Consider the following 224,490-nt stretch of genomic DNA (forward strand, 5'->3'; position numbering starts at 1 on the left):
GCGAGGCGCCGAGCCCGATGGCCAGCACCGAGCCGCCGAGGACGAGCAGCACGAGCCCGGCCAGGGCGAGGAGCACGCGGTTGACCGTGCGCGGCATCGCGCTCACCCCTTCTTTCCGGGCCGGGCGACGTGGACCGAGAGTCCGGGGGCACGCGCGAGGCCGAGGTCGCGGATGCCGTCGGCCAGGGTGGCGTCCAGGTCACCGCGTACGTCGTCGAGTTCACGGAAGTGCGAGACGGCCCGCACGTTCACCTTGGAGCGTGTCATGCGCACCCGCACGGACTGCACGCCGGACACGTCCATGGCGCGGTCGCGCAGCACCGTGGCGGCGGCACCGCGGTCCAGCCCGGCGCGTACGTCGGAGCCGGTGCGCCGCATCGGCAGGAGCGCGCGCTGCCCGGGGGTCGCGGCGAGCACGATGAGCCAGAGTCCGGCGAGGGCGGCGACGGCGGCCCCGGCGAGCACCGCGGCGTCGTCCAGGGGCCGCTCGCCGAGCTGGTGTGCGAGTTCGCGCCGCCAGCGCATCGCGGGGTGGCCGGCCCGCACGGCGACGATGTCGTACAGGAGGAGCCCCGCGCCGCCGAAGATCAACAGGGCGAGGAGCGCGGCGGGGACCCGGCGCGGGGACCAGAACCGGGAGGCCTTGCCGCCGGCGTCCTCGGCCGCGAGCGTGGGCAGTGGGTGAGGGGTGGCGCCGGACGCCGGCCTGCCGGGTTCGTCCTGGCCCTGCCGCGCCTGTCCGACGACCGGCAGCGGCTGCGTGGCGCCGCTGCCCGGGGGTTCGCTCATCGTGTCCTCCCCTGCGCGGCGACGCGTACCCGCGCCGAGTGCAGCCGCTCCACCTGGACCACCACCTCGGGCACGTCCATTCCCGCCAACGCCTCGACCCGCTCGGCGACTTGCTGACGCACGGCACCGCACTGGCGGCCGATGTCGCAGGGGTAGTCCAGTTCGAGGCTGACGCGGACGCGGGCGGTGCCGAACGGGGTCCGCCCCGCTCGCGCGGAGTCGTGCGGGGGCGCGAGCACGGAGACCGTGGCGTGCGGCGGGGCGCCGTCGGCGGGTACCGACTCCACCGCCTCGCGCGCCGCCCGTGCGGCGATCTTCGCGACGACCCGGTCGGCGATCCGGGTGGCGCCGCGCTCCCCGGGAGCGACCTGTGCCGCCACCGCTCACCTCCCCCGGTCGCCGCGGGTACGGAAGAACTCGCCGGGCTCCAGGTCCCCCTCGAGGAACCGGCCGGCCACGAAGCCGATGGCTCCCAGGGCGGCCACCAGCAGGAACGCCCCGAATCCGCCGAAGTATCCGGCGAAGCCGAGCGCCATTCCCGCCACCATGCCGATCACGGCCATGCTCATCTCGTGCGCTCCTTAGCGAGACGCGACTGAAGGTTGGGTTGCTACTGGAGGCGGCCCGGAGGCTCCTCGTCGTCCTCGTCGGGCAGCTTCACGTCACTGACCGCGATGTTGACCTCGACGACTTCGAGCCCGGTCATGCGCTCGACGGCCGCGATCACGTTCTCCCGTACGTCCTGCGCGACATCGTCGATCGGCACGCCGTACTCGACGACGATCTCCAGGTCCAGCGCGGTCTGTACCTCGCCGACCTCGGCCTTCACCCCGCGCGATACGGATTTCGAGCCGCCGGGGACCCGGTCGCGCACGGCCCCGAAGGTCCGCGCGAGGCCGCCGCCCATCGCGTGCACGCCCTCGACGTCCCGCGCGGCGAGCCCGGCGATCTTCTCGACGACTCCGTCCGCGATGGTGGTGCGGCCCCGGCTCGCGGCGTCGCCGCCGCCGCGCCTGGTCGCGCCCGTCAGGCCTTCGTTCGGGGAGTCCTTCTCCAGCGTCTGAGCCGTCTTCCGCTCTCCGGTGTCGGTCATCGCCGTGCCGTCCGTTTCGAAAGGGGATCTGCTTTCTTTGCCCACATTAAGACGGGTTGCGCGGCAGCGCTCCAGGGATGCGGCAGGCTGGAGCCATGACGGGTGACGGTTGGACCGAGGCGGTGCGCCGACAGCTGGGCCTCGGCCGGGTGCTGCCACTGGGTGGCGCGCGGGACGGCACATGGGTGACGGAGTCGGCGGCGGGCGGCGCGCTGCGGCACGCCGCGCGAGGAGTGACCGGCGTGCGCCTCGGCACGCTCCGGATCGCCCTGGCCGATCCCGGCGGCGCGTACGTGGCGGCCGTGCCGCCACCGCCGAGCGCGCTGCCGCCGGGGCCGCTGCGCGTGACGGCGGACTTCGCTGCCGCCACCGGCCGGCCGCTGCCCGCCGCGGCGGACCTGCTGCGCGCCGCGCTCTCCGGGGCCTCGGACCGGCTCGGTCTGGTGGTCGACGAGGTGGATCTGCGGGTGACGGCGCTGCTGGACGAGAGCGCCGAGCCCGGGGACGTACGCGCTGAAGCGCCCCGGGGCTGCGAGGCATGGGCGCCCGAGGGCGACAGCGCCGAGGCGCGCGCCGGGCGGGCCGCCCTGGGGGTGCCCGGGGTGACCCGGCTGACGGGGGCGCTCGGCCCTGCCGTGCACATCGAGGAGCGCCCGGCGACGGGCGCGCTGCCGCGCCGCCACGCGCGTGTGGAGGTCGCGACGGACCGGGAGCACCGCGCCCTGGACGTGGCGCTCGCGGTCCGCGCGGCGGTCGCCGACGCCCTGCCGGATCATCCTTCGGTGGCCGTGCTGGTCACGGCGGTGGACTAGGTGTGTCCGGCGGACCGGCCGGGACCCGGCGCCGGCCGGGTGTCAGTCGCCGAGGCCCGCGAGGTCGCGCAGACGGCGGCCCTGGGCGGCGCGCTCGGCGACGCGCTGCTCTTCGTAGGAGCGGCCCGTGGCGCCCTGGAGCAGCATCTTGGTCTCGATGACCGCGTCACGCGGCGCGGAGATCAGTGCGGCGGCCAGGTCCTTGGCGGCGGCGTCGAGTTGGTCCGCGGGCACGACGAGGTTGGCGAGGCCCACGCGCTCGGCCTCGTCCGCGTGGACGAAGCGGCCGGTGGCGCAGATCTCAAGGGCGCGGGCATAGCCGACGAGCCCCACGAGCGGGTGCGTGCCGGTGAGGTCGGGGACCAGGCCCAGGCTGGTCTCGCGCATGGCGAACTGCACGTCGTCCGCCGCGATCCGCAGATCGCAGGCGAGCGCGAGCTGGAAGCCGGCGCCGATGGCGTGGCCCTGGACGGCGGCGATGGACACGATGTCGCCGCGCCGCCACCAGGTGAACGCTTCTTGGTACTCGGCGATCGTGGCGTCGAGGACGTCGTCCTCGCCGCGTGCCATATCGATGAAGGACGGCTCGCCGTCGAAGCCCTCGGGCGTGAACGCCTGCCGGTCCAGGCCCGCGGAGAAGGACTTGCCCTCGCCGCGGAGCACCACGACGCGGACACTGCCGGGCAGCAGCTGACCAGCCTCGGCCAACGCCCTCCACAGCGCGGGAGATTGGGCGTTTCGCTTGGCCGGATTGGTCAGCGTCACCGTGGCGACGGCCTCGTCGATGGTGAGGCGTACGCCGTCCTTGTCGAGAACCGGTGCGAGCTCGCTGTCGGACGAAGCCATGGGTGCCTCCGATGGGATGCAGTCGGGCCGGGCGCAGGAGCGCCCGTAAGTGACTGCACAGTAACCACCCGGGCGATCACACGATCGACCGGGTGGTCACCATCGGACCACCGGACTGCGTGCCGCCGGCCGTCAGGCGGAGGCGACCTTCTTGCCTCGCGTCGCCCCACCGCGTCCCCGCAGCGTGACGCCGGATTCGCTGAGCATCCGGTGCACGAACCCGTACGAACGGCCGGTCTCTTCGGCCAACGCCCGGATGCTCGCACCGCCGTCGTACTTCTTCTTCAGGTCTGCCGCGAGCTTTTCGCGCGCGGCGCCGGTTACCCGGCTGCCCTTCTTCAGAGTCTCGGCCACCCGAATGCCTCCTCATGGGAAGTGCGCTCTGGACTTCTCATGATCACCCCTTGCGGGCTTCCTGGCCACCCATTCGGCAAGGTCCGTACGACAAGGTTTGCCGCTCAGGAAGGGGACATCACGATCGGAATGAGTGATTCCGCGTATGGGATTGTGCTCATCCGATTGCGCTGAGCGACGAACGGCCAGGTCAGCGGGGTGCGGGACGGGAGAGCCGTCACTATGCCGTCGCGGCCCCAAAATCCGTGTATGACACACCTCGGTACGAGGACAGCTCACACAGATGAGGGATCACGGATCGGCCGAATGATCCATACGCAGTGGATCAGTGGTTCGATCACGCTGTGTGGACGCCCCCGGGAGGCGGCCGGACGGGCGGCGGGGCTCAGGCGAGCGCGACCAGGTCCGCGTAGTCCTGGCCCCACAGGTCCTCGACGCCGTCCGGCAGCAGGATGATCCGCTCCGGCTGGAGGGCCTCCACCGCGCCCTCGTCGTGGGTGACGAGGACGACCGCGCCCTTGTAGGTGCGCAGGGCGCCGAGGATCTCCTCGCGGCTGGCCGGGTCGAGGTTGTTGGTGGGCTCGTCGAGGAGCAGGACGTTGGCCGAGGAGACGACGAGGGTCGCGAGGGCGAGCCGGGTCTTCTCGCCGCCGGACAGCACACCGGCCGGCTTGTCGACGTCGTCCCCGGAGAAGAGGAACGAGCCGAGCGTCTTGCGCACCTCGACGAGGTCGAGGTCGGGGGCGGCCGAGCGCATGTTCTCCAGGACCGTGCGCTCGGGGTCCAGGGTCTCGTGCTCCTGCGCGTAGTAGCCGAGCTTGAGGCCGTGGCCCTCGATGACCTGGCCGGTGTCGGGCTTCTCGGCGCCGCCGAGCAGCCGCAGCAGCGTGGTCTTGCCCGCGCCGTTGAGGCCGAGGATGACGACGCGCGAGCCCTTGTCGATCGCGAGGTCGACGTCGGTGAAGATCTCCAGCGAGCCGTACGACTTCGACAGGCCCTCGGCCATCAGCGGCGTCTTGCCGCACGGCGAGGGCTCGGGGAAGCGGAGCTTGGCGACCTTGTCGGACTTCCGCTCGGCCTCCAGGCCGGCCAGCAGTTTGTCCGCGCGGCGGGCCATGTTCTGCGCGGCGACGGTCTTGGTGGCCTTCGCGCGCATCTTGTCGGCCTGCGAGTGCAGGGCGGAGGCCTTCTTCTCGGCGTTCTGCCGCTCGCGCTTGCGGCGCTTCTCGTCGGACTCGCGCTGCTGCTGGTAGAGCTTCCAGCCCATGTTGTAGACGTCGATCGCGGAGCGGTTGGCGTCCAGGTAGAAGACCTTGTTGACGACCGTCTCGACGAGGTCGACGTCGTGGGAGATCACGATGAAGCCGCCGCGGTACGTCTTCAGGTAGTCGCGCAGCCAGACGATCGAGTCGGCGTCGAGGTGGTTGGTCGGCTCGTCCAGGAGGAGCGTGTCGGCGTCCGAGAAGAGGATGCGGGCCAGCTCGATACGGCGGCGCTGACCACCGGAGAGCGTGTGCAGGGGCTGGCCGAGCACGCGGTCGGGGAGGTTCAGCGCGGCGGCGATGGTGGCGGCCTCGGCCTCGGCGGCGTACCCGCCCTTGGTGAGGAACTCCGTCTCCTGGCGCTCGTACTGCTTCAGGGCCTTCTCGCGGGTGGCGCCCGAGCCGCTGGCGATGCGCTGTTCGTTCTCGCGCATCTTGCGGATCAGTACGTCGAGTCCGCGGGCGGACAGGATGCGGTCGCGGGCGAGCACGTCGAGGTCGCCGGTGCGGGGGTCCTGGGGGAGGTAGCCGACCTCTCCGGAGCGGGAGATCGTGCCGCCCGCGGGGATGCCCTCGCCCGCCAGGCACTTGGTGAGGGTGGTCTTGCCCGCCCCATTGCGGCCGACGAGGCCGATGCGGTCGCCCTTCGCGATGCGGAAGCTGGCGTTCTCGATGAGGATGCGGGCGCCGGCGCGCAGCTCGATGCCGGAAGCGGTGATCACGGGGGTACTCCTGAACAGGGTGGACGGCGAGAGGGACGACTGGTTGCTCTAGGCCGGTGTCTACGCCGTCCAACTGAGGAGAGGAGCTGCCATGGCAGCCATTCTAACGGGCGAACGCAACTAGTTTTCTGGGCTGCTGCCGCCGCCGCGGCCCCGCTCCAGGTCTCCGTTGCCCAGCGGTGTGCGGCCGGGGACGATCCTTCCGTAGTCGTCCACCGCGATGACCTGCGAGGTCCAGGAGGTCGTGGTACCCGCGCAGGGCTGGGCGACCAGGAGAGCGCCCTCGCGGCGCAGCGAGCGGGCCGGTTCGAAGGCGCAGCCCCGGCGGGCGGGCAGGACCCAGCGCAGGTCGCCGTCGGCGGCGCGGTAGGCGGCGATGCGGTGCGGGGTGACGACCGCCAGCATGCGGGCCCCCGCGCTGAGCGGCTGGAGCACTCCGGCGCCGCCGCGCGCCGCGGCGGTGCGCAGCCAGGGGGCGCTCTCAGGGATGGCCCGGTGCCAGCGCACGGAGCCTCCGCCGGCCCGCTCGGTATCGGTCACGAGCCCGTCGCTCCAGAGCGTGAAGGCGTGCCCGGGCTCGGCCAGGAGCCTAAGGGGCCGACGCCCTTCACGCGTGTACGTCCAGCGCGGCTCCCCGCTCCCCACGTCGTACGCCTCGACGGCCCGCCCCTTCGCGCGCAGGGCGGGTTCGACGGGTTCGGCGCCGGGGTTCTGGTCGTCCACGCGCGCGTGGACGGTGAGGCGGTCTCCGAAGGGGGCGGGCCGCGAGTGGTGGGCGGCGGTGACGAGCGGCAGGGCGAGCAGCGCGAGGACGAGGGGGATCGCGAGGCGGGTGCCGGTCGGTTTCCGGGAGGGTTGGGGTGGGATGGGTTTGGTGGTCGGTGGGGGTGGGGTGGGGCTCACGGTCGGCGGGAGTGCGGTGGGGCTGGTGGTCGGCGGGAGTGCGGTGGGGGTGGTGGTCGGCGGGGGCGCGGTGGGGGTGGTGGTCGGTGCGGGTGGCAGAGCGGTCATGACGCCCCCCTTCGGTACCACTGGCCCACGGATCAGGCGCAGAGCGTAGCGGCGGGGACGCGGGCGGGTGGGGCGGCGGCGGTGCGACACGGCGCGGGACGTGGTGCGCGTCCCCCGTTCGGACCTCCGTCCGGCGCCGCGGGAGAGCGGGCGTACCAGGATGAAGTGGCCGGAGTCCCGGTGCGGGGCGGCGGGTGCCGCCCCGGGTGCGACACAGAGGGGTGCGCCCATGCAGTTCGACGACGACGCGAACCTGGACACCTCCGAGGTGCAGGACGTGCGCGGCAGCCGGATCCCCGGCGGCCGCGCGACCGTCGGCGGCGGCATCGCCGGCCTCATCGCGCTGGTGCTCGGCCTCGTCTTCGGAGTGGGCCCCGACCAGCTGGGCCTCTCGTCCGGCGACGAGGAGCCCGAGGCCTCGTCCTCGTCCCTGGCGCAGGTGCAGCAGAGCTGCCGCACGGGCCGGGACGCGAACACCAAGGACGACTGCCGCATCGTGGCGGTGGTCAACAGCGTCCAGGACTTCTGGCGCCCGGAGTTCCAGCGCAGGCGCGCCTCGTACTCCCCCGCGCCCACCGTCCTGTTCACCGGCCGCGTGGGCACCGCCTGCGGCACGGCGACCTCGGCGGTCGGCCCCTTCTACTGCCCCGGCGACCGGAAGGTCTATCTGGACCTGGGCTTCTTCGACGAGCTGCGCACGAAGTTCGGCTCCAACGGCGGCCCCTTCGCACAGGCATACGTCGTGGCCCACGAGTACGGGCACCACGTCCAGAACCTGACGGGCGTCCTGAGACGCTCCCAGGACGGCCGTACGGGCCGTGACAGCAACGCCGTGAAGGTCGAGTTGCAGGCGGACTGCTACGCCGGGGTCTGGGCACGGCACGCGACCCGCAGCCCTGACGAGCGTACGGGCAAGCCGCTGATCAGCAGTCTTGACGAGGCGGACATCCAAGACGGCCTGGACGCGGCGGCTGCGGTCGGCGACGACCGGATCCAGGAGAAGTTCCAGGGGCGGGTCACCCCCGAGTCCTGGACGCACGGCTCGGCCGAGCAGCGCCAGCGGTGGTTCTACCAGGGCTACCGCACCGGCGACATGGGGCAGTGCGACACCTTCCGATGACACACCTTCCGACGGCACACCTTCCGGTGAGACACCTTTTGGTGAACACGTATCTGAGCTGAGCGGAGTGACCGGCATGACAGGCGACGGCGGCGGTCGGCCGAGCATCTTTCCCACGTTGCTGTACGCGGACGCGAAAGCCGCGATCCGGCAGCTGACGGAGGCCTTCGGCTTCACCGCGGTGCACGTGTACGAGACCGACGACGGCGGCGTCGCGCACGCCGAGCTGGCCCAGGGGAACGGCATGGTGATGCTCGGCTCCAAGGGCACGGACAGTGTCTACGACCGGGCGATGCGGGGCGCGGGGCCGTGCGGGGTGTACGTCGTGGTGGACGACGTCGACGCCCACCACCGGCGTGCCGAGGAACACGGCGCGGAGATCCTGATGCCCCCGACCGACCAGGACTACGGCTCGCGGGACTACATGGCCCGGGACGCCGAGGGCAACGTATGGAGCTTCGGCACGTACGCCCCCGAGACGGGCGCGGCGCCCGAGGCAGGGGCCTGAGACCTACTCCCCGCCGGTGTGCACCTGGAAGGCGGCGCGGCGCACGGCCTTGGCGAGCGCCGGGTCGGGGTGGGCCGCGGCGAGGGCGACCAGGACCTGGACGGTGCGGGGGTGGCCCGCGCGGCGGACCTCGTCGAGGAGGGCGGGGACGGTTGGTTGGACCGCCGACTCCAGGTGACGGACGAGGAGTTGGGCCTCGCCGTGGTCGGCGACGGCCGCCGCGGTGTCGATCCACAGCCACGTGGACTCCTCGCGGGTCAGCACGAGGTGGACGTCCTCGGGGTCGGCGCCCTCCTGCTCGGCGAGCCACAGCAGGGCGTAGGGGCGCAGCGAGGCCTCGTCGAGGACGGCTCTGACCTCCGCCTCGGCCGGGGCGCCGACCACGCGCAGGGCCTCGAAGGCGAGGCCGCGCAGCAGGGCGTCCTGGCCGCGGGCGGCGGTGAGCAGGTCGGTGACGGCGCTGCCGACGGGGCGGGCGGCGAGCCAGGCGCGGTATTCGGCGCGGGCCGCGTTGGGGCGCAGGCGGGCGCAGCCGCGCAGCATGTCCTCGGCGGACTGCTCGATGTGCCCGGCGGGGCTCTGCGCGGCGACGCAGATCTGCTCCAGCTTGACCCAGACCGCCCAGCTGCCGAGCGGGGTGAGCGTGGCCTGCCCCTCGGCGTAGGTGAGCGCGCCGACGGCGGCGAGGCCGTGCAGGGCCCAGTCGAGGAGGGCCGGGAGCGCTCCCGCCTCCTCCGGACGGTCGGCCGGGGTGGCGGCCTCGGCCTCGGGCTGGGGCTGGGGCTGGGGGCCGTAGGGGATCTCGCAGCGCTCGGTGCGCAGTTCCGTGACGCGCTGGTCCAGGAGGTCGAGCAGCTGCGGCACCGGGACGGGGCCCGCCGAGAGCTGGAGGAAGGACAGGACCTGCGGCATGGCCTCGACGACCTCGGCGACCGCGCCGGGGGCGAGGTCGTCCGGCGCCGGGTGGGCCAGTGACCAGGCGTCGAAGAGCGCGACCCAGCCGCGCAGCACGGCGGTGTCGTCGCGGTCCCAGGCGCGCAGGCGCCAGCCGGGGCGAGCGCTGTCGCCGTGCACCTCGACGAGGCCCGCGAGGCGCGCGGTGTCCCAGTCGGCGCGGACCTGAGCGGGGGTCAGTCCCAGTTCGGCCGCGGCCCGTTCGGCGGTGGCGTCGGAGAGGGTGCCCTTCCCGCCGGGCTTCGCGCCGGTGCGGCCGGACCCGGGGCGCAGGGCGGCGTCGGCCCAGCGGGCGACCCGCGCGGCGTCGGCGAGGACGGCGCGCGCCCGCCCTGCCAGCTCCGAGCGCGCGGGGGTGCCCTCGGGCGGGCGGGGCGCAGGACGGCGCGTGCGGCGGTTGCTCACCGCGCCGGGGGCGGCGGAGAGGGGCCGCGCTGGGTCGCGCTGGGCCTCTCCTCGCTTCTCTGCCCTCGGGTAGGGGGCGCGGACGAGTCGGAGCCTGGAGTCGCGCGGGGTACGGGACGTCACGGGAGCAGTCTTCCTGTTGACGGTCCGAAAACCCAAACGGAATGGCGACAGCTGCCTTCACGAGGCCGTGCCGAGGGGCCCGAGTGGTCACATCAAGGGGGTGAGGAAGCGGCGCAGCGCCTCTTCGTAGCCCGCCGGGTCGGCGTTCCACATGGCGCCGTGGGGCGCGCCGGGGACGACGCGGAGCGTGACCAGCTCCGGACGCCGCCGGGCCAGTTGACGGGAGAGGGCCCAGGGGGCGATGGCGTCGTCGGGGCCGTGCAGGAGGAGGGTCGGGACCTTCAGCGCGTCGGGGTCCGCGGCCGCCAGGACGCGGTCGCCGCGCAGCCCCGTGCGCCCCTGCGCTGCGCGCACCGCGAGCGGCAGGAGCGGTCCCGGGGTGCGGCGGGCCACGGCGAGGGCGCGCAGGGTGGTCTCCCAGTTGAGGACCGGGGAGTCGAGGACGAGGCCGCTGACGCGGTCGCGCAGCGCCGAATGGGCGGCGGCGTGCAGGCACATGGTGGCGCCGGTGGACCAGCCGTGCAGGATGACGTTGCGGGCGCCGTACCGCACGGCGTAGCGGATCGCGGCGTCCAGGTCGCGCCACTCCGTCTCGCCGAGATGGCCGAGGCCGTCCGCGGAGCGGGGCGCGCCCGGGTCGCCGCGGTAGGCGAGGTCGAGCACGGGGAGCCGCAGGCGGCGCAGGAAGTCCATGACGACCATGGGGTGTTCGCGGGTGGTGCCGAGGCCGTGCACGGTGATGACCCAGGTGTCCCGGACGCCGGGTACGAACCAGGCGGGCAGGCCGCCCAGCTCGCCGGGGATGTCGACGTCCGCGTGGTCGATGCCGAGCGCGGCGTGCGGGTCGCCGATGTGGACCTGTGGGGTGAGCCAGACCCTCGCGCCGGGTTCCAGGGTGCCGTGGGTGACGGCTTCGAGGCGGCGTACGACCGTGTCGGCCGCGTGCGGGGCGGACTCCAGGACGGGGCCGACGATCGCGTGGGTGCCGTTGCCGCTCAGGCCGTAGGTGCCGGGGCGCAGGCTCGCGAGGGCGCGGGTCAGGGAGATCTGGCCGGCGGCCGTGGCGTGCACGGTCAGGCGGGGCTCCGTCGGCAGCGGGCGGCCCGCCGGGGCCTTGAGGGCGGCGTCGCTGGCGAACCGGCCCGCCGCGATCGCGGCTGCGGCTGTCCCCAGGGCTGCTGTGACTGCGGTGACGGCCGCTGCCGTCGCTTTGGCTGGGCGCACTGTCCCAGTGTCCGGGGCGTGCGGCCCGGGGGCCAGTGGGCGGTGCTCACGGAGTGACCCGACGCAGGCGGCTCAAGGGGCGGCTCAAGGGGGCGGCTGCTGGCCGTAGCCCCTCAGCTTCTCCTCCGCTTCTTTCAGACGCTCGGGAGAGAGAAGCGTCGGAGTGCGGCCCGGCACGGCCGAGGCCGTGAGCCAGAGGCGGGACATCCATTCCAGTTGCGCCGTGCGGTCGTACGCCTGGGGCAGGGAGTCTCCGTAGGTGACGGTTCCGTGGTTCTGGAGGAGGCACCCCGTCCGGCCGCGCAGGGCCTGGAGCATGTTCCGCGCCAGCTCCTCGGTGCCGTAGAGGGCGTAGGGGGCGACACGGACCGGGCCGCCGAGGGCGCCTGTCATGTAGTGGACCCCCGGCAGCTCGGGGACCAGCATGGAGACGGCCGTGGCGTGCACCGCGTGGGTGTGGACGACGGCCCTCGCGTCGGTGGCGCGGTAGATCGCGAGGTGCATGGGCAGCTCGCTGGTGGGCGCGAGGTCGCCGAGGACCTGCCGCCCTCCGAGGTCGACGCCGACCGCGTCCTCGGGGCCGTCGGGCCGCAGCCGGTCGTAGGGCACCCCGCTCGGGGTGACGAGGACCGTGTCACCGACCCGCACGGAGACATTGCCCGAGGTGCCGACGACCAGGCCGTCCGTCACCGTCCTGCGGGCCGTCTCCACCAGCTCGCGCCACGCCCGCCCGACGGCGTCCCGCTCCGCGCCCTGCCGCTGCTCAGTCATGGGGCGATCCTGCCAGCCGGGCGCGCGGCCCCGAAGCGGCGTGACAAGGATCTCTTCCGCGGCGCCGGGGACCCCCGGGACCGGGGCGCGAGAAGGGCGCGCGCGAGGGTGGTGGAAGGCGACACTCCGCCCGGATTCGTGGCCTGGCCGCGCCACTCCGTACGATCGTGATCAGTCACCTGATGGAGACGGAGCGGCGGCGCTCCACTTTGGGTCACCGCGCCGCCCGACCCAGTTCACTTTCCGTTCACCCAGGTTGCCTACGTTCCACATGCCACTGACGTCCAACAGAAGCCTGGGTAAATGGAACACATCACGCTTCTCCTCGGGATCGTGATCGTCACCGCTCTCGTGTTCGATTTCACGAACGGTTTCCACGACACTGCCAACGCGATGGCGACGACCATCTCGACCGGCGCTCTCAAGCCCAAGACGGCGGTGGCCATGTCCGCCGTGCTGAACCTCGTCGGAGCCTTCCTCTCCGTCGAAGTCGCCAAGACGATCTCCGGCGGCATCGTCAACGAGGACGGCCTCAAGACCGAGGTCATCTTCGCCGCGCTCGTCGGCGCGATCCTCTGGAATCTGCTGACCTGGCTGGTGGGCCTGCCCTCCAGCTCCTCCCACGCCCTCTTCGGCGGCCTCATCGGCGCCGCGGTCATGTCGATGGGCTGGTCGTCGATCAACGGCGGCACCGTCGTCACCAAGGTGCTGATCCCGGCCCTCGCCGCGCCGCTCGTGGCGGGTCTCGCCGCGACACTGGCGACGCGCCTGACGTACCGCATCGGCCGCAACACCGACACCAGGGCGACGGCCAAGGGCTACCGCGCGGGCCAGATCGCCTCCGCGGGCCTCGTCTCGCTGGCGCACGGCACGAACGACGCGCAGAAGACCATGGGCATCATCACGCTCGCCCTGGTCACCGGCGGTGTCCTGAACCCGGGCGCGAACCCCCCGATGTGGGTCATCGTCTCGGCCGGTGTGGCCATCGCCCTCGGCACCTACCTCGGCGGCTGGCGCATCATCCGCACCATGGGCAAGGGCCTCACCGACCTCCAGCCGCAGCAGGGCTTCGCCGCCCAGACCAGCGCCGCGACGGTCATCCTGGCCTCCTCGCACCTGGGCTTCTCGCTCTCCACCACCCAGTCCTGCTCCGGCGCCGTGATGGGCGCGGGCCTCGGCCGCAAGGGCGGCGTGGTCCGCTGGTCGACCGCGACCCGGATGTTCGTCGCGTGGGGTCTGACCCTGCCGGCCGCCGGTCTGGTCGGCGCGGGCGCCGAGTTCCTCACCAAGCAGGGCCCCTGGGGCATCGCGGTCACCGCGGCGCTCCTGATCGCCGGCTCGGCCGTCATCTGGGCGCTCTCGCGGCGCAACTCCGTGGACCACACCAACGTCACCGACGACGAGATCCGCCACGGCCACGACACCGCGGGCACCGAGCCCGTGGGCGTCGTGACCACCGCGATCGCCGCCGTCCAGCCGCCCCCGGCCGGCCCGCTGGCCGCCGTGGGGGCCCCCTCCGACGACCCGGTCAAGGCCACCATCGCGGCCCCGACCTCGACCACGACCGGCGCCATGGCGGACCCCGCCCGGCCCGCGACGGTGTAAGGACACATCAGCATGAACATCGACTGGGCAGCTCTCGGCTCCGTCTTCGGAGTCAGCCTCGCCGTGACGGTGGCTCTCGTGGGCCTGTTCACCCTCGGCATCATCGGTCTCTCCAAGCAGGAGACGGCGTCCGCGTCGGGCGGCGGCTCCGCGGCCATGGCGCGCACCGGCGCGTACGCCTGCTTCGCGCTCTGCGCGGCGGCCGTGGCGTACGGGATCTATCTGATCGTCGCCTGAGGGCAGCGGGGCCCGCATACGACGGTGGGGGTGCGGGACGTGTACACGTCCCGCACCCCCACCGTCGTATGCGGGCCCCGCTGTGGAGCGCCGCTGTGGGGCTCCGCACACTCTCCCGCCGCAGGTCAACGGCGAGTTGACGGGCGTTCGCGGGGCGTGGTGGACTGCCGGGGCCAACTACGGCGGCAGAAGAGGAAGCCGGTGCGAATCCGGCGCGGTCCCGCCACTGTCACCGGGAAGCCACGACGCTCCCCGGAAGCCAGGAACTCTCGCCGCCGATCACGTCGAACCAGGGCGCGGACACCCTGAGTGAGGACATATCGCCATGCGCGGCCGCCCGTTGCCGGACCAGTTCCCGAGCGTCAGCTCCCTCCTCCGCACGACGACGGGCTGAGCCCATGAGTGCCGACCGCGACTTCGCGTACGGCGCCGCCGCCGGCCTCCTCGGCGACCTGCTGCTCGGCGATCCCCGCCGGGGCCATCCGGTCGCCGCGTTCGGGCGTACGGCGGCCGCCGTCGAGCGGGCGCTGTGGCGGGACCACCGCGGGTGGGGCGCGCTGCACGCCGTGGTGTGTGCCGGGGGCGCGGCGGGTGCCGCCACCCTCGCCGCTCGTCTTGTACGCCGTTCCCCCGCCGCGTCCGTCGCGCTGACCGCCGCCGCGACCTGGGCCGTGGTCGGCGGTACCTCGCTCGGCCGGGAGGCGCGGGCCATCGGCGGGGCGCTGGCCGCCGGTGACGTGGAGGTGGCCCGGGAGCGGCTGCCCCATCTGTGCGGGCGGGATCCGCAGGCGCTGGACTCCGACGGGATCGCGCGCGCCGTCGTCGAGTCCGTCGCCGAGAACACCTCCGACGCGGTGGTCGGCGCCCTGGTGTGGGGTGCCGTCGGCGGGGTGCCGGGGCTCGTCGCCTTCCGCGCCGTGAACACCCTCGACGCCATGGTCGGCCACAAGTCGCCCAAGTACCGCCGCTACGGCTGGGCCTGCGCCCGGCTCGACGACGTCCTCGGGTGGCCGGGGGCGCGGCTCACCGCCGCCCTGGCCGCTCTCGCGGGGGACGCGCCCGCCGGAGCCGTGCGGGCGTGGCGGGCCGATGCCGCGAAGCATCCGAGCCCCAACGCCGGGCCCGTCGAGGCGGCCTTCGCCGGGGCGCTGGGCGTGCGGCTGGGCGGGACCCTCTCGTACGCGGGGCGCGTCGAGCACCGGCCCGTGCTGAACGCGGACGGCCGGGACGTCGGCGTCGAGGACATCGAGCGGGCCGTGAAGCTGTCGCGGCGGGTCAGCTGGCTGGCGCTGGGAGTCGCGGTGGCGGCCCGCCGGGTGCTGCGCTCGGCGAACACCCCACGGTCGGCGAAGTCAGGGAGAAACTCATGAGTGGTGGACTGCTGGTCGCCGGGACCACCTCGGACGCGGGCAAGAGCGTCGTCACCGCCGGGATCTGCCGGTGGCTCACCCGCAAGGGCGTGGCCGTCGCGCCGTTCAAGGCACAGAACATGTCGCTCAACTCCTTCGTCACCCGCGAGGGAGCGGAGATCGGGCGGGCGCAGGCCATGCAGGCGCAGGCCGCCCGCGTCGAGCCGAGCGCGCTGATGAACCCCGTACTGCTCAAGCCGGGCAGCGACCGCTCCAGCCAGGTCGTGCTGATGGGCAAGCCGGTGGGCGAGATGAGCGCGCGCGGCTACCACGGGGGGCGGCAGGCGGCGCTGCTCGACACCGTCGTGGGATGCCTGGAGGAGTTGCGGGGCAGCTATGACGCCGTGATCTGTGAAGGGGCGGGCAGTCCCGCCGAGATCAATCTGCGGCGCACCGACATCGTGAACATGGGGATCGCGCGGGCCGCCCGCTTCCCCGTCCTGGTGGTCGGTGACATCGACCGGGGCGGGGTCTTCGCGTCCTTCTTCGGGACGACGGCACTGCTGAGCGCGGCCGACCAGGAGCTGGTGGCCGGGTATCTCGTCAACAAGTTCCGGGGTGACGTCTCCCTCCTCGAACCCGGTCTCGACATGCTGCACGGCCTCACCGGGCGGCGCACGTTCGGCGTGCTGCCGTTCCGGCACGGGCTCGGCATCGACGAGGAGGACGGCCTGCGGGTCTCCCTGCGGGGCGCCGTGCGGGAGTCGACGGTGGCGCCCCCGGTCGGCGAGGACGTGCTGCGGGTCGCGGTGTGCGCGGTACCGCTGATGTCCAACTTCACGGACGTGGACGCGCTGGCCGCGGAGCCGGGTGTCGTCGTGCGGTTCGTGGACCGGGCCGAGGAACTGGTCGACGCCGACCTCGTGGTCGTACCGGGAACGCGCGGCACCGTGCGGGCCCTTGAGTGGCTGCGCGAGCGCGGGCTCGCGGACGCCCTCGCGCGCCGCGCCGCCGAGGGGCGGCCGGTGCTCGGGATCTGCGGCGGCTTCCAGGTCCTCGGCGAGCACATCGAGGACGAGGTCGAGTCGCGGGCGGGTTCGGTGGACGGCCTCGGGCTGCTGCCGGTGCGGGTGCGGTTCGCCCGCGAGAAGACCCTGGCGAGACCGGTGGGCGAGGCCCTCGGCGAGCGCGTCGAGGGGTACGAGATCCATCACGGCGTGGCCGAGGTCGCGGGCGGGGAGGCCTTCCTGGACGGCTGCCGGGTCGGCGAGGTGTGGGGCACGCACTGGCACGGGTCGCTGGAGAGCGACGCGTTCCGGCGCCGGTTCCTCGCCGAGGTGGCGCGCGCGGCCGGGCGCCGCTTCGTCCCCGCCCCGGACACCTGCTTCGGCGCGCTGCGCGAGGAGCAGCTCGACCTGCTCGGTGACCTGATCGAAGAACACGCGGACACGGACGCCCTGCTCGGCCTGATCGAGAAGGGGGCGCCGGCCGGGCTGCCGTTCATCGCGCCCGGAGCGCCGTCGTGAGCGCCGCCCCGCACTACCGCTTCAAGGAGGCTCTGTGAGTACCCCGTACCCGTTCACCGCTCTCGTCGGGCAGGACGACCTGCGGCTCGCGCTCTTGCTGAACGCCGTCTCGCCCGCCGTCGGAGGCGTACTCGTACGGGGTGAGAAGGGCACCGCCAAGTCCACCGCCGTACGCGCGCTTTCGGCGCTGCTGCCCGAGGTGCCGGTCGTCGCCGGGTGCCGCTTCTCGTGCGACCCCGTGGCGCCCGACCCGAACTGCCCCGACGGCCCGCACGACAGCGGCGGCGCCACGGCGCGGCCCGCGCGGATGGTGGAGCTGCCGGTCGGCGCGTCCGAGGACCGGCTCGTCGGCGCCCTCGACATCGAGCGGGCGCTCGCGGAGGGGGTCAAGGCCTTCGAGCCCGGACTGCTCGCCGACGCGCACCGCGGCATCCTCTACGTCGACGAGGTCAACCTCCTCCACGACCACCTGGTCGACCTTCTCCTGGACGCCGCCGCCATGGGCGCCTCGTACGTGGAGCGCGAAGGCGTCTCCGTGCGGCACGCCGCCCGCTTCCTGCTCGTCGGCACCATGAACCCCGAAGAGGGCGAGCTGCGGCCGCAGTTGCTCGACCGGTTCGGCCTCACCGTCGAGGTGGCGGCGTCCCGCGAGACGGACCAGCGCGTCGAGGTCGTACGGCGTCGGCTCGCGTACGACGACGACCCCGAGGGATTCGCCGGGCGCTGGGCCGAGGATGAGGCGGCGTTGCGGGAGCGGGTCGTGGCGGCGCGTGCGCTGCTCCCCCGAGTGACCCTGGGCGACGGCGCGTTGCGGCAGATCGCGGCGACCTGCGCGGCCTTCGAGGTCGACGGGATGCGCGCGGACATCGTGATGGCCCGCACGGCGACGGCCCTGGCCGCCTGGGCCGGGCGTACGGACGTGGAGAGCGAGGACGTGCGGCAGGCCGCGCTGCTCGCGCTGCCGCACCGCAGGCGCCGCAACCCCTTCGACGCGCCGGGGCTCGACGAGGACAAGCTCGACGAGACGCTGGAGGAGGCGCGCGAGGACGAGGCTCCCGAGCCTGACGGGACTCCCGAGCCGCCCGAGGGCGACGACGACCCCGACGGCGGCGGTCCCGACGGTGGCGGCCCGGGCGGCGGGCAGCCCCCCGCGGACGGCCCGGACTCCCCCGAACTGCCGTCCCAGAACCAGGGCCCGGAGGCCGAGGAAACCTCGGCCCCGCAGGAGCCCGTCCCGGCCCCCGGCGGCGCCTCCGGTGAGCAGCAGGCCGTGCGCGCCGCCGAGCCCTTCCGTACGAAGATGCTGAGCGTGCCCGGCATCGGCGAGGGCGCGGCCGGGCGGCGCTCCCGCGCCCGTACCGAGCACGGACGTACGACGGGCTCGCGTCGGCCGCGGGGCGCGCTGACCAAGCTGCACCTGGCGGCGACCGTGCAGGCCGCGGCTCCGCACCAGAAGGCCCGTGGCCGCTCCGGCGCCGGTCTCGTCGTACGCCGTGACGATCTGCGGCAGGCGACGCGGGAGGGCCGTGAGGGCAACCTCGTGCTGTTCGTCGTGGACGCCTCCGGGTCGATGGCGGCGCGGCAGCGGATGAGCGCCGTGAAGGGTGCCGTGCTCTCCCTCCTCCTCGACGCCTACCAGCGGCGCGACAAGGTGGGTCTGGTGACGTTCCGCGGCAAGGACGCCGAGGTCGCGCTGCCGCCGACGTCGTCGGTGGACGCGGCCGCCGCCCGGCTCGAATCGCTGCCGTCCGGCGGACGCACCCCGTTGGCGGCGGGCCTGCTGAAGGCCCACGACGTGCTGCGGATCGAGCGGCTGCGGGACGCGGCGCGGCGGCCGCTGGTGGTCGTGGTGACGGACGGGCGCGCCACGGGCGGCGTGGAGCCGGTGGCGCGGGCCGGGCGGGCAGCACGGCTGTTCGCGGCCGAGGGTGTCGCCTGCGTGGTCGTGGACTGCGAGTCGGGTTACGTACGGCTCGGTCTGGCCGGGCAGTTGGCGGGCGAGCTGGGCGGGACGGCCGTGACGCTCGACGAGCTGCGGGCGGACTCGATCGCCGGTCTCGTCAAGGACGTACAAGGAACCCGTGGGGGTTCGACTTCGAGGAGGGCCGCTTAATGCCGCAGGGACAGCCGAGTGTCGTACCGGACGACGGGCTCACGACGCGCCAACGCCGCAACCGCCCGCTCGTCTTCGTCCACACGGGCATCGGCAAGGGCAAGTCGACCGCCGCGTTCGGGCTCGCGCTGCGGGCCTGGAATCAGGGGTGGCCGATCGGTGTCTTCCAGTTCGTGAAGTCGGCGAAGTGGAAGGTCGGCGAGGAGAACGCGCTGAAGGTGCTCGGCGCCTCCGGTGAGGGCGGCACGGTCGCCTGGCACAAGATGGGCGAGGGCTGGTCGTGGATCCAGCGCGCCCCCGCCGAGGGCGAGTTGACCAACGAGGACAAGGCCCGCGAGGGCTGGGAGCAGGTGAAGCGGGACCTCGCCGCCGAGACGTACAAGCTGTACGTCCTCGACGAGTTCGCCTACCCGATGCACTGGGGCTGGATCGACACGGACGAGGTCGTGGAGGTGCTGCGCGACCGGCCCGGTACACAGCACGTCGTCATCACCGGGCGCAACGCCCCGCAGAAGCTGATCGACTTCGCGGACCTCGTCACCGACATGTCCAAGGTCAAGCACCCCATGGACGCCGGGCAGAAGGGGCAGAGGGGCATCGAGTGGTAGCTCGCCTCGTCATCGCGGCGCCGTCGTCGGGCAGCGGCAAGACGACCGTCGCGACGGGCCTGATGGCCGCCTTCGCGGCGGCTGGGCTCGCCGTGTCCCCGCACAAGGTGGGGCCGGACTACATCGACCCCGGCTACCACGCCCTGGCGACCGGTCGTCCCGGCCGCAACCTCGACGCGTACCTGTGCGGCCCCGACCTGGTCGCGCCGCTGTTCGCGCACGGCGCCGCCGGGTGCGATCTCGCCGTGATCGAGGGCGTGATGGGGATGTACGACGGGGCCGCGGGCCAGGGCGAACTGGCCTCCACGGCACATGTCGCCAAGCTGCTGCGGGCGCCGGTGGTGCTGGTCGTCGACGCGTCGTCGCAGTCGCGTTCGGTGGCGGCGCTGGTGCACGGCTTCGCCTCGTGGGACCCCGAGGTGCGGGTCGCGGGCGTCATCCTCAACAAGGTCGGCTCGGACCGGCACGAAGCGCTGCTGCGGGAGGCCTTGGAGGCGTCCGGGGTGCCGGTGCTCGGCGCGTTGCGTCGCGCTCCCCAGGTGCGGGCTCCCTCGCGGCATCTGGGGCTCGTGCCGGTCGCCGAGCGGCGGGCGGAGGCGGTGGAGTCCGTCGCCGCGTTGGCCTCGCAGGTGCGGGAAGGGTGCGACCTGGACGCCCTGTTGGCACTGGCACGCAGTGCGGGGCCCCTGCCGGGTGTGGCATGGGACCCCGTGTCGGGGCTCGGGTCATCACCGGCTTCGCCGAATTCGTCCTCGACCGCCGGACGGACTGGAGCTGCCCCCCGCGTCGCTGTCGCCGGTGGGGCCGCCTTTACGTTCTCGTATGCCGAGCACGCCGAGCTGCTGGCCGCCGCCGGGGCCGAGGTCGTACCGTTCGACCCCCTCCATGACGAGGAGCTGCCGGAGAGGACCGCCGGGCTGGTCATCGGGGGCGGGTTCCCCGAGGTGTACGCGCCGGAGCTGTCCGCCAATGAGCCGCTGCGCAAGGCCGTGGCGGAGCTGGCGGCGTCCGGGGCGCCCGTGGCCGCCGAGTGCGCGGGGCTGCTGTACCTCTCCCGTGAGCTGGACGGGAAGCCGATGTGCGGGGTGCTCGACGCGCAGGCGCGGATGTCGCAGCGGCTGACGCTGGGCTATCGCGAGGCGGTCGCCGTGTCGGACAGCGTGCTCGCGGCGGCCGGGACGCGGATGCGGGGCCACGAGTTCCACCGCACGGTCGTCGAGCCGGGGGCGGGGGCGGCTCCCGCCTGGGGGCTCCACCAGCCCGAGCGGCGCGTCGAAGGCTTCGTACAGGCGAATGTGCACGCCAGCTATCTGCATACGCACTGGGCCGCGCGGCCGGACATCGCGCGTCGCTTCGTCGAGAGCTGTACCCCGTGAACGCGCGGGGCGGCTCGCGGGGCAGCGCGCGGGGCGGCTCATTCGGCGATGCCCACCACGGCCCAGATGAACGCCGCGCCCGCCACGGTGCACAGCAGCGTCGAGCGGGCCGGGTGGTCGTGGTGGGCCTCGGGCAGGATCTCGGCGGCCGCGAGGTACAGCAGTGCCCCGCCGAAGAAGCCGAGATAGCCGCCGAGCGGCCCCTCCGGGATGGTGAGGAGCAGCGTCGACGCGGCGCCCACCACCGGGGCCACCGCGTCCGCGAACAGCATCGCGAGGGCCTTGCGGCGGGCGTTCCCGTACAGGCTCGTGATCGTGTACGTGTTGAAGCCGTCCGCGAAGTCGTGGGCGATGACCGCGAGCGCCACGGCCGCGCCCATGCCGCCGCCCACCTGGAAGGCGGCGCCGATGGCGACGCCGTCCATGACGCTGTGGCCCACCATCGCGGCGGCCGCCGTGAGCCCCACCTGGGGGACCCGGCCGTTCCCGTGCCCGCCGGCGCCGTGCGCGGCCTGCCGGACCGCGAGGAGGCGCTCCACCAGGTGGGCGAAGAGGAAACCGGCCACGAAGAAGAGCAGGGCCGCCGGGACGCCGAACACCGGCTCGCCTGCGGCGTCGAGCGCCTCCGGCAGCAGGTCGAGGCCGACGACACCGAGCATCAGACCGCCCGCGAGCCCCAGGACGAGGTGGCGCCGGTCGGTGACCCGCTGGGCAGTCCAGCCGCCCACCAGGGTCATGAGGAAGGCGCCGAGCGCCACGAACACCGCCATGGGCCCTTGCTAGCCGATTGACCCCCCGTCGCGCACATCTCTCCCTCCGTGTCCCCCCACCTGCTGTGAAAGGACCCCTTCATGGACCCCTCCATGGGCCACTCCATGGGCCACTCCATGGCTGACGTCCAGGTGCTCGTCGTGGGCGTCGGCGCCTGCGAGGACGCTCCGCTGGAGGAGGTGCTCGGGCTCGTACGGGACGCGGTGCGCGAGGCCGGTTTCTCCGAGGGGGCGGTCGCCGAGCTGGCGACGGTCGACGTGAAGGCCGAGGAGCCGGGGATCGTCGGGGCGGCGGCGCGGCTCGGGGTGCCGCTCGTGGCGTACTCGGCGCGTGAGCTGGCGGCGGTGCGGGTGCCGAATCCGTCCCTCGCGTCGCGTGCGGCGGTGGGGACGCCGTCCGTGGCGGAGGCGGCGGCGCTGCGGGGCGGCGGCGAACTCCTCGTCCCCAAACGGAAGTCGGCACCGGTGGGGCGCCCGTCGATGGCGACGTGCGCGGTGGCCCGCCGCGGCGGCGCGGCCGGGGGGCCCGGCCTCGGCCACGACCTGCGCCACCACGGGGACGCGGAGGTGCGGGACGACGGCGCGGACCTCACCGACCTCGCGGTGAACGTACGGACCGGCACTCCCCCGGCGTGGCTGAAGGAGGTCGTCGCCTCCTCCCTGGACGGCCTGGCCGCCTATCCGGACGGCAGGCAGGCGCGGGAGGCGGTGGCGGCACGGCACGGCGTGACCCCGGACCGCGTGCTGCTCACGTCGGGCGCGGCGGAGGCCTTCGTACTCGTCGCGCGCGGCCTGAAGATCCGTCACCCTGTGGTCGTGCACCCGCAGTTCACGGAGCCGGAGGCGGCGCTGCGGGATGCCGGGTACGAGGTGGGGCGGGTGCTGCTGCGGGAGGAGAGCGGGTTTCGTCTGGACGGGTCGGCGGTGGTTCCGGAGGAGGCCGACCTCGTGGTCGTCGGCAACCCGACGAACCCGACGTCCGTCCTCCACCCGGCCGCTTCGATCGCCGCGCTGGCGCGGCCCGGGCGGATCCTGGTGGTGGACGAGGCGTTCATGGACGCGGTGCCGGGTGAGCGGGAGGCGCTGGCGGGCCGTACGGACGTGCCCGGCCTGGTCGTGCTGCGCAGCCTCACGAAGACGTGGGGCCTGGCCGGGCTCCGCATCGGCTACGTCCTCGCCTCCCCCGACGTGATCGCGGCGCTCACCCGGGCGCAGCCGCTGTGGCCGGTGTCCACGCCGGCGCTGGTGGCGGCGCGGGCGTGTGTCGGCCCGCGGGCCCTGGCGGAGGCCGGCCACGCGGCGCACCGCGTCGCGGCGGACCGGTCGCACCTCCTCGCGGGCCTGGCGAAGCTGGCCCCGCTCGGGGTCCGCGCGGTGGGCCCCGCGGAGGGGCCTTTCGTACTGGTCCGCGTGCCCGACGCGCTGGGGGTACGGGACCGTCTGCGGGAGCGGGGCTTCGCCGTGCGGCGGGGCGATACGTTCCCTGGCCTGGGTCCGGACTGGATCCGCCTGGCGGTCAGGGACCGCACCACGTCGGACCGCTTCCTCGCCGCGCTGGGCGCGGTGCTGGGCTCCTAGCGGCCGTTTCCTCCCGTGTGGATCTCCAGGGCGGTGCGCACGGCGGACTCCACGGCTCCCTCGATCCATGCGGGTTTGACGGACGTGTGGTCCCCGGCGAAGTGCAACGGCCCTTCGGCCACGGGGATGGCGGGCAGCAGCTCGGTGTGCTGGCCGGGCAGGAGCACGGACGCCTCTCCGTAGGCGTAGGGGTCGCGCAGCCAGCTCTGTGTGCGGCCCGCGCCCGTGTAGAAGACCTCGATGCGCTGGCCGTAGACCTGCTGGAGGCCGCACAGGGCGTACGGGTACCGCGCCTCGTCGTCCAGTGAGTCCCAGCGCTGCGCGTCGCCCGCCCAGCTGTAGGAGGCCAGGACCACGCCTCCCGCACTGCCCGGGACCGGATGGGACGGGTGGAACATGAACCGGTTGGCGTTGTCCGACAGCGAGCCGCCTCCCGTGACGTCGACCGCCTCCGGCTGTTCGCGTGCGATCGCGCGGTGGGCGGCGTAGTGGGTGCGCTGGCCCGCCGTGATGTATCCGGCGGGTACGGAGGGGTGGGCTCCGAGGAGGCTGCCGTCCGCCGCCGCCCGGCCGGTGCGGTAGGCGTCGTACAGACCGGGGTCGATGGCGCGCAACTCCCTTTTCCATTCGGCCTCGTCCCACTCCCACCAGCGTCGGCTGAACTCCAGCAGCACCTTGGTCGCGCTGTCGTAGTGCAGTTCGCCGACCGCCCGGCGCTTGGCGTACGACAGGGGCGGGGTCACCTGTACGTGGCGCAGCCCGGAGAAGGGCACGGTGACCACGGCGACGTCCGCGGTGAACTGCTCGCGTACGACCGGGCGTCCGCGCCCCTCCGACACCGTGTCCACCCACACGTGCGGGCCCCTGCCGCGGACGTGCTCGGCGTCCGGCGAAGGGCGGTCGGGGTGGTGGTACTGGATGCGGGTGACCCGGCGGTCGAAGCGCACGTTCTTGCGGACGCGCTCCAGCAGGGCGTCCGGCAGTACGGCCGTGCCGCCCTCCAACTCGTAGAAGGGCGTGCTGGGGCTGATGAGGGAGGAGCCGATGAAGCTGTGGATGAAGGACAGCGGGAGGCGGGAGGTGAGGTTCTCCAGGGTGCCGATCAGGTCGATGGTCCGTTCGTCGAGACCGGCGTGCTCGGTGAGGAAGCGGAACATCGACCAGTCGCCGAACCGCCGCACCACCCGGGCCCAGCCCCGCAGCCGCTCGGGCAGCGGCTTGTCGACCCGTGCGCCGTCGTGGTCGAGGTAGCTGAATTCGTCGCGCACCGGGTCCAGTGCGGAGCGCAGGATGGCGGCGGCCGGGGTGTCCCAGTGGGCCCGGGGGACGCCGAACGAGCGGTTCACGCGCCGGGGCGCGCGTGCGTAGTCGGCACGCCGCACGCGGATGCCGTTGACGTGGATCCAGGTGCGGTGGGCGGGACGTCCCTCGCTGTCGACGTCCACGTAGTGGAACCGCCGCTTCTTCAGGGCGAGCTGGTCGATCAGTTCCATCACCAGGGGGTGGCTGCCCGGGATGCGCATCGCGCCCGCTTCGGCGTACTGGCGGGGGTCGGCGAAGGGCTGTTCGGCGTTCTCGTGCCCACCGCGGCGGAAGGTCTTGATGCGTCCGCCCGCCCGGTTGCCGTTCGCTTCCAGCACCGTCACGCGGTGGCCGGCCCTCGTCAGCAGCCAGGCGGCCACAAGACCGGCCGGGCCGGCGCCGATGACCAGGACGTTCTTGGGCCGTGACCGTCGAAGCGCCGGCAGCCCCTTCTGGAGGACGCTCTGGTAGCGCGGGACGAGGGGACGGTCGTCGGAGTCCAGTACGAGGAGCGCGCGAGCGACGGCCAGACACCGCTCGAAGTCGGCACCAGGGCTTTCCCTCGGGAGGGCCGGTGCGGGCAGAGCCGCGGCGACGCCGCCGGACAGAGCCATGGCCACAGGGGCCGTGCCCGCCACCGCCGCGAAGCCCCTCCGGGAGAGACCGCCGTCCGAACGCGCCACTGCCTGATCTTCAGTCATGGCCGTCTTTGTACAGGCGGCCGCGCACGGGCGCCCGCCCCCTTCCCGGGCATTGACCCGAAGGAACCAGGCAACGGCGAACCCTGGCCTCGCCACGCGGACTGCCGGTAGCAAGGACTCGGGACCCGAAAGGGTGAACGCCACGTGATCTCCGTCTGCCGTGGTGAGTAGCCGCCCGGCGGTGCGATACGACTATCCACGTCCGTCCTGCGAGCGGGCGAGGAGGGAGAGGGAGGGGGAAGGATGGTCCGGCGGCGCACTCTGTTCGGTGACAGGGCCCGGTACTGGTTCGACAGCACGCTGGCCCGCGGTGCCGCCGTTCTCGTCCTCTGGATGGCGCTGCTGTGCCTGGCCATCGTCCTCCCGGCGAGCGCGGTGCTCGCATGGACCGACCCCGACGTGCCGGCGTCCCTGGCGGACCGGCTGGCGCAGGTGTGGCGCCACACGGGGAGGACCCTCCGGCTGGGCGGCGCGACGGGCCCCCCGCTGCGGGTGGCGATGTCGGTACTGCTCGCGCTGGTCACCCTGCTGTACGTCTCGGCCCTCGTCGGCCTGATCACGGCGGCGCTGACGGAGCGGCTCACCGCGTTGCGCCGAGGCCGTTCCACCGTGCTCGAGGAAGGGCACGCCGTGGTCCTGGGGTGGTCGGAGCAGGTCTTCACGGTGGTGAGCGAGCTGGTGGCCGCCAACGCCAACCAGCGGCGGGCGGCGGTGGTCGTACTGGCCGACCGGGACAAGACCGTCATGGAGGAGGCCCTGAACACGAAGGTGGGTCCCCCCGGCCGTACGCGGCTGATCTGCCGCAGCGGCCCCACCACCGACCCGGCCGTGTTACCCCTGACGAACCCCGCCGGGGCCGGTGTCGTGCTGGTCATGCCCCGCGACGAGCCCGCTGCCGACGCCGAGGTGGTCAAGACTCTGCTGGCCCTCAGGGCAGCCCTGTCCGAGGTGGCCACCCGTCCGGCCGTCGTCGCCGCCGTCCGGGACGACAGCTACCGTCTGGCCGCCCAACTCGCCGCCGGACCGGGCAGCGTGATTCTGGAGAGTGACACCGTCACCGCCCGGTTGATCGTCCAGGCCGCGCGCCACCCCGGGCTCTCCCTCGTCCACCAGGAACTCCTCGACTTCGCCGGCGACGAGTTCTACCTGGTCGCCGAACCGGCTCTGGCCGGGCGTCCGTTCGGTGACGCGCTGCTGTCCTACGCCACGTCGAGCGCCGTCGGGATGATGCGCGGTGACACCCCCTTGCTCAACCCGGCGCCGGACACACTCATCGCTCCGGACGACCTGCTCATCGTCATCTCACGTGACGACGACACGGTCTGGCTGGAGGACTGTGCGGAGTTGGCCGAGGAGGCGGCCATGGCATCCGGCCCCCCGACGCCCGCGCGAGCGGAGCGCGTTCTTCTCCTTGGCTGGAATCGCCGGGCACCGCTCATGGTCGATCAGTTGCGACGCCGCTCCCGGCCGGGGTCCGCCGTCGACGTGGTGACGGACCACGGTGAGGCGACGGTCGGGGAGGTGGACGAGGCCGCCGCGAACAGCGCCGGGGAGCTGAGCCTGACACTGCACCACGGAGACGTCACCCGCCCGGAAACCCTGCGGCGACTGGACGTCTACTCCTACGACAGCGTGATCGTGCTCGGCCGCGACCCCGCCCCGGCCCCCACCCCCGGACAGTCACCGGACGACCCCGACAACCGCACGCTCGTCACCCTCCTGCTGCTGCGCCGGCTGGAGGAGACAAGCGGGCGCGAACTGCCGGTCGTCACCGAGCTGATCGACGACCGCAACCGGGCGCTGGCCCCCATCGGTCCCGGTTCCGATGTGATCATCAGCGGCAAGTTCATCGGTCTGCTCATGGCGCAGATCTCCCAGAACCGGCACCTGGCAGCCGTGTTCGAGGAACTGTTCTCCGCCGACGGCACCGGGGTCCGGCTGCGGCCCGCCACCGACTATGTGCTGCCCGGGAGTGAGACGCCCTTCGCCACGGTCGTGGCCGCGGCCCGGCAGCGCCGCGAATGCGCCATCGGCTACCGGATCCACGACGACACGTCGACGGGCCCCCGCTACGGCGTACGGATCAATCCGCCCAAGGGCGAGCGGCGCCGCTGGTCGGCCGAGGACGAAGTGATCGTCATCGGCGGGGACTGACGGCTTCCGAGCGCCCCGGGCGGATCACCCGGGCGCGATCGGTCCGAGGTAGGTGCCGCCGGAGACGTCGATGGTCTGCCCGGTCACCCAGCGCCCGCGCGGGCCCGCCAGGAAGCCCACCACGTCGGCGACGTCCTCGGGCCGGCCGACCCGTCCGAGCGCGGTGATCGACTCCAGCCCGGCCATCGCCTCGGGGACGGCGGCGTAGGCGGCGATCATGTCGGTCAGTACCACTCCGGGCTCGACCGTGTTGACGGTGATTGCACGGCGGCCCAGTTCGTTGGCGAGGGACGGGCCGAGGGCCGCCAGTGCCGCCTTGGTGACGGTGTAACCGATCTGGCCGGGGTCCGCGATCCGGGTGGCCGCCGAGCCCATGTTGACGATCCGTCCGCCGTCCCGCAGCAGCGGCAGCGCCCGCTGGACCACGAAGACCGGCGTACTCACATTGACCGCGAGCAGTCGCTCGAACTCCTCCTCGGTGAGCTGCCCGATCGGGCTGACCGAGTGGATGCCCGCGTTGTTGACCAGGATGTCCAGTCCGTCGTCCGCCCCGTGGTCCGCGAGCCCTGCGGCGAGTTCCTTGAACAGCCGGTCCACCGCTCCGCTCTCGCCGAAGCGGGCCCGGACCGAGAACGCCCGGCCGCCGGCTCCGGCGATCCGCGCCACGGTCTCCGCGGCGGCCGCGTCGTTGCCGCCGTAGTGGACCGCGACCAGCGCTCCCTCGGCGGCGAGCCGCAGGGCGACGGCGCGCCCGATCCCGCGTGAGCCGCCCGTCACCAGTGCGGTCCTGCCGTCCAGTTCCCCCACGATCACTTCTCCCCTCGCGATGCCCCGGGCGTCCCGGGGGTCCCGGAAGTCCCGGACACCCCGGACGCCCCGTGAACGACCCAGCCTAAGCGGCCAGTCGCACGGCTGAGCTAGAATCATCAAATACGTGATGCCTCCCCGGGCCGGTCAAGTGCCCACCCGGGGAGGCTTTTTCATGCCCTGCGCCTCCATCTCCACCTCTACGAAGGAGTTCCATGTCCGACGTCGTGCGCCTCGCGAGCACCGCCGACCAGCTCACCCTGGAGCGACTGTGGCTGATGTTCCGTCATGACCTTTCGGGGTTCCAGGAAACGCTCCCCGGTCGGGATGGGAGCTTCCGCGACGACTGGCTCCGGAGCGCCTTCGCCGACGCCGGCTGGGCGCCGTATCTGCTGATGAGCGGCGACCGCCCCGCGGGTCTTGCGCTGGTGCGCGGTGTGGGCGGTCCGACGCGTGTGCTGAACAGTTTCTTCGTCGTCCGCGGGGCCCGCAGGAGAGGGATCGGACTACAGGCCGTTCGAGAGATCGTGGCCAAGCATCCGGGGCGGTGGGAAGTCGCCTTCCAGGACGCCAACCTGGCCGCGGTCCGCTTCTGGCGCCGGGTCGCCGGCGAGGTCGCGGGCGAGGAGTGGACGGAGGAGCGCAGGGCTGTGCCGCGTCGGCCGGATCTGCCGCCGGACACCTGGATCTCTTTCAGCACGCTCGCTTGACCGTGCCCTACGCGCCCCCCGTGCCCTCCACGCCCCGTGCCCTACGCCGTCGACGGTCGGCCCGGCCGGGCGGTCAGCCTCGGCTTCGGCGGGTCATCGCCACCGCCCCGCCGCCCGCGATCAGTAACACCACCGCCCCGCCTGCGACGTACGGCGTCGTCGAGCTCCCGCCGGTCTCCGCGAGGTTCGCCTCCGTGGCCTTCTGGCCGACCGGCTTCGCCGGCTTGCCCTGGGGCTTCGTGCCGCCGCCCTCGCGTTCCCGCTCCGCCCTCGGCGCCTCACAACCGGCTCCCGCCAACGTCACCGTCCCCTCCACCTCGGCCACGTTCAGCTTCAAGGGGTTCACCGAGACCTTCAGCTCCAGTGCCGCCGCCACAGCCGTACGCGATGTCGTACGCCTCTTCGAGAGGGCGAGCGTCACCTCCCCGACGCCCGGGACCTTCACCTCGGACGTCCCCCCGGCGGTCAGCGTCACCTTCTTGCCGAGCACGGTCACGCCGCCCAGCAGGTTCGCCTCGGCGACGGGGCGCTTACCGGCCTCGCAGACGGCTTTCGAGGTGACCTTCTCGACCTCGATGAGGGAGAGCAGCGGCAGCCCGGGCACATGCACCTCTGCCCGTGCGATGTTGCTGTATCCCTCCGCCCTGCCGCCCTTCACCGTCGCTCTGGCGGTCGCCACGTCCGCGCGCAGCACGCTGAACGGCCGTCCGCCGTCGACCCCGTCCAGCCGGGCGGTCAGCGCGGTCTTCCCGGCGCTCGCGGGTGCCTGCACTTCGTTGAGGGAGACCTTGAGCGGGACGTTCACGGTCTTGTTGAGCAGGGAGACGTCGAGCCCGGTCCGCAGGACGACGGCGTCGGCACGGCCGCCGCGGTCGTGGTCGCCGCCCGTGGCCCGCGCGGATCCGGCACCGGCGAGCGCCGCGGGACCGGCGGCGAGGGCGGTGGCGGTGGCCACGGCGACGAGACGACGGCGGCGGCAGGCGGGCATGCGGAAGGTGTTGCTGTTCAAGGTGGTGGAACCCCCACGGGAGAAACGGGCCTTCGGCGGCGTACGCCACATGGGGACATCGCGTACGCACCGAGGGCGTCGTCCTCCGTCGATGAAGGACGACGCGGGAATCTTTACGCACTTAGAGTGAACAGTCAGCAACCATCCGTGAGTTCACTCCAAAGGGAGGTTTCCGACCTTGCTTTCGAATCTCCCGGCACGTACGTTCCCTCGCTTCACCCGAACAACTTCCGTATCCGGCACAGTGGTTGCCGCACCGCACCAAACCGGCCAAGAGAAACGACGCACCCCGCCTTCACGTAACGCCTGGTCAACCCCCGACCCCGGCGCTACCCCACCACCCTCCCCGCCAGCACCACCCTCCGCGGCGCGGCCAGCACCCGTACGTCCTCTCGGGGGTCCGCCTCGTACACCACGAGGTCCGCCGGGGCGCCCTCGGTCAGGCCCGGGCGGCCGAGCCACTCGCGGGCACCCCAGGTCGTCGCGGAGAGCGCGGCCACCGGCGGGATGCCCGCGCGGGTCAGTTCGGCGACCTCGGCGGCGACCAGGCCGTGCGGCAGGGAGCCTCCCGCGTCGGTGCCCGCGAAGACCGGGACGCCCGCGTCGTACGCAGCACGCACCGTGTCGTAGCGGCGGTCGTAGAGCCTGCGCATGTGCGCCGACCAGCGGGGGAACTTCTTCTCACCGCCCGCGGCGAGGTCCGGGAACGTGGCGATGTTCACCAGGGTCGGGACGATGGCGACGCCCCGCTCGGCGAAGAGCGGGATCGTGTCCTCGGTCAGGCCCGTGGCGTGTTCGATGCAGTCGATGCCCGCCTCCACCAGGTCCCGCAGGGAGTCCTCGGCGAAGCAGTGGGCCGTGACGCGGGCGCCCAGGCGGTGCGCCTCGGCGATCGCCGCCCGGGCCGCGTCCCGGGGCCAGCAGGCCGTCAGGTCACCGGCCTCGCGGTCGATCCAGTCGCCGACGAGCTTGACCCAGCCGTCGCCGCGCCGGGCCTCCTGGGCGACGTACGCCACCAGGTCCTCCGGCTCGATCTCATGGGCGTAGTTGCGGATGTAGCGGCGCGTGCGCGCGATGTGGCGGCCCGCCCTGATGATCTTCGGCAGGTCCTCGCGGTCGTCGATCCAGCGGGTGTCGGAGGGGGAGCCCGCGTCGCGGATGAGGAGGGCGCCGATCTCGCGGTCGGTCAGGGCCTGCTTCTCGGCCGTGTCGGCGTCCACGGGGCCGTGCGCGTCGAGGCCCACATGGCAGTGCGCGTCGACCAGGCCGGGCAACGCCCATCCCTCGACGGCGACGGTCTCCGTCGCCGGGGTCACCGGACGTTCGTAGGTCACCCTCCCCCCGACGACCCACAGTTCGTCCCGTACGTCATCGGGCCCGACGAGCACCCGCCCCTTCACGTGCAGCACCGCGTGATCGCTCATGGCAGCAGCTTAGGAGGCGCTCCGGGCGTGCGGTACGGGGCGCCGGGGCGCCCGTGGCGGGGCACTGAGCACGCTCGCCGCGGGGGCGCTCGGTAGGCTCGGTACGCTCGGTGCCGCAGCCCGGCCGAACTCGTGAGCGAAGTGAGCAGTGACGTGAGCAGTACTGTGACGCACCCCTTTCTGGACCTGGCGCCGCTGAGCGCCCAGCACTTCGCCGCCATCGAGGCGCGGGTGGCCCGTCTGCTCGGCACCGAGCAGGACGTCGTGATCATGCAGGGTGAGGCCCTGCTGCCCCTGGAGGGGTGCATCCGGGGCGCCGCGCGGCCCGGCACGACCGCGCTGAACGTGATCACCGGGCCGTACGGCCAGACCTTCGGCAACTGGCTGCGGGACTGCGGTGCCGCCGTCATCGACCTCGCCGTGCCCTTCCACACGGCCGTCACCGCCGAGCAGGTGCGCCAGGCGTTCGCCGAGCACCCGGAGATCGACTTCGTCTCGCTGGTGCACGCCGAGGCCGCCACCGGCAACACCAACCCGGTCGCCGAGATCGGCGCGGTCGTGCGGGAGCACGGCGCCCTTTTCATGCTGGACGCGGTCGCCTCGGTGGGCGCCGAGCCGCTGCTGCCCGACGCGTGGGGCGTGGACCTGTGCGTGATCGGCGCGCAGAAGGCGATGGGCGGCCCGGCGGGCGTCTCCGCGGTGTCGGTGAGCGAGCGGGCCTGGCAGCGGATCGCCGCCAACCCGCAGGCGCCCCGCCGCTCCTACCTCTCCCTCCTGGACTGGAAGGAGCGCTGGATCGACGCCGGCCGCAAGGCGCTGCTGCACGCGCCCGCGCAGCTGGAGATGCTGGCGCTGGAAGCGTGCGTGGAGCGCATCGACGCGGAGGGCCTCGACGCCCTGATGGCGCGCCACGCCACCGCTGCCGCCGCCACGCGCGCGGGGGCGCTCGCGCTGGGCGGGGGCCTGGAGCCGTACGTGTACGAGGCCCAGGACGCGGCCCCGGTCGCCACCACCCTGCGCGTGCCCGCGGGCACGGACGCCTCGGAGCTGGTCGCCAGGGCGCTCGCCGCCGACCCGGTGCTTCCGCTGGTCGCCGGTGGCGGGGCGCTGGCCAAGGAGATGATCCGGGTCAACCACTACGGCCCGGACGCGACCCGCGGCGTCGTACACGCCTGCCTCGCGGCCCTCGGCGCCGCGCTGGGCGAGGCGGGCCACCCGGCCGACCTGGAAGCGGCACGCCGCGCGGTGACGTCCGCCTGGCGCTAGGGCTGGCGCCTGTCCGGCGGATCACGCCGGGGGCCGCGGCGCCTGCTGCGGGCCGCAGGGCCCGGCCCGCAGCGATGGGCGGCGGCCGCCCGAACACGCCCCGATCCGCCGGACGGACCCCGGGACACGCCCGACGGTCCACGCCGCGACCCTCGGGACCCGCCACCCCGACCCGCGAAAGCCAGCCGACCGTCACGACACCGGGCACGCCCTACGCCTGCCCGGCGAGTCGGCGCCCGCCGGGGGCCACCTCTCGACGCGCGAGTGGACTCACACCCGCCGGGCCCGCGACGACCTGCCCAGCCGGCCGCAGGCCCCCGCGCCCTTCCCCCAAGACTCCCCGCCATGGCACCGTGCCCAGCATGACCACTCTTCCCGACGGCCGCCGCATCCCCTCCCTCACCGCCGACGAGCCCACCATGCTGGCGAGTTGGCTCGACATGCACCGGGCCACGCTGGCCGTCAAGTGCTCGGGGCTCGACGACGAGCAGGCTCTGCGGACGTCCGTCGAGCCGTCCTCGCTCTCGCTGTTCGGGCTCGTGCAGCACCTCGCCGAGGTCGAACGGAACTGGATACAGCGGGTGTTCGCCCAGCGGGACGTTCCGCTGCTCTTCCCGGCGTCGCCGGGCGGCGGGTTCACGCCGGACCGCGGCCGGACGTTCGCCGAGGTGCTCGCGCTGTGGGAGAGCGAGGTCGCCGTCAACCGGGAGATCTGCGCGGGGCGTTCGCTGGATGAGACGGGGCGGCTCGGGTCCGAGGAAGCAGCCGTCGTAGGCGGCGACGGCGTGGTCAGCCTCCGCTGGGTCCTGGTCCACCTCATCGAGGAGTACGCGCGCCACAACGGCCACGCGGATCTCCTACGGGAACGCATCGACGGCGTGACGGGATCATGAATTGGGCGAGAACAGGAGCAAGCCCATGAGCACGGGTGGGACATGCGGACGTGGTTATAACAGCACGCTCCGCGCATCATCCGCCTTTTCATCCGCGCATTCTCACGAATTCTTTATCAGCCCAGCTTCCCGTATTCTTCTGCCCGCTTTCCGGGGACCTAAACACTAAGATTTCATCAGCGTCAATCACCGTAATTCGGGCGCGTCTCGCGCGGGTTACATCGCTGTGACGTACTCCACATTGCGTCCGCTTTGCTGGCATATGACCCGGTCAAATCGTCACAAACTTCCGCCATCTCATGCGGGCGCGCACCCTCGCGCGATAACACATGAAGCGCGCTTACGTAACCCCTTCCCCCGATGCAATTCAAGAAATTGCTCGGTAAATTCACTCCGCATGACCGCTGCACAAGCCGATCTACCGACCGACCTGCAAGCGCAATTCCTGGAAATGCCCGTGGGACTGCGCCTCGACAGTCCCGCTGTCGCCGACGGCGCCGCGATCTGGCGGATCGCCCGCGACTCCAAGGTGCTGGACCTCAACTCCTCGTACAGCTATCTGCTGTGGTGCCGCGACTTCGCGGCCACGTCCGTCGTGGCCCGCGACGCCGGCGGCGAGGCGGTCGGGTTCATCACCGGTTACATCCGGCCCGAGCGCCCCGACACCCTGATGGTCTGGCAGGTCGCCGTCGACCACGATCAGCGCGGCCGCGGTCTGGCCGGCGCCCTGCTCGACGGGCTGACCTCGAAGGTCGCCGCGGGCCGTGCGCTGAGCACGATCGAGACGACGATCGCGCCCTCGAACACGGCGTCCGAGCGGCTCTTCCTCTCCTACGCGCGTCGACACGGCGCGTCGGTGGAGCGCAGGGTCCTGTTCGACGCCGGGCTCTTCCCCGACGACGGCCACGAGCCCGAGGTGCTGTACCGCATCGGTCCACTCGGCTCCTGACCCGGCCTCGCTCCCCCAGCGACACCCGTCACTTCCCTCACTTCTCACCTCCCACGACTTTCCATCTCCCAGGAGATCTGCTGTGACCATCACCCAGCCCGACCTGAGCGTCTTCGAGACCCTGGAGTCGGAGGTGCGCAGCTACTGCCGCGGTTGGCCTACGGTCTTCGACCGCGCGCAGGGCAGCCGCATGTTCGACGAGGACGGCCACGAGTACCTCGACTTCTTCGCCGGGGCCGGCTCACTCAACTACGGCCACAACAACCCGGTCCTCAAACGCGCGCTCATCGACTACCTGGAGCGCGACGGCGTCGTGCACGGCCTGGACATGTCGACGAGCGCGAAGCGCGCCTTCCTCGAGGCGTTCCAGAACATCATCCTGCGCCCCCGCGACCTGCCGTACAAGGTCATGTTCCCGGGCCCGACGGGCACCAACGCCGTGGAGTCGGCGCTGAAGCTGGCCCGCAAGGTCAAGGGCCGCGAGTCGATCGTGTCGTTCACGAACGCCTTCCACGGCATGTCGCTCGGCTCGCTCGCGGTGACCGGCAACGCCTTCAAGCGGGCGGGCGCCGGCATACCGCTGGTGCACGGCACGCCGATGCCGTTCGACAACTACCTCGACGGCCAGACCCCGGACTTCATCTGGTTCGAGCGGCTTCTTCAGGACCAGGGCTCCGGCCTCAACCAGCCGGCCGCCGTGATCGTCGAGACGGTGCAGGGCGAGGGCGGCATCAACGTCGCCCGCGCCGAGTGGCTGCGCAAGCTCGCCGACGTGTGCGAGCGCTGGGACATGCTCCTGATCGTCGACGACATCCAGATGGGCTGCGGCCGCACCGGCGCCTTCTTCTCCTTCGAGGAGGCGGGCATCACGCCGGACATCGTGACGGTGTCGAAGTCCATCAGCGGTTACGGCATGCCCATGTCGCTCTGCCTGTTCAAGCCGGAGCTGGACGTGTGGGAGCCGGGCGAGCACAACGGCACGTTCCGCGGCAACAACCCGGCGTTCGTCACGGCCGCCGCCGCCCTGGAGACCTACTGGTCCGACGGTTCGGCGATGGAGAAGCAGACCCGCGCCCGCGGCGAGCAGGTCGAGCAGGCGCTGACCGCGATCGTCGACGAGAACCGCGCCGAGATCAAGGAGTTCCGCGGCCGCGGCCTGGTCTGGGGCATCGAGTTCCTGGACAAGGACCGGGCGAGCGCCGTGGCGAAGCGGGCCTTCGAACTGGGCCTGCTGATCGAGACCTCCGGCCCCGAGGGCGAGGTCGTCAAGCTCCTTCCGGCGCTGACGATCACCCCCGACGAGCTGGACGAGGGGCTGCGCACGCTGGCCCGCGCGGTACGCGAGACCGCCTGAGCCGGCGACTGTCCGAGCCCCCGGCAACGTAAGAGAAAAGGAACCAACCCACCGTGATCGTCCGTTCGTTCAAGGACATTGAAGGCACCGACCGGCATGTGAAGGCCAAGTCGGGTACCTGGGAGAGCAAGCGCATCGTCCTCGCCAAGGAGCGCGTGGGGTTCTCCCTGCACGAGACCATCCTGTACGCGGGGACGGAGACGTCGATGTGGTACGCCAACCACATCGAGGCCGTCGTCTGCACCAAGGGCGAGGCCGAGCTGACCGACGACACGACCGGCGAGAAGTACACGATCACTCCGGGCACCATGTACCTGCTCGACGGGCATGAGAAGCACACCATGCGGATCAAGGAGGACTTCCACTGCCTGTGTGTCTTCAACCCGCCCGTCACCGGACGTGAGGACCACGACGAGAACGGCGTGTACCCGCTGCTCACCGAGGACGACGAGGGCTGAGAGCGCGCGCCGGTCGGCTGAGGTCGGCTGACATCCCGCACAGGGCCGTACGAGAGGAGAGGCAGGCAACACCATGACCACCGCACCCGAACGCACCATTGACCTGTACCCGACCCGAGGCGCCGAAGAGGTGCTCATCGAACGCAAGGACCCGGTGGTGTGGTCCGAGCCGGGTGCCGAGGGCCCCATCGCGGCCGGGGATCTGGCGGGGTTCGAGCGGGACGGTTTCCTGGCCATCGACCAGCTGATCACCCCGGACGAAGTCAGCGTGTACCACGCCGAGTTGGAACGGCTCATGAACGACCCGGTGATGCGCGCGGACGAGCGTTCCATCGTCGAGCCGCGCTCACAGGAGATCCGCTCCATCTTCGAGGTGCACAAGATCAGTGAGCTGTTCGGCAAGCTCGCGGCCGATCCGCGCGTGGTGGGCCGGGCACGGCAGATCCTCGGATCCGACGTGTACGTCCACCAGTCCCGGATCAACGTGAAGCCGGGCTTCGGGGCCTCGGGGTTCTACTGGCACTCGGACTTCGAGACCTGGCACGCGGAGGACGGCCTGCCGAACATGCGCACCGTCTCGGTGTCGATCGCGCTGACGAAGAACCACGACACCAACGGCGGCCTCATGATCATGCCGGGGTCGCACAAGACGTTCCTCGGCTGTGCGGGCGCCACGCCGAAGGACAACTACAAGCGGTCGCTCCAGATGCAGGACGCGGGCATCCCGTCGGACGAGACGCTGACGCACCTCGCGTCCGACCACGGGATCCGCCTGTTCACCGGCGAGGCGGGCTCGGCCACCTGGTTCGACTGCAACGCCATGCACGGCTCCGGGGACAACATCACCCCCTACCCCCGCTCGAACGTCTTCATCGTGTTCAACAGTGTGGAGAACACCGCGGTCGAGCCGTTCGCGGCGCCGGTGCGCCGGCCCGAGTTCATCGGGGCACGGGACTTCACCCCGGTCAAGTGAGCTGATCCGGACGCGATGCGGCCCGGCACCCCCCGTGGGCGCCGGGCCGCGTCGCGTGGTCCGTGTTACAGCGCGGGGTAGTCCGTGTATCCCTTCTCGGTGCCGCCGTAGAAGGTGGCCTGGTCGGGCGTGTTGTACGGGCCCTTGGCCTTCAGGCGGGCCGGCAGGTCGGGGTTGGCGAGGAACAGCGCGCCGAACGTGATGAGGTCCGCCGTGCCGTCCTCGATCAGGGCGAGCGCGTCCTCGCCGGTGGGGCCCTCGGTCCGCGGGTTGAGGATGAACGTGCCGCCGAAGTCCTGGCGCAGCCGGGTGGTCAGCTCGCGGACGTCGCCTACCTCCATCATGTGCAGATACGCGAGGTCGAGCGCGGCCAGCTCCTTCACCAGGGCGGTGTACGTCGGCTCCGGGTCGGGCTCGGAGATGCCGTTGAAGGGGTTGCCGGGCGAGATGCGGAGGCCGGTGCGGGCGGCGCCGATCTCCTCGGTGACGGCCTTGGCCACCTCGACGGCGAAGCGGATGCGGTTCTCGACCGAGCCGCCCCACTCGTCGGTGCGCCGGTTCGTGCCGGGCGCGAGGAACTGGTGGATCAGATAGCCGTTGGCGCCGTGCAGCTCCACGCCGTCGAAGCCCGCGTCCACGGCGTGCCGCGCGGCGGTGGCGAAGTCGGCGATGGTGGCGCGGATCTCGGCGTCGGTCAGCTCGCGCGGGGTGACGAAGTCCTTGGGGCCCTCGGCCGTGTAGACCTGGCCCTGGGCCGCTATCGCCGACGGGGCGACGCTGACGACGCCGTCGGGGAACAGGACGGGGTGGCCGATGCGGCCCGCGTGCAGGATCTGGGCGAAGATCTTGCCGCCCGCCGCGTGCACGGCGTCGGTGACCTTGCGCCAGGAGGCGACCTGCTCGGCGCTGTGCAGGCCAGGCGTGTCCGGGTATCCCTGGCCGACCACAGAAGGCTGGATGCCCTCGGTGATGATGAGGCCTGCGGAGGCGCGCTGGGCGTAGTACTCAGCGGTCAGGTCCGTGACGAAACCGCCCTGACCAGCACGGCTGCGGGTCATGGGGGCCATGGCGATGCGGTTGGCGAGCGAGATACCGGACAGGTCGATGGGGTCGAACGCGGTGGTCATCAGGACTCCCGGGCAAGTTTTATGTGGTCGACCAAGCAGTTGGCCTGACGCCACTGTAACGCATTTATTGGCCGACCAAGGTAACCTTCTGGAAGACGACCAGTGACCAGCAGGAGCACGTGATGAAGGTCGACCCCGCTCGAACCGAACCGGCCGACCCCGACTGCCCCCCCGGGCCGCCCGCGGTGGCCATGGCGGGCCCGCTCAGTCACGCCGTCAGCCGGGTGGCGCGGCTGCACCGCATCGCCGCGGGCAAGGCCCTGAAGGGGGTGGGGCTCTATCCCGGCCAGGAGTTCGTGATGATGCACCTGTGGGAGGCGGGGCCGGTGCGGCAGTCCGAGCTGATCAAGTCGGTGGACCTCGACCCCTCGACGGTCACGAAGATGCTCCAGCGGCTGGAGCAGGCCGGCCATGTGCGCCGCCGCCCCGACCCCGCCGATCGCCGGGCGGTGCTCGTCGAGGCCAGCCACGCCAGCTGCGGGCTGCTCACCCAAGTGGAGCGCGCCTGGGGCGAGTTGGAGCGGCATACGCTCGCCGGCCTGGAAGAGGAGGAGCGTACGGAACTGCTGCGCCTGCTCGCCAAGGTGGAGGCGAACCTCTGCACGGAGACGGCGGACTGCCCGGAGCGGCGGGCGGCGCGGGGCTGAGACCCACGGGCCCCCGGGGGCTCAGCCGGCCAGTACGTCGAGGAGGCGGTCCACGTCGGCCTCGGTGTTGTACAGGTGGAAGGTGGCGCGCAGATGGCCCGCCCGCGCGGACGCCAGGATGCCCGCGCGGGCCAGCTCCGGCTCGCGGTCGGCGAGCCCGGGGACCGAGACGATGGGCGAGGTTCCCGGCACCGGGGAGTGACCGAGTTCGGAGAGCCCCGCGCGATAGCGCTCGGCGAGCGCCACGTCGTGGGCGTGGATCGCGTCGACGCCCACCTCCTCGACCAGGGAGAGTGCCGCGGCCGCCCCGTGATAGGCGAGGAAGGCGGGCGGCTCGTCGAACCTCCGCGCGTCCGGGGCGAGTTCACCGATCGGACCATACGTCGACTGCCAGGAGTCGGCCGCCGCGAGCCAGCCGCCGTGCAGCGGCACCAGAGACTCCTGCGCCGCCTCGCCCACCGTCAGGAAGGACGTACCGCGCGGGCAGAGCAGCCATTTGAAGGCGCCGGTCACGGAGTAGTCGTACGCCCCCGCGTCGAACGGCAGCCAGCCCGCTGACTGCGTGGCGTCGGCGAGGGTGCGTGCGCCGTGCGCGGCCGCGGCCTCGCGGATCGCGGCGCAGTCCGCCTCACGGCCGTCGGCCGATTGAACGGTGGAGAACGCGACCAGCGCGGTCTCGGGCCCGACCGCCTCCGCGAGCCCTTCCAGCGGCGCGTACCGCGCCTTCAGGTCGCCCCGCAGCACGAACGGGTTGATCAGGGACGAGAAGTCCCCCTCGGGGAAGAGCACTTCGGCGCCCGCCGGGAGGGACGCGGCGATCAGGCCGACGTGCACGGCGACCGAGCCGCCGGTCGCCACCCGCGAGGGGGCCACACCCGCCAGCCGCGCGAAGGACTCGCGGGCCGCGTCGACCTTCGCGAAGTCGCCCGACCCGCTGCGCTCGCCCGAGCCGATCTCCGCCGCCAGGGCCTGGACGGCCGCGACGGCCCGGCGCGGCAGCAGACCGCAGCTCGCCGTATTGAGGTAGGTCGTCTTCGGGGCGAACTCGCCCGCGTGGTCGGTGCCGTCGTTGATCCCCGTGAGCGTCATGGGGATCAACCTATGCGGCCGCTCAGCCCTGCGGAACCCCGCATCCGTCGGGCCCGCACGCCTCACCCGCATCGGCGTCTGCGAGGGCGGTCAGCGGCGGGCGGCTGCCCCACGCCTGCTCCAGGGCCTGCGTGAAGACCTCGGCGGGCTGGGCGCCGGAGACGCCGAACTTGCGGTCGAGGACGAAGAACGGCACGCCGCTCGCGCCCAGTTCGGCGGCCTCGCGCTCGTCGGCGCGGACCTCGTCGGCGTACCTGGCGGGGTCGGCGAGCACGGCCCGCACCTCGTCGGCGTCCAGGCCCGCCTCGACGGCGACCTCCACGACGCGCTCGTCGTCCGCGAAGACGGACCGCTCCTCGGCGAAGTTCGCGCGGTACAGCAGGCCGATCAGCTCGTCCTGCCGGCCCCGCTCCTTGGCGAGGTGCAGCAGGCGGTGCATGTCGAAGGTGTTGCCGTGGTCGCGGCCCTCGGTGAGGTAGTCGAGGCCTTCCGCGGCCGCGTTCTCCCCGAGCCGCCGCTCACCCTCGCGGGCCTGGTCCTCGGTCATGCCGTACTTGCGCATGAGCATCGGGATGACGGGCCCGAAGTCGCCCTTGGCGCGGTTCGGGTCCAGCTCGAAGGAGCGGTGCACGACCTCGACGCCGTCGCGGTGCGGGAAGGCGGCGAGGGCCTTCTCGAAGCGGGCCTTGCCCACGTAGCACCAGGGGCAGGCGATGTCGCTCCAGATCTCGACGCGCATGTGTGGCTCTTTCCAGGTCGTGCGGTACGCGGATGCGTGGCTGTCGGTGCGGAGGGAGCCTCCGCTCAGGGCGTCAACGTACGGGCAAAGCGGCTCATTCCCCCGCCGTGAACTTTCCCGTGTTCGCCCTGATCCAGGTGCGCAGATGTGCCAGGGGCTCCAGGGCGCCGCGGCCGAGAGCGGTCAGTTCGTACTCGACGCGGGGCGGGACCTCGGCGTAGACCGTGCGCCTGACGAGGCCGTTGTCCTCCAGGCGGCGCAGGGTCTGGGTGAGTGCCTTGGGGCTGACGCCCTCCAGCTTGCGGCGCAGCTCGCCGAAGCGGCGCGGGCCGTCCGCCAGGGCGGTGATGGCGAGCCCCGTCCACTTGTGGACGAGCAGCTCGAAGACCGCGCGGCCCGGGCAGAGCAGGCCGTAGATGTCGTGCCGGGGTTGGCCGACGGTGTCATTGTGGGGCTGACCAGTCATGGTTCCCAAAATATAGTTGGTCTCCTTGCGGGTAACCAGGCGGTGCGCCCTACCGTCCCGATCATGAAATCCACCGCTGCTTCCGTCACCGCCGCTTCCGCCGGCGCCACCTCCGTCCCCTCCCCCGTCCGTGTCGGCATCGTCGGCCTGTCCGCCCGCGGCGGCTGGGCGTCCCGCTCCCATCTGCCCGCGCTGGCCCGCCTCAAAGGGTACGAGCTGCGTGCCCTGTCCGCGTCGAGCGAGGCCTCGGCGCGGGCGGCGGGCGAGGAGTACGGGGTGCCGCTGGCGTTCGGCTCGACCGACGAGCTGGTCCGCAGCGACCAGGTCGACCTCGTCGTGGTGAGTGTGCGCGTGCCCCTGCACCGCGAGGTGGTCCTCGCCGCGCTCGGCGCGGGCAAGGCGGTGCTCTCCGAGTGGCCGCTCGGCAACGGTCTCGCCGAGGCCGAGGAGCTGGCGGCGGCCGCGGACCGGGCGGGCGTACGGACGTTCGTGGGCCTCCAGGCCCGTTCGGCGCCCGCGGTCCGGCACGTCAGGGAGCTGGTCGCCGACGGCTACGTGGGCGAGGTCCTGTCGACGACCCTGGTCGCCTCGGGGCGCGGGTGGGGGCCGGTGTTCGAGCCGAGCGGCGCCTATCTGCTGGACGAGCGGAACGGCGCCACGATGCTCACGATCCCCTTCGGGCACACCGTCGACGGGCTCACCATGGCGCTCGGGGAGTTCACCGAGGTCTCCGCCACCCTCGCGACGCGGCGGCCCGTCGTGCGCGAGGCGGGCACGGGGCGCACCGCTCCGATGACGGCCGCCGACCAGATCGCCGTGTCGGGACGCCTGGAGTCGGGAGCCGTCGCCACCGCGCACTTCCGCTCGGGGCTCTCCCGGGGTACTGACTTCCACTGGGAGATCAACGGCACCGAAGGGGACCTGGTCGTCACGGGCGACTCCGGCCACCTCCAGCAGGCCGCATTGACCGTGCGCGGCGGACGCGGCGCCGACCGGGGGCTTACCGAACTCCCCGTGCCCGCGCGCCACCTCGACGTGCCCGAGCTGGCCGAGCTGCGCGGGCTTCCCTCGTACGACGTGGCGTACAACGTGGGAGCGCAGTACGCGCAGATCCTCGCGGACCTGACCGAGGGCACCGCCCACGCGCCGGACTTCGCGCACGCGGTGCGGCGCCAGCGGCTGCTGGACGCGATCGGGCGGTCGGCGGCCACGGGGCGCCGCGTGGCGGTGTGAGCCACGGATCGACCCCGCGGCGGGTCAGCGCTCCGGGCGCCCGTCGATCCGCCGTGGCAGCCCCAGCGGGTTGGCGTCGCGCAGCTCGGGCGGGAGCAGCGCCTCGGGGGCGTTCTGGTACGCGACCGGGCGCAGCCAGCGTTCGATGGCCGTGCCGCCCACGGACGTCGACGTGGACGTGGTGGCCGGGTAGGGGCCGCCGTGGTGCTGGGCGGGGGCGACGGCGACGCCGGTGGGCCAGCCGTCGACGAGCACGCGCCCGGCGAGCGGGGTGACCTCGGCGATCAGCTCGGCGCCCCGGGGGCTCGCGCCCGCCGCCTCGTCGGCGGAGAGCTGCACGGTCGCGGTGAGGTTGCCGGGCAGGCGGGAGAGGACGGCGGTGATCTCCGCGTCGTCGGCGTAGCGGGCGACGACGGTGACCGGGCCGAAGCACTCCTCCAGGAGCAGGTCGTACGCCCCTTCGCTCGCGAGGCGCGCCGCCGGGACGGTGAGGAAGCCCGCGCTGACGGTGTGCTCGCCGCCCGCGCCGGGGGTCACGGGGGCTTCCACGTCCGGGAGTTCGGCGCGCTCGCGCACCCCGGCGACGAAGTTGTCCCGCATGCGGTGGTCCAGGAGGACCCCGGCGTCGGTGTCGCTGACCGCCTCGGTCAGGGACTTCACGAGCCGGTCGCCGCCCGCGCCCTCGGGGGCGAGGACCAGGCCGGGCTTGACGCAGAACTGGCCGACGCCGAGCGTCATCGAGCCCGCGAGGCCGGTGCCGATCTGCTCGCCGCGCTCGGCCGCGGCGGCCTCGGTGACGACGACGGGGTTGAGGGAGCCCAGCTCGCCGTGGAAGGGGATCGGCACGGGCCGTGCGGCGGCCGCGTCGAAGAGGGCACGTCCGCCGCGGACGGAGCCGGTGAACCCGGCGGCGGCGACCAGCGGGTGCTTGACCAGTTCGACGCCCGCCTCGAAGCCGTGCACCAGGCCGAGGACGCCCTCGGGGATGCCGTGCCGTGCCGCGGCCCTGCGCAGTACGGAGGCGACCAGCTCGGAGGTGCCCGGGTGGTCGGGGTGGGCCTTGACGACGACGGGGCAGCCCGCGGCGAGCGCGCTCGCGGTGTCGCCGCCGGGTACGGAGAAGGCGAAGGGGAAGTTGGACGCGGAGTACACGGCGACGACGCCGAGCGGGATCTTGTAGCGGCGCAGGTCCGGGATGGGCGGGGTCGCCGTGGCGTCGGGGTGGTCGATGACGATGTCGAGGAAGGCGCCCTCGTCGACTATCTCCGCGAAGGCGCGCAACTGGTAGCAGGTGCGGGCGAGTTCGCCGGTGAGCCGGACGGGGCCGAGCGCGGTCTCCGCGTCCGCGGCCTCCACGAGGTGGTCCTTCGCCTCCTCCAGGAGTTCGGCGGCGGTGCGCAGGAAGGCGGCGCGGACCGCGCGGTCGGCGAGCGCGGGTGCCGCGGCGCGGGCGGCGCGGACCGTCTGGCCCACCTCCTCGGCCGTGGCTTCCACCGCGACCTGCTCGCGCTGCTTCCCGGTTCGGGGGTCGACACTCCAGACTGGTGCTGCTGCCACCGCGGATTCCCTTTCCAGAGGTATGCCACTCACCAGGGCTGTTCGATATGCTGAACACTGTCTCCGTTGGTGAACGGCGGGGAGTTGGAGAGTATTTCTCGGCGTTCAAAGGGGTCAAGGGCGATGTCGGCTGGCGAGACCGGAGGCGGTGCGCAGGTCAAGTCCGCGGTGCGGACGGTGGAATTGCTCGAGTACTTCGCGGGCAGCCCCGGAATGCACTCCCTGGCCGCGGTCCAGGAGGCCGTCGGCTACCCCAAGTCGAGCCTCTACATGCTCCTTCGCACGCTGGTCGAGCTGGGCTGGGTGGAGACGGACGCCACCGGCACGCGGTACGGCATCGGCGTACGCGCGCTGCTGGTCGGCACCTCGTACATCGACGGCGACGAGGTCGTGGCCGCCGCCCGGCCGACGCTCGACCGGCTCTCCGACGACACCACGGAGACGATCCACCTCGCGCGGCTCGACGGCACGAACGTCGTCTACCTCGCCACCCGCCAGTCCCAGCACTATCTGCGGCCGTTCACGCGGGTGGGCCGCAGGCTGCCCGCGCACTCCACCTCGCTCGGCAAGGCGCTGCTCGCCACGCACACCGACGAACAGGTCCGCAAGATGCTCCCGGAGGCGCTGCCCGCGCTGACCGAACACACCACCACCGACCGCGAGAAGCTCATCGAGGAGCTGCACGCGGTGCGCGAGCAGGGGTTCGCGGTGGACCGCGAGGAGAACACGCTCGGTCTGCGCTGCTTCGGCGTCGCCATCCCCTACCGCACCCCGGCGCGGGACGCGATCAGTTGCTCGGTGCCGGTGGCCCGGCTCACGCCCGCCCACGAACAGACCGTCAAGGACGCCCTGTTCGATGCCCGCGACCGGCTGACGTTGGCAACTCGTAGGCTCTGACGCATGGATGTCAGCCTGCGAGAAGTCCACGACAGCGATCTACCCGTCTTCTTCCGGCAGTTGAACGATCCAGAGTCCGGTCGCATGGCCGCCTTCACTCCCGAGGACCCGGCCGACCGGACCCGCTTCGACGCGCAGTGGGCGAAGATGCGCACCTCGTCCGGCACCGACGTGCGGACGGTCCTCGCGGACGGGGACGTGGTGGGCAACGCCGGGGTGTACGGCGAGCCGGGCGAGCGGGAGGTCACGTTCTGGATCGACCGCGCGTACTGGGGGCGCGGCCTGGCCACCGCCGCCCTGCGCGAGCTGCTCGCGCTGTTCCCCGAACGCCCGCTGCACGCCCGGGCGGCGGCGGACAACGCGGGCTCGCTGCGGGTCCTGGAGAAGTGCGGGTTCCGCGAGTCCGCGCGCGAGCGGGGGTACGCGGCAGCGCGCGGGGCGGAGATCGACGAGGTGGTCCTCGTCCTGGACGGGGCCTGAGCCGCACGCCCCGGTCGGCCTCCTGGACTCGTCCTGGGCGGGGTCTCGGCTCCGCCGTGCGGGGGAGGCGGATCGTCACGGGGCAGGAGGTGCGGAGGGCGTCCCCGGCGGGAGCGTTGGGGCATGACGCAGACCCAGCGCTCCTCCCCACCGGCCGCCCCCGCGCCCTTCGCCCTCGGCCGCCCCCGTCGGGCCCTGCGGTTCGTCGCGCTGCTCGCCTGCGTTCCGTACCTCACCCTCAAGGTGGCCTGGATCTGCGGGAGCCGGCTCGGGATTCCCGAGGGCAGTTCCCTGCTCGACCACCGGGCGTTGATGGTCTTCGCCAACGGGCTCACCGTCCTCATGGACGCCGGCGTCATCGTGCTGGTGCTGATTCTGACCCGGCCCCGGGGCCTGCGGACGCCCGCCCCGCTGCTCGTGTTCCCGATGTGGGCCGCCACCGGGCTGCTCGTGCCGATCATGGCCGGTTTCCCGCTGCAACTGCTGGTCAGGGCGTTCGACGGGAGTGTGCGGGACTCGGCGGGGAGCGGCGGGGACGAGCCGTTCCTCGCCGACTGGGTCTTCGGCGTGGTCTACACCGGTTTCATCGTTCAAGGCGGCGCGCTCGGCGCCCTGTTCGTGCTGTACGCACGTGATCGCTGGGGGCACCTGTGGCGGGGGCGCGTGGGGGACCTGCCGCTGCCCGGCGCCGGGGAGCGGGGCGCGCGGGCCGCCGCCGTCGCCGCCGCGCTGCTCGCACTGCTCCCCCTCGCGCTCCATGTGCTGTGGGCCACCGGCTCCACCGCCGGGCTCAGCGCGGCGCGGGCCGAGGAGCGCACCACCGACTCCTCCGTCCTGGAGTGTCTGGACGCGGCCTACCTCGCCGCCGCCGTGGCGGGCGCCCTGATGCTCGCCTTCCGACGGCTTCCAGTGCTCCGGGCGCTGGAGGCCCTTCCGGTGAAGGTGCCGCTCGCCCTCGCCTGGGCGGGCTCGGGCGCGGTGGGCTGCTGGGGAGCCTGGCTGCTGTTGGCCTCGCTCACCGGCCCCGCCGACGATCTCTCCCGACAGCCCACCGGCCTGATGCTTCTGACCTACTCTGTGCAGATGATCATCGGCATACTCGTGGCCGCCCTCGGCGCGCGTTTCCTCAAGGCGCGGGCGGGGTCCGCGGCGTGAAGGCGCTCGTCACCGCCCTGTTCGGGCGCGCGGCGCGCCGCCGGTGGGTCCATCTGATCCTGGGCGGCGCGCTCTCCATGCCGTACGTCTTCGTCGGCTCCCTGATCGTGAGCCCGCTCGTCGACGAGGACCAGATCCTGGGGTCGCTCTCCTCCCAACTCGCCGCCTTCGCGGCCGGGTTGCCGCTGGCCGCGGTCACAGCGCTCTTCCCGCTGACCCGGCCCATGTCGGTGGCCGCCGTGCGGGCGCTGTGCGCGGTGCCGCACGACTCCCTCGCCGAGGGCCCCGCGCGCGGGCGGGTGGCGCGCGGGCGGACCGCCGCGTGGTTCACGCTCCACCTCGGCCTCGGCGGGGTCATCAGCGGCATGTCGCTCGGGCTGCCGCCGTTCGCGGCCGTGTTGATCGCACTGCCGTTCTTCGCCGTGTTCCAGGACAGCCGCATCGGGATGCCCGAAGTCTTCGGCGAGCCCTGGATGGTGGCCCTCTGCCCGGTCATCGGCTGCGCCTGCCTGGTGGCGCTCGCGGCGTGCGCGGCCACGGCCGGCGGCCTCCTCGCCCGCTGGGCGCCCGCCCTGCTCGGGCCGACGCCCGCCGACCGGCTCGCCGCCGCCGAGCAGCGCGCCGCCGACCTCGCGGTGCGCAACCGCCTGGCGCGCGAACTGCACGACTCCGTGGGCCACGCGCTGAGCGCGGTCACGCTCCAGGCCAGCGCGGCCCGCCGTGTCCTGGACCACGACCCGGAGTTCGTCCGCGAGGCGCTGGCCGCCATCGAGGACACCACGCGCCGCACGGTCGGCGAACTCGACGCCGTGCTCGGTGTGCTGCGGGAGGCCGACGACGCCCGATCCACCGCGCCCGCGCCCACGCTCGCCGCCGATCTGGAGGGCCTGCTGCGCCGTACGCGGGCGAGCGGCCTGCGGGTGAGCGCCGACGTCGGCATGGAGCCCGCCGCCCTGCCCCCGCTGGTCTCCCGCGAGGCCTACCGCATCGTGCAGGAGGCGTTGAGCAACGCCCTGCGGCACGGCGGCGACGGCACCGCCGTGACCCTGCGCATCACCCTGGACGGCCCCGACCTGGCCGTCACGGCCGAGAACCCCCTGCCGCCCCACGCCCCCGCCACCCGCCCCGGCGGCGGCCACGGCCTGCGCGGCATCGCGGACCGGGCCCGGCTGCTCGGCGGCACCGCCGACGCGGGCCCGGCGGACGGCGCCTGGCGACTCGACGTACGACTTCCGCTGAAGGGACACGCACACGCATGACGACCACACCCTCCCCCACAGGGTCCGGTGGCGCGGCCATCCGGATCGTCCTCGCCGACGACGAGCGCATGGTGCGTACCGCCCTGCGCGCGATCCTCTCCGCCGAGCCGGGCATCGAGGTCGTCGGCGAGGCGGCGACCGGCGCGGAGGCGGTGTCGGTCGTGCGGGAGCTGACGCCCGACGTCGTCCTGATGGACGTCCGCATGCCGGAGATCGACGGCATCCGCGCCACCGAGCAGATCCTCCGGACGATGCCGGAGCCGCCGCGCATCGTGGTCGTGACGACCTTCGAGAACGACGCGTACGTGTACGAGGCGCTCCGCGCGGGAGCGGCCGGTTTCCTGCTCAAGCGGGCGGACGCGGACGCGCTCGTGCAGGCCGTGCGCGTCGTCGCGCACAGCGACTCGCTGCTCTTCCCCGCGGCCGTGCGCGCCCTGGCCGCCGAGCACGGGCGCGCCAAGCCGGCGCCGCCCGCCTGGGTGGCGCGGCTCACCGCCCGGGAGAGCGAGGTGCTGCGGCTGATGGCCGGGGGGCTGACCAACGCGGAGATCGCCGGGCGGATGGGGGTGGGCGCGGCGACGGTGAAGACGCACGTGGCGTCCGTGCTCGCCAAGACGGGCGCGCGGGACCGCACGCAGGCGGTGATCGCGGCGTACGAGGCGGGCTTCATGAACACGGACTGAGCCTGAGCGTTCATGAGGACTCGCTGAGAAAACGGTCACAAGCGGATCAGAAGGGAACGAAACCTTCCCCTTCGCTCGTCCTTTCGTGGGATGAACAAGACGATCAGGCACGCCTCGGTCTTCGCTCTGCTGCTCGTGCTCGCTCTTCTGGTGCGAGCGACGTGGGTGCAGTTCCACGACTCGAAGGCGCTCGCGGACGACAAGCTGAACCGGCGCAACGCGATCGAGCAGTACGCGCACCCGCTGGGCGACATCATCGTGGGCGGTGAGGCCATCACCGGCTCCGCGCGGACGAAGGGAGGGGACCTCGCGTACAAGCGGACGTACAAGAACGGCGATCTCTACTCGCCCGTGACGGGCTACAGCTCGCAGGTGTACGGCGCCACGCAGCTGGAGGGCATCTACAAGGACCTCCTGGACGGCACCGACAACCGTCTGAAGAACCCGCTCGACACGGTCACCAACAAGCGCGCCGACCCCGGCGACGTCGTGACGACCATCGACCCGGCGGTGCAGAAGGCCGGGTACAAGGCGCTCGGTGACACCAAGGGCGCGGCGGTCGCGATCGACCCGAAAACCGGCAAGATCCTCGGCATGGTCTCGACGCCGTCGTACGACCCGTCGAAGATCAGCGGCTCCACGGACTCGGAGTCGTGGAAGGCGCTGACGACCGACAAGGAGAAGCCGATGGTGAACCGCGCGATGCGCCAGCCGCTGCCGCCCGGTTCCACGTTCAAGCTGGTCGTCGCGGCGGCGGCCCTGGAGGACGGCCTCTACTCCTCGGTGGACGCCAGGACCCGGAGCCCGAACCCCTACACGCTGCCGGGCACGGCGACGGTGTTGAGGAACGAGAACCAGTCGGCCCCCTGCGAGAACGCGACGATCCGCACCGGCCTCCAGTACTCCTGCAACAACGTCTTCGCGAAGATGGCCGTCGACCTGGGCCAGGGCAAGGTCAGGGCGATGGCGGAGAAGATGGGCTTCAACACGGACAAGCTGGACGTGCCGGTGCGCGCGGGCAAGAGCGTGTACCCCTCCGGCATGGACAAGGCGCAGACGGGCCTGTCGGGCATCGGCCAGTTCGACGTGACGGCGACGCCGTTGCAGATGTCGATGGTGTCGGCGGCGATCGCGAACGGCGGGGAGCTGGCCGCGCCGCACATGGTCTCGCAGATCACCGACTCGGACGGCAACGCCCTGGAGAAGTACGACGACGGGAACACCCAGCGCGTGATGAGCGCGTCCACCGCCGAGAGCCTCCAGTCCGCGATGGAGACGGTCGTCGAGAAGGGCACCGGGTCGAACGCGCAGATCAGCGGCGCGACCGTGGGCGGCAAGACGGGAACGGCCCAGCACGGCGAGAACAACAGCAAGACGCCGTACGCGTGGTTCACGTCGTACGCCAAGGGCGACGACGGCCAGGAGGTGGCGGTCGCGGTGATGATCGAGTCGTCGAGCGCGGCCCGCGACGAGGTCAGCGGCAACGGCCTGGCCGCGCCGATCGCGAAGGCGATGATGGCGGCGGCGCTCAGGGGCTAGGTGCCTCAGCGGCTGGGTGTCTCAGGGGCTAGGCGCCTCAGCGGGCTGTGGCGGTCCGGCAGTGCCGTGGAGCACTGCCGGACCGGCTCACCGGTTCCGGTCGCGCCGGCCGCGCCACGACTGGCCGGCCACGATCAGCAGGATCGGCAGGCAGGCACCGGCCAGCAGGCCTGCCGCATGGCCGAGCCCGGAGCCCGCGCCGTCGTCGAGCGCGGACGAGATCCCCGAGACGGTCACTGCGGCAAGTACGACGCCTGCCAGGACGTAGAACTTCCGGCTCAGGAAGTTGCTCCGTTCCGGCGCGGGCGGCGGCGAGGCGATCTCCGCGCCGGGACCGAGACTGGCCGCCCTCGGCCGCTTGAACCACGCGTGCACCAGCCAGGTGCCGCACGCCTCCCACCCGTCGGGCGCGAGGCGTTCGTCCAGGCCCTCGCGGCCGCGCGCGACCAGCTCGCGCCGGTACTCCCAGCGCTGCGGGTGCTCGGTGTCACGGCGGCTGACGAAACGGCCGAGCGCGTCGACCCGCTCCACCTCCCAGCCCTCGTCGCCGAAGCGGTTCAGAAGCTCCTCGTCGACGTAGATGTCGGCGGTCCACCGCCAGGTCTCGACGTGGGCGGCCGGGGTCCGTGGTGCCCGCTCCCCCGTGGCGGGCACCAGCAGCTCGGCGAACTCGTCGGCCGGGCCGAACTCCTCCAGCGCGTCACCTCCCACCTCCTCCAGATGCGCGGTCAGTTCCGCGACGGTCGACTCGACGCGGTCGGCGGGCAGGCCGCGCGCCCGCAGCCGGCCGGCGAGGTCGAGGAGGTAACTGTCCTGCTCGTACCACGTGTTCACCGCGTCCGCTCCGTTCACCGCGCTCGTCCTGTCCACCCCGCTCGTCCCGTCCACCCCGCTCGCCCCGTTCATCGCTCTCCCACTCCCGCCCTTGCCAGGACCTCGCGCACGGACGCGTCGAAGGCCAGCCACAGCCCTCCCTGCTCGCCGAGGGTCTCCCGGCCCGCGTCGGTGAGCCGGTAGTAGCGCCGCCCCGGACCCTTCTCGGCGGCGCGGAACTCCGCGGCGACCAGACCCGCCTCCTCCAGGCGGTTGAGCACGGGATAGAGCGTGCCGCCCTTGATCTGCCCGAAGCCCGCGGCACCGAGCTGCTTGGCGATCTCGTAGCCGTAGCTCTCACCGCCGGTGAGGCTCGCGAGGACGAGGAGGTCGAGTACGCCCTTGAACCAGCTGGCGCGGCGGTCGGTCATGACGTGAGGCCTTTCTTCGGCACGGGCGTCTCCCGTCGGCGGAGGTCTCACGTCACGCGGCGGACGGGGCACGGAGCTTGTCCGGCGCGGGCAGCGTGAGGTCGCGCACGGAGAGGACGACATGCGCCACGACGGGGAGCAGCAGGCTGCCCGTGGCGAGGTAGAGGCCGGTCAGCACGGCACCGAAGAGGCCGAAGACGGCGACGCCCTGGCGGCCCTGGTAGAACCCGGCGACCGCGTACACGACGACCGAGAGTGCCGCCGCCGCATAGAGGTGGAGGCCGAGCGCGCCGACGCCGAAGGCGATGAGGAGGCCGCGGTAGACGAGGTTGGCGCAGATGCCGTCGGTCACGGCGACGACGATCGCGAGCCTGCGCTCCTCGGCGGTGCGCGGCAGCATGGCCTCGATGGAGGCGAGCCCCGGCACGTTCTTGCCCTGCTCGGCCAGGCTGCGGAAGTTGCGCCCCGACGCCACGGCGATCGCGGCGAAGATGATGGTCAGGGTCAGGACGTAGCCGGGCCGCTCGGGCGTGGTGATGCCGAAGTCGGCGGCGTCGGCGCCCGGCGAGAGCAGCAGCGCCGCCACGGCGACGGCGGCGAAAACCGCCCACACGGCGAGCACGAGGCCGAAGTAGCGGACGAGGGCGCGGGGTTCGGCGTCCCGGCGCCGGGCCAGCGAGGCGTAGGTCCGGCGGCCGGCCCAGGGCTCGCCGAGCAGCAGATAGGCGGCGAGCACGGCCGTGACGGTCGTCGATGCGACCGAGAAGTCCGGCGAGATGGTCATGGGTCCCCCTTCCCGAGGGGGCCGCGCGGTGCGTGTGCACGCGTGCCGCGGAGCCCCTGAGCGTTTGAGCTACCTAGACCGTATGGCGACCTAGTCAGGAATGCAACCTATCTCGCTACGCCGACTCCGGGGCGGCCGGTCCCGGGGCACTGACGCATCCGCTGGTCAGCCCCCGGCGCGCCACCCCGGGTCGCGGCCGCTCAGACCGATCACGCGGTCCAGGAGAGGCGCCCCTTCCGGGACCGGGACCGGCTTGCCGAACAGCCCGTCCGGCTCCCCGCCCTCCTCGCCCTCCTCGCCCGTGGGTGTCAGCAGCGCCCGCGCGCCCCCCAGACTGGTCTCGTCCGGCCCGTACTCCTGGCCGGTGGCCCGCGCCAGGTCCCAGCCGTGGACGACCAGTTCGTCGAGGGCGACGAGGCCCGCGACCTCGCCGGGCAGGTCGACGCCGCCCGCCCGGGTCATGCCCCGCCAGGCCGCCGGCTCGCGCCAGGCCCCGGCGAGGGCGTCCAGGGCCCCGGCCAGCTCGTCGCGCCAGCCAGGGCCGATGTCCGGCACGTGACTCGCGGGGTCCGCGTCCAGCGCCGGCCCGAACTCCTTGCGCGCCGCCTGCTCGAAGGCGCGGGCGAGGCCGATCAGATGGCCGATGAGGTGCCGTACCGCGTAGTCGGGGCAGGGCGTGGGCGCCGCGAGCTGTCCGTCCGTGACGCGTTCGGCGAGGCGCGCCACCAGGCGGGCCTGCGGGCCGAGGTCGAGGATGTCATCGGAATCAGTGTCACCGGACGGGATGTCACCGGTCATGGGGGCCTCCGCTAAGGCAGCTGTATCGGTAGGTCTCCTCTGGTGACCGGCCGCGTGCCCCGAACTCATCGGCCCGCGTTAGGGAATGCGCCCGATTCCGACGCCGGGGCCTTAGAAACCAGCATCACCTGGCATGACATCGACGATCGGGCGCGTCCTGCGGGACCGCAACGCGAGCCTCTATCTGGGCGCGGTGGTGGTCTCCGGTTTCGGGACCTCCGCGCTGTGGCTGGTCTCCGGCATCTGGGTGAAGGAGCTGACCGGCTCCGACGGGCTCGCCGCGCTCTGCCAGTTCGCCCTGTGGGCGCCCACCCTCATCGGCCCGCTGCTCGGCACCCTCGCCGACCGCAGCCGCCGCAAACCGCTCCTGGTGGCCGCCAACCTCGCGCTCGGCGTGCTGCTCCTCTCCCTGTTCGCCGTGGACGGCACGGGACAGCTCTGGATCCTCTTCGCCGTCCTCCTGGTGTACGGGGCGTGCGGCGTCGTCACGGACGCGGCGGAGGCCGCGCTGGTGCCGACGGCCGTCGGCAAGGAGCTGCTCGGCGACTTCAACGGCCTGCGGATGTCCGCCAACGAGGGCATGAAGCTGGTGGCGCCCCTCGCGGGGGCGGGCCTGTTCGCCGCGTACGGGGGCGCTCGCGTGGCTCTCCTGGACGCCGTCACGTTCGTACTCGCCGCGGGCATGTACGGGCTGCTGCGGGTGCGGGAGAGTGCCCCGGTGCGCGAGCGGGCGTCCCTGCGGGAGCGGACCGCCGAGGGGGCCCGCTATCTGTGGGGGCACGAGCGACTGCGGCCCCTCGTGGTGGCGGGCGGTCTGACGATGCTGTCGTCGGGGATCAGCGGCACGCTGGTGTACGCGATCGTGGAGGGGCTCGGCCACTCCCCCGCGTACACGGGCGTGCTGTACGTCGTGCAGGGCGCCGGATCCGTCGCGGTGGGCGTGGCGTCGGGGGCGCTGCTTCGGCGCTTCGGGGCGTGGCGGTTCGGCGGCGCGGGCATCGCGCTGACCGGTGTGGCGGCGGGTCTGAGCGCGCTGCCGAGTGACGCGGCGGTCCTCGCGGGAAGCTTCGCGAACGGCGTCGGGTTGCCCTGCGTGCTGATCGCGGGGCTGACGGCGGTGCAGCGTGAGACCCCCGACGCGCTGCTCGGCCGGGTGGCGGCGACCGCCAACACGCTGATGTTCACGCCGACCGCGGTCGGCATCGCGGCGGGCGCGGCCCTCGTGGAGTGCGTGGACGTCCGTGTGCTGCTGCCGGTGCTCGCGGGGGCGCGGCTGCTGATCGCCGCGCCCCTGCTCCTTCGGCGCCGGGTTACTTCACGTTCGCCCAGCGCTTGATCGTCGCGATGGCCTTCGTCCGCTCGGCCTCGGGCAGCTTGGCGATCGACGCGCCGTGGTTGGCACCCGGCACCTCGTAGCGGTAGGAGTCGTGGCGGCTCGGGGTGAAGCGCTCCGCGCTCCAGGGGTCGTTCTGGCCGTAGATGAACATCATCCGCCGGCCGCTGCTCTTCACCCAGCGGTCGACGTCGGCCACGGTCGTGCCGTTGTACGTGCCGCGCATGGCGGCGGGCAGCACCGAGTTGGGCTGGTAGAGGTCCGGGTAGTGACGGACGCCCTTGAGGTGCTTGAACTTCAGGTCGGCCCAGCCGAGTTGGGTGGCGGCCTGGCGGTAGTAGGGGCCGGAGCCGTTGGTGCCGAGGTCCTCGTCGCGGTAGACACTCAGGCCGTGCTTCTTCGACCAGCCGTACAGCTCGTCGTCGGTAGCCCTCTTCGCGTCGGGGACGGTGGAGCAGTCGGCGGCCGTGCCGGACTGCCAGAAGTTCCACACCTGGTCCAGGACCGCGAACTCGTAGGCCCGGTCGGTGGTGCCGAGGGTCTCCTCGAACGTGTCGCCGTCCGCCTTCGCGTCGGCCTCGAACTTGGGGAGCAGCGTGTCGCGGCGCACGAGCATCTCGCGCTGTACGGCGTTCAGCGCGTCCCGGCACTCCTTGGTCCCGACCGTCCTGAAGAAGCGCTCGTAGCCGCTGTCGTCGCGGTGGTCGGCGTCGTTGGGCGCGACGAACGCGACGACCGCGTCCAGGTCGCCGGGGTAGTAGCGCTCGTGGTAGGTGGCGGTCATGCCGCCCTTGCTGGCGCCCGTGCCGAGCCACTTGCCCTTCTCGATGGTGCGCAGGGCGCGGGTGAGGCGGTGCTCGTCGGCGGCCTCCTGCTGGACGGTCATCTTGGACCAGTCGTCGCCCGCCGCGCCGGACGGGCGGGACTCGGCGAAGTAGCGGTGTTCGACGCTGACCTGGTTGGCGTCGATCAGCCGGGTGAGGGAGGCGGTGCCGCCGGGGAGGGTGTAGCCGCTGGTGTAGAGGACGGTCGGCTTGTCCGTGGACTTGTGCCAGAGCGTGGCGCGCTGCGTGAAGGTGGCGCCGCCGGGCTTGCGGTGGTCGACGGGCTGGACGTACGTCAGCGTGTAGAGGGGGTGGCCCTCCTTGTCCGCGACGGAGACGACCTTCATGCCGGGTATCTTCTCCAGCCGGTCGCGCACGGAGTCGGTGGCCTCCTTGCGCTGTGCGGTGGCCTCCTTGCCCTGTGCGGTGGCCTGCCCGCCCTGCGCGGCGGCGGGTGCCATGCCGCCGAGCACCGTGGCACCCGCTGTCAGCGCGGCGCAGGCCAGCGTGGATATCCCCTTGTTGCGCACCTTGTCTCCTCTGTCCCCTGGTACCGGAGCGACGATTGGTGCGCGGATCGTAACGGCGGTCAACGCGGGTGCGACAGGGCCCGCGAGCGTCGCGGGGCTGGCGCGCGGGCCGTGTCCACCCGGCCGGTGCCTGCGGCCTCGCCGCGCCAGACAGGCTCCAGGCTCCCGGCGTTGACAGCGCGCCGCATCAGCTCCACATCACCGAGACTGCGGTGAACTGGAAGAACGCCCCACGCCATCCGAGGAGACCCCCGCATGCCCGCTCCCCGCACCGTCCTGCTCACCGGCGCCGCAGGCGGCCTCGGCACGCTGATGCGCGGGCTCCTGCCGGCCTACGGCTACGACCTGCGCCTGCTCGACCTGCGCGGCATAGAGGGCGAGCCGGACGCGATCGTCGCCGACCTCGCCGACAGGGAGGCGCTGCGCGAGGCCGTGCGCGGGACCGACGCGGTCCTCCATCTCGCGGGCATCTCCCTGGAGTCCACCTTCGACAAGATCCTCAGGGCCAACATCGAAGGGACGTACAACCTCTACGAGGCGGCGCGCGAGGAGGGCGTGCGGCGGATCGTCTTCGCCTCCTCCAACCACGCGGTGGGCTTCACCCCGCGCCCCCGGGGCGGAGACCCGCTGATCCCGGTCGACACCCCCCGGCGGCCCGACACGCTCTACGGCCTGTCGAAGTCCTTCGGCGAGGACCTCGCCCAGCTCTACTGGGACAAGCACGGCATCGAGACCGTCTCGGTCCGCATCGGGTCCTGCTTCCCGGAGCCGACGAGCGTGCGGATGCTCTCGGTGTGGATGAGCCCCGCGGACGGCGCACGGCTCTTCCACGCGGCGCTCACCGCCGAGGGCGTGGGACACACCGTCGTCCACGGCTCGTCCGCCAACACCCGCCTGTGGTGGGACCTCTCCTCGGCGCGGGCGCTCGGCTACGACCCGCGGGACGACTCCGAGCCGTACGCGCGAAAGCTGATCGCCGAACAGGGCGAGCTGGACCCCGCCAATCCCGACCACGCGCACCTGGGCGGCCACTTCTGCACCAACCCTCCGGTGTGGCCGCACTGACCCCCGCCCGCCCCGGTCCGGGCGGCAAACGGGCGGCCCGCTCCCCCGAAACGGGCACGCCCGGCGCCCGCACCGCAGGCGGCCACCCCGCCAAGCGGGCACAAACGGGCAGCATCGCGCCCGCTGCGCACCTGGTCACGCCCTTGCCTGCGCTGTAGAACTTCCCCACAGGGCCCGAACGGGCACGCTCCGGCCAGGGGAAGAAGGTGGTGGCGCCGATGACCGCGGAGGAACGTCAGCGGCGGATCGTCAACGCGGCCCGCCACTCCGGTTCCGTCGACGTGACGGCACTCGCCGCCCAGCTCGGCGTCGCGAAGGAGACCGTCCGCCGCGACCTGCGCGCCCTGGAGGACCACGGCCTGGTCCGCCGCACCCACGGCGGCGCCTACCCCGTGGAGAGCGCGGGTTTCGAGACCACCCTCGCCTTCCGCACGACCATGCACGTCCCGGAGAAGCGGCGCATCGCCGCCGCCGCGGCCGGGCTGCTGGGCGACGCCGAGACGGTCTTCGTCGACGAGGGGTTCACGCCCCAGCTGACCGCCGAGGCGCTGCCCGGGGCGTCGGCCGGCCGGCCGCTGACCGTCGTGACCGCCTCACTGGCCACCGCGGGCGTCCTCGCGGAGGCCGACCACATCACCGTCCTGCTGCTCGGCGGGCGGGTCCGGCCGGGCACGCTCGCCACCGTCGACCACTGGACGACCCGCATGCTGGCCGGATTCGTCATCGACCTGGCCTACATCGGTGCCAACGGCATCTCCCGCGAGCACGGCCTGACGACGCCCGACCCGGCGGTCAGCGAGGTGAAGGCGCAGGCGATCAGGGCGTCGCGGCGCACCGTCTTCCTGGGCGTGCACACCAAGTTCGGGGCGACGAGCTTCTGCCGGTTCGCGGGGATCGGCGATTTGGACACGATCGTCACGAGCAGCCGCCTGCCCGCCTCCGAGGCCCACCGCTACTCCCTCCTCGGCCCGCAGGTCGTCCGCGCCTGACACCCCCCTCTCGCACGCCGAGCGGTCGCGCCTCGCCCACCGAGCGCTCCCGCACGCCCTGCCATGACCCGAAACCTCCCTGAACAACCCTCTATGCCCAGGAGCATTCATGCGAACCCCGAGCCGACGGAGGCCGCGCGCGCTCGCCGCGGCCGCCGCAGGGACGCTGCTCGCCCCGCTGCTCACCGGCTGCTGGACCGGCGCCGGCGGGGGCGGTTCGGGCGGCGACTCCCTCAACGTACTCATGGTGAACAACCCGCAGATGATGGAACTGCGCAAGCTCACCGCCGCCCACTTCACCCGGCGGACCGGCATAGAGGTGAACTTCACCGTTTTGCCGGAGAACGACGTCCGCGACAAAATCAGCCAGGACTTCGCCAACCAGGCGGGACAGTACGACGTCGCCACCTTGAGCAACTACGAGATACCGATCTACGCCAGGAACGGCTGGCTGCACGAGGTCGGTTCGTACGCGCGCGAGGACACGGCGTACGACGAGAAGGACATCCTGCCGTCCATGCGCCAGTCCCTCACCGGCGACGACGGCAAGCTCTACGGACAGCCCTTCTACGGAGAGTCGTCCTTCCTGATGTACCGCAAGGACGTCTTCAAGAAGGCGGGCCTGACGATGCCCGAGCGCCCCACCTGGCAGCAGGTGGCGAAGCTCGCCGCCCGGGTGGACGGCGAGGAGCCGGGCATGAAGGGCATCTGTCTGCGCGGCCTGCCCGGCTGGGGCGAGCTGATGGCGCCGCTGACGACCGTGGTGAACACCTTCGGAGGCACCTGGTTCGACAAGGACTGGAAGGCGCGCCTCGACTCCCCCGAGTTCGAAAAGGCAACTCGCTTCTACGTAGACCTCGTTCGCGAGCACGGCCAGTCCGGGGCCGCCCAGTCCGGCTATGCCGAGTGCCTCAACAACCTCACCCAGGGCAAGACGGCCATGTGGTACGACGCGACGGCCGCCGCCGGTTCGCTGGAGTCCGCCGCGTCCCCGGTCAGGGGCAGGATCGGCTACGCGCCCGCCCCGGTGGTGCGGACGGAGAACTCCGGGTGGCTCTACACCTGGGCCTGGGGCATGCAGAAGGCCTCCAGGAACCCCGACAAGGCCTGGAAGTTCATCTCCTGGGCGTCGGGCAAGGAGTACGAAGAACTGGTCGGCGAGAAGACCGGCTGGGCGAACGTCCCCGCCGGGAAGCGCGCCTCGACGTACGCGAACCCCGCCTACCGCAAGGCTGCTGCCGCCTTCCAGGACGTCACCCGCGCCGCCGTCGAAGGGGCCAGGCCCCGCGACCCGGGCGTACAGCCGCGCCCCGCGCCCGGCATCCAGTTCGTCGGCATCCCCGAGTTCACCGACCTCGGCACCAAGGTCTCCCAGGAGATCAGCGCGGCCATCGCCGGACGCCAGTCCGTCGACGCGGCGCTGCGCACGTCCCAGCGGCTCGCCGAGAAGATCTCCGAGGAGTACGAGGGACGATGACCGCCACCGCCACCAGCACGCCCGCCCTCACCCACGCGCGCGTGCCCGCTCCGAGGACTCCCGGACGGCTGCGCGCCTGGGCCACCAGGGCGCCCCTGCTCCCCGCCCTCGTCTTCATGATCGCCGTGACCCAGCTGCCGTTCGTGGCCACCCTGGTGATCTCCTTCTTCGACTGGAACGCCCTCTATCCGGATGCCCGCTCCTTCACCTGGTTCGCCAACTACTCCGAGGTCCTCACCGACCCCGACCTGCGCACCTCGGTCCTGACCACGATCCTGCTCACGGCGTCCGTGGTCCTCGCGAGCCTCGTCCTGGGGCTCGGCCTCGCACTGCTGCTCGACCGCCGGTTCAAGGGGCGCGGCCTCGTGCGCACGCTGCTCATCGCGCCGTTCCTGCTGGTGCCGGTGGCCGCCGCGCTGCTGTGGAAGCACGTGCTCTACAACCCCGAGTACGGCCTTTTCAACGGCCTTCTGCGCTGGGCCGGCGGGGAATCCGCGGCACAGCCCGAGTGGATCTCCACCACCCCGCTGCTCGCCATCGAGGCCTCCCTGGTGTGGCAGTGGACGCCCTTCATGATGCTGATCCTTCTCGCGGGGCTCCAGAGCCGCGATACCGAACTGGTCGAAGCGGCCCGCATGGACGGCGCGAGCGACTGGCAGGTCTTCCGCCATCTGACGCTGCCGCACCTGCGCCGCTATCTCGAACTGGGCGCCCTGCTGGGCTCGATCCACATCGTGCAGAACTTCGACGCCGTCTTCACCCTCACCTCGGGCGGCCTCGGCACCGCCAACCTCCCCTACACCGTCTACCAGAGCTTCTACCAGGCACACGAGAACGGCCTGGCCTCCGCGGCCGGCGTCCTCGTCGTCATCGGCTCGCTCGTCATCGCGACCTTCGTGCTGCGGGTCGTCTCGTCCCTGTTCCGTGAGGAGGCGTCCCGCGCATGAGGAACGTACGCGTCAAGGGCGTGGGGCTCGGTCTGACCGCGTGGCTCGCCGGGATCCTGTTCTTCCTGCCCATCGCCTGGATGGCGCTGACCTCCTTCCACTCGGAGGAGGACGCGGCCACCAACCCGCCCTCGCTCGCCGCCTCGCTCACCCTCGACGGCTACCGCGACTTCTTCGGGGCCGGCGGCGGCGCGAGCCCCTGGCCGTCGCTCGTCAACTCCACGGTGGCCTCGGTCCTCTCCACGCTCTGCGTGCTCGCGCTGGCCCTGCCCGCCGCGTACGCCCTGTCCATCAGGCCCGTGAAGAAGTGGACGGACGTGCTCTTCTTCTTCCTGTCCACGAAGATGCTGCCGGCCGTGGCGGGCCTGCTGCCCCTGTACCTCTTCGCCAGGAACACCGGGCTGCTGGACAACATCTGGCTGCTCGTCCTCCTCTACACCTCGATGAACCTGCCGATCGCGGTGTGGATGATGCAGTCCTTCCTCGCCGAGGTGCCGAAGGCCGTCATCGAGGCCGCCCGGATCGACGGGGCGCGGCTGCCCACCGTCCTCACGCGCGTGGTGGCGCCCATCGCGCTGCCCGGCATCGCCGCGACCTCCCTGATCTGCTTCATCTTCAGCTGGAACGAACTGCTCTTCGCGCGGGTGCTCACAGGTGTCGTCGCCCAGACCGCGCCCGTCTTCCTGACCGGCTTCATCACCAGCCAGGGCCTGTTCCTGGCGAAGGTGTGCGCCGCGTCGCTCGTGATCTCCCTGCCGGTGCTCGCCGCGGGGTTCGCCGCCCAGGACAAACTGGTCCAGGGCCTGTCGTTGGGAGCCGTGAAATGAAGGCCGCGATCGTCGAGTCGGTGGGCAAGGTCGTCGTCGGTGAGGTGCCCGACCCGGCGCCCGGCCCCCGCGAGGTCGTCGTGGAGGTCGCCGCGTGCGGCCTGTGCGGCACCGACCTGCACATCCGCCAGGGGGAGTTCGCACCCACGCTGCCGGTGGTGCCCGGCCACGAGTTCGCCGGTACCGTCGTCGAACGGGGCCGTGACGTCACCGGGCTCGCCCTCGGCGACCGGGTCGCGGTCGACCCCTCGCTGCACTGCCACGAGTGCCGCCAGTGCCGGGCCGGGCGGGGCAACATGTGCGAGCGGTGGGCCGCGATCGGCGTGACCACGGCGGGCGGCGCCGCCCAGTACGCCCTCGCGCCCGCCGCCAACTGCGTACGGCTCCCGGACCACGTACGCACCCAGGACGCCGCCCTGATCGAGCCGCTGTCCTGCGCGGTGCGCGGCTACGACGTGCTGCGGGCGCGGCTCGGGGCGCATGTGCTGATCTACGGCTCGGGAACGATGGGCCTGATGATGCTGGAGCTGGCCAAGCGGACCGGCGCCGCGAGCGTCGAGGTCGTCGACGTCAACCCGCGGCGGCTCGCGACGGCGGCGCGGCTCGGGGTCTCGGGCTCGGCGGCCGGTGCCGACGAACTGGACCGCCCGGAGGGCTGGGACGTGGTGATCGACGCGACGGGCAACGCGGGCGCCATCCAGGACGGCCTGGACCGGGTCGCCAAGGCGGGCACGTTCCTCCAGTTCGGCGTCGCCGACTACGCCACGCGCGTCACCATCGACCCGTACCGGATCTACAACCAGGAGATCACCATCACCGGTTCGATGGCGGTCCTGCACAGCTACGAACGCGCGGCCGAACTCTTCGCGGCGGGGGTGCTCGACCCGGAGGTGTTCATCAGCGACCGGCTGCCGCTGGACGACTACCCGCTGGCACTGGACCGGTTCGCCGCCGGACTGGGCCGGAAGATCGTCGTCGTGCCGTAATCCGGGCGGCAACGAAAGGGCGGCGCGGGCCCACCCGCGCGACCGGGGCTGAGAGGGCCTTGCGCACGGGCCGGGAAAAACCCTCCGTGAGTAAGGGAACGGCAAAGCGGGGTCGTTCGTTACCCCTGGCATGACAGCTATGACCCCCGGCTCGAACATCCCCCTGGCCGCCGCCCGCGTGGCGGTGGACGTCGCCGCTCCGGTGCGGCTCGACGTATCGGGCCTGCTGCTCACCGCCGACGGCAAGGTGCGCTCCGACGACGACTTCATCTTCTTCAACCAGCCCTCGGGCCCCGGTGTGACCTACCAGTCGGGCGGTGGCACGACCCCCGACAAGATCACCGTGGACACGGCCTCCGTACCGCCCGGCATCGAGAAGATCGTCGTGACCGCGAGCCCGGACGCGGCGGGCCAGACCTTCCAGGGCATCGAGCCCACCGCCACCATCCGCAACGCGGACGACGGTTCCGTGCTCGCCACGTTCACCCCGCCGCAGCTCGGCGCCGAGACGGCCCTGGTGATCGTCGAGATCTATCTGCGCAACGGCGCGTGGAAGGCCCGCGCGGTCGGTCAGGGGTACTCGAACGGCCTCGCGGGCATCGCAACGGACTTCGGCGTCTCGGTCGAGGAGCCCGCCCCGGCCCCGGCCGCCGCCCCCGCCGCTCCGATGGCTCCCCCGGTGGGCCGGCCGGCCCAGGGCCCGCCCCCGCCGGTCGCCGACCCGCGTCAGGCCGCCCCGGCCGCGCCCGCCGCTCCCCCGGCGCCCGCGCCCGGCGCCGGGAAGATCAACCTGGACAAGGGCCGGGTCAGCCTCCAGAAGAACCAGACGGTGTCCCTGGTCAAGGGCGGCAAGCCGCTGCTCTCCCAGGTCAAGATGGGCCTCGGCTGGGAGCCCGCGTTCCGTGGCAAGGACATCGACCTGGACGCCTCCGTCATCGCGTACGGCCCCCATCGCAACCACGTCGACAGCTGCTACTTCGGCAAGCTGTCGATCGTGAACGGCGCGATCAAGCACTCCGGTGACAACCTCACGGGCGAGGGCGGCGGCGACGACGAGGTGATCGTCGTCGACCTCGGCCGCCTCCCGCAGGACGTCACGGGCCTGGTCTTCACGGTGAACTCCTTCTCCGGGCAGAAGTTCACGGAGGTCGCCAAGGCCTACTGCCGCCTGATCGACGCGGCGTCCGGCGAGGAGCTGGTCCGCTTCGACCTGACCAACGCCGAGGCGCAGACGGGCGTCATGATGGCCAAGCTCATCAAGCAGTTCACCGGCGAGTGGGAGATGACCGGCATGGGGCAGTTCGTCAAGTCCCGCACCGTGCGCGGCATGGTGAAGCCGGCGGCGCAGGCGCTGTAGGGCACGCATGCGTGAGGGGCGGAAGGCCGCGTGCGCGGCCCGCCGCCCCTCACGTGCGTCGGATCAGGTCTTCGGATGTCAGAGCTTGGCGAGCTTCGGGTAGGGACTCAGGAACCGTCCCTGACGGCCCGCGAAGTCGATGACGACCGCGTCCTCTCCCTCGACGCCGACGATCCTCCCGAGTCCGTACTGGTCGTGGGAGACACGGTCACCCACGGCGAACTGCTCTACGGGTGGGGCGGGCGGAGCGGGCACGTTGAAGGGACTGTTCGGCAGGTGGCGGCGCGAGCCGGCGGGCCTCGTCATATTCGAAGTATGCGCCCCCGGACGCCCGACGCACCATGCTCCGAGCTCACACCGCTCTCACATCGGTATGGAACAGACACACAAACCCCAGTCACGGCAACGCATCCGGCACCTTGGGACGACCCGAAAGGGTTACGGGAATCACGTTCCGTACCACGGGAGCGACGCACCGCGACGGAACGCCGCACGGCAGCCGCAACCGTACGATGCCGCTTAGACGTCGCACAGACCGTCAGATCATCCTGTCGCCGCAAGGGCCCGCCCCGGGCCCGCTGGAAGGAGCGCCCGTGGAGGTCGGCGGGTACCGGATCGTTTCGCCGCTCGGCGAGGGCGACAGGGGCCGTGTCCAGCTGGCGCGGTCCGCGTCCGGGCGGCCGGTCGCCGTCAGGACGGTCCACGCGCACCTCGCGGCCGGCCCGGGGTTCCGTGAGCGCTTCCGGCGCGAGGCCGCCGCCGCGCGGGCCGTGACCGGCCCGTACTCGGCCGCCGTGCTCGACGCGGATCCGGACGCCGAGGAGCCGTGGCTCGCGGTCGAGTTCTGCGCGGGGCCGGGTCTGCCGGAGGCGGTGGCCACGTACGGGCCGCTGGGCGAGGCCGATCTCGCCGCGCTGGGCGCGGCGCTCGCCCACGCCCTGTCGGGGGTGCACGCGGCCGGGGTCGTCCACCGCGGCGTGAAGCCCTCCAACGTCATCGTCACCCGCACCGGGCCGAAGCTCCTCGGCTTCCGCGTGGCGGGGCGCACGGCCGACGAGGGTCCGGAGGGCGGTGGTCCGGACGCCGGTGGTCCGGACGCCGGTGGTCCGGCCATCGGTTCGCCCGGCTTCATCGCCCCCGAGCTGCTGGCGCGGGACGCCCGGCCGGGGCCCGCGGCCGATGTGTTCGCGCTCGGCGCGGTCCTCACGGTGGCGGCGACCGGGCGGGGCCCGTTCGGTTCGGGCCGCGCCCCGGAGGTCCTGCACCGCACGCTGCACGAGGAGCCGGACCTGCTGGGCGTGCCGGGCGCCGCCTGGGCCGGCTTCCTCGGGCGCTGTCTGACCCGCGCCCCCGCGGCCCGCCCCACGGTCGCGGAGGTGATGGCCTGGTGCGGGGAGCGGGCCGCGGCGTTCCCCTGGTGGGCGAGCGAACCGGTCGCCGACCTGATCCACCGCCATGAGGACGACGTCACGGAATTGCTGGAGTGGGACGAGGAAGCACCGGCGGCGCCGACCCCCTGGCCGGCGCCACTGCCGGGAAATCACCGCGGGACACCTTGACCCGCGGTGCCCACGGCAATAGACAGCACGTACGTGCACACGCACCACCCGCGGGGGGAGGCGAGCCGAGTGGACGCACATCGGGCGCGCAGCCTCCATGAGGACCGGCTGATGAGGCTGGCCAATGTCACCGGCGTCGGCACCGGGAGGGACCTGCACTCGGGTGAGGACGTGATCGTCGTCTTCGTCACCCACCGAGTGCCCCGTGACCGGCTCCACGACGAAGACGTGGTTCCGGACGTGCTCGAAGGTGTCCCCGTACGCGTGCTCGCCATCGGCGAGGTCGAAGCGCGGGACGGCGAGCCGTAGACCCTGGTGTCGGCGGCGCCGCGGCGCGGCCCGGGACTCCCGCCCTGCATCCAAGGGGAAGAGGTGGTCCGGCGTGGAGAGCCGGCCCGAACTGACGCGAGGACCCACCGGCGGCCAGCTGAGCGACAGCTCGCGGCGGCAGGCGGTCTCCGATTTCCTGCGGCCCGAGCAGCCGCTCGCCAACGTCGTCGGCTTCGGCCACGGCGTGAAGTGGTCCGACGGCCGGCCCACCGGTGAGCCCGCCGTGCTGGTGTTCGTCACCCAGAAGGTCTCCGAGTCCATGCTTCCGGAGCGGGACGTCGTCCCGCGCCACATGGATGACGGCACCCCCACCGACGTCGTCGCGGTGGGGCACGTCGCGGCGCAGCGCCGGCAGAGCAGGGCCGGCGGCCGCCGCGCCGAGGACCGCGCGCCCCTGCCGTACGACTCCGAGGGCGGCGTCGCCGGGCAGTTGGCGGGCCTCGGCCAGCCGCAGCTCGAAGAGCCGGCCGGGCGCGGCGCGTTCGAGCCGCAGCTGCTCAAGCGCCGGATGCGGCCGTGTCCCTCGGGCTTCTCGGTCGGCAACGTCCGGGTGACGGCGGGCACGCTCGGCGGTGTGGTGTACGACTTCCTGCCCGGCGCCTCCGTCGACCCGCCGGGTTCCGGCCTCGGCGTGCCGGCGAAGTTCTACGTCCTCTCCAACAACCACGTGCTGGCCGACTCCAACCGGGCACAGCTGGGCAGCGCGATCGTGCAGCCCGGTGTCTTCGACGGCGGGCAGGACCCGGCGGACCGCATCGCGACGCTGGAGCGGTTCATCACGATCCAGTTCGCCCCGCAGATCCCGCTGGAGCGGCAGAACAACGTCGTGGACGCGGCGCTCGCCTCGGTCGACTTCCAGGACGCGACGCGTGAGCAGTACTTCAGCGGTGCGCCGCGCGCCTGGCGCCGCAAGGCGAACGTGGCGGTCGGCGACCTGGTGAAGAAGACCGGCCGGACGACGAACATCAGCTTCGGCCGGATCATCGCGGTCGACGCGACCATCGACGTCAACTACGGCACGGCGGGCACCGCCCGGTTCAAGGACCAGATCCTGACGACGAACATCTCCGCGGGCGGCGACTCCGGTTCGCTGGTCGCCTCGCGGGACGACGTCGCGCTCGGGCTGCTCTTCGCCGGGTCCTCGGTGGTGACCGTGGTCAACCACATCGAGAACGTCCGCGCGCTGCTGCGCGTGGAGATCGCCGAGCTGCTGGCCTGACGGTCGGGAGGGAAGGAGGGTCTGCCATGACCACGCAGGCACGCAGGCAGAAGGGCCGGACGCGGGCGGAGCACCGCTTCCACAATCCGCAGGGCGCCGAGGTCAAGACGCGCGACGAGGCGTTCGCCGCGCCCGCGGCCGGTGTGTCGGCCGAGGCCGTGGCGGCGGACGCCAGGCTGACGCTCCACAACGGCTCGGTCACGTTCGCCATCGAGGTGAAGTACAACCCCAACACGTACCCGCACGTGGTGACCGGCGGGCGGATCGCGTCCGGCATCTGCGGCGCCCCGTGGGAGATCACGGGCGGCTCACTCGGCGACGCGCTGCGGCTCGACGCCAGGCGCGTGGGGCAGGGCGCGTGCGCGGACAGGATCACGATCGTGGGCGAGTACCAGAATCCGCCGGCGTACCGGGGGACGTATGGGTTCGACGGGGCGTCGTCGTCGTTCAAGCACACGACGCGTTACGCGTGCTGACGCCTGCGGCGGCGTGAGCGGATCCCGGGTGGGCCTGGGCTGCCGGGCCCACCCGGGGTGCTGGGGCCCCTCTACGGGCTCACATGCCTTGCTGCGACCTGGCCTTGAAGGCCGCCTTGCGGGCCTCCTTCGCCACCTTCTTGTCGGGGTGGAGGCGGCCCATCGCCTCCAGGACGTCCGCCGTCGCGGGGTGCTCCACCCGCCACGCGGTGGCGAAGAAGCCGCTGTGCTGCTGCGCGAGGCCCTCGACCAGGCCCTGGAGCTCGTCCGAGTTGCCCTCGGCGCTGAGCTGCGCGGCGAGCGTGTCGATGGTGAGCCAGAAGACGAGCTGCTCGGAAGGAGCGGGCACGTCCGTCGCCCCCTGCTCGGTGAGCCACACCCGGGCGAGCCCTCCGAGCTGCGGGTCGTCGAGCACCTCCCGCAGCGCGGGCTCCGCCTCGCCGCCGACCAGGGACAGCGCCTGCTGGCAGCGGAGCCTGCGCAGCGGCGCGCCCTCGTCGCCGCCGCGGGCCGCGGCCAGCAACTCCCGTGCGGCGGCCAGCGGTTCGTGCCGGGCGAGCCACTGCTCGATCTCCGCCTGCGCGGCGGCCTGCGGGAAGCCGGAGGTGCCCTCCAGGAGCGCGTCCGCGCCCTTGTCGGCGAGGTCGCCGACGGCGGGCGCGTCGACGCCGGCCTCCAGCATGCGGGCGCGGACGCCGTACAGACCGAGGGGGGTGAGCCGGACCATGCCGTACCGGGTGACGTCCTCGTCGTCGATCGGCGCGGGCACCTCGGTGGCGCCGGTCGTACCGGTGTCGTCGGGGGCGTCGATCTCGGCCATGAGCGCCTCGTCCACCGGCTGGTACTCGACCAGGCCGAGCGGCTCGAAGAGGCGGAACTGGTCGTCGAGCCTCATCATCGCGTCCGACACCTGCTCCAGGATGTCGTCCGTGGGCTCGCCCATGTCGTCGGGGACGATCATCGAGGCGGCGAGCGCGGGCAGCGGCACGGGGCCCTCACCGGCCGCGGCGTCGCCCACGGTGAGCAGGTAGAGGTTGCCGAGGACGCCGTCGAGGAAGTCGGCCTCGGCCTGCGGGTCCCAGCCGAGCTCGTCGAAGTCGACCTCGCCGTTCTCCTCCAGGACGTCGAGGAGGTTGTCCATGTCCGGCACGGTGGCGTCCGCGTAGACGGTGTCCAGGGCGCCCAGCCAGACGCCGAGGACGTCCTGCGGGCCGCCCGCGGAGAGCACCGCGAGGTCCTCGCCCGGGGTGACGGTGCCTTCCGCGCCCTCTTCCTCGGCGTCGATGACCTCGACCAGGCCGGTGTCGACGGCGACGCGCCAGGCCTCGCTGGCGAGCGCGGCCGCGTCCGGGTCGTCCGCTTCGAGGCCGAGCTCGGCGGCGGCCGCCGGGAGCTGGGCGTCGACGAGTTCGCCGCCCGCGCCGACCCGGGTCTCGGGTCCCGCCCAGCGGGCGAGCCGCACGGCGCGGGACAGCAGCGGTGTGGCGAGCGCGGCCCGCGCGAGCTCCGCTTCGGAGTGCAGCAGCACCGGCGGCAGGGTGGCGGGGCTTACGGACATCGGCTGGTTCTCCTCCGGAGGGTGGGGCTCTCCCCTGCTCGACGGGGTCGAGGGCTCGGGGACGGGTCGGCAGGGCGCAAGCCTAGACGGATTTGGCACCATGCCGCCCGGTTCATGTCCCTGTCAGAAAACGTACAGGTCAAGAACACCGGCACGACCTTGACAACTCCCCTGGTCACACAAGAGATTGACGCGCGTAGAGCGCCCGCACGGCCCTGCACCGCAGCACCGTTCCCTCACCCTCATCCGGAGTCCCCTCATGCCTCAGATACCGACGCCCCGCATGCCGAGACCGGCCGCCGTCTCCGCCGTCGTCGCGACCGCCCTCGCGGCGGGCCTGCTCGCCGTCTCCGCCTCCACGGCCTCGGCCGACGAGGTCCGCGTCCACGACATCCAGGGCACGACCCGGATCTCGCCGCTGGCCGGCCAGCAGGTCACCGACGTCCGCGGGGTGGTGACGGGCGTCCGCGCCTACGGATCCAAGGGCTTCTGGATCCAGGACACGAAGGCCGACGGTGACCCGGCGACCAGCGAGGGCGTCTTCGTCTACACCGGCTCGGCCACGCTCACCGTCGAGCCGGGCGACGCCGTGCGGGTCTCCGGGACGGTCGGGGAGTACGTTCCCGGCGGCGCCGCCTCCGGCAACCAGTCCCTCACCCAGATCACCAAGCCGACGGTGACCGTGGAGTCGTCCGGCAACGCGCTGCCCGCGCCGGTCAGGGTCGGCGCCAAGTCGGTGCCCGCCCGCTACGCGCCCGCCGGTGACCCCGCGCAGGGCAACAGCGTCAACGCGCTGCCGCTGAAGCCGCGTACGTACGCCCTGGACCTCTACGAGTCCCTGGAGGGCATGAACGTGGCGGTCGGCAGCTCGCGCGTGGTCGGGGCCACCGACGCGTACAACGAGCTGTGGGTGACGGTGAGGCCCCACGAGAACCGCAGCCGGCGCGGCGGCACGGTCTACGGCTCCTACGACGCGCAGAACGGCGGACGGCTCCAGATCCAGCAGCTCGCGCCCGTCTCCGAGCGCCCCTTCCCGAAGGCGAACGTCGGCGACGTCCTGAAGGGCGGCGCGGAAGGCCCCCTGGACTTCAACCAGTTCGGCGGCTACACCCTGGTCGCCCGCGAGCTGGGTGACGTACGCGACAAGGGCCTGGAACGCGAGAAGACGCGCCGGCAGGCCAAGGGCGAGCTGTCCGTGGCCACGTACAACGTCGAGAACCTCGACCCGGGCGACGCGCAGACGAAGTTCGACGCGCTGGCCGGCGCGGTCGTCACGAACCTCGCCTCGCCCGACATCGTCGCCCTGGAGGAGATCCAGGACGACAACGGCGCGAAGAACGACGGCACGGTCGCCGCGGGCGCGACCCTGAAGAAGTTCACGGACGCGATCGTCGCCGCGGGCGGGCCCCGCTACGAGTGGCGGTCCATCGACCCGGTGAACAACAAGGACGGCGGCGAGCCGGGCGGCAACATCCGCCAGGTGTTCCTCTTCAACCCGGAGCGGGTCTCCTTCACCGACCGCGCGGGCGGCGACGCGACGACGTCCACCGAGGTCGTCCGCGCGGGCGAGCGGGCCGCGCTGAGCCACTCGCCGGGCCGCGTCGACCCGCAGAACGCGGCGTGGACCAACAGCCGCAAGCCGCTGGCCGGTGAGTTCGTCTTCCGCGGCCGCACGGTCTTCGTGATCGCCAACCACTTCGGGTCCAAGGGCGGCGACGAGGGCCTCACCTCGCACCACCAGCCGCCGGTGCGCTCCTCGGAGGTACAGCGCCTCAAGCAGGCGCAGGCCGTGAACGGCTTCGTGAAGGACATCCGCGAGGTCCAGAGGAACGCGGACGTCGTCGTGCTCGGTGACATCAACGACTTCGAGTTCTCGGCGACCACCAAGGCCCTCCAGGACGGCGGCGCCCTGCGCGCGGCCGTCAAGTCGCTGCCCAGGAGCGAGCGCTACTCGTACGTCTACCAGGGCAACTCGCAGGTCCTCGACCAGATCCTGACCAGCCCCGGCGTCGGCGACGGCTTCTCCTACGACAGCGTGCACATCAACGCGGAGTTCGCCGACCAGAACAGCGACCACGATCCGCAGGTGCTGCGCTTCAGGCCGTAGGGCGGGTCCCTAGGGCGGGTCCGTACCGGCTCTCACCCGTAGAGGTGGTGCAGCCAGTCCTGCCAGGCCAGTTCGGTGCGTTTGGTGTCGGCGTGCGGGCCGAAGTCGTGCACGCTGACACCGACCGGCGCGCCTCGGTGGCCGCGGCCGAAGAAGCGGTGCAGGGCGTCGTCCGTGCGCAGGCCGATGAAGTACCGGCTGCGGAAGTCGATCACCGCGTCCAGTTCCTCGCCGGGGCCCTCGACGCGGACGCGGGCGCCCTCAGAAGCGTCGTCGGGCAGGCCGAGGGCGCGGGCGAGGCGGACGAGGGCGTCGGGGGCGATCGAGGCCCGCGGGCCGTTGAGGGCGCAGAAGACGGCGGGGCGGCCCGCGAAGTACGCCATGTACTGGCGCAGGGTGTGCAGGTGGAAGTCGGTGCGCCGGGTGGCGTCGGCGTGCTGGCCGTCCAGGTCCTCGGTGAAGACGCCGCTGTGGACGTAGCGCAGCCAGGAGCGGCGTCCGCCGTCGCGGGGCTCGATGGTGTGGTCGAGCTGGTCGAGGCTCTGTCCGGGCACGCCGTCCGGGTCCTCGACGCGGGCGGTGAGGCGGTGCGGCGGGTCCCATCGGGTGACGGTGCCGCCGAAAGGGGCGGTGCCGCCCTCCCGCGGCTCGTACTCCATGGGCCACAGCCAGCCGCCGGTGCCCGTGGTGAGGGCGGCCCAGAGCTGGGCCGGGGAGCCCTCCACCTCGAACTCCCGGGCTATGTCGAACTCCTTGCCGCCGGTCATCCCTCCACCGTCCCGCCGCCCCCTACCGCTGTCCAGGCGGGCACGGCCGTCGGCGGGAGGGGGCCCCGAATCTACGCCCAGCTCGGTACGAAGCCGTACGCGAACCGGTACCGGGCGACGGTGCCGCTGCTCGTGACGCCGGGGAACTCGCGCACCCGCCGCCACTGCGGCGTCAGCGAATCCACCCCTTCGGCCGCGGCGAGCACGTCGATGTGGGCCTGCTCGGTCTCCCACTCCGCGTAGTTGACGACTTCCGTGCCGTCCGTGCTGACGTGGAAGTGCGCGGAGATCAGCCCCTTGTCCTTGACCGGGTCGCTGTCCAGGGCCTCCAGTACGCCGTCCACCCAGGCGCGCTGCCGCTCCGCGTCCGGGCCGTCGAACACGATGCGCACGATCACGATCGCCCCGGGCTCCCGCCGCTCGCCGCCGGAAGCGGCGCTCCAGCTGCGGTACAGCCGCGTCTTGGACAGGCCGAGGCGTTCGATGCCCGGCACGGCCGCGTCGATCTCGGTGTTGCGCGCGTCCCTGCCGTTGTGCGCGCCGTCGAAGAAGTCCTGGTAGGCCTCCTCGTCGCGCCAGTGCGAGTGGTGCAGGACCGCCGATCCGTCGGAGCCGTCGAAGCCCGCGTACACCGTGTACGACAGGAGCCCCTCGTGCGGCCAGGGGCGGCTCTCCCAGGCCCGCGCGATGGCGTCCAGGGTGGCCCGCTGCCGCTCGGGGGAGCCGGTGCTCCAGGTGCTGATGAAGGCGAGGCCCGCTTCGGGGCGGGCCGGGTCGGGGTGGGTGCCGGTGCTCAGGGTCGTGGCCGTGGTCGCAGACATGGCTGTCCATCCGTCCGTCTCGGTGTGGGTCGGTGCGTGCGTGTTCCACGTTCCGACCTCAACCACGGTTCAGGTCAAGCCCGTTCACGAGCCGGTACGGTCACCGCGCCGAGAGCGGGCCGTTTCGCTTCCCTGCCGTCGCCCGACGAGCGGCCCCGCATACGCCGCCACAGCCACGGCCCCATGAACCCGGCCAGCCAGCGTGCCTCCGCCGTCGCCTCGCCGAGCACCGACACCAGGGCGAGCGGCGGCAGCGTCGTCAGCCAGTCCTCGTGGCCGGGCAGGCCGAGGGCGTCCGCCATGCCCTCGGCGATCCTCGCGTGGCCCAGCGGGCTCGCGTGCAGGCGGTCGCCGCTCCACAGCCGCGGATCGGTGGTGACCCGGTGCGGGAACGTGTCGAGCACGGTCACGCCGTGCCGGTCGGCGGCCGCCCGGATCCGGGCGTTCAGGTCCAGGACGCGGGGCAGCGCGCGCCGGGCGAGCGGCGCGATCCGTCCGATGTCCGGGAAGGTCACGGTGGCCACGTGCGCGCCCGCCGCGGTGAGTTCGGTGAACATCTCCTCCAGGTCGGCGGCGACGCGCGCGGCGTCGAAGCCCGGCCGCACCAGGTCGTTCATGCCCGCCATGACGGTCACCAGGTCCGGCTTCAGCGCGAGGGCAGGGCCCAGCTGCTCCGCCTTGATCCCCGCCGTCAGCCGGCCGCGCACGGCGAGATTGGCGTAGGTGAGGTCCGGGTTCACCGCGGCGAGGATCTCGGCGAGGCGGTCGGCCCAGCCGCGGTAGCCGTGCGCCTCGTCGCCGTCCCCGAGACCCTCCGTCTGGCTGTCGCCGAGCGCGACGTAGCGGGCGTAGGGATGCTGCCGCGTGGTGGTCATGGGCCGAGCTTCCTCCGGGCACCCGGTGCCGTCAACGCGGCCTCTCGGGGCTGGGGCCCGGCCTCCCATCGCCTCACGCGCGGTGGCCGCGACGCGTACGAGCGCCGCTGTGCCCCGGCCGAAAGGAACACGGCCGGGGCACACGGGCGGCGGGGTGCGGCTCAGTCGGGCCAGCGGCCGGTGACCCGGCGTACGCTCACCGCGCCGCCGCGCTCCACCGCCGCCCTGACCACGGCGAAGATCGCGCCCTGGATCGCGGCGGCCGCGAGGATCTCGCGCCAGGTGCGTTCCTCGTCGTGGGCGTCCGGCGCGTCGTCCTCGCCCGCCACCGCCTTCCAGGTGCGCTGGAACAGAGCGCCCGCGGCCATGCCTCCGAGCATGCCGAAGGCCATGCCGACGGGCTTGTAGAGCATGGTGGCCTTGGTCATCGGCGGCCACCGCCCTTCCGTCGGCGCAGCACCACGAACGCGAGCAGCACGCCCGCCCCCGCCGCGACGAACGCCCCCGGCCGCCGGCGGCCGGCCCGTGCGACGCCGGTCGCGACGGAACGTACCGGCTCGGGTGTGTTCTCCTGCACGAGCCGCGCGGCCTCGGCGACCTTCTCCTCGGCCTGTACGACGGTCTGGTGCTCCTCCGCGCGCGCCTTGGCGCCGAGTACGGCCCCCTTGGCCAGCGCGGCACCCTCGGCCGCCTTGCCCTTCGCGAGGGCGGCACCCTCGATGGCCTTGCCCTTGACCTGCGCCGCGCCTTCGATGGCCTTGCCCTTCGCCTGCGCGGCGCCCTCGGCGGTCACGCTCTTCGCGTGGCCCGCCTCCTGCGCCGCCTTGCCCTTCGCGCGCGCCGCCTGCTCCGTCATCTTGTCCTTCATCTGTGCCGCCGTTCCTCGTACCTGGCCCTTGACCGCCTCGGCCCGATGCCGTGCGCGGGTCTTCACGTCCGCCTTCGCCGCCAGTTCCTCGACGGTCTCGCCCAGTCGGCCGCGGGTCTCCTCGATCTGCGTGCGCAGTTCGTCCGGGTCGGTGGGGTCCGTGGAGTCTGTGGGGTCTGTGGGGTCCTTGGGGTCATTTGGTGTGCTCGTCATCGGTGCGCCCTTCCCTTGATCTCCTCGACGTCCGCCTTGACGCTGTCGATGGCCTCCTGGGGCACCGGTGGAACCGCGCGCTTCAACTGCCCGCGCCCCACTGCCGCCAGTACCCCGGCCACGGCGAAGAGAACACCGGTGACGATCAGGGCGGCGGCCCAGACGGGCAGGGCGAGTGAGAGCGCCGCGATCGCCGTGGCCGCCAGCGCCATGAGCCCGATGTACGAGATCGCGCCGGCCGCGCCGAGGAGCCCGCCTCCGCGGCCCGCACGCTTGCCCTTCTCGGCCATCTCCTGGCCGGCGAGCCGCATTTCCTGGCGTACGAGTTCCGATAGCTGTGTGGTGGCCTGCTCGACGAGCTGGCCCACCGAGTGCTGCGCGGGGTCGCGGATCGGCCGCTCGTCCCTGGTCCCGGTCACGGGTTTCGCCTCCCTTCTGGCTGGGAGGTCCGGGTACCCGTGCCGGGCCGCGCTATCCCCGCTGATCTCCGGTCAGCCGCGCCAACTCGGCCTGGAACCAGTCCAGGCGCGCCTGGAGCAGCGCGGCCTCGGCCATCAGTTCGGGCATCCCAAGGCCCGGCAGCCCTTCCGGGGAGGCGGGCGGGGCGGCCGCGACGACCCGCAGCCCCTCCCCCGCCAGCCGTGCGAACTCCGCGACGGCCCCGGCCCGGCGCCCGCCCCGGCACCATCCGCACGCGGCCTCCAGCGCCCGCCACCCCGGCCTGCCCCACCCCGCGTCGGCTAGGAGGGTTGCGGTGGCGCCGCAGTCGCACGGCGGGACGGTCGCGCGGCGCACCCGCTGCCGCCCGTACCGGAAGCCGCGCTCGAAGCGGATGTACACGCCGAGCACGGTCACTTCGAGCAGCAGCGCCTTGCGGTGCTCGGCGGTGCACAGCAGCCCCTCGGCGGTGGCGCGGTCGTGCACACAGTGGAAGCCGCAGTCGCAGCGGCGGTGGGGCGCGCTGTGCCGTCTGCCGTAGACGCAGCTCGCCTCGTCGAGCACCGCGTAGGGCCGGCCCGCGCCGAGGGAGACGCCGGTGAAGGCGGCCCGGGTGCCGTCGTAGGACAGCACCGGGCGGGCGATCTTGTATCCGGTCGGCGGCTCCGTCGGGCGTTCCTCGGGGAGCCGCGGCCTCATCGGGCGGCCGTGGCCTCGACCGGCAGGGGCTCCGCCGCCGACTCGGCGGTCTTCGGGCCGGGTTCGGGCACGGACGTGTCGTACGGTCGCGACGGCTCCTCCTGCCGCGGCCGCTCCTCGGCGATTCCGGTGGCGAGTGCCTTGCCGAGCCTCATGACGCCTCCTAGGGACCGACTGTCCCGCCATGGTGACCCATGCGGGGGCGGGTTGGCACCGGTCGCGGGCCGTCCTGCGCCTCGCGGCCCACCCCCGGACCGTCGTGGTGGAGGACCGTGTGTACGTCATGCGCGGCAGCCGGCACGTCATCATGTGGACGGACCGCGCGTACTACGGGGGCTCGGCCGACGGGGGTTGGCGCTCCGACCGAGCTGTAGCCCGCCTACCGCTGGGCGAAGACCGGCTCCCAGCGTCCGGCCGAGTCCGCCTTGGACGAGCGGTAGCCGCTGAGCGGGACCGTCTTCCGGCTCCCGATGGTGACGAGGACGAGCCGGTTGCGGTACTCGCTCGTGCCGGGCGCGATGTCCCAGGCGATGAGCCGCTTGCTGTCGGCCCAGGCGAGCAGCTGCTGCCCCGGCACCTTGGCGACGCGCTTGCCGGTGAGGGGGTCGACGACCTCGGACGCGGTGGTCTTGGAGCCGCCCACGAAATCACCCGCGGCGAGCTTCCCGTCCGGTGAGAGCCCAGCGCCGTTGAACGAGCCCAAGTGCTTCTCCTTTGGGGGGGTGCTCTTCTTGTGGCCCTCGAAGTCGTAGTACCGCCGGTACGGCGCCATGGTGAGGTTCGAGTAGACCAGGGTGCCGTCCTGGCTGAAGGCGAAGTCCTCCCGGGTGTTGATCTCGCCGGGCCAGCCGTTGCCCTGGGCCGTCTTGACAGCACTCCAGCCGGATTTACCCGACGCCACGTCGATGACGTAGAAGCCGGTCCTGCTCGGATCGGCGGGGCCGGGCAGCTCGCGCTTGCCGTCGTGCATCGGCCGGTCCATGTCCAGCAGGTCCGGGCTCTTCTCGTAGGTCGTGGCGACGAGCTTCCTGCCGTCCGGCGAGAACTCGACGCCCCCGACCTTGCGGTCCACGGGAATCCAGCGCTCGACCTTGCCGGTGAGCAGGTTCAGCAGACCGATCCGCCCGGTGGGCAGCTTGCCTTCGAGGACGGCGGCGGTGCGCATACCGGGGGCGACGTCCAGCCACCTCCATCGGGTGTCCTTGCGGTAAGTGCCGGTCTTCTGGTCGAGCAGCCGGTAGGTACGGGTGACGATCTCGTCGCCGTCGGGCTGCTTGACGCGTGCGTTCGTGCTGTACGCCGCGAGCGCCGTGTCGCCCGCGGCGATCAGGTCGCGCGGCGGCGTCTGGCCGGGGTGGGCGACGACATCGCCGCTCTTCAGCTGGCTGGCCGGGCTCGTCTCCTGCCGCTCGGTGCCGGAGCCGAGCCCCGGTACCGCCACCGCCACGACGGCGGCCGTCATGGCGGCGAGCGAGGTGCCCGCGACCGTACGGGTCCTGCGGCGCCGCCGCGCGGCCAGCACGCGGTCCGCGAAGTTCCCCGGCAGGGGCGCGCCTTGGCCGGCCTGCTCCCGCAGCGACTCGCGCACGAGTTCTTCCATGTTCACGGTCATACCTCCATGGGCGAGAAGTCGGGGGACGACACCGGCCTGGGTTCGCGGTCCGGCTGGTCGACGCGCGCCAGTTCGGGAGCGAGGCTCCGCAGCCGGGCGAGGGAGCGGTGCGTCGTGCTGCGCACGGTGCCGACGGAGCAGCCGAGGATCTGGGCGACCTCCGCCTCCGGCAGGTCCTCGAAGTAGCGCAGGACCAGGACGGTCCGCTGGCGCGTGGTGAGCTTGGCGAGCGCACCGCGCAGCACGATCCGCAGTTCGGCGGCGGACGTGCCGTCCCCGGCGGCGGCGCTCTCCGGCGGTTCGGCGACGGCCAGTTCACGCCGTGGCCACTTCAGCCGCCACCGGCTCACCTGCTGGCGGTACAGGATCCGCCGTACGTACGCCTCCGGCTCGTCGATCCGCCGCCACCGGCCCGCCGCCTTGACGAGCGCGTTCTGCAACAGGTCCTCGCCCGCGTGCCGGTCGCCGCCGCTGAGCAGCACGGCGGTCTTCAGCAGCGCCGGCGATCTGGTCTCCACGAAGTCCCGGAAACTGTCCTGCTCTTGCGCATCCATCGTCACCTTCGCTCCCTGGGGGGCCTGTTGCCCTCCCACGTGTATGAGGACGGGTCCGAACGCCCCCCGCTATGCCTGCTGCGGGAAAAAGAAAAACGGCCACCCCGGAGGGTGGCCGCTCGGGTGGAGCGAGGTTCAGTTCGCGCCGGGGAAGCCCGCCGCCTTGGTCCAGCGCAGCGTCTTGCTGTACCGGCTGAACGTGACCTTCTTGCCGCCGGGCGCGACGGCGATCTTCTCCCAGCCGTCGAAGTTCCTCGTGAGGTGCTTGTCCCACTTGGTCAGCGATCCCGTGGCCACGGCGGCGACAGACTCCATGGGCGGTTCGCCGTCCGCGCACCACGGGGCGAAGTCCCCGAAGGCCGCGACCGTGCCGTCCTTGGCCTTGAGCCCGATGCCCTGGCAGGCGTCGGTCCTCGTCTTGTAGATCACGGCGGGCTTGGACCAGCCCTTGGCCCTGGGGCTGTAGTCCTGCACGAAGAGCCCCTTGCCACGCATGTAGTGCATGGCGACGCGCCGCCCGTCGGCGAGCTTGACCTGCGCGTTGAACGGGCTCGGGCTGCCGCTCCAGGGGATGTCGCTCTTGCGCAGCGGGTAACTGTGATCACCCGTCGCGGCCCGGCTCACCTCCCGCGCCGCCGCGTGCCCCTCACCTCGGGGCTGCCCCACACTCTGACCGCACCCGGCCACCAGGCCGAACACCGTCACCGCACCCAGGGCCATAGCCCGGAGACCCATCCTGTGCATACCGCTCCCCCTGTGTTAGTTGTGGCTGTGCAGATGTTAGTTGTGGCTGTGCAGAACGTCGTTCAGGCCGCCCCAGACCGCGTTGTTCGGGCGGGCCTCGACGGTGCCGGTGACCGAGTTGCGGCGGAAGAGGATGTTCGAGGCGCCGGACAGCTCACGGGCCTTGACGATCTGTCCGTCGGGCATGGTCACGCGGGTACCGGCCGTGACGTACAGCCCCGCCTCGACGACGCACTCGTCGCCCAGCGCGATGCCGACGCCCGCCTCGGCGCCGACCAGGCAGCGCTCGCCGATGACGATGCGGACGTTGCCGCCGCCGGACAGGGTGCCCATCGTGGAGGCGCCGCCGCCGATGTCCGAGCCGTCGCCGACGACGACACCGGCGGAGATACGGCCCTCGACCATGGAGGTGCCGAGCGTGCCCGCGTTGAAGTTCACGAAGCCCTCGTGCATGACCGTGGTGCCCTCGGCGAGGTGCGCGCCGAGCCGGACCCGGTCGGCGTCGGCGATGCGGACGCCCTTCGGCACGACGTAGTCGGTCATGCGCGGGAACTTGTCGACGGACGTCACGGCGAGGTGCAGTCCCTCGGCGCGGGCGTTGAGCCGCACCTTCTCGACGTCGTCGACGGCGACCGGGCCGAGCGAGGTCCAGGCGACGTTGGCGAGGAAGGCGAACTGGCCGTCGAGGTTCACGCCGTGCGGCTTGACCAGGCGGTGCGAGAGCAGGTGCAGCCGGAGGTAGACGTCGTGGGCGTCCAGCGGCTTGTCGTCGAGGGAGGCGATGACCGTACGTACGGCGATGATCTCCACGCCACGGCGGGCGTCCGGGCCGATCGCCTTGGCGGCGCCCTCGCCCAGCAGCTCCACGGCACGCTCGGCGGACAGCCGCTCGCTGCCGGCGGGACCCGGCTCAGCGGTCAGCTCGGGCGCGGGGAACCAGGTGTCGAGGACGGTGCCGTCGGCGGTGACGGTGGCGAGGCCTGCGGCGATGGCGCCGGTGGTGCGGGGTGCGTTCGTGTCGGTCATGGGTGAAACCTAACCGGAGCGGCCTCGCGCGGGCGAACCGGTCTCACGCTCCGGGCCGCCCCCGTGCGGGCGCGAGCAGTCGGCCGAGCATCTCGCGCGCGTACGCCTCGTCGTACGTCCCGCCGGTGAGCAGCACCTGGAGGCAGATGCCGTCCATGAGGGCGACCAGGGCGCGCGCGGTGACCGGATCGGTGCGCGGGGCCAGGATGCCGGTGAGGCCCTGGCACCACTCGGCGGCCACCGGCCGCAGCGCGGGCCTGCGCAGGGCGGCGAGGTACAGCTCGTACTCCAGCTCGACGCCCGTGCGCTCTCCCGCGAGCCAGTCGCCGAGCAGCCCCGCCAGCTCCGCGGCGAGGTCGGCATGCGGATCCTCGAAGGTGCCGCTCGCGGCCACCGCCTTCGCGAAGCCCTCGTTCGCCTGCCGCAACGCGGCGACCAGCAGCTCGTCGAGTGTCCTGAAGTGGTACGTCGTCGAGCCGAGCGGCACATCGGCCTCGGCGGCGGCCGAGCGGTGGCTGAGCCCGCCGATCCCCTTCTCCCCCACCACCCGGATCGCGGCGTCGATGATCCGCTGGCGGCGCTCGGGGTCGTAGCGGCGGGGCATCAGTGGGCCCCGCCCAGGTTGAGCACGACGACACCCACGATCACGAGCGCGATGCCCGCGAGCTTGAGCGGACTGGCCGATTCCCCGAGGAACAGCATGCCGATGCCGGCGACGGCGGCTGTGCCGATGCCGGCCCAGATCGCGTAGGCGGTACCCACGGAGAGCGTCTTGAGGGTCTGCGCGAGCAGGGTGAAGGCGATCAGATACCCGGCGAGCGTGATCAGAGAGGGCCACAGCCTGCTGAATCCCTCGCTGAACTTCATGGCCGTGGTGGCGGCCACCTCCGCCGCGATGGCCCCGGCCAGCAGTACGTATCCCATGTGTACGAGTGTACGCATCGTTGTGTACGAGCGTACGCAAAGGCCTGGACCCTCACCGGATAGGGTGACGCGATCGCTGTGGGGGCCACAGAACGAACGACGCACACCATGGAGCGCAAGAGCGATGCCGGACACATCGGGGTGGGGACCGCACGGACCGCGGACGGGCCCGCCGACTAACGGACCGGCACCGATGCCTGGGCCGGGGCCGGGGCAGGGCTGGGGCCCCTACGACTGGCGGCACAACCCCTGGGGCCCGCCGCCTCCCCCGCCGAAGCCCGGCGTCATCCCCCTCGCCCCGCTCGGCGTCGACCGGATACTCGGCGGCGCCTTCGCCACGATGCGGCGCTACGCCAAGCCCCTCTTCGGTACGGCCGCCGCCGCGTACGGCCTGCTGGCCCTGCTGATGACGGGCGCGCTCCTCATCGCGTACGGCGCCACCCGCGACGACTTCCGGGCCCTGTACGCACCGGGCGCCACCTTCTCCTGGGAGCACGGCCGCCCGCTGCTGCTGGCCTTCGGCGCCGTCTGGCTGGCGGGTCTGCTGGGCAGCCTCGCCGTCAACTCCTTCATCCAGGCCGCCTGCGCGGCGACCCTGCACGAGGCGGTCATCGGCCGCGCCACGACGTTCCGGGCGGTGTGGCGCAAGGCCTGGTCGCGCACACCGTCGGTGGCGGCCGTGACACTGCTGCTCGCTCTCATCCTGCTGCTGCCGGTCGCGGCGTTCACCCTGCTCATCGTCGCCTTCTTCGTGACGGTCCTGACCGATTCGACGGCCCCCTTCGGTGTGGTCTTCCTCCTCTTCCTCCTGGTGCTCCCCCTGTCGGCCTGGCTGTACGTCCTGTTCGCCTTCGCCCCGGCGGCGGCGGTCCTGGAGACCGCGGGCCCCTTCACGGCGCTGCGCCGCTCCGTACGGCTCGTACGCGGCGCCTGGTGGCGCACGTTCGGCATCTCGCTGCTCGCCGGGGTGATCGTGGTGATCGTGTCCCTGGCGTTCCGCCTCCCGCTCCAGTTCGCCGCCCCGGAGCCTCCCGCGGTCAATCCGGACAGCGACACATCGGAGATCCTCTTCGACCAACTCCGCTCCCAGTTCGGCCTCTACGCGGTCCTCGGCCTCCTGGGCACCCTCCTCACCCAACTCCTGGCCACGGTCTTCCTCCCCCTGGTGACGGCCCTGCTCTACATAGACCGCCGCATCCGCAAGGAGGGCCTGGCCCACGCCTTGCACTCGGCGGCGTGAACACGACGAAGCCCCCCGGAGAATTCTCCGGGGGGCTTCGTGTACGGGCGTACGGCAGAGCCTGAGATCAGACGTTGAACCCGAGCGCCCGCAGCTGCTCACGCCCATCGTCCGTGATCTTGTCCGGACCCCACGGCGGCATCCAGACCCAGTTGATCCGCAGTTCGTTGACGATGCCCTCCGTGGCGGACTTCGCCTGGTCCTCGATGACGTCGGTCAGCGGGCAGGCCGCGGACGTCAGCGTCATGTCGATCGTGGCGATGTTGGCGTCGTCGACGTGGATGCCGTAGATCAGGCCGAGGTTGACGACGTCGATGCCCAGCTCGGGGTCGACGACGTCGTACAGCGCCTCGCGGACCTCTTCCTCGGAAGCCGGCTTCGTGGTCAGGGTCTCGTTCTCGCTCATGCGGTCTTCCTCTCGGCGACAGCGTCAGCGGCGCTGTCGTTCTCGCCCAGCGCCTGGGCCGTCGCGTCCTTCCACGCCATCCAGCTCAGCAGAGCACACTTGACGCGCGCGGGGTACTTGGAGACCCCGGCGAACGCGACCGCGTCCTCCAGGACCTCTTCCATGGCGTCGTCGGGCTCCAGCTTCCCCTTGGACTGCATCAGCTCCAGGAAGACCTCCTGGATCTTCCGCGCCTCGGCCAGCTCCTTGCCGACCAGCAGGTCGTTCAGGACGGACGCGCTGGCCTGGCTGATGGAGCAGCCCTGGCCCTCGTACGACACGTCGGCGATCGTCGACCCGTCGTACTTGACGCGCAGGGTGATCTCGTCCCCGCACGTCGGGTTGACGTGGTGCACCTCGGCGTCGCCATCGCGCAGACCACGCCCGTGCGGGTGCTTGTAGTGGTCCAGGATGACTTCCTGGTACATCGAATCCAGCTTCACGTTCCCAGCCAGCCCCTCAGCCGAAGAAGTTCCGTACGTGCTCCAGGCCGTCGACGAGCGCGTCGATCTCGCCGGGCGTGGAGTACAGATAGAACGACGCTCGCGTGGTCGCAGGAATTCCGTACCGCAGGCAGACGGGCCGCGCGCAGTGGTGGCCCACGCGGACCGCGATGCCCTGCTCGTCGAGGACCTGGCCCACGTCGTGCGGGTGGATGTCGCCGAGCGTGAAGGAGATCGCCGCGCCGCGGTCCTCGGCCGTCGCCGGGCCGATGATCCGCAGGTCGGTGACCTCACCGAGGCGCTTCACCGCGTACTCGGTGATCGCGTGCTCATGGGCGGCGATCTTGTCCATGCCGATGGCCGACAGATAGTCCACGGCCGCGCCGAGCCCCACGGCCTGGGAGACCGGCGGCGTGCCCGCCTCGAACTTGTGCGGCGCCGGGGCGTACGTCGAGGAGTGCATCGACACCGTCTCGATCATCTCGCCGCCGCCGAGGAAGGGCGGGAGGTCCTCCAGGAGCTCCTGCCGTCCCCACAGCACGCCGATGCCCGTCGGGCCGCACATCTTGTGGCCGGTGAAGGCCACGAAGTCCGCCTGGAGCGCCTGCACGTCCAGCGGCATGTGCGGGGCGGCCTGCGAGGCGTCGATCAGGACGAGCGCGCCGACCTCCTGGGCGCGGCGCACGATGGCCTCGACCGGGTTGAACGTGCCCAGGATGTTCGACACCAGCACGAAGGAGACGATCTTCGTCTTCTCGGTGATGACCTCGTCGATGTTGGAGAGGTCGAGGCGGCCGTCGTCGGTGAGGCCGAACCACTTCAGCTTCGCGCCCGTGCGCTGCGAGAGCAGCTGCCACGGCACGATGTTGGAGTGGTGCTCCATCTCCGTGATGACTATCTCGGTCTCGTGGTCCACGCGGTAGGGCTCGTCGGCCCAGCCGAGCATGTTGGCGACGAGGTTCAGCGACTCCGAGGCGTTCTTGGTGAAGATCACCTCGTCGCGGCTGGGCGCGTTGATGAACGCCGCGACCTTGTCACGGGCGCCCTCGTACAGCGCCGTGGCCTCCTCGGCGAGGACGTGCACGCCGCGGTGGACGTTGGCGTTGTGCTGCTCGTAGTACTCGTTCAGTACGTCGAGGACCTGGCGCGGCGTCTGGGACGTCGCCGCGTTGTCCAGGTACACGAGCTTCTTGCCGTCGTGGATCGTGCGGTCCAGGATCGGGAAGTCCTTGCGGATCGCCTCGGTGTCGAGGAGGCCCGGCAGCTGTGTCACGCGGATGCGCCACCCTTCGTGTAAGCCTCGTAGCCCTCTGCCTCCAGCTTGTCGGCGAGCTCGGCGCCGCCGGACTCGGCGATGCGGCCGTTCGCGAAGACGTGCACGAAGTCGGGCTTGATGTAGCGCAGGATGCGCGTGTAGTGCGTGATCAGCAGGGTGCCGACCTCGCCGGTCTCGCGGACGCGGTTGACGCCGTCCGAGACCTGGCGCAGGGCGTCGACGTCCAGACCGGAGTCCGTCTCGTCGAGGATCGCGATCTTCGGCTTGAGGAGCTCCATCTGGAGGATCTCGTGGCGCTTCTTCTCACCGCCGGAGAAGCCCTCGTTCACGTTGCGCTCGGCGAAGGCCGGGTCCATCTGGAGCTGCTCCATCGCGGACTTGACCTCCTTCACCCAGGTGCGCAGCTTGGGGGCCTCGCCGCGGATCGCCGTCGCCGACGTACGCAGGAAGTTGGAGACCGAGACGCCGGGGACCTCGACCGGGTACTGCATGGCGAGGAACATGCCGGCGCGGGCACGCTCGTCGACGGACATCTCCAGGACGTCCTCGCCGTCGAGGGTCACGGTGCCCTGCGTGATCGTGTACTTGGGGTGACCCGCGATGGAGTAGGCGAGCGTCGACTTGCCGGAGCCGTTCGGGCCCATGATGGCGTGGGTCTCGCCCTGCTTCACGGTCAGATCGACGCCCTTGAGGATCTCCTTGGTGGAGTTGTCGGCCTCGACGGTGACGTGCAGGTCCTTGATTTCAAGCGTTGCCATGGGTGCCTCAGGACTCCTGGGAAAGGGAGACGAGCACGTCATCCCCTTCGATCTTTACGGGGTATACGGGGACGGGGCGCGTCGCGGGAAGACCGGACGGCTTGCCGGTACGGAGGTCGAACGCGGAGCCGTGCAGCCAGCACTCGATCTGGCAGTCCTCCACCTCGCCCTCGGAGAGGGAGACGTTCGCGTGCGAGCAGATGTCGTGGATCGCGTACACCTCGCCCTCGGTGTGGACGACCGAGACCGGCGTGCCGTCGAGTTCCACCCGCTTGGGGGTGTCCTCCTCCAGCTCGCTCAGGCCACAGGCCCGAATGAATCGAGCACGGTCGAAGGTCATGCGACCGTCGCCTCCAGCTCCTCTTCGATCTTGGCGAGGAGGCGCTCCTCGACGTCCGGCAGACCGATCTGCTGGACCAGCTCGGCGAAGAAGCCGCGGACGACCAGGCGGCGCGCCTCGTCCTGCGGGATACCGCGCGACTGGAGGTAGAAGAGCTGCTCGTCGTCGAAGCGGCCGGTCGCGGAGGCGTGGCCGGCGCCGACGATCTCGCCGGTCTCGATCTCCAGGTTCGGGACCGAGTCCACGCGGGCGCCGTCGGTCAGCACGAGGTTGCGGTTCATCTCGTACGTGTCGGTGCCCTCGGCGGCGGCCTCGATGAGGACGTCGCCGATCCACACCGCGTGGGCGTCGTCGCCCTGGAGCGCGCCCTTGTAGACGACGTTCGACTTGCAGTGCGGGGTGTTGTGGTCGACCAGGAGGCGGTGCTCCTGGTGCTGGCCCGCGTCGGTGACGTACAGGCCGAACAGCTCGGCCTCGCCGCCGGGACCCGCGTAGGTGACGCGCGGGTGCAGGCGGACCAGGTCGCCGCCGAAGGTGACGACGACGGACTTGAAGGAGGCGTCGCGGCCGATCAGCGCGTTGTGCTGGGCGACGTGCACCGCCTTGTCGTCCCAGTCCTGGACGGAGACGACGGTGAGCTTGGCGCCGTCGCCGACGACGAGGTCGACGTTGGCGGCGAGCACGGCGTCACCGGTGTGGTCGATGACGACCAGGGCCTCGGCGAACGCGCCCAGCTCGATCACCTGGTGGGCGAAGGCGGTGCCGCCCTCGCCATGCACGGCGATCCGGATCGGCTCGGTCAGGACCGTCTCCTTGGGGACGGTGATGACCGAGGCCTTCTCGAAGGACGAGTAGGCCTGCGCGGCGATGCGGTCGACGGGCTTGCCCGCCTTGCCGACGCGCGCGTCGTCCCGACCGACGGTCTCCTGGGTGACGCCCTCGGGGGCGCTCACCTCGACACGGATACCGCCCGCGGCCACCGCGCTGCCGTCGTGCAGCCCGCGCAGCCGCTCCAGCGGCGTGAACCGCCACTCCTCCTCACGGCCGTGGGGGACCGGGAAGTCCGCCACGTCGTAGGACGGGGGCGCGCTCATGCGGGTGGCGACGGTGGACTCGGCGGCCACCGCGATGGATCCGGCGGTCGTCGACCCGAGCGGTGGGGGTCCCCCCTGGCCGAGCGAAGTCGAGGGCTTGGGGGAGTTCTGAGCCTCAGCCATGGCTGTCGTCGTGCTCTCTCTCTGCGTAAAGAAGTCAGTCGCTGCGGGGACGGTTGCCGGTCTTAACCGACCGAACCCTCCATCTGCAGCTCGATCAGCCGGTTCAGCTCCAGGGCGTACTCCATCGGCAGCTCCTTGGCGATCGGCTCGACGAAGCCGCGGACGATCATCGCCATGGCCTCGAACTCCGTCATGCCACGGCTCATCAGGTAGAAGAGCTGGTCGTCGGAGACCTTGGAGACGGTCGCCTCGTGACCCATCGACACGTCGTCCTCGCGGACGTCGACGTAGGGGTAGGTGTCCGAGCGCGAGATCGTGTCGACGAGCAGCGCGTCGCAGAGCACGTTCGACTTCGATCCGGCGGCGCCCTCACCGATCTCGACGAGGCCGCGGTACGACGTGCGACCGCCGCCGCGCGCCACCGACTTGGAGACGATGTTGGAGGAGGTGTTCGGCGCCATGTGGACCATCTTGGAGCCGGCGTCCTGGTGCTGGCCCTCGCCCGCGAAGGCGATGGACAGCGTCTCGCCCTTGGCGTGCTCGCCCATGAGGTAGACGGCGGGGTACTTCATCGTCACCTTGGAGCCGATGTTGCCGTCGATCCACTCCATGGTCGCGCCCTCGTACGCCACGGCGCGCTTGGTGACCAGGTTGTAGACGTTGTTCGACCAGTTCTGGATCGTCGTGTAGCGGCAGCGGCCGCCCTTCTTCACGATGATCTCGACGACGGCGGAGTGCAGCGAGTCCGACTTGTAGATCGGCGCGGTGCAGCCCTCGACGTAGTGGACGTAGGCGTCCTCGTCGACGATGATCAGCGTCCGCTCGAACTGGCCCATGTTCTCCGTGTTGATGCGGAAGTAGGCCTGGAGCGGGATCTCGACGTGCACGCCCTTGGGGACGTAGATGAACGAGCCGCCGGACCATACGGCGGTGTTCAGCGACGCGAACTTGTTGTCACCGACGGGGATGACGGTCCCGAAGTACTCCTTGAAGAGCTCCGGGTGCTCCTTCAGCGCCGTGTCGGTGTCGAGGAAGATGACGCCCTGCTCCTCCAGGTCCTCGCGGATCTGGTGGTAGACGACCTCGGACTCGTACTGGGCCGCGACACCGGCGACGAGGCGCTGCTTCTCCGCCTCGGGGATGCCGAGCTTGTCGTACGTGTTCTTGATGTCCTCGGGCAGGTCCTCCCAGGACTCCGCCTGCTTCTCCGTGGAGCGCACGAAGTACTTGATGTTGTCGAAGTCGATGCCCGACAGGTCCGAGCCCCAGTTGGGCATGGGCTTCTTGTCGAAGAGGCGCAGGCCCTTGAGGCGGAGCTTCGTCATCCATTCCGGCTCGGACTTCTTCGCCGAGATGTCCTTGACGACGTCCTCGCTCAGACCGCGCTTGGCAGCGGCACCGGCCGCGTCGGAGTCGGCCCAGCCGTATTCGTACGTGCCCAGACCCTCGAGTTCGGGGTGGGCAGTCTCCGTGGGGAGCGTCATGCGGGGTTCCTCCCGGCCGTGCTTGCGGATGCGTGATCAGTGGTCTGTGAAGACTGTGGGGCGTTACGGGGAATGAATGTCGTGCAGACGCCGTCGCCGTGGGCGATGGTGGCGAGCCGCTGGACATGCGTCCCGAGGAGGGCGGAGAAGATCTCCGTCTCCGCCTCGCACAGTTGTGGGTACTGCTCGGCGACGTGGGCGACCGGGCAGTGGTGCTGGCACAGCTGCTCGCCCACCGGAGCGCTACGCGCCGTAGCAGCGTACCCGTCGGCGGTCAACGCCTTCGCGAGAGCCTCGGTGCGCTGCTCGGGGGGCGCCGCGTCGATCGTCTTGCGGTAGGCCGCGGCTTGGGCGGCCATCCGGTCGCGGGCGAATTCGACCACCGCTCCCTCGCCGTGCCGCTCGCTGATCCAGCGCAGGGCGTCGGCGGCGAGCTTGTCGTACGACTGGTCGAAGGCGTCCCGGCCGCAGTCGGTGAGCGCGAAGACCTTGGCGGGGCGGCCGCGCGTACGCGCGCCGTAGATCCGCTGCTCACGGGGCTCTACGACGTTCTCCTGGGCGAGGGCGTCGAGGTGCCGGCGCACGGCGGCCTGGGTCAGGCCGAGGCGCGCGGCGAGGTCGGCGACCGTGGAGGGGCCGTGGTCCAGGATGGAGCGCGCGACCCGGTTGCGCGTCGAACGCTCTCCGGTCGCGAGTTCCTCCTGCGGAGCCTCGCCAACGTTTTTCACAACGCCATTGTTGCGTAATTCCTCAGACCCTGACAACCCACGCCTTGATCACCGCGTGGTGCGCTGCATCACTTAGGCAAACCTAAGCTGACCTGCGAAAACGATCACTCCGACCGGCCTTCGCCCTGGTCATGAACCGGACCGCGGGCCTGGCCGCGGGCCCCACCGCGACCCCGCGCGGGGGCCGCTCACCGCGCCCCGCCCACCCGGCACCTCCGGCCCGTCCCTAGACTGGCTCACCATGCGAAACGAGCCCGTCGTCCAGATCGAGAGTCTGGTCAAGCGGTACGGAAACAAGACCGCGGTCGACGGTCTCGACCTGACGGCCGGGGCGGGCATCACCGCCGTCCTCGGCCCCAACGGCGCCGGCAAGACCACCACGATCGAGACCTGCGAGGGCTACCGGAAGCCGGACTCCGGCACCGTCCGCGTCCTCGGCCTCGACCCGGTCCGCCAGGGCGACGCGCTGCGGCCCCGCGTCGGCGTGATGCTCCAGTCCGGCGGCGTGTACTCCGGCGCCCGCGCGGACGAGATGCTGCGCCACGTCGCCAAGCTGCACGCGGACCCGCTGGACGTGGACGACCTCATCGAGCGGCTGGGCCTCGGCGGCTGCGGGCGCACCACCTACCGGCGGCTGTCCGGCGGCCAGCAGCAGCGGCTCGCGCTCGCGATGGCCGTGGTCGGCAGGCCCGACCTGGTCTTCCTGGACGAGCCGACCGCGGGCCTCGACCCGCAGGCACGCCGGGCGACCTGGGACCTCGTACGCGATCTGCGCCGCGACGGGGTGGCCGTCATCCTCACCACGCACCACATGGACGAGGCCGAGCAGCTCGCCGACGACGTCGCGATCATCGACGCGGGCAAGGTCATCGCCCAGGGCAGCCCGGACGCGCTGTGCCGCGGCGGCGCCGAGAACACCCTGCGCTTCACCGGCCGCCCGGGGCTCGACGTCGGCTCGCTCCTGAAGGCGCTGCCGCCGGACTCGGCGGCGGCGGAACTGACCCCCGGCGCCTACCGCGTCAGCGGCACGGTCGACCCGCAGCTGCTCGCCACCGTCACCTCCTGGTGTGCCCAGCACGGGGTGATGCCGGACCGGATCTCGGTCGAACGCCACACTCTGGAAGACGTCTTCCTGGAGCTCACGGGTAAGGAGCTGCGCGGATGAGCGCCGCCGGTACGTACACGCCGAAGCCGGGCGCCGCCCCGCTCCCCCGCATGATCGCCGCGCAGGCCGCGCTGGAGACCAGGATGCTGCTGCGCAACGGCGAGCAGCTGCTCCTCACGGTGGTGATCCCCACCCTGCTGCTCGTGCTGTTCAGCGCGGTCGACATCGTGGACACGGGCGACGGCAAGGCCGTGGACTTCCTCGCGCCCGGCGTCCTGGCGCTCGCGGTGATGTCGACGGCCTTCACCGGCCAGGCCATCGCGACCGGCTTCGAGCGTCGCTACGGCGTGCTCAAGCGGCTCGGCGCCTCGCCGCTCCCCCGCTGGGGCCTGATGGCCGCGAAGACCCTCTCCGTGCTGGTCACCGAGGTCCTCCAGATCGCGCTGCTCACGGCCATCGCCTTCGCCCTCGGCTGGTCACCGCACGGCAGCCCCGTCTCCGTGCTCCTGCTCCTGGTGCTCGGCACGGCCGCCTTCTCCGGGCTCGGCCTGCTGATGGCGGGCACCCTGAAGGCCGAGGCGACGCTGGCCGCCGCGAACCTCGTCTTCCTGCTGCTGCTCATGGGCGGCGGGGTGATCGTGCCGCTCGACAAGTTCCCCGACGCGGCCCAGTCGGTCCTCGGCCTGCTGCCCATCTCGGCGCTCTCGGACGGGCTGCGCGAGGTGCTCCAGCACGGTGCGGGCATGCCGTGGGCGGACCTCGGGATCCTCGCCGTGTGGGCGGTCCTCGGGCTCGGCGCGGCGGCGCGGTTCTTCCGCTGGGAGTAGCGGCGCCGCCCCGCCGGAACGCCGGATACGTCCCCCTCGTGAAGCCGTGCACAAGCGGCCCCCTACGATGGGGCCCGTGCCAAACGTGACCCGAGCCGACGTCGCTCAAGCCGCGCGGAACCCGCTCGCCTTCATCGCCGAGCGGTGGACCCCCACCCAGCGGACCGTCCAGCGGGCGGCCTTCATCTCCCTGGCCATGACCGTCGTGATCGTGGTGACGGGCGGCGCCGTGCGGCTGACCGGCTCGGGCCTCGGCTGCCCGACCTGGCCCAAGTGCACGGAGGACTCCCTCACCGCGACCAGCGAGATGGGCTTCCACGGCGTCGTCGAGTTCGGCAACCGCATGCTGACGTACGTGCTGTGCGCGGCCGTCGGCTGGGCGATCATCGCGGCCCGCTCGCAGAAGCCGATGCGGCGCAGCCTCACCCGGCTCGGCTGGGCCCAGTTCTGGCTGGTCATGGGCAACGCCGTGCTCGGCGGCATCGTCGTACTCGTCGGCCTGAACCCGTACACGGTCGCCGCGCACTTCCTGCTCTCCTCCGCCCTGATCGCGGTCGCCGCCGTCATGTGGCAGCGCTCGCGCGAGGGCGACGCCGAGCCGCGCCCGCTGGTCGGCAAGGCCGTGGCGCAGCTCGTCTGGTTCCTGGTGGCCGCCTCGGGGCTGCTGATCGCGGTCGGCACGGTCGTGACCGGCGCCGGGCCGCACGCGGGCGACTCCAGTGACGTGCCGCGGATGAACCTCGACCCGGTCGGCCTGGACTGGGAGGGCGTCACCAAGCTGCACGCGGTGCTCGCCTGGATCGTGGTGACGCTGGCGTTCGCCCTGTGGTTCGTCCTCAAGGCGGTCGACGCGCCGCGCGGCCCGCTGGCCCGCACCCGCGACCTGTTCCTGATCCTGCTCGCGCAGGGCGCCATCGGCTACGTCCAGTACTTCACGGACCTGCCGGAGATCCTGGTCGGCCTGCACATGTTCGGCTCGTGCCTGGTGTGGATCGCGGTGCTGCGCGTCCTGCTGTCGCTGCGGGAGCGGCCGCACCCCGCGACCGAGCTGCCCGCGCAGGCGGACGACTCACAGCTCTCCGCCGTCTGACAGCCCGTACACGCGGCGGGCGTTGCCCGCCGCGATCAGGCCCGCCACGCGCTGCGCGTCGGTGAGCGACCAGGCCCCGTCCGCGACCCACGTGCCGAGCACGCGTCCGAGGGCCTCCCGGAACAGGTGCGCCCCCACGACGTGCAGTTCGGGCAGCCCGTGCGCGCCGCTGGAGAAGAGCAGCTTGCCGAAGGGCGCGAGTTCGAGGATCTCCGCGAGCACCGCCGCCGCCCGCGCCCCGGTGCGTACGAGCGCGGGGCCGAGGTCGGCGTACACGTGCGGGAAGACGGCCGCGAGGTGGGCCGCGCTGCGGTGGTAGGGGTAGCCGTGCAGCAGCACCAGGTCGGTGCCGAGGCCCGCGGTGGCCCGCGCGAAGTCCCCGAAGTAGGTCTGCGGGTCCCCCGCTCCGGCGTGCAGTTGCAGCGGCCGGCCCGAGGCCACCGCGATCCACAGCAGATGCCGCAGCAGCACGGGGTCGGCGAGCGCCCCGCCCACCTGCCGCCCCGCGAGCCAGCGCCCCACCGCGCCCCGCACCTCGCCGGGGCCCGGTGGCCGTCCCGCGAGGGCGAGCGGATGGCGCACCCCCGCGACCGAGGTGAAGGCGACGGCTCCCGCGGCCGCGGCGTGCACGGACTCGGCGAGGTTGGCGAGGAAGGAGTCGGCGGTGCCCGAGGTGTCCGCGACCTGCTCGGCGAGGAGTTCGAGGCGGACGATCTCGCGGGCCTCGGCGTCGCCGGTGGACGCCATCTCGTCGGGTCCCGTCAGGTCCCCGGGCAGCCCCGTGTCGACGAGATACGTGGTGATGCCGCTGCCCCTCAGCAGGCGCCGCCCCGACTCCAGGACGCCCAGCTCGCGGCGGCGGGCCAGATAGCGGGCCGGCGGGCAGTGCGGCTCGACGCCGAGCAGGGGCGGGCACCAGCGGCGCACCGCGAAGCCGGTCTGGGTGTCGAAGAAGGTGGTGCCGGGGGCGGGCGGTCCCTCGCCCCGGCCGAGATGGGCCTCGAAGGTGCCGAGGCCCAACTCCGTACGGAGGACGCCATGGCAGTACTGGTCCACCAGGGACGGCGTTTCGATCATGCGGGCTCCCGCTGAATGGACCTTGCTCCTACGGTCCTAACGGGTGACCCGGGTGTCAGGTGTTGCTTTCGGCCACTCTCGCCGATCGAACACGTGCCCGAGAGACATGGGCGGCTCAGGGGTTCTTCGGGCCGCCGAGCTGGATGCCGGCCATGCGCGTCCACTCGTAGGGACCGGTGCGCACCTTCGCGGCGAAGTCGCCGTCGAAGTCCTCGTGGACGGTGATCCCGGCCTTCTCGACGGCGCTTACGGCGACGGCGTGATCGGGCGCGACCAGGTCGCCCCAGCCGCCGTCCTCACCGACGAGGACGATGCGGGCACCCTTCTGGCCGATGTACGCGATCTGCCCCTCGGCCCCGCCGTGCTCCCGCGCGAAGGCGCCGATCTCCTTGGCGAGCCGAGCCGCCTTCCGCTCCGAGCGAGCGGCCTTCTTGCTGTCGTCCACCTGCTGAGTCTCTGCCATGCCCAGGATGCTACCGACGGGTAGCCCATCGGGTCGACAGCCCTTCGAAGTGGCGTCCCCCACGCACATCGCCCGCGAAACGCTTAGCGGAGGAAGGGGTCCACCGCCACGGCGACGAAGAGCAGCGAGACATAGGTGATGGACCAGTGGAAGAGCCGCATCTCCTTGAGCTTGCCGCCCGTCGCCTCCGCCTTGGCGCGGTTCTGGAGGCCGTGCGCCTCCCACAGCCACCAGCCACCGGTCACCAGCGCCACCGCGGTGTAGAACCAGCCGGTGTAGCCGAGCGGCTGGAGCAGCAGGGAGACGGCGACCATGACCCAGCTGTAGAGGACGATCTGCCGGGCGACCACCTTGTTGGAGGCGATGACCGGCAGCATCGGCACGCCCACGCGCGCGTAGTCCTCCTTGACCTTCATGGAGAGCGGCCAGTAGTGCGGCGGCGTCCAGAAGAACATGACGAGGAAGAGGATGACCGGCGCCCACGACAGGGAGTTGGTCACCGAGGACCAGCCGATGAGGACCGGCAGGCAGCCCGCGATGCCGCCCCAGACGATGTTCTGCGAGGTGCGCCGCTTCAGGATCATCGTGTAGACGACCACGTAGAAGAGCAGCGCGCCGAGCGAGAGCCAGGCGGAGAGCCAGTTGACGGCGAGGCCGAAGAGCAGCGTGGAGACGATCCCGAGGGTGATGCCGAACACGAGGCATTCGCGCGGGCTCACCATGCCGGTGACCAGCGGCCGCTGCGACGTCCGGTCCATCAGGGCGTCGATGTCGCGGTCGATGTACATGTTGAGCGCGTTGGCGCCGCCCGCGGAGAGGTAGCCGCCCACGCAGGTCACGAGGACCAGCCACAGGTCCGGCACGCCCTGCTCGGCGAGGAACATCACCGGAACGGTGGTGATGAGGAGGAGTTCGATGATCCGCGGCTTCGTCAGCGCCACGAACGCCTTGACACGGGCCCCGAACGGCCGATGGCTCGGGCTAAGGTCCGTCCCGGAAACCCCCGCTGGACGGGATTCAACGGCCGTCACGCACACCCCTGACAGAGACATCCCAGCGAGCCGACCAGCACCGTCGGACATGAAGATCCGGTAAAGGCTCGCGCGTACCACGCCACTGTAGACGTTGCCCATACTTCGCCCTTCGCGGGGGTGGGGTCGTGTTGAGCACCGGTAAGAGGGGTACCGCCCATCGGTCGGGCCGCCACGCGCGCGGTGCGGGCCGTTCTTCGGGCGGACCGGGGGCGGACACATGAGCGACGCCGAACGACCTTTGAGCGGACAAATGAGCGGTTCCTTATTCACATGGCGAATCGCCGCGCATTCCTTTCAGGAGGCGTATCCCGGCTTGTCCCGGCAGTCTGGAATGACTCGAAAAAATGCACGTTCCGGCAGCGGTAGGCTCGACAACGGCCGGTGGGATTCACATCGCCGGCATTCGACATGTGGAGAGGAGCCCTGACTCAGGGTGAGCACCAAGCCGACCACCACAGACCTCGAGTGGACCGAACTGGACCAGCGGGCCGTTGATACCGCTCGCGTCCTGGCCATGGATTCCGTACAGAAGGTCGGCAACGGCCATCCCGGTACGGCCATGAGCCTCGCGCCTGCCGCGTACACCCTTTTCCAGAAGGTGATGCGCCATGACCCGGCGGACGCGGACTGGACCGGTCGTGACCGTTTCGTCCTCTCCGCGGGCCACTCGTCCCTGACTCTCTACATCCAGCTCTACCTGGCCGGTTTCGGTCTGGAGCTGGATGATCTGAAGGCCTTCCGCACCTGGGGCTCGAAGACGCCGGGCCACCCGGAGTACGGGCACACGACGGGCGTGGAGACGACGACGGGCCCGCTGGGCCAGGGTGTCGCCAACGCCGTGGGCATGGCGATGGCCGCCCGCTACGAGCGCGGCCTGTTCGACCCCAAGGCCCCGGCCGGCGAGTCGCCGTTCGACCACTTCATCTACGCCATCGCCGGTGACGGCTGCCTCCAGGAGGGCATCTCCGGCGAGGCCTCGTCGCTGGCCGGGCACCAGAAGCTCGGCAATCTGATCCTGCTGTGGGACGACAACCACATCTCGATCGAGGGCGACACGGAGACCGCGATCTCCGAGGACACCATGAAGCGGTACGAGGCCTACGGCTGGCACGTGCAGCGCGTGGAGCCCAAGGAGGACGGCGACCTCGACCCGCAGGCGCTCTTCGACGCGATCCAGCAGGCCAAGGCCGTCACGGACAAGCCGTCCTTCATCGCGATGCGCTCGATCATCGCCTGGCCCGCCCCGAACGCGCAGAACACCGAGGCCGCCCACGGCTCGGCGCTCGGCGACGAAGAGGTGGCCGCCACCAAGCGCGTCCTCGGCTTCGACCCCGAGCAGACCTTCGAGGTCTCCGACGAGGTCATCGCGCACACCCGCAAGGCCCTCGACCGCGGCCGCGAGGCCAAGGCCGAGTGGGAGAAGGGCTTCGCCGCCTGGCGCACCGCCGACGGCGAGCGCGCCGCCACCTTCGACCGCATCGCCGCGGGCGAGCTGCCCAAGGGCTGGGAGGAGCAGCTCCCGGTCTTCGAGACGGGCAAGGGCGTCGCCACGCGCGCCGCGTCCGGCAAGGTCCTCCAGGCGCTCGGCGCGGTCATCCCCGAGCTGTGGGGCGGCTCCGCCGACCTCGCGGGGTCGAACAACACGACGATCGACAAGACGTCGTCGTTCCTCCCCGCGGGCAACCCGCTCCCGGAGGCCGACCCGTACGGCCGCACGATCCACTTCGGCATCCGCGAGCACTCCATGGCCGCGGAGATGAACGGCATCGCGCTGCACGGCAACACCCGCATCTACGGCGGCACCTTCCTGGTGTTCTCCGACTACATGCGCAACGCCGTACGCCTGTCCGCGCTGATGCACCTCCCGGTGACGTACGTGTGGACGCACGACTCGGTCGGCCTCGGCGAGGACGGCCCGACGCACCAGCCGGTCGAGCACCTGGCCTCGCTGCGCGCCATCCCGGGCCTGAACGTCGTCCGCCCGGCCGACGCGAACGAGACCGCCATCGCCTGGCGCGAGATCCTCAAGCGCTACACCAAGGAGTTCGGCAAGGGCGCCCCGCACGGCCTCGCGCTGACCCGCCAGGGCGTTCCGACCTACGAGCGCAACGAGGACGCCGCCAAGGGCGGTTACGTCCTGTTCGAGGCCGAGGGCGGCGCTCCGGAGGTCATCCTCATCGGCACCGGCTCCGAGGTGCAGCTCGCCGTCGAGGCGCGCGAGCAGCTCCAGGCCGCCGGCGTCGCGACGCGGGTCGTCTCGATGCCGTCGGTCGAGTGGTTCGAGGAGCAGGACCAGGGGTACCGCGACAGCGTGCTGCCGCCGTCCGTGAAGGCGCGCGTGGCGGTCGAGGCGGGCATCGGCCTGACCTGGCACCGTTTCGTGGGCGACGCCGGACGCATCGTCTCGCTGGAGCACTTCGGTGCCTCGGCGGACGCCAAGGTGCTGTTCCGCGAGTTCGGGTTCACCGCCGACGCGGTCGCCCAGGCCGCCCGGGAATCGATCGCCGCAGCCCAGCGCTGACGCTCGTACACGACCAAGTAGGAGATGTAATTCCATGACAGACGCACTCAAGCGCCTCTCCGAAGAAGGCGTCGCGATCTGGCTGGACGACCTGTCGCGCAAGCGGATCACGTCCGGCAACCTCGCCGAACTGATCGACCAGCAGCACGTCGTGGGCGTCACGACCAACCCGTCGATCTTCCAGAAGGCCATCTCGCAGGGCGACGGTTACGACCAGCAGCTCTCCGACCTCGCCGCCCGCGAGGTCACGGTCGAAGAGGCCATCCGCATGATCACGACGGCGGACGTCCGTGACGCCGCCGACATCCTGCGCCCGGTCTTCGACGCGACCGGCGGCCAGGACGGCCGCGTGTCGATCGAGGTCGACCCGCGCCTGGCGCACAACACCAAGGCCACGGTCGCCGAGGCCAAGCAGCTCGCGTGGCTGGTCGACCGCCCGAACACGCTCATCAAGATCCCGGCCACCGAGGCGGGCCTCCCGGCGATCACCGAGGTCATCGGCCTCGGCATCAGCGTCAACGTGACGCTGATCTTCTCGCTGGAGCGCTACCGCCTGGTCATGGACGCGTACGTGGCGGGTCTGGAGAAGGCCAAGGAGCGCGGCCTGGACCTCTCCAAGATCCACTCGGTGGCGTCCTTCTTCGTGTCCCGCGTGGACACCGAGATCGACAAGCGCCTGGACGGCATCGGCACGGACGAGGCCAAGTCCCTCAAGGGCAAGGCCGCGCTCGCCAACGCCCGTCTGGCGTACGAGGCGTACGAGGAGGTCTTCTCGTCCGACCGCTGGGCGGCCCTGGACAAGGCGCAGGCCAACAAGCAGCGCCCGCTGTGGGCCTCGACCGGTGTCAAGGACCCGGCGTACAAGGACACCCTGTACGTAGACGAGCTGGTCGCGCCCAACACGGTGAACACGATGCCGGAAGCGACCCTGGAAGCCGCCGGCGACCACGGTTCGATCACCGGCAACACCATCGCGGGCACCTACGACGAGGCCCGTGCCGAGATCGCCGCGGTGGAGAAGCTCGGCATCTCGTACGACGAGGTCGTGCAGCTCCTGGAAGACGAGGGCGTCGAGAAGTTCGAGGCCTCCTGGAACGACCTGCTCAAGTCGACCGAGGCCGAGCTGAAGCGCCTCGCTCCTTCGAAGGGCTGACCACTTTGTCAAGCAGCAATCCGCTGCGTGACGCCGCAGACCGACGGCTCCCGCGTATCGCGGGGCCGTCGGGCCTGGTCATTTTTGGCGTCACGGGCGATTTGTCCCGTAAAAAGCTGATGCCCGCCGTGTACGACCTCGCGAACCGAGGTCTGTTGCCGCCGGGCTTTTCCCTTATTGGTTTCGCCCGTCGCGACTGGGAGGACGAGGACTTCGCCCAGGTCGTGCATGACGCGGTCAAGCAGCACTCGCGCACGCCGTTCCGCGAGGAGGTCTGGCAGCAGCTCATCCAGGGGATGCGCTTCGTCCAGGGCAACTTCGACGACGACGCCGCGTTCGAGCAGCTCAAGGCCACCATCCAGGAGCTGGACAAGGCGCAGGGCACGGGCGGCAACTTCGCCTTCTACCTCTCGGTGCCCCCCAAGTTCTTCCCGCAGGTCGTCCAGCAGCTCAAGAAGCACGAGCTGGCGGACGCCCCCGAGGGCTCCTGGCGCCGCGCGGTCATCGAGAAGCCGTTCGGGCACAACCTGGCCTCCGCCCAGGAACTGAACGCGATCGTGCACGAGGTGTTCGCCCCGGACCAGGTGTTCCGGATCGACCACTACCTCGGCAAGGAGACCGTCCAGAACATCCTGGCGCTCCGCTTCGCCAACCAGATGTTCGAGCCGATCTGGAACCGGTCGTACGTCGACCACGTGCAGATCACGATGGCCGAGGACATCGGCATCGGCGGCCGCGCCGGCTACTACGACGGCATCGGCGCCGCCCGCGACGTCATCCAGAACCACCTGCTCCAGCTGATGGCCCTCACCGCCATGGAGGAGCCCGCCTCCTTCGACGCGGACGCGCTGGTCGCCGAGAAGGCGAAGGTGCTGGGCGCCGTCCGGCTGCCGAAGGACCTCGGCAGGAGCACGGTCCGCGGCCAGTACTCCGCGGGGTGGCAGGGCGGCGAGAAGGCCGTCGGCTACCTCCAGGAAGAGGGCATCGACCCCAAGTCGAAGACCGACACCTACGCCGCCATCAAGCTGGGGGTGGACAACCGCCGCTGGGCGGGCGTCCCCTTCTACCTGCGCACCGGCAAGCGTCTCGGCCGACGGGTGACGGAGATCGCGGTGGTCTTCCAGCGCGCCCCCCACTCGCCCTTCGACCACACCGCCACCGAGGAGCTGGGGCAGAACGCGATCGTCATCCGCGTCCAGCCCGACGAGGGCATCACGGTCCGGTTCGGCTCCAAGGTGCCCGGCACCTCCATGGAGATCCGGGACGTCTCGATGGACTTCGCGTACGGCGAGTCCTTCACCGAGTCCAGCCCGGAGGCGTACGAGCGTCTGATCCTCGACGTCCTGCTCGGCGACGCCAACCTCTTCCCGCGCACGGAGGAGGTCGAGCTGTCCTGGAACATCCTCGACCCGATCGAGGAGTACTGGGACAAGCACGGCAAGCCCGCGCAGTACCCGGCCGGCACCTGGGGCCCGACCGAGGCGGACGAGATGCTCGCACGAGACGGACGGAGCTGGCGTCGGCCATGAAGATCGACCTTACGGACACCACGTCCAGCAAGATCAACAAGGCGCTGGTGCAGGGCCGCCGCGCGATCGGCACCCCGGCCGTCGGCATGGTCCTCACCCTCGTCATCGTCACCGACGAGGAGAACGCCTACGACTCCCTGAAGGCGGCCAACGACGCGTCGCGCGAGCACCCCTCGCGCACCCTCGTGGTCATCAAGCGCGCCGCCCGCTCGCCCCGTGACCGCACGACCTCGCGCCTGGACGCCGAGGTACGGGTGGGCGTCGAGGCGGGCACCGGCGAGACGGTGGTCCTGCGGCTGTACGGCGAGGTCATCAACCACGCCCAGTCGGTCGTCCTGCCGCTGCTGCTCCCCGACGCCCCCGTGGTCGTCTGGTGGCCGGTGAACGCCCCGCTGGACCCGTCCAACGACCCGCTCGGCGCGCTGGCCCAGCGCCGCGTCACGGACACCTACGCGGCCGAGCAGCCGATCCACGAGCTGACCGCCCGCGCCGAGGCCTACCACCCCGGCGACACGGACCTGTCCTGGACCCGCATCACCCCGTGGCGCTCCATGCTCGCCGCGGCCCTGGACCAGGTCACGTGCAAGGTCACGTCGGTGCAGGTGGAGGGCGAGGAGTTCAACCCCAGCTGCGAACTGCTCGGCATGTGGCTCGCGGACCGGCTCGACGTCCCGGTGAAGCGCTCGCTGTCGGCGGGCCCCGGCCTGACCGGCGTACGCATGGAGACCGACTGCGGTCCCATCGTGCTCGACCGCGCCGACGGCTCGCTGGCCACGCTCTCCATCCAGGGGCAGCCCGACCGCGCGGTGGCCCTCAAGCGCCGCGAGACGGCCGAGCTGATCGCGGAGGAGCTGCGCCGCCTCGACCCGGACGACACCTACGCGTCCGCGCTGAAGTACGGCGTGGAGCGGCTTGGCGAGCCCTCGTCGGAGCCGATGAAGGCCGCCGGAAGCCCGGCCGCCGAGGACGCGAAGGACGCGCCCGAGCCCGCGGAGGCGGCGACCGAGTCGAAGGAGGCGGCTGAGCCGAAAAAGGCGGCTGAGCCGAAGAAGGCGCCGGCGAAGAAGGCCCCGGCCAAGAAGGCGGCAGCGAAATGAGCGCGACTCCGCAGCTCGTCGTCCACCGCGACAAGGAGCTGATGGCGCAGGCCGCGGCGGCCCGCCTGATCACGAAGATCGTCGACGCGCAGGCCGCCCGCGGCTACGCGTCGGTGGTCCTCACCGGCGGCCGCAACGGCAACGGCCTTCTGGCAGCGCTGAGTTCGTCCGCGGCGAAGGACGCGATCGACTGGTCGCGCCTCGACCTGTGGTGGGGGGACGAGCGCTTCCTGCCGGACGGCGACCCGGAGCGCAACTACACCCAGGCTCGTGCGGCGCTGCTCGACGCGGTACCGCTCAACCCGGCCCGGGTGCACCCGATGCCCCCCTCCGACGGCCCCTACGAGGTGGACGCCGCGGCTGAGGCCTACGCCGCCGAACTCGCCGCGGCGGCGAGCCCGGACGACCACGGCCCGGTGCCGACGTTCGACGTGCTGATGCTCGGTGTCGGCCCGGACACGCACGTCGCCTCGCTCTTCCCCGAGCTGCCCGCGGTGCGCGAGACGGAGCGCACGGTGGTCGGTGTGCACGGCGCGCCGAAGCCCCCGCCGACCCGCGTCACGCTCACGCTCCCGGCGATCCGGGCGGCACGCGAGGTGTGGCTGCTCGCGGCGGGCGAGGACAAGGCGGGGGCCGCGGCCATCGCCCTGTCCGGGGCGGGCGAGGTGCAGGCCCCCGCGGCCGGCGCCTACGGCCGCTCGCGCACGCTGTGGCTGCTCGACGAGGCGGCGGCCTCGCAGCTCCCCGCGGACCTGTACCGGCCCGCGGTCGCCTAGAAACCAGGCCGTACGCGACAGGGGCCCCGCACCGTCCGGCGCGGGGCCCCTACGCGCGGGCGTGGACGCGGCGGTAGCTGCTGCCGTCCGACGCGCGCTCCAAGAGGCCGTCGGTGACGCAGTGCCTGCGCAGCGCCGCGGTGTCGTCGTGCACGGTGCGGAACGCGTCGTTGACCTCGCGCTCGCTGTAGGCCCGGTCGGCGTCGAAGAGGGTGTCCGTCAGATGGACGAGGAGTTCGTGGCGCACGACGGGGCGTACGGGAATGGCCGTGAGGCGGCCGTGCGCGAAGAAGCCGGTGAGGCGGCGCGGCACGGTCGGATGGGTGTCCACCGGGCCGGGCCCCCGCCGGAAGACCGCCGGGTCGGCCCGGAGCGACCCGTCGGGCAGCCGCTCCACGAGCCCGCCGGCCAGGAGCCGTCCCAGGTGCTTGCGGGCGGCGGGCGAGTCGGCCTCGCGCGGCGGCAGGTCGTCGAGGACGATGCGCGCGTACAGTCGCAGTCTCTCGGGGTCGGCGAGCGCGGCGAGCAGCTGGTCCATGGCGGTCCTCCCGACGGGTGACAGAGCCGAAGCAGTGTCACCCGCCGGGCGGGGCACTCGCATCCGATTAACAGCGCGTGTCGCTCAACGGCCGCGCAGGTCGCGGTACTTGGCGACCAGTGCCGTGGTCGAACCGTCCAGGTCGGGCACCTCGGCGCCCTCGGTCAGCGCGGGCTCGACGCGCTTGGCGAGGACCTTGCCGAGTTCGACGCCCCACTGGTCGAAGGAGTCGATGTTCCACACGGCACCCTGGACGAACACCTTGTGTTCGTAGAGCGCGATGAGCTGACCGAGGACCGAGGGGGTCAGTTCCTTGGCGAGGATCGTCGTCGTGGGGTGGTTGCCCTTGAACGTCTTGTGCGGGACCAGCTCCTCCGCCACCCCCTCGGCGCGCACCTCGTCGGGCGTCTTGCCGAACGCCAGCGCCTGGGTCTGCGCGAAGAAGTTGGCCATCAGCAGGTCGTGCTGGGCGACCAGGCCGGGGGCCAGATCGGCGACCGGCTCGGCGAAGCCGATGAAGTCCGCCGGGATCAACTTCGTGCCCTGGTGAATGAGTTGGTAGTAGGCGTGCTGACCGTTGGTGCCGGGCGTGCCCCAGACGACCGGGCCGGTCTGCCAGTCGACCTCCCGGCCGTCCCGGTCGACGTACTTGCCGTTGGACTCCATGTCCAGCTGCTGGAGGTAGGCCGTGAACTTGGAGAGGTAGTGCGAGTACGGCAGCACGGCGTGCGACTGCGCGTCGTGGAAGTTGCCGTACCAGACGCCCAACAGGCCCATCAGCAGCGGGACGTTGGACTCGGGAGGCGCGGCGCGGAAGTGCTTGTCGACGAGGTGGAAGCCGTCGAGCATCTCGCGGAAGCGGTCGGGCCCGATGGCGATCATCAGGGAGAGGCCGATGGCGGAGTCGTAGGAGTAGCGGCCGCCGACCCAGTCCCAGAACTCGAACATGTTCGCCGTGTCGATGCCGAACTCCGACACCTTCTCGGCATTCGTCGACAGGGCCACGAAGTGCTGGGCGACGGCGTCCTGACCCGCCTTCAGCTCGGTGAGCAGCCAGTCGCGCGCGGAGGTGGCGTTGGTGATCGTCTCGATGGTGGTGAACGTCTTCGAGGCGATGATGAACAGCGTCTCGGCGGCGTCCAGGTCCCGCACGGCCTCGTGCAGGTCGGCGCCGTCCACGTTCGACACGAAGCGGACGGTGAGGTCGCGGTCGGTGAAGGAGCGCAGCGCCTCGTACGCCATGGCGGGGCCGAGGTCGGAGCCGCCGATGCCGATGTTGACGATGTTCTTGATGCGCTTGCCGGTGTGTCCGGTCCACTCGCCGGAGCGGATCCTCTCCGAGAAGGCGCTCATCTTGTCGAGGACGGCGTGCACCGCCGGTACCACGTTCTCGCCGTCGACCATGATGACGGCGTCACGCGGGGCGCGCAGCGCGGTGTGCAGGACGGCGCGGTCCTCGGTGGTGTTGATCTTCTCACCGCGGAACATGGCGTCCCGCAGGCCGAAGACGTCGGTGGCGGCGGCGAGGTCGCGCAGCAGCGTCAGCGTCTCCGCGGTGACGAGGTGCTTGGAGTAGTCGATGTGCAGGTCACCGACCTGGAGGGTGTACGCCGTGCCGCGCGCCGGGTCCGCGGCGAACAGGTCGCACAGCCGCACCTCCCCGAGCTGCTCGCGGTGGGCGGCGAGCGCCGTCCACTCGGGTGTCTGATTGAGCCTGGCGCGGCTTTCTGCGTTCATCTCGGACTTCAGCCTTCTCTCGTACCCGCGTACGTACCTTGTCCCGCTGCCCCACTTGATGGTGCAGCCCAACCTAATGGATCAGAGGGCGGTATGAGATATCTGAAGCTGTCTGTCCGTACCCGTACCGAGATAAGAAACCGGCCGGACACCTTCTCGGTGCCCGGCCGGTTTCCAAGTCCTAGATCTCGCCCCGCAGTTTGGCGAGCGCCTCCGCGAGAATCGCCTCGCCGTCCGCGTCGCTGCGCCGCTCACGCACATACGCCAGGTGCGTCTTGTACGGCTCGGTGCGCGGCGGGTCCGGCGGGTTGTCCCGGTCCTGACCTGCTGGGAAGCCGCAGCGGGGGCAGTCCCACGTGTCGGGGACCTGCGCGTCGCTGGCGAAGCTCGGCTGTGTCTCGTGCCCGTTGGAGCACCAGAAGGAGATGCGCAGTCGCGGGGCGGACTCACCGCGCTCGGCCTCGCCCATCGGCCCCGCCCCGACCCGACTTCCTCGGATCGCGTTGCCACTTGCCACGGTCGTAACTCCCTGCGTGATGGTGCTGCTGCGGGCGCCTCAGTTTACGTAAGGCCCAACGCGCGTCCAGTGTCGGGAGTTACACCCCTCCCCCGGACGCAAGCCCCATGATAAGCCGCGCAAGCGGGCTCGCACCGGACAAGCGACCAGTGCCTGGCGCTAGTTGTTCGCCTTCATCAGCAGGCCCAGCGCGACAATGCACGCGAACCACAGCAGACCGACCACGACCGTGATGCGGTCGAGGTTGCGCTCCGCGACGGAGGAGCCGCCGACGGACGACTGCATGCCGCCGCCGAACATGTCGGAGAGACCGCCGCCCTTGCCCTTGTGCATCAGCACCAGAAGCATCATCAGAGCGCTGAAGACGATCAGGGCGATCGAGAACCCCATAACCACGGCTGGACCAACTTCCTCGGATCTGAATCGACGACGGGGGCCGAAGGCAGGCTTCGGCCCCCGTCAGGGTACGACGTATCGCCGCTACCGCATACTCACTGGTCGCGGAAGCGGACGATCTTGACGAACTCGTCCGAGTCGAGCGCGGCGCCGCCCACGAGGGCGCCGTCGACGTCGGGCTGGGCCATGATCGCGGCGACGTTCCCGGACTTCACCGAGCCGCCGTACTGGATGCGCACCTTGTCGGCCAGCTCCTGCGAGTACAGCTCGGCGAGGCGGCCGCGGATCGCGCCGCAGACCTCCTGCGCGTCCTCGGGGGTCGCGACCTCGCCGGTGCCGATCGCCCAGACCGGCTCGTAGGCGATCACGATGGACTCGGCCTGCTCGGCCGGGATGTCCTTGAGGCCGCCGTCGACCTGGTTCAGCGTGTACTGGACCTGCTGGCCCGCCTTGCGGATCTCCAGGCCCTCGCCGACGCAGAGGATCGGGGTCAGGCCGTGCTTGTAGGCGGCCTTCACCTTGGCGTTGCAGATCTGGTCGGTCTCGTTGTGGTACTGGCGGCGCTCGGAGTGGCCCACGGCGACGTAGGAGCACTTCAGCTTGGCCAGCATCGGGCCCGAGATCTCGCCGGTGTAGGCACCGGAGTCCTGCGCCGAGATGTCCTGGGCGCCGTACTTGATCTTGAGCTTGTCGCCGTCGACCAGGGTCTGCACGGAGCGCAGGTCGGTGAAGGGCGGCAGGACGGCGACCTCGCAGGCCTCGTAGTCCTTGTCGGCCAGGGCGAAGGCCAGCTTCTGGACGTGGGCGATGGCCTCGAGGTGGTTGAGGTTCATCTTCCAGTTGCCCGCCATCAGCGGGGTGCGCGTAGTCATCAGGTGTCAGTTCTCCAGTGCCGCGAGGCCGGGGAGCGTCTTGCCCTCGAGGTATTCGAGGGAGGCGCCACCACCGGTGGAAATGTGGCCGAATGCGTTCTCGTCGAAGCCCAGGGTCCGCACGGCCGCGGCGCTGTCGCCACCGCCGACGACCGTGAAGGCCGAGGTGTCGAGAAGCGCCTGGGCGACCGCCTTGGTGCCCTCGGCGTAGTCGGGGTGCTCGAAGACGCCCATCGGGCCGTTCCAGAAGATGGTGGCCGCGTCGGCGAGCTTCGAGGCGTAGAGCTTACGGGTCTCGGGACCGATGTCGAGACCCTCCTGGTCGGCGGGGATGGCGTCCGCCGCGACCGTGGTCGGGTTGGCCGGGGCCTTGGTCTTCAGGTCCGGGAAGTCCGGGGAGACCAGCACGTCGACGGGGAGGACGAACTCGACGCCCTTCGCCTCGGCCCGCTTCATGTACTCCTTGACCGCCGGGATCTGGTCCTCCTGGAGGAGTGAGATGCCGACCTCGTGGCCCTGGGCCTTGAGGAAGGTGTAGGCCATGCCGCCGCCGATGAGGATGCGGTCGGCCTTCTCCAGGAGGTGGTCGATCACGCCGAGCTTGTCGGAGACCTTGGCGCCGCCGAGGACCACCGCGTACGGCCGCTTCACGTCGTCGGTGAGCTTCTTCAGGACGCCGACCTCGGTGGCGATGAGGTAGCCGGCGTAGTGCGGCAGCTTGGCCGGCAGGTCGAAGACCGAGGCGTGCTTGCGGTGCACGGCGCCGAAGCCGTCGCCCACGTAGACGTCCGCGAGGGCGGCGAGCTTCTCGGCGAACTCGCCGCGATCGGCGTCGTCCTTGCTGGTCTCGCCCGCGTTGAAGCGGAGGTTCTCGATGACGGCGACCTGGCCGGGCTCCAGGCCGTCCACCGCCTCGTGCGCGGCGGGACCGACGGTGTCCTGCGCGAACGCGACGGGCGCGCCCAGGAGTTCACCGAGCCGCTCGGCGGCGGGCAGCAGTGAGAAGGCCGGGTCCGGGGCGCCCTTGGGGCGGCCCAGGTGGGAGGCCACGACGACCTTGGCACCCGCGTCGGCGAGGGCCTTGACGGTCGGCAGGACGGCGCGGATGCGGCCGTCGTCGGTGATGGTGCCGTCGGCGAGCGGCACGTTGAGGTCGGCGCGGACGAACACCCGCTTGCCGTTGACCCCTTCGGCGAGAAGTGCGTCGATCGTCTTCACTACTGGACTCCTTGGGAGGGCTGACATGCAATGACATGCAACAGGGCCCGTCCGGCGCGGCGGTGCGCGGGACAGACCCTGTGCTCACATCGAGATGCCTGCTCTGGATATTAGAGCTGACCGCCGACGAAGACCGTGAGGTCGACCAGACGGTTGGAGTAGCCCCACTCGTTGTCGTACCAGCCGAGGATCTTCACCGACTTGCCGTCCTGGACCATGGTCATGGACGAGTCGAAGGTGCAGGAGGCCGGGTCGCTGACGATGTCCGAGGACACGATCGGGTCCTCGGTGTAGAAGAGGTAGCCCTTCAGGTCGCCGTCGTCGGCGGCCTTCTTGAACGCGGCGTTGACCTCGTCCTTGGTGACCTCGCGGGAGACCTCGACCACCAGGTCGGTGGCGGAGCCCGTCGGGACCGGGACGCGCATGGCGATGCCGTCCAGCTTGCCCTTGAGCTGCGGCAGGACCAGGGCGGTGGCCTTGGCGGCGCCGGTGGTCGTCGGGATGATGTTCTCCGCGGCGGCGCGGGCGCGGCGCAGGTCCGAGTGCGGGAAGTCCAGGATGCGCTGGTCGTTGGTGTACGCGTGGACCGTCGTCATCAGGCCCTTGACGATGCCGAAGTTCTCGTCGAGGACCTTGGCCATCGGCGCCACGCAGTTGGTGGTGCAGGAGGCGTTGGAGATGACGTGGTGGTTGGCCGCGTCGTACTTGTCCTGGTTGACGCCCATCACGATGGTGATGTCCTCGTCCTTGGCCGGAGCCGAGATGAGGACCTTCTTGGCACCGCCGGTGATGTGCTTCTCGGCGTCGGCCTTCTTCGTGAAGATGCCCGTGGACTCGATCACGATGTCGACGCCGAGGTCGCCCCACGGGATGTCCGCGGGGTTGCGCTCGGACAGCACCTTGATGGTGCGGCCGTCGACGGTGATGGTGTCCTCGGTGTGCGACACCTCGGCCTTGAGGCGGCCCAGGATGGTGTCGTACTTCAGAAGGTGCGCGGTGGTCGCGGTGTCACCCAGGTCGTTGACAGCCACGATCTCGATGTCCGCACCCTGCTCGAGCAGCGCGCGGAAGTAGTTGCGACCGATGCGGCCAAAGCCGTTGATGCCTACGCGGATCGTCACGAAACCGATCTCCTCGTTGGTACGCCGGTTTTAGACGCCGGCGAGTTGTATGGGATGTCCCCGACCGCCTCCGACCCTACCTCTCCGAAGGCCCCGAGGTGACATTGAGTGGGGCTGGAAGCCGCACAAAGGCCCGTACCCCTCAGTAGGGGTACGGGCCACCGGGACCTTGGACCCGATTACGCCGTGTCAGCTGCGCAAATGTGCCAGGGAGGCGCCCATAAGAGCGGTTCTTTCCGCACTTCCGGGCACGTGCTCCAGGCCGAAGCCGAGGAGCACGCTGTCACGCGCTGTAACCGCCGCGTAGGGCTTGTACAGCTCCCCGGAGCTGCTCCAGTCGCCTGTGATATTGGGGCTCCCGGCCGGGGGCGGGGAGACCTTCCAGGAGCCGAGCGAGGTCTCGAATCCCTCGGTCTCCTTGACATCGCCGCCGATGACCAGCTGCGCCTTGTCGGCGAAGAGGCCGCGCCCCCCGCTGGAGGGGTCGGTGACGGAGGCGAGGGAGACCTCGACCTTCTTGCCCGCGTAGGCGCTCAGGTCGAAGGCGACGGGCTTCCAGCCGCCGGAGGAACCCGTGAAGCTGTTCCAGGAGCCGCTGCTGCCGGTGGCCGTGCAGCCGCCCGCCCCGAGCGTCAGGTAGTGGCGCAGGAAGGGGTGGCCGTTGAGGAGGAACCCGGCGGCGCACTCGGCGGGCACGGTGGCCCGGGAGTTGCCGTTCCTGTCGGGCAGCGTCGTCCAGTCGTCGGCGCCCGGGGTGCGGGCTTCGAGCAGCCCGTGGTCGTATCCGGGCTCCAGGCTCCAGTTGAGGGCCAGCCTCAGCTCGGGCTTGTCGGCGGCCGGGACGCCGGTCAGGTCGAGGGTGCGGGTGAGCCGCTTGTAGTCCCGGTCGGCGTGGGTGGCCGAGGCCATGCCCTGGCCCTCGTAGGGCGCGTACGGGTTGGTGAGGCCGGGGTAGGAGCCCGCGGCGGCGCTCTTGAACTGCGGGAATTGCCTGGCGGGCAGGTTGTCGGAGGTGACGGTGAAGCGGCCGGCCTTGTCCAGCGGGTTGGCGCCGGCGTCGGCGAGCGGGGTGTTCACCCGGCCGAGCGCGCCGCTGCCCTTGAAGCTCTTGACGCCGGGGGCGGGCAGACGTTCGTAGGCGCCGAGGTAGTACTGCGCGAAGTCGTCGGTCAGGGCCTCGCCCAGGTCGACGTCCCCGCCGGTGCGCTCGCCGGACTCGATGAGATTGCCGCCCTCGTTGAGGTAGGCGCGCAGGGCGAGTTGGGTGGGTGCGCCGGGGACGGGGTCGCCGGTGGGGTGCACGACTACGGAGAAGTGCGACAGGACGCCCAGCGGGTGCGGAGCACCTCGCTCGGCGACGTCCCAGACGGCGGCGGAGCGTCCGTTGGCCTTCAGGGCGTCGATGTACTTCTTGGTCTGGGCGGCCGGGGCGCCTTCCTCGGCGACGACGAGCGCGCTCCCCTTCGGGCGCTCGGCGACGGTGTACGTGAAGTGCTCGCTCTGGGTACGTCCCTTCTTGGTGCGGCCGGTGAACCACACCTCCACCTTGTCGCCCGCGCGGGCGCCCTCGACCTCGGCGCGGTACTGGTCGAAGTGGAGGTTGTCCTCACCGCCGTAGGTCTCGCCGCCCTTCCAGGCCTTGAGTTTCTCGTCGTGCGTGCGGCCGCCGTTGATCCGGTAGTTCAGCTCCTTGCCGCGCACGGACTTGCGGGCGGTGACGGCGACTTCCTGGTCGCCGCCGCGTGCGTACGAGGTGGAGAAGGTGTCCGGGGTGAAGTCCGGAGCCTCGATGCCGCTGACGGAGACCGGCTGGTCCGGGTGGAGTGCCGTCTCGGCGACGGCGAGCGCGAAGGGGACGTTCTTCGCGAACTCCTGCTGGATCAGCTTCTCGTCGTCGGGGAAGGTGAAGATGGACGCGCAGTCCTCGGGCCTCCAGGCGTCGCCCGGGTCTACGTTCGAGGCGGTCTGGCAGGTGGACATCTCGGGGGTGAACATCGGGATGCCGTTGATGTTGCCCGCGTGACCGTCGGCCTCGCCGTTGGTGGTGTACAGCTCGGAGGCGACCTGCGGGTGGTAGTCGGGTATCGCGGGCTTCTCGGGGGTGCCCGCGAGTGCCTTGTAGAGCACGTCGTCCGGGGTGGGCGTGGCGACCTGCCAGCCCACTCCGTAGAGGATCAGTTCGGCCGCGGAGTGGTAGTTGATGCCGTACTCGAAGCCGATCCGCTTCTGGAAGCGGTCGAGCGCCTTGGTCTCGGGCTCGGACATGGGTCCCGTGCCGCGGTAGGTCTCCGAGGAGGGGTGGGGGGACGAACCCTCGTTGTCGTAGCCCCACTTGTAGGCGAAGTTGCGGTTGAGGTCGACGCCGTCGCCGGGGGCGATCCGGCCGTCGCCGTCGATGTCGCGGAGGTTCTTGCGCCACTGGCGCTCCCCGTCGGCGGCGTGCGTGAAGTCGTAGCCGTCGGGGTTGGCGGAGAGCACGAACCACAGCTCGGTGGAGTCCACCAGCTTGGTGATGCGCTTGTCCTTGCCGTAGTTGTCGAGGTAGTGGTGCATCAGGCGGCGGGTCATCTCGGGGGTGATCCACTCGCGTGCGTGCTGGTTGGACAGGTAGAGCGTGGACGGCTTGGAGCCGTCCTTGGACTTCTTGGCGTTCTTGGAGAGTTTCAGGGCGAGGATGTCCTTGCCCTGAAGGCTCTTGCCGATGGAGACGACCTTGGTGAGGCCGGGGTGGGCCTGCCCGGTCCTGACGATCTCCTCCTTGAGGCCGCCCTTTCCGCTGTACGGGCGGTAGACGCCGTCGCCCGCGGCCTTGAGCCTCTTCTCCGCGGCCGGGGACACCTTGTGCTCGCTGAGTTCGATGCCCTGGCGCTCGATCGCCTCGGCCTGGCCCTCGGTCAGATACAGCTCGACGCGGCCGGTGCCGCGCTCGGGGGCCTGTCCGGCGAGTTCGTGGGCGTCCTGGCCCGCCTTGATCAGGATCGGTATCTGCTTCTTGGTGACGTCGGCCTGGTAGACCTTCACGGCCGCCGGGTCGTCGGCGGCCGGGGATTTCGCGGGTCCGCTCGCCTGGGCGTGCGGCGCGGCGGCGAGACCGCCGATGAGCAGTGCGCTCGCGGCGAGGATCGACCTCGCGCTCGCTCTTCGTCTCATGTGCCCCCCTTGCGGTTGTCCGGCACAGATGTGCCGGATGCAAGGCTCGTGACAGTGCATGATCATGTCAATACAGCGGGTGAGGATGCCGGGGGGCGGGCACGCGGAACGCGGGGGCGGGCACGCGAAAGCCGCCGGTGCCGTGTGGGGCGCCGACGGCTCACGTGGCCTGCGGTGCGGTAAAGGCCTGGGGTGCGGTAAAGGCCTGGGGTCAGACCGCCATGTTGTCCGCGAGCTCCTCGGTCAGATTGGACTCCGTGCCGGGGATGCCCAGGTCCTGGGCCCGCTTGTCGGCCATGGCGAGCAGCCGGCGGATGCGGCCCGCGACGGCGTCCTTGGTCAGCGGCGGGTCGGCGAGGGCGCCCAGCTCCTCCAGGGAGGCCTGCTTGTGCTCCATGCGCAGCCGTCCCGCGGCCGCCAGGTGCTCGGGCACCTCGTCGCCGAGGATCTCCAGGGCGCGCTGCACGCGGGCACCGGCGGCGACGGCCGCGCGCGCCGAGCGGCGCAGGTTCGCGTCGTCGAAGTTGGCCAGGCGGTTGGCGGTGGCACGCACCTCGCGCCGCATCCGCCGCTCCTCCCAGGCGAGCACCGACTCGTGCGCCCCGAGACGGGTGAGCAGCGCGCCGATCGCGTCCCCGTCGCGTACGACGACCCGGTCCACGCCCCGCACCTCGCGCGCCTTGCCCGCGATCTGGAGTCGGCGCGCGGCGCCGACGAGCGCGAGCGCGGCCTCCGGGCCGGGGCAGGTCACCTCCAGGGAGGATGAGCGGCCGGGCTCGGTGAGCGAGCCGTGCGCGAGGAACGCCCCGCGCCAGGCCGCCTCCGCGTCGCAGGTGGCCCCCGAGACCACCTGCGGCGGCAGGCCCCGGATGGGGCGGCCGCGGCCGTCCACGAGGCCCGTCTGCCGGGCCAGCTGATCGCCGCCCGCGACCACCCGAACGACGTAACGCGAACCGCGCCGCAGGCCGCCGGGGGCCATCACGATCAGCTCCGAGCTGTGCCCGAAGATCTCCAGGATGTCCCGCTTCAGGCGTCGTGCCGCCATCGCGGTGTCCAGCTCCGCCTCGATCACGATGCGGCCGCTCACCAGGTGAAGGCCGCCCGCGAACCGCAGGATCGCCGAGACCTCTGCCTTCCTGCAGCAGGTCCGGGTGACGGGAAGCCGGGAGATCTCGTCCTTCACCGCTGCCGTCATCGCCATGGGCCGATCCTTCCATGCATCCGAAAAATACGGTCGTACGCGGCTGCCAGGAGCTCCGGATCGTGCCTCGGAGTCCCGTCGGGCCGGGCCACCGGCGCCAGCTCGACCGTCGCACCGAGCCGCTTCGCGGCATCGGTCAGCGACTCTCGGTCGGGCACGGCGGCCTCGTCGGCCAGCACCACGTCCAGGGCGAGTTTAGGGGCGTGTCGGGCCAAAACCTCCAAATGACGCTGCGGAGAGAAGCCATCGGTTTCTCCCGGTTGCGGCGCGAGGTTGAGCGGGAGGACCTTGCGGGCCTTCGTCTCGGTGAGCGCGTCGAGCAGTTCGGGGACCAAAAGGTGCGGGATCACCGAGGAGAACCAGGAGCCCGGGCCGAGCACGACCCAGTCCGCGTCGAGCACGGCGGCGACCGCCTCGGGGACGGCCGGCGGGTCGTGCGGGACGACGTGCACGGACTGGACCTCGCCCGGGGTGAGGGCCACCGTGGCCTGGCCGCGGACGGTGTCCACGTCGTCGGGGCGGGCCGGGTCGTGGCCCTTGACCAGGGCCTGGAGCTCCAGGGGGACGGCCGACATGGGCAGCACCCGGCCCTGGGCGCCGAGCAGGCGGCCGACCAGGTCCAGGGCCTGGACGTGGTCGCCGAGCTGCTCCCACAGGGCGACGATCAGGAGATTGCCGACCGCGTGCTCGTGCAGGTCGCCGCGGGACTGGAAGCGGTGCTGGATGACGCGGGCCCAGGTCTGGCCCCAGTCGTCGTCGCCGCAGAGCGCGGCGAGCGCCTTGCGCAGGTCACCGGGCGGCAGCACGCCCAGCTCGTCACGGAGGCGGCCGCTGGAGCCGCCGTCGTCGGCGACCGTGACGACGGCGGTGAGGTCACCGGCCCCGGTGATGCGGCGCAGCGCGGCGAGCGAGGCGGACAGCCCCATGCCCCCGCCGAGCGCGACCACCTTCGGCTGGGTGCCCCGCTTGCGGCCCAGACGGGTCAGGCGGACGGTCCGGCGGGTCGGCTTCACTCGCGCCCCATGTCCCGGTGGACCATGACGGTCTCCACGCCCTCGGAGGCCAGGCGTGCCGCGAGCTTCTCCGACATGGCCACCGAGCGGTGCTTGCCGCCCGTGCAGCCGACCGCGATCGTCACGTAACGCTTGCCCTCGCGGCGGTAGCCCGCGGCGATGAGCTGGAGCAGCTCGGCGTACCGGTCGAGGAACTCCTTGGCGCCGGGCTGGTTGAAGACGTACGCCGCCACCTCCTCGTTCAGGCCGGTGTACTGGCGCAGCTCGGGGACCCAGTGGGGGTTCGGCAGGAAGCGCATGTCGACGACGAGGTCGGCGTCGACCGGGAGCCCGTACTTGAAGCCGAAGGACATGACGGTGGCCCGCAGCTCGGGCTCCTCCTCGCCCGCGAACGAGGCGTCCATCTTGGCGCGCAGCTCGTGCACGTTGAGGCTGGAGGTGTCGATGACGAGGTCGGCGTCGCCGCGCAGCTCGCGCAGCAGGTCGCGCTCGGCGGCGATGCCGTCGACGATGCGGCCGTCGCCCTGGAGCGGGTGGGGGCGGCGGACCGACTCGAAGCGGCGCACCAGGGCCTCGTCGGAGGACTCCAGGAAGACGATGCGCCGCGTGACGTTCTTCGACTCCAGCTCGGCGAGGGACTCGCGGAGGTTGTCGAAGAAGCGCCGGCCGCGGACGTCGACGACGACCGCGATGCGGGCGACGTTGCCCTGCGAGCGGGCTCCGAGCTCCACCATCGTGGGGATCAGCGCGGGCGGCAGGTTGTCGACCACGAACCAGCCGAGGTCCTCCAGGCACTTGGCGGCCGTACTGCGTCCGGCGCCCGACATGCCGGAGATGATCACCAGTTCGGGGATCGCCGCCTCCGGCACCCCTGGCGTCTCGATGGGCGTGCCCGCACTCACTTGCTCTCCACCTTCGTCGTGCTCGCTCATGTCTGCTGCCCCCGTCGTTCCTCTGCGGCGCCCGCGGTCACGGGCTCCTCGTCTGCGCTGCCGGAGGGACCCGCGGTCACGGGTTCCTCGTCCTCGCCGCCAAAGATGTCCGCCGGGGCGGGCATCTCGACCGCACTACCCGAGGCGCCCGCCGAGGTGGGCTCCTCGTCTTCCATGATCTCTCCGGTCGCCATGTTCACGGCGGGGGCGGCGGGTGCCGCCCGGGCGAAGGCCGCCACGATGGCCTCAGCCGTCTTGCGGCCTATGCCCGGAACCTCGCAGATCTGGTCGATTGTCGCGGATCGGAGTCTCTTCACCGAACCGAAGTGCTTGATCAGCGTCCGCTTGCGGGCGTCGCCGAGCCCCGGCACCTCGTCCAGCGGCCCCGCCTTGAAGCGCTTGGCCCGCTTGGCGCGCTGGTAGGTGATGGCGAAGCGGTGCGCCTCGTCACGTACGCGCTGGAGGAGATAGAGCCCCTCGCTGGTGCGCGGCAGGATGACCGGGTCCTCCTCGGTGGGGACCCAGACCTCCTCCAGGCGCTTGGCCAGGCCGCAGACCGCGATGTCGTCGATGCCCAGCTCGTCGAGGGCCCGCTGGGCGGCCGCCACCTGCGGCTGGCCGCCGTCGACGACGACGAGCTGCGGGGGGTACGCGAACCGCTTGGGGCGGCCGTCCTCCTCGGTGAGGCCGCTGGCGGGAACCTCGCCGCTCTCCGGGTCGGCTCCCTCCTCGGACCACTCCCCCGTCCGCTCCTTGTCGGAGATGTAGCGCTTGAAGCGGCGCGTGATCACCTCGTGCATGGAGCGGACGTCGTCCTGGCCCTCGAAGCCCTTGATCTGGAACCGGCGGTACTCGCTCTTCCTGGCGAGGCCGTCCTCGAAGACGACCATCGACGCCACGACGTCGTCACCCTGGAGGTGCGAGATGTCGTAGCACTCGATGCGCAGGGGCGCGCTGTCCAGCTCCAGGGCGGCCGCGATCTCCTCCAGGGCGCGGGAGCGGGTGGTGAGGTCGGAGGCGCGCTTGGTCTTGTGCAGGACCAGGGACTGCTGGGCGTTGCGCGCGACGGTCTCCATGAGGGCCTTCTTGTCGCCGCGCTGCGGGATGCGCAACGAGACGTTGGCACCGCGGCGCTCCGTCAGCCACTCCTGGACCGGCTCCAGGGGATCGGGCAGGGCCGGGACCAGCACCTCCTTGGGCACGGCGTCGCCGGTCTCCTCGCCGTAGAGCTGCTGGAGCGCGTGCTCGACGAGGTCGCCGCTGGTGACCGCCTCGACCTTGTCGGTGACCCAGCCTCGCTGGCCGCGCACGCGGCCGCCCCGGACGTGGAAGATCTGGACGGCGGCCTCCAGCTCGTCCTCGGCGAGGGCGATGAGGTCCGCGTCGGTGGCGTCGGCGAGGACGACGGCGCTCTTCTCCATCGCCTTCTTGAGGGCGTCGATGTCGTCGCGCAGGCGGGCCGCGCGCTCGTACTCCATCTCCTCGGCCGCGTCCGCCATCTGCCGCTCCAGGCGGCGGATGTACGTCCCGGTGCGGCCGGCCATGAAGTCGCAGAAGTCCTCGGCGAGTTCGCGGTGGTCCTCGGGGGTGACGCGCTCCACGCAGGGCGCCGAGCACTTGCCGATGTAGCCGAGCAGGCAGGGGCGGCCGGTGCGGGTGGCGTTCTTGAACACGCCCGCGGAGCAGGTGCGCACCGGGAAGGCGCGCAGGAGGAGGTCGACGGTGTCGCGGATCGCCCAGGCGTGGCCGTAGGGGCCGAAGTAGCGCACGCCCTTCTTCTTGTGGCCGCGCATCACCTGCACGCGCGGGAACTTCTCGTTCATCGTCACCGCGAGGTACGGATAGCTCTTGTCGTCGCGGTACTTGACGTTGAACCGGGGGTCGAACTCCTTGATCCAGGAGTACTCCAGCTGGAGCGCCTCGACCTCGTTGTTCACCACCGTCCACTCGACGGAGGCGGCGGTCGTCACCATGGAGCGGGTGCGGGGGTGCAGGTTCGCCAGGTCCTGGAAGTAGCTGGCCAGGCGCTGGCGCAGGCTCTTGGCCTTCCCGACGTAGATCACCCGGCGGTGCTCGTCGCGGAATTTGTAGACCCCCGGGGCGTCGGGGATCTGTCCCGGCTTGGGGCGGTAGCTGGAAGGGTCGGCCATGTCGGACAGCCTACTGGCGTGCGCTGACAGTCCGGGTCGGCGCAGGGGACGGCCGCCGTACCCCGCGGGGAACAGCGGCCGCACCCCCGGTAGGGGACGGCGGTCGGCGTCCCGGCCGCCGTCCCCGGCTCGCTCAGCCCTGCTGCCGCGCCTTGCGGCGCCGCACGAGCGCCGTCCCGGAGAGGCCGAGGGCGACCAGGGCGCTCGCGCCGGCCAGTGAGGAGGCGACCGTCACGGGGCCTTCGGCCGTGCTCTCGGCCGGGCCCGCGACGGAGGCCTGCTCGGCCTTCGCGTCGTCGTATCCGCCCGCCTTGCCCGACTTCTCGTACGCGGAGCCCGGCAGCTTGTCGCCGTACGCTTTCTGGACGCGCTTGCGATAGGCGGCCAGCGAGGTGCCGTCGGCGCCCACGGCTCGCACCGCGTCCTTGTCGAGGGGCAGCACGCGCGCGTGGCCCTGCACGTACCAGGCGTTGATCTGCGGCTCGTGGAAGACGGTGCCTCCGGGGAGCTTCTTCGCGCCCGCGCGCGCGTAGCGGGTCTCGTCGTCCCCTGTGGCGATGTTCACGACCTGCCACGACCCGCCTCGCTCGACCGTCCACAGGGAGGCCTCCTGGCCGTCCGAGGAGACGGCCTTGCTGGCGAGGAACTCCAGGCGGGTGACCGGTGCGCCCTTCTTGCCCGCGACGAACTCCGGGGAGAGGTAGTACACGGGTACGGCCTTGCCCTCGACCCGCGGGTCGGCCGCGGCCCTGGCGACCGCTCCCTCCCGGGAGAAGAAGCGGGAGAGCGTCTCCAGGGTCTTCGGCGCCTGCGCCGCCTTGTGCGCGGCGTCACGCGAGGCCGCGGAGGGGGCGGGGGGTCCGGAGTCGGCGGTGGCGGCCGGGGTGACGAGGCCCACGAGCAGGGTGGCGGCCGACGTGGCGAGCGCGGCCCTGGCCAGGTGGCGGGGAAGGTGACGGGTCATCGCTCTCACGCCCCTATCCGGTAGAGCGAGTGGGTCCAGGAGAAGGTGTTGTTGTCGACGTACCAGGCGTGCGAGGCCCAGTTGTAGCGGTCGCTGGAGGGCCAGGGGTCGCCCCAGTAGACCCAGCTGTTGGCGTCGTCGTAGCCGTAGAGGACGTGCATGTGACCGCCGCCGTTGGACCACTGGATGCGGGTCTCGACCGGGCGTCCCGCGTCGACCTCGGTCTTGACCGTGGAGTAGCGCAGCCACCCGGTGACGTACGAGCCGGGGTTGATGCCCGCCCAGCGCAGGCCGTTCTGCACATTGCCGAGCGTGGCCTGGTTGTTGGGGCACTCGGTGTTCTGGCTGCGCCCGAAGGCGGCGTTGCAGAACTGGTTCTGGCTGTAGTTGCGGCCCATGAAGGCCGCGATGGTGTTGCCGCCCGCGGCCCAGCACCAGTTGGTCTTCTGCTGCGCCTGCATGGTGATGTTCAGGCGCTTCGCGGCGAGGACGGAGGCGTCGGCTGCGGCCGTGCCGCTCGCCTCGGAGGCGGCGGGCGCGGCGGACGTGACGGGGGCGGCGGAGGTGGTGGGGGCGGGGGCCGCCGTGGCCGTGGGGGCGGTCAGGAGCGCGGCGGCGACGACGGCGAGCGCGCAGAGATGTCTGCGTCTGCCTGTGCTGCTGGTCCTGCTGATCGGTGGGCGCATCGCGTTCCTCCCGAGCGGGATGTGGGGTGTGGAGGAGCGCGTCCGGACGCTGCGATTGAGCATCGAGTGTTGTCGAGTGCAGGTCAACACGCTTCAATGCGGAATTACTTGGGCCGTGAACGGCGGCGTACGGATGTGAACGGACGTCGTACGCCGACCTGGCGACCCGCTCCGACCGGCGCGAACGCCGGGCGGCTGGAGTGAACGTTCACAGAAAGGGGCCCGCATGCGGCACGGCACACGGTTCGCACACGGCGCGCCCGCGGACGCGGCATGGATGGCGGACGACGAACCTGCGGAGCTGACGGCCGCCCTGCGCACCGGCCCCTTCCACCTCGCGCTGCGCACCGCGATCGCCGTCCGGCGACTGCCGTTGCAGCGCGTGCGTCACCATCTGGCCCAGCACGGCATCAACGTCGGGGTGACCAGTCTGAGTTACTGGCAGCAGGGCGCCCGGCGCCCCCAGCGCGCCGAGTCGCTGCGCGCCGTACGCGCCCTGGAGGAGATCCTTCAGCTCCCCGAGGAGTCGCTGCTCCGGCTCCTCGCCCACCCCGGCGAGCGCGCCGACACCGAACGGCCCGCCGCACGCTCGTACCGCTCCCTCGTGGAGGCCTCCGACGTACTGCGCGCGCTCCTGACCGAACTGGGCTCGCCGGTCGACGGCGGGCTGCACACCATCGGCCACCACGAGCGGGTGCGGATCGGCGCGCGCCGCGAGCTGGTCGGCCGCGAGTCGCAGCACGTCGTACGCGCCCACCGCGACGGTATCGACCACTACGTCGCCATCTACCACGGCGACCCCGGCTGTGCCCCCGACCGCGTGCGCGTGCGGGCTCTGGAGAACTGCCGTACGGGGCGCGTGCGCTGGCATGAGGGGACGGGGGTGCTGGTCGCCGAACTGCTCTTCGACGCGCGGCTGCGGGCGGGCGACACGCATCTGTTCGCGTACGGCTTCGAGGACGGCACGGCGGGGACGGCCACCGAGTACGTGCGCGGCTTCACGTACGCGGGCGGGCAGTACGCGCTCCAGATCCGCTTCGACGAGCTGGCCCTGCCCGTACGCTGCCACCGCTTCGCCCAGCAGTCGGCCGCCGGGCCGCGCGGGGGCCGGCAGGAGCTGACCTTGAGCGGCAGCCACCGCTCAGTGCATCTGGTGGAGCCACAGGTGCGGGCGGGGCTGCTGGGGATCGCGTGGGACTGGGAGTAGGGGCCTCGGGGTGAGCTAGGCCTTCTTCCCGGCGCCGGGGTTCTGGGGGCCCGCGATGATCTTGCCGTTCTCCACCTTGACCGGCAGCTCGGCCAGCGGCTTGACGGCCGGCTCCTTCAGCACCTTGCCGTTCGTGGCGTCGAACTGGCTGCCGTGGCACTGGCAGATGAGCTTGTGCCCCTCCAGCGTCTGGATCGGACACCGCGCGTGCGTGCAGATCGTGCTGTACGCCTTGTACTCGTCCTCGGAGATCCGGCTGACGACCACGTTCTCGTCCGTGTACAGCTTCGAGGCGCCCACCTTCACGTCGTCGGACTTCCCGAGGTCCACCGGCGCGGTCGGCGCCGACCTGTTCGATCCGCCGTCGTCCGAGGCGCAGGCGGTGAGGCCGAGCCCGACGGCCGGGGCGAGAGCGGCGGCCCGCAGCACGGTGCGGCGGGCGGGGGGCGTGCCGGGCATGGTGTCTCCACAGGTCAGGGGCGTTTCGGTGACGGATCAGACCATACCGGCGCGCGGCTTTGGGGCCGGGTTGGGCGCGGGCGTGCCCGAGTGCCGCCCGCTTCCTGCCGAAGGGCCGCGCACGGCCTAGCCTGAGCGGGATGCCGGGCGCGCGCCGTGCCGCGCGGCCCGAGCCAGGCAGCGCCCCGAGAGGAACCACCCGTGATAGTCGTCGCAGGAGAGGCCCTGATCGACCTCGTGCCGCAGGAGGCGGACCAGGACGCCGGGCTGCCCCCGCTCGCGCCGCGCCTCGGCGGCGGCCCGTACAACACCGCCGTGGCACTCGGCCGCCTCGGCTCACCCGTCGCGTTCTGCTCGCGCGTGTCACGCGACGCGTTCGGCGAGGCGCTCCTCGGCGGGCTGCGGGCGGCCGGTGTCGATCTCTCGTACGTCCAGCGCGGCCCCGAGCCGACGACGCTCGCCGTCGCCTCGGTCGGCGCGGACGGCTCCGCCGGGTACTCCTTCTACGTCGAGGGCACGGCCGACCGCCTGTTCAGCGCTCCGGACCGCCTCCCCGACGGCGTACGCGCGATGTCGTTCGGCACCTGCTCGCTCGTCCTCGAACCGGGCGCGAGCGCGTTCGAGGAACTGCTGCGCCGCGCGGCGGGACGCGGCGTGTTCACGGCGCTCGACCCGAACGTACGAGCCGCGCTGATCCCCGACGCGGACGCGTACCGCGCGCGGTTCAGGAGCTGGCTGCCGTCGGTGTCGCTGCTCAAGCTGTCGCAGGAGGACGCCGACTGGCTCGGCGGCACCCCGCGGGAGTGGCTGGCGTCCGGGCCGTCGGCCGTGGTCGTCACGCGCGGCGGTGAAGGCCTGTGGCTGTACACGCGGGACGGGGACGAGCTGCGCGTTCCCGGCGAACCGGTCGACGTGGTGGACACGATCGGCGCGGGCGACACGGTCAACGCGGCGCTGCTGCACGGCCTCGCGACCCGGGACGCGCTCTCGCCGGAAGCGGTGGCCGGGCTGGACGCCGAGGCCTGGTCGGACGTACTGCGGTTCGCGGCGCGGGCGGCGGCGGTCACCTGCTCGCGAACGGGCGCGGAACCTCCGTATGCGGCGGAGCTCGGGTAGGGCGCGAGTTCGGACAGGGCGCGGTCAGCGGGTCTCGGCGTGCGGGCGGGTCACCGTTCCGTGAACGCCCCGTGCCGGCCCGCGCCCGCCGTGAAGCGGGCGGCTCCCTCGGCGGCCTCGGCCAGTGAGTGCAGGCCGTGCCGCAACTCTCCCGCCATCGCCTCCTGCTCGGACAGGCCGCCCTGTTCGAGGAGGGAGAGCCGGTCGTGCCGCAGGCAGGTCTGGGGGAAGGCGGCGATCTCGGCGGCGAGGCGCTCGGCCGCGGCGCGCGAGGTGCCGGTGGGCACCGTGCGGTTGACCAGGCCCATGGCGAGCGCTTCGGCCGCGCCCACCGGACGGCCCGTCAGGATCAGGTCCATGGCACGGCTCTCGCCGATCAGCCGCGGCAGCCGTACCGTCCCGCCGTCGATGAGCGGGACGCCCCAGCGGCGGCAGAAGACCCCGAGGACGGCATCCTCGTCGGCGACCCTCAGATCGCACCAGAGGGCGAGTTCGAGGCCGCCCGCGACGGCGTGACCGGAGATCGCCGCGATCACCGGCTTGGACAGGCGCATCCGGGTGGGGCCCAGGGGGCCGTCGCCACCACCTTCCCCGGCCTCCGTCACGTCGTTGCCGTCGGGGGTCCCGATGGCCTTGAGGTCGGCGCCCGCGCAGAAGGTGCCGCCCTCGCCCCACAGGACGGCGACGGAGGCGTCCGGGTCGGCGTCGAAGGCGCGGAAGGCGTCTGCGAGGGCGCGGGCGGTGGGCCCGTCGACGGCGTTCCGGGCGGCGGGCCGGGACAGCACGATGGTGGTGACGGGCCCTTCGCGTTCAGTACGTACGGACATGGGGCCAGCCGACCACGGGCGGGGGCGCCCGACAAGACGTCCCCCCAAGACGTCCCCGCCTCCGGACCCGCCGACCGAGAACGCCCCGCCCCTTCGGTGGACTCCCGGGGGAGTCCAGAGGGGGCGGGGCGCTGCGGCCGGTGCCGGGTGCCGGGTGCCGGTCAGGCCTTGCGGGCCCGCGTCGCCTTCTTGGCGACGGACTTCTTCGCCGTGGAGGCGGCCTTCTTGGCGACGGCGGCCTTCTTCGTAGCCGTCGTCTTCGTAGCCGTCGTCTTCGTAGCCGTCGTCTTCGTGGCGGCAGCCTTCTTGGTGACAGCCTTCTTGGCGGCGGTGCCCGTCCGGGCCGTGGCCGTCTTCTTCGTGGCCGTGGCGCTCGCCGCGACCGCCCGCTTGGCGGCGGACTTCTTCGCCGGGGCCTTCTTGGCCGACCCGCGCCCCTGCGAGGGCGTCGCGTCGCTGATCCGGTCCGCCGAGATGATGTCCCGCAGGAACTTGCCGGTGTGGCTGGTCGCCACCCCCGCGACCGCCTCGGGCGTGCCCTCGGCGACGACCAGACCGCCGCCGTTACCGCCTTCGGGGCCCATGTCGACGACCCAGTCCGCGGTCTTGATGACGTCGAGGTTGTGCTCGATGACGATGACCGTGTTGCCCTTGTCGACCAGGCCGGACAGGACCGTGATCAGCTTGCTGATGTCCTCGAAGTGCAGGCCGGTGGTCGGCTCGTCGAGGACGTACACGGTCCGGCCCGTAGAGCGCTTCTGGAGCTCGGAGGCCAGCTTCACGCGCTGGGCCTCGCCTCCGGAGAGGGTGGGCGCGGACTGGCCGAGGCGCACGTACCCGAGTCCGACGTCGTTGAGCGTCCTCAGGTGGCGGGCGATGGCGGGCACGGCCTCGAAGAAGTCGAGCGCCTCCTCGATCGGCATGTCGAGGACCTCGGCGATGGACTTGCCCTTGTAGTGGACGTCCAGCGTCTCGCGGTTGTAGCGCGCGCCGTGGCAGACCTCGCACGGGACGTACACGTCCGGCAGGAAGTTCATCTCGATCTTGATGGTGCCGTCACCGGAGCAGTTCTCGCAGCGGCCGCCCTTGACGTTGAAGGAGAAGCGCCCGGGGAGGTAGCCCCGCACCTTCGCCTCCGTCGTCTCCGCGAAGAGCTTGCGGACGTGGTCGAAGACTCCGGTGTACGTCGCCGGGTTCGACCGCGGGGTGCGGCCGATGGGCGACTGGTCGACGTGCACGACCTTGTCGACGAGGTCGTCGCCGTCCACGCGCGTGTGGCGGCCCGGGACGGAGCGGGCGCCGTTCAGCTCGCGGGCCAGGTGGGTGTAGAGGATGTCGTTGACCAGCGTCGACTTTCCGGAGCCCGAGACGCCCGTGACGGCCGTGAGGACGCCGAGCGGGAAGGAGACGTCGATGTCCTGGAGGTTGTTCTCGCGGGCGCCGTGCACCGTGAGCTGCCGGGAGGGGTCGGCGGGGCGGCGCACGTCCGGGACCGGGATGGACCTCTTGCCCGAGAGGTACTGCCCGGTGATCGACTTGTCGTTGGCGAGCAGCTCCTTCATGGAGCCGCTGTGCACGACCTTGCCGCCGTGCTCGCCCGCGCCGGGACCGATGTCGACGACCCAGTCGGCGACCTTGATGGTGTCCTCGTCGTGCTCGACGACGATGAGCGTGTTACCCATGTCGCGCAGGCGTACGAGCGTCTCGATCAGGCGGTGGTTGTCGCGCTGGTGGAGGCCGATGGACGGCTCGTCCAGGACGTAGAGCACGCCGACGAGGCCGGAGCCGATCTGCGTGGCCAGGCGGATGCGCTGGGCCTCGCCTCCGGAGAGGGTGCCCGCGGCGCGGTTCAGCGACAGGTAGTCCAGGCCGACGTCGACCAGGAAGCGCAGCCGTTCGTTGACCTCCTTGAGGACGCGCTCGGCGATCTTCTTGTCGCGGGCGCCCAGCCTCAGCTCCGCGAGGAAGTCCGCGCAGTCGCTGATGGACATCGCGGAGACCTCGGCGATGGACTTCCCCATGACCGTGACGGCCAGGACGATGGGCTTGAGGCGGGTGCCCTCGCAGGTGGGGCAGGGCACCTCGCGCATATAGCCCTCGAAGCGCTCGCGGCTGGCGTCGCTCTCGGCCTCGCTGTGGCGGCGCTTGACGAAGGGGACGGCGCCTTCGAAGGCGGTGGTGTAGACCCGCTCCCGGCCGTACCTGTTCCTGTAGCGCACCTCGATCTGCGTCTTGTGGCCGTACAGGAGGGCCTTCTTGGCGCGCTGCGGCAGACCGGCCCAGGGCATGTCGGTGGAGAAGCCGAGGGCGTCGGCGAGCGCTCCGACGAGCCGGCCGAAGTACTCCTTGGTGTGCCCGTGCGACCAGGGGTGGATGGCGCCCTCGTCGAGCGACTTGTCCTCGTCCGGGATGATCAGCTCGGGGTCGACCTCCATGCGCGTACCGATACCCGTGCAGTCCGGGCAGGCGCCGAAGGGCGAGTTGAAGGAGAAGGAGCGGGGCTCCAGCTCCTCGAAGGACAGGTCGTCGTACGGGCAGTAGAGGTGCTCCGAGTACATGCGCTCGCGCTCCGGGTCGTCCTCGGGGAGGTCGACGAAGTCGAGCACGACCATGCCCGAGGAGAGGCCGAGGGCGGTCTCCACGGAGTCGGTCAGGCGGCGCTTGGCGGAGTCCTTCACGGTGAGGCGGTCGATGACCACCTCGATGGTGTGCTTCTCCTGCTTCTTGAGCGTGGGGGGCTCGGAGAGCTGGATCGTCTGCCCGTCGACCCGCGCGCGGGAGTACCCCTTGGTCTGGAGGTCGGCGAAGAGGTCGACGAACTCGCCCTTGCGCTCGCGCACCAGCGGGGACAGGACCTGGAAACGGCTGCCCTCGGGCAGCTCCAGGACCTTGTCGACGATGGCCTGCGGCGACTGCCGGGAGATGGGGCGGCCGCACTCAGGGCAGTGCGGCTTGCCGATGCGCGCGAAGAGCAGGCGCAGGTAGTCGTAGACCTCGGTGATGGTGCCGACCGTCGAGCGCGGGTTGCGCGAGGTCGACTTCTGGTCGATGGAGACCGCCGGGGAGAGGCCTTCGATGAAGTCGACGTCGGGCTTGTCCATCTGGCCGAGGAACTGCCGGGCGTACGAGGACAGCGACTCGACGTACCGCCGCTGGCCCTCGGCGAAGATCGTGTCGAACGCGAGCGAGGACTTGCCCGAGCCGGAGAGTCCGGTGAACACGATGAGGGAGTCACGCGGGAGGTCGAGCGAGACGTTCTTGAGATTGTGCTCGCGCGCGCCACGGACGATGAGACGGTCGGCCACGCCGGTCCGCACCTTTCTAGAGAGAAGTGACAGGGACGAAACCCCGTCTTTCACAGACTAGGGCGAGCCACTGACAACGCCGGGCTGCTTCCCTGGTTCACCTGTGGAACAAGCCCGCACCGTCAAGAATGCCCGATGCCGCCCTCGACCATATAGCACGCACATTCGATTTACGGGGTGACCTGGACTCCTTCACCCGAACGTGTGACCCAGCTATCGTCGGGCGCATGATTGATCATGTGCGCGACCTCGCGTCTGTACGTGACGCGACCGACCGGCTGCTCAGCGCGGTCGCGAAACTGAACAACGATTCGATCGCCGAGCCGTCACGACTGCCGGGCTGGACCCGCGGTCATGTCCTCGCCCACCTCGCGCGGAACGCGGACGCGCTGGTGAACGTGCTCGCCGGGCGGCCGATGTACGCCAGCGCCGAGACACGCGACGCGGACATCGAGCGGGACGCCCCGCGCGCGCTCACCGAGCAGCTGGCGGACGTGGAGGAGAGCGCGGCCCGCTTCCGGGAGGAGGCGGCGAAGCCCGCGGACTGGTCCCGCACGGTGGAGCTGCGCAACGGCGTCACCGACTCCGCGTCGCGGGTGCCGTTCCGGCGCTGGGTCGAGGTCGAGCTGCACCACGTCGACCTCGGCGTCGGATACGAGCTCGAGGACCTGCCGGAGGAGTTCGTCCGGCGTGAGATCGCGTTCCTGGCCGCACGCTTCTCGGGGAACGCGACGGTGCCGCCGACACGGATCACCGACGGCACGCACGCGTGGAGCACCGGCCGCGAGGGTGCCCCCGACGACGCCACCATCACCGTGTCCGGCCCGGCGCCGGAGGTGGTCGGCTGGCTCTCCGGCCGCCGCGACGGCTCCGCGCTGACGTCCGAAGGAGGCCTCCTGCCGGCCCTGCCCCCGCTATAGGCTGACGGCCATGACGTACAGCGGAGCGGTGAAGGTCGGCGGGGGCGCGGATGTGCACGAGCTGCCGGACCTCATGATTTCCAAGGTCGCGGTCGGGCCGATGAACAACAACGCGTACCTGCTGCGCTGCCGGGCCACCGGCGAGCAGCTCCTGATCGACGCGGCCAACGACGCCGGGACCCTGCTGACGCTGATCGGTGACGACGGCATCGCGTCCGTCGTCACCACGCACCAGCACGGCGACCACTGGCAGGCGCTCGCCGCGGTCGTCTCGGCGACCCGCGCGCGGACGTACGCGGGCCGCGAGGACGCCGAGGGCATCCCCGTGCCGACGGACGTCCTCGTCGACGACGGCGACACGATCACGGTCGGCCGGGTCACCCTCACCGCCCGCCACCTGGTGGGCCACACTCCGGGTTCGATCGCGCTCGTCTACGACGACCCGCACGGCCATCCGCACGTGTTCACCGGCGACTGCCTCTTCCCGGGCGGCGTCGGCAACACCTGGAAGGATCCGAAGGCGTTCGCGAGCCTCATCGACGACGTCGAGACGAAGATCTTCGGAACGCTCCCCGACGAGACGTGGGTCTACCCCGGCCACGGCGACGACACGACGCTGGGCGCCGAGCGCCCGCACCTCCCGGAGTGGCGCGCCCGCGGCTGGTGAACACGGGCGGCGCCGGCGGGCCAGGGGCAGGCGTCACGCCCCGGCGGCCACCAGCATCGCCACCCGCTCCACCGCGAAGACGTACCCCTGGACGCCGCAGCCCGCGATGACGCCGTCGGCGCGCTGCGAGACGTAGCTGTGGTGCCGGAACGCCTCGCGCTGGTGGATGTTGGAGATGTGGACCTCCACCACGGGCATCCCGTCACAGGTGTTGAGGGCGTCCAGGATCGCGACGGACGTGTGGGAGTAGGCCGCGGGGTTGATGACGATGCCCGCGTGGCGCTCGCGCGCCTCGTGGATCCAGTCGACCAACTCGCCCTCGTGGTTGCTCTGCCGCAGGTCCACCGTCCCGCCGTGCGCTGCCGCCGCCTCGGCGCACAGGGCCTCGACGTCGGCGAGGGTGTCCGAGCCGTAGATCTCGGGCTGGCGCTGCCCGAGGAGGTTCAGGTTCGGGCCGTTCAGAATCATGATCGGAGCGGTGGCGAGGCCGCGGGCGCTGAGGGTCATGGAGGAGGTCTATCACGCCTCCCGCGCGCGGGAACTCCGGTGCGCTGAGCGTGAGTACGGCTTTACGCTGCGCTCCATGATGATCGAACCGCTGTACCCGCCCAAGCCCTCGCCCGGTGACCGCATCGCCGTGATCTCCCCGTCCAGGGGCCTGCCGGAGCTTTTCCCGCTCCCCTACGAGCTGGGCCTCGAACGGCTCCGCAAGGAGTTCGGCCTCGAACCCGTGGAGTATCCCTCGACGCGAAGAATGGGCTCGACGCCCCGGGAGCGTGCCGACGACATCCACGCGGCCTTCACCGACCCGACCGTCAAGGCCGTCATCGCCAGCATCGGGGGCGACGACCAGATCACCGTACTGCCGCACCTGGACCGCGAGTTGATCCGCGCGCACCCGAAGCCGTTCTTCGGCTACAGCGACAACACCAACCTGCTGGCCTACCTCTGGCAGTGCGGCATCGTCGGCTTTCACGGCGCTTCCGTGATGTGCGAGCTGGGCCGGCCCGGCGCGATGGCGCCCCTGACGGAACGTTCGCTGCGCGCCGCGCTCTTCACGTCCGGGGCCTATGAGCTGCACCCCGCCGACCGCTACCGCGACGTGGACCTGCCCTGGGAGGACCCCGCGACTTTCGCGCAGGAGCCGCCGACCGAGCCGGGCTCCGGCTGGTACTGGCACCGGCCGGAGCGGGTCGTGGAGGGCCGCTCCTGGGGCGGCGAGCTGGAGATCGTCTCGTGGCTCCTGATGGCGGACCGCGAGGTCGCGCGGGACCTGTCGGCGTACGACGGCTGCGTACTGTTCCTGGAGACCTGCGAGGAACTCATCGGCGCCGAGCAGGTGTTCCGCATCCTGCGCAACATGGGCGAGCGCGGGATGCTGCACCGCTTCCCCGCCCTCCTGATGGGGCGTGCCAAGGCCTGGTCGTTCACCCGCCCCCAGGACGCCGACCAGAAGGCCGCGCACGCACGTGAGCAGCGCGAAGCCGTACTGCGGGCGCTCGGCATGTACGCCCCGGACACCATGGCGGTCTTCGACGTGGACCTCGGACACACCGACCCCCAGCTGGTGATCCCGTACGGAGGGAACGTGCGGGTAGACGGGCCGGGGCGGCGCATCACGGTGACGTACTGAGCGACCCGATCACCTCTGTGCGCCCCCCGTAACCACCCGTCACTGTGGGTACTTGACGCGGCATGCGCACCACCCGACCCCCCTCTCTGCCACGGCTCGCGGCGGCCTCGCTGGCCGGGACCGCCATCGAGTTCTACGACTTCTTCATCTACGGGACGGCCGCGGCCCTGGTCCTCGGGCCGCTGTTCTTTCCCACGTTCTCCCCGCTGGCGGGAACTCTCGCCGCTTTCGCGACATTCGGAGTGGGCTTCGTGGCACGGCCCCTCGGGTCGATCGTCTTCGGGCACATCGGAGACCGGCGCGGGCGGCGGCCCGTGCTCCTCGGGTCGCTGCTCCTGACCGGCCTCGCCACGGTCGCCGTCGGCTGCGTACCGACGTACGACTCGATCGGGATCGCCGCTCCCCTGCTCCTCCTCGTGCTGCGCTTCGTGCAGGGTCTCGGGCTCGGCGGTGAGTGGGGCGGGGCCGTGCTGCTGACCGCGGAGCACGCGCCGGCCGAGCGGCGCGGGCTGTGGTCGAGCTTTCCCCAGATCGGGCCCCCGGTCGGGTTCCTGCTGGCCAACGGCATCATGCTGGCGCTCTCCGCGACGCTCACCGACGCCCAGTTCGCGGCCTGGGGGTGGCGCGTGCCGTTCTGGGCCGCGGGCGTGCTCGCGGCGGCCGGGCTCGTGCTTCGCTCCTCGCTCGCCGAGAGCCCCGACTTCCTGCGGCTGCGCGAGCACGCGCGCGTGCCGCTCGCCGAGGTGGTCCGCGACCACTGGCGCCTGGTGCTCCTGACGGCGGGCGCGCTCGCGGTCGGGTACGCCGTCTTCTACGCGGTGACGACCTGGTCCCTCGCCTATGGAGTGGAGCGGCTCGGGGTGAGCCGTACGGTCATGCTGGCCTGCATCATGGCGGCCGTCGTGGTGAAGGGCGCCCTGACGCCGGTGGTGGCGGTGCTGGGTGACCGGTACGGGCGGCGGCCGCTGTGCCTGCTCGGCTGCACGGCGTCGGCGCTGTGGATGTTCCCGATGATCGCGCTGCTCTCGACCGGGCAGCCGCTGCTGATGTTCCTCGGCTTCCTGGTGGCGATGGTCGCGTTCATCACCATGTTCGCCGTGATCGCCGCGTATCTGCCCGAGCTGTACGAGCCGCGCGTGCGCTGCACGGGCGCCGCGGTCGGCTACAACCTCGGCGGGGTGCTCGGCGGCGCGCTCACGCCCATCGTGGCGACGGCGGTGGCGCAGGGGGACGGGACGCCGTGGGGCGTGGCCGCGTACCTGTCGGGCATCGCGCTGCTGAGCCTCGGTTGCTTCGCGCTGCTCCCGGAGACGCGGCCGGTGCGGGAGGTGGCGCCGGCCACCGGGTGAGCCCTGGGGCGGGGACCTGGGCGGGGCCTGGGCTGCGGGGCCTGGGCTGCGGGGGCTGTGCCACGGGACCTAGGGAGTGACCGCCAGTTCCAGGTACGCCGCGAACAGCACCAGGTGGACGCCGCCCTGGAGCGGGGTGGCGCGCCCCGGCACCACCGTGAGCGTGCCGACGATCACCGTGAGGGCGAGCAGCACCATGTGGGTCGCGCTCAGGCCGAGCACGAGCGGCCCGGCCAGCCAGACGGAGGCGACCGCGACGGCCGGGATGGTCAGGCCGATGCTGGCCATCGCCGAGCCGAGGGCGAGGTTCAGGCTGGTCTGCACGCGGTCGCGGCGGGTGGCGCGGACGGCCGCGATGGTCTCGGGGAGCAGCACGAGCAGTGCGATGATCACGCCGACCACGGCGTGCGGCATGCCGGCGCTCTCCACGCCCGACTCGATGGTCGGTGACACGCCTTTGGCCAGTCCGACCACGCCGACCAGGGCCAGCGCGAGGAGGCCGAGGCTGGTCAGCGCCTGCCGGGAGGAGGGGACTTCGGCGTGGCTGTCGGCGTCGATGACCTGGCCCTGCTTGGTGAGGGGCAGGAAGTAGTCGCGGTGGCGCACGGTCTGCGTGGTGACGAACAGGCCGTACAGGATGAGCGAGGCCACGGCGGCGAAGGTGAGCTGGCTCGTGGTGAACTCCGGGCCCTGCTTGGTGGTGGTGAACGTCGGCAGGACCAGGCAGAGCGTGGCCAGGGTGGCGACGGTCGCGAGGGCGGCGCCGGTGCCCTCGGGGTTGAAGACGGCGACGCGGTGGCGCAGCGCGCCGACCAGGAGACAGAGGCCCACGATGCCGTTGCAGGTGATCATCACGGCGGCGAAGACCGTGTCCCGCGCGAGTGTGGAGCTCTTGTCGCCGCCGTCGGCCATGAGGGTGACGATCAGCGCGACTTCGATGATCGTCACGGCGACCGCGAGGACGAGCGAACCGAAGGGCTCGCCGACGCGGTGGGCGATCACCTCGGCGTGGTGGACGGCGGCCAGCACCGCTCCGGCGAGGATCAGCGTGACCAGGGCGACGACCACGCCGGGCAGATCGCGGCCCCAGGTGAGGGCGAGGAGGACGACCGCGAGGAGCGGGACCACGGTCGTCCACTGCATGCCGAGCGCCCGGAGCCGAGTGACCATGACTCGATGCTGCCCCGGGCGGTCAGGTGTCGCTACTCGGTGCCGCCTCCTTGGGGAGGCGGCGAGGAGGCGGTCAGGCCTCGATGCTGTCCTTCGAGGTCTCCCCGGCGGCCGTGGCCTCGGCCGCCGCCTTCTGCTCCTGCTTCTTGGAGGCGATGAGGCTGGTGATCGTGGTGATCACCAGGACGCCGCAGATGACGCCGAGCGAGACCGGGATGGAGATCTCGGGGACGTGCACCCCGTTCTCGTGGAGGGCGTGCAGGACGAGCTTCACGCCGATGAAGCCGAGGATCACGGACAGGCCGTAGCTGAGGTGGACGAGCTTCCTGAGCAGTCCGCCGATGAGGAAGTACAGCTGGCGCAGGCCCATCAGCGCGAAGGCGTTGGCGGTGAAGACGATGTACGGGTCCTGGGTGAGGCCGAAGATCGCCGGGATGGAGTCCATCGCGAAGAGCACGTCGGTGGTGCCGATGGCGAGCATGACGACCATGAGGGGCGTCATGATCTTCTTGCCGTTCTTCCGGATGAAGAGCTTCGTGCCCTCGTACCGGTCGGAGACGCCGAACTTCTTCTCGATGGACTTCAGGAGGCGGTTCTCCTCCCAGTCCTCTTCCTCGTCGTCGGCACGCGCTTCCTGGATGAGCTTCCACGCGGTGTAGATCAGGAACGCGCCGAAGATGTAGAAGACCCACGAGAAGTTGGCGATCACCGCGGCGCCGGCGGCGATGAAGATCGCGCGCAGGACCAGGGCTATCAGCACGCCGAACAGCAGTACGCGCTGCTGGAGGTGGGACGGCACCGAGAACTTCGCCATGATCAGGATGAAGACGAAGAGGTTGTCGACGGAGAGCGACTTCTCGGTGATGAAGCCCGCGAAGAACTCGCCGGACGCCTGGCTCTCACCCGCGACCAGCAGGCCGAGGCCGAAGAGCGCCGCGAGGACGATCCAGACGACCGTCCATGTTCCGGCTTCCTTGATCGACACGTCGTGGGGCTTGCGCCCGATGAAGAAGTCGACCGCGATCAGGGCACACAGACCTAGAACGGTCGCTACCCACAGGGTCATTGAAACGTCCACCGCGCCTCCGGCTTCGTACGGCTACTGATCAGCGTCGTCGCTGCCGGAGGTCTCTTCCACCCGAGGCGGTCACCGCCATGAATCGGGCCGACGCCCCGGGACCGATGGCGGTCCGTATTGACGGGTACGTCGCAGCCGGGAGTACTCCCCTCCGCTGCTAGAAGAGTACGCGAATCACCAAGGATTGGTAAAGGGGATGGCAAACAAAAACCAAAAGCCCAGCTCAGTGAGGGCTAACGGCTGCCGGTGCGGCGGGCCTCGGCAACCCGGTCGAGGACCTGCCCCAGGATCCGGCTGCCCGGCGGGAAGGCCGGAGGGTCGTACGTCCATGTGTGCCCGACCCACGGGTCGGCGAGGTGGTCGTCGGGCACCGGGGTCAGTCGCAGGAGCCCGCGCCACAGAGGGTCGAGCAGCGGGCCGTACTCGGCGGCGTCCTCGCGGTCGGCGACCATCATGAGGTGGACGCCGACGGCCGGGCCCTCGTCGGCGAGGTAGCGCAGCTGGGTCACGGCGCGGTCGTCGAAGCCGTGCGGGAAGTCGTTGACGATCAGGAGCTGCTCGGCGGTGTCCAGGTCCGGGGGCAGCGCGTCGGCGGCGCCGCCGCGGATCGCCATCTGGACCAGGTCGACGCGCTGGGTGAGCCGGGCGAGGACCGCGGAGACACCGGCCGCGCCGGAGGCCGGGGCCCCGGCGAGGACACCGGCCGTGAGGAGCGGGGCGAGTGCGGGCGCCGCGGAGCCGGCCGGGTCGATGACGTGCACCTGGAACGCGCCCGCCGGGTAGACCGCGAGCAACCGGGCGGCGTGCGCGACGGCGGTGTCCAGGGCGAGGCGGCGCACCTCGGTGGAGTCGGTGCGGTGGTTGGTGAGGGCCTTGCCGCTGTCGATCCACAGGCCGCGCTCCAGGGGCAGCCGTACGAGCATGGGGATCCGCAGCCCGGTGCGCTCGGGGAGGTGGAGGTCGCCGAGGCGCACGGCCATCGGGATCTCCATGGGCGCGCGATAGGCGTGCCAGACGGGGCTGCTCCATGCCGCGAACGCCGGGGGCAGGGCGGGCTCGACGACCTCGGCCTCGGCGGCGAGCTGGGCGAGGTCGCGGTCGAGGGCCGCCCTGGCCTGGCCGACGAGGTCGGTGTGCTTGGCCCGGGCGCTTTCGCGGGCGGCGTCACCGGCGCCGCCGATGCGGCTGCGCGGGTCGTCGAGGACCTTGTCCAGCTCCTGCTCCATGCGGGAGTCGGCTAAGTCGACGGCGCTTCGGTAGGCCGCCGTGGTGCGGGCCAGGTCTTCGAACATGCCCCACACCTGGTTGTAGAGCCGCTCCTCCATGGACCAGCCGGTGGCGTCGCCCGCGACCGGCCGGGCGGGCTCTCCCGGCCCGGCCGGGGGCGCGGCGGGGGGCGGCGGCGGTGGCGCGGTGGTCCGGCGGCCCGGGTGGGTGTAGTCGACGGGTCCGCCGCCCGGAGTGCCGACCCGCGCGGCGGAGGCGTCGCCGCTCGGGGGTGCGGGAGGCGGCGCGGGCTGTCCCTGCGCGGGGCCCGCGGGGTCCTGGGTGGTGGTGCGCACGCGGGCGTCGTCGGCGGGGCGGGGCGGTGGCGCGGACACGGAACGGGCCAGGCCGCCGGCGACCGCGTCGTTGACGGCGGCCGCTATCTCGCGGGCCTCGGACAAGCCCTGGTCGGTGAGCATCTCGGCGAGACCGCCCGCGTATCCCTGGCCGACGGCGCGGACCTTCCAGGCGCCCTGGCGGCGGTAGAGCTCGACGGCGACGACCGCGGACTCGGCGTCGAGGCCGGTGATGGTGTAGCTGGCGATCTCGGTGCCGTCGAGCCCGGTGACCGCCACGAAGGGCGCCGCGAGCATGCGGAAGCCGGCCGGGCCCGCGCCGCCGACGGGCAGGGCGAGCAGGACACTGACCCGGTGGACGGTGTCCGGCAGGGCGCCGAGGTCCACGGCGAGGCGGTGGTCGGCCGCCGCCTGCTTGGAGACCTCCAGGCCCGGCAGGCTGGGCGAGCCCGGGTGGGCCACCCACTCCACGCCACGGACTCTGCCCTGGTCGTCGCCGAGCGTGGCTCCCGCCACGATCGGCTTGCCGGCCGAGACCCGGATCTCCAGTCGGGTCCCGGGCAGCGGGTGGTTCTGCCCCCGCACCAGCTCGGCCGTCATCGCCTTCGTTCCCCCTTGTACGTACGGATGTGGCGCGGAGCCTGACGCAGGCTTCTCCTGAGGCAGGCTTCTACAGCTGCGGCAGGATCGACGGCATCAGGTCCTGGAAGGTGCGGCCGTTGGCGGGGTTGCCGATGGCCGTCATCTGCCAGCCGGCGCCCGCGCGGTGGACCTTGGCCATGATCTGGGCCGTGTACTGGCCGCCGCCGTCCAGGGTGTAGCGGGCGAGCTCCTGGCCGTTGGTCTCGTCGACCAGGCGGCAGAACGCGTTCTGCACCTCCTGGAAGGTCTGGCCGGTGAAGGAGTTCACCGTGAAGACGATCTGGTCGATGTGGACGGGGACGCGCTGGAGGTCGACGAGGATCGCCTCGTCGTCGCCGCCCTGGCCGACACCGCCGACGACATTGTCGCCGGTGTGGCGCACCGAGCCGTCGTCGCTGACGAGGTGGCGGAAGAAGACGACGTCGACCGGCTGCTTGTCGGCGAAAAGGACCGCCGAGGCGTCCAGGTCGACCTCGCGGGTGCGGCTGCCGAACAGGCCGCGCCGCGGGGCCGCCTGCCATCCGAGTCCCATGCGCACCGCGGAAAGGGCGCCCCCGTCGTCCTTCTGCAGGCTGATGGCCTGACCCTTGGTCATGTTGACCGTCACGCGCTGTCCCCTCTCGAACTGCCTGGGCAGCCGCCTCTTGCGGCTGCCCAGCAGCCTATGCAGCGCGGCCCGTGCCACCGCACCGCGGGTCGCACATTGTGGCGGTCCTGCAACAGACCGGCCAGTACGCCATCTCCCCCGCCCCGGGCGTGCCCCTAGGCCTGGCCCGCCTCCCTCATCTGGCGCAGCTCCTTCTTCATCTCCGACACCTCGTCGCGCAGCCGCGCGGCGATTTCGAACTGGAGGTCGGCGGCGGCCGCGCGCATGCGCGCGGTCATCTCCTCGATCTGCTCGGCCAGTTCGGCAGCGGGGCGGTCGGTCGGGACGGTGGCGCCCTTCTTGCCCTTGGCCTTCGCGGAGGTGGCCGCCTTGCCTGCCTTGGCCGCGTCACCGCCGAGCGCGGGCACGGGGGCCTTGGCGCCCTTGCCCGCCTTGGGCTTGCGGTAGTCGGAGCCGAGGAGCTGTTCGGTGTCGACCTCTTCGCGTGCGATCGCCGAGACGATGTCGTTGATCTTCTTGCGGAGGGGCTGCGGGTCGATGCCCCTCTCCTTGTTGTACGCGATCTGCTTCTCCCGGCGGCGGTTGGTCTCGTCGATGGCCTTCTCCATCGCCGGGGTGATCTTGTCGGCGTACATGTGGACCTGACCGGAGACGTTGCGCGCAGCGCGGCCGATGGTCTGGATCAGGGACGTCCCCGAGCGCAGGAAGCCCTCCTTGTCGGCGTCGAGGATCGCCACCAGGGAGACCTCGGGCAGGTCGAGGCCCTCCCGCAGGAGGTTGATGCCGACCAGGACGTCGTACTCCCCGGCGCGCAGCTCGCGCAGCAGCTCCACGCGGCGCAGGGTGTCGACGTCGCTGTGCAGATAGCGGACCTGGATGCCCAGTTCGAGGAAGTAGTCGGTGAGGTCCTCGGCCATCTTCTTGGTGAGCGTGGTGACCAGGACGCGCTCGTCCTTCTCGGTGCGCGTGCGGATCTCGTGCACCAGGTCGTCGATCTGCCCCTCGGTGGGCTTGACGACGACCTCGGGGTCGACGAGGCCGGTGGGGCGGATGATCTGCTCGACGAAGCCGTCGCCGCGCGACAGCTCGTACTTCCCGGGGGTCGCCGAGAGGTAGACCGTCTGGCCGATGCGGCCGAGGAACTCCTCCCACTTCAGGGGGCGGTTGTCCAGCGCGGACGGCAGGCGGAAGCCGTGGTCGACGAGGGTGCGCTTGCGGGAGGCGTCGCCCTCGTACATCGCGCCGATCTGCGGGACCGTGACGTGTGACTCGTCGAGGACGAGGAGGAAGTCCTCCGGGAAGTAGTCCAGGAGGGTGTTGGGGGCCGTGCCGGGGGCTCGGTCGTCGAAGTGCATCGAGTAGTTCTCGACGCCGGAGCAGGAGCCGATCTGGCGGAGCATCTCCAGGTCGTACGTGGTGCGCATGCGCAGGCGCTGGGCCTCCAGCATCTTGCCCTGCTTCTCCAGCTCGGCGAGGCGCTCGGTGAGCTCCTTCTCGATGCCGTTGACCGCCTTCTCCAGGCGCTCGGGGCCCGCTACGTAGTGGGACGCCGGGAAGACGTAGAGGTGGTCGTCGTCGCTGATGACCTCGCCGGTGAGCGGGTGGAGGGTGGAGAGCGCCTCGATCTCGTCGCCGAACATCTCGATGCGGACGGCCAGCTCCTCGTAGACCGGGAAGATCTCGATGGTGTCGCCGCGGACGCGGAAGGTGCCGCGGGTGAACGCCAGGTCGTTGCGTGTGTACTGGATGTCGACGAAGCGGCGCAGCAGCTGGTCGCGGTCGATCTCGTCGCCGACCTTGAGCGGGACCATGCGGTCCACGTACTCCTGCGGGGTGCCGAGGCCGTAGATGCAGGAGACGGAGGCGACCACGACCACGTCGCGGCGGGTCAGCAGTGAGTTCGTCGCGGAGTGGCGCAGGCGCTCCACTTCCTCGTTGATCGAGGAGTCCTTCTCGATGTACGTGTCCGACTGCGGGACGTATGCCTCGGGCTGGTAGTAGTCGTAGTACGAGACGAAGTACTCCACCGCGTTGTTCGGCAGCAGCTCGCGGAATTCGTTCGCCAGCTGGGCGGCCAGCGTCTTGTTCGGCGCCATCACCAGGGTGGGGCGCTGGAGCTTCTCGATCATCCACGCGGTGGTGGCCGACTTGCCGGTGCCGGTCGCGCCGAGGAGGACGACATCCTTCTCACCTGCGAGGATGCGCCGCTCCAGCTCGGCGATGGCCGCCGGCTGGTCGCCGCTGGGCTGGTAGGGACTGACGACCTCGAAAGGTGCCACCGTGCGTTCGATCTTGGATACGGGCCGCATGGAATCCACCGTACGACCCAGCACTGACAACCGGGCGGCATCGGCCGCTCAGCCGTGCTCCGTCACCGGTTCTGCGGGGTGCGCGAGCCCGGCCGCGGCCGGGTCCCGCGGCGGGGCGCGGGGGCGTGGCGGTCGCCCGAGCGGGGGACGGGGTAGGGGCGGCGGGGGTGTCCGCCGCGCGGGGCGGCCCTGGTGTCCGCCTGGCGGCCGCCCACCAGGATCAGCGGGTCGAACATGACGATCACGCCCGCGAGGAGCAGGAAGGCGAGCGGTCCGATCATCATCGGCGCGAGGATCTCGGCGGGCGAGTCACCGGGCGGGGCCGCGCCCGAGCCGTGCAGATGGACGCTGAGGGCCGCCATTCCGGTGTAGTGCATCCCGCTCACGGCCAGGCCCATGATGAGGCTCGCGCCCAGGCTCCAGAGGAAGCCTCTGACCTGTGCGGCCGCCCAGAGGGCGGTGGTGGCGGCGACCATGGCGATCACGACGGACGCGGCGACGGTGAGCGTGTTGTACTCCAGCGTCCCGCGTAGACGCATACCGGCCATTCCCAGGTAGTGCATCGACGCCACGCCGAGGCCCGTGATCGTGCCGCCGGTGAACAGGGCGGTTCCGGTCGCGCCGCGGTACCCCACGATGAAGATCCCGATGCCGACCATGACGATGGCGACGGCGAGACTCGCGAAGGTCAGCGCCTTGTCGTAGTGGATGGGCGCCTCCTTGACGGTGAAGCCCATCATCGCCACGAAGTGCATGGTCCAGATCCCGGAGCCGATCGCGGCCGAGCCGAGGGCGAGCCAGCCGGGGCGCCAGGAGTGCGCGACGAGCAGCGATCTGGTCGTGCAGCGCAGCCCGAGTGCTCCCCCGAGGCAGGCCATGACGTAGGCCACCACCGGTGTGACGACTCCGTAGCTGAACCCGTCGACCGTGCCCTGCATGCGCGGTAGCCCTTCCGCCTGTTGTGCCTAAATGCCCCGAAACGTCCTATACACCCCCTACCGTCGGCCATCTGAAAGGCCGTCGGCTGACGCAGAGAGTAAAGCTCACACCGGGACGTCGACACGATTTTCCGGCAAAGAATCGCGTTACCCGCGCGCGGGGTCCTCGACTTTGGCGACTCCGTTCAACCTGTGGCCATCCTGCACCTGTTTCCCGTTGGCCGTGGACTGTCACTCTCGACCGGTCCGCGATCTCACGACGCGAGGAGTACCCGTGTTCGCACGCGCTGCCGCTGCCACCACCGCCGCCCTCTTGGGGGCCGGTGCACTCGTCCTCCCCTCCGCCCCCGCCTCCGCGCAGGCGCCCGCGGCACCGCACGCCGCCTGGCACGGCCATCCGCTGGTCGTCGCCCACCGCGGCGCCTCCGCCTACGCCCCGGAGAACACGCTGGCTGCCATCGACAAGGCACGCGACATGGGGTTCCGCTGGGTCGAGAACGACGTCCAGCGGACCAAGGACGGCGAACTCGTGATCATGCACGACGACAACCTGAAGCGCACGACGAACGTCGAGGAGGTCTTCCCCGACCGTGCCCCGTGGAAGGTCGCGGACTTCACGGCGGCGGAGATCGCACGCCTCGACGCGGGCAGCTGGTTCAGCCCGAAGTACGCGGGTGAGCGCGTGCCGACCCTCAGGCAGTACATGCGCCGGGTCTCGCGCAACCACCAGCGGCTCGTCTTCGAGTTCAAGAAGCCCGAGCTCTACCCGGGCATCGAGCAGCAGGGCCTGCGCGTGCTGCGCGAGACGGGGTGGCTCGACAAGCACCACGTCAGAAGCAGGCTCGTCATCCAGAGCTTCAGCGCCGAGAGCGTGAAGACCGTGCACGCGCTGCGGCCCGATGTGAAGACGGGCTTCCTCGGCACGCCCGCGGTCGCCGATCTGCCCGCGTACGCGAAGTTCGCCGACCAGATCAACTCGACGCACACCTCCATCTCGACCCCCTACGTCGCCGCGATCCACGCGTTCAAGGGCCCGCACGGCAAGCCCCTGGAGATCTTCACGTGGACCGTCAACGACGCCCCGAACGCGGTGCGCGCCGCGAACTTCGGCGTGGACGGGATCATCACCAACACGCCCGACGTCGTACGCAGGGCGCTGCACGACGCCTGAGACACCGCTGGTCCGGCGCAGGTCCGCCCACTGACGCGTCGCGTTGTCAGTGGGCGGCCGTACCGTGGTCGGCATGAACCAGGACCAGCGTCAGGAGGACCGGCGCCAGGCCGAGTGGGCCGTCGTCGGCAGCGACATCGGCCCCCTCCTGCTCGCCGCGACCGGCACGGGGCTCGTCACCGTGGCCTTCCACGCCACGGATGACGTACGGGACAGGACTCTGGACCGGCTCGGCTCCCGGCTGGGCGCCGAGCCGGTACGGGCGCCGCGATCGCCGCTGCTCGCCGAGGCGATACGGCAGCTCGCGGAGTACTTCGCGGCCGAGCGCCGCGAGTTCGCGCTGCCGCTCGACTGGTCGCTGATATCCGGCTTCAACCGGCAGGTGCTGCGCGAGCTGGCCACCGGCGTGCCGTACGGCGCAGTGGTGGGCTACGGCGATCTGGCCCGCCGGGTCGGCCAGCCGCGCGCCGCCCAGGCCGTCGGCATCGCGATGGGCGCCAATCCTCTGCCGGTCGTGGTGCCGTGCCACCGCGTGGTGGAGAGCGGCGGGGGCATCGGCGGCTTCGGCGGCGGCCTGGAGACCAAGCGGCAGCTGCTCGCGCTGGAGGGCGTGCTTCCACAGCCGCTGTTCTGAGGAGCGGGGCCGGCGCTTCTGGTCGCCCGAGGTGCCGTGCGGGACCCGGTAGCTGTTTCGCGTCCGGGCGGCCCCTGTCACACTGCCTCGGTGACCGACACCGTCGATGCCCCTGACATACCCGCGTCGGAGGCGCTGCCCGCCCTGCGCCGCCGCACGACCGCGGTGCTGATGGCCAGCCAGATCCTGGGCGGCCTCGGGATACCGATCGGTATCGCGCTGGCCCCCGTGCTCGCGACCGAGGTGAGCGGGACCGAGGCGCTGTCCGGCCTCGCGCCCACCGCTTCCGTGGCCGGCACGGCCCTGCTCTCGGTGCCGCTCGCCGCGCTGATGACGGCACGCGGCCGACGGGCGGGCCTCGTCCTCGCGTACGTGATCGGCGCGCTCGGCGCGGGGCTCGTGGTGCTGGCCGCGGTCGTCGAGAGCTTCCCCTTGCTGCTGCTCGGCATGTCGGCCTTCGGCGCGGGCTCGCTGGCCAATTTGCAGGCACGTTTCGCTGCGGCCGATCTCGCCGAGCCCGAGCGGCGCGGCCGCGCCATCTCGCTCGTCATCTGGGCCACCACCATCGGCTCGGTCATCGGTCCGAACATCGCCGCGCCCACCAGCCGCGCCTTCGCCGACACCGCCGTACCCGAGAACGCGGGGCCGTTCCTCTTCGCCGCCGCGATCTTCACGGTGGCCGCGGTGGTGGTGGCGGTGCTGCTGCGCCCCGACCCGCTGCTCACCGCCCGCGCCCTGGCCCCGCAGGAGGACGACAACGCGCAGAACCGCTCGCTGCGGGCCGGTGTCGCCGCGGTGGCCGCCTCGCCGATGGCCCGCCTCGCGCTGGTCACCGTGACCGTCTCGCACACGGTGATGGTCTCCATCATGGTGATGACCCCGGTCGACCTGGCGCACCACGGCGCGGGCCTGCAACTGGTCGGTCTGGTCATCAGCGGCCACATCGCGGGCATGTACGCGTTCTCACCGGTGATGGGCTGGCTCGCCGACCGGTTCGGCCGCCTCTCCGTGATCGGCCTCGCGGTCGGGCTGCTGTGCTGTGCCGCGCTGCTCGCCGGGACGGCCGGAGCGAGCCACGGCCGGACCGCCGCCGGTCTCTTCCTGCTCGGCCTCGGCTGGTCCGCGGGCCTCGTCGCCGGCTCGGCATTGCTCACCGACTCGGTGGCGCAGCCCGCCCGGGCCGCCGTGCAGGGCCTCTCGGACCTGACCATGAACGCGGCGGCGGGCATCGGCGGGGCGCTCGCGGGCCTGATCGTCGCGCGGGCGAGCTACGGCTGGCTCAACCTCGTCGGCGCCTGCGTGCTGCTGCCCATGGCCGGGCTCGCGCTGCGCGGGGCGGTGGCGGTCAGGAAGGCGTGACCCGCGCGGCCTCCGCCCCGCGGGGCCGGAAGGGCAGTGGTCAGGCCAGTAGTCAGGGCAGTGGTCAGGGCAACGTGATGTGGTACGCCTTGCGCAGCGTCTCGTGCACCGTCCAGGTCGTACGGTCGCCCTCGCGCAGCACCGCCGCGTCGCCGGGGCCGATCTCCAAGGTGTCGCCGCCCTCGACCTCCACGGTGGCGCGGCCACTCACGACCACGAAGAGTTCGTTGGCCTCGGTGTCGGTGACCACGCCGGGTGTGATCTGCCAGATGCCGCGCAGCTGCTTGCCGTCGGCGGACTCCCACAGCACCTTGCCGGTCACCACGGGATCACCGGAGACGATCTGTTCCGGGTCGAGGGGCTCGGCCTCCAGCTCGACATCCGGAATATGCACGGCAAAAGACGCGACAGTTTGATCATTCGTGGTCATGGCCGGTCACCCTAGCCGAGGGTTTGGCGGGGCCCGCCGCCCGCCAGGGATGAGGGGAGACCCGACAGGCAGGAGGCAGGCCCGTGCTGGTGGTGTCCGACGAGGTGGAAGCGGCTGTCGCTCAGCGGCGCCCTGTGGTGGCCCTGGAGTCCACGATCATCGCGCACGGCCTGCCCCGGCCGCGCAATCTCCGGGTGGCGAAGGAGCTCGAAGCGGTCGTACGCGATGAGGGCGCGGTCCCCGCGACGATCGCCGTCCTGGACGGGCGCCCCCATGTCGGCCTGGACGAGGAACAGTTGGAGCGGGTCGCGCACGACGACGGCATCCGCAAGCTGGGCCACCGCGATCTGCCGCTCGCCGTCGCGGCGGGCGCGAGCGGGGCCACCACGGTGTCCGCGACGGCGCAGCTGGCCGCGCGCGCCGGCGTGCGGGTGTTCGCCACGGGCGGGCTCGGAGGCGTACACCGGGAGTGGACGGTGACGCAGGACGAGTCGGCCGACCTGGGACTGCTCGCCCGCACCAGGATCACGGTGGTGTGCGCGGGCGTGAAGTCGATCCTGGACGTGGGGGCGACGCTGGAGCGGCTGGAGACGCTGGGCGTGGCGGTCGCGGGGTACCGGACGAACCGTTTCCCCGGCTTCTACCTCGCGGACTCCGGGCACGAGGTGGACTGGACGCTGCGCTCTCCCGGGGAGGTCGCCGAGGTGATGCGGGCGCAGGACGCGCTCGGCGGGCCCGAGGCGGCGCTGATCGTGGCGAATCCGGTGCCATCGGGCGAGCAGCTCGATCCCGTCCTCCACGCGCGCGTGCTCGACGATGCGCTCCGGGCGTGCGAGGAGCGGGGCATCACGGGGCAGGCGATCACGCCGTTCCTCCTCGACGAGCTGGTGCGCCGCACCGACGGGGCGTCGCTCGAGGCGAACCTCGCGGCGGCCCGCGGCAACGTGCGGCTCGCGGGGCGGGTGGCGGCGGCCTGGGCCGAGCGCTGATGGCGCGGGAGTTGCGGCGCTCGGCCCAGGGCCTGCTCGTCGTGGGCGACGTCGTCACGGACATCGTCGCCCGGCACCGTACGCCGCTCGCGCCGGGCACCGACACGGCCGCGGCCATCCGTGCCGTGCCGGGGGGAGCGGGGGCCAACGTGGCCTGCTGGGCCGCGCACTGGGGCTGCCCCGACGTACGCCTCCTGGGGCGGGTCGGGGCCGACTCCGTGGCGTGGCACGAGGCGGCGCTCACGCGCGCGGGGGTGCGGGCGCGGCTCGTCGTCGACACGGAGGCGCCGACGGGGACGGTGATCTGTCTGGTGGACGGGGGTGCGGGCGCCGAGCGGACGTTCCTCACGGACAGCGGGGCCTCGCTGCGGCTCTCCCCCGCCGACTGGTCGCCCGCGCTGCTCGACGGCGTGGCCTGGCTGCATCTGTCCGGCTACCTGTTCTTCGCCGAGCCGAGCCGAGCGGCGGCCGGGGTCGCGCTGAGGGCGGCACGCGCGCGTGGGGTGCCGGTGAGCGTGGATCCGGCGTCGGCGGGGTTCCTCGGGGAGCTGGGCGTGGAGCGGTTCCTCGCGGCGGTGGAAGGCGCGGCGGTGCTGTTGCCCAGCAGGGACGAGGCGGAGGCGCTCACGGGGCTCCCCGATCCCGCGGACGCGGCGGCGCGGCTCAGTCGGCGGTTTCCCTTGGTGGTGGTCACGGCGGGTGCCGGTGGGGCTGTGACGGCTCGGGATGGCGCGGTGATCGGGCGCACCTCATCGGCGGCGGTCGCGGGGGTGCGGGACACGACGGGGGCGGGGGACGCCTTCACTGGGGCGTTCCTTGCTTCGCGGCTGGCGGGAGTGGGGGTCCTGGGGGCGGTGGAGGAGGGGTGCCGGGCAGGGGCGGAGGCTGTGGGGCAGGTGGGGGGTCGTCCTGGCGGGACCCTGTCGGGCGGGACCTTGTCTGGCGGGGCGCCTTAGGGGGCGGGGTTGGGCTCGGCTCGGTCGGTGCTTCGGGTGCGGGTTCTTCTCGGCTGAGCGCGCCGTTCCCCGCGCCCCCTTCGGGGCTGTTGCCCCCTCCCCTGGGAGCCGAGCCCCCGGAGGGGCTCGGTCCGGGGGTGGGTCAGGGCTTTCTTCCCCAGGTGGAGATCAGGGGGGCCGTCGCCACGTCCATCGTGGGGGTGGCGATGTTGGACAGGTGATGGTCGATCTCGTCCGCCGTGGTCAGGCCCTCGGAGATCAGGTCCTGGCGGAGTTGCTGGAGTGTGGTGGCCTCCAGGGCCGCGCAGGCCGGTGAGGCCAGGGGGAAGTACGCGTCGGACTCCACGTGGCGCAGGCCCGCCTCGCGCAGCAGTCGCGGCATCCGACGGCCGTACGCGAGGTCGGCCCCGCGCCCCGCGAGCAGCGTCCGCACGGCGTGGCGCAGCCTGTTGGCCAGTTCCTGCGCCGGGCCGTACTCGTCGGGGCACGCCAGCGGCTGAAGCGCGACGTCGGCCTCCTCGATCAGGAGCCTGCCGCCGGGCCGCAGCGCCCTGATCATCGACTTCACGGCCCGCTCCGGGTCGGCGACGTCGGCCAGGACGAGCCGCGCGTGCACGAGGTCGTAGGCCTCGATGGGCGGCGGGTCGGCGGCGACGTCGTGCACGCGCACCTCAAGGGGCGAGCGCGCGGCCCTGGTCTGCCAGGACGTGTCGATGTCCGTCGCCAGGACCCGGCCCGTCGGCCCGACCCGCTTGGCGAGCCAGGAGATCACGGTGGTGCCCCCCGCCCCGACCTCCCAGCAGCGCCAGCCGGGGCCGATGCCGAGGCGTTCGATGTGACCGAAGGTCGTCGGGTCGAAGAGAGCGGCGTGGGCGGCGAAGTGCTGCTTCGACTCGGCCTGCCGCGCGTCGGAGAGCTGACGGGGGTCGGGGAGCTGCCGGGGGTCCAGGAGGTGACCGTCGATTCGCGTCATGCCGCGATCATCCCAGTTGTCCGGCTTGCTCCCGGGAGGCAGAACCGATCATTCCGGAACGGAGTACTCCGTTCCCACAGGCCTCAGCAGAGTCGACGGCCGTCCTGGCAGACTGGCACGTCACGTCGTCAGCGCGAGGAGCCCCACATGTCGATGGCAGGCAGCCTGCGGAAAGTCGGAAGCCTGGGCAAGGTCGGAAGCCTGCGGAAGGTCGGCGGCCTCCGCAGAGTGGCACGCCTGGGCCGCCGGGGCGCGCGTGTCGATCTGAGCCACCCGGCCCGCTCCCCGCTGGGCTCGTCGGTGGTGAACTGCGTGACGTACCGCGAGGGGGTACGCCAGCCTCCCGGCCGCGACCTGGTCGAGTCGGTGGAGCGCGTCCGCAAGACGGGCGACGGCTTCGTCTGGCTGGGGCTGCACGAGCCGACCGAGCTGGAGTTCGCGTCCATCGCCGACCTGTTCGACCTGCACCCCCTCGCCGTGGAGGACGCGGTGCACGCGCACCAGCGCCCGAAGGTCGAGCGGTACGACCAGACGCTGTTCGCCGTCTTCAAGACCGTCTGCTACGTGGAGCACACCGAGCTGACCGCGACCAGCGAGGTGGTGGACACCGGCGAGATCATGGTCTTCGTGGGCCGGGACTTCGTCATCACGGTCCGGCACGGCCGGCACGGCTCGCTCGGGCCGCTGCGCGAGGAGTTGGAGGCGTCGCCCGAGCAGCTGGCGCAGGGCCCGGCCACCGTGCTGCACGCGATCGCGGACCAAGTCGTGGACGACTACCTCGCGGCGACGGACGCGGTGCAGTCGGACATCGACCAGGTCGAGACGGCCGTCTTCGCCCCGGACGGCGAGCGGGTCGACCCCGGCCGCATCTACCAGCTCAAACGCGAACTGCTGGAGCTGAAGCGGGCGGTGGTGCCGCTCGGCCGCCCGCTCCAGGTGCTCGCCACCCAGCCGATGCGGGTCATCGCCCCGGAGATACAGGCGTACTTCCGGGACGTCGACGACCACTTGAAGCGGGCCACCGAGCAGATCGCCGCCTTCGACGAGTTGCTGAACTCCATCCTCCAGGCACACCTCGCGCAAGTGACCGTCGCGCAGAACGAGGACATGCGGAAGATCACCGCCTGGGCCGCGGTCATCGCCGTACCGACGATGGTCTGCGGCATGTACGGCATGAACTTCGACCATATGCCCGAACTGCACTGGCGGTTCGGCTACCCACTGGTCATGAGCCTGGTCGTGACGGCCTGTTTCGCGCTGTACCGGGGATTCCGGAGGAGCGGCTGGCTGTGACACCCGGGGACGCCACAGCTCTACGTCTCGGCGTGGACGCTAGTTCTTGGCGTAGACGCTCTCGACCCAGCCCGCGAGCTGGTCGTCGTTGAGGTGCGTAGCCAGGTCGGCCTCGCTGATCATCCCGACGAGCCGCTTGTTCTCGATCACCGGCAGGCGGCGGATCTGGTGGCCCTGCATCTCCCTCAGGACCTCGTCGACGTCGGCGCCCGAGTCGATCCAGCGCGGTGTGCCCTTGGCCATCTCACCCGCTGTGACCTTGGCGGGGTCGTGCCCCATGGCCACGCAGCCGATCACGATGTCACGGTCGGTGAGGATGCCGCAGAGCCGTTCGCTCTCGTCGCCGATGGGCAGCGCGCCCACGTCGAGTTGGCGCATCAGCTGGGCGGCGCGGTCCAGGGTCTCGTGCTTGGGGATCCACTGGGCGCCCCGGTGCATGATGTCTCCGGCGGTGGTCATCGGTACCTCCCGTTGCCGGGCAGTGTCCGGAGCGGCGCGAGCGCGCCGCTGGTCCCGGCGCCCCTCATTCTCGCGGCGCCCCCGGCGGCACGCATCCGGAGACGGAAGCTCAGGGCGCGAACGTGATGACCTTGTGCGGCGTCACGCGGACGATGACCCGGACCTCGTCGTCCTTCTCGGCCGGGGGGTCGATGCCGAGGTACTTGTGCGAGAGCTCGTGCGGGAGCCGCTTCCCCTCGTCCGGCAGGATCTCGGCGGTACCCCGGATCTCGGCCGAGGAGTAGGGGTTGGTGATGTCGTAGACAGAGATGCTGATGCGCGGGTCGCGTTCGAGGTTGCGGACCTTCTGGCGTCCGGCGGTGGCGGAGAACAGGACGGCGTCGCCGTCCCGTTTGATCCACACCACCGAGTTCTGCGGGGCGCCGCCGGGGCCCAGGGTGGCGACGGCGGCGAAGTTCTTGCCGTCGAGGAGGGCGCGGACGGATTCGCCCAGGGCGACGGGGGTCGTGCTCGGGTTCGAGGTCATGCCCGAAGCCTATCTATATGCACGTGCATATAGATAGGCTTCGGCTCCACTCAGTTCCACTCAGCCGCTCCAGGCCGGATGGCGTGGGTCGTCCGCCCGCACCACCACGTCGGCCACGGAGGCGGGGTCCGTCTCCGTCTCGTACCGCTCGAAGGCCGGAAGCGTCCACCGCTCCCCCTCCGGTGTACGGCGTCGCAAGGCTCCCGGTGAGAGGCGCACGTGAACCGTCAGGTCGAACGGGAACCAGTGGCCGAGCAGCAGCGGCCCGTGCAGCAACAGCACTCCACCGGGCGGAAGTCGGACGTACGGGCTGCGGGTCGCGCGGTCGGCCGCCGGGTCCCAGAGGTCGGGCAGGACGTGTCCCGTGCCGTCCGGATCCAGCGGCCCGAGGACCTCGCGCCACAACGCGCCGGTGTCGAACCACCCGCTGTAGTACGCCTCCACGTCCTGGTGCCCGTATTCGAGCCGCAGCGAGGCGGGCCGCAGGAACCCCTCGGTGGCGACGGCGAGCGAGGTGCGCCCGCGCAGCCGCAGCGCGTCACCGACCCGCCGCGCCAGTTCGCCGGTGCCGCTCGCGGGCGCCCCGTCCACGGCGACGCGGAGCCAGGGGCCCCCGTCCGCCGCTTTCAGGCCGAGCAGACGGTCAGCGAGGGTGTCGGCCAGACGTTCCCAGGTGATCGGTTCGAGTCGCACGGGCCCATGATGCCGCCAAGCCTCCGCCGACCGCGCCCGCCCAACCGGCCGGGACGTCAGCTCGGAGACCGACTGAGACGCCGACGCGTGCGCCCGCGAGAAACGCGTATGGTGCCCGCCGCCGCACCGCAATTGACTTGTGGGGATACGGGACGCCGTGCAGGATCACTCGCGGCCGCCCATCCGAGACGTAACCGCCCCATTCACCCCGGGAGTTGCCATGATCGACGGACCGTACTTCGTCCTCACCGTGCTCGGGGTGCTCGCCTGCGGTCTCACCGCCGGGGCCTTCGCCGCGTTCTCGGCCTTCGTGATGAGGGGCCTGGCCGCGCTCCCCCCGGCCCAGGGCATCGCCGCGATGAACTCGATCAACGTCACCGCGGTCGGCCCGGCGTTCATGGCGGTGTTCCTGGGAGCGACGGGACTCTGCGCGGTGCTCGCCGTCGTGACGTTCGTGCTCTGGCCCGAGGACGGCACCGTCGAACTGCTGCTCGGCTCCGCGCTGCACCTCGTCGGCTCCTTCGGGGTGACCGTCGCCGCGAACATCCCGCGCAACGACGCCCTCGCCGAGGTCGACCCGCAGAGCGCTAAGGGCGCGGCGTACTGGCGTACGTACGTCCGTGAATGGACCGCGTGGAACCACGTGCGCGGTGCGGCCTCGCTCGCCGCGGCGGCGTGTTTCCTGCTCGCTCTGACCTGAGCGACCTGAAGGACCTCAGCGCCTGAGTGCCTGAGCGATCTGAGCGCGCCGTGGCCGGCAGGCGGACGTATGGTGACAAAAAGCCTGCGCGAGGGAGAGGCCATGGCCGACCCCAAGGGCTTCCTCACCACCGCGCGCCAGGAATGGCCGCGCCGTCCCGTCGGGGAACGGGTGAAGGACTGGGACGAGGTGTACGTCCCCGGAGCCCTGCTGCCCCTGATCGAGCGGCAGGCGGATCGCTGCATGGACTGCGGCGTCCCCTTCTGCCACCAGGCGTGCCCGCTCGGCAATCTCATCCCCGACTGGAACGACCTGGTCTCGCGCGCCGACTGGCACGCGGCGGCGGAGCGGCTGCACGCCACGAACAACTTCCCCGAGTTCACCGGGCGCCTGTGCCCGGCCCCCTGCGAGGCGGGCTGCGTCCTCGCGATCAACCAGCCCGCGGTGACGATCAAGAACGTCGAGGCGGCCGTCGCCGACCGCATCTGGGCCGACGGCCTCGCCCCGCCGCGGGCACCCTCGCGGCACTCCGGTAAGACGGTGGCCGTCGTCGGCTCGGGCCCGGCCGGACTCGCGGCGGCCCAGCAGCTGACGCGCGCCGGGCACACCGTCGCCGTGTACGAACGGGACGACCGGGTGGGCGGTCTGCTGCGCTACGGCATCCCCGCGTTCAAGATGGAGAAGCACCACCTGGAGCGCAGGCTCGGGCAGTTGGCCGCCGAGGGTGTGCGGTTCCGTACGTCGACGGAGGTCGGGCGGGATGTGGGCGCGGCGGAGCTGCGGTCCCGTCACGACGCGGTGGTGCTGGCCGTCGGCGCGACCGCCCAGCGCGAACTGGACGTACCCGGGCGGGAACTGAGGGGCGTCGTACAGGCCATGGAGTATCTGCCGCTGGCCAACCGCGTGTGCGAGGGCGATCTGGAGGCCTCGCCGCTGTCCGCGGCGGGGAAGCACGTCGTCATCGTCGGCGGAGGCGACACCGGGGCCGACTGCCTGGGGACGGCGGTGCGTGAAGGGGCCGCGTCCGTCACGCAGTTGGACATCTACGCGCGAGCGGGCGAGGCCCGTGACGAGCTGACGGAGCCCTGGCCGACGTATCCGAGGCTCTACCGGCTCTCCGCCGCGCACGAGGAGGCCGGGGAGTTGCGCACCGCGCCCCTCGCGGACGCCGACGCACGGCTCTTCGCGGCGTCCACGCTCCGCTTCGGCGGGGACGCGGCAGGGCGGGTCCGGGCGGTGCGCCTCACCGGGGTCGACGAACTGCGCCGGCCGCTGCCGGGGACGGAACGGGAGCTTCGGGCGGACCTGGTACTGCTCGCGCTCGGCTTCTCCGGACCCGAGCGCGCGCCGGGCGGGCTGCTGGACCAGCTCGGCGTCGACCTCGACGCGCGGGGCGCGCTCGCCCGCGACGCGGCCTTCGCGACGAACGTCCCCGGCGTCTTCGCGGCCGGGGACGCGGGGCGCGGGCAGTCGCTCGTGGTGTGGGCGATCGCGGAGGGCCGTGCGGTCGCCGCCGCGGTGGACCGGTGGCTGACGGGCGCGACGTCCCTCCCGGCCCCGATCACCCCGTACGACCGTCCGATGACGGTGTGAGCGGGCGCCGGGCCCGACAGCGAATCCCCCGGGCCCGAGAGGGAACGCCCCGGACGCCCCTGGCCCTACAGCGGACGCCCCGCGTCGCGCGCGGCGCACACCTCCACCCCGGCCAGGGCGTCACGACCTCCGCAACCCCGCGGCGCGAAACCGTCAGCGCTTGCGCGCCACCGCGCCGTACCCCGGCGTCGGCCCCTCCCCCGTGTCCGGCACCCGCTCGCCCAGTTCCGGCTTCCAGTGGTCGATGACCGCCACTCCGGGGGCCACCATCTCGTAACCGTCGAAGAAGCGTTCCACCTCGGCGCGCGTGCGCAGCGCCAGGGTCATGCCGCGCGCCTCGTAGAGTTCCGCGGCCCGCTGCGCCGTCTCGGGGGTGAACTCACCCGTCCCGTGCGACAGCATCAGGTAACTGCCGGGGGGCAGTGCCCGCATCAGCCGGTCCACCAGGTCGTACGCGCCGTCCTCGTCCGCGATGAAGTGCAGCAGCGCGACGAGCGACAGGGCGACCGGCCGGTCGAGGTCCAGGACCCGCGCGGCCCCTTCGAGGATCTTCTCCGGTTCGCGGAAGTCCGCCTGGATGTACTCGGTGGCGCCCTGCGGCGTGGAGCGGAGCAGCGCCTCGGCGTGGGCGAGGACGATGGGGTCGTTGTCGCAGTAGACGACGCGCGCGTCAGGGGCGATCCCCTGGGCGATCTGGTGGAGGTTCGGCTCGGTCGGAATGCCCGTGCCGATGTCGAGGAACTGCCGTACGCCCTGTTCGGTGAGCCAGCGCGTGGCGCGCTGCATGAACGCGCGGTTGGCCCGCGCCGTCGTCAGGACCCGGCCGTCCATGGCGACGAGCTGGCGGCCCATCTCCTCGTCCACCGGGTAGTTGTCCTTGCCGCCCAAAAACCAGTCGTACATCCGTGCGGGGTGCGGCTTGCTGGTGTCGATGTACGACGGGTCGGTCACGGCAGCTCCAGGAGTAGGCGGCGGTCGGAGAGGAGGACCTTGCTGGTCACGAGAGCAGGAAGCTTGGTGGTCACGACAGCAGGAAGTCCGCCTCGCCGGCCTTCGCGCCCTGTATGAACGCGTTGATCTCCCCGTGCGTGTAGATGAGCGCGGGGCCGTCGGGGTCGGCGGACTGACGCACCGCCACCCTGCCGTCGGCCAGCTTCATGGCCTCCAGGCAGTTGCCGCCGTTGCCGCCGCTCCACGGCTTGTGCCAGCCGTCGCTGCCGAGGTCGCGGGCGGGCATGCCGTTGTAGATGCGGGACTCCCCGCGGGGCTCGGCTCGCGAGTCGTCGCGGGCCCCGGGTGCGCGCGGACCGGCGGGGCGCGTGCCGGCTCGGTGTCGGTCCATGTCACAGCTCCTTGCGGACATCGCGGAGGATGTCCTTCGTGCGTTGTGCGGTGGCGGCCTGCGCCGCCATGCGGTCCATGACCTCCAAGTGCGTGGCCACCTCTTTGCGCGCGTCCAGGTAGACGGCGCCGGTCAGGTACTCGCTGTAGACCATGTCGGGCAGCTCCGCCATGGCGAAGCGGAAGAGCACGAACGGTCCGTACGTCCCGGGGTGCGGGCCCGCCGCGAACGGCGCGACCTGAAGCGTGACGTGGGGCATCTCGGTGGCTTCGAGCAGCCGGTCGAGCTGCTCGCGCATCACCTCGGGGCCGCCGACGGGCCTGCGCAGCGCGGTCTCGTCCATCACCACCCACAGCCGGGGCGCGTCCTCGCGGGTGAGCAGCGCCTGGCGCTCCATGCGCAGCGCCACGTACCGCTCGATGTCCGCGGGCCGGGTCTGGCCGATGGCTCCGGAGCGCATCACTCCGCGCGCGTACTCCTCGGTCTGGAGCAGGCCGGGCACGAAGTGGGGCTCGTAGGACCGGATGAGGCTGGCCGCGCCCTCCAGGCTGACGTACATGCTGAACCAGCCCGGCAGGATGTCGTGGAACCGCTGCCACCAGCCCGGCTTGTTCGCCTCCTCGGCGAGGGTCACGAAGGCGTCGGCCTCGTCGTCCGCGACGCCGTAGGCCTTGAGGAGCAGCTGGAGGTACGGGATCTTCAGCGCGACCTCGGCCGTCTCCATGCGGCGGACGGTGGCGGGTGCGACGCGCAGGATCTTCGCGGCCTCCTCGCGCTTCAGGCCCGCGCTTTCGCGCAGGTCCTGGAGGCGACGACCGAGAACGACCTGGCCGACGGTCGGCGCGGACCGCGGTTCGCTCACGTCTCCTACCTCCACCCGACTGCGCGTTGCCACAACTCACACCGCACCGCGAGCTGTTGCGAGCAGTGTGCCATGCGCCGTCTCGAAGGAACACGCCACTGTGCACTTTTCAGAGTGGGTCTTGCCAAGGTGTTCGGGGCGGGGCGATAGTGGAGAGCGTGACTCCGCCCGCGCCGTTAGGAACCGAAGCCGCCGAAGGCCGTCTTGGTGATCCCGCCGAGGCACGTCCTGTGAGCGCTGCCGAGGTCTGCGTCAGTTTCGCCCTCGCCCCGCGACCGAACTCCGTAGCGCAAGCCAGACGGCTCATGCGCGTGCGGTTCGGCGAGTGGGCGGTGCGGGACGACGACGCCTGCGACGCGGCGGCACTCATACTCTCCGAACTGGTCACCAATGCCGTGGTGCACACCGCGAGCCGGCGGATCATCTGCGAGCTCTGCGCGGATACGGAGAGGCTGCGAATAGCCGTACGTGACGAAGGCTGCGGTACTCGGACGCCGCGCCCGGTGCACAGGGGGGCCGACGAGGAGCACGGGAGGGGATTGCTTCTCGTCGACGCGGTGAGCAGTGCGTGGGGCGTCCACGACGCGGGGCCCGGAATCGGGCGGACGGTGTGGGCGGAGTTGCGCAGGACGCCGAAGGGAGCGCCGGAGTTCGCGTAGACCGGACCAGTAGAGGACCGGGCTACCTGAGGACCGAAGTACCTGAGTACCGAACGAAGTACAGAAGTACCGAAGTGACGGCGTGGACCGGAACGACAGCGTCGGCACGTTCGGAGAACGGGGTGGCGAGCGTGGCAGTGTTGCGGGCGGGGGGCATGTGAGCGCGGGTATGGTGCGGCCGTTGGATCTGAACACCTTGGTCCGGCTCTCCCGGCGTCGACAGCGCGCCGGGGCCCCACCACCACCCCTGCGGCTCGATCTGCCCGAAGGGATGACCGAGCCGCTCGGCTGCGACGCGGTGGCGGTGCCCGCGGCGCTCGGGCCCCGGCTGATGTCCCGGCTGCCCCGCGTGGGGTGCGTGTACGAGGACGGGCCGCGCTGGTGGTGGATCGTTCCCGCGGACTCCGACGTCGCCATGGAGTGGCCCTCACCGGTCGCCTACTCGGCGGGCGCGGTGGTGCGCAACGGCGGGCGCCGGACGCCCGTGCTCATCAACCGGCCCGAGGGCGACGTGCCCTACACCCCGCCGATTCCGCTGTATCTGGCGCTGTGCCGGGTGACGGGGACCACGCCGGGGTGGTCCCCGGTGGGCGCGGGCGCTCCGCTGGGGTGAGGGGTCTACCGGGCGGTCGGCTCCCGCACGATCACCAGGTAGGCGTCCGAGGCGAGGTCCATCACGACCTCCGCGGGCTGCCCCTCCTGGCGGCGGGCCCACGCGAACTCCTCCGCGGGCCACGACCCACGGGGTCCGCCCGCGGGAAACCTCTCCAGCACCACTCGTGCGTTCGTCATGTTCCTGTCCCCCGTACGATTCGGTTCGGCTCTGTCTGTGAGAACGCGCGCGGGGCCCCTCAGGGCTCGCAACGTGACCGAACCGACACGGAGTTGAGGCGTTTCTCAGTCTTCGTACTCGTCGTGATACCGCACCCGCGCGCTGCCCGCGGGGGCCCCGAGTGCCGAGGCACGCCCCGCGGGCCGCTCCCACTCCTCCTGCCGGCCGAGCGCCGTAAGGTCGAGGAGGCTGCTCGTGGAGCCGATGCCGTCCAGGCCTCGGGCGAACGTCGCGTACGTGTGGTAGACGCGGTCGCCGTCCCGCAGGAAGCAGTTGATCGCGGGCACATCGCGCGGCTCCTCGGTGAAGGACGCCTGGAAGTCGTAGTTGAAGTCGCCGCCGTTCGTCGAGAACCAGGGCACGGTCCAGCCCATGCGTGCCTTGAAGGTGAGGAGCGCGGTGTACGGGGCGCGCGACACGGCCACGAAGTTCGTGCCGCGGGCCCGCAGATGCGCCAGGTGTCCGATCTGGTCGAGGAAGGCGGAGCAGCTGCGGCAGCCCGCGTCCCATTCGGGGGCGAACATGAAGTGGTAGACGATCAGCTGGTCACGCCCGTCGAAGAGGTCGAGCAGCGTCGCCTTCCCGGCGGAGCCGTCGAAGTAGTACTCCTTGTCGACCTCCACCATCGGCAGGCCGCGCCGCGCGGCGTTCAGCGCGTCGCGCGCGCGAGTGGCGGCCTTCTCCTTGACCAGCAACTCCTCACGCGCGACGAGCCACTCCTCGCGTGTGACGATGTCCGGAAGTCCCATGGCGTGTCTCCTCCACCCTTCGAGCGGCCTTCGAGCGTGCAGCTCCGCGAAGGGTGGACCGGCGGGGTGTGCCGAACTCATCGCTCGGGGGCGAGAAAGCCGGAAAGGATTTAGCCCTCGTACTCCTGGACGCGCCTGCCGTGGCTCCGGTCGATGAGTTCGGGCAGGAGTTCCCCCAACTCCCGTACGGTTTGCGGCACATCGACGGTCAGCAGTTCACGGTCGCGCATCAGGACCCGGCCGTCCACGACCGAGGTGCGTACGTCCGCGGAGCGGGCACTGTGTACGAGGGTGGCGGCCAGGTCGTGCACGGGCTGGGTGTGCGGGCCGGTCACATCCACGAGGACGATGTCGGCCCGCCGCCCCGCGGCGAGGCTCCCGATCTCCTCGCCGAGGCCGACGGCTCGCGCGCTCTGCCGGGTGGCGTGGTCCAGGGCCTGGCGGGCGGTGAGCCAGGTCGGGTCGTGCTCCGCGTGCTTCTGGACGAGGGCGGTGAGCGTCATGGACTCCCACACGTCGAGGGTGTTGTTGGACGCGGCGCCGTCCGTGGCCAGGCCGACGGGAATGCCGGCCTCGCGCAGCGCCCGCACGGGCGTGGTGTCCCAGGCGAACTTCAGATAGCCGCGGGGCGCGGTGGCCACGGCGACGCGTCCGCGGGCGCGGCGCAGTGCGGGCAGGTCGCGGGCGGTGTCGAGGCCGGTGGCGTGGGCGATGAGGAGATCCACGTCGAGGAGTCCGGCCTGCTCCAGGACCTCGATGGGTGTGCGCCCGTGCCGGGCCAGGCTGTTGTCGGTCTGCTCGCGGTTCTCCGCGGCGTGGAGGTGGACGAGGAGGCCGTGCTCGCGGGCGAGTCCGGCGGTGGCGGCGAGGTCGGCGTCGTCGACGGTGTAGGGGGCGTGCGGGGCGAGGCAGGTGGTGACGCGGCCGCCCGCGGTGCCGCGCCGTCGCAGGGCGAAGTCGAGGGAGGCGGCCCGGCCCTCGGGCCCCTGGGAGCTGAAGTAGGCCTGGCCGAGGACGGCGCGCAGGCCGCTCTCCTCGGTGACGTCGGCCACCGCGTCCATCGCGAAGTAGTGGTCGGCGAAGGTGGTGACGCCGCCGCGGATCATCTCCGCGCAGGCGAGGCGCGCGCCGAGCCGGACCACGCGCTCGGTCAGATTGGACTCGACGGGCCAGATCCACTCGTTGAACCACGCGTGGGCGGGCAGGTCCTCGGCCAGCCCGCGCAGGGCGACCATGGGGGTGTGCGTATGGCAGTTGACGAGGCCGGGGAGGGCGACCGTGCCCCGGCCGTCGATGTGCTCGGCGGCACGCTCCGGGCCCACCCCGGGCCCGGTCCCCGCGGTGGCGGCCCCGGAGGCGGTGACCGAGACGATGAGTCCGTCACGTACGACGATCGTGGCGTCGTCGATGAAGACGATCGCGCCCTGGGGGCCGTGGGTCAGAGCCGTGCAGCCGGTGATGAGGAGATCGGCGGGGCGGGCGCGGGCCGGGTCCGAAGCGGCCGGTCCGGGAGGCGGCGTCATCTCTTCACGGTAGCCGGACCGGCCCCGCCAGGCAGTGGCGGCTCGACCCCGGCGGCTCAGCCTCTCGGGAGTACGGTCGAGAGCACGCCCGGCAGCGAATACCAGTCCGACGAGACGATGCTGGCGTGCCGGCCCGCGAGCAGGGCGACCCGTTCCTTCGCCTGTGCCTCGGTCGGGCGCGTGCCGTCGATGGCGGGGGCGACGTTGTGGGCGTCGGTCATGACGAGGAGGTAGCGCCGGTCGGCGTACCACCGCGTGTCGATGCCCCCGCCCGCGTACGCCGTGGCGTCCCCGTCGAACAGCACGAACCACGGCCGGATCGAGGGGTCCGCGTACCGGCCGCGCGGATCCCCCGCCCCGGCGCCGAGCACGGCGGGGAAGGCGGCGGCTTCCCCGAGGCGGCCCGCCGCGGCGAGGTCGCGCAGATGGGTGGCGTACTCGCGGTCGGTCCACAGGGTGTCCGCGGGGTTGCCCTGTTCGACGGTGCCGGGTATCAGCTCGACCACGAACTTCCCCGCGAGTTCGGAGCGCGACGGCCAGCCCTTGGCCCGTACGGCGTCGTCGAGGGTGGGGTGCCCTGCGGCCAGTTGGCCCGGCCGGTACACGGCGTCGCCGAGCACGCTCGTCAGAAGCGCGTCGAGATCCGCGGGGCCGCGCCCGCGCCTGGCCTGGAACCCGTCCTTCAGCTCGACCTTGACCAGGACGGGCCGGTGGCCGGGGCGGGCGTCGTGCCAGGTGCGCATGTCCCTCAAGCACCCGGTCAGAGTCTGGTTGCGCGGCTTGGTGCGCAGTTCGCCGGGGTGCTGGGCGTTCTCGCAGTTGTTGTCGTTGCCGAGCGGGTTGCTGTGCGACACCCGCCAGCCGCTGCCGAATCCGTTGGTCCACACGTCGAGTTCGAGCATCCCGGCGCCCGAGTCGAGGGCGTCGGCGAAGTACGGGTACTTCGCCTTCTCGTACGCGTTGTGCAGACCGACGCCGGTCGTGGCCGAGTACGCGGAGTCCGGCGCGGGGCCGTCGGCGGCGACCGCGGTCCCGCCCCCCAGGGCGCCCCACGCGACGACGGCTCCCGCCATCAGCCCCACCACTCCCCTGCGCACCGTCATGCCCACCGCCCCCTCGCACATCACACCGGCCAAGTCATGCGCAACGTAAGGGAGTCGAATGACGTAAGGGAAGACACCGTCTTACGGCTTTGGGGGCCCGGGGTCCGCCGTGACACGATGCCGGGCTGTGAGCAACGAGGTACGAGAACCGGCAGGGGCAGTCTCCGACGCGGCGGGCGGCGGGTGGGCCGACCTGCCCGGTGACACGGCCCTCACCATCCGCGTCCCCGAGGCGAACCCCCTGGTGAGGACGGGCCTCCCCGCCCATGTGACCGTGCTCTACCCCTTCCTCAACACGTCCCGCTTCACCGCCTCCACCCATGCCGACCTGACGAACCTCTTCGCGGCCCACACGCCCTTCACCCTGGCGTTCACCGAGTTCCGCCGCTACCCGGGCGTCCTCTACCTCCCCCCGCAGCCCGAGACCCCGGTCCGCGCCCTCACCGCGTCCCTCACCGCCCGCTGGCCCGAGGCGGTCCCCTACCGCGGCATCTTCACACCGCCCCTGGCACCCCATCTGACGCTCGCGAACCACGAGGGCCCCGACACCTGTCAGGCCGCCTACGACGCCCTGGAGTCCGAGCTGGCCCCTCACCTGCCGATCACCGGACAGGTGGACGCGGTCCACCTGATCGTGACCGACGGGGCGGGCGGCGCGTGGCGGGACCTCGCCACGTACCGCCTGGGCGTCCGCTACGGTTTGCGGCCGACAAGGGAGTACGGCCCCTCGTCACACGCGGGGTGACGCCCTCGCCCGCCGCCGCAGCCGGACGCCCTCACCCTCCACCGAAAGGGATCACGCCGTGGCTCGCAGCCTCTCCCGCACCACCCGCACCCGACTCGCCGTGGCGGGCGCCGTGGCCGCGGCCCTCGCGGTCGGCGCCCCGGTGGCGTACGCCTCCCTGGACGGCGAGGCACGGCCGTCGTCCTCGGCCGCGTCCGCCGCCTCGACGACCGCCTCGACGGCCGCCCGGGGCAAGCCCTTCACCGAGACCCGGCTCTTCTTCGGCACGGAGCGCCCCGACGGCGGGCCCGCCGTTACCGACAAGCAGTTCATGGCCTTCATCGACAAGGAGGTCACGCCTGGCTTCCCCGACGGGCTGACCATCCAGGACGGGCGCGGTCAGTGGCGCGACTCCAACGGCAGGATCGAGCGGGAACGTTCGTACGAACTGATCCTGCTGTACCCGACGGGCGAGGCCCGCAAGAAGGACGTCCTGATCGAGGAGATCCGCGGCGACTACGAGAAGGCGTTCGCGCAGGACTCGGTGGCGCGGCTCGACGAACGGACGCGGGCCGACTTCTGAGCGGTCCCGCAGGCGCGGCGGTCAGTGGGACTCCGCTGCCTTCGCGGCGGCCGACTCGATGAGTTCCGCCGCCTCGGTGAGCGCGGCGGCCAGGGAGTCGGCGCCGTCCCCCAGCGAGGCGATGATCGCGTCCACGTGCCGCAGTCCGGCCCGCTCCAGGAGCCGCTTCTCGTTGGTGACCCATTCACCGCGTGCCGCTAGGACCGCGTGGGCGCCCTGCATCGCGGCCGTGGCGAGGGCGCCGGCGACCTCGGTGGGCTGGGCGCGCGGGGCGTTGCCCGCGCGGGCGTAGCCGAGGGTCGCGCGGGCGCGGTCGAGCCAGACGCGGGGCGCCTCGCGGCGCAGGGCCTCGGGGTAGGCGGGGCGCGGCAGTTCGCCCCGCAGCACCTTGTTGACGGCAAGTTCGGCGACGAGCAGGTAGCTGGGGATCCCGGCGAGGTGGAACATCAGCGGCTCCCAGTGGAACCGCCCCTCCTCGGCCTCCGCGAGGACACGCTCGACCACGTCGAGATCGCGGTAGTGCACGTCGACGCGGCGTCCGTCGACGGTGAGCCACGCCCCGCCGTTGAACACGCCGCCGCCCCACGCGCCCAGCTCCGAGACCTCGCCCTCCCAGCCGACCCCGCGCAGCGCGGCCGGTTCGAAGGAGGGGCCCCGGTAATAGACGGCGGTGTCCCAGTCGCTGTCGGCGGTGTGGGTGCCCTGCGCGCGGGAGCCGCCGAGGGCGACGGCGTCGACGCCGGGGAGGGCGGCGAGCCGGTCGGCGACGTGGTCGAGGAAGGCTTGGTCGTTCATGGCAGGCACTTCTGAGGCACCTCGGCTCTCTCGCTGGTCGGCCATCGTCTTTGGCGGGCGCTTCGCCCGGTGTTCTGCCCGGCGCTTCGCCCGGTGTTCTGCCCGGCGCTTTTCGCGGTGCCTCTCGCGGAGGCCGCACCTTCCTCACGCACCGAGCACCGCCGTCAGCGCCCCCACCACGTCCACGTCCGCCTCCCCCTCGGGCCACCAGTCCTCCGCGCCCGGCTCGCTGCGGTACGGGTACCAGCGGCCGTCGCGGCCGTAGCGGATCTGGAGGGATGCTTCCGCGTTCGTCAGGGTGTTGCGATGGATCGTCATGCGGGGGAGGTCCGCCCCGGCGAGGGAGCCGCGGGCCCGGTCGAAGGGGCCCGCCGGGGGGTCCCAGGGGGTTTCCAGGACCGCCAGGCCCTCCTCGCCGCCCTGGCGCCAGGCCGCGGCCGCCCGGGACAGGTCGGCGGGGGTGCGGCCCACCGAGCGGGCCAGCTCGGCGAAGGGGCGGCTGAAGGTGCGGCGGCCCGTGAGGCCGGGGTGGCAGGCCGCGAGGCGGACCGCGTCGTGCCAGGGGGACGCGGCGGTGAAGGGGTCCGCGCCGGTGGTGAGGAAGGCGTGGGCCCTCGCCGCCGCGTCCGTGACCAGGAATTCCAGGGAGGTCGGGTCCGGGGCTCCCGGCAGGGAGGGCAGCACGGGAGGCTCGCCGGGGTGGGCCGGGGGCGCCTGCGGGGGCGGCGGCGCCGGGCGGTACTCGGTGGCCAGGGCGTCCCGGGCGAGGGTGCCGGGGAGGGTGGGTCCGCGGGAGGTGTCGGGCGCGGGCGGGGCGGGCTGCTGCTCGGCCGCCGCCTTGTGCGCGTTGCGGCGGGACAGTTCGTCGAGGAGGTCCTGCTCCTCACCGCCGCGGAGCAGCAGCAGGACGAAGGGGTCGGCGTCCAGGAGGCGGGCCGTCTGATAGGCGAGGGCGGCCGCGTGTTTGCAGGGGTGGCCGCGGTCCGGGCAGGTGCAGGACGGCGCGAGTTCGCGGGCGCCCGGCAGGAGGGGGACGTCCGCGCGGGCCGCCGCGTCGGCGAGGGCGTGCGGCATGTCCTTGTCGAGCAGCGCCGCGATGTGCGCGGGGTCGGTGGCCACCGCGTCCAGGAAGCGGTCCCAGTGGTCGGGGAGCATCGTGCGCAGGCGGATCTCCGCGCGGTAGGGGCGGGGGCGGCTGCCGTGGACGTACGCGACGATGCGGCCCGGCGCGACGGTGATCGTGTCGACCGCGCCTTCGCGGGCGTACGCCCGGCCGCGCGCCAGGCGCCCCTGGTCCAGGGCGCTCTCCTCCAGTGCGCCGATCCAGGCGTTCCCCCACCAGGAGGCGGCGAAGGGCGCCTCGGGATCGGGGTGCGCCGGCAGGGCGGGGAAGACGCGGCCGCTGCCCATGCGGCTCGTCTCACTCATGCCGCTGGCCCGGCCCAGGCCTCCGCCGCCCAGGGCGCCACCGCGCGGGCTCACGCCGTCCTCCGCAGCGCCACCAGGTCCGCCAGCTCCGCGTCGGACAGCTCGGTGAGCGCGGATTCGCCGCCCTCGCCGAGCACCGCGTCCGCCAACGCCTTCTTCGCCGCGAGGAGTTCGGCGACGCGGTCCTCGACCGTGCCCTCCGTGACCAGGCGGTGCACCTGTACCGGCTGGGTCTGCCCGATGCGGTAGGCGCGGTCGGTGGCCTGTTCCTCGACGGCGGGGTTCCACCAGCGGTCGTAGTGGATGACGTGGCCCGCCCGGGTGAGGTTGAGGCCGGTGCCCGCCGCCTTCAGAGACAGCAGGAAGACGGGGACCTCGCCCGACTGGAAGCGGTCCACCATCTCCTCGCGCCGGGCGACCGGCGTCCCGCCGTGCAGCAGCTGGCAGGGGATGCCCCTGGACGACAGGTGGGTCTGGAGGAGGCGGCCCATCTCCACGTACTGCGTGAAGACCAGGACCGCGCCCGCGCTGTCCGACTCCGTGAGGATCGTGTCGAGGAGTTCGTCGAGAAGCTCCAGCTTGCCGGAGCGCGCCCGGCCCGACCGCGTCGTGAGCACGCCGTCCTTCAAGTACTGCGCGGGGTGGTTGCAGATCTGCTTCAGCGCCATGAGCAGCTTCATCACCAGGCCGCGGCGGGCGATGCCGTCCGAGGCCTCGATGCGGGCCAGCGTCTCGCGCACCACCGCCTCGTAGAGCGAAATCTGTTCGCGGGTGAGCGTGACGGGGTGGTCGGTCTCCGTCTTCGGCGGCAGTTCCGGCGCGATGCCCGGGTCGGACTTCTTGCGGCGCAGGAGGAAGGGGCGTACGAGACGGGCGAGGCGGGCCAGCGCCTCGTCGTTCGCGCCGGTCCCGCCGGGGTCGCCGCCCTCCACCAGGCGGGCGTGCCGGGCGCGGAACGCCTTCAGGGGGCCGAGCAGGCCGGGGGTCGTCCAGTCGAGCAGGGCCCACAGCTCGGAGAGGTTGTTCTCCACGGGGGTGCCGGTGAGGGCGACGCGGGCCGGGGAGGGGATCGTGCGCAGCGCCTTCGCCGTCGCCGCGTGCGGGTTCTTGACGTGCTGCGCCTCGTCGGCGACGACCAGCCCCCAGGTCCTGTCGGCCAGTTCGGGAGCGCTCGTACGCATCGTGGCGTATGTGGTGAGGACGAAGCCGCAGGTCAGGCCGTCGAGGCTGCGGGCCGGGCCGTGGAAGCGGCGCACCGGGACGCCCGGCGCGAACCGCTCGATCTCCCGCTGCCAGTTGCCGAGCAGCGATGCCGGGCAGACCACGAGCGTCGGCGCGGGGTGCGCCCGGTGGAGGTGGAGGGCGATCAGCGTGATCGTCTTGCCGAGGCCCATGTCGTCGGCGAGACAGCCGCCGAGGCCGAGCGAGGTCATGCGGTCCAGCCAGGCCAGGCCCCGCAGTTGGTAGTCGCGCAGGGTCGCGTGCAGTCCCGGCGGCTGGGCGATCGTGTCGAGGTCGTCCGTCACGCGCTCGCGCAGCTGTGCGAGCGCGCCGAGGGGCACGGCGGGCACCTGCTCGCCGTCGACCTCCGCCGTGCCGGTGAGCGCGACCGAGAGGGCGTCCACCGGGTCGAGCAGGCCGAGGTCGCGCTTGCGTGCCTTGCGTACGAGCGCGGGGTCGACCAGGACCCATTGGTCACGGAGGCGGACCACCGGGCGGTGCGCCTCCGCCAGCAGGTCGAGCTCCGCCTCGGTCAGCAGGTCGTCGGGCTGGTCGCCGAGCGCCAACTGCCAGCGGAATTGCAGGAGTTCCTCGGTCTTGAAGAAGTCGAAGTTGTCGGCTGCCGTGCCGGGGGCGGGGCGGACGACGGCCGTCGCGGTGAGGCCGCGGGTCAGCTCCCGCGGCCAGTGGACGGCCACTCCCGCCGCGCCGAGCCGGCCGGCGGCCGCGCCCAGCAGGTCGTACAGCTCGTCCTCGCTCAGCGGCAGCACGTCGGGGCGGGGCCGTTGCAGGAGCCGGGCGAGCGGGGGCCATACGCGGGCGGCGCGGCGGATGGCGAGCAGCGTGTCGACCTTGGCGCGCGGGCCGAAGTGGTCGGCGCCCGCCCAGAGCCCGGGCACGTCGGTCACCAGGGAGGGATCGGCGAGGCTGTGCACCTGCACGACGGCGGCCGCGGGGGTCGCCACGGCCGCGCGGGGCACCTCCTCCGGGGTGTCGCCCTCGCCTCCCGAGCCCGGCCCTTCCGCGTCGGGACCGGGCCTCCCTCCACGAGACCCCACCCCCGCCCCCGTCCCCTCCCCCACGTCGAACACCTCGTGGGTCCGCAGGTCGAGCCGCAAGGACACCCGCACCCCCGCGTCCATCCCGGCCGCGACCTCCGCGGCCCACTCCCGCGCGCCCGGCAGCCGCTGCGGCTCGCGCGCGGCGAAGGGGGCGCCGACGGCGTGCGGGGCGGCGGGGGTGCGGGGCAGCGCGTCCACCACGGCGTCCACGAAGGCTCTGACCAGGGCGACCGGCTCGGGCAGGAGCAGAGGCCCGCTTCCCGGCAGCGGTACGGCGTGCCCCTCGGCGGGCAGGGCGGCGGCGATGGCCCGCAACTGGGCGACGTCGGTCTCGTCCAGGGGGCCCGCACGCCACGCGTCGTGATCGCCCGCGGTGAGTCCGGGCAGCAGCCTGCCCCGGGCGGCCAGATGGAGTGCGTGCCGGGCGGCCGCGGCCCAGCAAGCGGCGGCGGGATGCGGGCGCGCGGCGCGCAACAGGAGCGGCACGGCGTCGGCGACCGGCAGGAACAGCGCGGGCACGGTTCGGGCGCGGGCGCCTTTGCCGTGCTTACGGGCGACGAGGAGGTCGCCCCGCGTGGGGTGGGGGCCGTCCGTGGCGAGGCCGCCTCGCATGCTGCCGGGGCCGTCCGCCGCGAGGCCGCCCCGCGCACCGCCGGGGCCATCCGCCGCGAGACCGCCTCGCGCACCGCCCGAGTCGCCCCGGCCGCCTCTCGAAAGCCCACCCGGCACACCCCCGCCGCCCGCGACACCCGCGCCGCCTGCCCCCAGCTCCCCCCGCACGATCCCGGCCGCCCCCGGAAGCTCTCCCCCGTCCGCCCGCCAGAAAGCGATCCGGCCCTCCCTCGGCACCTCCGCCGGAAGAAAGACGGCCGCGCAGGAACGTACGAGGAGAGCGCGCTCGGCCGCCACGGGCGCCACGGCCGTCGCCACCGACTCCGCCTCCACCGTCATCGCCCTCACCTCGCTCAGCCCCTGCTCGGCCTGCTCGCCCTGTTCGCCCTGCTCACGCCACCCGTCCCCCACGCTCGCCACCCTAGGCGAGACCACTGACAACGCGGCCCGGCACCCGCGCGCCCTGGCCCCCCAGCCCCTGCACCCCCGCGCCCCCGCACCCCCGCCCAAACCTTGACCACTAAGCACTGGAAGGAAACTTTCCTAACAATAATTGGCCCAAGTTCTTGACGCGAACATGCCCCATCGCCAGGATTCCCCGAGACGGCTCGGCACCCCCCACCAACCGAGGAGACGGACATGTCGCCCACCCCCCGCGCCATGAACCCCCGTACGCCCACCACCCGTGCACACAAGGCCCGTTGGGGCAACCCCGTCGCTGTGGGCTCCGCACTCGCCCTGGTCGGCGGCGTCCTGCTCTGGTCGCCCGCCGAGGAGGCCGACGCCTCCCCCGCCGCCGGGCCCAGGGCGGGCTTCACGGCGGTCGCCGCCGGTGACATCGCCGAGCAGTGCACCGCGAGCAGCAGCAGCTGCAAGCACCCCAAGACCGCGGCCCTGGTCAAGCAGATCAACCCGTCCTTCGTGATGACCATGGGCGACAACCAGTACGACGACGCCCGCCTGAAGGACTTCAAGAACTACTACGACAAGAGCTGGGGCGCCTTCAAGAGCAAGACCCGTCCCGTCCCCGGCAACCACGAGACCTACGACCCGGCCGGCTCGCTCGCGGGCTACAAGTCCTACTTCGGGTCCATCGCCTACCCCCGGGGCAAGAGCTACTACAGCTTCGACCAGGGCAACTGGCACTTCATCGCGCTCGACTCCAACAGCTTCGACGACGACGAGCAGATCGACTGGCTCAAGGCCGACCTGGCAGCCAACTCCAAGAAGTGCGTGGCCGCGTACTGGCACCACCCGCTCTTCTCCTCCGGCGGGCACGGCAACGACCCCGTCAGCCGTCCCGTCTGGAAGCTGCTGTACGCCAACAAGGCCGAGCTGGTCCTCAACGGCCACGACCACCACTACGAGCGGTTCGCTCCCCAGAACCCGGACGGCAGGGCCGACGCCAACGGCATCGTCGAGATCCTCGGCGGCATGGGCGGCGCGAACCCGTACGACATCGAGGAAGTGCAGCCCAACAGCCAGAAGCGGATCACCAAGAGCTTCGGCGTCGTCAAGCTGAACTTCACCGACACCGGGTTCTCCTGGAACCTCGTCGCCACGGACGGCTCGACGAAGGACACCAGCCCCTCCTACAGCTGCCGCTGAGACGAGCGGGCATGTATCTGGCCACCACCGATGCGGTCGCCAAGTCCTCAAAGAAGACGAAGAAGACGAAGAAGTCGGAGAAGACGGAGAAGTCCGAGGCACGACGCGGCCGCGTCGCCGGACCCGTCCTCGCGCTCGGCGCGGTCAGCCTGGTCACCGACATCTCCTCCGAGATGGTCACCGCCGTCCTCCCGCTCTACTTCGTCCTCCAGCTCGGTCTCACTCCCCTCCAGTTCGGGTTCCTCGACGGGCTCTACAACGGAGTCACGGCCCTGGTGCGGCTGGCCGGCGGATACGCGGCCGACCGCGGCGGGCGGCACAAGCTCGTCGCCGGTGGCGGTTACGCCCTCTCCACGCTCTCCCGGCTCGGACTGCTCCTCGCGGGCGGCGCCACCGCCGGGATCGGCGCCGCGCTCGCCGCCGACCGCGTCGGCAAGGGAGTGCGGACCGCGCCGCGTGACGCGCTGATCTCGCTGAGCGGCCCGCCCGACACGCTCGGCCGCGCCTTCGGCGTCCACCGGGCGATGGACACCACGGGGGCGCTCCTCGGACCGCTCGCCGCGTTCGCGCTGCTGTGGGCGACCGCGGACGCCTACGACGCGGTGTTCGTGGTGAGCTTCTGCTTCGGGCTGCTCGGGGTGCTGCTGCTGGTCCTGTTCGTGCCCGGCCGCCGGGAGCTATCGCCCCCGAAGCCTCGGGACCCGGCCGCGCGCCGCCCCGGGGCGCCCGCCCTGCTCCGCGTCCCCGCCTTCCGGCGCGTCCTGCTCGCCGCCTCGCTGCTCGGCGCGGCCACCATCGGCGACGCGTTCCTCTACCTCCTCCTGCAACGGCGGCTCGACTTCGCCGTGTCGTGGTTCCCGCTCCTGCCGCTCGGCGCCGCCGCCGTCTATCTGCTGCTCGCCGTTCCGGCGGGGCGGCTCGCCGACCGCGTCGGGCGCCGCGCGCCCTTCCTCGCCGGGCACGTGGCGCTCCTGTGCGGTTACGTCCTTCTGCTCGCGCCCACCGACGGCTGGCCGCTGCTCGTCGGCGTCCTGCTGCTCCTCGGCGTCTTCTACGCCGCCACCGACGGCGTCCTGATGGCCCTCGCCACGCCCGTGGTGCCCCGCGAGCGCCGGGCCCGCGGCATGGCCGTGCTCCAGACCGGACAGGCCCTCGCCCGGCTCCTCGCCGCCGCGGGGTTCGGCGCCGCCTGGACGCTGTGGGGCATCGGCACGGCGCTGACCTGCGCGGTCATCGCCCTGACGGTGGCCCTCGCGGGGGCGGCCGCACTGCTGCCCCGTACCGAAAGGACCCCATGACCCCGTCCGCCCCCACCGCGCCACGGTCGCTGCGCTCCCGGATCATCGCGGTCGCCGTGGCCGCCGCCGTCCTCGCGGGCGTCGCCGTCGCGTACACCCTGCACGCGGCCCGGCGCGCCCAGTCCGCCGACGCCGCGTCGGAGTTCGGGCTCGACCGAGGGCAGCTCTACTTCCGCGGCACCGAGGCGGGTGGCGCGGGCCGCGTCGCCCGCCTGCCCGCGCCCGGAGAGGCCACGCCCGGCAAGGCCGCTCACCAGGCAGCCCGCACCACTGGCGGCCCGTCCTGCGAACGCTTCTACGCCGCCGCCCGCACGGCTCTGTGCCTGCAACGCCGCTCCGGGATCCCGCCCAAGTCATACGCGGTGGTCCTCGACGAACGCCTGCGCGAGAAGCGCCGTATCGCGCTGACCGGCATCCCCAACCGGGCCCGCGTCTCCGCGTCGGGCCGGATGCTGTCCTGGACGATGTTCGCCACCGGCGACTCCTACGCGGGCTCCTCCTTCTCCACCCGCACCTCGATCCTGGACACCCGCACCGGCTATCTGATCAAGAACATGGAGGAGATCCCCCTCACCCTCGACGGCCGCCGGTACCACTCCCCGGACGTCAACTACTGGGGCGTGACGTTCGCCAGGGACGACAACCGCTTCTACGCGACCGTCTCCACCAAGGGCAGGACGTACCTCGTCCGCGGCGACATGAGGAAGTGGGCGGCGACCGCCCTGCGCACGAACGTCGAATGCCCCTCGCTCTCCCCCGACAACACCCGCCTCGCCTTCAAGAAGCGCGTGCGGGAAGGGACCCGGGACCCGTGGCGGCTGTACGTCCTGGACCTCCGGACGATGCGCGAACACCCGCTCGCCGAGCGGCGGAACGTCGACGACCAGGCCGCCTGGCTGGACGACGGCACCCTCGCGTACGCCCTGCCGGGTGCGGACGGCCGCAGGTCGGACATCTGGTCGACCCCCGCCGACGGGTCGGGCAAGCCCGTTCTGCGCGTGCGGGGCGGAAGTTCACCGGCGGCGGTGGGCTGAGCCACCCCGCCGAACCACCCCGCTGAACCACCCAGCCGAGGCGCGCCGGGCCGGACGCGTACGAAATTCGGACGTGTACGAAATTCGGATGCGTACGCGTCCGGGGCCCCGCATGATCACCCCATGACCACCCCGGAACGCATCGTCGTCCCCACCCTCTTCCCGCCTCCCGGATACGCCCACGCGGCCGTCGTCGAAGCGGGCACCCGTCTCGCCTTCATGGCGGGTTCCGTCCCGCTCGACGCCGAGGGGAACCTCGTCGGGGAGGGGGACGTCACCCGCCAGACCGAGCAGGTCGTCGCCAACCTCGAAGAGGCCCTGCGGGCGGTGGGCAGCGATCTGTCGCAGGTGGTGGCCAGCACGGTGTACGTCGTCGCCGACGAGCCGCCCGTTCTCACCGAGGCCTGGGAGGTCGTCCGCGCCTCCCGGCTGCACGCGGGCCCGCACACCTCGACGCTGCTCGGCACCACGTGCCTCGGTTACCCCGGCCAGCTCGTGGAGATCACCGCCACCGCCACCGTCCCCCACCTCCCCCCGGAGAACTCGTGATCCCCGCCCCGGTCGACCCGCCCTCGGTCGATCTGCGCCCGGCCGCCGAGGCCGACGGGACCGCCGTCGCCGACGTCTACCTGCGCTCGTACGACGCCGCGCTGCCGACCGTGCGGCGGGCCCACTCCGACGTCGAGGTGCGGGAGTTCTTCCAGTACGTCGTCGTGCCGCGCGGCGGTACGTGGATCGCGGAGGCGGCGGGCGAGACGGTCGGCATGATGGTCCTCGACGGCGACGAGCTGAGCCAGCTCTACCTCAACCCGCGGTGGCGGGGGCGCGGCATCGGCGACCGGTTCGTCGCCCTGGCCAAGGAGCGCAGCCCCGAGGGGCTCCGGCTCTGGACGTTCCAGGTCAACGCCCCGGCGCAGCGGTTCTACGCGCGCCATGGCTTCACGGAGGCCGAGCGGACGGACGGCTCGGGCAACGAGGAGCGAGAGCCCGACATCCACTACGTCTGGCAGCCCGCCTAGCCCCTCAGGGCCGGTCCGGGGTCCGTTGCGCGAGGCCCAGGGCGTACTGCGGCCACCACCGCCCGGCCCGCGGCCCGCCCCGGCACGTGCCGTCGGACTCGCCCGGCCGCTTGATCCACAGGTAGGCGTCGAGCGCGGGATCGCCCGTGTCAGTGGTGGACGGGGTGCCGAGGGCGCGGCCGGGCGGATTGCACCAGGACTCGTCGCCGTCGTAGGGACCGTTGCCGTTGCGGCTGCTGTCGATGACGAAGTGCTTGCCGCCGCCGAGCGCGTCGGCGAGCCGGTGTCCGTACTCCAGACTGTCCTCGTTCGTATGGAAGTTGGATACGTTCAGGGCGAAGCCGTCGGCCGTGTCGATCCCGGCGCTGCGCAGCGGCGCGACCAAGCGCTGCTCCTCGGGGATCCACCCGGCGTTGCCCGCGTCGAGGTACACCTTCGTGTTCGGCCGGCTCTTGAGGCGCTCGACGGCGTGGGCGAGGAGTTCGTAGCGCTCGGCGGCGTCCGCTCCCTCGCAGCCCGCCACCATGTGCGCGACGGCGTCCGGTTCCACGATGACGTACGCGTCCGTGGCGCCGAGCCCCGAGGCGAAGTCGTCGATCCACTGGCGGTAGTGCGCGGCGTCGAGGGCGCCGCCGGACGAGTACGCGCCGCAGTCGCGGTACGGGATGAAGTAGGCGACGAACACCGGGGTGCGTTCCGCCATCGCCGCCGCCCCCACATGGGCCCGCACGACGGCCCCGGGCCCGTCCTCGTTGAGCCACACGGCCTGGGGCCGCTGCGCGATGCGGTCGATGATCCTGGCGTCGCCGAGGCGTCCCTCCGCCCGCCACTCGGCGGCCTGCCGGGCGGCGGCGCTGTCCGGGTCGACCCAGAAGAGAGGGGCGGACCCGGGGGCGGCCCCGGCCGCGGCCGTACCGCCGGTGGCGGCCGCGCCGAGGAGGAGGACGGCGGTGAGGACCACCCGGGAGAGCGGGAATCGAGGCCGGGGACGGGCGCGGCGAGAGGGCGACTGGGACACCGGGCGGCTCCAGATGCTCGGCGCCGGACCTGCCCGGCGCGTTCCCCGGAGTCTGCGGCGACCGCGCCCGCGACGGCAGCCAGAACCCCATCAGAGCGTGGGAAAACCACCCTCGCGGCGGCGTGTCCCGTACACACCGGCCTGCCCAGAGGGGCACCGGCCCGGCCGGAGGAGCGTCGGCCGGCTCTCAGGCCGCCTTCGTGTTCCGCATCCTCCCGTACGCGTACACGCAGCCCGCCAGCGCCAGGTCCGACAGCAGCATGAAGCCGATCGAGTACGAGTCCTTGGCACTGTAGATGGCACCCATGACCAGCGGCGGGACGAACCCGCCGAGGCCGCCCACCGCGCCGACGATGCCCGTGACCGAGCCGACCTGCGGCTGCGGGGTGACCTGGGAGACGAGGGCGAAGACGCTGCCGCTCGCGGTGCCGAGGCCCGCCGCCATGGCGAGGAAGCAGATGGTGCCCATCGGGTACAGCGTCGGGTCGAAGGCCTGCATGACGGCGAAGAGCGCGACGACGGCGAGCGCGTAGGAGGTGACCGTGGCCGGGTGGAGCCGGTCGGAGAGCCAGCCGCCGATGGGCCTGAAGACGACGGTGACGAGCGCGAATCCGGCCGCTTTGGTGCCGGCTTCGGTGGGTGAGAGGTCGTACCAGGTCTTGAGGTACGTGGGCAGGTACACGCCGAAGGCGACGATCCCGCCGAAGCCGATCGCGTACAGCGCCGACAGTTCCCAGGTGACCCGCAGCCGCCCGGCCCGGCCGAGCCGGGTGGTGAGCGCGCTGGTGGGCACGGGCCGGTCCGGGCGGTCGGTGATCAGGACCGCGGCGAGCACCGCGAAGGCGGCCAGCGCGATCGCCACGACGATGAAGGGCAGGTTGTCGCCGTGGTCGGCGATGCGGGGCGTGAAGTAGCCGGAGAGCGCCACGCCGCCCATGCCCATGCCGAAGACGCCGAGCGCGAAGCCTCTGCGGGCGGGCGGGAACCAGGAGTTGACCAGGGGGATGCCGATGGCGAACGTCGTACCGCCGAGCCCCAGCAGGAAGCCGACGGCGAGCATCGCGGCGTAACTGTTCCTGGCGGGGATGATCAGCAGCACCGGGACGATGGTGAACGCCGAGACCAGGGGGAACATCAGCCGGGCGCCGTAGCGGTCGGTGAGCGCGCCGACGGGGACGCGGCCCAGCGAGCCGACGATCACCGGCACGGCGACCAGGAGCGACTGTTCGAAGGAGCTGAGCCCGAGCCGGTCCTTGAAGTCGCTGCCGAGCGGCGCCACCAGGTCCCAGGCCCAGAAGGTGAGCGTGAACCCGACCGTGGCGACGGCCAGATTGCGGTAGGCGGCGGCAGAGGGCTTGGCTGCGCGAGTGTCGTCCACGTCCTCACGCTAGGGATCACCGTGCGGCGCGACTCACTCTGCTGGGCCATTCGGGTGCAGCCCCGCCTCCGCGGCGGCCGTGCGCAGCACGTTCCGCAGCATCCCGGGGGTCAGCCGTCCCGTGAACGTGTTGCGCTGGCTGACGTGGAAGCAGCCGAAGACGTCGAGTCCCTTGCCTTCGGGGCCGCCCGGCAGGACCACGTGCGCCCCGTGCCCGAACGCCGGGCGCGGCTTCGGCACCTGCCATCCCGCCGCCGAGAAGGCGGGCAGCGCGGCCTGCCAGCCGAAGCCGCCGAGCACGATGACCGCCTTGAGCGTCGGGGCGAGCAGTTTCAGCTCGCTCACCAGCCAGGGGCGGCAGGTGTCGCGCTCCTCCGTGGTGGGCTTGTTGGCGGGCGGGGCGCAGTGCACGGGTGAGGTGATGCGGGTGCCGTACAGGGTCAGCCCGTCGTCGGCGCTCTCGGCGGTGGGGCGCGAGGCGAGACCGACGTCGTACAGCGCCGGGTAGAGGAACTCGCCCGAGCGGTCGCCGGTGAACATCCGCCCCGTGCGGTTGGCGCCGTGCGCGGCGGGCGCGAGGCCGATGATCAGCAGCGAGGCGTCGTGCGGGCCGAAGCCGGGCACCGGGCGCCCCCAGTACGTCCAGTCCTCGAAGGCGGCGCGCTTGGTGCGCGCGACCTCCTCGCGCCAGTCGACCAGGCGGGGGCAGGCGCGGCAGCCGGTGATCCGCTCGTCCAGTTCGCTGAGGCCGTCCATGCCTCCACCGTACGTAACGTACGTTCTTCCGAGCCGACGCCCCACCCCCGTCCCCTCAGGTCAGCAGCGCCCCCAGCGCCACGAACCCGCAGATCAGCAGGAACAGCACGGCGAGCAGCGGCCACACGAACCGCAGGTACCTGTCGTAGCCGACCTTCGCCAGCGCCACGCCGCCGATGGTGACCGCGGTGGTCGGCACCCACAGGTTCATCCAGCCGCTGGCCGCCTGCCAGGCCGTCACGACGACCGCGCGCGGGACGCCGGCGAAGTCGGCGAGCGGGGCGAGGATCGGCATGGCGAGCGTGGCGTGGCCGGAGGTGGAGGGGATCAGGAAGGCGAGTGGGAGGTTCACGACGAAGACGATGACCGCGAACAGCCCCGAGGACGTGCCCTTGACCACGCCCTCGATGGAGTGGAGCACCGTGTCGGTGATCTTCGAGTTGTTCATGATCGTCGTGACGCCGCGGGCCAGCAGGATGACCAGCGCGGGCGAGACGAAGTCGGCCGCGCCCTGGATGATCGTCGAGCTGAGCCGCTGCTCCCCCATCCGCGCGACGAGCCCGATGAGGACGGCCGCGCAGAGGAACAGGGCCGCCAACTGCGGGAACGACCAGCCGAGTTCGAAGCCGTACGGGGTGGCGTCGGCGTCGCCGGTGAGCGCGCTCGACCAGGGCACCACCGAGAAGATCATGAAGGCGAAGACGAGCGCCGTCGCGACGAGCACGGTCTTGTGCAGCCGGGTCAGCTCCGGCACCTCGCTCGCGGCGGCCGCGGCCCGCTCGCGGTCCCGGTCGCCCGGCAGGAACCCCGACAGGGAGCGCTCGGGGTCGCGCTGGACCCGCCTGGCGTAGCGGATGACGTACGCCACCGTGACCGCGGTCAGGACGATCCACATGGCGAAGCGCAGCACGATGCCGTCACCGAGGGAGATGTCGGCGGCGGAGGAGGCCACGCCCGTCGCGAAGGGGTTCACGGTCGAGCACAGCACGCCGACGCCCGCGCCGAGGATGATGGCGCCGACGGCGGTCATGCGGTCGTAGCCGAGGGCGAGCATCAGCGGCACGATCAGCCCGTAGAAGCCGAGCGTCTCCTCGGCGAAGCCCTCGACGGTGCCGAGGACGGAGAAGACGACCATGATCCCGGCGATGAGCAGCGCGCCGCGCTCCCGCAGCCGGTGCGCGAGCCGCCCGATGCCCCGGTCCAGCGCCCCGGTCGCGAAGACCACGGTGATGAAGGCGCCGATGGCGAGCACGAACAGGAAGACGCCCGCGCTGCCGTACAGCGAGCCCACGTTGTCGGGCGCGACGAACGAGGTCTTCTCGTCCTGGATGCCGTAGAGGCCGTTGACGGGCGCCAGGAACAGGTCGTTGAGGCGGTCGACGAAGGACTGTCCGGAGTCGACGCGGTGGTAGGTGCCCTCGACGGGGGCACCGGAGTCGCTCCGGTCGTACTGTCCGGAGGGGATGAGGAAGGCGAGCAGCCAGACGGCGACGGTGACGACGGCGAGGACCGTCAGCGCACTGGGAAAGGTGAACTTCCGCTTCCCCCGGTCCCCGGAGGGGCCTTCGGCCGGGTCCCCGCCGACCGATGTTCCGGTGGCACTCACGCCGCACCGCCTTCGATCTGGAAGCCGGCCGCGTACTCCCGTACGAAGGCGCACAGGGCCACGACCGTGTTGCGCAGTTCGGAGAGGAGGACCCGCTCGTTCGGAGCGTGCAGATTGCACATGCCGTCCTGGGCGCCGAAGAGCAGCACCTCCGCTTCGGGCACCGCCTCGGCGAGGCCGTTGACGAGCGGGATCGAGCCGCCGGTCGCGACGTACGAGGCGTCCGTCCCCCAGGCCTCCTTGAGCGCGGTGAGCGCGGCGCGGTAGGCGGGCCCGCCGGTGGCGGCCTCGTAACCGGGCCCGGTGTCGCCCGGCGTGACGGTGAGCGGGACACCGAAGGGCTTGAGCGAGCGCAGGTGCTCAACCAGCCTGGCCTGCGCCTCCTTCGGATCCTGCCGGGGATGGAACCGCAGGTTCAGCTTGGCGCGGGCGTACGGCACGACGGCGGACGCGGCGTGCTCGACGCTCGGCGCGTCCAGGCCGATCACGGTGATCGCGGGCCCGCTCCACAGCCGCTCGCCGAGACTGCCGCTGCCGATCAGCGGCACGCCCTCGCACACACCCGCCAGCGAACGGAACTCCTCCTCCGTGTACGTCGTTCCGCTCCAGCCCTCGCGTCGCAGCCCCTCGACCGCGACGTCCCCGTGCACGTCGTGGAGGGTGCCCAGCGCCTTGAGCAGCACGAGCAGCGCGTCGGGCGCGGCGCCGCCGAACGCGCCGCTGTGGCGCGGCTCGTCGAGGGTGCGGACCTCGACCACCACCTCGCAGGCGCCGCGCAGTCCGGTGGTGAGGGTGGGGGGTCCCGGGGCGGAGGTTGCCGAGGTCGGCGATGACCATGGCATCGCAGGCGAACCGCTCCGGGTCGGTGGGCGGGTAGCCGTCGAAGGCGCTGCCGTACTCCTCCTGCCCCTCGACGACGATCTTGACGCCGACCGGTGGGCGTCCCCCGAAGGCCCGCACCATCCCGAGGTGCGCGATGACGTTGCTCTTGTCGTCCGCGATGCCCCGGGCGCGCAGGCCGCCGTCGACGGGGGTCGGCTCGAAGGGCGGCGACCTCCACAGCGACTCGTCGCCCGGCGGCTGCACGTCGTAGTGGCCGTAGAGCAGGACGGTCGGCGCGCCGGTCACCGGGGCCGGGATCTCGCCGTAGACCACGGGGGCGGTGTCCGGCAGGTCGAGTCGCTCGACGCGCGGGACCCCGGCGTCGCGCAGCAGTTTGGCCACCAGGTCGTGGGCCTGTTCGACCGGCTCGGCCGGGAAGCCGGGGAAGGCGATCGAGGGGATCGCGGCGAGCCGTTCGAGGTCGGCCCGCAACCCGTCCATCAGGCCGTCGACGGTGGTTTCGAAAGACGTCATGGGCAGCACCCCTGGGAGTCGTACGACACGAGTGAACCGGTTTGTTGCGATAGGTCCGGATTATCGACGGCCGGGGTCAGCGGTTTCCGGACGGCTCGCCGGGGGCCGGGCATGCCGCGCCGGGGCCGGACTATGGTCGGGGCATGGCTTCGGAGACTTCAGGAGGCGGCACGGGCCGCACGCCGGACAGCGCGGCGGACAGCTCGCCGGGCAGCGCGGGGGGCGGCGCCGCCGCGGGCGGGGGCTCGGTGCGTGTCGACAGCTGGATCTGGTCGGTCCGCCTCGTCAAGACCCGCTCGACGGGCGCCGCGGCCTGCAAGGGCGGACATGTGCGGGTCAACGGCGAGCGCGTCAAACCCGCGTACGGCGTGCGCGTGGGCGACGAGGTGCGCCTGCGGCAGCCGGGCGGCCGGGAGCGGATCGTGATCGTCAAACGCGTCATCCGCAAGCGTGTGGGCGCGCCGGTCGCCGCCGAGGCGTACGTCGACAACAGCCCGCCGCCCCCACCGCGCGAGGCCGTGGCCCCGGCGGGCATCCGCGACCGCGGCACGGGCCGCCCCACGAAGAGGGACCGCCGCGAGATGGAACGCCTGCGGGGCGTGGAGGGCTAGGGCGTGTCCGCAAAGTCCCGCCTGCGCCGCGACGCCCGGCACGCACTCTCGCCGCATCGGCCGAAAGCCCAAGTACACCCAGTACGAGGGCATCCGGCCGCCACGCCGAGAGCACGCACCGGACGCCGCGACGCCCGCCCTGCGGGCGAACGACGGAACTTTACGGACACGCCCTAGGGCGCCTGGTCCCGCGGGGAGCCAGGTGGGCCGGGACCGCGGCGAGGCCCCGGCAACACACCGTGGGATACGGCGTGTTGCCGGGGCCTTGGGACCGACCATGCCGGGGCCTTGGTTCCCTGCCGGAGCCTTGGGGCCTACCCCCGGAGGCGGGCGATCAGCTTCGTCGTCTCGTCGCGCCGCGCCCACGCGATCCACGCCAGCGGCAGGATCACGACCAGCGGCGTCGCCGCGTTCTCCCCGCCGAACGACGTGAGCGTCACGATGAACGCGCCGATCATCAGGCCGATGAACGCCGTCGCGGCGACCGAGGACAGCAGCGGGATCAACAGCGCGATACCGCCGAGCAGTTCCAGCGCGCCGATGGTGTACATGCCGGGCGCGCCCCAGCCGAGCTTGTCGAAGGACTCGACGGCGGTGGGGTGCGCGATCAGCTTCGGCACACCGCTCGCGACACCGAAGAACACGGCGAGCAGCACCTGCACGGTGCGCAGCGCGATGCGGGCGCCGCGGCCACGGGGGGCGGTGCGGGCGGTGGTGGTGGCTGCGGCGATGGTGGCAGCGGGGGCGGTCACGGTTTCTCCTCGGTGAGCGGTCGGGCGGGGCCGCCGCCTCGGGGGGCTTCGGCTTGCCGCGCTGCTGTGCTGCTGTGCTGCTGTGCTGTCACCGATATAGACAGGTGCACGCCAGGAAATTCATCGCGCCGGACCCGACATCTTCTATCGTGAGAAGAGGAGATGACTTCCGATGATGATGCGTACAGGCAGTGAACCACTGACCGCGCGCAGTCCTCTGCGGATGCGCTTCTGGTTCAGCGTGTGGGGCCTCGCCTGGGCCGCCCTCGGCACGGCCGCGTTCGCGCTCACCGGGCGGACGGGCTGGTCGGTGGCGTGCGGGGTGCTGCTGGTGGTGGTCGCGGCCGACCTGGCGTGGGTGGTGCACCGCATGCGGCAGGGCCCGCACTACCAGCCGGGCCGGGACATCCCGCCGTACGATCCGCCGGACGCCCCCTGACCCCACGGGCAGCCGGCCCCGGCCCCGGGAGGGGTCAGTCGTCCTTGTCGAAGCGGGCCGCCGCCACGTACTCGGGCTGTGGGTCGAGGGCCGCCGCGAGGCGGAAGTGGCGCCGTGCCTGCTCGGGCCGCGCGCCGCGCTCGTAGGTACGGGCGAGGGCGAAGTGCGCGAACGCGTTGTCCGGCTCGCGCTCCAGGACGATGCTGAACTCCAGCTCGGCGGCGCGCAGTTGCGCGGCGGCGAAGAAGGCGCGCGCCCGCAGCAGCCGGGCCGCGGTGTTCTCGGGGTGGGCGGCGATGACCGTGTCGAGGAGCTTCACCGCGCCGCGGGGATCCCGCGCGGCAAGGAGCTGCTCCGCCGCACGGAAGTCGATGACATGGGTCTCCGGGGTTATTTCGGGCACGCTGGACTCCTTCCCTCGCTCCCCTGGGTCAACGCCCGTCGCGGCCGTCCCTATTCCACGCGGACAGCAGCCGCCGGAGGCCGGTGGCCTACGGACGAGCAGCCCTGCGCGCAAGCTCCGCCCAGACCTCGGCGACCCGCTCCCGCAGGCCGTCGAGGGGGCCGTCGTTGTCGATCACGATGTCCGCGATCTCCAGGCGCTTCTCTCGGGTGGCCTGCGCGGCCATCCGCGCGCGGGCGTCCTCCTCACTCATGCCGCGCAGCCGCACCAGACGCTCCAGCTGGGTCTCGGGGCTCGCGTCGACGACGACCACGACGTCGTACAGCGGGGCGAGGCCGTTCTCGGCGAGCAGCGGCACGTCGTGGACGACCACCGCGTCGCCGGACGCGGACTGTTCGAGTTCGGCGGAGCGGGCGCCGACCAGTGGGTGCACGATCGAGTTGAGGGCGGCCAGCTTCCCGGCGTCGGCGAAGACGATCGCGCCGAGCCGCGGCCTGTCCAGGGAGCCGTCCGGCGCCAGGACTTCCGGCCCGAAGGCCTCGACGACGGCCGCCAGTCCGGGAGTTCCGGGCTCCACGACCTCGCGCGCGATCTTGTCGGCGTCGATCAGGACGGCACCGGACGCGACAAGGAGCCGCGAGACTTCACTCTTGCCGGCGCCGATTCCGCCGGTCAGACCTACCTTCAGCATGACCGGCAGCTTAGGGCCTGCGGTTACGCGTCGCCCTCCCGCTCGGCGAGGAAGCGTTCGAATTCGCGGCCGATCTCGTCGGCGGACGGGATGTCGGCCGGCTCGGCGAGCATGTTGCCCCGCTCCTGCGCGCCCGCGGCCGCGTCGTACTGGTGCTCAAGTCCCTGGACCAGCGCGACGAGTTCCTCGTCGCCCTCCTGGATCTGCCGGTCGATCTCGGTCTGGGTGCGGTGCGCCTCCGTGCGCAGTCCGTGCGCGACGCCGGGGAGTACGAGCCCCGTGGCGGCGGTGATCGCCTCAAGGACCGTGAGGGCCGCGTCGGGGTACGCCGAGCGCGCGATGTAGTGCGGGACGTGCGCGGCGACGCCCAGCACGTCGTGACCGGCCTCCAGGAGGCGGTACTCGACGAGGGAGGCCGCGCTGCCCGGCACCTGCGCCTCGTCGAAGGGGCTGCGGTGCCCCGGCACCAGGTCGGTGCGGTTGCCGTGCGGAGTGAGGCCGACGGGTCGGGTGTGCGGCACGCCCATGGGGATGCCGTGGAAGTTCACCGAGAGGCGCACGCCGAGCCGTTCCACGATCTGCTGGACGGCGCCCGCGAAGCGCTCCCACTCGATGTCCGGCTCCGGCCCGGAGAGCAGCAGGAAGGGCGCGCCCGTGGCGTCCTGGACGAGGCGGACGTCGAGCGTCGGGACCTCGTAGTCGCTCCAGCGGTCGCGCCGGAAGGTGAGCAGCGGGCGGCGCGCGCGGTAGTCGACGAGCCGGTCGTGGTCGAACCTCGCCACCACCTGCCCGGGAAGGCTGTCGGTGAGCCGCTCGACGATCTGGTCGCCGGTCTCGCCCGCGTCGATGTATCCGTCGAAGTGGTAGAGCATGACCAGTCCGGCCGACTCCTGGGCGAGCGCCATGTCTACGACGGCGAGGCCCTTCGGCTCCCATGCGTACAAACCCTGCGGATCAAGCACTGTGACCGCTCCTCCTCGTGTTCGTAACGGAGAACGCACGCAGGGCCACGGGCATTCCCGCGTTCAGATAGCGCCCCAAAGGGGCGCTACCGGCAGCCGCGCGCACAACACTGCGGGCCCGCACCCCCGAAGGGATGCGGGCCCGCAGCGTAGTTCAGCTACAACCGCCTAGAGGCGAGCGTCAGCTCTGGCCACCGGCCAGCTTCTCGCGAAGCGCGGCGAGCGCCTCGTCCGAAGCCAGGGCGCCGGAGTTGTCGTCCGACTCCGAGGAGTACGAACCGCCGCCGCCACCGCTGGACGCGGCCGGAGCGGCGCCGGCCGGAGCCGCCGCACCCTCGGCCTCGGCCTGGGCGTCGGCCTCGCGCGACTTGATGACCTGAGCCTGGTGCTGCTCGAAGCGCGTCTGCGCCTCGGCGTACTGGGTCTCCCAGGCCTCGCGCTGGGTCTCGTAGCCCTCGAGCCAGTCGTTGGTCTCGGGGTCGAAGCCCTCGGGGTAGATGTAGTTGCCCTGGTCGTCGTAGGACGCGGCCATGCCGTACAGGGTCGGGTCGAACTCGACGACCGACGGGTCGGCGCCGAAGGACTCGTTGGCCTGCTTCAGCGACAGCGAGATCCGGCGACGCTCGAGGTCGATGTCGATGACCTTGACGAAGATCTCGTCGTTGACCTGGACGACCTGCTCCGGGATCTCCACGTGGCGCTCGGCCAGCTCGGAGATGTGGACCAAGCCCTCGATGCCCTCGTCGACGCGCACGAACGCACCGAACGGAACGAGCTTGGTGACCTTACCGGGAACGACCTGCCCGATCTGGTGCGTGCGGGCGAACTGCTGCCACGGGTCTTCCTGCGTCGCCTTGAGCGACAGGGAGACACGCTCGCGGTCCATGTCCACGTCGAGAACCTCGACGGTGACTTCCTGGCCGACCTCGACAACCTCGGAGGGGTGGTCGATGTGCTTCCAGGAGAGCTCGGAGACGTGGACGAGACCGTCGACGCCGCCGAGGTCCACGAACGCACCGAAGTTGACGATCGAGGAAACGACGCCGGAGCGGACCTGGCCCTTCTGCAGGGTCGTGAGGAAGGTCTGGCGGACCTCGCTCTGGGTCTGCTCGAGCCAGGCACGGCGGGACAGGACCACGTTGTTGCGGTTCTTGTCCAGCTCGATGATCTTGGCTTCGAGCTCCTTGCCCACGTAGGGCTGGAGGTCGCGGACGCGGCGCATCTCGACGAGGGAGGCCGGCAGGAAGCCACGGAGGCCGATGTCGAGGATGAGACCACCCTTGACGACCTCGATGACGGTACCGGTGACGATCCCGTCCTCTTCCTTGATCTTCTCGATCGTGCCCCAGGCACGCTCGTACTGAGCGCGCTTCTTGGACAGGATGAGACGGCCTTCCTTGTCCTCCTTCTGGAGAACCAGGGCCTCGATCTCGTCGCCGACCTTGACGACCTCGTTCGGGTCGACGTCGTGCTTGATCGAGAGCTCGCGGCTCGGGATAACGCCTTCGGTCTTGTAACCGATGTCGAGCAGGACCTCGTCCCGGTCGACCTTCACGATGACGCCGTCGACGATGTCGCCGTCGTTGAAGTACTTGATCGTCTCGTCGATCGCGGCGAGGAAGGCTTCCTCGTTACCGATGTCGTTGACCGCTACCTGCGGGGTGGTGGCGGTGGTCTCGGTGCTGCTCGTCATGTGGGTTAGGGCTCCGGTACGGACATTGAAGTCGTAGGTACTGCAACGCCGGGAGCCGATTTCGCTCTGCAGAAGCCGGACAGCCAAGGAAGCGCGACTTCCGGCAAGGGAAGGCGCCTCGACAACCGAGGGGACATACAACAGACGCGAGCGCAGCCTGCTATGTCTGAGGAGCGCAGGCTCGCAGCGCAACTTGTAGCATACGGGGGCGGCCGGACAGGGTCAATGCGCGAAGGCGTACACCCGGGGCGGAACGCCGCATACCCGGCACAAAACCTGTCGCCTGAGGCCACACGCGCCGTACGGCGCCCCCTTCGCGACGAGATTCGACGAGGGATACGGAAGATTACGACGATGGAGCCGATCATCCAAGAGTCCGAGCTGCCCGAGCCCGAGGCCACCCGCCGTGACGCGAACGTCACGGAGAGCAGTCGCGCGAACCGCGGCTGGTGGGACCGGAACGCCGACGAGTACCAGATCGAGCACGGCACGTTCCTCGGGGACGACCGCTTCGTATGGGGACCCGAGGGGCTCGACGAGGTGGAGGCGGAGCTGCTCGGCCCGCCCGAGGACCTCAAGGGCAAGGACGTCCTGGAGATCGGCGCCGGCGCCGCACAGTGCTCGCGCTGGCTGGTCTCCCAGGGCGCTCGGCCCGTGGCCCTCGACCTCTCGCACCGCCAGCTCCAGCACGCGCTGCGGATCGGCGGCTCGGTGCCTCTCGTGCAGGCCGACGCGGGAGTGCTGCCCTTCAAGGACGGCGCCTTCGACCTGGTCTGCTCCGCCTACGGGGCGATGCCCTTCGTCGCCGACCCGGTGCTGGTCCTCAAGGAGGTGCACCGCGTGCTGCGGCCCGGCGGCCGCTTCGTCTTCTCCGCGACGCATCCGATCCGCTGGGCCTTCCCGGACGAGCCAGGACCGGAGGGGCTCTCCGTGGCGGCCTCCTACTTCGACCGCACTCCTTATGTGGAGCAGGACGAGGAAGGCGACGCCGTCTACGTGGAGCACCACAGGACGATCGGCGACCGGGTGCGGGACATCGTGGCGGGGGGTTTCCGCCTCGTCGACATCGTGGAGCCGGAGTGGCCCGCCTGGAACACCCAGGAGTGGGGCGGCTGGTCGCCGCTGCGCGGAAACCTGATCCCGGGGACGGCCATCTACGTATGCGTACGAGACTGAGCATGTGATCCGTAACCCCGCGCTCCCCGCCGCTCTCGAACTGCCCGTACGTGACGCGCTGCCCGCCCTCCGTGCCGCTCTGGAGGGGCCGGGCAGCGCGGTGCTGTGTGCCCCGCCCGGCACGGGCAAGACGACGCTGGTGCCGCTGGCGCTCGCGGGCCTGATCGAGGCGCCGGGCGCCTTCGAGGGCGTACGTCGCGTCCTCGTCGCCGAGCCGAGGCGCATCGCCGCCCGGGCCGCCGCCCGGCGGATGGCGTGGCTGCTCGGCGAGCAGGTGGGCGAGAGCGTCGGCTACACCGTGCGCGGGGAGCGGGTGGTGGGCCCCCACGCGCGCGTGGAGGTCGTCACGACGGGCGTCCTGCTCCAGCGGCTGCAACGGGACCAGGAGCTGACCGGCGTGGACGTCGTCGTCATCGACGAGTGCCATGAGCGGCATCTGGACGCGGACACCGTGGCGGCCTTCCTGGTGGACGTGCGGGCGGCGCTGCGGCCCGAGCTGCGGCTGGTGGCCGCGTCCGCGACGACCGACGCGCAGGGGTGGGCGCGGGTCCTCGGGGGCGCGCCCGTGGTGGAGGCGCGCGGGACCGCGCACCCCGTGGAGGTGGTGTGGGCCCCGCCCGCGCGCGAGGTGCGGCCGCCGCACGGCATGCGCGTCGATCCCGCGCTGCTCACCCACGTGGCGTCGGTGGTGCGGCGGGCGCTGGCCGAGCGGGACGGCGATGTCCTGTGCTTCCTGCCCGGGGTCGGCGAGATCGCGCGGGTGGCCGGGCAGCTGGGCGGGCTCGGGGGCCGCGAGGACATCGAGGTGCTCCAGGTGCACGGGCGGGCGCCGGCCGCCGTGCAGGACGCGGTCCTCGCGGGGTCGCCGGGGCGGCGGGTCGTGCTGGCCACGTCGGTGGCGGAGTCGTCGCTGACGGTGCCCGGGGTGCGGGTGGTCGTGGACTCGGGCCTCGCGCGCGAGCCGCGGGTCGACCATGCGCGGGGGCTGAGCGCGCTGGCCACCGTCCGCGCCTCGCAGGCGGCGGGGCGGCAGCGCGCGGGGCGGGCCGGGCGTGAGGCGCCGGGCGCCGTGTACCGGTGCTGGGCGGAGGCGGAGGACGGGCGGCTGCCGCGCTTTCCCGCTCCGGAGATCAAGGTGGCGGACCTCGCGGCGTTCGCCCTGCAAGCGGCGTGCTGGGGCGATCCGGACGCCTCCGGGCTCGCCCTCCTCGATCCGCCGCCGGGCGGCGCGATGGCCGCGGCGCGGGAGGTCCTGGCGGCGGTCGGGGCGGTGGACGGGGCGACCGGACGGGTGACGGAGCGGGGCACGCGGATGGCGCGGGTGGGCCTGCACCCCCGCCTGGCACGTGCCCTGCTGGACGCGGGGCCCCGCGTGGGCGCGCGACGGGCGGCGGAGGTGGTCGCCCTCCTGAGCGAGGAGCCGCCTCGGGAGTATGGCGACGACCTCGCGGCGGCGTGGCGCGCGGCGCTGCGGGGCGGGGACGGTTACGCGGCGCGCTGGCGCACGGAGACGCGGCGCCTGGCCTCGGCGGCGGAATCCACCGCGGGCCGGGCGGGCGGGTCACGCGGAGGCGACGGGGGCGAGGTGTGCGGGGTCGTCGCCGCGCTGGCGTTTCCCGAGCGTGTGGCTCGCGGAGTCGGCGGGGGGACGTACCTGATGGCCAACGGGACGCGCGCCGAGCTGCGGGCGGGGTCCTCGCTGACGGGAGCCGAGTGGATCGCCGTGGCCGTGGCGGACCGCCCCGTCGGCTCCGGGCACGCGCGCGTACTGCTGGGCGCCCAGATCGACGAGGACATCGCCCGAAACGCCGCCGCGCCGCTGCACACGCGGCGGGACGAGGTGACCTGGTCCGGCGGCGATCTCACGGCGAGGAACGTCGAACGACTCGGGGCGATCGAGTTGGCGGCACGCCCCTTGAAGGACGTCGACCTCACGCTCGTACGAGAAGGTCTGCTCACTGGGCTGCGCGAGGAAGGGACGGCGCTGCTGAAGTGGTCCCGGGGCGCTCAGGAGCTGCGGGAGCGGCTCGCTTTCCTGCACCGGCAGCTGGGCGCGCCCTGGCCCGACGTGTCTGAGGACGCCCTCTACGCGCGCGTGGACGAATGGCTGGAGCCCGAGCTGTCCAAGGCACGGCGCCGCGCCGACCTGGCCCGCATCGACGCCGGACAGGCACTCGCGCGGCTCCTGCCGTGGGCGACCGGCGAGGCCGCGCGTCTCGACGCGCTCGCCCCGGAGCGGCTGGAGGTACCGAGCGGGTCCAGGATCCGGATCGACTACGCCGACCCCGAACAGCCCGTGCTCGCGGTGAAGGTGCAGGAGATGTTCGGCCTCGCCGAGACCCCGCGGATCGCGGACGGCGGCGTACCCGTCCTCGTCCATCTGCTGTCCCCTGCGGGCCGTCCCGCCGCCGTCACCGCCGACCTGGCGTCCTTCTGGCGCGAGGGCTACCGCGCGGTGCGGTCGGAACTGCGCGGCCGCTACCCGAAGCACCCGTGGCCGGAGGATCCGGCCACGGCCGAGCCGACCCGGTACACCAAGGCCCGCCAGGCGCGGCGGCGTGACGGCTCCTAGGCCTTGACCGGGTCCGGGTCCGGGTCCGGACCCGGCTCCGGATCGGGGTCGGGGTCGGGGTCGTCGCTCGAAGCGGTCCGCCCGGGGCCGTTCGGCCTGCGTCCGCGGGCCTCCAGCCAGAGGGAGAGCGCGAGCAGGAGCAGGCCGAGGGCGAGGAAGCCCCAGGGAAGGTAGGAGGTCAGCAGGAGCACCAGGACGCGCTGGGACGTGACCAGGTCGACCGTGCTCTCGATGTAGTCCTCGCGCATCTTCACGTGCCCGGCGAAGACCGTCACCTTGTCGCGTCCGCCGAGGAGGGTGCCGCCGCGCAGTTCGTTCTTCTGGATCTCCTCGCCGTAGACGGGCGCCCCGGTGGTCGGCTCGACCCAGAACTTGCGGACCGTGGTGTACCAGCGGGTGGTGCCGGTCTTGGCGAGGGACTTCGGGGTGATGCCCTTGACCGGCATCGTCCTGGGGAAGGGCACCTTGGTCCAGGGGATGGTCTGCTCGAAGTAGTAGACCTTCACGCCTCGGAACGTCTGTTCGCCCTTGTAGTGGATGGGTTTGGTGACGCGGGCCTGCGCGTCGAAGTACTCGTAGTCCCGCTTCTCCGTCAGGAAGGGCCACTTGAACTCGATGCCCTGGCGTTTGACGGGGTCACCGTCGACCGACTCCCCTGGGGCGTGCACCGGCTCCTGGGTGTGCGCGTCGAAGATGTAGCGCTCGGGGATCCTGGAGACCATCTTGCCCTCGGAGTCCTGGACGTAGGAGAGCGCGTCCCAGACGACGACGTCGCGGGAGGAGTCCCCGTCGTTCTTCTCGATCTTCTCCGAGGCCTCGACGTTGCCCTTGAGGGTCTGCACGATGGTGACTTTGCCGACCTTCTCGGCCTTCATGGTGCCGTAGTCGATGAGCGTGGGGTTCTTTGCCTCCAGGACCGCCTCCTGGTACTGGCTCGGCGGGATCTTCGCGAGGCGCGGGAAGGCGTACCAGCGCATGAGCGGGGACATGGCCGTGAAGAACACGGCGAAGGCGAGCAGGACGAGGCTGGCCTTGCGGCGCATCGCGGCGACCCTCCCTACGTCTGTGGGTGCTTGAGGACCGTGCGGCTACGGGTGCTCGGGGACGGTGGTGAGCAGCGGTTCGGGCGATGTCTCGCCGGCCGGGGCGCCGATCGCGGTGATCGTGAGGACCAGGGCGATCGCGGCGGCGAGGCCGGTGGCGGCGGCGATGAGGGCGCGCATGCGGGGCCTCCCGGGTCGGCTTGCGGCCACAGCTGACAGGTCATCAGGGCGGGCACCGTAGCAACGCGGGGGCGAGATGAGAACACGTCGCACACCACAGGACCGCCCCCGCGCCGTGGGTGGCGAAGGGGCGGTCCTGTCGGTGCCTGCGGGGGCGTTGCCGGGTCTCGTTAGTCGGCCGCCGGGGTCGTCGGGGTGGCCGGCGCGGTCGGGGTGGCGGGTGCCTCCGGGGTGTTGGGTGCCTCCGGGGTGGCCGGGGCGGTCACCTTCAGCTCGACGGTGAGGGTGGCGCCGCCGACCGTGACGACCCGCAGCAGGTACGTGCCGGCCGTGTCGTCCGCGTACAGCCTCGGCAGCTTCAACAGGCCGTTCGCGTCGGTCTTCAGGCCCTTCAGCGCGCGGACGGGGTTGCCGCTCGCGTCCTTGAAGTAGGGGCCCTTGTCGTTGGGTGTGGCGTCCGTCGCGGACTTGACCAGGGTGGCGGTGGCTGTGACGCCGTCGGCCGCCTCGCCCTTGTACGTCGCCCTGACCTCGACCCGGTCGGCGAACTCCTTGCCCGCCTCGCAGGTCAGCGGCTTGTCGCTGGTCCTGGCCAGGGCGTCGGCCTGTCGCTCGGTGACGTTCGCCGTGTAGTCCAGGCCCGTCAGCGTGCGGCCCACGACCGTGGCCCGCACGGTGAACCGGCCTGTCTTCTCGCCCGCCTTGAGCACGGGCGCGGTGGCCTTGCCCGTGGCGTTCGTGGTGACGATGGCGCTCCGCGCGCCGCCGTCGAAGCGGGCGTCCGTGTCACCGACGACCCGGAACTTCACCTTGACCTTGGCGACGGCCGAGCCCGAGGTGGACTCCGTACGCACCTGGACGCGCCCGGCGAAGGCATCGCCCGCCACCGCGGCGAGCTTGCCGGTGCCGGCGTCCTTGAGGCGCGCGACCCGCTCGGCGGGCGTGGGGGTCTCGGGCGTCTTGTCGCCGCCGTCGCCCGGCGGCTTGGGCTTGCCGCCGCCGCCGTTGCCGGGCTCGTAGGTGCCTGTCCTGTCCCGGGTGCCGGGCTTGTCCGAGGACGGGCCGTTGCCGCCGGGTGTCGGGCCCACCGCGGGGGTGTGCTCGTCGCTGCGGTCGCCCGGCAGGACGCCCTTGCCGTCGGGGACCTCGTGGGTGCCCTTGCGGTAGTACTCCAGCCACGTCAGGACCGTGTTCAGGTACTCCGTCGAGTGGTTGTAGCTCAGGACCGCCTTGTGCAGATCGGCCTCGACGGCCAGATCGCGGTCGTTCGCGCACAGGTAGTGGCCCGCGGCGAGCGCCGCGTCGTAGATGTTGTTGGGGTCCTTCTCGCCGTCGCCGTTGCCGTCCCGGCCCGAGGTGGCCCACGTCGACGGGATGAACTGCATGGGGCCGACCGCGCGGTCGTGCGTCGCGTCGCTGTCGAACGCGCCCTTGTCCGTGTCGGTGATCTTCGCGAAGCCGTTGCCGTTCAGCACCGGGCCGAGGATCGGCCCGAGCGTCGCGCCGTCGGCGTCGACGCGGCCACCGCGGGCGTGGCCCGACTCGACCTTGCCGATGGCGGCGAGCAGCTGCCAGGGAACGTTGCAGCCGGGCTTGGCTTCGGCGAGCGCGGACTCGGCCTTCTTGTACGCGTCCAGGACGGTGGCCGGGATGCCCGCCTCGGGCTCGCCGTTCGGCGCGAGCGGGACAGGGCTGTGCAGCCGCGGCAGGTCGGTGTAGTAGGGCGAGTCGCCGGTCGCGGAATCACCCGCGGGCGGGGTGTCCGCCGCCCCCGCCGTGCGCTCGCCGCGCGGAACGTCCGTCACGCCCGGGGCCTGCGACGCTGCGAGCGCCGCCACCGCCGCCGCCGCCACCGCGCTGGTCACCGCTCCCCTGCGCAGCCGCCTGCCGAATACCGGCGCCATGACCGAGCCACCCTCCCCTTTGACTACCCGTGTGCGCCGACCCCACCTCCGTACACGCTTGCCCGCGTAGGCGCGTGCTCCCCTAGTAGGGCGGCTCTGGCGACACTACGACAACTTGCAGCGCCCGGGCACCTGTTCGTGCCCGGTTTTTACCAGTTGACCGATACCGCGACAGGGCTGTTACGCGGTGCGGGCTTCACCCCATGTCCCTGCGGGTGGGTCGTGCCTGTCCCTGCGGGTCGCGTCGTGGCCGAGCGCGCCGTTCCCCGCGCCCCTTCGGGGCACGGCACTGAAGCCCCGTAAGGGGCGCGGGGAACGGCGCGACCAGCCACAGCGCGACCCGCAGCGAACCCAGAACCCCGAACCGAACACCCCCCACCGCTCCCCGGCCCGGGAGGGCTAGTGCGCTGCGGACTCCCAGTCCGCGCCCACCCCCACCGACACGTCCAGCGGCGCCCGCAGGGCCACCGCTCCCGCCATCTCCCGGCGGACCAGCTCCTCCACCTTCGCCCGCTCCCCCGGCGCGATCTCCAGCACGATTTCGTCATGGACCTGGAGCAGCATGCGGGAGTCGAGCTTCGCCTCGGTCAGGGCGCGGTGCACATTCAGCATCGCGATCTTGACGATGTCCGCGGCCGTGCCCTGGATCGGCGCGTTCAGCGCCATCCGCTCGGCCATCTCGCGCCGCTGGCGGTTGTCGCTGTTGAGGTCGGGGAGGTAGCGGCGGCGGCCGAGCATCGTCTCCGTGTAGCCCGTCGCGCGTGCCTCGTCGACCGCGCGGCGCAGGTAGTCGCGCACCCCGCCGAACCGCTCGAAGTACGTGTCCATCAGTGAACGCGCCTCGCCCGCGTCGATGTTCAGCTGCTGGGAGAGGCCGAACGCCGACAGGCCGTACGCCAAGCCGTACGACATGGCCTTGATCTTGCGCCGCATCTCGGCGTCGACCTTCGAGCGGTCCACGGAGAACACCTGCGAGGCGACCGTGGTGTGCAGGTCCTCGCCGGAGGTGAACGCCTCAAGCAGGCCCTCGTCCTCGGAGAGGTGCGCCATCACGCGCAGCTCGATCTGGCTGTAGTCCGCGGTCATCAGCGACTCGAAGCCCTCGCCGACCACGAAACCGCGGCGGATCGCCCTGCCCTCGTCCGTGCGGACCGGGATGTTCTGGAGGTTGGGCTCCGTCGAGGAGAGGCGGCCCGTGGCGGCCACCGTCTGGTTGAACGTCGTGTGGATGCGGCCGTCCACGGCGATCGACTTGATCAGGCCCTCGACGGTCACGCGCAGCTTCGCCTGCTCGCGGTGGCGGAGCATGATGACCGGCAGTTCGTTCTCCGTCTGGGCCGCGAGCCAGGCCAGCGCGTCGGCGTCCGTGGTGTAGCCGGTCTTGGTCTTCTTCGTCTTGGGGAGGTTCAGCTCACCGAAGAGGACTTCCTGGAGCTGCTTGGGCGAGCCGAGGTTGAACTCGTGCCCCGCCGCGGCGTGCGCCTCCTTCACGGCCTGCTGGACGGCGCCCGCGAACTGCTGCTCCATCGCCTCCAGATGGGCGCGGTCCGCCGCGATGCCGTGTCGCTCCAGGCTGGCGAGGAGTGTCGACGTCGGCAGCTCCACGTCCTTCAGCAGGTCGCTCGCGCCGACCTCCCGCAGCTTCTCCCCGAAGGCCGTGCCCAGGTCGAGGATGGTGCGGGCCTGCGACATCAGGTGGTCGGCCTCGGCCCGGTCGTCCTCCTCCGTACCGAAGGCGAGCTGTCCGTCCGCGGCGGAGGCGGGCGCCAGCTCACGGCCCAGGTATTCGAGGGACAGGGCGTCCAGGGCGAAGGAGCGGCGGCCCGGCTTGACCAGGTAGGCGGCGAGGGCGGTGTCCATGGTGACGCCGTCCACGGCCCAGCCGTGCTCGGGGAAGACCCGCATCACCGCCTTGGCGTTGTGCAGGACCTTCGGCTTCGTCGGGTCGGCGATCCAGGCCGCGAACGCGTTCTCATCGGCCTCGTCCACGCTCGCCGGGTCGAACCAGGCGGCCGCTCCCCCGGCCGCGGCGAGCGCGACCTCGGTGACCGTGCCCGAACCGAGCTGCCAGGTGTCGACCGTGGCGACGCCGAGGACCGCCTTGCCGTGCTCGGCCAGCCACGGCGCCAGCTCGCCCGCGCCCAGCACCACTCCGTCCAGCTCGACACCGGGCTCCGCCGGGGCCTGCTCGGCCTCCTCGGCACCCGGGTCGACGGCCAGCAGGCGCTCGCGCAGCGAGGGGTTACGGATCTCCAGCGTGTCCAGGACCATGGCGAGCGCCGTGCGGTCGTACGGAGCGCGCTCCAGGTCGGCGACCGTCCTGGGCAGCTCGACGTCGCGCACCATCTCGGTCAGGCGGCGGTTGAGCTTCACCGACTCCAGGTGGTCCCGGAAGTTCTGCCCGGCCTTGCCCTTGACCTCCTCGGCACGCTCGACGAGGTCGGCGAACGAACCGAACTGGTTGATCCACTTCGCGGCCGTCTTCTCACCCACACCGGGGATGCCGGGGAGGTTGTCCGACGGGTCGCCGCGCAGCGCCGCGAAGTCGGGGTACTGGGCGGGCGTGAGGCCGTACTTCTCGAAGACCTTCTCCGGGGTGAAGCGCGTCAGCTCCGAGACGCCCTTCGTCGGGTAGAGCACGGTGACGTGGTCGCTGATCAGCTGGAAGGAGTCGCGGTCGCCCGTGACGATCAGGACTTCGAAGCCGGCCGCCTCCGCCTGCGTGGCGAGCGTCGCGATGACGTCGTCCGCCTCGAAGCCGTCGACCGCGAAGCGCACCGCGTGCATCGCGTCGAGCATCTCGCCGATCAGCTCGACCTGGCCCTTGAACTCGTCCGGGGTCTTGGAGCGATTCGCCTTGTAGTCGGGGAACTCCTGCGAGCGCCATGTCTTGCGCGACACGTCGAACGCCACCGCGAAGTGCGTGGGCGCCTCGTCGCGCAGCGTGTTCGCCAGCATCGACGCGAAGCCGTAGATCGCGTTCGTCGGCTGGCCCGTGGCGGTCGTGAAATTCTCCGCGGGCAGCGCGAAGAACGCCCGGTAGGCCAGGGAGTGCCCGTCCATGAGGAGCAGGCGCGGGCGCCGCTCGCCACCCGCCCCGCCGGCCTTCGTCGCCGCGGTCTCGGACTTCTTCTTCGATGCTGTTTCTGCCACGTCCCCGATCCTGCCACGCCCCACTGACAGTCCCGCCCCGTCCCGCCCCGGAGCCCGGCATTGTCACCGGTGCGTGGGAGGATCGGAGACGTAGCTCACGTACGTGCTCGAAGGGGAGCCGACCATGGCAAGCAAGCCGCCCAAGGGCGATCCGGTCCAGGACGCGCCGCAGGTCGCCGAGGCCCAGCACGCGGCGGCGGGGCTGCCCGCCATCGGTCACACCCTGCGGACCGCCCAGCGGCAGATGGGCGTGCGCCGCACCGCGCTGACCCTGCTGCGGGTCAATCAGAAGGACGGCTTCGACTGCCCCGGCTGCGCCTGGCCCGAGCCGGACCACCGGCACAAGGCGGAGTTCTGCGAGAACGGCGCGAAGGCGGTCGCCGAGGAAGCCACGCTGCGCCGCGTCACCCCCGACTTCTTCACCGCGCACCCCGTCGCCGACCTCTCCACCCGCAGCGGGTACTGGCTGGGCCAGCAGGGCCGCCTCACCCACCCCATGTACCTGGCGGAGGGCGCCGAGCGGTACGAACCCGTCTCCTGGGAGCGGGCCTTCGACATCGTCGCCGAGGAGATCGCCGCCCTCGACAGCCCGGACGAGTCCGTCTTCTACACCTCCGGGCGCACCAGCAACGAAGCGGCGTTCCTCTACCAGCTCTTCGCCCGCGAGCTGGGCACGAACAACCTCCCCGACTGTTCGAACATGTGCCATGAGTCGTCCGGCTCCGCGCTCACCGAGACCATCGGCGTCGGCAAGGGCAGCGTCCTGCTGGAGGACCTCTACAAGTCGGACCTGATCATCGTCGCCGGGCAGAACCCGGGCACGAACCACCCGCGCATGCTCTCCGCCCTGGAGAAGGCCAAGAACAACGGCGCGAGGATCATCACGGTCAACCCCCTGCCCGAAGCGGGCATGGAGCGCTTCAAGAACCCGCAGACCCCCCAGGGCATGGTCAAGGGCACCGCCCTCACCGACCTCTTCCTCCAGATCCGCCTCGGCGGCGACCAGGCCCTCTTCCGCCTCCTCAACAAACTGATCCTCCAGACCGAGGGCGCCGTCGACGAGGAGTTCGTACGCGAACACACCCATGGGTACGAGGAGTTCGCCGCCGCCGCTCGCGCGGCCGACTGGGACGACACCCTCAGGGCCACCGGCCTGGACCGCGCCCGCATCGAGGAAGCCCTGCGCATGGTGCTCGCCTCCCGGCGCACCGTCGTGTGCTGGGCGATGGGGCTCACCCAGCACAAGCACTCCGTGCCGACCATCCGCGAAGTCGTCAACTTCCTTCTGCTGCGCGGCAACATCGGCCGCCCCGGCGCCGGCGTCTGCCCGGTGCGCGGCCATTCGAACGTGCAGGGCGACCGCACGATGGGCATCTTCGAACGGCCCGCACCCGCCTTCCTCGACGCCCTGGAGAAGGAGTTCGGCTTCGCGCCGCCCCGCCATCACGGCCTGGACGTCGTCCGCGCCATCCGCGCCCTGCGCGACGGCGAGGCGAAGGTCTTCTTCGCGATGGGCGGCAACTTCGTGGCGGCCTCCCCCGACACCGACGTCACCGAGGCGGCGATGCGCAAGGCCCGCCTGACCGTGCACGTCTCCACCAAGCTGAACCGCTCGCACACCGTCACCGGCGCGCGCGCCCTCATCCTGCCGACCCTCGGCCGCACCGAGCGCGATGTCCAGGCCGGCGGCGAGCAGTTCGTGACCGTCGAGGACTCCATGGGCATGGTGCACGCCTCCCGCGGCCGCCTGAAGCCCGCGAGCGACCAGCTGCTCTCCGAGCCCGCCATCGTCTGCCGCCTCGCCCGCCGCGTCCTCGGCACCGCCTCCCACACCCCCTGGGAGGAGTTCGAGAAGGACTACGCCACCATCCGCGACCGCATCGCGCGCGTCATCCCCGGTTTCGACGACTTCAACGCGCGCGTGGCACACCCCGGCGGCTTCACCCTGCCGCACGCCCCCCGCGACGAGCGCCGCTTCCCCACCACCACCGGCAAGGCCAACTTCACGGCCGCGCCCGTCGAGTTCCCCGCCGTCCCCGAGGGACGGCTGCTGCTCCAGACCCTGCGCTCCCACGACCAGTACAACACCACCATCTACGGCCTCGACGACCGTTACCGCGGCATCAGGAACGGCCGCCGCGTCGTCCTGGTCAACCCCGCCGACGCCCAGGAGCTGGGCCTCGCCGACGGCACGTACGCCGACCTGGTCAGCGAGTGGCAGGACGGTGTGGAGCGCCGTGCGCCCGGCTTCCGCGTCGTGCACTACCCCACGGCCCGGGGGTGCGCCGCCGCCTACTACCCCGAGACGAACGTCCTGGTGCCGCTGGACGCCACCGCGGACACCAGTAACACCCCTGCCAGCAAGTCCGTCGTGGTTCGCCTGGAACAATCGACGGTCGACTGAGCGTTCGCTCAGCGACAGGTGACGACGTCGAACGAACGGAGCCGGGCCCCATGGGCGAGCAGCACAGCGTGAAGTTCCCGCAAGAGGTCATCGACGAGTACGCCTCGCTCGGTGTCGATCTGCCCTCCCTGTTCTCGGCGGGCCACCTCGGCACCCGCATGGGCGTCCAGATCCTGGAGGCCTCGGCGGAGCGCGTCGTCGGCACCATGCCGGTCGAGGGCAACACCCAGCCCTACGGCCTGCTGCACGGCGGCGCCTCCGCGGTCCTCGCCGAGACCCTCGGCTCGATCGGCGCGATGCTGCACGGCGGCATCACCAAGCTCGCCGTCGGCGTCGACCTGAACTGCACCCACCACCGCGGGGCGCGCTCCGGTCTGGTCACCGGCGTGGCGACGCCCGTGCACCGGGGCCGCTCCACGGCCACGTACGAGATCGTGATCACCGACCAGCAGGGCAAGCGGGTGTGCAGCGCGCGCCTGACGTGCATGCTGCGGGACGCCCCCGGCAACGGCGCCGAGGCCGCGGCCGGCTGACCCGGCCCCGAGCGGGAACAGGGCGGGCGCACACGCATTGCCGGGGCGTGCGGCTCCGGTCTAGCGTCGGCGCATGAGGCACCGAATACGGCTCAGTGCGCTCGCCCTCACCCTCGTACACCCGCCCGATGGGCCGCGGACGTGAACGCCATCGGGCCCATCGAGCCGGGCGAGGACACCTACGACCACGAGGCCGCGGCCCCCGAGCCGTTACGGCTCACTCCGCGCCGGCTGCGCCACCGCCGTACGGCCATCGCCGGCACGTCGGCCCTGATCCTCGCCGCGGCCGGGGTGAGCCTGTACCTGACCCGGCCGCAGCCGCCCCCCGGGCCGCCCGCGCCCTGGCCGTCGCAGAGCGTGTCGGTGACGTACACGGACGAGATGTCCCGCCCCCGGCCCGGCGAGCGGAACTTCACCTTCGCCGTCAGGTTCTCCCAGACGTCCGGACCTCCGGTGACCGTCCGCCGGATCGCCCAGCCCTCGGCGGCGCTTTCGGTGGACACCTCCCCTCGCACCCCATTCACGTTGAAAACGGGAACACCCCGGAAGTCGATCATCACCATGCACATTCGCGAATGCGGAGAAGTGCCACGGAATGCCAGGCTCCCTTTCCTCGAAGTAACGCTGCGTAATACGCGCGCAAACGAGAGGCAGAGTTACATCCTCGGTCCGGAATACGCGAATGATCTTTCCGCCGCTCTGACCGCCGCATGCCCACGAACACGTGCGTCATGAGCCAAAGGCAATTACGCTCCTGCCACTTGTCCTGGAGATTCTCAGCATGTGGATACGTCGAGATCCACCGAACAAGGTCGGATTCAGCCTCAACCGCCCCCCGCGTTCCAGCCCGGAATACTCCGTGGCATAACAAGAGCGTCACAGCCTTGGTCTGACCACTCCACCTGGCACAAAGGCGCCCTTAGAGTCACGGCCAGTCACCGCGCCCACCGGATTCCTCTCAGTTCGGTTCCGCGCTCGACTCGGCGTTCCAACCAGGGGCAGCCGTGCCAGGGGAAAGGACTGATCGTGCGTCAACGTTCGCTCATAGCCATCACCGCCGCGCTCACCGCGGGGGCGCTCACCCTCACCGCATGTGGCTCGCGTGACGACAGCAAGGACAAGGACGGCGGCGGGGGCAGTGAGACCACCGTGGTCATCGGCGTCGACGCGCCACTGACCGGTGACCTCTCCGCGCTCGGCCTCGGCATCCGCAACTCCGTCGACCTCGCCATCAAGCAGGCCAACGCCAAGAACCACGTCGACGGCATCAACTTCAAGATGGAAGCCGCCGACGACCAGGGCCAGCCCTCCTCGGGCCAGACGAACGCCACCAAGTTCGTCGCCAACAAGGACCTCCTCGGCGCCGTCGGCCCCCTGAACTCCTCCGTCGGCGAGTCCATGCAGAAGGTCTTCGACGACGCCAAACTCGTCCAGGTCTCCCCCGCCAACACCAACCCGGCCATGACCCAGGGCCCGGACTGGAACGGCGGCAAGAAGGTACGCCCGTACAAGGCCTACTTCCGCACGGCCACCACCGACGCCATCCAGGGCCCCTTCGCCGCGCAGTACCTGTACAACACGGCCAAGAAGAAGAAGGTCTTCGTCATCGACGACAAGAAGACCTACGGCGCCGGCCTCGCCGCCACCTTCAAGGACGAGTTCACCAAGCTCGGCGGCAAGGTCGCCGGCACCGAACACGTCAACCCCGACACCAAGGACTTCGGCGCCGTCGCCACCAAGATCCGCAACTCCGACGCCGACGTCGTCTACTACGGCGGCGAATACCCCGCCGCGGGTCCCCTCAGCAAGCAGATGAAGAAGGCCGGAGCCAAGATCCCCCTCGCCGGCGGCGACGGCATCTACAGCGCCGACTTCATCAAGCTCGCGGGCAAGGACGGCAAGGGCGACTACGCCACCTCCGTCGGCCAGCCCGTCGAACAGCTGCCCTCCGCCAAGGAGTTCATCGCCAACTACGAGAAGGCCGGCTACAAGGAGGCCTACGAGGCCTACGGCGGCTACTCCTACGACAGCGCCTGGGCCATCATCGAGGCCGTCAAGAAGGTCGTCGAGGACAACGACGGCAAGCTGCCCTCCGACGCCCGCGCCAAGATCGTTGACGCCATGCAGGACGTCTCCTTCGATGGCGTGACCGGCAAGGTCTCCTTCGACGAATACGGCGACGCCACCAACAAGCAGCTCACCGTCTACCAGGTCACGGACACCTCGGACCCGGCAAAGGGCTGGAAGCCCGTCAAGTCCGGCACCTACACCGGCTGACCCACACCGCAGCACGACACCGCCGCGCGGAGCGCCGCCCGACAGCGCCCCGCGCGGCGTCACATCCGACGCCGCGACAACCCGACCGTCGCAGCGGAGCCGTATCCGTCGCACACGAAAACCGTCGCTCGGAAGACTCGGAGGACCTGCGGTGCACGAACTGCCGCAACAGCTGGTCAACGGCCTGCTACTGGGATCCATGTACGGCCTGATCGCCATCGGCTACACCATGGTCTACGGCATCGTCCAGCTCATCAACTTCGCCCACGGCGAGATCTTCATGGTCGGCGGCTTCGGCGCCCTCACCGTCTGGCTCTGGCTCCCCGGCGGCACCACCATGTGGGTGGCCATCCCCCTCATGCTCATAGGCGCCATCATCGTCTCCACCACCATCGCCATCGGAGCCGAACGCTTCGCCTACCGCCCCCTGCGCGGCGCCCCACGGCTCGCACCCCTCATCACCGCCATCGGGCTCTCGCTCGCCCTCCAGCAAGCCGTCTGGGCCTGGTACCCCAACGCCAAGTCCTCCCGCACCTTCCCCGAGATCCCCGGCGACTCCATCCACATGGGCAGCGTCACCATCCAGCCCGGCGACCTCTTCCTCGTCGTCGCCGCCCCCATCTGCATGTTCGCCCTCGGCTGGTTCGTCATGAAGACCCGCGTCGGCCGCGGCATGCAAGCCACAGCCCAGGACCCCGACACCGCCAAACTCATGGGCGTCAACACCGACCGCGTCATCGTCGTCGCCTTCGCCCTCGGCGCCGCCTTCGCCGGAATCGCCGCCATCGCCTACGGCTTCCGCTACGGCGAAGTCAACTTCCGCATGGGCTTCCTCTGGGGCCTCAAAGCCTTCACCGCGGCCGTCCTCGGCGGCATCGGCAACATCTACGGAGCCATGATCGGCGGACTCGTCCTCGGCGTCGCCGAAGCCATGGCCACCGCCTACATGAACGACATCCCCGGCATGGACAAGCTCGGCGGCCAGTCCTGGGCCGATGTCTGGGCGTTCGTACTCCTCATCGTCGTCCTCCTCGTCAGGCCACAAGGCCTCCTCGGCGAGCGCGTCGCGGACAGGGCGTGACCACCATGACCACACACACCACAGCAACCGACGCCCCCCGCAAGGAGAACGCCCCCACGGGCCTCATCCCCCTGCCCGTCGGACCCGCCCGCGCCATGGCCACCGGCGGCGGCGCACTCACCGTCGTCTCCGCCTTCCTCGCCTGGACCTGGACCGCCGCCTTCCCCGGCGACCTCACCGTCTACGGCTACCCCGGCGGCCTCCAATGGCTCGTCCTCATCACCGGCGCCCTCACCACACTGTTCGGCCTCGCCTCCTACGGCATCAAAGGCCTGCGCGCCCTCACCCCCGGCAACGCGGACGCCGCCCTCAAATACGCCGCACTCGCCGCCTTCGCCACCGCCTGGTACACGATCCTCGCCATCAGCACCAAACTCGGCGGACTCGCCAACCTCGAACCCGGCGGCTGGATCGTCGCCCTCGCCACCCTCACCGCCCTCACCGGCGCCCTCGCCCTGCCCTTCCAACGGCCCCAGACCTACCCGGTCGACCCCGAGGACACCGGCTGGGAACAGTTCAAACACCGCCTGCGCAACGGCCTCACCACCCTCAAGGGCGCCTTCGCCGCCGAAGCGCCGCCCACCCCGCGCAAACTCCCCTCGTACGTCGAGATCCTGATCATCGTCGCCGCACTCGCCACCGGACTCCTCGTCTTCACCTACGGCATCGGCACCGAATACGACGAACTCTTCATCGGCTTCCTCATCTCCGTCGCCCTCGGCTTCGCCGCACTGTCCAAAGCCGGCCTCGTCGCCCAAGTCGCCGTCTACACCGCACGCCACCGCAACATCACCCTCACCGGCGCCTTCCTCGCGGCGGCAGCCTTCCCCTTCACCCAGAACGACGACCAATACGCCACCATCGGCGTCTACATCCTCATCTTCGCCACCGTCGCCCTCGGCCTGAACATCGTCGTAGGACTCGCCGGACTCCTCGACCTCGGATACGTCGCCTTCCTCGGCGTCGGCGCCTACGCCGCATCCATGGTCTCCGGATCCCCCTCCTCCCCCTTCGACATCCACCTCCCCTTCTGGGGCGCCATCCTCGTCGGCGCCGCCGCCTCCCTCATCTTCGGCGTCCTCATCGGCGCCCCCACCCTGCGGCTGCGCGGCGACTACCTCGCCATCGTCACCCTCGGATTCGGCGAGATCTTCCGCCTCGTCGCCATGAACAGCGACGGCGCCTCCGGACCCGACATCACCAACGGGTCCAACGGCATCTCCTCCATCCCCAACCTGAAGATCTTCGGCTTCGACTTCGGCCTCGAACACAGCATCGGCGGCTTCACCATCGGCCGCTTCGCCAACTACTTCTTCCTGATGCTGCTCATCACCCTCGTCGTCGTCCTCGTCTTCCGCCGCAGCGGCGACTCCCGCATCGGCCGCGCCTGGGTCGCCATCCGCGAGGACGAGACCGCCGCACTCGCCATGGGCATCAACGGCTTCCGCGTCAAACTCATCGCCTTCGCCCTCGGCGCCTCCCTCGCCGGACTCGCCGGCACCGTCCAGGCACACGTCACCTACACCGTGACACCCGAGCAGTACCAATTCGCCAACACCGTCCCGCCCAACTCCGCGTTCCTCCTCGCCGCCGTCGTACTCGGCGGCATGGGAACCATCAGCGGACCCCTCGTCGGCGCCGCACTCCTCTACCTCATCCCCAACAAACTCGCCTTCCTCGGCGACTACCAGCTCTTCGCCTTCGGCCTGGCCCTCGTCCTCCTCATGCGCTTCCGCCCCGAAGGCCTCATCCCCAACCGCCGCCGCCAACTCGAGTTCCACGAAGCCGAACTCGACCCCGGCGAGACACCACCGCCCACCGTCCTGAGCAAGACAGGGGCCTGACCCATGACCACCGACACCACCACCCAAGGCCCCACCCCGAGCACCCCGACCGGACAGGCCGTCCTCGACGCCCGCGGCGTCACCATGCGCTTCGGCGGCCTCACCGCCGTACGATCCGTCGACCTCACCGTCAACAGCGGCGAAATCGTCGGCCTCATCGGCCCCAACGGCGCCGGCAAAACCACCTTCTTCAACTGCCTCACCGGCCTCTACGTCCCCACAGAAGGGGAAGTCCGGTACAAAGGCGACATCCTGCCCGCCAAGTCCTTCAAAGTCACCGCAGCCGGCATCGCCCGCACCTTCCAGAACATCCGGCTCTTCGCCAACATGACCGTCCTGGAAAACGTCCTCGTCGGCCGCCACACCCGCACCAAAGAAGGCCTCTGGTCAGCCCTCCTCCGCGGCCCCGGCTTCCACAGGGCCGAAGCCGCCTCCAAGGCCCGCGCCATGGAACTCCTCGACTTCGTCGGCCTCGCCGACAAAGCCGAACACCTCTCCAGGAACCTCCCCTACGGCGAACAACGCAAGCTGGAAATCGCCCGAGCCCTCGCCAGCGAACCCGGTCTGCTCCTCCTGGACGAACCCACAGCCGGCATGAACCCCCAGGAAACCCGCGCCACCGAGGAACTCGTCCTCGCCATCCGCGAGATGGGCATCGCCGTCCTCGTCATCGAGCACGACATGCGCTTCATCTTCAACCTCTGCGACCGCGTCGCCGTCCTCGTCCAGGGCGAAAAACTCGTCGAAGGATCCAGCGAAACGGTCCAGCAGGACGACCGCGTCATCGCCGCCTACCTCGGCGAACCCTTCGAGGAGAACAACTGATGACCGCACTCCTTGAGGTCGAGGACCTCCGCGTCGCCTACGGCAAGATCGAAGCCGTCAAAGGCATCTCCTTCACCGTCGAGGCCGGCAAAGTCGTCACCCTCATCGGCACCAACGGCGCGGGAAAAACCACCACCCTGCGCACCCTGTCCGGCCTGCTCAAGCCAGTCAGCGGCACGATCAAATTCAACGGCAGGACACTGCGCAAATACCGCGCCGACCAAATCGTCTCGCTGGGCCTCGCGCACTCCCCCGAAGGCCGCCACATCTTTCCCCGCATGACCATCGAGGACAACCTCCGCCTCGGCGCCTACCTCCGCTCCGACAAAACAGGCATCGAAAAAGACATCACCCGCGCCTACGACCTCTTCCCCATCCTCGGAGAACGCCGAAAACAAGCCGCGGGCACCCTCTCCGGAGGCGAACAACAAATGCTCGCCATGGGCCGCGCCCTCATGTCCCAGCCCAAACTCCTCATGCTCGACGAACCCTCCATGGGCCTCTCGCCGATCATGATGCAGAAAATCATGGCGACCATCGCCGAACTGAAAGCCGGCGGCACGACGATCCTCCTCGTCGAACAGAACGCTCAGGCAGCGCTCTCCCTCGCCGACGAAGGCCACGTCATGGAGGTCGGCAAGATCGTCCTCTCGGGCACGGGGGGTGACCTCCTGCACGACGAGTCCGTGCGGAAGGCGTACCTCGGCGAGGACTGAGCCCGCCTTTCGTACGGCACGAGGCCCGCACCCCCGGCTTAGGGGTGCGGGCCTCGTCGTACGTACGTATGGGCGCTCCGGGCTAGCCCTTCGCCGCCTTCTTCTCCTCGGCGTCCTCGATGACCGCCTCCGCCACCTGCTGCATCGAAAGCCGGCGGTCCATCGACGTCTTCTGGATCCACCGGAAAGCGGCGGGCTCGGTGAGGCCGTACTCGGTCTGGAGAATCGACTTGGCGCGGTCCACCAGCTTCCGTGTCTCCAGCCGCTGCGAGAGGTCCGCGACCTCCCTCTCCAGCGTCTTCAGCTCCGTGAACCGCGAAACGGCCATCTCGATCGCCGGCACGACGTCACTCTTGCTGAACGGCTTCACGAGATACGCCATCGCACCCGCGTCCCGCGCCCTCTCCACGAGGTCGCGCTGCGAGAACGCGGTCAGCATCAGCACCGGGGCGATGGACTCCTCGGCGATTTTCTCCGCCGCGGAGATGCCGTCAAGGACCGGCATCTTCACGTCCAGGATCACGAGGTCCGGCTTGTGCTCACGGGCCAGCTCGACGGCCTTCTCACCGTCACCGGCCTCGCCCACGACGCTGTACCCCTCCTCCTCCAGCATCTCTTTGAGGTCGAGCCGGATCAGGGCCTCGTCCTCGGCGATGACGACGCGGGTCGTCAGCGGCGGCACGTGCGACTGGCCGTCGTCGGACGCGTCGTCTGCGGGCTGGGGCGACTCGGGGGCGGTCACGGGGGCTCCTTGATACGGGCCGGGAAGGTGTTACTCCCCAGAGCCTACCTAGCTACGATAAGGTGGTGACGCAAGGGGGCAACGCTACCCTTCCTTTCTAAGGCCCCAGTACTCCAACTGGTCAGAGAGGCCGCTCTCAAACAGCGGACAGTGTGGGTTCGAATCCCACCTGGGGCACCTTTCCTTGCTTTTCAAGGTCACGCGAGAATCGCTCTGCGTCACTTGATCGTGTATGTAACGCCCCCCTCTGCCCCTCGCGGCGGCCTCCCGCAGCATTCTCGACTCCATGTACGACATGGGCGCACGCAGGCGAACGTTGATGCTGGTCGGCCAGGGTCGCAGCCTGAACTCTGTCAGCAAAGAGACCGGCACCTCGCGAGCCGCGATCCGCTCCTGGCAGACCCGCCCGGAGCCGCTCAGCCGGAGCCGAGGCAGGCCCTGCCCTAGGTGCTCCGACACACCGGACAGGCCTGACGACCTCTCCGCCTACTCCTACTTACCCGGGCTCTACCTCGGCGACGGCTGCATCAGCCTCCAGCGGCGGGGCGTCTACTCACTCCGAATCGCGTGTGCCGACGCCTGGCCCGGCCTCATCGACGCATGCGCCGCTGCCATTCAGGCCGTACGCCCGGACAACAAGGTCTACCGGGTCCAGAGCGTGGGCTGCCAGTACGTCACGGCACGGCCCCGGCAAGGCGCACGACCGCAAGATCGCCCTCGAACCCTGGCAGCAGGAAATCGTCGACGCCCACTCGTGGGAGTTCATCCGAAGGCTCATCCACTCCGACGGCTGCCGCATCACCGATTGGACGACCCGCGTCGTTGCCGGGGAACGGAAGCGCTATGGGCATGGACGCCCACGTCGGCCGCAAGTACTGACCCCTACTCGTGGTCCTCGCTCTCGCCGATGCGATGCACCCGTACCAGGTTCGTCGAGCCCGACACCCCCGGCGGGGAGCCGGCCGTGATGACGACCACGTCGCCCTTCTCGCAGCGGCCGATCTTCAGGAGCAGCTCGTCGACCTGGTCGACCATCGCGTCCGTGGAGTCGACGTGCGGGCCGAGGAAGGTCTCCACGCCCCAGGTGAGGTTCAGCTGGGAGCGGGTGGCCTTGTCGGGGGTGAAGGCGAGGAGGGGGATGGGTGAGCGGTAGCGGGAGAGGCGGCGGACGGTGTCGCCGGACTGGGTGAAGGCGACGAGGAACTTGGCGCCGAGGAAGTCGCCCATTTCGGCGGCGGCGCGGGCGACGGCGCCGCCTTGGGTGCGGGGTTTGTTCCGCTCGGTGAGGGCCGGGAGGCCTTTCGCGAGGATGTCTTCCTCTGCCGCTTCGACGATGCGGCCCATGGTGCGGACGGTTTCGATGGGGTATTTGCCGACGCTCGTCTCGCCGGAGAGCATTACCGCGTCTGTGCCGTCGATGACGGCGTTGGCCACGTCGCTCGCCTCGGCCCTCGTGGGCCGGGAGTTGTCGATCATCGAGTCGAGCATCTGCGTGGCGACGATGACCGGTTTGGCGTTGCGCTTGGCGAGTTTGATGGCCCGCTTCTGGACGATCGGGACTTGTTCGAGGGGCATTTCGACGCCGAGGTCGCCGCGGGCGACCATGATGCCGTCGAAGGCGGCCACGATGTCCTCGATGTTGTCGACGGCCTGGGGTTTTTCGACCTTGGCGATGACGGGGAGGCGGCGGCCTTCTTCGTCCATGATGCGGTGGACGTCCTCGATGTCGCGTCCGCTGCGGACGAAGGAGAGGGCGATGACGTCGAATCCGGTGGCCAGGGCCCAGCGGAGGTCGGTTTCGTCCTTGTCGGAGAGGGCGGGGACGGAGACGGCGACGCCGGGGAGGTTGAGGCCCTTGTGGTCGGAGACCATGCCGCCCTCGACGACGGTGGTGGTGACGCGGGGGCCGTCGACGTGGGTGACTTCCAGGGTGACTTTGCCGTCGTCGACGAGGATGCGTTCGCCGCTGGTGACGTCCTGGGCGAGGCCGTCGTAGGTGGTGCCGCAGAGGTGGCGGTCGCCTTGGATGTCTTTTTCTACGGTGATGGTGAAGGTGTCGCCGCGTTCAAGGAGTACGGGGCCTTCGCTGAAGCGGCCGAGGCGGATCTTCGGGCCTTGAAGGTCGGCGAGGATGCCGACGCTGCGGCCGGTCTCTTCGGAGGCCTTGCGCACGCGCTGGTAGCGCTCCTCGTGGTCGGCGTGGGTGCCGTGGCTGAGGTTGAAGCGTGCTACGTCCATTCCGGCTTCGACCAGTGCCTTGATCTGGTCGTACGAGTCGGTGGCGGGGCCCAGGGTGCAGACGATTTTTGCTCGGCGCATGGTTCGAGCCTAGGGCCTACCGGTGGGTAGAGAATTGGTTGGGCGTGACTACTCAACAACCTTTGCGTGAAGGGCTATTGACAAGTGTTGAATTGTGCGCGGCGTCGCTCCGATGAGCGGGTTACCGGGCGGGGTTCAGCCGGGTACGTCCATGCGCTGGGTGCCGACGACCGACAGCAGGCGCAGTGCCTCCTCCGACGGTGAGCCGGGGGTGGCGGTGTAGATGAGGACGCGCTGGTCCCGGTCGGTGATGTCCAGGACGTCGCATCTGAGGGCGATGGTGCCGACGAGGGGGTGCTCGAAGGCCGTGCACGGGGTGGGCCGGTCGGTGACGTCGTGGGCGGTCCACAGCCGGGTGAACTCCGCGCTGCCGGCGAGGAGTTCTTCGATCAGGCCGTTCACTTCCGGGTCGCGGGGGTAGCGGGCCGCGGCCGCGCGCAGGTGCTGGGTGGAGGTCCGTGCGAACTCCTCGGCGTTTGGGACGCCGTACAGCCGTCGGCCGTGCGGGTGCGGGGTGAGGAAGGCGCGTCGGATGAGGTTCCGTTCGCGTGGGGGCAGAGCGGAGAAGTCCTCCATGAGGGCGGCTGCCAGGGGGTTCCAGGCGATGACCTCGTAGGTGGCGGAGAGGACGACCGCCGCGGCGTCCGGCATCCGGTGCAGCAGGTCGATGGTGCTCTGTCGTACTTCTCGGGAGGGTCCGGGTGGTGGGCCGGGGGGAAGTCCGGCGAGGTGGTGGAGGTGGTCGCGCTCGGCGTCCGAGAGGCGCAGGGCGCGGACGAGTTGGGTCAGTACTTCGCGGGAGGGGTGGGGGGCGCGGGCCTGTTCGAGGCGTGCGTAGTACTCGGGTGAGATGAAGGCGAGCTGGGCCACCTCCTCGCGGCGCAGGCCGGGGGTGCGGCGGCGGGTGCCGGCGGGTATGCCCACGTCGGCGGGGGTAATGCGGGCGCGTCTGCTGCGCAGGAAGTCGCCCAGTTCTTCTCGTACTCGTCGGTCCACGTGTCCAGTGTGTCCTGGCGTCGTGGTGCCGAGCCAGGTACTGCTGGTGCCTGGATGGGCGGGGTGGCGGGGCGCAGGCTCGTCGGCATGAACAACGTCACGGACAGCACCATGAACAGCGACACCATGAACGACGACCCCCTGAACGACGACGCCGTGAACGAGGCGTCGGTCTCGTCCGCCCCGGCTTCGGGGCTGCTCGCCGGGAAGGTGGCCTTCATCAGCGGTGCCGGGCGTGGCATCGGTGCCGCCGCGGCGCGGTTGTTCGCCGAGGAGGGGGCCCGGGTGCTGCTGGCGGCGCGTTCGGAGGATCAGCTCAGGGCGGTGGTCGAGGAGATCCGGGCTGCCGGGGGTGTCGCGGACCATGTGGTGTGTGATCTGGCCGATCCGGCGAGTGTGCGTGCCGCGGTCGGTCGCGCGGTGGAGTTGTACGGTCGGCTGGACGTGGCTTTCAACAATGGTGCGACGGGTCAGCCGCCCGGTCCGCTGGATGAGCTGTCGGAGGCTGATTTCGATCACGTCTGCGCCGTGAATCTGAAGGGGCCGTGGGTGGCCATGTCCGCGGAAGTCGCCGCCATGCGTGCGACGGCGGGGCGGGGGGCCATCGTCAACACGTCCAGTGTCGGTGCTCTGATGGCCAATCCGCAGCTTCCGGTGTACGGGGCGGTGAAGCGGGCGTTGAACAGTCTGACGGCGTCGGCGGCGGCCACGTATGGGCCTGAGGGCATTCGTGTGAACGCTGTCGCGCCCGGCACCACGCTTACCGAGTTGTTGTTCGAGTGGGAGGAGCGGTCTCCGGGCACCGTGGACGCGCTCAATGCGCGGACGCCGCTGGGTCGTGGCGCTGAGCCGCGGGAGATCGCCGAGGCGGCCGCGTGGTTGTTGAGTGACCGTGCCTCGTATGTGACGGGTGAGGTGCTTCGGGTCGACGGGGGCATGCTGGCCTGAGGCCGTTCAGGACGCTCAGGACATTCAGGGCGTCAGCTGTGGCGGGACGAGGGTAAAGCGGGCGTTGACCTGGGCGTAGACGTGCTGGCGTTGTGGTTCGAGGTCGAGGGGGGCTGCTTCCTCCGCGAGGTCGGCTGCGCCTGCGTAGGCGGCGGAGCGCATGCCGCCCGCGGGGCCTCCGTAGCCGTAGGCGGGGGTGGGTTGGTCCGCGCCGATGTCGGCGAGTTCGGTGAGGGCGGCGAGGGTGGTGCCGAGGGCTTCGGCGTATTCGCGGGCTCGTTGTACTGCTTCGCGGACGGCTTGTTGGCGGGCTTGGCGGTGGGTGGGTGAGTCGGGGCGCAGGGCCCACCAGGGGCCTTCGACGCGGGTGAGGTCGAGGTCGGCGAGGCGGGTGGTGAGTTCGCCGAGTGCGGTGAAGTCGGTGAGTTCGGCGGTGACGTGGACACGGCCGTGGTAGGCGCGGATGCGCTCGCCACGGCCGTGTTTGGTGAGTTCGGGGGTGATGGAGAGGGCGCCTGTTTCGAGGTTCTCGACGGTGTCGCCGTAGGTCTTGATGAGGTCGAGGGCGGTGTTGTTGCGGCGGGTGAGGTCGGTGAGGGCGTCGCGGCGGTCGGTGCCGCGGGCACTGATGGTGATGCTGATGCGGGCGATTTCGGGGTCGACTTCGAGGTGCGCTTCGCCGCGGACGGCGACGCGGGGGGCGTCGGGGGTGCCGTAGGGGGTGTGGGGGGCGGGGGCGGTGTCCGTGGGGTTCATGGGGTCCATGGCTTCACTCTCGCAGCAGGTGGGGGCGGGGGGCAGTCATCGGATCGAAACCTGTGGGGTCTGTTGCGGGTGTGGCTTCGGGGGTCAGAATCTACGCGCGTTACTACGGTCGATCGAGGAGTACTGAAATGCCGCTGAACCGCAGGAAGTTCCTGGGCACGTCCGCCGCCACCGGCGTCGGTGTGGCGATCGCGGGTGGGGCTGTCGCGCCGTCCGTGGCCGAGGCGAAGGGGAGGCCCGGCCGGCGGGAGAAGCGGTATTCGTTCACCGTGCTGGGCACGACGGATCTGCACGGCAATGTCTTCAACTGGGACTACTTCACGGACAAGGAGTTCGACGACAAGGATCACAACGATGTGGGCCTGGCGAAGATCTCCACGCTGGTGGACGAGGTGCGTGCGGAGAAGGGCCGCCGGAACACGCTGCTGATCGACGCGGGCGACACGATTCAGGGCACGCAGCTGTCGTATTACTACGCCAAGGTGGATCCGATCACGGCGAAGCGCGGTCCGGTGCATCCGATGGCGCAGGCGATGAACGCGATCGGGTACGACGCGGCGGCGCTCGGCAATCATGAGTTCAACTACGGGATTCCGGTGCTGCGGAAGTTCGAGGAGCAGTGCGACTTCCCGTTGCTGGGGGCGAACGCGCTGGACGCGAAGACGCAGCGGCCCGCTTTTCCTCCGTACTTCATGAAGCGTCTGCGTACTCCGCACGGTCGTGATGTGAAGGTGGCGGTGCTCGGTCTGACGAATCCGGGGATCGCGATCTGGGACAAGGCGAATGTCCAGGGGAAGATGACGTTCCCGGGGCTTGAGGAGCAGGCGGCGAAGTGGGTGCCGAAGCTGCGCTCGATGGGCGCCGACGTCGTGATCGTGTCGGCGCACTCGGGTTCCAGCGGTACGTCGTCGTACGGTGATCAGTTGCCGTATGTGGAGAACGCGGCGGGTCTGGTGGCGGAGCAGGTGCCGGGGATCGACGCGATTCTGGTGGGGCACGCGCACACGGAGATCCCGGAGTATTTCGTGGAGAACAAGGCGACCGGCAAGAAGGTCGTGTTGTCGGAGCCGTTGAAGTGGGGGCAGCGGCTGACGCTGTTCGACTTCGATCTGGTGTGGGCGAAGGGCCGCTGGACGGTGGAGAAGGTCGGGGCGAAGGTCCTGAACTCCAATACGGCGGCGGAGGACAGGAAGATCACGCGGCTGCTCGCCGACGAGCACGAGAAGGTCGTCGCCTACGTCAATCAGGTCATCGGCACGTCGACGGCGGCGATGAGCACGGCCGAGGGCCCGTACAAGGACGTCGCGATCATCGATCTGATCAACCAGGTGCAGCGGGAGACGGTGGCGCAGGCGCTGGCGGGCGGGGCGTACGCGGCGCTGCCGGTGTTGTCGCAGGCGTCGTGTTTCTCGCGGACGGCGAAGATACCGGCGGGCGAGGTGACGATCCGGGACGCGGCGGGGCTTTATCCGTTCGAGAACACGCTGGAGGCGCGGCTGCTGACGGGTGCGCAGCTGAAGGAGTATCTGGAGTTCTCGGCGCGCTATTACGTGCAGACGCCTGCGGGTGCGCCGGTGGATCCGGCGAAGCTGACGAATGCGGAGAAGATCCCGGATTACAACTATGACGCGGTGTACGGCGTGACGTATGAGATCGATATCGCGAAGCCTGCGGGGTCGCGCATCGTGAAGCTGGCTTTCGAGGGCAAGGATGTCGATCCGAAGGCGGAGTTCGTGTTGGCGGTGAACAACTACCGGGCGAGTGGTGGCGGGAATTTCCCGCATATCGCGGGTGCCAAGCAGTTGTGGGCGAACTCGGAGGAGATCCGGAACACGATCATCGGTTGGGTGAAGGCGAAGGGGACGGTCGACCCGGGTCGGTTCGCGTCGGTGGACTGGAAGCTGACCCGGGACGGTGTGCCGGTGTTCTGAGGGGTTATCGGGGGGGGGACTGTGGCTCCGGGGGGGCTCAGTTCTTGAGGCGTACGAGGTGGGTGCGTTGTTCGCCGATGCGGGGGGTGGTGTCGGTGGGGTGGTCGGGGGTGCGGAGGCCGAAGCTGGTGAAGGCGGTGCGCCGGGGCAGGGGGTAGGGGGTCTTGCCGGTGAGGGTGTTGAGGATGGTGGCGCTGCGCCAGGCGGCGAGGCCGAGGTCGGGGGCGCCGACGCCATGGGTGTGGCGTTCGGCGTTCTGGACGTAGATGTTGCTGCCGGTGGCGGTGATGGAGGGGTCGAGGGTGAGGCGGTACTGCTCGTCGATGCGGGGGCGGGCGGAGGAGTCCTTGCGGATGTAGGGGTCGAGGCCGGCGAGGAGCTGGTCGACGGGGCGTTCGCGGTAGCCGGTGGCGAGGATGACGGCGTCGGTGGTGAGGCGGGACCGGGTGCCTTGTTGAAGGTGTTCCAGATGGAGTTCGACGCGGGTGGAGGCGACGCGTCCGGCGGTGCGGACGTGGACGCCGGGGGTGAGGACGGTGTCGGGCCAGCCGCCGTGGAGGGTGCGTCGGTACAGCTCGTCGTGGATGGCGGCGATGGTGTCGGCGTCGATGCCCTTGTGGAGTTGCCACTGGTGGGGGACGAGGCCGTCGCGGACGGCCTCGGGCAGGGCGTGGAAGTAGCGGGTGTAGTCGGGGGTGAAGTGTTCGAGACCGAGCTTGGAGTACTCCATGGGGGCGAAGGCTTCGGTGCGGGCGAGCCAGTGGATCTTTTCGTGTCCCGCGGGGCGGGCGCGGAGCAGGTCGAGGAAGATTTCGGCGCCGGACTGCCCTGAGCCGATGACGGTGATGTGTTCGGCGGCGATGAGTTGTTCGCGGTGGTCGAGGTAGTCGGCGGAGTGGATGACGGGGACGGCGGGGGCTTCGGCGAGGGGTTTGAGGGGTTCGGGGATGTGCGGGGTGGTGCCGACGCCGAGGGCGATGTTCTTGGTGTAGGTGCGGCCGAGGGCTTCGGCCTCGCCGTCGGTGTCGAGTTGGGTGTAGTCGACTTCGAAGAGGTCGCGTTCGGGGTTCCAGCGGACGGCGTCGACCTGGTGGCCGAAGTGGAGTCCGGGGAGGTTCTCGCTGACCCAGCGGCAGTAGGCGTCGTATTCGGCGCGTTGGATGTGGAAGCGCTCGGCGAAGTAGAAGGGGAAGAGGCGTTCGCGGGTCTTGAGGTAGTTGAGGAAGGTCCAGGGGCTCGCGGGGTCGGCGAGGGTGACGAGGTCGGCGAGGAAGGGGACTTGGAGGGTGGCGCCGTCGATGAGGAGGCCGGGGTGCCAGTGGAAGTCGGGGCGTTGGTCGTAGAAGGCGGTGTCGAGTTCGCCGAGGGGGTGGGCGAGGGCGGCGAGGGAGAGGTTGAAGGGGCCGATGCCGATGCCGACGAGGTCGCGGGGGTCTTCGGGGGTGTTGCGCGGCTGGGGGCCGGGGTGGTCGGGTGTGCCGGTCATCGGGGGGTGCTTCCTTCCGCGAGGCGGGGGGTGGTGGTGCGGCTCTGTCCGTCGACGAGGTCGAGGAGGGTGGTGAGGTCGTCGGGGCGGGTGTGCGGGTTGAGGAGGGTGGCCTTGAGCCATCTGCGGCCGCCGAGGTCGGCGCGGCCGAGGACGGCGGTGCCTTCGGTGAGCAGCTTCCTTCGTGTGTGGGCGAGGTCGGTGTCGTCGGCGTCGACGGGCCGGAACAGGACGGTGCTGATGGCCGGTGTGTCGTACAGCTCGAAGCGCGGGTGGGCTTCGACGAGGGCCGCGAACTGCTGTGCCCGGTCGCAGACTTGGTCGACGAGGTCGCCGATCCCGCGACGTCCGAGGGCCTTGAGAGTGACGGCGATCTTGAGGATGTCGGGGCGCCGGGTGGTGCGCAGGGAGCGGCCGAGGAGGTCGGGGAGTCCGGCGTCGGTGTCGTCGTCGGCGTTGAGGTAGTCGGCGCGGTGGGTGAGGGCGGCGAGGTCGTGGGGGTCGCGGACGGCGAGGAGTCCGGCGGCGGCGGGCTGCCAGCCGAGTTTGTGCAGGTCGAGGGTGACGGTGTCGGCGCGGTCGATGCCGCGCAGGAGTTCCTTGCGTGTGTCGCTGAAGAGGAGTCCTCCGCCGTAGGCGGCGTCGATGTGCAGGCGGGCGCCGTGGGTGGCGCACAGGTCGGCGATGTCGTCGAGGGGGTCGATGAGGCCCGCGTCGGTGGTTCCGGCGGTGGCGGCGACGAGGAGGGTGCCCGGGGGGCCGCTCAGTGCGGTGAGGGCTTGGGCCAGGGCCGCGGGGTCGAGGGTGCCGGTGGGGGTGGGCACGGTGACGGGGCGGGGCAGGCCGAGGAGCCAGGCGGCGCGGGGCAGGGAGTGGTGGGCGTTGGCGCCGACGACGAGGCGCACGGGGGTGCCGGTGCTCTGGGCGGGTGGCGTTTCGCGGGCGAGGAGCAGGGCGAGTTGGTTGGACTCGGTGCCGCCGGTGGTGACGAGGGCGTCCGCGCCGGGGTGGATCCGGGTGGCGATGGCGCGGGTGACGAGGGCTTCGAGGGCGGAGGCGGCGGGGGCCTGGTCCCAGGAGTCCATGGAGGGGTTGAGCGCGGAGGCGGCGAGGTCCGCGGCGGCGGCGACGGCGAGCGGCGGGCAGTGCAGGTGGGCGGCGCACAGCGGGTCGGCGGGGTCGGCGGCGCCTGCCGCGAGGGTGTGGACGAGGGTGCGCAGGGCCGCTTCGGGGCTGGTGCCGTGCTCGGGCAGGAGGGGTTCGGCGGCGGCGCGGACCCTGGCGGTGACGGCGTCGGGGCCGCCGGCGGGGAGCGGGCCGCCCCGGGCCGCCGCCCCGTCGCGCAGGGCGTCGAGGGTGGCCGCGAGCAACGGCCTGAGGGCGTCGGGCCCTTGGGCGCCTCCGGCGAGGGGCGGCGGCGTGCGCGGGGTGCTCATCGGGGATGCCCTCCGGGTGTGCGTACAGGGGCACCAGCCTGTACGCCACCTGAGCGGCGTGCCCGAATACTTCGGCGAACCGAACCCGAAAGTGGTACTGCCGTGCGGAGAAAACGTGTCGGTGCGGGCCGGGGTGCTAGGGGCGGAAGTCGTTCTTGTGGTCCTGTGCCCACTGGGCGAAGGTGCGGGCGGGCTTGCCGGTGACGGCTTCGACGGTGGTGGTGATCTCCGGTGCGACGCCGACGGATTCGGCGAAGGAGGCGAGGAGGGCGGGGAGTATCTGCGGCGGGACGTGCGGGAAGAGGTCGGGGCCGACTTCCTCGGGCGGTACGTCGATGAAGCGCAGGGTGCGGCCGAGGGTGGCGCCGATGATGTGGATCTGCTCCTCGGTGGTGACGGCCTCGGGGCCGGTGAGGCGGTGGACGGCGCCCTGGTGGCCGTCGTCGAGGAAGGTGCGGGCGGCGACGGCCGCGATGTCGGCCTCGTGGATGGGGGCGGTGACGGCGCCGGGGAACGGGCCGCGCACGGTGTCGCCGACGCGGATCTGGGGCGCCCACTGGAGGGAGTTGGTGGCGAAGGCGTTGGGCCGCAGGAAGGTGTGGGCGAGGCCGCTCGCCGTGACACTCGCTTCTAGCTCGGCGTGCGCGACGTAGAGGGGGTGGCTGGTGTCGGCGCCGTCCTGGACGGTGCCCGAGGAGAGGACGGTGACGTGCTGGACGCCGCCCGCGCGGGCCGCTTCCAGCAGGGCCTCGGTGTGCGTGCCGACGGCTTGGAGGTGCAGGAAGAGGCCGGTGGCGCCGTCGAGGAGCGGGGCGAGGTCGGCCGGTTCGGGCTGGTCGCCGGAGAGGTCGAAGCGGGCGACCTGGGCGGCGGCGGGGAGGCCGGCGCGCTCCGGGGAGCGGGTCAGGCCGCGTACGGGGGCCTGCTCGGCGGTGAGCTGGGTGACGAGGGCGCGGCCCACGTTTCCGGTGGCTCCGGTGACGACGATCACGGGTGGCTCCTTCTGGTCCTGAGCGTGCCTAGGACCCGGAGAGCCATGAGGGGCCGGTGGCCCGATGCCGGGTTGGCCCGATGCCGGGTAGCCCGATGCCGGGTGGCCCGGCGGCCGAGTGGTATCGGGCCGGTCGGCCCGACGACCCGGTAGCCGGGGGCCGGTCAGCTCGACGGCCGGGTGGCCCGATGGCCCTGAGGGTCCTGGTGGCGGCGGCCGTGCCGACGGGTTCCGGCCCGGCTCTTGATCGAGCCTAGGCCGGTACCGCCGGGAACCGAATCGTCGTTTGGGACCAGGGGGCGTAGGCCCCGGGACCTACGTCCGCGGACCTCGGTCAGCCCTTGCCCGCGCCCTGCCGGACGCGCAACGCCCTTGCCAGGTCGTCGAGTTGGTCGATGAACTTGCGGCGCAGGGCGGGGACGGGGTCCGCGTCGCGCAGGCACCGCTCGCCCAGCCGGAGCGTCTCGGCGTTTACGAGGGGGGCGGGGAAGGCCCAGCGGCCCACGATGTCGGCGACGGCGGGGCCGCGCCGCGCGGCGACTGTGACGGCGTCCTCGTAGTAGCGCGGGACGTACTCCTGGAGGAGCTCGGCCTGTTCGGGCTGCCAGAAGCCCTGCGCGGTGGCCTTGAGGAGGTAGTTGGACAGCTCGTCGGAGGCGAACATCGCCTCCCACGCGGCCCTCTTGGCGGCGGCGTCGGGCAGCGAGGCACGGCAGCGGGCGGCGCCTTCCCGGCCGGTGGCGCTCGGGTCCCTGGCCAGCTCGGCGGCGATGGCCGCCTCGTCGGTGGCGTCGAGCACGGCGAGCCGGGCGAGGACGCGCCAGCGCAGCTCGGGGTCGAGTTCGGGGCCGCCGGGCACGGTGCCTTCGGTCAGCCACACCTGGAGGGGTGCGGGCTGGGTGGCGACGTCGATGGCGGTGCGGACCGCGGTGAGGCGCAGGCCGGGGTTGGAGCCGTCCTCGGTGCGCCGGATCAGGTCGCGGCAGAGTTCGCCGAGGGCGGCGAGGGCGGCGGGCCGCTCCGCGGGGCCGGTGTAGCGGTCGGCGATGTGGTCGGTGGCGAAGGCGAGTACGCCTTGGACGATGGCGAGGTCGCTCTCCTCGGGGAGGTGGGCGAGGGCCGCCGTCAGGTAGGAGCCGCCGTCGAGTTCTCCGTCGCGGACCATGTCGCGCAGGCTGTTCCACAGGACGGCGCGGGTCAGGGCGTCGGGGACTTGGGAGAGGCCGCGCAGCGCGGTCTCCTGGGAGGTGTCGTCGAGGCGGATCTTGGCGTAGGTGAGGTCCTGGTCGTTGGGGACGATCAGGGCGGGGCGGCCGCCGTCGCGGGGCTGGGCGGTCTCGGTGGCGGGGACGTCGGTCTCGTAGCGCTCGCGCAGGACCAGGCCGGGGGCGCCGGAGAGGTCGCGGTCGTAGACGCCGACGGCGACGCGGTGGGGCCGGCCGCCGTCGGGGGCGCCGGGGCCCGCGTCGCGGTCGAGGGTGAGGGTCCATTCGCGTCCGGCGTGCAGGACCTTCGGGGTGAGGGTGTCGACGCCGGTGGTGCGCAGCCAGGCCTTGGCCCAGGCGTGTACGTCCCGGTCGGTGGCGTGGGCGAGGGAGTCGATGAAGTCGTCGAGGGTGGCGTTGGCGAACTTGTGCCGTGCGATGTGGGTGTTGATGCCGGCGAGGAAGTCCTTCTCGCCGAGCCAGGCGACGAGCTGGCGCAGGGCGCCGGCTCCCTTGGCGTAGGAGATGCCGTCGAAGTTGAGCAGCGCGGACGCGGTGTCGGGCACGGCGTGGGGGTCGGGGGCGACGGGGTGGGTGGAGGGGCGCTGGTCGGCGTCGTATCCCCAGGTCTTGCGGGCGATGCCGAAGGCGGTCCACGGGTCCAGGAAGCGGGTGGTCTCGGCGGTGGTCTGGAAGCCCATGTACTCGGCGAAGGACTCGTTGAGCCAGATGTCGTCCCACCACCTGAGGGTGACGAGGTCGCCGAACCACATGTGGGCCATCTCGTGGGCGATGGTCATGGCGCGTGACTGGCGCTCGGTGTCGGTGACGGCGGAGCGGAAGAGGTACTCGTCGCGGAAGGTGACGAGCCCGGGGTTCTCCATGGCGCCCTCGTTGAACTCGGGGACGAACGCCTGGTCGTAGGAGTCGAAGGGGTAGGGCTCGTCGAACTTCTCGTGGTAGCGGTCGAAGCAGGCGCGGGTGATGTCGAGGATCTCGTCGGCGTCGGCGTCCATGAAGGGCGCGAGGGAGCGGCGGCAGTGGATGCCGAAGGGCAGTCCGCGGTGTTCGGTGCGCACCGAGTGGTAGGGGCCGGCGGCGACGGCGACGAGGTAGGTGGACAGGGGCGGGGTGGCGGCGGCCCGCCAGGTGCCGTCGCCCTGGTGTTCGGTGATGCCGTTGGCGAGGACGGTCCAGCCCGCGGGGGCGGTGACGGTCAGCTCGAAGGTGGCCTTCAGGTCGGGCTGGTCGAAGGCGGGGAAGACGCGCTGGACGTTCTCCAGGAACAGCTGGGAGTACGTGTAGGTCTCGCCGTCGCTGGGGTCGGTGAAGCGGTGCATGCCCTCGCCGGTGCGGGAGTAGCGCATCGCGGCGTCCACGCGCAGTTCGTGCTCGCCCGCGGTGAGCCCGTCGAGGGGGAGGCGGTTGTCGACGAGGTCCGCCGGGTCCAGGGGGCGCCCGTCGAGGGTGGCGGAGCGCAGTTCGGCGGGCTTGAGCTCGACGAAGGTGGCGCCGTCGGTGCGGGCGCCGAACCGGATGACGGTACGCGAGTCGAAGGTCTCGCGGGCGGGGTCCGCCGCCTGGGTCAGGTCGAGCTCGACGGTGTACCGGTGGACGTCGATGAGCTGGGCTCGGGTCTGCGCTTCGTCGCGCGTCAGTGCGGGCATGGGGCCATGCTGCCCGATGGCGGGGGCCGCGGTGTAGGACGAAGATCTCCGCGCCGCCGGGGCGGGGTCTAGGAGGACTTCGCGATCGTCTCGTGGTGGCGGATCACCTCGGCGATGATGAAGTTGAGCAGCTTCTCGGCGAAGGCGGGGTCGAGCTTGGCGCTCTCGGCGAGTTCGCGCAGCCGGGCGATCTGGCGGGCCTCGCGGTCCGGGTCCGCGGGCGGCAGGTGGTGGTTGGCCTTGAGGTGGCCGACCTGCTGGGTGCACTTGAAGCGCTCGGCGAGCATGTGGACGACGGCGGCGTCGATGTTGTCGATGCTGTCGCGCAGCCGGGACAGCTCGGCGCGCACGGCCGCGTCGGAGGCCGGGGGCGCGCTCGCGTCGACCGTGGGGGGTGCGCTCGCGTCGGAGGCGGGGACGCCGTTCGCGTCACTGGTGTGGCTGGTGTTCATGGGCCACGAGCCTACGTTGCCGGTTCGGGACCGCCCGCCGCGGAGGAGCGCAGGATCGGCGGGTGGTCGGGGTCCGGTATCTGCTGGGACCAGCCGCCGGGGACGGCCCGGCCCTGTTGTTCGCGGAAGCGGACGGGGGCGGTGCCGACGCGGCGGGTGAAGAGGCGGGAGAAGTAGGCGGGGTCGTCGTAGCCGACGCGGCGGGCGACGGCGGCGACGGGCAGTTCGGTGGCGGCGAGGAGTTCCTTGGCGCGGCCGAGGCGGATGCCGAGGAGGTAGTCCTTGGGGCTGCACCCGGCGCCGCGCCGCACGGCGGTGCGCAGTTCGGCGGGGGTCATGCCGTGCCGGGCGGCGTGTTCGGCGACGGTCAGCGGCCGGAAGGCGTCGCGGGCCAAGGCCTGGAGGACGGGGTCGCCGTCGGGGGCGATGTCGGCGCGGGCGCGGCGCAGGGCGACGAGGAGTTCGTGGACGGCGGCGCCGGTCTCGACTTCGAGGAGGGGGTTGCCGCGGCGGGCGGCGCGGGCGATGCGGCCGACGGCTGCCCGGGCGCCTGCCGCGTCGGAGAGCGGCACGACGGGGCGGTGGGGTTCGATGTAGCCGAGTTCGGTGTACGTGGGGGTGGCGGGGCCCGTGAAGTCGACGAAGCACTCGTCCCAGCCGGTGTCGGGGTCGGGCCCGTAGTGGTGGCGTACGCCGGGGGTGAGCCAGATCAGGGCGGGCGCGGTCACCGTCGTGACGGTGCCGTCGGGGCCGCGGAACCAGCCGCCGCCCGCGCTGATGACGACGGCGACGTGGTGGTCGAGGGTGCGGGGGCCGACGGTCGGCAGGAGGCCGTGCTGGAGGCCGACGCCGAGGCAGGCGAGGCCGAGCCGGTGGTGGGTCGGGCTGGGAGTGAAATACCGCATCCAGGTGTGGTACATCCGCACGCCCCTTCCGGTGCGGGCCGCGCCGGCCCGCTCGCTGCGTCCAACGGGACCCGATCTTTGTCCATGGACCCCGCCGCCCGCCAGAGGTGATCGTGGGCGGGCGGTACGGAGGCGGGCGGTACGCAGGTGGGAGGGGACGCGATGGGCGGGTTCAGGGTCGGCGAGGACGATTTCGAGCTGGAGGGGCGTCCGGTGCGGCTGCTCTCCGGCGCGCTGCACTACTTCAGGGTGCACGAGGAGCAGTGGGGTCACCGGCTGGCGATGCTGCGCGCGATGGGGCTCAACTGTGTGGAGACGTACGTGCCGTGGAATCTGCACGAGCCGCGTCCCGGCGTGTTCCGTGACGTGTCGGCGCTCGGCCGTTTCCTGGACGCAGCGCGGGCGGCGGGTCTGTGGGCGATCGTCCGCCCGGGGCCCTACATCTGCGCGGAGTGGGAGAACGGCGGGTTGCCGCACTGGCTGACGGGTGCGTTGGGGGCGCGGGTGCGGACGCGTGACGGGGCGTACCTGGCGCATGTGGAGCGCTGGTTCGGGCGGGTGCTGCGGGAGGTCGTGCCGCGTCAGTACGGCGGCCCCGAGGGCGGTTGCGTGCTCATGGTGCAGGTCGAGAACGAGTACGGCAGCTACGGCTCGGACCAGGTGTATCTGCGCCGGCTGGCCGCTCTGCTGCGCGCCGAGGGTGTGCGGGTGCCGCTGTTCACCTCGGACGGGCCCGAGGACCACATGCTGACCGGTGGCTCGATCCCGGGGGTCCTCGCGACGGCGAACTTCGGGTCGGGGGCACGGTCGGGCTTCGCGACGCTGCGCGCGCACCGGCCGAAGGGGCCGCTGATGTGCATGGAGTTCTGGTGCGGCTGGTTCGACCACTGGGGCGCGGACCATGTCGTACGGGACGCCGACGACGCGGCGACGGCACTGCGGGAGATTCTGGAGTGCGGGGCGTCGGTGAATGTCTATATGGCGCACGGCGGTTCGAACTTCGCGGGCTGGGCGGGCGCGAACCGGGGTGGGGGCGCTCTGCACGACGGGCCGCTGGAGCCGGACGTGACGTCGTACGACTATGACGCGCCGATCGACGAGTTCGGCCGTGCGACGGCGAAGTTCTGGCGCTTCAGGGAGATCCTCGCCCCGTACGCGTCCGGGCCGCTGCCCGAGCCGCCCCCTCCCCCGCCGGTCCTCGGTGCCCCCGTGTCGGCGGCGCTCACCGACTGGTCGCCGCTGGAGACGGTCCTGGAGCGGCTGGGCACCCCGGAGGCGGAATACGCCGTACCGCCCTCCTTCGAAGAGCTGGACGTGGACCGCGGCCTGGTGCGCTACGCCGTGACGGTGCCGGGCCCGCGCGGGCCGTATCCGCTGAGCGTGCGGGGGCTTCGCGATCTGGCGGTCGTGTACGTGGACGGGGTGCGGGCCGGTGTCCTGACCGAGGACGCGCCCGTGCTGGAGGCCCCGGTGGCCGGGCACGCGCGCGTGGAGCTGTGGGTGGAGTCGCTGGGCCGGGTCAACTACGGGCCGCGCACGGGTGAGACCAAGGGGGTCACCGGAGGGATCCTCCACGAGCGGCAGTATCTGCACGGGGTGCGGGCGCGGGGTCTGCGGCTCGACGCGTTCGACGTGCCGTCGGCGGTACGGGGGATCCCCGCGACCGGCGCCGCGGAGGGCCGCCCCGGCCTGTACCGGGGCACGGTCGAGATCACCGCCCCCGGCGACGCGACCCTCGAACTCCCCGGCTGGACCCGGGGCTTCGTCTGGCTGAACGGCTTCAACCTGGGCCGCTACTGGTCGATCGGCCCGCAGCGGACGCTGTACGTGCCGGGCCCCGTGCTGCGGGAGGGCAGCAACGAGGTGTGGGTGCTTGAGCTGGAGGGGACGGCCGGGGCGGCACTCACCCTGTCCTGAGGGCCTGGGCCGCCCCCTCAGAGGTCTCAGACCTCGCTCACCTCGAACGCGTCGAGCACGAACTCCGCGGTGCCGTCGTCGCCGGTCTTGCGCAGGCCGACCCAGGCCTCTCCCTCGGCGGGTGCCGTGAACTCGTAGGTGAGGGTGGTGGGTGCGGTGGTGACGGGGAGTTCCTCGCGGCCGGTCTCGCGGGGGGCGGGGGCGTCGACGGCGGTGATCCAGGCGTACTGGCCCGCCTTCTCGTTCTCGTAGCGGAAGGAGACGCGGTAGCGCCTGCCCGGGGCGAAGCGGACGGTGTGCGGCACGGTGCGGTAGACGAGGCCGGTGTTCTCGCCGCGGGACTTCAGGGAGTTGGTGCCGTCGATGACGTCGTCGATCGCCTTGCCGTTCCAGCCGCGCTGGGTGTACGGGGCGTGGCGCTGGGCGATGTGGGTGCGCGGGTCGGTGACGCCGCCCGCGTCGCCCTTGACGAAGGGCCCCCAACCCTGCGGGACGTGCTCGAAGTCCTCGTGGACGAGGGTGTTCCGGGGCCGCTTGACGGGGTGGGCCGCGACGACGCGTACGTTGTCGAAGCGCACGCGCGCGTGGCCCGCCTCGGCGCGCAGGGTCAGCTCGGCGGTGCCGCCGCCCTCGGGGACGGTGAAGTGCGTGAACATGCGCTGGAAGCGGGTGCCGTGCTTGCGGTCGGCGGCGACGTGGTTGCCCGCGGTGGAGGTGTGGGTGAAGTTGGCCGCGGTGACGCCGTCGGGGGTGCGCACCTCCAGGGAGGCCTTGCGCCGCTCCCCCGCCCGCTCGCCGACCTCGACCTGTACGGACGCGACGTAGGTGCCTGCCGTGAGGCGGGCGAGTCGCTGTCCTACGGAGGCTGCGCCGCCCGCGCCGATGACCAGCTCGTGATCGCCGAGGGCGCTGAGTTTCACAGCGGCGGGCCCGCTGACCTTCCAGCCCTTCAGGGAGCCGGAGTGGAAGCCGGGGTCGTGCAGCGCAGTTCCCTGCCCCCACTTCGGGTCCGGCAGCGCGGCGGCGCGCTCGCGGTAGAGGACGTAGGGCTGTTTGGGCTCGGCCTCGATGGTGACTTTTCCGCCCGCTACGGAGACGTACGACTCGAAGACGCGCCCCTGGTCGGTGAGCCGGTACAGGGCGACGCGGGAGCGGGCCGCCCACGCGCGCGGGAGCCGCCAGGTGCTGGCGCCGCCGGTGGGGTTGTAGTGGTACAGCTTGGCGGGGTCGGTGGCCTTGCGGGGCTCCCAGGGGAGGAGGTACCGGCCGTCTTCGTAGACGAGGTGCCCGTCGGTGGTGATGCGCCGCTTGCCTTCGGAGGCGTCGGTGACGGCCGTCCGCGTGGGGCCGAAGAAGGTGATCTCGTGCTCGTCCCAGGTCTTGATGGGGTACGCCTGGAGGTACTTGGCGGGCAGTGAGTGGGTCCAGATCAGGTCGTAGAAGGCGTGCCAGTCGGTCTTGCCGACCCAGCCCTCGAAGTTGCCCATGCGGGCGATGCCGAGGAGGGTGGGCCACTTGTCGGCGAAGACGTCCTTCTGGTGGTTGCGGACGAAGCGGATGAGGCGGGAGTTGATGCCGCGGGAGGTGTCGCCGCCGTAGTCGGGTTCGGTGGCCCAGTGCGACCAGATCGCGGAGCGTTCGAGGCCGTGGCCCCATTCGGTGGTGACGGTCCAGCCCTGTTCGCGCAGGGCCCGCTGGAGGCGGTCGGAGGTCCAGCCCGACTCGCGGAAGACGTCGATGTAGAGGGCGTTCAGGCCGTGGCCGGTCTGGGCGCGCAGGTCGGCGAAGCGCTGGACGATGCCTCCGGAGACCAGGTCGCGGCGCTGGTCGATGCGGTAGCTCTGGTCGAGCCAGTCCCACTGCTCGTCGGTCTTGTCGACGAGCTTCTCCGAGAAGGCGTTCGCGACGGGGTAGGACTCGGTGGCGTTGACGTGCACGGCGAAGTCGCTGTGCCATTTCCTGCCCTCGCGGACGAGGGTGTTGAGGTCGTCGAGGCCGCCCGCGCGCGTGTTGTAGTTGTCCGCGTAGTCGGGGTGGGCGGAGTCGTGGCCCTCGGACTGGTAGCCCTTCAGGAGCGTGTACTGGCGCAGCCCGTCGGTGGCCAGGTGGATCCGCTTGACGTTGTCGAGGGTGGTGAGGAACGGGTTGGTGGCCTGCGAGGCGAAGTTGAAGGGGATGTGCGGGACGACCCGCAGGTGCTGTTCGTCGGCGCCGAGGGGGGTCACCATGACGTCGCGGAAGGCGATGGCGGCGTCCTGCCAGTCGACCTTGCCGTCGCCGTTGCGGTCGCCGGTGATGACGACGGTGGCGTACGGGAGGGGTTCGGTGGCGTCGAGGGGCGCGGTCGCGGCGCGGTGGGTCCACTGTCCCGGTGTGAGGCGGGCCTCTACGTAGTCGGCCGTTCGCACCGTCTCGCGCCACAGGCGGCCGTTGTCCCAGGTGGTGCCCGCCTGGGAGGTGGGCTTGTCGTAGACGGTGTTCGTCTCGACGGCCCCGCCGAGGGTGTCGTGCGCGACGACGGCGTACGCGCATCCGACGGGCGCCTCGGCGGGTGTGTCCTTGTCCGGCCGGACCAGGGTGTCGCCGCTCTTGGCCTTGTCGAGCTGGACCCTGGCGGCGAGGAGGGCGGCGCCGGGCTGGTCGTCGCGCACGGAGAGCAGGGCGAGGCCGGGAACGCGCAGGGTGCCGACCCGCAGCGCGTCGGTGTCGGCGATCCTCGTGACGCGCCAGTGGACCTGGCGTCCCTCGACCGCGATCTCGGCGTCGATCCGGGTGCCGCCGTCGAAGGCGAGTACGTACGTGATGCGGGATCGGCCCGCTCTCGCGGTGACCTTCGGAGTGTGCGCGGTCTCGTCGACGAGGACGGTGGTGACGGCGTCCCGGCGGCCGTGCAGGACGGCGCCGCTCGCGCGGTCGGTGTACGAGACGATGCGCGGGAAGCCGGTGGCGACGCGGACGTCCAGGTGGGCGGAGCGCAGGGTCACCTCGTCCGCGAGGGGTTCGGCGGTGGCAGCGTGGGCGGTGGCAGCGTGGGCGGACGCGGTGGAGCCCACTCCGAGGGCGGCTCCCACCCCGGCGATCGCCCCGGTGGCGACCACGGCTCGGCGGCTCGGTCCGGACGTGTCTGACGGCGGCATGCGGCACCCCTCCACGGGACGGTTCTCGGTGCCGATCACGATGCGCCGGGCGGGGCGGACGCGCCTATGGACAAAGCGGTGACGGGTGTTGGACTTAACCTCGGGGCCGGGGCCTCTCCATGCCGAAGCGGGGCGCCCACGCGCGTGGGCGCCCCGCTCCAGTGCCGCGGGACGTCAGAGTCCCGCCGCCGCCTTCTCTATGTCCGTGGCGAACGTCGACACCTCGGTGTAGACACCGGGGAACTTCGGCCGCGCGCAGCCGTTGCCCCAGCTGACGACGCCGACCTGGATGTACGCGCCGGCCTCGTCCTTACGGAACATGGGGCCGCCCGAGTCGCCCTGGCAGGTGTCGATGCCGCCCTGGGCGAGGTTGCCGGCGCAGATCTCCTCGGCGGGCGTGAGGTCGTTGCCGTACGCGGCCTTGCAGTCGGCGTCGCTGACGAACGGCACGGTCGCCTTGAGGAGGTAGCGCTGCTGGGCGCCGCCTTCCCGGTCGGCGCCCCAGCCCGCGACGGTGAAGTTGCCGTTGTTGTACTTGGTGTCCTTGGCGATCTTCAGCGTGGGCAGGTCGATGGGCTTCGCCAGCTTGATGAGCGCCCAGTCCTTGCCCTTGCCGTTGTAGCCGGGGGCCTGGAGGACCTTGGTGGACTTGACCTTGATCGCGGAGGAGCTGCGCAGGTCGACGACGCCCGCGGTGGCGGTGATGCTGGTGTTGTTGCCGGAACCGTCCACGCAGTGGGCGGCGGTCAGCACGATGTTCTTGGCGTACAGGGAGCCGCCGCAGCCCATCGACAGACGGACCATGAACGGGAACTCGCCCTGCTTGGCGGTGGTCCCTCCGACGATGCGCTCGCTCGGCCGGGGGGCCGGGTCAGGGGCGGCGGACGCGGCCACCGGCTGGAGGCTGAGGGTGGCGAGCGCGATCGTGCCGAGGGTGGCGGCTCTCTTGACGCCACGCAGCTTGGTCTTCAATTGTCTGCCCTTCGTGGGGGGTTGTTGGGGCATGCAAGGGACTCCTGCCAGCCGCACGGACGTTCGGATGGCATGAGCCCGACAAAGCGTTGCCCCGGATTATGGAGATCGGTGTCCGCTCAAGGCAAGGGGCTGTTTCCGGCCAGGACATGCCGCGCGAGCCGCTCCCCTCACGGCCACCCCCCGTACAGTGGAGCCGAGTTGCGGTGTCCCGATGGCTGACATCAGGGGGTGCGGGCGTGACGGTCGGCGGCGGACCTGTCGTGCACGGCTACCCCCACCTGGAGACCGTGCGCGCCGCCATCACCGCGCTCTACAAACGCCTCTCGTACGACACGGTCCACGCCTTCGACACCAGCGTCGCCCCCGCCGACGTGGCCTTCGGCGACCAGGAAGACCTGTATCCGGGCGTGCAGCGGGTGGCCCGCGCGATGGTGCGGCACCTGCGGCTGCCCGACGCCCGCGTGATCGTCTGCTTCCGCGAGATGGAACACGCCGCGTCCGTCGAACTGGCCGCGGGCCCCGAGTACTTCATCGAGCTCAACGACCGTTTCCGCACCCATCGGCGGGACATCGGCGCGGCGCTCGCCCACGAGGTCATGCACGTGTATCTGCACCGGCTCGACCTGTCGTTCCCCGGCACCCGCGACAACGAGATCCTCACCGACACGGCCGCCGCGTACCTGGGCGCGGGCTGGCTGCTCCTCGACGCCTACCGCGAGGACGGCGCCTCCTCGCAGAAGCTCGGCTACCTCACGCCGGAGGAGTTCGGCTACGTCCTCGCCAAGCGGGCGCTGGCCTTCGGCGAGGCCCCGGAGACCTGGTTCACCAGCGCGCAGGCGTACACGGCGTACACGAAGGGACTCGCCCGCGCCCGCCGCGACGAACAGCGGCCGCCGCTGACGGCGGCGGGCTGGGCGGGCAGACGGCGGTACGCGAAGGACCGGCGGTACGCGCGGGAGCACAGCGCGGGGACGCCCGAGGCGGGGGCGCGGGGCGGGACGTACTCCTTCTCGACCGACGGCCTCGGCGCGCTGCGGGTGTCGTTCCCCTGCCCCACGTGCTGCCAGCGGATCCGTGTGCCGGCGCGGGGGCGGGTCAGGGCGCGGTGCGCGCTGTGCCGGACGGTACTGGAGTGCGACGCCTAGGGGCTCATCCGCCGGACAGGGCCTAGGGCGTGTCCGACCAGTGCGAGGGGCGGGTCAGGGAGGCCGGGAGCCGGGTGCGGGCGTCGCCCCGGGCCGCGTTCACCTGGGACTGCGTGAGGAAGAGCGCGCCGGTGAGGTCGGCGCCACGCAGGTCCGCGTCGCGCAGGTCGGCGCCGATCAGGTCGGCCGTCCGCAGATCGGCGTCGCGCAGGTCGGCCGCTATGAGGTAAGCACCGCGCAGGTTCGCGCCCCTGAGGTCGGCGCCCTTGAGCCGCGCGCCGAAGAGGTCCGCTCCCCTGCGGTCCTTCTTCTTGCCGCCGACGCCCTTGCGTACGAGTTCACTGGTGCGCAGCAGGAGGACGTTGACGTCCTCGCGATGGGCGGCGACGTCGGTGTCGGTGATCGCCTCGGGGGTGCCCTGGGCCAGTTCCTCGGTCCGGGCGAGGCACGTGCGCAGGTCGGCGCGGATCGGCTCGGTCTGCGGGAGCGTGAGCGCCTCGGTCAGGTACCAGAGCAGCTCGTGGAGTTGCCGCATGATCGGGAACACCGCGAACATCTGCTGGGCGGTGGCCGGATCCTTGCGCCAGTCGCGCCCGCCGAAGGTGTCCTGCGAGACGTGCTGGCCCGCGCCGAAGCAGTCGTACACGGTGCAGCCCCGAAAGCCCTTGTTCCGCAGGTCGCTGTGGATGCCGCAGCGGGAGTCCGTCCGGAGGTTGGCGCAGGGCTTGCCGGCGTCCTTGTCCACGGCGAAGTCCGAGGACGCGGAGAAAGCGAGAGCCACACAACAGAGCCCGAAGCAGCTGCCGCAGTCGGCACGGAGGCGGGCGGGGCCGCCTTCGAGCGGGATCAACGCGAGGGCCTCGCGCTCCGACGCCATGGGTGGGCTCCTTCTCAGAACTTCGTACGGTGCGAGCACGTGGACGACGGCGCAGCTCGCCGCCCTACCTGGCGTGTCCACGCGGGGTAAACGGGTGGGTGGGTGGGGAAGCCCCCGCCGCGGAGCGGCGGAGAACCCCCACGGCGGGAGAGCCGAGAGACTACGCCGCCCTGCGGCGGCCCCCCTGGGCGCCGCCACCGGACCCGGACCCGGAGCGCCCGCCCCCACGGGGAGCCCGACGCTGCTGACCCTGGCCGGAGGCACCCCCCGAGGATGCGCCACCCCCGCCGCGGGGGCGCCGCCGCCGCTGCGAGGAGGCCTGCGCGGGCTGCTGCGGCTGCGGCGTCTCGATGACCACCGGTACGCCCGAGGGCTCCCGCGCGCCGGTGATCCGTACCAGCTCCTCGTCCGAGGAGGAGACCCGCACCGTGCGGGGCTGGATCTCCGCGTCGGACATCAGCCGCGTCATGTCCCGCTTCTCCTCGGGGAGCACGAGGGTGACGACGCTGCCGGACTCGCCGGCGCGCGCGGTGCGCCCGCCGCGGTGGAGGTAGTCCTTGTGGTCGGCGGGCGGGTCGATGTTCACGACCAGGTCGAGGTCGTCGACGTGGATGCCGCGCGCCGCGACGTTCGTGGCGACCAGCGCGGTGACCTGGCCGGTCTTGAACTGGTCGAGCGTGCGGTTGCGCTGCGGCTGCGAGCGGCCGCCGTGCAGGCCGGAGGCGCGTACACCGTTGGCGAGGAGCCGCTTGGTGAAGCGGTCCACGGCGCGCTTGGTGTCCAGGAACATGATCACGCGGCCCTCGCGGGCGGCGATCCGCATGGCGACGGCCTTCTTGTCCGTCTCGTCGGCGACGTAGAGCACGTGGTGCTCCATCGTCGTCACCGCGCCCGCGGACGGGTCCACGGAGTGCACGACGGGGTCGGTGAGGAACATCCGGACGAGCCGGTCGATGTTCTTGTCGAGCGTCGCCGAGAACAGCATGGTCTGGCCGCCCCGCTCGACCTGCTTGAGCAGCGCGGTGACCTGCGGCATGAAGCCCATGTCGGCCATCTGGTCGGCCTCGTCGAGGACGGTCGTGCGCACCCGGGAGAGGTCGCAGTCGCCGCGTTCGATGAGGTCCTTGAGGCGGCCGGGGGTAGCCACCAGGACCTCGGCGCCGCGGCGGAGCGTGCCCGACTGCTTGGTGATCGACATGCCGCCGACGACGGTGGCCATGCGGAGGTTCACCGACGTCGCGTACGGCGTGAGGGCGTCCGTGACCTGCTGGGCCAGCTCGCGCGTGGGGACCAGGACCATCGCGAGCGGCGACTTCGACTCGGCGCGCTGCCCGGCCGTGCGGGCGAGGAGCGCGAGGCCGAAGGCCAGCGTCTTGCCGGAGCCGGTGCGTCCGCGGCCGAGGATGTCGCGCCCGGCGAGGGAGTTGGGCAGGGTGGCGGCCTGGATCGGGAAGGGCGCGGTGACGCCCTGGGCCGCCAGCGTCTTCAGGAGGGCCTCGGGCATGTCCAGGTCGCCGAAGGCCTCGACGGCGGGCAGCGCGGGCGTGATGCTCTCGGGCAGCGCGAACTCCCCGCCCTGCGCCGGCTTCGGCTTACGGCTTCCGGGCTTCTTCGCGGCATGCGCGGAGCCCTTCGCCTGACCGGTCGGCCGGCCCTTTCCGGCGGCGTTCGCGGGCCGCTTACGGGCGGGGCGTGCGGGGCGGTCGGAGCGGTTCATGCAGTAATGCCTTCCTGGTCGCTGGACTTCCGGACACTGATTCCGGACCTCTGAGCCTTCTGTGCGGCTCTGGGCCCGGTCGGGCCCGATGACAGCGCAAGCCGAGGCCCGCACCTTCCGGTGCGGGCCTCGGCTGTGAGGTTCGCGCGCTGCGGTGATCAGGCAGGAAGGATGTTCTCGGCCTGGAGGCCCTTCTGGCCCTGGGTCACCTCGAAGGAAACCTTCTGGCCCTCGAGGAGCTCACGGAAGCCCGAGGACGCGATGTTCGAGTAGTGGGCGAAGACGTCGGGGCCGCCGCCGTCCTGCTCGATGAAGCCGAAGCCCTTTTCCGAGTTAAACCACTTAACGGTGCCGGTTGCCATGTCAATCTCCTCAACAGGGGCAGAGTATGGAAAATCACGGAATTGTGATT

At 71.6% G+C, this 224,490-nt stretch carries 210 protein-coding genes, 1 tRNA gene, 2 pseudogenes and 1 riboswitch (1 of these 214 cut by a window edge); of the genes and pseudogenes, 89 read left to right on the forward strand and 124 right to left on the reverse strand.

The window, feature by feature from the left end; genetic code table 11:
* The 5 genes in view from amaP to CP975_RS07695 are tightly spaced (at most 41 nt apart) and all read right to left on the reverse strand, a layout consistent with a single transcriptional unit that may run on beyond the window.
* Positions 1 to 97, reverse strand: partial view of an alkaline shock response membrane anchor protein AmaP gene (gene amaP, locus CP975_RS07675; protein WP_055535210.1) — the 5' portion only. It extends 482 nt beyond the left edge of the window; only the first 97 of its 579 coding nucleotides appear in the window; its start codon is at positions 95 to 97; the stop codon falls past the left edge of the window.
* Positions 98 to 102: 5 nt separating this feature from the next.
* Positions 103 to 789 carry a DUF6286 domain-containing protein gene (locus tag CP975_RS07680; protein WP_055535150.1) on the reverse strand — a complete coding sequence of 229 codons (687 nt, stop codon included), beginning with the start codon at positions 787 to 789 and terminating at the stop codon, positions 103 to 105.
* Positions 786 to 1,169: an Asp23/Gls24 family envelope stress response protein gene (locus tag CP975_RS07685; RefSeq protein WP_055535149.1), complete on the reverse strand. Its 384-nt coding sequence runs from the start codon at positions 1,167 to 1,169 to the stop codon at positions 786 to 788. The genes CP975_RS07680 and CP975_RS07685 overlap by 4 nt, the downstream gene beginning before the upstream one ends.
* 3 nt (positions 1,170 to 1,172) lie before the next feature.
* A complete protein-coding gene (locus tag CP975_RS07690) occupies positions 1,173 to 1,358 on the reverse strand; it encodes a hypothetical protein (protein WP_030789704.1) in 186 nt (61 codons plus the stop codon).
* A 41-nt stretch (positions 1,359 to 1,399) separates the two neighbouring features.
* Positions 1,400 to 1,882: an Asp23/Gls24 family envelope stress response protein gene (locus tag CP975_RS07695; protein ID WP_055535147.1), complete on the reverse strand. Its 483-nt coding sequence runs from the start codon at positions 1,880 to 1,882 to the stop codon at positions 1,400 to 1,402.
* A 95-nt stretch (positions 1,883 to 1,977) separates the two neighbouring features.
* Here CP975_RS07695 and CP975_RS07700 point away from each other — a divergent pair, with 95 nt between their 5' ends.
* Complete coding sequence (locus CP975_RS07700; protein ID WP_055535145.1) at positions 1,978 to 2,694, forward strand: hypothetical protein; 717 nt, start codon at positions 1,978 to 1,980, stop codon at positions 2,692 to 2,694.
* A 42-nt stretch (positions 2,695 to 2,736) separates the two neighbouring features.
* Here CP975_RS07700 and CP975_RS07705 read toward each other — a convergent pair whose 3' ends face one another.
* From CP975_RS07705 to CP975_RS07720, 4 genes are all read right to left on the reverse strand, one after another.
* Positions 2,737 to 3,540 carry an enoyl-CoA hydratase/isomerase family protein gene (locus CP975_RS07705; RefSeq protein ID WP_055535143.1) on the reverse strand — a complete coding sequence of 268 codons (804 nt, stop codon included), beginning with the start codon at positions 3,538 to 3,540 and terminating at the stop codon, positions 2,737 to 2,739.
* A gap of 132 nt (positions 3,541 to 3,672) precedes the next feature.
* The gene (locus CP975_RS07710) at positions 3,673 to 3,894 is read right to left on the reverse strand and encodes a helix-turn-helix domain-containing protein (protein WP_030789717.1); all 222 of its coding nucleotides are present in this window, start codon (positions 3,892 to 3,894) and stop codon (positions 3,673 to 3,675) included.
* Positions 3,895 to 4,279: 385 nt separating this feature from the next.
* Positions 4,280 to 5,878 carry an ABC-F family ATP-binding cassette domain-containing protein gene (locus tag CP975_RS07715; protein ID WP_030789720.1) on the reverse strand — a complete coding sequence of 533 codons (1,599 nt, stop codon included), beginning with the start codon at positions 5,876 to 5,878 and terminating at the stop codon, positions 4,280 to 4,282.
* Between the two features lie 120 nt (positions 5,879 to 5,998).
* Entirely contained in the window at positions 5,999 to 6,889 is an 891-nt protein-coding gene (locus tag CP975_RS07720; protein ID WP_246201428.1) for a PQQ-like beta-propeller repeat protein, read from the reverse strand.
* Positions 6,890 to 7,118: 229 nt separating this feature from the next.
* Between CP975_RS07720 and ypfJ the strand changes: the two genes are divergently transcribed.
* Positions 7,119 to 8,009, forward strand: coding sequence for a KPN_02809 family neutral zinc metallopeptidase (gene ypfJ, locus CP975_RS07730; RefSeq protein WP_055531612.1), 891 nt, complete (start codon positions 7,119 to 7,121; stop codon positions 8,007 to 8,009).
* Positions 8,010 to 8,085: 76 nt separating this feature from the next.
* Positions 8,086 to 8,517 (forward strand): VOC family protein, encoded by a 432-nt coding sequence (locus CP975_RS07735; RefSeq protein ID WP_055531610.1) that lies wholly within the window; start codon positions 8,086 to 8,088, stop codon positions 8,515 to 8,517.
* 3 nt (positions 8,518 to 8,520) lie between these two features.
* Here the strand turns inward: CP975_RS07735 and CP975_RS07740 are convergent, their stop codons facing one another.
* From CP975_RS07740 to CP975_RS07750, 3 genes are all read right to left on the reverse strand, one after another.
* A complete protein-coding gene (locus CP975_RS07740; protein ID WP_167532673.1) occupies positions 8,521 to 9,999 on the reverse strand; it encodes a hypothetical protein in 1,479 nt (492 codons plus the stop codon).
* Between the two features lie 87 nt (positions 10,000 to 10,086).
* Positions 10,087 to 11,223, reverse strand: coding sequence for an alpha/beta hydrolase family protein (locus tag CP975_RS07745; RefSeq protein WP_055531608.1), 1,137 nt, complete (start codon positions 11,221 to 11,223; stop codon positions 10,087 to 10,089).
* A gap of 84 nt (positions 11,224 to 11,307) precedes the next feature.
* On the reverse strand, positions 11,308 to 11,994 hold the full coding sequence (locus CP975_RS07750) for a class II aldolase/adducin family protein (protein WP_055531606.1): 687 nt from the start codon (positions 11,992 to 11,994) through the stop codon (positions 11,308 to 11,310).
* A 303-nt stretch (positions 11,995 to 12,297) separates the two neighbouring features.
* Between CP975_RS07750 and CP975_RS07755 the strand changes: the two genes are divergently transcribed.
* The 7 genes from CP975_RS07755 (at position 12,298) to CP975_RS07785 (ending at position 20,808) form a co-directional block, all read left to right on the forward strand.
* A complete protein-coding gene (locus tag CP975_RS07755) occupies positions 12,298 to 13,599 on the forward strand; it encodes an inorganic phosphate transporter (RefSeq protein ID WP_055531604.1) in 1,302 nt (433 codons plus the stop codon).
* Between the two features lie 12 nt (positions 13,600 to 13,611).
* A complete protein-coding gene (locus CP975_RS07760) occupies positions 13,612 to 13,836 on the forward strand; it encodes a hypothetical protein (RefSeq protein ID WP_030791037.1) in 225 nt (74 codons plus the stop codon).
* Between the two features lie 151 nt (positions 13,837 to 13,987).
* A riboswitch (cobalamin riboswitch) is annotated at positions 13,988 to 14,107 on the forward strand.
* Positions 14,108 to 14,234: 127 nt separating this feature from the next.
* Positions 14,235 to 15,206: a cobalamin biosynthesis protein gene (locus tag CP975_RS07765; RefSeq protein WP_055531602.1), complete on the forward strand. Its 972-nt coding sequence runs from the start codon at positions 14,235 to 14,237 to the stop codon at positions 15,204 to 15,206.
* Positions 15,203 to 16,711, forward strand: coding sequence for a cobyric acid synthase (locus CP975_RS07770; protein WP_055531600.1), 1,509 nt, complete (start codon positions 15,203 to 15,205; stop codon positions 16,709 to 16,711). The genes CP975_RS07765 and CP975_RS07770 overlap by 4 nt, the downstream gene beginning before the upstream one ends.
* Positions 16,712 to 16,745: 34 nt before the next feature.
* Positions 16,746 to 18,824 (forward strand): putative cobaltochelatase, encoded by a 2,079-nt coding sequence (locus tag CP975_RS07775; protein WP_055531598.1) that lies wholly within the window; start codon positions 16,746 to 16,748, stop codon positions 18,822 to 18,824.
* Positions 18,824 to 19,432 (forward strand): cob(I)yrinic acid a,c-diamide adenosyltransferase, encoded by a 609-nt coding sequence (gene cobO / locus CP975_RS07780; RefSeq protein ID WP_030791051.1) that lies wholly within the window; start codon positions 18,824 to 18,826, stop codon positions 19,430 to 19,432. Before CP975_RS07775 ends, cobO begins: the two co-directional genes overlap by 1 nt.
* A complete protein-coding gene (locus CP975_RS07785; protein ID WP_055531596.1) occupies positions 19,426 to 20,808 on the forward strand; it encodes a cobyrinic acid a,c-diamide synthase CobB in 1,383 nt (460 codons plus the stop codon). Before cobO ends, CP975_RS07785 begins: the two co-directional genes overlap by 7 nt.
* Before the next feature lie 38 nt (positions 20,809 to 20,846).
* Here the strand turns inward: CP975_RS07785 and CP975_RS07790 are convergent, their stop codons facing one another.
* Complete coding sequence (locus CP975_RS07790; protein WP_055531594.1) at positions 20,847 to 21,578, reverse strand: ZIP family metal transporter; 732 nt, start codon at positions 21,576 to 21,578, stop codon at positions 20,847 to 20,849.
* Positions 21,579 to 21,659: 81 nt separating this feature from the next.
* On the opposite strand from CP975_RS07790, the gene cobC reads away from it, so the two are divergent.
* Complete coding sequence (gene cobC / locus CP975_RS07795) at positions 21,660 to 23,156, forward strand: Rv2231c family histidinol phosphate aminotransferase CobC (protein ID WP_425474232.1); 1,497 nt, start codon at positions 21,660 to 21,662, stop codon at positions 23,154 to 23,156.
* Here the strand turns inward: cobC and CP975_RS07800 are convergent.
* Complete coding sequence (locus tag CP975_RS07800; RefSeq protein WP_055531592.1) at positions 23,153 to 25,159, reverse strand: flavin monoamine oxidase family protein; 2,007 nt, start codon at positions 25,157 to 25,159, stop codon at positions 23,153 to 23,155. The genes cobC and CP975_RS07800 overlap by 4 nt on opposite strands.
* A 243-nt stretch (positions 25,160 to 25,402) precedes the next feature.
* Between CP975_RS07800 and CP975_RS07805 the strand changes: the two genes are divergently transcribed.
* A complete protein-coding gene (locus CP975_RS07805; protein ID WP_150476693.1) occupies positions 25,403 to 27,313 on the forward strand; it encodes a CASTOR/POLLUX-related putative ion channel in 1,911 nt (636 codons plus the stop codon).
* Between the two features lie 24 nt (positions 27,314 to 27,337).
* Here CP975_RS07805 and CP975_RS07810 read toward each other — a convergent pair whose 3' ends face one another.
* Positions 27,338 to 28,120 carry an SDR family NAD(P)-dependent oxidoreductase gene (locus CP975_RS07810; protein ID WP_150476694.1) on the reverse strand — a complete coding sequence of 261 codons (783 nt, stop codon included), beginning with the start codon at positions 28,118 to 28,120 and terminating at the stop codon, positions 27,338 to 27,340.
* 215 nt (positions 28,121 to 28,335) lie between these two features.
* On the opposite strand from CP975_RS07810, the gene CP975_RS07815 reads away from it, so the two are divergent.
* Positions 28,336 to 28,830 carry a GNAT family N-acetyltransferase gene (locus CP975_RS07815; protein WP_055531672.1) on the forward strand — a complete coding sequence of 165 codons (495 nt, stop codon included), beginning with the start codon at positions 28,336 to 28,338 and terminating at the stop codon, positions 28,828 to 28,830.
* Positions 28,831 to 28,903: 73 nt separating this feature from the next.
* On the opposite strand, the gene CP975_RS07820 is transcribed toward CP975_RS07815, so the two are convergent.
* Positions 28,904 to 29,839 (reverse strand): SCO1860 family LAETG-anchored protein, encoded by a 936-nt coding sequence (locus CP975_RS07820; RefSeq protein WP_055531674.1) that lies wholly within the window; start codon positions 29,837 to 29,839, stop codon positions 28,904 to 28,906.
* A 329-nt stretch (positions 29,840 to 30,168) separates the two neighbouring features.
* Complete coding sequence (locus tag CP975_RS07825; RefSeq protein WP_150476695.1) at positions 30,169 to 31,263, reverse strand: amidohydrolase family protein; 1,095 nt, start codon at positions 31,261 to 31,263, stop codon at positions 30,169 to 30,171.
* A 165-nt stretch (positions 31,264 to 31,428) separates the two neighbouring features.
* Here CP975_RS07825 and CP975_RS07830 point away from each other — a divergent pair, with 165 nt between their 5' ends.
* The 6 genes from CP975_RS07830 (at position 31,429) to thpD (ending at position 37,156) form a co-directional block, all read left to right on the forward strand.
* Entirely contained in the window at positions 31,429 to 32,529 is a 1,101-nt protein-coding gene (locus tag CP975_RS07830) for a pyridoxal-phosphate-dependent aminotransferase family protein (RefSeq protein ID WP_055536362.1), read from the forward strand.
* A 362-nt stretch (positions 32,530 to 32,891) separates the two neighbouring features.
* The gene (locus tag CP975_RS07835) at positions 32,892 to 33,422 is read left to right on the forward strand and encodes a DinB family protein (protein WP_055536363.1); all 531 of its coding nucleotides are present in this window, start codon (positions 32,892 to 32,894) and stop codon (positions 33,420 to 33,422) included.
* Positions 33,423 to 33,819: 397 nt separating this feature from the next.
* Positions 33,820 to 34,371 carry a diaminobutyrate acetyltransferase gene (gene ectA, locus CP975_RS07840; RefSeq protein WP_150476697.1) on the forward strand — a complete coding sequence of 184 codons (552 nt, stop codon included), beginning with the start codon at positions 33,820 to 33,822 and terminating at the stop codon, positions 34,369 to 34,371.
* An 82-nt stretch (positions 34,372 to 34,453) separates the two neighbouring features.
* Entirely contained in the window at positions 34,454 to 35,725 is a 1,272-nt protein-coding gene (gene ectB / locus CP975_RS07845; RefSeq protein WP_055536364.1) for a diaminobutyrate--2-oxoglutarate transaminase, read from the forward strand.
* A 53-nt stretch (positions 35,726 to 35,778) separates the two neighbouring features.
* Complete coding sequence (locus CP975_RS07850; protein ID WP_055536365.1) at positions 35,779 to 36,183, forward strand: ectoine synthase; 405 nt, start codon at positions 35,779 to 35,781, stop codon at positions 36,181 to 36,183.
* A 73-nt stretch (positions 36,184 to 36,256) separates the two neighbouring features.
* On the forward strand, positions 36,257 to 37,156 hold the full coding sequence (gene thpD / locus CP975_RS07855; protein WP_030791152.1) for an ectoine hydroxylase: 900 nt from the start codon (positions 36,257 to 36,259) through the stop codon (positions 37,154 to 37,156).
* 65 nt (positions 37,157 to 37,221) lie between these two features.
* On the opposite strand, the gene CP975_RS07860 is transcribed toward thpD, so the two are convergent.
* Positions 37,222 to 38,283, reverse strand: a complete 1,062-nt coding sequence (locus tag CP975_RS07860; RefSeq protein WP_055536366.1) for an alkene reductase — start codon at positions 38,281 to 38,283, stop codon at positions 37,222 to 37,224.
* A gap of 191 nt (positions 38,284 to 38,474) precedes the next feature.
* Between CP975_RS07860 and CP975_RS07865 the strand changes: the two genes are divergently transcribed.
* Positions 38,475 to 38,930, forward strand: coding sequence for a MarR family winged helix-turn-helix transcriptional regulator (locus tag CP975_RS07865; RefSeq protein ID WP_246201752.1), 456 nt, complete (start codon positions 38,475 to 38,477; stop codon positions 38,928 to 38,930).
* 21 nt (positions 38,931 to 38,951) lie between these two features.
* Here CP975_RS07865 and CP975_RS07870 read toward each other — a convergent pair whose 3' ends face one another.
* The 3 genes from CP975_RS07870 to CP975_RS07880 form a co-directional block, all read right to left on the reverse strand.
* Complete coding sequence (locus CP975_RS07870; RefSeq protein WP_055536368.1) at positions 38,952 to 40,019, reverse strand: aminotransferase class V-fold PLP-dependent enzyme; 1,068 nt, start codon at positions 40,017 to 40,019, stop codon at positions 38,952 to 38,954.
* Positions 40,020 to 40,041: 22 nt separating this feature from the next.
* Positions 40,042 to 40,758, reverse strand: a complete 717-nt coding sequence (locus CP975_RS07875) for a DsbA family oxidoreductase (RefSeq protein ID WP_055536369.1) — start codon at positions 40,756 to 40,758, stop codon at positions 40,042 to 40,044.
* 94 nt (positions 40,759 to 40,852) lie between these two features.
* A complete protein-coding gene (locus tag CP975_RS07880; protein ID WP_055536370.1) occupies positions 40,853 to 41,224 on the reverse strand; it encodes a winged helix-turn-helix transcriptional regulator in 372 nt (123 codons plus the stop codon).
* A 63-nt stretch (positions 41,225 to 41,287) separates the two neighbouring features.
* Between CP975_RS07880 and CP975_RS07885 the strand changes: the two genes are divergently transcribed.
* Positions 41,288 to 42,457, forward strand: a complete 1,170-nt coding sequence (locus CP975_RS07885) for a Gfo/Idh/MocA family protein (RefSeq protein ID WP_055536376.1) — start codon at positions 41,288 to 41,290, stop codon at positions 42,455 to 42,457.
* A gap of 24 nt (positions 42,458 to 42,481) precedes the next feature.
* Here the strand turns inward: CP975_RS07885 and CP975_RS07890 are convergent, their stop codons facing one another.
* Positions 42,482 to 44,014 (reverse strand): aldehyde dehydrogenase (NADP(+)), encoded by a 1,533-nt coding sequence (locus CP975_RS07890; protein WP_150476698.1) that lies wholly within the window; start codon positions 44,012 to 44,014, stop codon positions 42,482 to 42,484.
* A 123-nt stretch (positions 44,015 to 44,137) separates the two neighbouring features.
* Here CP975_RS07890 and CP975_RS07895 point away from each other — a divergent pair, with 123 nt between their 5' ends.
* The 6 genes from CP975_RS07895 (at position 44,138) to CP975_RS07920 (ending at position 50,027) form a co-directional block, all read left to right on the forward strand.
* Positions 44,138 to 44,911 (forward strand): IclR family transcriptional regulator, encoded by a 774-nt coding sequence (locus tag CP975_RS07895; RefSeq protein WP_055536372.1) that lies wholly within the window; start codon positions 44,138 to 44,140, stop codon positions 44,909 to 44,911.
* Between the two features lie 3 nt (positions 44,912 to 44,914).
* Positions 44,915 to 45,391, forward strand: coding sequence for a GNAT family N-acetyltransferase (locus tag CP975_RS07900; protein WP_055536373.1), 477 nt, complete (start codon positions 44,915 to 44,917; stop codon positions 45,389 to 45,391).
* Between the two features lie 123 nt (positions 45,392 to 45,514).
* Entirely contained in the window at positions 45,515 to 46,546 is a 1,032-nt protein-coding gene (locus CP975_RS07905; RefSeq protein WP_150476699.1) for a hypothetical protein, read from the forward strand.
* Positions 46,543 to 47,805 carry a sensor histidine kinase gene (locus CP975_RS07910; protein WP_246201429.1) on the forward strand — a complete coding sequence of 421 codons (1,263 nt, stop codon included), beginning with the start codon at positions 46,543 to 46,545 and terminating at the stop codon, positions 47,803 to 47,805. Before CP975_RS07905 ends, CP975_RS07910 begins: the two co-directional genes overlap by 4 nt.
* Complete coding sequence (locus CP975_RS07915) at positions 47,802 to 48,488, forward strand: response regulator transcription factor (protein WP_055533932.1); 687 nt, start codon at positions 47,802 to 47,804, stop codon at positions 48,486 to 48,488. The genes CP975_RS07910 and CP975_RS07915 overlap by 4 nt, the downstream gene beginning before the upstream one ends.
* Positions 48,489 to 48,578: 90 nt before the next feature.
* Positions 48,579 to 50,027: a peptidoglycan D,D-transpeptidase FtsI family protein gene (locus CP975_RS07920; protein ID WP_055533934.1), complete on the forward strand. Its 1,449-nt coding sequence runs from the start codon at positions 48,579 to 48,581 to the stop codon at positions 50,025 to 50,027.
* A gap of 87 nt (positions 50,028 to 50,114) precedes the next feature.
* Here CP975_RS07920 and CP975_RS07925 read toward each other — a convergent pair whose 3' ends face one another.
* The 4 genes from CP975_RS07925 to CP975_RS07940 all read right to left on the reverse strand — a co-directional run bounded on the left by CP975_RS07925 (position 50,115) and on the right by CP975_RS07940 (position 52,853).
* Entirely contained in the window at positions 50,115 to 50,933 is an 819-nt protein-coding gene (locus CP975_RS07925; RefSeq protein ID WP_150476700.1) for a hypothetical protein, read from the reverse strand.
* A complete protein-coding gene (locus CP975_RS07930; protein ID WP_055533936.1) occupies positions 50,930 to 51,271 on the reverse strand; it encodes a PadR family transcriptional regulator in 342 nt (113 codons plus the stop codon). The genes CP975_RS07925 and CP975_RS07930 overlap by 4 nt, the downstream gene beginning before the upstream one ends.
* A gap of 52 nt (positions 51,272 to 51,323) precedes the next feature.
* Positions 51,324 to 52,055, reverse strand: coding sequence for a CPBP family intramembrane glutamic endopeptidase (locus CP975_RS07935; protein ID WP_055533939.1), 732 nt, complete (start codon positions 52,053 to 52,055; stop codon positions 51,324 to 51,326).
* 165 nt (positions 52,056 to 52,220) lie between these two features.
* Complete coding sequence (locus tag CP975_RS07940; RefSeq protein ID WP_055533941.1) at positions 52,221 to 52,853, reverse strand: TIGR03086 family metal-binding protein; 633 nt, start codon at positions 52,851 to 52,853, stop codon at positions 52,221 to 52,223.
* Positions 52,854 to 52,986: 133 nt separating this feature from the next.
* On the opposite strand from CP975_RS07940, the gene CP975_RS07945 reads away from it, so the two are divergent.
* Positions 52,987 to 54,189, forward strand: a complete 1,203-nt coding sequence (locus tag CP975_RS07945; RefSeq protein WP_055533943.1) for an MFS transporter — start codon at positions 52,987 to 52,989, stop codon at positions 54,187 to 54,189.
* Here CP975_RS07945 and CP975_RS07950 read toward each other — a convergent pair.
* A complete protein-coding gene (locus CP975_RS07950; RefSeq protein ID WP_055533945.1) occupies positions 54,164 to 55,540 on the reverse strand; it encodes a S28 family serine protease in 1,377 nt (458 codons plus the stop codon). The two genes, CP975_RS07945 and CP975_RS07950, sit on opposite strands and share 26 nt — an antisense overlap.
* Before the next feature lie 255 nt (positions 55,541 to 55,795).
* On the opposite strand from CP975_RS07950, the gene CP975_RS07955 reads away from it, so the two are divergent.
* The 7 genes from CP975_RS07955 to CP975_RS07985 all read left to right on the forward strand — a co-directional run bounded on the left by CP975_RS07955 (position 55,796) and on the right by CP975_RS07985 (position 63,188).
* Positions 55,796 to 56,605 carry an NAD-dependent epimerase/dehydratase family protein gene (locus CP975_RS07955; protein WP_055533947.1) on the forward strand — a complete coding sequence of 270 codons (810 nt, stop codon included), beginning with the start codon at positions 55,796 to 55,798 and terminating at the stop codon, positions 56,603 to 56,605.
* A gap of 218 nt (positions 56,606 to 56,823) precedes the next feature.
* On the forward strand, positions 56,824 to 57,594 hold the full coding sequence (locus CP975_RS07960) for a DeoR/GlpR family DNA-binding transcription regulator (protein WP_055533959.1): 771 nt from the start codon (positions 56,824 to 56,826) through the stop codon (positions 57,592 to 57,594).
* A 109-nt stretch (positions 57,595 to 57,703) separates the two neighbouring features.
* Positions 57,704 to 59,071: an ABC transporter substrate-binding protein gene (locus tag CP975_RS07965; protein ID WP_055533949.1), complete on the forward strand. Its 1,368-nt coding sequence runs from the start codon at positions 57,704 to 57,706 to the stop codon at positions 59,069 to 59,071.
* The gene (locus tag CP975_RS07970) at positions 59,068 to 60,018 is read left to right on the forward strand and encodes a carbohydrate ABC transporter permease (protein WP_055533951.1); all 951 of its coding nucleotides are present in this window, start codon (positions 59,068 to 59,070) and stop codon (positions 60,016 to 60,018) included. The genes CP975_RS07965 and CP975_RS07970 overlap by 4 nt, the downstream gene beginning before the upstream one ends.
* Entirely contained in the window at positions 60,015 to 60,845 is an 831-nt protein-coding gene (locus CP975_RS07975) for a carbohydrate ABC transporter permease (protein WP_055533954.1), read from the forward strand. Before CP975_RS07970 ends, CP975_RS07975 begins: the two co-directional genes overlap by 4 nt.
* Complete coding sequence (locus CP975_RS07980) at positions 60,842 to 61,831, forward strand: zinc-dependent alcohol dehydrogenase family protein (protein ID WP_055533956.1); 990 nt, start codon at positions 60,842 to 60,844, stop codon at positions 61,829 to 61,831. The genes CP975_RS07975 and CP975_RS07980 overlap by 4 nt, the downstream gene beginning before the upstream one ends.
* Before the next feature lie 139 nt (positions 61,832 to 61,970).
* Positions 61,971 to 63,188, forward strand: a complete 1,218-nt coding sequence (locus CP975_RS07985; protein WP_150477814.1) for a TerD family protein — start codon at positions 61,971 to 61,973, stop codon at positions 63,186 to 63,188.
* 78 nt (positions 63,189 to 63,266) lie between these two features.
* On the opposite strand, the gene CP975_RS07990 is transcribed toward CP975_RS07985, so the two are convergent.
* On the reverse strand, positions 63,267 to 63,494 hold the full coding sequence (locus CP975_RS07990) for a CarD family transcriptional regulator (RefSeq protein WP_030784272.1): 228 nt from the start codon (positions 63,492 to 63,494) through the stop codon (positions 63,267 to 63,269).
* A gap of 287 nt (positions 63,495 to 63,781) precedes the next feature.
* Between CP975_RS07990 and CP975_RS07995 the strand changes: the two genes are divergently transcribed.
* The 4 genes from CP975_RS07995 to CP975_RS08010 all read left to right on the forward strand — a co-directional run bounded on the left by CP975_RS07995 (position 63,782) and on the right by CP975_RS08010 (position 66,772).
* Positions 63,782 to 64,747: a protein kinase domain-containing protein gene (locus tag CP975_RS07995; protein WP_055533721.1), complete on the forward strand. Its 966-nt coding sequence runs from the start codon at positions 63,782 to 63,784 to the stop codon at positions 64,745 to 64,747.
* Between the two features lie 111 nt (positions 64,748 to 64,858).
* Complete coding sequence (locus CP975_RS08000) at positions 64,859 to 65,056, forward strand: hypothetical protein (RefSeq protein ID WP_055533735.1); 198 nt, start codon at positions 64,859 to 64,861, stop codon at positions 65,054 to 65,056.
* 73 nt (positions 65,057 to 65,129) lie between these two features.
* Entirely contained in the window at positions 65,130 to 66,296 is a 1,167-nt protein-coding gene (locus tag CP975_RS08005; protein WP_150476704.1) for a chymotrypsin family serine protease, read from the forward strand.
* Positions 66,297 to 66,322: 26 nt separating this feature from the next.
* The gene (locus CP975_RS08010; RefSeq protein WP_055533720.1) at positions 66,323 to 66,772 is read left to right on the forward strand and encodes a hypothetical protein; all 450 of its coding nucleotides are present in this window, start codon (positions 66,323 to 66,325) and stop codon (positions 66,770 to 66,772) included.
* Between the two features lie 79 nt (positions 66,773 to 66,851).
* Here CP975_RS08010 and CP975_RS08015 read toward each other — a convergent pair whose 3' ends face one another.
* Positions 66,852 to 68,330, reverse strand: coding sequence for a hypothetical protein (locus CP975_RS08015; protein ID WP_055533717.1), 1,479 nt, complete (start codon positions 68,328 to 68,330; stop codon positions 66,852 to 66,854).
* Positions 68,331 to 68,589: 259 nt separating this feature from the next.
* Between CP975_RS08015 and CP975_RS08020 the strand changes: the two genes are divergently transcribed.
* A complete protein-coding gene (locus tag CP975_RS08020) occupies positions 68,590 to 70,437 on the forward strand; it encodes an endonuclease/exonuclease/phosphatase family protein (protein ID WP_055533715.1) in 1,848 nt (615 codons plus the stop codon).
* A 32-nt stretch (positions 70,438 to 70,469) separates the two neighbouring features.
* On the opposite strand, the gene CP975_RS08025 is transcribed toward CP975_RS08020, so the two are convergent.
* The 14 genes from CP975_RS08025 to CP975_RS08085 form a co-directional block, all read right to left on the reverse strand.
* Entirely contained in the window at positions 70,470 to 71,204 is a 735-nt protein-coding gene (locus tag CP975_RS08025; protein WP_055533713.1) for an SRPBCC family protein, read from the reverse strand.
* 71 nt (positions 71,205 to 71,275) lie between these two features.
* On the reverse strand, positions 71,276 to 72,025 hold the full coding sequence (locus tag CP975_RS08030; RefSeq protein WP_055533711.1) for an antibiotic biosynthesis monooxygenase: 750 nt from the start codon (positions 72,023 to 72,025) through the stop codon (positions 71,276 to 71,278).
* A 74-nt stretch (positions 72,026 to 72,099) separates the two neighbouring features.
* Positions 72,100 to 72,900, reverse strand: a complete 801-nt coding sequence (locus tag CP975_RS08035; protein WP_055533708.1) for an SGNH/GDSL hydrolase family protein — start codon at positions 72,898 to 72,900, stop codon at positions 72,100 to 72,102.
* A 161-nt stretch (positions 72,901 to 73,061) separates the two neighbouring features.
* Complete coding sequence (locus CP975_RS08040) at positions 73,062 to 73,328, reverse strand: DUF4235 domain-containing protein (RefSeq protein WP_055533706.1); 267 nt, start codon at positions 73,326 to 73,328, stop codon at positions 73,062 to 73,064.
* Positions 73,325 to 73,981, reverse strand: a complete 657-nt coding sequence (locus CP975_RS35390; RefSeq protein ID WP_055533704.1) for a DUF3618 domain-containing protein — start codon at positions 73,979 to 73,981, stop codon at positions 73,325 to 73,327. The genes CP975_RS08040 and CP975_RS35390 overlap by 4 nt, the downstream gene beginning before the upstream one ends.
* Positions 73,978 to 74,400 (reverse strand): phage holin family protein, encoded by a 423-nt coding sequence (locus CP975_RS08050; protein WP_055533702.1) that lies wholly within the window; start codon positions 74,398 to 74,400, stop codon positions 73,978 to 73,980. The genes CP975_RS35390 and CP975_RS08050 overlap by 4 nt, the downstream gene beginning before the upstream one ends.
* Before the next feature lie 52 nt (positions 74,401 to 74,452).
* Positions 74,453 to 75,118 (reverse strand): hypothetical protein, encoded by a 666-nt coding sequence (locus CP975_RS08055; RefSeq protein ID WP_055533701.1) that lies wholly within the window; start codon positions 75,116 to 75,118, stop codon positions 74,453 to 74,455.
* Entirely contained in the window at positions 75,115 to 75,273 is a 159-nt protein-coding gene (locus CP975_RS34970; protein ID WP_167532631.1) for a hypothetical protein, read from the reverse strand. Before CP975_RS34970 ends, CP975_RS08055 begins: the two co-directional genes overlap by 4 nt.
* A 224-nt stretch (positions 75,274 to 75,497) precedes the next feature.
* Positions 75,498 to 76,718, reverse strand: a complete 1,221-nt coding sequence (locus CP975_RS08060; protein ID WP_342788015.1) for a WD40 repeat domain-containing protein — start codon at positions 76,716 to 76,718, stop codon at positions 75,498 to 75,500.
* A gap of 8 nt (positions 76,719 to 76,726) precedes the next feature.
* Positions 76,727 to 77,284 (reverse strand): SigE family RNA polymerase sigma factor, encoded by a 558-nt coding sequence (locus CP975_RS08065; protein ID WP_055533699.1) that lies wholly within the window; start codon positions 77,282 to 77,284, stop codon positions 76,727 to 76,729.
* Between the two features lie 135 nt (positions 77,285 to 77,419).
* The gene (locus CP975_RS08070; protein ID WP_246201430.1) at positions 77,420 to 77,950 is read right to left on the reverse strand and encodes a hypothetical protein; all 531 of its coding nucleotides are present in this window, start codon (positions 77,948 to 77,950) and stop codon (positions 77,420 to 77,422) included.
* A 114-nt stretch (positions 77,951 to 78,064) separates the two neighbouring features.
* The gene (gene dapD / locus CP975_RS08075) at positions 78,065 to 79,054 is read right to left on the reverse strand and encodes a 2,3,4,5-tetrahydropyridine-2,6-dicarboxylate N-succinyltransferase (protein WP_055533697.1); all 990 of its coding nucleotides are present in this window, start codon (positions 79,052 to 79,054) and stop codon (positions 78,065 to 78,067) included.
* A 43-nt stretch (positions 79,055 to 79,097) separates the two neighbouring features.
* A complete protein-coding gene (locus CP975_RS08080; protein ID WP_055533695.1) occupies positions 79,098 to 79,658 on the reverse strand; it encodes a TetR/AcrR family transcriptional regulator in 561 nt (186 codons plus the stop codon).
* Positions 79,658 to 79,978: a DMT family transporter gene (locus tag CP975_RS08085; RefSeq protein WP_055533693.1), complete on the reverse strand. Its 321-nt coding sequence runs from the start codon at positions 79,976 to 79,978 to the stop codon at positions 79,658 to 79,660. The genes CP975_RS08080 and CP975_RS08085 overlap by 1 nt, the downstream gene beginning before the upstream one ends.
* A gap of 193 nt (positions 79,979 to 80,171) precedes the next feature.
* Between CP975_RS08085 and CP975_RS08090 the strand changes: the two genes are divergently transcribed.
* Positions 80,172 to 81,218: a DUF7847 domain-containing protein gene (locus CP975_RS08090; RefSeq protein WP_150476705.1), complete on the forward strand. Its 1,047-nt coding sequence runs from the start codon at positions 80,172 to 80,174 to the stop codon at positions 81,216 to 81,218.
* 67 nt (positions 81,219 to 81,285) lie between these two features.
* On the opposite strand, the gene CP975_RS08095 is transcribed toward CP975_RS08090, so the two are convergent.
* The 8 genes from CP975_RS08095 to CP975_RS08130 form a co-directional block, all read right to left on the reverse strand.
* Positions 81,286 to 81,624 (reverse strand): metal-sulfur cluster assembly factor, encoded by a 339-nt coding sequence (locus CP975_RS08095; RefSeq protein ID WP_030784222.1) that lies wholly within the window; start codon positions 81,622 to 81,624, stop codon positions 81,286 to 81,288.
* Positions 81,621 to 82,106 carry a Fe-S cluster assembly sulfur transfer protein SufU gene (sufU, locus tag CP975_RS08100; RefSeq protein WP_055535987.1) on the reverse strand — a complete coding sequence of 162 codons (486 nt, stop codon included), beginning with the start codon at positions 82,104 to 82,106 and terminating at the stop codon, positions 81,621 to 81,623. The genes CP975_RS08095 and sufU overlap by 4 nt, the downstream gene beginning before the upstream one ends.
* A gap of 16 nt (positions 82,107 to 82,122) precedes the next feature.
* Positions 82,123 to 83,379, reverse strand: coding sequence for a cysteine desulfurase (locus tag CP975_RS08105; RefSeq protein ID WP_055535986.1), 1,257 nt, complete (start codon positions 83,377 to 83,379; stop codon positions 82,123 to 82,125).
* The gene (gene sufC / locus CP975_RS08110; protein ID WP_030784213.1) at positions 83,376 to 84,140 is read right to left on the reverse strand and encodes a Fe-S cluster assembly ATPase SufC; all 765 of its coding nucleotides are present in this window, start codon (positions 84,138 to 84,140) and stop codon (positions 83,376 to 83,378) included. The genes CP975_RS08105 and sufC overlap by 4 nt, the downstream gene beginning before the upstream one ends.
* Before the next feature lie 7 nt (positions 84,141 to 84,147).
* Positions 84,148 to 84,480 carry a bifunctional 3-phenylpropionate/cinnamic acid dioxygenase ferredoxin subunit gene (locus CP975_RS08115; protein WP_055535985.1) on the reverse strand — a complete coding sequence of 111 codons (333 nt, stop codon included), beginning with the start codon at positions 84,478 to 84,480 and terminating at the stop codon, positions 84,148 to 84,150.
* Positions 84,477 to 85,697 (reverse strand): Fe-S cluster assembly protein SufD, encoded by a 1,221-nt coding sequence (sufD, locus tag CP975_RS08120; protein WP_055535984.1) that lies wholly within the window; start codon positions 85,695 to 85,697, stop codon positions 84,477 to 84,479. Before sufD ends, CP975_RS08115 begins: the two co-directional genes overlap by 4 nt.
* 62 nt (positions 85,698 to 85,759) lie before the next feature.
* Positions 85,760 to 87,181, reverse strand: coding sequence for a Fe-S cluster assembly protein SufB (gene sufB, locus CP975_RS08125; RefSeq protein WP_030784204.1), 1,422 nt, complete (start codon positions 87,179 to 87,181; stop codon positions 85,760 to 85,762).
* A complete protein-coding gene (locus tag CP975_RS08130; protein ID WP_055535983.1) occupies positions 87,178 to 87,909 on the reverse strand; it encodes a helix-turn-helix transcriptional regulator in 732 nt (243 codons plus the stop codon). Before CP975_RS08130 ends, sufB begins: the two co-directional genes overlap by 4 nt.
* Positions 87,910 to 88,150: 241 nt before the next feature.
* On the opposite strand from CP975_RS08130, the gene CP975_RS08135 reads away from it, so the two are divergent.
* The 3 genes from CP975_RS08135 (at position 88,151) to CP975_RS08145 (ending at position 90,931) form a co-directional block, all read left to right on the forward strand.
* Positions 88,151 to 89,074 (forward strand): ABC transporter ATP-binding protein, encoded by a 924-nt coding sequence (locus tag CP975_RS08135; protein ID WP_055535982.1) that lies wholly within the window; start codon positions 88,151 to 88,153, stop codon positions 89,072 to 89,074.
* Positions 89,071 to 89,841, forward strand: coding sequence for an ABC transporter permease (locus tag CP975_RS08140; RefSeq protein WP_055535981.1), 771 nt, complete (start codon positions 89,071 to 89,073; stop codon positions 89,839 to 89,841). The genes CP975_RS08135 and CP975_RS08140 overlap by 4 nt, the downstream gene beginning before the upstream one ends.
* A 67-nt stretch (positions 89,842 to 89,908) precedes the next feature.
* Positions 89,909 to 90,931: a COX15/CtaA family protein gene (locus CP975_RS08145; RefSeq protein ID WP_150476706.1), complete on the forward strand. Its 1,023-nt coding sequence runs from the start codon at positions 89,909 to 89,911 to the stop codon at positions 90,929 to 90,931.
* On the opposite strand, the gene CP975_RS08150 is transcribed toward CP975_RS08145, so the two are convergent.
* The 3 genes from CP975_RS08150 to CP975_RS08160 form a co-directional block, all read right to left on the reverse strand.
* Positions 90,911 to 92,008, reverse strand: a complete 1,098-nt coding sequence (locus tag CP975_RS08150) for an amidohydrolase family protein (protein ID WP_150476707.1) — start codon at positions 92,006 to 92,008, stop codon at positions 90,911 to 90,913. The genes CP975_RS08145 and CP975_RS08150 overlap by 21 nt on opposite strands.
* A 115-nt stretch (positions 92,009 to 92,123) precedes the next feature.
* A complete protein-coding gene (locus tag CP975_RS08155; protein ID WP_055527056.1) occupies positions 92,124 to 92,471 on the reverse strand; it encodes a hypothetical protein in 348 nt (115 codons plus the stop codon).
* Positions 92,472 to 92,554: 83 nt separating this feature from the next.
* Positions 92,555 to 93,508, reverse strand: a complete 954-nt coding sequence (locus tag CP975_RS08160; protein WP_150477815.1) for a heme o synthase — start codon at positions 93,506 to 93,508, stop codon at positions 92,555 to 92,557.
* Between the two features lie 430 nt (positions 93,509 to 93,938).
* Between CP975_RS08160 and tkt the strand changes: the two genes are divergently transcribed.
* From tkt to pgl, 5 genes are read left to right on the forward strand one after another with little or no spacing between them, the layout of a single operon-like run.
* The gene (gene tkt, locus CP975_RS08165) at positions 93,939 to 96,026 is read left to right on the forward strand and encodes a transketolase (RefSeq protein ID WP_055527053.1); all 2,088 of its coding nucleotides are present in this window, start codon (positions 93,939 to 93,941) and stop codon (positions 96,024 to 96,026) included.
* A 34-nt stretch (positions 96,027 to 96,060) separates the two neighbouring features.
* On the forward strand, positions 96,061 to 97,179 hold the full coding sequence (gene tal / locus CP975_RS08170) for a transaldolase (RefSeq protein ID WP_030784176.1): 1,119 nt from the start codon (positions 96,061 to 96,063) through the stop codon (positions 97,177 to 97,179).
* A gap of 5 nt (positions 97,180 to 97,184) precedes the next feature.
* Positions 97,185 to 98,708, forward strand: a complete 1,524-nt coding sequence (zwf, locus tag CP975_RS08175; RefSeq protein ID WP_150476708.1) for a glucose-6-phosphate dehydrogenase — start codon at positions 97,185 to 97,187, stop codon at positions 98,706 to 98,708.
* Positions 98,705 to 99,805: a glucose-6-phosphate dehydrogenase assembly protein OpcA gene (opcA, locus tag CP975_RS08180; protein ID WP_055527052.1), complete on the forward strand. Its 1,101-nt coding sequence runs from the start codon at positions 98,705 to 98,707 to the stop codon at positions 99,803 to 99,805. Before zwf ends, opcA begins: the two co-directional genes overlap by 4 nt.
* A complete protein-coding gene (gene pgl / locus CP975_RS08185; protein WP_055527050.1) occupies positions 99,802 to 100,581 on the forward strand; it encodes a 6-phosphogluconolactonase in 780 nt (259 codons plus the stop codon). Before opcA ends, pgl begins: the two co-directional genes overlap by 4 nt.
* A gap of 49 nt (positions 100,582 to 100,630) precedes the next feature.
* On the opposite strand, the gene CP975_RS36570 is transcribed toward pgl, so the two are convergent.
* From CP975_RS36570 to CP975_RS08255, 14 genes are all read right to left on the reverse strand, one after another.
* Positions 100,631 to 101,119, reverse strand: a complete 489-nt coding sequence (locus CP975_RS36570) for a DUF2087 domain-containing protein (RefSeq protein ID WP_078594185.1) — start codon at positions 101,117 to 101,119, stop codon at positions 100,631 to 100,633.
* Positions 101,120 to 101,203: 84 nt separating this feature from the next.
* Positions 101,204 to 102,856: a glucose-6-phosphate isomerase gene (gene pgi / locus CP975_RS08195; RefSeq protein WP_055527049.1), complete on the reverse strand. Its 1,653-nt coding sequence runs from the start codon at positions 102,854 to 102,856 to the stop codon at positions 101,204 to 101,206.
* Positions 102,857 to 103,037: 181 nt separating this feature from the next.
* Positions 103,038 to 103,373, reverse strand: a complete 336-nt coding sequence (locus tag CP975_RS08200) for an RNA polymerase-binding protein RbpA (RefSeq protein WP_003957010.1) — start codon at positions 103,371 to 103,373, stop codon at positions 103,038 to 103,040.
* Between the two features lie 159 nt (positions 103,374 to 103,532).
* Positions 103,533 to 103,763, reverse strand: coding sequence for a preprotein translocase subunit SecG (gene secG, locus CP975_RS08205; protein ID WP_030784160.1), 231 nt, complete (start codon positions 103,761 to 103,763; stop codon positions 103,533 to 103,535).
* A 101-nt stretch (positions 103,764 to 103,864) separates the two neighbouring features.
* Positions 103,865 to 104,641: a triose-phosphate isomerase gene (gene tpiA, locus CP975_RS08210; RefSeq protein WP_030784157.1), complete on the reverse strand. Its 777-nt coding sequence runs from the start codon at positions 104,639 to 104,641 to the stop codon at positions 103,865 to 103,867.
* A gap of 6 nt (positions 104,642 to 104,647) precedes the next feature.
* A complete protein-coding gene (locus tag CP975_RS08215; RefSeq protein WP_055527047.1) occupies positions 104,648 to 105,859 on the reverse strand; it encodes a phosphoglycerate kinase in 1,212 nt (403 codons plus the stop codon).
* Positions 105,860 to 105,969: 110 nt separating this feature from the next.
* A complete protein-coding gene (gap, locus tag CP975_RS08220; protein ID WP_055527045.1) occupies positions 105,970 to 106,980 on the reverse strand; it encodes a type I glyceraldehyde-3-phosphate dehydrogenase in 1,011 nt (336 codons plus the stop codon).
* Between the two features lie 189 nt (positions 106,981 to 107,169).
* Entirely contained in the window at positions 107,170 to 110,130 is a 2,961-nt protein-coding gene (locus CP975_RS08225; protein WP_055527043.1) for a M14 family metallopeptidase, read from the reverse strand.
* A gap of 211 nt (positions 110,131 to 110,341) precedes the next feature.
* The gene (gene whiA, locus CP975_RS08230; RefSeq protein WP_030784145.1) at positions 110,342 to 111,331 is read right to left on the reverse strand and encodes a DNA-binding protein WhiA; all 990 of its coding nucleotides are present in this window, start codon (positions 111,329 to 111,331) and stop codon (positions 110,342 to 110,344) included.
* Positions 111,322 to 112,344 carry a gluconeogenesis factor YvcK family protein gene (locus CP975_RS08235; protein ID WP_030784142.1) on the reverse strand — a complete coding sequence of 341 codons (1,023 nt, stop codon included), beginning with the start codon at positions 112,342 to 112,344 and terminating at the stop codon, positions 111,322 to 111,324. Before CP975_RS08235 ends, whiA begins: the two co-directional genes overlap by 10 nt.
* Entirely contained in the window at positions 112,341 to 113,276 is a 936-nt protein-coding gene (gene rapZ / locus CP975_RS08240) for an RNase adapter RapZ (protein WP_030784139.1), read from the reverse strand. The genes CP975_RS08235 and rapZ overlap by 4 nt, the downstream gene beginning before the upstream one ends.
* Complete coding sequence (gene uvrC, locus CP975_RS08245; RefSeq protein ID WP_055535484.1) at positions 113,273 to 115,426, reverse strand: excinuclease ABC subunit UvrC; 2,154 nt, start codon at positions 115,424 to 115,426, stop codon at positions 113,273 to 113,275. Before uvrC ends, rapZ begins: the two co-directional genes overlap by 4 nt.
* A 133-nt stretch (positions 115,427 to 115,559) precedes the next feature.
* Positions 115,560 to 116,390 carry a hypothetical protein gene (locus CP975_RS08250; protein ID WP_150476709.1) on the reverse strand — a complete coding sequence of 277 codons (831 nt, stop codon included), beginning with the start codon at positions 116,388 to 116,390 and terminating at the stop codon, positions 115,560 to 115,562.
* Between the two features lie 5 nt (positions 116,391 to 116,395).
* Entirely contained in the window at positions 116,396 to 117,076 is a 681-nt protein-coding gene (locus CP975_RS08255) for a papain-like cysteine protease family protein (protein ID WP_150476710.1), read from the reverse strand.
* A gap of 226 nt (positions 117,077 to 117,302) precedes the next feature.
* Here CP975_RS08255 and CP975_RS08260 point away from each other — a divergent pair, with 226 nt between their 5' ends.
* Entirely contained in the window at positions 117,303 to 118,283 is a 981-nt protein-coding gene (locus CP975_RS08260) for a hypothetical protein (RefSeq protein ID WP_055532991.1), read from the forward strand.
* 15 nt (positions 118,284 to 118,298) lie between these two features.
* Here the strand turns inward: CP975_RS08260 and CP975_RS08265 are convergent, their stop codons facing one another.
* The gene (locus tag CP975_RS08265) at positions 118,299 to 118,742 is read right to left on the reverse strand and encodes a Rieske (2Fe-2S) protein (RefSeq protein WP_055532993.1); all 444 of its coding nucleotides are present in this window, start codon (positions 118,740 to 118,742) and stop codon (positions 118,299 to 118,301) included.
* A 201-nt stretch (positions 118,743 to 118,943) separates the two neighbouring features.
* Between CP975_RS08265 and CP975_RS08270 the strand changes: the two genes are divergently transcribed.
* Positions 118,944 to 119,858, forward strand: a complete 915-nt coding sequence (locus tag CP975_RS08270) for a carbohydrate kinase family protein (RefSeq protein WP_055533002.1) — start codon at positions 118,944 to 118,946, stop codon at positions 119,856 to 119,858.
* Positions 119,859 to 119,908: 50 nt separating this feature from the next.
* On the opposite strand, the gene CP975_RS08275 is transcribed toward CP975_RS08270, so the two are convergent.
* On the reverse strand, positions 119,909 to 120,685 hold the full coding sequence (locus CP975_RS08275; protein WP_055533004.1) for a crotonase/enoyl-CoA hydratase family protein: 777 nt from the start codon (positions 120,683 to 120,685) through the stop codon (positions 119,909 to 119,911).
* Between the two features lie 161 nt (positions 120,686 to 120,846).
* Positions 120,847 to 123,990 (reverse strand): excinuclease ABC subunit UvrA, encoded by a 3,144-nt coding sequence (gene uvrA / locus CP975_RS08280; protein WP_055533012.1) that lies wholly within the window; start codon positions 123,988 to 123,990, stop codon positions 120,847 to 120,849.
* 227 nt (positions 123,991 to 124,217) lie between these two features.
* Here uvrA and CP975_RS08285 point away from each other — a divergent pair, with 227 nt between their 5' ends.
* Both CP975_RS08285 and CP975_RS08290 read left to right on the forward strand, forming a co-directional pair.
* Entirely contained in the window at positions 124,218 to 124,910 is a 693-nt protein-coding gene (locus tag CP975_RS08285; RefSeq protein WP_055533006.1) for a maleylpyruvate isomerase family mycothiol-dependent enzyme, read from the forward strand.
* Positions 124,911 to 124,920: 10 nt separating this feature from the next.
* Positions 124,921 to 125,577: an MBL fold metallo-hydrolase gene (locus CP975_RS08290; protein ID WP_055533008.1), complete on the forward strand. Its 657-nt coding sequence runs from the start codon at positions 124,921 to 124,923 to the stop codon at positions 125,575 to 125,577.
* A gap of 33 nt (positions 125,578 to 125,610) precedes the next feature.
* Here CP975_RS08290 and aroQ read toward each other — a convergent pair whose 3' ends face one another.
* Positions 125,611 to 126,084, reverse strand: a complete 474-nt coding sequence (gene aroQ / locus CP975_RS08295) for a type II 3-dehydroquinate dehydratase (protein WP_055533010.1) — start codon at positions 126,082 to 126,084, stop codon at positions 125,611 to 125,613.
* A gap of 79 nt (positions 126,085 to 126,163) precedes the next feature.
* On the opposite strand from aroQ, the gene CP975_RS08300 reads away from it, so the two are divergent.
* On the forward strand, positions 126,164 to 127,210 hold the full coding sequence (locus CP975_RS08300) for a S66 family peptidase (RefSeq protein ID WP_055533014.1): 1,047 nt from the start codon (positions 126,164 to 126,166) through the stop codon (positions 127,208 to 127,210).
* A gap of 62 nt (positions 127,211 to 127,272) precedes the next feature.
* Positions 127,273 to 128,559 (forward strand): MFS transporter, encoded by a 1,287-nt coding sequence (locus tag CP975_RS08305; protein ID WP_199783095.1) that lies wholly within the window; start codon positions 127,273 to 127,275, stop codon positions 128,557 to 128,559.
* A 69-nt stretch (positions 128,560 to 128,628) separates the two neighbouring features.
* Here CP975_RS08305 and CP975_RS08310 read toward each other — a convergent pair whose 3' ends face one another.
* The 6 genes from CP975_RS08310 to CP975_RS08335 form a co-directional block, all read right to left on the reverse strand.
* Positions 128,629 to 129,729, reverse strand: coding sequence for a calcium:cation antiporter (locus CP975_RS08310; protein WP_055536346.1), 1,101 nt, complete (start codon positions 129,727 to 129,729; stop codon positions 128,629 to 128,631).
* 73 nt (positions 129,730 to 129,802) lie between these two features.
* The gene (locus tag CP975_RS08315; RefSeq protein WP_150476711.1) at positions 129,803 to 130,807 is read right to left on the reverse strand and encodes a TerC family protein; all 1,005 of its coding nucleotides are present in this window, start codon (positions 130,805 to 130,807) and stop codon (positions 129,803 to 129,805) included.
* A gap of 233 nt (positions 130,808 to 131,040) precedes the next feature.
* Complete coding sequence (locus CP975_RS08320) at positions 131,041 to 132,969, reverse strand: TerD family protein (RefSeq protein WP_150476712.1); 1,929 nt, start codon at positions 132,967 to 132,969, stop codon at positions 131,041 to 131,043.
* 70 nt (positions 132,970 to 133,039) lie between these two features.
* Positions 133,040 to 133,618: a TerD family protein gene (locus CP975_RS08325; RefSeq protein ID WP_055528563.1), complete on the reverse strand. Its 579-nt coding sequence runs from the start codon at positions 133,616 to 133,618 to the stop codon at positions 133,040 to 133,042.
* 155 nt (positions 133,619 to 133,773) lie between these two features.
* Positions 133,774 to 135,927 (reverse strand): excinuclease ABC subunit UvrB, encoded by a 2,154-nt coding sequence (gene uvrB, locus CP975_RS08330; RefSeq protein ID WP_055528562.1) that lies wholly within the window; start codon positions 135,925 to 135,927, stop codon positions 133,774 to 133,776.
* A gap of 62 nt (positions 135,928 to 135,989) precedes the next feature.
* The gene (locus CP975_RS08335) at positions 135,990 to 136,865 is read right to left on the reverse strand and encodes an MHYT domain-containing protein (protein WP_150476713.1); all 876 of its coding nucleotides are present in this window, start codon (positions 136,863 to 136,865) and stop codon (positions 135,990 to 135,992) included.
* A 274-nt stretch (positions 136,866 to 137,139) separates the two neighbouring features.
* On the opposite strand from CP975_RS08335, the gene CP975_RS08340 reads away from it, so the two are divergent.
* The 3 genes from CP975_RS08340 to CP975_RS08350 all read left to right on the forward strand — a co-directional run bounded on the left by CP975_RS08340 (position 137,140) and on the right by CP975_RS08350 (position 140,029).
* Positions 137,140 to 138,036, forward strand: coding sequence for a glycerophosphodiester phosphodiesterase (locus tag CP975_RS08340; protein WP_055535679.1), 897 nt, complete (start codon positions 137,140 to 137,142; stop codon positions 138,034 to 138,036).
* Positions 138,037 to 138,109: 73 nt separating this feature from the next.
* Positions 138,110 to 138,670: a methylated-DNA--[protein]-cysteine S-methyltransferase gene (locus tag CP975_RS08345; protein WP_055535681.1), complete on the forward strand. Its 561-nt coding sequence runs from the start codon at positions 138,110 to 138,112 to the stop codon at positions 138,668 to 138,670.
* A gap of 90 nt (positions 138,671 to 138,760) precedes the next feature.
* Positions 138,761 to 140,029 carry an MFS transporter gene (locus CP975_RS08350; RefSeq protein WP_055535677.1) on the forward strand — a complete coding sequence of 423 codons (1,269 nt, stop codon included), beginning with the start codon at positions 138,761 to 138,763 and terminating at the stop codon, positions 140,027 to 140,029.
* 64 nt (positions 140,030 to 140,093) lie between these two features.
* Here the strand turns inward: CP975_RS08350 and CP975_RS08355 are convergent, their stop codons facing one another.
* Positions 140,094 to 140,459 carry a cupin domain-containing protein gene (locus CP975_RS08355; RefSeq protein WP_055535675.1) on the reverse strand — a complete coding sequence of 122 codons (366 nt, stop codon included), beginning with the start codon at positions 140,457 to 140,459 and terminating at the stop codon, positions 140,094 to 140,096.
* Between the two features lie 83 nt (positions 140,460 to 140,542).
* Between CP975_RS08355 and CP975_RS08360 the strand changes: the two genes are divergently transcribed.
* Complete coding sequence (locus tag CP975_RS08360; RefSeq protein ID WP_055535673.1) at positions 140,543 to 141,448, forward strand: pseudouridine-5'-phosphate glycosidase; 906 nt, start codon at positions 140,543 to 140,545, stop codon at positions 141,446 to 141,448.
* Positions 141,448 to 142,404 carry a carbohydrate kinase family protein gene (locus tag CP975_RS08365; RefSeq protein ID WP_150476714.1) on the forward strand — a complete coding sequence of 319 codons (957 nt, stop codon included), beginning with the start codon at positions 141,448 to 141,450 and terminating at the stop codon, positions 142,402 to 142,404. Before CP975_RS08360 ends, CP975_RS08365 begins: the two co-directional genes overlap by 1 nt.
* 142 nt (positions 142,405 to 142,546) lie before the next feature.
* Here CP975_RS08365 and CP975_RS08370 read toward each other — a convergent pair whose 3' ends face one another.
* Entirely contained in the window at positions 142,547 to 143,377 is an 831-nt protein-coding gene (locus CP975_RS08370) for a methyltransferase domain-containing protein (RefSeq protein WP_055528006.1), read from the reverse strand.
* A gap of 147 nt (positions 143,378 to 143,524) precedes the next feature.
* Between CP975_RS08370 and CP975_RS08375 the strand changes: the two genes are divergently transcribed.
* The gene (locus CP975_RS08375; protein WP_055528004.1) at positions 143,525 to 144,670 is read left to right on the forward strand and encodes a magnesium and cobalt transport protein CorA; all 1,146 of its coding nucleotides are present in this window, start codon (positions 143,525 to 143,527) and stop codon (positions 144,668 to 144,670) included.
* Between the two features lie 39 nt (positions 144,671 to 144,709).
* Here the strand turns inward: CP975_RS08375 and CP975_RS08380 are convergent, their stop codons facing one another.
* The 3 genes from CP975_RS08380 to CP975_RS08390 form a co-directional block, all read right to left on the reverse strand.
* The gene (locus tag CP975_RS08380) at positions 144,710 to 145,129 is read right to left on the reverse strand and encodes a CBS domain-containing protein (protein ID WP_030784069.1); all 420 of its coding nucleotides are present in this window, start codon (positions 145,127 to 145,129) and stop codon (positions 144,710 to 144,712) included.
* A gap of 109 nt (positions 145,130 to 145,238) precedes the next feature.
* Positions 145,239 to 145,655: a PPOX class F420-dependent oxidoreductase gene (locus CP975_RS08385; RefSeq protein WP_055528002.1), complete on the reverse strand. Its 417-nt coding sequence runs from the start codon at positions 145,653 to 145,655 to the stop codon at positions 145,239 to 145,241.
* Positions 145,656 to 145,715: 60 nt separating this feature from the next.
* Positions 145,716 to 146,348 (reverse strand): nucleoside/nucleotide kinase family protein, encoded by a 633-nt coding sequence (locus CP975_RS08390; RefSeq protein ID WP_055528000.1) that lies wholly within the window; start codon positions 146,346 to 146,348, stop codon positions 145,716 to 145,718.
* Positions 146,349 to 146,568: 220 nt separating this feature from the next.
* On the opposite strand from CP975_RS08390, the gene CP975_RS08395 reads away from it, so the two are divergent.
* Positions 146,569 to 147,048: an anthrone oxygenase family protein gene (locus CP975_RS08395; protein ID WP_055527998.1), complete on the forward strand. Its 480-nt coding sequence runs from the start codon at positions 146,569 to 146,571 to the stop codon at positions 147,046 to 147,048.
* 102 nt (positions 147,049 to 147,150) lie between these two features.
* A complete protein-coding gene (locus CP975_RS08400; protein WP_055527996.1) occupies positions 147,151 to 148,641 on the forward strand; it encodes a glutamate synthase subunit beta in 1,491 nt (496 codons plus the stop codon).
* 153 nt (positions 148,642 to 148,794) lie between these two features.
* On the opposite strand, the gene CP975_RS08405 is transcribed toward CP975_RS08400, so the two are convergent.
* From CP975_RS08405 to CP975_RS08415, 3 genes are all read right to left on the reverse strand, one after another.
* Positions 148,795 to 149,592 (reverse strand): SAM-dependent methyltransferase, encoded by a 798-nt coding sequence (locus tag CP975_RS08405; protein WP_055527993.1) that lies wholly within the window; start codon positions 149,590 to 149,592, stop codon positions 148,795 to 148,797.
* Positions 149,593 to 149,662: 70 nt separating this feature from the next.
* On the reverse strand, positions 149,663 to 149,983 hold the full coding sequence (locus CP975_RS08410) for a DUF397 domain-containing protein (RefSeq protein WP_150476715.1): 321 nt from the start codon (positions 149,981 to 149,983) through the stop codon (positions 149,663 to 149,665).
* Between the two features lies 1 nt (position 149,984).
* Entirely contained in the window at positions 149,985 to 150,845 is an 861-nt protein-coding gene (locus CP975_RS08415) for a helix-turn-helix domain-containing protein (protein WP_055527991.1), read from the reverse strand.
* Between the two features lie 230 nt (positions 150,846 to 151,075).
* Here CP975_RS08415 and CP975_RS08420 point away from each other — a divergent pair, with 230 nt between their 5' ends.
* Both CP975_RS08420 and CP975_RS08425 read left to right on the forward strand, forming a co-directional pair.
* Positions 151,076 to 151,504 carry an ATP-binding protein gene (locus CP975_RS08420; protein WP_055527989.1) on the forward strand — a complete coding sequence of 143 codons (429 nt, stop codon included), beginning with the start codon at positions 151,076 to 151,078 and terminating at the stop codon, positions 151,502 to 151,504.
* 169 nt (positions 151,505 to 151,673) lie between these two features.
* A complete protein-coding gene (locus CP975_RS08425; protein ID WP_055527987.1) occupies positions 151,674 to 152,117 on the forward strand; it encodes a hypothetical protein in 444 nt (147 codons plus the stop codon).
* Between the two features lie 5 nt (positions 152,118 to 152,122).
* Here the strand turns inward: CP975_RS08425 and CP975_RS08430 are convergent, their stop codons facing one another.
* The 4 genes from CP975_RS08430 to CP975_RS08445 form a co-directional block, all read right to left on the reverse strand.
* On the reverse strand, positions 152,123 to 152,296 hold the full coding sequence (locus tag CP975_RS08430; protein WP_150476716.1) for a hypothetical protein: 174 nt from the start codon (positions 152,294 to 152,296) through the stop codon (positions 152,123 to 152,125).
* Positions 152,297 to 152,401: 105 nt separating this feature from the next.
* Positions 152,402 to 153,085: a DUF899 domain-containing protein gene (locus CP975_RS08435; RefSeq protein ID WP_055527985.1), complete on the reverse strand. Its 684-nt coding sequence runs from the start codon at positions 153,083 to 153,085 to the stop codon at positions 152,402 to 152,404.
* Between the two features lie 110 nt (positions 153,086 to 153,195).
* On the reverse strand, positions 153,196 to 154,608 hold the full coding sequence (locus tag CP975_RS08440) for an amidohydrolase (protein ID WP_055527983.1): 1,413 nt from the start codon (positions 154,606 to 154,608) through the stop codon (positions 153,196 to 153,198).
* A 56-nt stretch (positions 154,609 to 154,664) separates the two neighbouring features.
* A complete protein-coding gene (locus CP975_RS08445) occupies positions 154,665 to 155,711 on the reverse strand; it encodes a phosphatidylinositol-specific phospholipase C domain-containing protein (RefSeq protein WP_150476717.1) in 1,047 nt (348 codons plus the stop codon).
* Between the two features lie 127 nt (positions 155,712 to 155,838).
* Between CP975_RS08445 and CP975_RS08450 the strand changes: the two genes are divergently transcribed.
* Together CP975_RS08450 and CP975_RS08455 are read left to right on the forward strand one after the other, a co-directional pair.
* Positions 155,839 to 156,456, forward strand: a complete 618-nt coding sequence (locus CP975_RS08450; protein WP_055527980.1) for a 2'-5' RNA ligase family protein — start codon at positions 155,839 to 155,841, stop codon at positions 156,454 to 156,456.
* Between the two features lie 58 nt (positions 156,457 to 156,514).
* Complete coding sequence (locus tag CP975_RS08455) at positions 156,515 to 157,018, forward strand: DUF3574 domain-containing protein (protein ID WP_055527979.1); 504 nt, start codon at positions 156,515 to 156,517, stop codon at positions 157,016 to 157,018.
* Positions 157,019 to 157,039: 21 nt separating this feature from the next.
* Here CP975_RS08455 and CP975_RS08460 read toward each other — a convergent pair whose 3' ends face one another.
* The 3 genes from CP975_RS08460 to CP975_RS08470 form a co-directional block, all read right to left on the reverse strand.
* Positions 157,040 to 157,813: a nucleotidyltransferase domain-containing protein gene (locus CP975_RS08460; RefSeq protein ID WP_055527978.1), complete on the reverse strand. Its 774-nt coding sequence runs from the start codon at positions 157,811 to 157,813 to the stop codon at positions 157,040 to 157,042.
* 144 nt (positions 157,814 to 157,957) lie between these two features.
* Positions 157,958 to 159,295, reverse strand: coding sequence for an SWIM zinc finger family protein (locus CP975_RS08465; protein WP_342787927.1), 1,338 nt, complete (start codon positions 159,293 to 159,295; stop codon positions 157,958 to 157,960).
* Positions 159,292 to 162,474: a DEAD/DEAH box helicase gene (locus CP975_RS08470; RefSeq protein ID WP_150477820.1), complete on the reverse strand. Its 3,183-nt coding sequence runs from the start codon at positions 162,472 to 162,474 to the stop codon at positions 159,292 to 159,294. The genes CP975_RS08465 and CP975_RS08470 overlap by 4 nt, the downstream gene beginning before the upstream one ends.
* A 300-nt stretch (positions 162,475 to 162,774) precedes the next feature.
* On the opposite strand from CP975_RS08470, the gene CP975_RS08475 reads away from it, so the two are divergent.
* The 5 genes from CP975_RS08475 to CP975_RS08495 all read left to right on the forward strand — a co-directional run bounded on the left by CP975_RS08475 (position 162,775) and on the right by CP975_RS08495 (position 167,094).
* Positions 162,775 to 163,743: a metallophosphoesterase family protein gene (locus CP975_RS08475; protein WP_150476718.1), complete on the forward strand. Its 969-nt coding sequence runs from the start codon at positions 162,775 to 162,777 to the stop codon at positions 163,741 to 163,743.
* A gap of 11 nt (positions 163,744 to 163,754) precedes the next feature.
* Positions 163,755 to 165,041, forward strand: coding sequence for an MFS transporter (locus tag CP975_RS08480; protein ID WP_150476719.1), 1,287 nt, complete (start codon positions 163,755 to 163,757; stop codon positions 165,039 to 165,041).
* Positions 165,038 to 166,075 carry a TolB-like translocation protein gene (locus tag CP975_RS08485; protein ID WP_055536390.1) on the forward strand — a complete coding sequence of 346 codons (1,038 nt, stop codon included), beginning with the start codon at positions 165,038 to 165,040 and terminating at the stop codon, positions 166,073 to 166,075. Before CP975_RS08480 ends, CP975_RS08485 begins: the two co-directional genes overlap by 4 nt.
* A 123-nt stretch (positions 166,076 to 166,198) precedes the next feature.
* The gene (locus CP975_RS08490) at positions 166,199 to 166,624 is read left to right on the forward strand and encodes a RidA family protein (RefSeq protein ID WP_150476720.1); all 426 of its coding nucleotides are present in this window, start codon (positions 166,199 to 166,201) and stop codon (positions 166,622 to 166,624) included.
* Positions 166,624 to 167,094: a GNAT family N-acetyltransferase gene (locus tag CP975_RS08495; RefSeq protein ID WP_150477821.1), complete on the forward strand. Its 471-nt coding sequence runs from the start codon at positions 166,624 to 166,626 to the stop codon at positions 167,092 to 167,094. Before CP975_RS08490 ends, CP975_RS08495 begins: the two co-directional genes overlap by 1 nt.
* Before the next feature lie 4 nt (positions 167,095 to 167,098).
* Here the strand turns inward: CP975_RS08495 and CP975_RS08500 are convergent, their stop codons facing one another.
* The 6 genes and pseudogenes from CP975_RS08500 to CP975_RS36375 all read right to left on the reverse strand — a co-directional run.
* Complete coding sequence (locus tag CP975_RS08500) at positions 167,099 to 168,055, reverse strand: glycoside hydrolase family 6 protein (RefSeq protein WP_246201433.1); 957 nt, start codon at positions 168,053 to 168,055, stop codon at positions 167,099 to 167,101.
* A gap of 244 nt (positions 168,056 to 168,299) precedes the next feature.
* Positions 168,300 to 169,490, reverse strand: a complete 1,191-nt coding sequence (locus CP975_RS08505) for an MFS transporter (RefSeq protein ID WP_055533222.1) — start codon at positions 169,488 to 169,490, stop codon at positions 168,300 to 168,302.
* Between the two features lie 33 nt (positions 169,491 to 169,523).
* A complete protein-coding gene (locus tag CP975_RS08510) occupies positions 169,524 to 170,246 on the reverse strand; it encodes a uracil-DNA glycosylase (RefSeq protein WP_055533224.1) in 723 nt (240 codons plus the stop codon).
* A gap of 55 nt (positions 170,247 to 170,301) precedes the next feature.
* Complete coding sequence (locus CP975_RS08515) at positions 170,302 to 171,762, reverse strand: YfcC family protein (RefSeq protein ID WP_246201753.1); 1,461 nt, start codon at positions 171,760 to 171,762, stop codon at positions 170,302 to 170,304.
* An 86-nt stretch (positions 171,763 to 171,848) separates the two neighbouring features.
* Entirely contained in the window at positions 171,849 to 172,694 is an 846-nt protein-coding gene (locus CP975_RS36370; RefSeq protein WP_342787929.1) for a peptidase dimerization domain-containing protein, read from the reverse strand.
* Between the two features lie 19 nt (positions 172,695 to 172,713).
* Positions 172,714 to 173,208 (reverse strand): annotated as a pseudogene (locus CP975_RS36375) (M20/M25/M40 family metallo-hydrolase); the annotation flags it as partial.
* A 143-nt stretch (positions 173,209 to 173,351) separates the two neighbouring features.
* Between CP975_RS36375 and CP975_RS08525 the strand changes: the two are divergent.
* A complete protein-coding gene (locus CP975_RS08525; RefSeq protein ID WP_055533228.1) occupies positions 173,352 to 173,819 on the forward strand; it encodes an RNA-binding S4 domain-containing protein in 468 nt (155 codons plus the stop codon).
* A 314-nt stretch (positions 173,820 to 174,133) separates the two neighbouring features.
* Here the strand turns inward: CP975_RS08525 and CP975_RS08535 are convergent, their stop codons facing one another.
* Entirely contained in the window at positions 174,134 to 174,571 is a 438-nt protein-coding gene (locus CP975_RS08535) for a DoxX family protein (protein WP_055533231.1), read from the reverse strand.
* A 178-nt stretch (positions 174,572 to 174,749) separates the two neighbouring features.
* On the opposite strand from CP975_RS08535, the gene CP975_RS08540 reads away from it, so the two are divergent.
* Positions 174,750 to 175,010 carry a DUF6343 family protein gene (locus tag CP975_RS08540; RefSeq protein WP_055533238.1) on the forward strand — a complete coding sequence of 87 codons (261 nt, stop codon included), beginning with the start codon at positions 174,750 to 174,752 and terminating at the stop codon, positions 175,008 to 175,010.
* Between the two features lie 34 nt (positions 175,011 to 175,044).
* Here the strand turns inward: CP975_RS08540 and CP975_RS08545 are convergent, their stop codons facing one another.
* The 4 genes from CP975_RS08545 to rpsA all read right to left on the reverse strand — a co-directional run bounded on the left by CP975_RS08545 (position 175,045) and on the right by rpsA (position 178,759).
* On the reverse strand, positions 175,045 to 175,413 hold the full coding sequence (locus CP975_RS08545; protein WP_030793401.1) for a tetratricopeptide repeat protein: 369 nt from the start codon (positions 175,411 to 175,413) through the stop codon (positions 175,045 to 175,047).
* 88 nt (positions 175,414 to 175,501) lie between these two features.
* Complete coding sequence (gene coaE / locus CP975_RS08550) at positions 175,502 to 176,104, reverse strand: dephospho-CoA kinase (protein WP_055533233.1); 603 nt, start codon at positions 176,102 to 176,104, stop codon at positions 175,502 to 175,504.
* A 23-nt stretch (positions 176,105 to 176,127) separates the two neighbouring features.
* Positions 176,128 to 177,066 carry a PAC2 family protein gene (locus tag CP975_RS08555; protein WP_030793405.1) on the reverse strand — a complete coding sequence of 313 codons (939 nt, stop codon included), beginning with the start codon at positions 177,064 to 177,066 and terminating at the stop codon, positions 176,128 to 176,130.
* Between the two features lie 181 nt (positions 177,067 to 177,247).
* Positions 177,248 to 178,759, reverse strand: coding sequence for a 30S ribosomal protein S1 (gene rpsA / locus CP975_RS08560; protein WP_055533235.1), 1,512 nt, complete (start codon positions 178,757 to 178,759; stop codon positions 177,248 to 177,250).
* Positions 178,760 to 179,113: 354 nt separating this feature from the next.
* On the opposite strand from rpsA, the gene CP975_RS08565 reads away from it, so the two are divergent.
* Entirely contained in the window at positions 179,114 to 179,935 is an 822-nt protein-coding gene (locus CP975_RS08565) for a class I SAM-dependent methyltransferase (protein WP_055533237.1), read from the forward strand.
* Between the two features lie 4 nt (positions 179,936 to 179,939).
* The gene (hrpB, locus tag CP975_RS08570; protein WP_150476722.1) at positions 179,940 to 182,507 is read left to right on the forward strand and encodes an ATP-dependent helicase HrpB; all 2,568 of its coding nucleotides are present in this window, start codon (positions 179,940 to 179,942) and stop codon (positions 182,505 to 182,507) included.
* On the opposite strand, the gene pgfA is transcribed toward hrpB, so the two are convergent.
* From pgfA to polA, 4 genes are all read right to left on the reverse strand, one after another.
* Complete coding sequence (gene pgfA, locus CP975_RS08575) at positions 182,504 to 183,550, reverse strand: cell envelope lipid trafficking protein PgfA (protein WP_055531722.1); 1,047 nt, start codon at positions 183,548 to 183,550, stop codon at positions 182,504 to 182,506. The genes hrpB and pgfA overlap by 4 nt on opposite strands.
* A gap of 45 nt (positions 183,551 to 183,595) precedes the next feature.
* Positions 183,596 to 183,730, reverse strand: a complete 135-nt coding sequence (locus tag CP975_RS08580; RefSeq protein WP_150476723.1) for an SPW_0924 family protein — start codon at positions 183,728 to 183,730, stop codon at positions 183,596 to 183,598.
* A 170-nt stretch (positions 183,731 to 183,900) separates the two neighbouring features.
* On the reverse strand, positions 183,901 to 185,634 hold the full coding sequence (locus CP975_RS08585) for a lytic transglycosylase domain-containing protein (protein WP_055531724.1): 1,734 nt from the start codon (positions 185,632 to 185,634) through the stop codon (positions 183,901 to 183,903).
* A 399-nt stretch (positions 185,635 to 186,033) separates the two neighbouring features.
* On the reverse strand, positions 186,034 to 188,787 hold the full coding sequence (gene polA / locus CP975_RS08590; RefSeq protein WP_055531726.1) for a DNA polymerase I: 2,754 nt from the start codon (positions 188,785 to 188,787) through the stop codon (positions 186,034 to 186,036).
* A gap of 124 nt (positions 188,788 to 188,911) precedes the next feature.
* On the opposite strand from polA, the gene CP975_RS08595 reads away from it, so the two are divergent.
* Together CP975_RS08595 and CP975_RS08600 are read left to right on the forward strand one after the other, a co-directional pair.
* Positions 188,912 to 191,191, forward strand: coding sequence for an FdhF/YdeP family oxidoreductase (locus tag CP975_RS08595; protein WP_055531749.1), 2,280 nt, complete (start codon positions 188,912 to 188,914; stop codon positions 191,189 to 191,191).
* A gap of 50 nt (positions 191,192 to 191,241) precedes the next feature.
* On the forward strand, positions 191,242 to 191,724 hold the full coding sequence (locus tag CP975_RS08600; protein ID WP_055531728.1) for a PaaI family thioesterase: 483 nt from the start codon (positions 191,242 to 191,244) through the stop codon (positions 191,722 to 191,724).
* A 179-nt stretch (positions 191,725 to 191,903) separates the two neighbouring features.
* On the opposite strand, the gene CP975_RS34975 is transcribed toward CP975_RS08600, so the two are convergent.
* Positions 191,904 to 192,227, reverse strand: a complete 324-nt coding sequence (locus tag CP975_RS34975; RefSeq protein WP_167532675.1) for a hypothetical protein — start codon at positions 192,225 to 192,227, stop codon at positions 191,904 to 191,906.
* 523 nt (positions 192,228 to 192,750) lie between these two features.
* On the opposite strand from CP975_RS34975, the gene CP975_RS08610 reads away from it, so the two are divergent.
* The 5 genes from CP975_RS08610 to CP975_RS08630 all read left to right on the forward strand — a co-directional run bounded on the left by CP975_RS08610 (position 192,751) and on the right by CP975_RS08630 (position 198,467).
* Positions 192,751 to 194,001, forward strand: coding sequence for a branched-chain amino acid ABC transporter substrate-binding protein (locus tag CP975_RS08610; RefSeq protein ID WP_055531731.1), 1,251 nt, complete (start codon positions 192,751 to 192,753; stop codon positions 193,999 to 194,001).
* A 151-nt stretch (positions 194,002 to 194,152) separates the two neighbouring features.
* Positions 194,153 to 195,082, forward strand: coding sequence for a branched-chain amino acid ABC transporter permease (locus tag CP975_RS08615; protein WP_030794276.1), 930 nt, complete (start codon positions 194,153 to 194,155; stop codon positions 195,080 to 195,082).
* A 5-nt stretch (positions 195,083 to 195,087) separates the two neighbouring features.
* Positions 195,088 to 196,926: a branched-chain amino acid ABC transporter permease gene (locus CP975_RS08620; RefSeq protein WP_055531751.1), complete on the forward strand. Its 1,839-nt coding sequence runs from the start codon at positions 195,088 to 195,090 to the stop codon at positions 196,924 to 196,926.
* 3 nt (positions 196,927 to 196,929) lie between these two features.
* Positions 196,930 to 197,751 (forward strand): ABC transporter ATP-binding protein, encoded by an 822-nt coding sequence (locus CP975_RS08625; protein WP_246201434.1) that lies wholly within the window; start codon positions 196,930 to 196,932, stop codon positions 197,749 to 197,751.
* Positions 197,751 to 198,467 carry an ABC transporter ATP-binding protein gene (locus CP975_RS08630; protein WP_055531733.1) on the forward strand — a complete coding sequence of 239 codons (717 nt, stop codon included), beginning with the start codon at positions 197,751 to 197,753 and terminating at the stop codon, positions 198,465 to 198,467. The genes CP975_RS08625 and CP975_RS08630 overlap by 1 nt, the downstream gene beginning before the upstream one ends.
* 82 nt (positions 198,468 to 198,549) lie before the next feature.
* Here CP975_RS08630 and CP975_RS08635 read toward each other — a convergent pair whose 3' ends face one another.
* Positions 198,550 to 199,209: an ANTAR domain-containing response regulator gene (locus tag CP975_RS08635; RefSeq protein ID WP_055531735.1), complete on the reverse strand. Its 660-nt coding sequence runs from the start codon at positions 199,207 to 199,209 to the stop codon at positions 198,550 to 198,552.
* A 102-nt stretch (positions 199,210 to 199,311) separates the two neighbouring features.
* On the opposite strand from CP975_RS08635, the gene CP975_RS08640 reads away from it, so the two are divergent.
* Both CP975_RS08640 and CP975_RS35705 read left to right on the forward strand, forming a co-directional pair.
* Positions 199,312 to 199,386 (forward strand) — tRNA-Leu (locus CP975_RS08640).
* Between the two features lie 109 nt (positions 199,387 to 199,495).
* A pseudogene (locus CP975_RS35705) lies at positions 199,496 to 200,066 on the forward strand (transcriptional regulator); the annotation flags it as partial.
* Positions 200,067 to 200,091: 25 nt separating this feature from the next.
* Here CP975_RS35705 and pyk read toward each other — a convergent pair.
* Positions 200,092 to 201,528, reverse strand: coding sequence for a pyruvate kinase (gene pyk, locus CP975_RS08650; RefSeq protein ID WP_055531737.1), 1,437 nt, complete (start codon positions 201,526 to 201,528; stop codon positions 200,092 to 200,094).
* 135 nt (positions 201,529 to 201,663) lie between these two features.
* Positions 201,664 to 202,524, reverse strand: a complete 861-nt coding sequence (locus tag CP975_RS08655; protein ID WP_055531739.1) for a helix-turn-helix transcriptional regulator — start codon at positions 202,522 to 202,524, stop codon at positions 201,664 to 201,666.
* Positions 202,525 to 202,650: 126 nt separating this feature from the next.
* On the opposite strand from CP975_RS08655, the gene CP975_RS08660 reads away from it, so the two are divergent.
* The gene (locus CP975_RS08660; protein ID WP_055536237.1) at positions 202,651 to 203,472 is read left to right on the forward strand and encodes an SDR family NAD(P)-dependent oxidoreductase; all 822 of its coding nucleotides are present in this window, start codon (positions 202,651 to 202,653) and stop codon (positions 203,470 to 203,472) included.
* Between the two features lie 24 nt (positions 203,473 to 203,496).
* Here CP975_RS08660 and CP975_RS08665 read toward each other — a convergent pair whose 3' ends face one another.
* Positions 203,497 to 204,237: an SIMPL domain-containing protein gene (locus CP975_RS08665; RefSeq protein WP_425474233.1), complete on the reverse strand. Its 741-nt coding sequence runs from the start codon at positions 204,235 to 204,237 to the stop codon at positions 203,497 to 203,499.
* 128 nt (positions 204,238 to 204,365) lie between these two features.
* Between CP975_RS08665 and CP975_RS08670 the strand changes: the two genes are divergently transcribed.
* On the forward strand, positions 204,366 to 206,168 hold the full coding sequence (locus tag CP975_RS08670) for a bifunctional metallophosphatase/5'-nucleotidase (RefSeq protein ID WP_055534582.1): 1,803 nt from the start codon (positions 204,366 to 204,368) through the stop codon (positions 206,166 to 206,168).
* A gap of 37 nt (positions 206,169 to 206,205) precedes the next feature.
* Here the strand turns inward: CP975_RS08670 and CP975_RS08675 are convergent, their stop codons facing one another.
* From CP975_RS08675 to CP975_RS08700, 6 genes are all read right to left on the reverse strand, one after another.
* Positions 206,206 to 207,654 carry a lysine N(6)-hydroxylase/L-ornithine N(5)-oxygenase family protein gene (locus CP975_RS08675; RefSeq protein WP_150476726.1) on the reverse strand — a complete coding sequence of 483 codons (1,449 nt, stop codon included), beginning with the start codon at positions 207,652 to 207,654 and terminating at the stop codon, positions 206,206 to 206,208.
* Complete coding sequence (locus CP975_RS08680; RefSeq protein ID WP_150476727.1) at positions 207,651 to 209,090, reverse strand: pyridoxal phosphate-dependent decarboxylase family protein; 1,440 nt, start codon at positions 209,088 to 209,090, stop codon at positions 207,651 to 207,653. The genes CP975_RS08675 and CP975_RS08680 overlap by 4 nt, the downstream gene beginning before the upstream one ends.
* 136 nt (positions 209,091 to 209,226) lie before the next feature.
* Positions 209,227 to 210,081: an NAD(P)H-binding protein gene (locus CP975_RS08685; RefSeq protein WP_055536332.1), complete on the reverse strand. Its 855-nt coding sequence runs from the start codon at positions 210,079 to 210,081 to the stop codon at positions 209,227 to 209,229.
* A 334-nt stretch (positions 210,082 to 210,415) separates the two neighbouring features.
* A complete protein-coding gene (gene pepN, locus CP975_RS08690) occupies positions 210,416 to 212,953 on the reverse strand; it encodes an aminopeptidase N (RefSeq protein WP_150476728.1) in 2,538 nt (845 codons plus the stop codon).
* Positions 212,954 to 213,021: 68 nt separating this feature from the next.
* Positions 213,022 to 213,405: a chorismate mutase gene (locus CP975_RS08695; protein ID WP_246201436.1), complete on the reverse strand. Its 384-nt coding sequence runs from the start codon at positions 213,403 to 213,405 to the stop codon at positions 213,022 to 213,024.
* Between the two features lie 11 nt (positions 213,406 to 213,416).
* A complete protein-coding gene (locus tag CP975_RS08700) occupies positions 213,417 to 214,325 on the reverse strand; it encodes a helix-turn-helix domain-containing protein (RefSeq protein ID WP_055531966.1) in 909 nt (302 codons plus the stop codon).
* A 147-nt stretch (positions 214,326 to 214,472) separates the two neighbouring features.
* Between CP975_RS08700 and CP975_RS08705 the strand changes: the two genes are divergently transcribed.
* Positions 214,473 to 216,227, forward strand: a complete 1,755-nt coding sequence (locus CP975_RS08705; RefSeq protein WP_055531965.1) for a glycoside hydrolase family 35 protein — start codon at positions 214,473 to 214,475, stop codon at positions 216,225 to 216,227.
* Between the two features lie 26 nt (positions 216,228 to 216,253).
* Here the strand turns inward: CP975_RS08705 and CP975_RS08710 are convergent, their stop codons facing one another.
* Both CP975_RS08710 and CP975_RS08715 read right to left on the reverse strand, forming a co-directional pair.
* Positions 216,254 to 219,364 (reverse strand): endo-alpha-N-acetylgalactosaminidase family protein, encoded by a 3,111-nt coding sequence (locus tag CP975_RS08710; protein WP_055531964.1) that lies wholly within the window; start codon positions 219,362 to 219,364, stop codon positions 216,254 to 216,256.
* A 174-nt stretch (positions 219,365 to 219,538) separates the two neighbouring features.
* On the reverse strand, positions 219,539 to 220,369 hold the full coding sequence (locus CP975_RS08715; protein WP_425474234.1) for a S1 family peptidase: 831 nt from the start codon (positions 220,367 to 220,369) through the stop codon (positions 219,539 to 219,541).
* Positions 220,370 to 220,575: 206 nt separating this feature from the next.
* Here CP975_RS08715 and CP975_RS08720 point away from each other — a divergent pair, with 206 nt between their 5' ends.
* Positions 220,576 to 221,484 carry a hypothetical protein gene (locus CP975_RS08720; RefSeq protein ID WP_055531960.1) on the forward strand — a complete coding sequence of 303 codons (909 nt, stop codon included), beginning with the start codon at positions 220,576 to 220,578 and terminating at the stop codon, positions 221,482 to 221,484.
* A gap of 22 nt (positions 221,485 to 221,506) precedes the next feature.
* Here CP975_RS08720 and CP975_RS08725 read toward each other — a convergent pair whose 3' ends face one another.
* The 3 genes from CP975_RS08725 to CP975_RS08735 all read right to left on the reverse strand — a co-directional run bounded on the left by CP975_RS08725 (position 221,507) and on the right by CP975_RS08735 (position 224,440).
* Positions 221,507 to 222,361 (reverse strand): pentapeptide repeat-containing protein, encoded by an 855-nt coding sequence (locus tag CP975_RS08725; RefSeq protein WP_055531959.1) that lies wholly within the window; start codon positions 222,359 to 222,361, stop codon positions 221,507 to 221,509.
* 160 nt (positions 222,362 to 222,521) lie between these two features.
* Positions 222,522 to 224,078 carry a DEAD/DEAH box helicase gene (locus tag CP975_RS08730; protein WP_150476729.1) on the reverse strand — a complete coding sequence of 519 codons (1,557 nt, stop codon included), beginning with the start codon at positions 224,076 to 224,078 and terminating at the stop codon, positions 222,522 to 222,524.
* A gap of 158 nt (positions 224,079 to 224,236) precedes the next feature.
* Entirely contained in the window at positions 224,237 to 224,440 is a 204-nt protein-coding gene (locus CP975_RS08735; protein WP_053727847.1) for a cold-shock protein, read from the reverse strand.
* Between the last annotated feature and the right edge of the window lie 50 nt (positions 224,441 to 224,490).

The organism is Streptomyces alboniger, from assembly GCF_008704395.1.
In the GTDB taxonomy this organism is placed as follows: Bacteria; Actinomycetota; Actinomycetes; order Streptomycetales; family Streptomycetaceae; genus Streptomyces; species Streptomyces alboniger.

Coding starts and splice junctions, on each gene's coding strand:
- CP975_RS07680 (WP_055535150.1), bottom strand. CDS start 789: ATGAGCGAACCCCCGGGCAGCGGCGCCACGCAGCCGCTGCCGGTCGTC.
- CP975_RS07690 (WP_030789704.1), bottom strand. CDS start 1,358: ATGAGCATGGCCGTGATCGGCATGGTGGCGGGAATGGCGCTCGGCTTC.
- CP975_RS07695 (WP_055535147.1), bottom strand. CDS start 1,882: ATGACCGACACCGGAGAGCGGAAGACGGCTCAGACGCTGGAGAAGGAC.
- CP975_RS07700 (WP_055535145.1), top strand. CDS start 1,978: ATGACGGGTGACGGTTGGACCGAGGCGGTGCGCCGACAGCTGGGCCTC.
- CP975_RS07705 (WP_055535143.1), bottom strand. CDS start 3,540: ATGGCTTCGTCCGACAGCGAGCTCGCACCGGTTCTCGACAAGGACGGC.
- CP975_RS07720 (WP_246201428.1), bottom strand. CDS start 6,889: ATGACCGCTCTGCCACCCGCACCGACCACCACCCCCACCGCGCCCCCG.
- ypfJ (WP_055531612.1), top strand. CDS start 7,119: ATGCAGTTCGACGACGACGCGAACCTGGACACCTCCGAGGTGCAGGAC.
- CP975_RS07735 (WP_055531610.1), top strand. CDS start 8,086: ATGACAGGCGACGGCGGCGGTCGGCCGAGCATCTTTCCCACGTTGCTG.
- CP975_RS07750 (WP_055531606.1), bottom strand. CDS start 11,994: ATGACTGAGCAGCGGCAGGGCGCGGAGCGGGACGCCGTCGGGCGGGCG.
- CP975_RS07755 (WP_055531604.1), top strand. CDS start 12,298: ATGGAACACATCACGCTTCTCCTCGGGATCGTGATCGTCACCGCTCTC.
- CP975_RS07760 (WP_030791037.1), top strand. CDS start 13,612: ATGAACATCGACTGGGCAGCTCTCGGCTCCGTCTTCGGAGTCAGCCTC.
- CP975_RS07765 (WP_055531602.1), top strand. CDS start 14,235: ATGAGTGCCGACCGCGACTTCGCGTACGGCGCCGCCGCCGGCCTCCTC.
- CP975_RS07770 (WP_055531600.1), top strand. CDS start 15,203: ATGAGTGGTGGACTGCTGGTCGCCGGGACCACCTCGGACGCGGGCAAG.
- cobO (WP_030791051.1), top strand. CDS start 18,824: ATGCCGCAGGGACAGCCGAGTGTCGTACCGGACGACGGGCTCACGACG.
- CP975_RS07790 (WP_055531594.1), bottom strand. CDS start 21,578: ATGGCGGTGTTCGTGGCGCTCGGCGCCTTCCTCATGACCCTGGTGGGC.
- cobC (WP_425474232.1), top strand. CDS start 21,660: ATGGACCCCTCCATGGGCCACTCCATGGGCCACTCCATGGCTGACGTC.
- CP975_RS07800 (WP_055531592.1), bottom strand. CDS start 25,159: ATGACTGAAGATCAGGCAGTGGCGCGTTCGGACGGCGGTCTCTCCCGG.
- CP975_RS07805 (WP_150476693.1), top strand. CDS start 25,403: ATGGTCCGGCGGCGCACTCTGTTCGGTGACAGGGCCCGGTACTGGTTC.
- CP975_RS07815 (WP_055531672.1), top strand. CDS start 28,336: ATGTCCGACGTCGTGCGCCTCGCGAGCACCGCCGACCAGCTCACCCTG.
- CP975_RS07825 (WP_150476695.1), bottom strand. CDS start 31,263: ATGAGCGATCACGCGGTGCTGCACGTGAAGGGGCGGGTGCTCGTCGGG.
- CP975_RS07835 (WP_055536363.1), top strand. CDS start 32,892: ATGACCACTCTTCCCGACGGCCGCCGCATCCCCTCCCTCACCGCCGAC.
- ectA (WP_150476697.1), top strand. CDS start 33,820: ATGACCGCTGCACAAGCCGATCTACCGACCGACCTGCAAGCGCAATTC.
- thpD (WP_030791152.1), top strand. CDS start 36,257: ATGACCACCGCACCCGAACGCACCATTGACCTGTACCCGACCCGAGGC.
- CP975_RS07860 (WP_055536366.1), bottom strand. CDS start 38,283: ATGACCACCGCGTTCGACCCCATCGACCTGTCCGGTATCTCGCTCGCC.
- CP975_RS07865 (WP_246201752.1), top strand. CDS start 38,475: ATGGCGGGCCCGCTCAGTCACGCCGTCAGCCGGGTGGCGCGGCTGCAC.
- CP975_RS07870 (WP_055536368.1), bottom strand. CDS start 40,019: ATGACGCTCACGGGGATCAACGACGGCACCGACCACGCGGGCGAGTTC.
- CP975_RS07875 (WP_055536369.1), bottom strand. CDS start 40,758: ATGCGCGTCGAGATCTGGAGCGACATCGCCTGCCCCTGGTGCTACGTG.
- CP975_RS07880 (WP_055536370.1), bottom strand. CDS start 41,224: ATGACTGGTCAGCCCCACAATGACACCGTCGGCCAACCCCGGCACGAC.
- CP975_RS07885 (WP_055536376.1), top strand. CDS start 41,288: ATGAAATCCACCGCTGCTTCCGTCACCGCCGCTTCCGCCGGCGCCACC.
- CP975_RS07895 (WP_055536372.1), top strand. CDS start 44,138: ATGTCGGCTGGCGAGACCGGAGGCGGTGCGCAGGTCAAGTCCGCGGTG.
- CP975_RS07900 (WP_055536373.1), top strand. CDS start 44,915: ATGGATGTCAGCCTGCGAGAAGTCCACGACAGCGATCTACCCGTCTTC.
- CP975_RS07905 (WP_150476699.1), top strand. CDS start 45,515: ATGACGCAGACCCAGCGCTCCTCCCCACCGGCCGCCCCCGCGCCCTTC.
- CP975_RS07915 (WP_055533932.1), top strand. CDS start 47,802: ATGACGACCACACCCTCCCCCACAGGGTCCGGTGGCGCGGCCATCCGG.
- CP975_RS07920 (WP_055533934.1), top strand. CDS start 48,579: ATGAACAAGACGATCAGGCACGCCTCGGTCTTCGCTCTGCTGCTCGTG.
- CP975_RS07925 (WP_150476700.1), bottom strand. CDS start 50,933: ATGAACGGGGCGAGCGGGGTGGACGGGACGAGCGGGGTGGACAGGACG.
- CP975_RS07930 (WP_055533936.1), bottom strand. CDS start 51,271: ATGACCGACCGCCGCGCCAGCTGGTTCAAGGGCGTACTCGACCTCCTC.
- CP975_RS07935 (WP_055533939.1), bottom strand. CDS start 52,055: ATGACCATCTCGCCGGACTTCTCGGTCGCATCGACGACCGTCACGGCC.
- CP975_RS07940 (WP_055533941.1), bottom strand. CDS start 52,853: ATGACCGGTGACATCCCGTCCGGTGACACTGATTCCGATGACATCCTC.
- CP975_RS07945 (WP_055533943.1), top strand. CDS start 52,987: ATGACATCGACGATCGGGCGCGTCCTGCGGGACCGCAACGCGAGCCTC.
- CP975_RS07955 (WP_055533947.1), top strand. CDS start 55,796: ATGCCCGCTCCCCGCACCGTCCTGCTCACCGGCGCCGCAGGCGGCCTC.
- CP975_RS07960 (WP_055533959.1), top strand. CDS start 56,824: ATGACCGCGGAGGAACGTCAGCGGCGGATCGTCAACGCGGCCCGCCAC.
- CP975_RS07965 (WP_055533949.1), top strand. CDS start 57,704: ATGCGAACCCCGAGCCGACGGAGGCCGCGCGCGCTCGCCGCGGCCGCC.
- CP975_RS07970 (WP_055533951.1), top strand. CDS start 59,068: ATGACCGCCACCGCCACCAGCACGCCCGCCCTCACCCACGCGCGCGTG.
- CP975_RS07975 (WP_055533954.1), top strand. CDS start 60,015: ATGAGGAACGTACGCGTCAAGGGCGTGGGGCTCGGTCTGACCGCGTGG.
- CP975_RS07980 (WP_055533956.1), top strand. CDS start 60,842: ATGAAGGCCGCGATCGTCGAGTCGGTGGGCAAGGTCGTCGTCGGTGAG.
- CP975_RS07985 (WP_150477814.1), top strand. CDS start 61,971: ATGACCCCCGGCTCGAACATCCCCCTGGCCGCCGCCCGCGTGGCGGTG.
- CP975_RS07990 (WP_030784272.1), bottom strand. CDS start 63,494: ATGACGAGGCCCGCCGGCTCGCGCCGCCACCTGCCGAACAGTCCCTTC.
- CP975_RS08000 (WP_055533735.1), top strand. CDS start 64,859: ATGAGGCTGGCCAATGTCACCGGCGTCGGCACCGGGAGGGACCTGCAC.
- CP975_RS08010 (WP_055533720.1), top strand. CDS start 66,323: ATGACCACGCAGGCACGCAGGCAGAAGGGCCGGACGCGGGCGGAGCAC.
- CP975_RS08015 (WP_055533717.1), bottom strand. CDS start 68,330: ATGTCCGTAAGCCCCGCCACCCTGCCGCCGGTGCTGCTGCACTCCGAA.
- CP975_RS08020 (WP_055533715.1), top strand. CDS start 68,590: ATGCCTCAGATACCGACGCCCCGCATGCCGAGACCGGCCGCCGTCTCC.
- CP975_RS08025 (WP_055533713.1), bottom strand. CDS start 71,204: ATGACCGGCGGCAAGGAGTTCGACATAGCCCGGGAGTTCGAGGTGGAG.
- CP975_RS08030 (WP_055533711.1), bottom strand. CDS start 72,025: ATGTCTGCGACCACGGCCACGACCCTGAGCACCGGCACCCACCCCGAC.
- CP975_RS08035 (WP_055533708.1), bottom strand. CDS start 72,900: ATGACCACCACGCGGCAGCATCCCTACGCCCGCTACGTCGCGCTCGGC.
- CP975_RS08040 (WP_055533706.1), bottom strand. CDS start 73,328: ATGACCAAGGCCACCATGCTCTACAAGCCCGTCGGCATGGCCTTCGGC.
- CP975_RS35390 (WP_055533704.1), bottom strand. CDS start 73,981: ATGACGAGCACACCAAATGACCCCAAGGACCCCACAGACCCCACAGAC.
- CP975_RS08055 (WP_055533701.1), bottom strand. CDS start 75,118: ATGAGGCCGCGGCTCCCCGAGGAACGCCCGACGGAGCCGCCGACCGGA.
- CP975_RS34970 (WP_167532631.1), bottom strand. CDS start 75,273: ATGAGGCTCGGCAAGGCACTCGCCACCGGAATCGCCGAGGAGCGGCCG.
- CP975_RS08060 (WP_342788015.1), bottom strand. CDS start 76,718: ATGGAAGAACTCGTGCGCGAGTCGCTGCGGGAGCAGGCCGGCCAAGGC.
- CP975_RS08065 (WP_055533699.1), bottom strand. CDS start 77,284: ATGGATGCGCAAGAGCAGGACAGTTTCCGGGACTTCGTGGAGACCAGA.
- dapD (WP_055533697.1), bottom strand. CDS start 79,054: ATGACCGACACGAACGCACCCCGCACCACCGGCGCCATCGCCGCAGGC.
- CP975_RS08080 (WP_055533695.1), bottom strand. CDS start 79,658: ATGCCCCGCCGCTACGACCCCGAGCGCCGCCAGCGGATCATCGACGCC.
- CP975_RS08085 (WP_055533693.1), bottom strand. CDS start 79,978: ATGGGATACGTACTGCTGGCCGGGGCCATCGCGGCGGAGGTGGCCGCC.
- CP975_RS08090 (WP_150476705.1), top strand. CDS start 80,172: ATGCCTGGGCCGGGGCCGGGGCAGGGCTGGGGCCCCTACGACTGGCGG.
- CP975_RS08095 (WP_030784222.1), bottom strand. CDS start 81,624: ATGAGCGAGAACGAGACCCTGACCACGAAGCCGGCTTCCGAGGAAGAG.
- sufC (WP_030784213.1), bottom strand. CDS start 84,140: ATGGCAACGCTTGAAATCAAGGACCTGCACGTCACCGTCGAGGCCGAC.
- CP975_RS08115 (WP_055535985.1), bottom strand. CDS start 84,480: ATGACCTTCGACCGTGCTCGATTCATTCGGGCCTGTGGCCTGAGCGAG.
- sufD (WP_055535984.1), bottom strand. CDS start 85,697: ATGGCTGAGGCTCAGAACTCCCCCAAGCCCTCGACTTCGCTCGGCCAG.
- sufB (WP_030784204.1), bottom strand. CDS start 87,181: ATGACGCTCCCCACGGAGACTGCCCACCCCGAACTCGAGGGTCTGGGC.
- CP975_RS08135 (WP_055535982.1), top strand. CDS start 88,151: ATGCGAAACGAGCCCGTCGTCCAGATCGAGAGTCTGGTCAAGCGGTAC.
- CP975_RS08140 (WP_055535981.1), top strand. CDS start 89,071: ATGAGCGCCGCCGGTACGTACACGCCGAAGCCGGGCGCCGCCCCGCTC.
- CP975_RS08145 (WP_150476706.1), top strand. CDS start 89,909: ATGGGGCCCGTGCCAAACGTGACCCGAGCCGACGTCGCTCAAGCCGCG.
- CP975_RS08150 (WP_150476707.1), bottom strand. CDS start 92,008: ATGATCGAAACGCCGTCCCTGGTGGACCAGTACTGCCATGGCGTCCTC.
- CP975_RS08155 (WP_055527056.1), bottom strand. CDS start 92,471: ATGGCAGAGACTCAGCAGGTGGACGACAGCAAGAAGGCCGCTCGCTCG.
- tal (WP_030784176.1), top strand. CDS start 96,061: ATGACAGACGCACTCAAGCGCCTCTCCGAAGAAGGCGTCGCGATCTGG.
- opcA (WP_055527052.1), top strand. CDS start 98,705: ATGAAGATCGACCTTACGGACACCACGTCCAGCAAGATCAACAAGGCG.
- pgl (WP_055527050.1), top strand. CDS start 99,802: ATGAGCGCGACTCCGCAGCTCGTCGTCCACCGCGACAAGGAGCTGATG.
- CP975_RS36570 (WP_078594185.1), bottom strand. CDS start 101,119: ATGGACCAGCTGCTCGCCGCGCTCGCCGACCCCGAGAGACTGCGACTG.
- pgi (WP_055527049.1), bottom strand. CDS start 102,856: ATGAACGCAGAAAGCCGCGCCAGGCTCAATCAGACACCCGAGTGGACG.
- secG (WP_030784160.1), bottom strand. CDS start 103,763: ATGGGGTTCTCGATCGCCCTGATCGTCTTCAGCGCTCTGATGATGCTT.
- tpiA (WP_030784157.1), bottom strand. CDS start 104,641: ATGACTACGCGCACCCCGCTGATGGCGGGCAACTGGAAGATGAACCTC.
- CP975_RS08225 (WP_055527043.1), bottom strand. CDS start 110,130: ATGAGACGAAGAGCGAGCGCGAGGTCGATCCTCGCCGCGAGCGCACTG.
- whiA (WP_030784145.1), bottom strand. CDS start 111,331: ATGGCGATGACGGCAGCGGTGAAGGACGAGATCTCCCGGCTTCCCGTC.
- rapZ (WP_030784139.1), bottom strand. CDS start 113,276: ATGAGCGAGCACGACGAAGGTGGAGAGCAAGTGAGTGCGGGCACGCCC.
- uvrC (WP_055535484.1), bottom strand. CDS start 115,426: ATGGCCGACCCTTCCAGCTACCGCCCCAAGCCGGGACAGATCCCCGAC.
- CP975_RS08250 (WP_150476709.1), bottom strand. CDS start 116,390: ATGACCCGTCACCTTCCCCGCCACCTGGCCAGGGCCGCGCTCGCCACG.
- CP975_RS08255 (WP_150476710.1), bottom strand. CDS start 117,076: ATGCGCCCACCGATCAGCAGGACCAGCAGCACAGGCAGACGCAGACAT.
- CP975_RS08260 (WP_055532991.1), top strand. CDS start 117,303: ATGCGGCACGGCACACGGTTCGCACACGGCGCGCCCGCGGACGCGGCA.
- CP975_RS08265 (WP_055532993.1), bottom strand. CDS start 118,742: ATGCCCGGCACGCCCCCCGCCCGCCGCACCGTGCTGCGGGCCGCCGCT.
- CP975_RS08275 (WP_055533004.1), bottom strand. CDS start 120,685: ATGTCCGTACGTACTGAACGCGAAGGGCCCGTCACCACCATCGTGCTG.
- CP975_RS08285 (WP_055533006.1), top strand. CDS start 124,218: ATGATTGATCATGTGCGCGACCTCGCGTCTGTACGTGACGCGACCGAC.
- CP975_RS08290 (WP_055533008.1), top strand. CDS start 124,921: ATGACGTACAGCGGAGCGGTGAAGGTCGGCGGGGGCGCGGATGTGCAC.
- aroQ (WP_055533010.1), bottom strand. CDS start 126,084: ATGACCCTCAGCGCCCGCGGCCTCGCCACCGCTCCGATCATGATTCTG.
- CP975_RS08300 (WP_055533014.1), top strand. CDS start 126,164: ATGATCGAACCGCTGTACCCGCCCAAGCCCTCGCCCGGTGACCGCATC.
- CP975_RS08305 (WP_199783095.1), top strand. CDS start 127,273: ATGCGCACCACCCGACCCCCCTCTCTGCCACGGCTCGCGGCGGCCTCG.
- CP975_RS08310 (WP_055536346.1), bottom strand. CDS start 129,729: ATGGTCACTCGGCTCCGGGCGCTCGGCATGCAGTGGACGACCGTGGTC.
- CP975_RS08320 (WP_150476712.1), bottom strand. CDS start 132,969: ATGACGGCCGAGCTGGTGCGGGGGCAGAACCACCCGCTGCCCGGGACC.
- uvrB (WP_055528562.1), bottom strand. CDS start 135,927: ATGCGGCCCGTATCCAAGATCGAACGCACGGTGGCACCTTTCGAGGTC.
- CP975_RS08335 (WP_150476713.1), bottom strand. CDS start 136,865: ATGCAGGGCACGGTCGACGGGTTCAGCTACGGAGTCGTCACACCGGTG.
- CP975_RS08345 (WP_055535681.1), top strand. CDS start 138,110: ATGAACCAGGACCAGCGTCAGGAGGACCGGCGCCAGGCCGAGTGGGCC.
- CP975_RS08355 (WP_055535675.1), bottom strand. CDS start 140,459: ATGACCACGAATGATCAAACTGTCGCGTCTTTTGCCGTGCATATTCCG.
- CP975_RS08365 (WP_150476714.1), top strand. CDS start 141,448: ATGGCGCGGGAGTTGCGGCGCTCGGCCCAGGGCCTGCTCGTCGTGGGC.
- CP975_RS08370 (WP_055528006.1), bottom strand. CDS start 143,377: ATGACGCGAATCGACGGTCACCTCCTGGACCCCCGGCAGCTCCCCGAC.
- CP975_RS08375 (WP_055528004.1), top strand. CDS start 143,525: ATGTCGATGGCAGGCAGCCTGCGGAAAGTCGGAAGCCTGGGCAAGGTC.
- CP975_RS08380 (WP_030784069.1), bottom strand. CDS start 145,129: ATGACCACCGCCGGAGACATCATGCACCGGGGCGCCCAGTGGATCCCC.
- CP975_RS08385 (WP_055528002.1), bottom strand. CDS start 145,655: ATGACCTCGAACCCGAGCACGACCCCCGTCGCCCTGGGCGAATCCGTC.
- CP975_RS08395 (WP_055527998.1), top strand. CDS start 146,569: ATGATCGACGGACCGTACTTCGTCCTCACCGTGCTCGGGGTGCTCGCC.
- CP975_RS08400 (WP_055527996.1), top strand. CDS start 147,151: ATGGCCGACCCCAAGGGCTTCCTCACCACCGCGCGCCAGGAATGGCCG.
- CP975_RS08410 (WP_150476715.1), bottom strand. CDS start 149,983: ATGGACCGACACCGAGCCGGCACGCGCCCCGCCGGTCCGCGCGCACCC.
- CP975_RS08425 (WP_055527987.1), top strand. CDS start 151,674: ATGGTGCGGCCGTTGGATCTGAACACCTTGGTCCGGCTCTCCCGGCGT.
- CP975_RS08430 (WP_150476716.1), bottom strand. CDS start 152,296: ATGACGAACGCACGAGTGGTGCTGGAGAGGTTTCCCGCGGGCGGACCC.
- CP975_RS08435 (WP_055527985.1), bottom strand. CDS start 153,085: ATGGGACTTCCGGACATCGTCACACGCGAGGAGTGGCTCGTCGCGCGT.
- CP975_RS08440 (WP_055527983.1), bottom strand. CDS start 154,608: ATGACGCCGCCTCCCGGACCGGCCGCTTCGGACCCGGCCCGCGCCCGC.
- CP975_RS08445 (WP_150476717.1), bottom strand. CDS start 155,711: ATGACGGTGCGCAGGGGAGTGGTGGGGCTGATGGCGGGAGCCGTCGTC.
- CP975_RS08460 (WP_055527978.1), bottom strand. CDS start 157,813: ATGAACGACCAAGCCTTCCTCGACCACGTCGCCGACCGGCTCGCCGCC.
- CP975_RS08470 (WP_150477820.1), bottom strand. CDS start 162,474: ATGACGGTGGAGGCGGAGTCGGTGGCGACGGCCGTGGCGCCCGTGGCG.
- CP975_RS08475 (WP_150476718.1), top strand. CDS start 162,775: ATGTCGCCCACCCCCCGCGCCATGAACCCCCGTACGCCCACCACCCGT.
- CP975_RS08480 (WP_150476719.1), top strand. CDS start 163,755: ATGTATCTGGCCACCACCGATGCGGTCGCCAAGTCCTCAAAGAAGACG.
- CP975_RS08485 (WP_055536390.1), top strand. CDS start 165,038: ATGACCCCGTCCGCCCCCACCGCGCCACGGTCGCTGCGCTCCCGGATC.
- CP975_RS08490 (WP_150476720.1), top strand. CDS start 166,199: ATGACCACCCCGGAACGCATCGTCGTCCCCACCCTCTTCCCGCCTCCC.
- CP975_RS08510 (WP_055533224.1), bottom strand. CDS start 170,246: ATGGACGGCCTCAGCGAACTGGACGAGCGGATCACCGGCTGCCGCGCC.
- CP975_RS36370 (WP_342787929.1), bottom strand. CDS start 172,694: ATGCCATGGTCATCGCCGACCTCGGCAACCTCCGCCCCGGGACCCCCC.
- CP975_RS08525 (WP_055533228.1), top strand. CDS start 173,352: ATGGCTTCGGAGACTTCAGGAGGCGGCACGGGCCGCACGCCGGACAGC.
- CP975_RS08540 (WP_055533238.1), top strand. CDS start 174,750: ATGCGTACAGGCAGTGAACCACTGACCGCGCGCAGTCCTCTGCGGATG.
- coaE (WP_055533233.1), bottom strand. CDS start 176,104: ATGCTGAAGGTAGGTCTGACCGGCGGAATCGGCGCCGGCAAGAGTGAA.
- rpsA (WP_055533235.1), bottom strand. CDS start 178,759: ATGACGAGCAGCACCGAGACCACCGCCACCACCCCGCAGGTAGCGGTC.
- CP975_RS08565 (WP_055533237.1), top strand. CDS start 179,114: ATGGAGCCGATCATCCAAGAGTCCGAGCTGCCCGAGCCCGAGGCCACC.
- pgfA (WP_055531722.1), bottom strand. CDS start 183,550: ATGCGCCGCAAGGCCAGCCTCGTCCTGCTCGCCTTCGCCGTGTTCTTC.
- CP975_RS08580 (WP_150476723.1), bottom strand. CDS start 183,730: ATGCGCGCCCTCATCGCCGCCGCCACCGGCCTCGCCGCCGCGATCGCC.
- CP975_RS08585 (WP_055531724.1), bottom strand. CDS start 185,634: ATGGCGCCGGTATTCGGCAGGCGGCTGCGCAGGGGAGCGGTGACCAGC.
- CP975_RS08595 (WP_055531749.1), top strand. CDS start 188,912: ATGGCAAGCAAGCCGCCCAAGGGCGATCCGGTCCAGGACGCGCCGCAG.
- CP975_RS08600 (WP_055531728.1), top strand. CDS start 191,242: ATGGGCGAGCAGCACAGCGTGAAGTTCCCGCAAGAGGTCATCGACGAG.
- CP975_RS08620 (WP_055531751.1), top strand. CDS start 195,088: ATGACCACACACACCACAGCAACCGACGCCCCCCGCAAGGAGAACGCC.
- CP975_RS08625 (WP_246201434.1), top strand. CDS start 196,930: ATGACCACCGACACCACCACCCAAGGCCCCACCCCGAGCACCCCGACC.
- CP975_RS08630 (WP_055531733.1), top strand. CDS start 197,751: ATGACCGCACTCCTTGAGGTCGAGGACCTCCGCGTCGCCTACGGCAAG.
- pyk (WP_055531737.1), bottom strand. CDS start 201,528: ATGCGCCGAGCAAAAATCGTCTGCACCCTGGGCCCCGCCACCGACTCG.
- CP975_RS08660 (WP_055536237.1), top strand. CDS start 202,651: ATGAACGACGACCCCCTGAACGACGACGCCGTGAACGAGGCGTCGGTC.
- CP975_RS08665 (WP_425474233.1), bottom strand. CDS start 204,237: ATGGACCCCATGAACCCCACGGACACCGCCCCCGCCCCCCACACCCCC.
- CP975_RS08670 (WP_055534582.1), top strand. CDS start 204,366: ATGCCGCTGAACCGCAGGAAGTTCCTGGGCACGTCCGCCGCCACCGGC.
- CP975_RS08675 (WP_150476726.1), bottom strand. CDS start 207,654: ATGACCGGCACACCCGACCACCCCGGCCCCCAGCCGCGCAACACCCCC.
- CP975_RS08680 (WP_150476727.1), bottom strand. CDS start 209,090: ATGAGCACCCCGCGCACGCCGCCGCCCCTCGCCGGAGGCGCCCAAGGG.
- pepN (WP_150476728.1), bottom strand. CDS start 212,953: ATGCCCGCACTGACGCGCGACGAAGCGCAGACCCGAGCCCAGCTCATC.
- CP975_RS08695 (WP_246201436.1), bottom strand. CDS start 213,405: ATGAACACCAGCCACACCAGTGACGCGAACGGCGTCCCCGCCTCCGAC.
- CP975_RS08700 (WP_055531966.1), bottom strand. CDS start 214,325: ATGTACCACACCTGGATGCGGTATTTCACTCCCAGCCCGACCCACCAC.
- CP975_RS08705 (WP_055531965.1), top strand. CDS start 214,473: ATGGGCGGGTTCAGGGTCGGCGAGGACGATTTCGAGCTGGAGGGGCGT.
- CP975_RS08710 (WP_055531964.1), bottom strand. CDS start 219,364: ATGCCGCCGTCAGACACGTCCGGACCGAGCCGCCGAGCCGTGGTCGCC.
- CP975_RS08715 (WP_425474234.1), bottom strand. CDS start 220,369: ATGCCCCAACAACCCCCCACGAAGGGCAGACAATTGAAGACCAAGCTG.
- CP975_RS08725 (WP_055531959.1), bottom strand. CDS start 222,361: ATGGCGTCGGAGCGCGAGGCCCTCGCGTTGATCCCGCTCGAAGGCGGC.
- CP975_RS08730 (WP_150476729.1), bottom strand. CDS start 224,078: ATGAACCGCTCCGACCGCCCCGCACGCCCCGCCCGTAAGCGGCCCGCG.
- CP975_RS08735 (WP_053727847.1), bottom strand. CDS start 224,440: ATGGCAACCGGCACCGTTAAGTGGTTTAACTCGGAAAAGGGCTTCGGC.